This is a genomic window from Ihubacter massiliensis (assembly GCF_024125305.1).
Taxonomy (GTDB): domain Bacteria; phylum Bacillota; class Clostridia; order Peptostreptococcales; family Anaerovoracaceae; genus Hominibacterium; species Hominibacterium faecale.
Genome location: NZ_JAMXVH010000001.1, coordinates 287,578 through 518,263 on the forward strand (window position 1 = coordinate 287,578; position 230,686 = coordinate 518,263).

Genomic DNA, 230,686 nt, shown 5'->3' on the forward strand with positions numbered 1-230,686 from the left:
GGCGATCATCAATGAACCAAAATACGGAGGGGAAATTGTGGATCTGCCAAAAGGTTCACGGGTCTATCCACACGATGAGTCCATACGCATAGCGCGATCGGAAGGAAAAGCACCTAGCATCACTATCAATAAATTGGCGGATTATTTTGTTGTCAGGGAGGAATCTGATATAGACAAGGTGGCCGATGCGGTTGCAAAAAAATTTGTAGATTTGGGAATGAATATGGCATAAGGAGGACAATATGGAAATCTGGATCAAAAAAACGGAAAGTGATGCGTTTCGCCTCCCGGTTAATCCACCTGATTACGAAATTACAAAAGAATCGGGCAACAGTACTGTAACGATTTATAATTTAGGAGAAATATCAATGCTGGGGAAGGGAAAACTCAAAAGTGTTTCTTTCTCTAGTTTTTTTCCAAACCAGAAATATAGTTTTTGCCAGCCGGTGGAGACGTTGCTAAAGCCATACGACTACATCAATAAACTGGAAAACTGGATTGACAATGGACCAGTCCAGTTAATCATGACAGGCACGAATATCAATGCTACCGTAACGATTGAGAGTTTGACTACACAGGAAAAAGACGGGACGGGGGATGTATATTATACAATTAGCTTTAAGGTGTATCGGAAACCAACCTACACAGTCCCACCAAAGCCGCCAAGCAAAAGCAGCACAAAGGTTACAACAAGCTCCGGAAAGCGAACGACAAAAGCGGTAAAGACAACAAACTATACTGTAAAAAAAGGAGATACGCTTTCGGAAATTGCGAAGAAAAAAACGGGAAAGGCAAGTAATTGGCGAGCCATTTATAATCAAAACAAATCGGTAATCGAAAAAGCCGCGAAAAAACATGGCCGAAAAAGTTCTCAAAATGGCCATTGGATTTATCCCGGAACAAAGTTGGTGATTAAGCTGTGAAGTTAACATGGGAAAATATAGATATTGCGCAATATGTATCTTCTGTTTCCTGGTCTGGTAGCGCAAAACAAGCGTCCAGGCAAGTGAGTTTTCCGGTTGCGAGCAATCAACAGGATGCTGATTTTAAGAATCTTAAAATCAAAACAGGCGATATCATTCGGCTTTACGACGATGCTGGAAAGCGGATTTTTTTGGGCCGTATAATCAGCCGGGAACAAAAATCAGAAATTGGAACAGTCAGCTATGTTGCCAAGGACTATATGGATAATCTGTTACGAAGCAAGGGTACATACAAGTTCAAAAATACAACTCCAGAGCGTATTGCGAGAACAGTATGCAAAGATATCAAGATCAGTACCGGCAGTATCGCAAAAACAAAGGTTAAGATCAAAAAGATGTTTGCGCAGGAAAAAGAGTATTACAACATCATCTTGATGGGATATACGAAGGCATACAAAAAGAATAAAAAGAAGTACATGTTACAGATGAATGGCACCAAGTTGGAAGTCATTGAAAAAGGCAAAGTAATACCAAATTTTCACATCGTGCAGGGGGAGCGGATCATTGACAGCACCTATACAGAATCATCGGAAAGTATGGTTAACCGGGTGGCAATCTATAACCAAAAGCATAAAAAGATTGGAACAATCAGTGATAAAAATTGGGTGAATCGATATGGAGTCCTACAAGAAGCTTTAACTGTAGAGAAAGGGAGCGGAAAATCTGCTGCGAAGAAGATGCTGCAAGGACTAGAAAAAACATATAACATAAATTGCTTGGGAGATAGTCAATGCACAGCCGGGAAAGGTGTAATCGTCAGGGACGGCGCAACAGGAATGTCAGGAACCTTTTGGATTGAAAATGATGTTCATACCTGGGAACATGGAAACTATACAATGAGCCTGGAAATGGCTTTTAAAAACGTTATGGAAACGGTGGCGGAGGATAAAGAGGAAAGCTCAACTTCTGCATCTTCAAGTAATGGTTCAACGGTGAAAACAGACGTCTTAAACGGAAAAACGGTAAGTGCAGTATTTACGGCCTATTATCCGGCAAACAACAAAATGGAAGGTGGGTTTTACGACGCACAAGGCAATAAATTGGATCCGAAAAAATATACCTGTGCAGCACCAAAGTCAATCGCATTCGGGACGCAGATCCAAGTGGTTGGTACCGGGACATCGTTTGACAAAAAAGTATACAAGGTTACGGACCGGGGTGGGGCAATTACCGTTAAAAATGGCGTTTACCATTTTGACCTACTGATGGAAAGTAAAACAAAATGCAATAAATTTGGTCGCAGAACGGGGAAAGCGATCATTGGAAACGGTACAGGATATAAAACAAAAACCGTGACAAGCGGAGCATCCGGAAAGGCCGGAAAAGTAATTGATAAAGCAAAGACCTACATAGGAAGAGTTAAATATGTGTTTGGTGCAGCCAGCCCGGATTCGGGACGCAGTGATTGCTCAGGTTTTACGCAGCATGTTTTTCGCAAGGCGGTTGGAATCAATATCGGAAGAACAACATTGGAACAAGTGAAAAAAGGAACGAAGGTCTCTAAGGCAAATTTGCAGCCTGGGGACCTTGTTATGTTCCAGGGTACCTATCGAGCTGGAGTCAGCCATGTTGGCATATATATTGGGAGCAGCAAGTTTGTCCACTGCGGAAGCAGCCACGGCGTAACAACGGGAAGTCTGAAAGAAAGCTATTGGGTGCAGCATTGGCACTCAGGAAGGAGGGTGCTATGAGTTATCAAGAAGAATTTGTGAATATGATGCGGCAGCAGGGTACCTATTACAACAGCCCGGATTTACAGCTGGGAGAAATGAAAACGGATACGGTATGTGCAGTAGGGGATAATGCTCTTGCGAAAGAGGATTATAAAGTCCTGGAAAACATAAAAGGAAAACTGAAAAAAGGTGATACGGTTCTTGTACTCCCACTTTCGGAAGGTGGGAGTGATCCGGTTGACTTTGTACTACTAGGAAAGGTGGTAACTCCATGACATTTCCATTCGACGAAGCATTTGAGGCCGCAGAACTAGCGAATGAAGAACTAACAGAAACTGAAGAAAAGCCGCAGGAATGGGAAATTGACTTTAATACCGGACAGTTAACAGGGAGGATTGTAGAAGGGATTGAAGCAATAAAGGTATGGGCGTGGATGGCCTTACAAACCCCACGGTATCGCTACAGGATTTACAGCTGGGATTATGGCAGCGAATTTGAGGATTTGATTGGCACATCACATACAAATGAATATTTGAGTGCAGAGCTAAAGCGTATGACGGAAGAGTGTTTATCTGCAAATAAATATATAACTGGAATTGAAAATTTCTCGTTTGAAAAAGAAGAGGAGCGCTTACGGATTAGCTTCAGGATGGTGACCGTTTTTGGAGAGGAGGAGACAGAGCTATATGTATGAAGACAGAACGTTTGAAACAATTATGGAAGAAATGATGAATGATGCATCAGATCGCCTCGATAAACAGGAAGGGTCTCTGTTATGGAGCGCTTGCGCAAAAAATGCGGTCATGCTGGAGGAGGCTTATGCGGCTTTGGAATATATCTGGGAACAGCTCCTGCCAGATACCCAAGATCGGGAGCATCTTGCTGGCAATGGCGTGGAGGCGGGAGTACCGATCCGAGACGCAACAGCCGGCATATTTAAGGCGCAATTCAATATTGCGGTGGAACCGGGAGAACGTTTTTCGCACATAGAGCAAGAATGGAATTACTACGTAACAGAAGTGATCGATGAAGAAAACCATATTTACAAAGTGGAGTGTGAAGAAGTTGGAGCAGAACCAAATAGCTGGTTGGGAGAACTAGAACCAATTGATTTATTAGATGGGTTTGAGAGCGGAATTTTATTAGAAGTAATTGAACCAGGGGAAGACGAAGAAGATACAGAAGAATATCGACAACGCCGTCTTGAGTATTTTGGAATTAAACCGTTTGCTGGAAATCGTGCGTATTATAAGCAGGAACTAAAGGATATTGAGGGCGTTGGCGGTGTAAAGATTGCCAGGAGGAAGGCGGGAGAAGAAATTATCAAAGCGACAATTATTTCCGGAAATTTCCGCCGGCCAGAAGAAAGTTTCATAACTGACGTACAGGAAATGATTGATCCGATTGACCTTTCTGGAGAAGGTGATGGAATTGCGCCGGTAGAACATAAGGTAAGAATAACAGGAGTGACAGAAGTTGCGATTAATGTAGAGGTTGCAATTGCAACAGAAGAAGTGGATGTTGGCGCAGACCTTAAATCATACGTGGATGAAGCCGTAGACACATACCTGAAGAACTTGGCTTTTAACTGGGAGAATGTCAGCCGAATTAACGTTGTTAAAGCAAAAATCGAAGCGGAAATAATGGATATACCTGGAGTAGCAGATGTTTCCTTTACGAAATTAAATGGAGAAATAAAAAATGTGCTGCTTGATGAAAATGAGATTCCGACGAAAGGGGTGGTAACGATTGTTTGATATGCCAGAAATCTACTTACCTCCACACATTGAAGCTTTACAAGAAATTGCAGAGGTTAATCGCATCACTGAAATTCAACTTGCAAAGCTGGAGGAATGTATCAATGAATTAAGAGATAATTTATTGATTTTAACATCACGGGAAAGCGGGATCGCTCGCAGAGAAAAAATATTAAAAATAACTCCGCTAGATACCGATACATTGGAGGAAAGACGCTTTCGAGTATGGTTAAATTGGTACGATAGCTATCCGTACACGGAAAAAGATGTCCTGCAAAGAATGGACCGATTGTGTGGTGTTGGAGAGTATATTTTCGCACTCGACAAAGAGCGAAACAATTTGAAGGTTTTGTTGGAATTAACATCAAAGAAAAATAGGACAGCGCTAGAAAAGCTTTTGGATGAATTACTGAGTTTAAACATAGTCCTAGAGGTCGATTTAAGATACAATCAGTATTTTAAACTTGAGAAATACACGTATGCCGAGCTTGCTGCCTATACCTATAACTACTTGAGGAATGAGGTGCTACCATGAGTACAAAAACAGAAAACTATAATTTAAAAAAACCTGAAGAAACCGATTTTTTCAGTGTAAATGATCTTAATACCACTCTAGACTTGATAGATGAAATAATAAAGGCCAATCATGATATCGAACAAGATCATGAAAAAAATAAGAATAACCCCCACAGCGTTTCTAAAACGCAAGTCGGATTAGGAAATGTCCCAAATGTGACAACGAATGATCAGACTCCAACATTTACGCAATCCGCAGCCCTAACAACATTAGTGAGTGGCGAGAAACTGACAGCCGCACTTGGAAAGATCGCGAAAGCGATCGCAGATCTGATTTCGCACATTGGAAACAGAAGCAATCCGCATAGTGTGACCAAAACTCAGATCGGGTTAGGTAGCGTGGACAATACGCCGGATACGGCAAAGCCAATTTCAACCGCACAGCAGTCAGCCCTAAACAAAAAGGCTGACCTGGACGCAAACGGAAAAGTCTTGTCGGCGCAGCTGCCAAGCTACGTGGATGATGTGCTGGAGTATGCAGGTAAGGCGAATTTTCCGTCGAGCGGCGAAACCGGAAAAATCTATGTTGACACCGCCACTAACTTGACCTATCGGTGGTCGGGATCTGCATATACGGAAATCAGTCCATCAATTGCATTGGGGGAAACCACATCTACAGCATATCCGGGGAATAAGGGGAAAATTGCCTATGAACACACTCAAAACAAGAGCAACCCCCACAGCGTTTCTAAAACGCAAGTCGGATTAGGAAATGTCCCAAATGTGGCAACGAATGATCAGACTCCAACCTTTACGGAAGCTGTGAACGATGAAGATATTGCATCTGGAGAAAAGCTCGGAATACTTTTTGGAAAACTCTTGAAAAACATTAAGACTCTTCGCACCGGCCTTGCAGGTAAAGCGGCAAGTGGACATAAACATAGCGCCGATGATGTCACCTCCGGGACCTTGCCAGTTGCGAGAGGCGGGACCGGTCAGACAACGGCAGCAGGCATTAAATCGGCCTTTGGCGTTACGGCTCTGGAGACCTCTTTGGCTAACCTCATTTCCGATGAAACCATCGCCGCCGCAAAGGCCGCAGGCATTGATTTGTCGGGGGGGGGGGGGGGTCCTAAATCTTAATAGGTTGGTGCAGCTGTTTTTGACCAATCCGGTGATAGCGGAATATGACACGGCGGACGGATGGCATGTTGTTAAATATGCAAATGGCCGGGCAGAAGCGATGAAAGAAGTGTCAGTTACAATTAATATTTCGCTCCCAAGTGCACAAATTTTTTGGGGCTCCAGCATCGTAGCTTTACCAGACATTTTTGTACAACCGCCACAGCCGAACGTAGTCTGCCTATGCAATTATTGGGTGTCTACGTCTGTAAGAGGTATCAGCACGTCAAGTATAGACATATATGCTATTGCAGAAGCAGAGAGAAAAAATATACCTGTAACGTTTAGTATTAGATTGTCAGGCAAATGGAAATAAAGACACCTCTCCCGCCGGAGGGGTGGGAAAGGAAAGAGAATGAATGGAATAGAAAAATTAAATAAAGGGCTGCAAGATATCTTTAATTGGATCGCAGCCCGGAACAAAGTCTTGTGGCAAGGCGCAGCGGGAGAGGGGAATACGATTACAGTGCCAGGCCTCCAAAACTATAAAACAATATCGATCAATACTCAATATGGTAACTTTATGTGCTGCCCGGACAACGGCATTATCTCCGGGCTGCATGCGGATAGAGCGAGTCCAGGTACAAATTTAATGACACATCAGGTGTATGGCACGATCTCTGGAGACAAGATTACACTGATAGTTTGTCACTACATGGAGCATGTGCCAGGTAGCGGGCATGGCAATAAGGTGCCACTGCAACTCGTAAAAATCATAGGCGTTGAGCCAATCCCGGCTAAAATTTTGTCGGGGGGGTGCTCTCTAATAGAGTATCTATACCGCTTCCACGACCGATTAGGGGGTGTGTGGCATGGTAGATATGTTAAACACGATCTTACAAGGGCTACTTGCGGATATGACACAAGCAAAGACACTTAAAGATGGCTATATTGTACTACCAAACGGGCTGAAACTCTGCTGGGGGTTAGCTACCGGGAAGAAGTACGGGGATCAAATAGCATTGCCATTGTCTTATGAAAAAGGCCTTTATTTTATGCAGCCAAACTACAATATGGATTTTACAATGTACTGTACTTTCTCAAGTATGCTTTTTAGCGGAAATAAAATAAGTGTTGGAGCCTATGATGTAGTAAACAGAACACAATCAACCCGTACAGATTTAAGCGTTACATATTTTGCAATTGGATATTAGCTTAACCAAGACCTCAAGAGGTCTATTTTTATACCCTCGTAGAAGAGGGGGGAAAGGAATTATATTATGGCAAAAATAGCAATTGATGCAGGCCACGGACGGTATACGCCCGGTAAACGCTGCATGAAGAAGTTGGATAGAAACGAGACAAGAGAATGGGTCCTAAATGACCGGGTGGCAGATGAGCTTGGGAGGTTGCTTAAAGCGGCAGGACACACCGTAAAGCGTATGGACGATACGGACGGCAGTACGGACGTCTCACTTGCGGCGAGAGTACAAAAAGCAAATGCCTGGGGTGCAGACTTTTACATATCGGTGCATCACAACAGCGGCGTTGGCGGCAGCTCAGGCGGGGGCATGGAGGTCTATGTATCTAAGGGCTGTCAGGCAAAGAGCAAAAAGGCCCAGGCTGCCATCTATAAGTATGCAATTAAGCGGGCTGATCTCAAAGGCAACCGGGCGGACGGTACCAGGACCGCAAACTTTTACGTGATCCGCTATACGGATATGCCCGCCTGCCTGATCGAGTGCGGATTTATGGACAGCAAGGTTGATATCAAGTATATCCTTGACCCTGCCTGGTCCAAAAAAATCGCCCTGGGGATTGCTGAGGGTATCTGCGAGGTGTTTGGCGGGACGGTCAAGGCCGGTAGTGGATCGGGTGGCAGCAGCACGCCAAAACCAGCACCAGAAAAACCAGCTCCAGCAAAGCCCGCAAAGAAAACCGATGGCAAGCTGGATGAGGACGGAAAATGGGGAAAAGACTGTACCCTCAAAAACCAAAAAGTCTTTAAGACTGAGCAGGACGGTATCATATCATTTCAGCCGGCCGGCAACAAAAAGTATCTTGCGAACTGCTACGAGGTTTCCTGGAAGTTTTACAACTCCGGGTATGATGCAGGGTCCGTATTGATTAAAGCCATTCAGCGGTTTTTAAAAGATCAGGGCTATTATACCGGAAAAATTGATGGATGGTGCGGGAAACAGACCGTTCTTGCAATGCAGAAATTCCTGCGTGCAAAAGGACTTTATGCTGGCGATCTTGACGGCAGCATGGGACCAAAGACAGTCAAAGGCTGGCAGCGGTATATCAACAGTAGGCTGTAGGAGGCACAGATGGAAACAATACTTGCAATCGGCGGGGCTATTGTACTGGCTGGTAATGTCGGGGCTGTGATCTTTAAATGGCTCCGGCCGGCCGTAATGATCAAGCGAGACGTGGACGTATTAAAAGAACATGACCGCAACGATTACGAGGCCCTGCAGCATCTAAACAAAATGAACCGGGCGCAATGCAATCTCTTGCTTTGCATGATTAATCATATGATTGACGGCAACGGCATTGACGAGATGAAAGCGACCCGGAAAAACATAACGGATATTTTGAGTGAATAAAGAAAGAGAGGAATAACTATGAAAGCATGGATTAAAAAAGCAGGAATAAGAGCAATCAAAACGGTGGCCCAGGCAGCTGTTGCCATGATCGGTACTGCCGCAGTAATGCAGGAGGTTGATTGGCGCATGGTAGTCAGTGCGTCGGCGCTGGCCGGAGTGCTGTCGCTGCTGACCAGCGTGGCCGGGCTCCCGGAATTGCAGAGAAATGAAGAAGAAACTGCAGATGAAGAGGTCAGAAAGTAATGGATCCTAAAAATATGTCGGGGGGGGGGGGGGGGTACGTATCTGATATACAGCTGTTGCGTGGCGATTGCCTAAAATTAATGCCGGAACTTCCAGATGCGTCGATTGACTTAATTCTTTGTGACCTGCCATATGGCGTCACAGACTGCAAATGGGATAATGTGATTCCACTAGAACCATTGTGGGAGCAGTACAAGCGGATCATTAAGCCCCGCGGCGCAATCGTACTGACAGCGATCCAGCCGTTTACGACTCAGCTGATCAACAGTAATCGGAAAATGTTTCGGTATTGCTGGTACTGGATAAAAAATGAAGTCACAGGGTTTGTCTTTGCGAAAAAACAGCCGCTTCGATGTGTGGAAGACATCGTTGTTTTTTACAAAAATGCGCCGGTTTACAACCCGCAGGGACTGATCCGAGTTGACAAGGGTATCAAGCGAATAAGGCGAAACCCAGGAGCGGTTTACCGGGATGGATTGCAAAAACCCACCATTAGCTATTACAAAAACTATCCGAGACAGACTTTACGGTTTGATTGCCAGCGTGAGGGGTTGCATCCAACGCAGAAACCGGTGGAATTGTTTGAGTACCTTGTGAAGACTTATACAGATGAGGGTGCGATTGTCCTTGACAACTGTATGGGCAGCGGCACAGCAGCCGTGGCATGCCAGAACACAGGAAGAAATTTTATCGGTATGGAAATAGAAAAAGAATATTTTCAGGTGGCCCAAAAGAGAATATATGGATAATTAGAAACCCCCAGAGAATTAATTTTCCTCCGGGGGTTTTTATTTATGAGATTTCTTTCAATTTTTCGCTATGCTCCTGCACGATTTTCTTAATAATCTCCATATCAGCCTGTAATGCCTCAATCTGATCTGCTCCAGACGCGTAGCGCTGGTAGGTAGATGTATAACAGGATTCAATATTTTGTAGCCGTGGAGAAACCTCACGTTCCAATAGCAATCCTGTTTTACTTGTTTGTGTCTCGACTTTTTCCATCCTGCCTTGAATATCGCAGGTGGTCTTTTCAACCTTTTCCATCCTGCCTTGAATATCACAGGTGGCATTTTCAAGTGTTTCCACTCTGTTTTGTATATTGCTAGTAATACTTTCCACTTGTTGAATTTTTTCTTCTATGGGTTTAAGTTTTGCGTCCAGCTTTATATCCAGTAGCTGGGAAATCGCCAGTAAATCATCATTCGTTAATGCCATGTCCATACCTCCTCGAATACTATAAAGTGTAACATAAAATTAATTCAAAGTCTATTCATTCATCCAGATATCATTAAGCGTCACGCCCATGGCGGCCGCCAACCGGGCCGCCGTGGATAACATACAATCCCCGCGCTTTTCCAGGTCCTGAATTGTGCGCCGGGAAACCCCGGATTCTTCAGCTAATTTAGGCACTGACCAGCCTTTTTCTAACCGTATTTCTTTAATCTTTAACATTTTTTATTCTCCTGTTGTTTAACACAAAGCAGACGATCAAAAGCAATAGTTTGACAATATCCAAGATGCCTGGATCCTTAAAATCTCCATCAAGGATATTGAGCAGAACCAGCGCCGCCAGTAAAATGTTTATCTTTTTTCTGTTCATAATCACTTTCGATGTGCTATAATAAAGTATCCCCGAAGAGGGGGAGAGGCGGTTATTTCCGCCTCCTGGACTTGCGTTTATCTTTTTTCTTAGGTTTCCCGAGCTGCCAGGCTGTGAGTCCTAGAACTAAGATTTCCAGCAAGTCCTTTGCTATTTCTAGCAGATTCTTTATTGTTTCCACATCTTATTTACCTCCTTTCCTTAACTGTAATTATATTATAGCACGTTATAACGTGCTAGTCAATAGAAATGTTGAAATTTCAACAATTGTTTTATGTATATCTTCGATGTGCAGATTCTTCGGTACCTACATCCGTTAACGTTGCAATGGCTTCGTTAAATGGCATGGAGTAACGCTGAGACAGATATCTTTGCGAAGCAGCAAGCTCGCCATCCGGTCCGCCAACCTGACTAATAATAAATTTTGCCAGCGCGGGATTCGGATTCTTAATGTTGATTGGATATTCCAATTTCTTTTCATACGTCCACATAAACTAATCCTCCACTTCCCATGGCCATGGCTTCTGGATCCAGGACCATCCGTCTTTTTCCGCATTGATACCGTTATAAGTCAGAGGTCCGTAGGCCTCCTCATATTCCTTCTTTGCCTGTGCATGCAGTGCCTGATACTTATTGAAGAGGGCCAGGGCTGCCGGACTGTCAGGCTGATTGTTCAAATAAAGGCCGACGTCAATCATGACGAAATTCAGCTGCTGGACCTTTTTCAGCATTTCAGTTCTTCTGCTCATCGTCTTTTACCTCCTAAAAAAGGCAGGTCAAGACTTGGAAAAATAGTTCCTGCCTGCAGTGCTTTAGCAGGTTCGTAGGTTTCCTCCCACGGCTGCATCGGAACATAGGCCATGGCTACCGGCCAGTTTTCGAAATCGCGTCCGGTCATGCACGGCGGTTCCTGCGGGCTGCCGCCAAGGATATCGTCCATGATATCATCGCAGTCGCAGTCATCTAAATATATCGGCATACCTACATAAGGTTCTTTGTTACCACACAAAATAAGATTCCCCTTTCTTTTTAGTATAGTTCATACTATGAAAGAGGAATCTGTTTTGTTAATCAATCATAAAAATCGCGCTATGGACGATGAGGGCTGATTGAAGTAATCAGCTTTAGAACCGATGGATCCGGCTTGGGCGGAAGCAGGGCCGGTTTTGCCAGATAATAGCCTTGCAGATAATCAACGCCAAGGCGGATTACTGTGTCAGCCTCTTCTGGGCTTTCAATTCCTTCTGCAATGATTTTCATGTTCCGTTCGTGGCCATACGAAACGATGTGATGAACGATCTCCTGTTTATTAGTATCCTGGTCAATCGAGCGAATAATATTCATATCGACCTTGATATAATCAGGGGAAAGATCGAGCAATGCTTTTTCACTATTATAGCCGCTGCCATAATCGTCCAGAGCAAGGCCGCAGCCCCATTTCTGAATAAACTTAGATTTTTCAGTTTGCAGCTTTTTACTGAGATGTTCTTCCTCTGTTATCTCAAAAACAACCAAAGGCAAATAGTCGGCATATAAAGTTTCTACTTGTTTGATATCAGCAGGAGAGAGTCCCTGGTTAGGCAGCGAGTTAAAGAACAGCTTGCAGTTTGAACCGATGCTCCCTGAACGCATATGACCGGCAAAAGCTTCAAAGGACTTATAAACGGTCAGACTTTCAATCTGAGAGAGCTTTCCCTCCTCTTTGGCAACAGACAGTATTTCATTTGGACTGCGCAGAGTGGGCATATTGGCCCGCATCAGAGCTTCATAAGCAAAGATTTCTCCAGTAGTAGTGGAGACGATGGGTTGGAAATGATATTCGATCAGCCCTTTGGTCAGGATTTCATTTAATTCAGTTTTGCTCTGCATCATATAAGCTGCCTCGTTGTAATCACCGATATCAAAATCGCTGAAATGTCCCTTTGACGCGCGTTTGGTCTTGTACATGGCAAAGTCCGCATAGCGAATCAACTCTTCATAAGAGGTGCTATCTTTCGGATACCAGGCGATACCGCCAGTAACACGAATTTTTGTTATCTGCCCATCCGGCAGCATGAACTGCGAACTGTCAATGGTCTTTTTCATAGTATCAAAGGCCTGATAGATTTCTTTTTTATGACTGTACCCGTAAAAAAACAAGTAAAATTCGTCTCCTGATATGCGGGAAATAATCGTTCCCGAAGGCACTGCAGAGACAAAACACTCGGCAGCACTCTTTATGTACTTATCTCCGCAATCGTGTCCATACGTATCGTTGGTATATTTTAAGTTATCCAAATCCATCATCACCATAGCCGCTGTTTTGAGAAGGTGAGAATCCCTGGTAAAGAGACGGTTCATTTCTCTGTGGAACGCGCGCCGGTTGATCAAACCCGTCAAAAGATCATGATCGCGTTCATGCTCAATCAGCCTGCGCTCCAGGATGGAGTGGGTGATATCCTCTGCCAGGCCGATGTGATGGTTACCGGCATTTATATATTTCAGCTGAATATACGAGGTACCGGAATTGGTAGGAATCTCATAGAGAAATACCTGGTTTCCGGAATCTTTATTAATATAAGGCTCACACTGTTTCATGCAATTCTGGAATTCCAGAATAGAGAGACCCTCCGTATCAATATTAGGCATATTAAACAAATCGAAGAAATGACTTGTGATATAGATTGTGTTGCTGGTAACATTGATATCAAACCCAGCAAGGCGAACGCTGGCCATCGTAAGGATTTGCGTAAACTTATTACTTGAATCGATCATATCGCGGCTCAGCTGCTCGATAGAAGTGCTGAGCTGATCGATTTCGCGAATGTTGGTTCTCATGAGCGAAATTGGTTTTTGAGGATCAATAACGTCCATCTCGTGGGAAAGGGAAGTAATCGGCCGTGCGATCAAATAACTGATCAAAATACTGCCGCCGATTCCCAACAGTAGGGTAATGATAATCGCTACGGTGAGAATGAATTTTACGTTATGGGATGCAGAGAACAAATCCGATGTTTTAACAGATCCGATTAAAACCCATTGGTCATTGGAAAAAGCCGTATTAGTATTATAAAGGTTAAGAGGATTTATGGCACAATAAAACGTCCCGCCCTGTTTCCCGGTATCGAGGAAATAGGAGAGATTGCTGTCATCGGCTTTACGGATATCGGGATCGCTGATATCCTGAGTAGCTTGAGAATAAACAGGTCCGTTGACAAAAAGATCTGTAAATTGAAACGATGTCCCTTTTCGAAGCGCTAGGAGATAGGCGCCCTGTTTATCAGCCGTGAGCTCATCGTAAGGCAGCTGCTTTTGAAGATAATCCAGTGTGATATCAGCCCCTAAAACACCGTAGACAGTGCCGTCGGAAAGACGTAAGGGTACTGAATAACTAATAACGCTATGCCCGTCCATGTCCGAGCTGGGAACAAAAGGAAGGCTCCAGTACCCGAGATCAGATACAGAGATATCGCTGTCGCTTACCAGAGCGTTTTGATAAGGTTTATAAAAAAAGGCAGCATGATGATAGCTGGTTTCGGTAAAGTCAAATTGCGGTTTCCAATCGCTGTCTGTGGGGATCGCCAGTTTATTAACTAAAGAGATCGGAGCGCACTTGAGCAGCAGATCACCATTATTGATGGAAGTCGCGGATACTGGATCCAAGTCACGAAAATATAGTCCGGGTTTTTTGCCAGATGATGCTTTAGACAAATCCTCCGTATTAAGAATAATGAAAGCTCCAGTCACATGATTAGTACGCATCATCGAAATCAGATCGTCCGCCACCGCATCCAGAAGAGGAGCTGACTGTTCTGAACTGTCGTCGATTTTTGAAAGGTCAATTGTCCCTTTCTTGTCCAAAGCCTGTGCTTTCGCGTTAACGCTTTCTACTGTGAGCCCGACATTAGACCAGCTTTCCACCATTTCGTTCTGTAGATAGGTAGCCCTGCTGGCAACTTTTTGCTGAAGGATATCTTTGGCATTTTGATCCAGACTGGAAGTCAATCCTCCTGCAAAGATGCTGCCTACCAGCAGTAGAATCTCCAATATGACAAGAACCCCCATTGGAATAATAAGCCGTTTTACCAAGGGAGACTCTGTATTTCTGATTTTGCTGAACGTCTTTGTGACCACAAAGCAGCCTCCTCTATTGCATCAATTGTTCCAGTTCGTTCAAAGTCTTCGTATACCAATTTTTAAAATTTTCATCGTTATCAAAATCAGCGGCGGCCTCATCCAGGCTCATACCCTTTTTTAGATTAGCTTCCACAGTCTTACGATCGGCAGAGGCTTTATCAGAAAGGGAATACTCCAGTATATCCCGCGCCTGAGTCCCATCTTTAAAGGCTTTCGTCGTGTACAGCGTGCTATTTTCCACAGTTTCGATGGCTGTGGAAACGATGGCTACTGTTTTTTTGTCCGTTTCATCAGATAAATTGAGCGCGTCCCGATCATTTCCATCCTTAGTTACAGGCAAGTAGCCGGATGCCAGGGAAAACTCAACATTGTTTTCCGTGTTTGTAAACCATTTTAAAAATTCTACGGATGCATAGATTTCTTCATCGGAAGCGTTGGTTACAACCATACCCGCTCCTTGCTGCACGGCATATTTCTCTCCGCCTTTAAATTGGGGTGCCTGATAAACCTCCATGTCGATCGGATAACTGTTGTTATCATCAGCGATAACTTCCTTGGGGAAGAAAGAAGCACCGGAAGAGGAGCCTACGAAGGAGATAATATTGCCAGTTTTAATGTCATCGCTCCGGAATCGGCCGGATGCAGAAAAATATCCCTTTACATAAGGAACATAGTAATTATCCCATAGTTTTTTCATGACATCCTTATCAAAATTGAGAACCGGCTTGCCGTCTTTAAGAGAAAAAACTTCAACTCCCAGCTGTTTTGCACCGATAATAAAATAGTTGGCCATCGCATCGCGGCCGAAAAAGGCTTTTCCATCACCAGCCTTTGGAGTCTGGCTGTCGGTCCATTCATAATAGGCCTTAGCCGTTGCTGTTAAGCCCTCCAGCGTTTTCAGATCGGAGATATCCGCTCCGGTTGCCTTGGCAAATTTATCCCAATCTGTTTTGTTGATCATAAAGATTTCCGTAGACTTGGCAATAGGGAAAATTTTCAATGAATGATCGTCTGAAAAACGGCCTTCTTCAATATAGCTATCTATGTATTGATCCAGTTCTTTTTTAGAAAAATAAGGGGAGAGATCCGCTACAAGCCCCTTGCGGTCGACAGCATAGGCCGTATCCGAATAGGCGGCAAAGATATTTGGAACATCGCCGGCACCCACTTTTCCATCTGCCGCCGCAAGAACGTTGTCTTCCAAATCCTTTACGGCTCCCTGACTGGATGCTTCTACAACAATTCCTTTTTCTTTGCCCTGCGTCTGGTTGAATTTTTCAATCAGGCTGTTGAATGAGCTCTGTTGATCTCCGTTATAGTAGTGCCAAACCGTAATCGTCGTAGGGTTATTTGGATCAAGGTTGGCTGTTTTTGTTCCTTCGACAGTGCAGGAAGCGAGCAGTAATGCGAATGCTAACGTTAAAATAAGAGCGATGATTGATTTCTTCATTGGAAAACCCTCCCTGTTTTTCTGTTTATCTTCTAAAGATATCACATTTTAAAGAGCAGGACAACCGCAGAAATGGTTCCCAAGTCTACGAATAATGTGATAGAATTAGGACAAACCAACGACTAGGGGGCTGAAATGTATAAAATATTGATTGTTGAAGATGATAAAACGATCGCTAGAGTACTGAAAGAGCATTTGGAAAAATGGGGATACGCAGTAGAAACGATAGAAGATTTCCAGAACGTTTTAGAAACCTTTATTACTTTTGATCCGCAGATCGTACTGATGGATATCGGGCTGCCGTTTTTTAACGGCCATCATTGGTGCTCAGAAATACGGGCCATATCCAAGGTGCCGATTATCTTCATATCCTCTGCGGATGATAATATGAATATTGTTATGGCCTTGAATATGGGAGGCGATGATTTTATCACCAAGCCGTTCGATCTCAACGTGATCACTGCCAAAGTACAGGCACTGCTGCGAAGGACTTATTCTTTCAAAGAACAGACCAATTTGATCGAACATAAAGGGGCGGTCCTCAACCTGAGTGATGCCACGCTGGCATACCAGGATCAGAAGATCGAACTGACGAAAAACGAATATCGAATTCTGCAAACCCTGATGGCAAACGTAGGAAAGATTGTATCAAGGGACGATATCATAACCGCTTTATGGGAAGACGACAGCTTTGTAGATGACAATACACTTACTGTCAATATGACCCGTCTGCGGAGAAAGCTGTCTGAAGCAGGACTGAGCGACTTTATTAAAACAAAGAAAGGCATCGGATACGTGGTGGAGTCATGAAACTGATTGGGGACTATCTCAAATTTCATAAAAAATCTGTGATCTTGTTTGCCAGCTGTCTGCTGATCTTTATGCTGGTTTTTTTTCTCAGCAATGTCCCTTTGGATATCATTTTATATGCGGGACTCCTCTGCCTTTTGACGGCTTTCTTTATCGTTTCCTATGATTTCGCCCGTTTTCAAAGGCACCACAGAGAGCTTCGGCGGCTGATCGAACCCATTGACTCCCAGATCGACTATCTGCCTGAACCGAGAAACATGATTGATGAAGATTACACGGAAATCATCCGCGAGCTTCATCGGCAGAAACGGGAGTCGGAATCCCGGTCCTATCTGGGGCGTAAGGAGTTGGTGGACTATTTCACCTTGTGGGCCCATCAGATCAAAACTCCCATCGCGGCCATGGGCATGATTTTGCAGAATAAAAACGAGGACAGGCATCCCGAAGACCGGGAGCTTTCGGCAGAGCTGTTCAACATCGAAGAATATGTAAATACGGCCATGTCCTATATCCGCCTTCCCGACATGTCTTCCGACCTGGTTTTCGAACAAGTATCGCTGGATGATCTGATTCGCAGGACCCTAAAAAAATATGCCAGGATGTTTATCAGCAAGAAAATCAGCGTTGACTTTACGGAAACCGGTTATACGGCGATCACTGATGAAAAGTGGCTGTCTGTCGTGCTGGGCCAGATTTTCGTCAATTCTCTCAAATATACCCAGGAGAGAGGAACGGTGTCCATCTATATGGAAGGCGACTGTCTGATGATCGGCGACACTGGGCCGGGCATCCCTGCCGAAGATCTTCCACGGGTCTTTGAAAAAGGCTTCACAGGCCACAACGGGCGGGTTTTCGGAAAATCGACGGGCCAGGGGCTGTATCTGTGCAAGTCGATCATGGACAAATTGTCCCACGGCATTGCCGTCCGCTCCCAGCAGGGGCAGGGCACAACGATGATTCTCGATCTTCATCGGCAAACCTTTCAATAATGTAAGATTAAAAGGGCAAATGTAAGTCAAAACTATGGCAGAAGATTTGCCTTTTTTTTATGATACTTACAGAAGCATTTGAAAAGAGGGAAAGGAGAAGACAGAACATGTCATTACTGGATGTAAAAAACATTGAAAAGATCTATACGACCCGATTTGGAGGGCAGAAGGTGCGGGCGCTGAAAGATGTCAGCTTTACCGTGGACCGCGGCGAATATATCTCGATCATGGGGGAATCCGGATCCGGAAAGACGACCCTGCTCAATATTCTGGCTGCGCTGGATAAACCGACAAAAGGAGAAGTACTCCTTGAAGGAAAGAGCATTGTATCCATTAAAGAAAAAGATATTGCTGAATTCAGACGAAATAATTTGGGGTTTGTGTTCCAGGATTTTAACCTGCTGGACACCTTTTCCGCAGAGGACAATATCTATCTGCCGCTGGTGCTTGCAAGGACCGATCACAAAGAAATGGAAAAACGACTGGAGCCTATTGCCCGGAAATTGGGAATCAGCGATATTCTAAAGAAGTATCCTTATGAAATATCCGGAGGACAAAAACAGAGGGTTGCCATCGCAAGAGCACTGATTACAGGGCCAAAGCTGATCCTTGCTGACGAACCTACCGGCGCGCTGGATTCCAAGGCATCGGACCAGCTGCTTAACCTGTTTTCCCAGCTTAACAAGGAGGGCCAGACGATCCTGATGGTTACCCACAGCGTTCAGGCAGCCAGCAAAGCGGGAAGAGTCCTGTTTATCAAGGACGGACAGGTTTTCCATCAGATTTACAGAGGCGATATGTCGGGCGACCAGATGTATCAGAAGATATCGACGGCGCTGACCGCTCTTTCTACGGGAGGTGGCAGCCGTGAATAAGTCGTTCTATGGAAGTCTGGCCCTGAGCAATATTAAGAAAAATGCCAAAAACTATGTGCCTTATATGCTGACCTGTATCATCAGCATCATGATCTTTTATATCATGGCGGCCATCGTTCAGAACCCGGATGTGACCAAGCTGCTGGGAGGAACGACCCTTAAAGGGCTGCTGGGCTTTGGCTGCGGCATCGTGGGCATTTTTTCCGCCATTTTCCTCTTCTATACCAATAGTTTTCTCATTAAGCAGAGGAAGAAGGAGCTGGCGCTATACAATATTTTGGGAATGGCCAAACGCCACGTGGGAAAAGTTTTCTTCCTGGAAACGCTGATTACATCGCTCGTATCGATGGCGGCAGGCCTTCTTGGCGGCGTTATTCTTGGAAAGCTGGCTTTTCTGCTGGTTCTCAAAGTCATGCAGGTAACCCTTCCCATGAAATATACTTTTTCCCTTTCCGCTGCGCTGATGACCATTCTCGTATTCGGTATCATCTTCTTTGTCGTTCTGCTGTGCAATCTGGGGCGGATTCGCCTTTCCAATCCGATCGAGCTTTTGGCAGGGGGCAGGCAAGGCGAAAAGGAGCCTAAGACCAAGTGGATTCTGGTTCTGCTGGGGGCGGCTGCTATGGGTACGGGCTATTACCTGGCCCTTTCCATCGTTTCACCGCTGCAGGCGCTGATGAACTTTTTCGTCGCTGTCATACTGGTGATCGCAGGCACTTACCTGCTCTTCACGGCAGGCAGCATCGCCTTATTGAAAATGCTGAAAAAGAATAGGAAATTTTATTACAAAACAGAGCATTTTACGGCGGTTTCCGGTATGCTCTATCGGATGAAGCGCAATGCGGCGGGGCTGGCCAGCATTTGCATTCTCAGTACCATGGTGCTGGTGACCATCGCCACCACCGTGTCCATGCAGGTGGGCGTGGAAAACGTAATCGACAAGAACATGCCCAACGACATTCAGATCAGAAGTTACGAAAAGCTGAATAAGAAGCAGCAGCAGGAGCTGCAGTTCCAAGTGATGGATAAGATGAAGGAATACAACATCGATGTGGATCAGATGATCGAGTACGACTACTTATCGGCTGCCGGCGTTAAAGAGCCGGGTAATTTGACACCTTCGCCCCAGGTGGCGCTGGATAAAAAAATCGTTGAGATGTATGTGATACCAATTGAAGGAACCTCTCTGGAAACAAAATATGGGCCTCTGGCTGAAGATGAAATTATCGTCGGGGGTGATGAACCCATTACAGAATCGACCATCGAACTAAATGGAATGGCTTTTAACGTCAAAGACGGCGAATCCAGTTTTGTAACTGCGCCGGAGATGGGTGCGATGGCAAAACTTTATTATATATTGGTGGCAAACGAAAAGGTTAAAAAACAAGTTTATAATAGCAGCAGCGACAAAACGCTGATGAGTGAAGGCTACTATATCGGCTTGGATGTATCCGATTCTTCTAAAGATCAGGCGGCAGCGGCGGCTAAAAGCTTATCGAAAGAAACGCCCGGCGGCATCCGTGTGGAAGAAAAGACGATGGTCGCTGCCGATTTTCACGGAATATACGGCGGACTGCTCTTTGTGGGCATCTTCCTGGGATTCCTCTTCCTGGTGGCCACGGTACTGATTATTTATTACAAACAGATTACCGAGGGCTACGAGGACAGCGAGCGATATCATATTATGCAGAAGGTGGGCATGAGTCAGGCAGAAGTGAGAAAATCCATTCGCAGTCAGATTCTGCTGGTATTCTTCCTGCCGCTGATCGTGGCTGTGGTACACGTGGCCGGTTCGTTCAACATGATGAGCAAGCTTTTGGCTGCTTTGCAGCTGACGGACATCTGGCTTTTCGTGATCTGCACGGCCGTGACCATCCTGGTGTTCATCGTGATTTATGTAATCGTGTACAGCCTTACTGCCCGGGAGTACTATAAGCTGGTAAAATAAAACTGAATAAATGGAAGCTCCTGACTTTTCGCCCAAAAAGAATTGACGCAGGAAGCGGCCCACGCACTGGATATGGCGGGGCTCAATGGATCAAATTCAACGGGAATTTTGCACTACCAGGGGCCAGTGGCCGCTGGTCAGCAGATAAAATCCGTCACCTTTAAACTTATGGAATACAGCGCTAAAACGCAAAAGTGGGACTGCATCAGGGAATTTCCTTTTGAAGCAGGCGAGAGCGGTGACATTTTCGTTTCCTTCTCATCGGACGGCAAAAGGATCCAGATAAAGGTTACGACCAGCGGCGACAATTCAACAGAGCAAAGAACTTCCGGGATTAAGGCAATTCCGGAAATGGCAGAGGCTGTTACGGAAACGTCGGAACAGTTAGAGTCGGTTCCTCTGGAGCTGAATAAGGATATCGCCCTGCATATGACCGTGCAGGCAAAGGCGGACGATGATCTAAAGTCGCCCGATCTCAAGGCCTATCCCGATACGGACGCATATAAAGATTATTCCTACATCCGGGCTGTTGCAGCCAATTTCAGCACCGAGCCGATAGAGCAGTAGGTCAAGAATCAGGTGACCATCAGGAAAAAAATGTACTTGCATCTCCAGGCAAAATCGATTAAACTAATCTTTAAGTAAGGGAGTAGTCAGCGCCGCGGGCGTGACCAAGTCAACATACTGGAAGGAATTCCTGGCTTCGTATTAAATGACGAGACTTATCTGTATTTTGATATGCAGATAGTCTCGTTTTTCAGTTGGAGCGCAGAAGCCTTCCTGTATCACCAACATAGGAGACAAGTTTATGAGTTTATGGGAATTATTTGTGATTGCAGTTGGTTTGTCCATGGATGCCTTTGCGGTATCCATTTGTAAAGGACTTTCCGTAGGCAGGATTAAGATGAAGCACGTGATCATTGTTGGCTTATATTTCGGGGGCTTTCAGGCTCTGATGCCTGCTGTCGGATATTTTTTAGGAAGGCAGTTTCAATCCTTAATCACCAGCATCGATCATTGGATCGCATTTGTGCTGCTGGTTTTGATCGGACTCAATATGATTCGGGAGTCCCGGGGGAAGGAAGAGGAAAAGTTAAACGCTTCTTTCAACTTTCTTACCATGCTGCCTCTGGCGGTTGCTACCAGCATCGATGCCCTGGCTGTCGGCGTCACCTTTGCTTTTTTGAAAGTCGAAATCGCGGCAGCAGTATCTTTTATCGGCATTACTACCTTTATACTTTCCGCTATAGGCCTGAAAATCGGCAACGTGTTCGGCACAAAATACAAAGCTAAGGCGGAGTTCTTCGGCGGTGCGGTGCTGATTCTAATGGGAATCAAAATCTTGCTGGATCATTTGGGAATCATCGGATAAAATGTGCACTATTTGACTTCTGGTTCTGATATGGCCCAGGCAGCTTGAAGGGAGCATGGGAAACTGCCGGTTACAGAAAACGGGAATTCTTCGTTTTTTGTATCAAAATTACAGCCTGGCAGGGGCTACTGTCAGGAATTTTCCAATGAGAAAGCCATTTTAGGGAAATTGTCACAGGCTTTGAGAAAATTAGCCCTTATAAGTGTTGAAAACAGATACAAAAAAATATTTGCCGGTTTTTTTCCAAGATTTCAGAAAGTAATGTGAAGTGACCTACTGGAGCCCCCCGCTGGGAAGGCAGAACGCTCCTTACAACATTTGGCGAATTTTGCACGAAAAAAGGCTGATCGCATTCATCACTCACTTGATGCGACAGCCCCAGGTAATATCACCAGTTATTTCAATTTCTTTACTTTTTCCGCGATTTGCCGCAGCTCTTCTTGAGAAAGCTCCGGAAGATGTTCCAGCTTATCGAGAAATACGGTTACGGTTTCTTTTTCACGCCGGGTGACTACTTCCATGTAATAGCTGACAATAACGCCCGGGATAAGGGCAATGACCAGGATCGCGTGTAAGGACAAATAAACGGTCAGCAGCCTGCCAAAAAAGGTAACAGCTACGATGTCCCCGAACCCAATGGTGGCAATGGATACATAGCAATACCATAGACTGTCTCGATAAGTATGGATCGCGGGTTCTGCGATTTGAATCAAAAGCGCAACTACGAATAAGTTGATGATAAAGGTAAAGAGAATTTTTTCCGCATGAGTCCGCTTGAGGATCATCCATAACATTCTCAGCTTTTTCATAAGTATGTGCTCCTTTGGCGTTTACAAAATTTTGATTCCATCGGACAGTTCCCGTTCAAACTCGATTCGATGGTGCGGTGTATTAATTCCAGGCTGCCCGCCAGTATGTATAAAGATAATTGTTTCGCCTTGTTGGATTTTCCGATCGCGGACCATCTGGCAGATGGCATTGAAGGCTTTTCCCGTATAACATGGATCGAGGATGATCGCCTCTTTTCTGGCCATCTGGTAGATCGCTTCCCGGACTTGAGGCACGGAATTGTTATACCCTTTATAGAAATAGTCTTCGTCAATATGAAAATCGGATTTTTCCGCATCAAACTCCAGGCCGTAGCCCTCTTTCACTCGATCAAAATAGTCCTTGGCAAAAGCGCGGACGCTTTCTTCGTAAGGCATGATTAAAACACCGGTGAGGGAAAGGGGGGATTGGATATCCCGCAGGCCGCAGAACAGTCCCATATAGGTGCCCATACTGCCCACCGCCGTGATGACCCGGCTGTCAGAGATTCCCATTTCAGCAGCCTGGACGGTCAGTTCTTGAGCACAGTCATAATAGCCCAAAATTCCCAGTTCATTGGAACCGCCCATGGGAATATAATAGACTTTTTCACCTTGCGCCTCATAACGTTCTTTGACAGCCATGGCAGTTTCGTGGGATTGAACCATTTCAGAGCGCTGATGATCGTCCTCTTTGAGAATCACTTCTGCTCCCATAATCCGATCCAACAAAATATTGGAAGACACCTCTCCCGGATATTCATCGATGGCGACAATAGCACACTTGAGCCCATATTTGGCAGCGACGGCCGCGGTCAGCCTGCCATGATTGGACTGGGCCCCGCCGACGGTCAGCAGCATGGTAGCTCCCTGCTGCTGAGCATCGAATAAAAAGTATTCGAGCTTTCTCAGCTTATTGCCGCCCATTCCATAGCCTGTCAGATCATCCCGCTTGAGGTATAAGTTGATCCCCAAATCGCGGGAAACACCCGGCAGGTACTCTAGTGGGGTGGGTAAGTTCAAAAACGGTACTTTCTTACATCCAAGTGACATTGCAATAACACCTCTTTTTAATTTTTCAGACTTTGCAGCGGTGCGGGGATTCGGCCGCCGCGGTCGATCATTTTAGCCGGAGATTTTGTGTTCAGTTTCATAACCGGGCCGTTGCCGAGAAGCCCGCCGAAATCCAGCTCCTCTCCTTCCCCAAGGCCCACGGCCGGAATGACCCGTACAGCGGTGGTTTTGGAATTGACCATGCCGATGGCTGCTTCGTCGGCAATAATGGCGGAGATCACCTCTGATGGAGTATCACCCGGGATGATAATCATATCCAGACCTACCGAGCATACGGCAGTCATGGCTTCCAGCTTTTCAATGGAAAGCGTTTTGTTCCTGGCAGCGCTGATCATACCCGCATCTTCGCTGACCGGAATGAAAGCGCCTGACAAACCTCCCACATTGGAAGAGGCCATGACGCCGCCTTTTTTGACCGCATCATTGAGCATGGCAAGAGCAGCCGTTGTTCCGTGGGCGCCGCACTGTTCCAGGCCGATTTCTTCCAGGATGTGTGCCACGGAATCGCCGATGGCCGGTGTAGGGGCTAGCGATAAATCAATAATCCCGAAAGGAACCCCCAGCCGCTGGGAAGCTTCGGTGCCGACCAGCTGCCCTACACGGGTTATTTTAAAAGCAGTCTTCTTAATTTTGTCGGCTATCTGCGTTAGATCGGCATCCTCCGGCATTTTGGAAAGGGCAGAGCGGACAACGCCAGGGCCGGAAACGCCTACGTTGATCACACAGTCCGGTTCGCCTGGGCCGTGGAAGGCTCCTGCCATAAAGGGATTATCTTCCGGAGCATTACAAAATACAACAAGCTTGGCAGCACCGATGCACTGATGATCTTTCGTCAGTTCGGCAGCTTCTCGCACAACGCCGCCCATCAGCTTTACCGCATCCATATTGATTCCGGTTTTGGTGGAACCCACATTGACCGATGAGCAGACGTAATCCGTTTCTGCCAGCGCTCTTGGAATGGATTCAATCAGGTCTTTATCCCCTGGAGAAAATCCTTTCTGGACGAGGGCGGAATAGCCGCCGATAAAGTTGACGCCTACATCTTTGGCCGCCCGATCCAGAGTTTTCGCGTATTTTACAGGATCACCGCCGGAAGCGCCGCAGAGCATGGCGATGGGTGTGACGGAGATCCGTTTGTTTACGATGGGAATCCCGTATTTCTTCTCAATATCCTCGCCGGTTTTGACTAGGTCCTTGGCGCAGCGGTAAATCTTGTCATAAACCTTCTGGCAGGAACGGTCGATATCGCCGTCGCAGCAGTCCAAAAGGGAAATCCCCATAGTAATGGTTCGTATGTCTAAATTTTCTTCCTGTATCATGGTGATGGTTTCCATGATGTCATTCATATTGATCAAAGTTTCATTCCTCCAGTAGCTTTAGATTCTGTGCATGGAATTAAAAATGTCCTCGTGCATCACATGGATCTGCATGCTGGGAACATTTTCTTCCAGTTTTGCCTTCAGCTTTTCCAAATCGCAGTTCATCTTTTGAATATCAATCAGCATGATCATGGCAAAGTAGTCCTGCAGGATGGATTGGGTTACTTCTACTACATTGGCGTTAACATCGGCGCAGGTACCGCTGACCTTGGCCAGGATGCCCACCATATCTTTTCCGATTACTGTGATTACTGCTTTCATAATTCCTCCTAAATTCAGTTTATTCGCTCATCGCTCCAAATATTTCTTGCGGGTGAAGAAGTTATAAAAGGAAACGATGATGCCGGAAACAACTTTTGACAGCATATAATAGAGACCGGCCTTGTCCACCAAAAGCCACATCAGCAGCTGGGTCATCAAAAGACCGATGGCGCTGAGTATGAGAAAGACGGTAAAGGCTGCCGGGTTCAAGCTTTTATCCCTGGTATCGTAGACCCATTTGACGCTGATGCTGTAATTGATACCGGCAGCAGCGCAAAAAGAAAGCCCCGATGCGACCAGGTAGTGAACGCCGAAAACTTCTTTCAAGAAAACCATCAGACCGAAATCAATGGTAAAGCAGGTTACTCCCGTTGCTGTAAAACGCAAAAATTGTTTGATAAGCTCTTTCATAACTTCCCTATTCTACCACAATATGATGGCCGTCTGCAACAGCAATGGCAATCGAACCATCCTCTAAATCGTGAGTCTGATAATGAAAACCCCAGCCGGGATATTTCTCTGCCAAATATGTCTTGTTGCAGCCCTTATGGCCGATCATATTGGAAAACCATTTCTGATTGCTGAAAAAGGTTACTTCTCTGGGGGCAAGAGGCTGACAGCAGGGCGAAAAGGGCTCTGAAAACGAAGAAAGGGCAGTCGTTTTTTCCAGCAGCTTCTCCATCTTTTCCCGGGCAATGGCCCCCTCCACCAGCTGGCGGAAGGCAGGGTGGAAGGTATGACCGCCCACCTGACCGTCGTCCCGGATCAAATCGGAGCTTTTCAGACCTACCCGAATAATCCGGATTCCCGCACCGGTGAGGATTTGATACATATCTTTGGTAATGTCCACAGCTTCATCCGTAGTCAGAGGCGTGTAAGCGCCGCTTGCGTACATGTTCATCAGCTGGGTGCCTTCGATGACCACGGTGGGATAGAGCCGGGCGATGGAAGGGCCGATGGCCGCGGTCTCCTTTGCCGAAAAGAGGCAGGATTCCCTGGAATCACCCGGAAGGCCGATCATCAGCTGGATGCCCAGCTCAAAGCCGTACTCCTTGATCAAACGGCTGGCCTGGTAGACAGCGCTGCTGTCATGTCCCCGCCCGGAAGCTGTTAGAACCTTATCGTCAAAGGACTGGACGCCCAGCTCGATCACATCGGTTCCATAAGCCTTCAGATTGTCCAAAATCCCTTCGTCGATGTAGTCGGGCCTGGTGGAAAGGTGAATCTTGTCCACCAGCCCCCGATTTTTGTAATGGCTGGCAATGGCAAGGTATCGGGATTGCTTTTCCATGGCAATACCGGTAAAACTGCCGCCGAAGAAGGCGATTTCCACCGTTTCAATGCCCGGCCGTCCGGTTAGCGTGGAGAGCCAGGTTTCGATTGTGTTTATGATTTCCCCTTCGCTCATGTCCGGCTGCCTGGCAGTGATCGCCTTTTGATTGCAGAAAACACAATCATTGGGGCAGCCCTGATGAGGAATGAAAATCGGTATAATTGCATGCTTTTTCATAATAATTATATTTTAACATAAATGGAGAGTATGATATAATGAATCCAGCGTATTTTTTGAAAAGTGAGAACTTATTCGAGGAACCGGAGGGACACCGAGAAGGCATGGAAAAGGCACCGACTATCGGGATTGTTGAAAAAACACTTGTTTTCTGACAGTTTCCTCATTGGACAGCTCTGATCGAGGCAATTTGAGCCATGGACTATCAAAATCAAAAGCTTAACAGTGAGTTTTTGATAGTTTTCCGATTCCCAGGATCGATACAGTTCGTATCTTAAAAAATCTGCGCAGGGTAAGGGGGATGATCTACCCATGAAAAGACAAGTATGGATTGGACCTAGAATTTGGAAGTCTCTAAAAGCCTTTCAAGTGAAGAACCGTAAATACATAACGGAAAATCGTGAGGATATTGCCGAAAAGAATCGCACCATCTTGAAGCGTATCAGCCTGCTCTACTCAATGGTTTTGATCGGCTATGCGATTATGGCATTTTTCGTATTCAAATCGCCGGAATTGGATTATGTGTATTTGTTCTATATTTCGCTACAAATCTGTTTTGACCTTGTACTCATTTATCAGGATCGGAGTAAAAAACTGAAATACCGGACAGTAAGTTGTCTTTGTGTGATTTTTTGCCTGTTAGTTATGGCTTTTATAATAACGGTCAGCATCTACCCATTCCCTGAAAAGCCCGCGATCTATTTTCCAACAGCTCTGGTGGCACTATCGGTTTTATTTGTTTTTACCTTTGCAAAGCTGGCGATGATGCAGATTGGATTTGCCGCTGTTTTTTTGGTGATTGATCATGGGCTGAAAACTGCTGACGCATACAGTTATGATGCCTTTGCTACGGCTGCAGCGCTTATCATCGGTCTGATTTGTGCATATATCGTTACAGACTTGAGATTGAAAGAATATAAAGTAAAGGTGCAGCTTCAGCGTCTCAGTTCGATTGATAGTTTGACGGGTTTGTATAATAAGAGGATGACACAGCAGCTATGCAGTCAATATCTGAAACAGAAGGAGGGCCAGCCCCAGGGCGTTTTGTTTATCCTTGATCTGGATGATTTCAAGGGGATCAATGACCAGCAGGGACATATGAAAGGGGATTTGGTTCTGACGAAAATTGGCAAATGTCTGCGGGAGTGTTTTCGCGAAGAAGATATTCTGGGGCGGATCGGAGGCGATGAATTTCTGGCCTTCATGGTAGGAACCAGCGATAGAAAGGTTGCAGAAACAAGGGCAGAGCTGGTGATCGATGCGGTTTCAAAGGTGAAATTTGACGCCTCGTCTCTGCAGGTGACTTGCAGCGTCGGTATCGCTGTTTGTGGCGGGGAAGCAATGGATTTCAACCAGCTGTTTGCCAGGGCTGATAAAGCGATGTATTATGCAAAGCTGCGGGGGAAGGACGAATTTGTAGTTTGGCAGGATGAAGCGGAACAAATGTGTTAAGTGTGAATGAGAGGAAGGAAACATGAAAAGAAAAAAGACGAAAATCATTGTAATAGGGCTGGCCCTGCTGGTGATTCTGGCAGGAGCTGGAATTTTTGCCTATTATCAGACCCAGTATTTTCTAGTACTCAATGGAGATAAAAATGTAGAATTGAATCTTTGCCAGACCTTTGAGGACCCAGGGGCAGCTGCCAAGAAAGGCGGCAAGGATGTGAGCAGTCAAATTCAGATAAAGAGCGACTTGAACCTGGAAAAACCGGGGGACTATACCATCACTTACACCCTGGGAAACCTGGATATAGAACGGCACATTACCGTAAAAAACAAGATGGATCCAGTCTTAAGGCTAAAAGGAAAAGACCCCTTGAACGTTAAGCTGGGGGAAGAGTTTCAGGAACCGGGCTATACGGCTGAAGATCAGAACGGAACCAATCTGAAGAAACGGGTAAAGGTGGACATGCCCGATCTTAAAAAAGCGGGTAAAACGGAAATCACTTATACTGTTTCTGACGACAGCGGAAAAAGCACCACCGTTACAAGGCAGATCAATGTTCTGCCCAATACGGACTATCAGACTCCGGGACTACCCATCTGCATGTATCATTATGTTTATGACCGAAACGATCCGCCCGATGACCTCAACCATCGCTTTGGAAACTATATTGAAGCCCATGACTTGGAAGAAGAGCTGAACTGGCTCAAATCCGAAGATTATTACTTTCCCACCTGGCAGGAGGTGCGCGACTATGTGGACGGCAAACTTTTGCTGCCGGATAAGAGCATTGTTCTTTGTTTTGACGACGGCGCCAAAAGCTTTCTCAAAGTAGGTATCCCGGTACTGGAAAAATGCCAGGTTCCGGCTACCTGTTTTATGATCACATCGGGAGACGGCGCGAAAAAGGTAAAGAAGTATCAGAGCCAGTATGTCACCTATCAATCCCATTCGGACAACATGCATCGGCCGGGAGGCAATATCGGCCACGGCGGAATCTTTACCGCGCTGCCTAGGGAAGAGGCTTTGGAAGATTTGAAAGCGTCCATAGAAAAATGCGGAAACAGCGATGCCTTTGCCTATCCATATGGGGACTATACCCAGGAGTGCCGAAACATCCTGGAAGAAGCAGGTTTTCTGTGTGCAGTGACCACAGAAAGCGGCAAGGCCAGGCCGGGAATGGATCCTCTGCTCCTGCCCCGGGTAAGAATGTCCATGGGACAAAGCCTTCAGAGATTCCAGAACATGGTAATGCCGCCGGGTACCAGCGCCGAGTGAGTTAGTCAGCCGGTGCCCCTTGGATGATACTTCCGATATCTTCAAGGGCGTATTGGCTGAAATACTTGACCTTCAAGCGGCGGCTTTCAATAAACGATCGAATTTTTTCGTAATCGGGATGGGACTTCAGATTGCCGTTAAAGATGATTTCATCTCCAACCCGACCGGAGGCTCCGCCCAGAAAACCATAAGGAAAGCCCCGCAAAGCCACATGCCCCGGATCCACCAGCAGCACATCCAGCTTCCCGCTGCACGCCTTATAAATGCCCCGGTCTGCGGTGATGATCGAGGTTTCATCTACAATCACGATATTACATTTGGCATACCCCTGCCGAACGTGGATTTTCTCCATACTTTCTGCTTGTGTCAGCAGCGCTTGATCCGTATAGGTCAAATTGTGAATGAAAAAGGCTCCAGTGCAGGCTGCATTGTAAACGATGTTTTGCGGATACTTGGGGCCAATTTTGGAAGGATCGCCGAAAAAAACCGAACCGCCCGGCCCCATCCCGCACAGATAAATATCCGGATGGGCGGACACCGGGTCGTAGGTGCGGTCTGTGGGGGCGATCAAATGGACTTGATGCCCGGCCCGCTGCAAATGGTCGATCAATATGGAGTTGGCCGTTTGGGATACATAAATCATACTCATATCCCAAGTATAGCATGGCAAAGGACATTTTCATAAAAATTTTCTTGCATTTCTTCGGATGAGCGGGTATACTACATATCCGTAACAACAGAATCAGACAGTTCGCGACCATCCTGTCTCTAAACAAAACTACGGGAACCGCAGCGGTGCATGTCAATCCGCTGTCATTTGGGATGGTGCTTTTAAGGAAGCGCCTTTTTTGTTGGGAAATTTATCGGAAAGGACCCGCTTATGGATCGATACAGCAGAATAACAGAAAAAAATCCCCGGGAGATCGTTCTCCTCCGGGGCAGCGGATGCAAATGGAGAAGATGCCGCTTTTGCGATTATCACCTGGATTTTTCATCTGATGAAAAAGCAAACTATCGGCTTAATAAACAGGTGCTTGGACAGGTGGAAGGCATTTACAGCAGTTTGGAAGTCATCAATTCGGGCAGCTTTTGCGACCTGGATGAAGAATCGATAGGTGAAATTCTGCAGGTTTGCAAAGATAAAACCATCAGCCGGATTCATTTGGAGTGCCACTGGCGCGATCGGGAAACCCTTTCCCAATTCCGCAGCTTTTTTGGAGAGCATGGGATTCAAGTGACGGTAAAAATGGGAGTGGAAACCTTTGATGAGGTTTTTCGGGATGGTGTGCTGCAAAAGGGCATGGACCACGTAAAGCCGCAGGAAATCGCACGTTACGCCGATGAGGTCTGTCTGTTGTTCGGACTGACCGGGCAGAGCGAAGCTTCTATGATCAAGGATATGGAGACCGGCCTTGCGTTTTTCAACCGGGTTTGTGTCAATCTGATGACGAAAAACACATCGCGGATGGAGCCGGATCCCGTTGTCCTTGACATTTTCAAAGACCGGATCTATCCAAAGTACAGCGCGGACAGCCGGGTCGATATTCTGTTGGAAAACACAGACTTTGGCGTTGGAGGAGAATCAAGACATGAATAACGAACTATTATTGATGGGATCGCTGATCCTGATCTACGGAGGCGTTCTGGTTATGTACCGGATTTTCGGCAGAACCGGCCTCTACTGCTGCACGGTAATTGCCACGATTACAGCCAATATGGAAGTCCTGCTGATGGTGGACGCCTTCGGTATGGAGCAGACCCTGGGCAACATTCTTTTTGCGGCCACCTTTTTAATCACGGACATTCTCAGTGAAACCGCAGGGAAAAAAGCTGCCCAGAAGGCGGTCAACATCGGCATCGCCACTTCCGTGGCTTTTATTCTCATTTCCCAGTCCTGGCTCCTTTATACGCCGGCTGCAAGCGATTGGGCCAGGGAAAGCTTTGAAACCATCTTTACCAATACGCCAAGACTTATGATTGTCAGTTTTCTGGTCTATGCCATATGCCAGCGCTTTGATGTATGGGCTTATCACAAATGGTGGGCCTTTACGACCAAGCGGTGCGGCGACGGCAAACGGTTTTTATGGCTGCGAAACAATGGATCCACCATGATATCCCAAATCCTCAATACGGTGCTATATACCTTCGGCGCGTTTTTCTCCATGTATGATCTATCGACGCTGATCAGTATATGCGTGTCCAGCTATGTGATCTTTTTGGTCACAAGTCTGGCCGATACGCCGGTTATCTATCTGGCCAGAAGGATGAAAAAAGAGAAAAATTTTCTTGACATGAATAATAATTCATGCAATAATAATTGATAAATGCGAAGACCAGAAACTAGTAAATCCGCCAAAGCCCTACAGAGAGCAGCCGGAAGGTGAGAGGCGCAGGAAACCGTCGGATCGAATACATTCTGCGAGCAGTCCGCTGAACGGGAATTTTATGCAAAGGAATTCCGCAAATAGGTTGGAACGGGTTCACCCGTTATAGTGAGCGAGTTTAGTAAGAACTCAGTGAGGCTGCGGTTGTGAGGCTGCAGTGAACAGAGGTGGTAACGCGGTATATAATCTGCCCTCTGAACATAGTTCAGAGGGTTTTTTCGTTTTTGGAAATACGCTCTGTAAAATAAAACAGAAAGGATTGAAAAAAACTATGTTAATCAAAATCTTACTATTGTGTGTATTCTTTGCCATCATGATCGGAATCGGCCTTTATTGCAGAAAGCATGCCACCGACGTGAACGGATTTGTTCTGGGAGGGCGCTCCGTAGGGCCGTGGCTGACGGCGTTCGCTTACGGCACCTCCTATTTTTCCGCTGTTATATTTATCGGCTACGCAGGACAGTTCGGATGGAAATACGGCATCGCCTCCACCTGGATCGGCATCGGCAATGCCTTAATCGGTTCCCTTTTGGCTTGGGTGATTTTAGGCCGCAGGACACGGATCATGACCCAGCACTTGGATTCTGCCACCATGCCGGAATTCTTTGGCGCCAGATTTAACAGCAAAGCGCTCAAAGTGGGAGCATCCGTTATCATATTTATCTTTTTGATTCCGTATACAGCTTCCCTGTACAACGGTCTTTCCCGGCTTTTCGGGATGGCCTTTCATATCGATTATACGGTCTGCATCATCATTATGGCCGTGCTGACCGGGATCTATGTCATTGCAGGAGGCTATATGGCAACCGCAATCAATGACTTTATTCAGGGGATCATCATGCTCTTTGGAATTATAGCCGTCATCGCGGCGGTGATTATGAGCAAAGGCGGCTTTATGGAAGCTTTAAACGGCTTGGCCAGCGTGGAAGATCCGGCTGTATCTGCGACTCCGGGCGCCTTTAATTCCTTCTTCGGTCCTGATCCGCTCAACCTGCTGGGCGTGGTCATCCTCACATCCCTGGGAACCTGGGGTCTGCCTCAAATGGTACAAAAATTTTACGCCATTGAAAGCGAAAAATCCATACATAAAGGAACGATCATTTCAACGCTGTTTGCCCTGGTCGTGGCTGGCGGATGCTATTTCCTGGGCGGCTTCGGTAGATTGTTCTCTGACCAGATTAATATCGAAGCGGACGGGTTTGACGCTATCATTCCCACGATGCTTTCCAACCTGCCGGACGCCCTGGTGGGGCTGGTGGTGCTGCTGGTGCTGTCGGCATCCATGTCAACGCTGTCCTCACTGGTAATGGCATCCAGTTCAACCCTGACCATCGATTTTCTCAAGGACAATTTCATCAAGAACATGAGCGATAAGACCCAGGTCTTTGTGATTCGTGTATTAATTGTAGTCTTTATCGCCATATCGGTTGTGATCGCAGTCATTCAGTACAGGAGCGCGGTAACCTTCATCGCCCAGCTGATGGGCGTGTCCTGGGGCGCGCTGGCAGGCGCCTTCCTGGCGCCGCTGCTCTATGGTCTTTACTGGAAGGGGACTACCAAGATCGCCTGCTGGTGCAGCTATGTCTGGGGCGCGGGGCTGATGATGCTCAATCTGCTTTTCAGAGAATCTTTCCCCATGATCCTGCAATCGCCAATCAATGCGGGCGCCTTCGCCATGCTTTCTGGGCTGATTATAGTCCCGGTGGTGAGCTGGCTGACGCCCAAGCTGGACCGCCAGATGGTGGAAAACTGCTTCTCCTGGTATGAAGAGCCGGTGAAAGTGCCGGCAAAATTTGCCCTCAGCGATGGGGAGGAGTAAAAGATTTAAGAAAGTCCTGCCGGATGGAGCAGATTTGAGAATAGGGCGGACTCAGGCCCAGCAAGCGTTTGAGAAATTCCATTTGGCCGGCGGACAGGGGCAGCTGCCGGTACCAGGGCTGTTTGCCGCCGCTGCCTTTGGAAACAGGGTAAAGGGCATATAATAAGTAAAGAAAAAAGTCTCCCAGATAGGAAAAGTCGGACTGGAAGAGAGCGTGCTCCTGATGGGCAAATCTGGCCAGTCCGAAATCCACCAGAGACAGCCGCTGCTGGTCCGGATCCCACAGGACGTTGGAAATGCGAATATCCCTATGGACGATGTCTTTATGGTGAAGATAAGCGATCAGGTCCAAGAGCTGCACCATAATTTGATGGATCTCTTCATACGTAAAGGGATGGCGGCGGGAAAAGAGCAGCTGCTTGATCGATATGCCGGGCATATATTCCAGCACAAAAAAATAGCTGCGGCCTTCGTTGACAATCCCCAACAGCTCAGGCACAGCAGGGTGCCGGAGCATAGAAAGAATCACAGGTTCAAAATGATTTTTGCCTGTGTTCTTTTTTTTCATCGGATTGTGGAGACGTTTGAGCACCACAAGCTTGCCGCCTGCGGATCGGGCGGCAAAACAGCTGCCGTACCTGCCTTGGCCGAGGCTTTTTTCCAGCTTGTAGCCTTGAAAGCTGCGGCCTATATATCTTTTTGGAAAAAGGAGCATTTGGGACTATTTCCTGGGAGCGCCGCAGGACGGGCAGAATTTTGCGTTGTCCGGCAGTTTTTGTCCGCAGCCTGTGCAGATGGAGCCGCTGTTCATCTTAGCACCGCATTCCAGACAGAATTTCGATCCGGCAGGAACTTGGGAGCCGCAGGACGGACAGAAGGAATTTTCCTGTGGCTGGCCGCTGGAAGACAAGGGCTGCTGGTAATTTGGCTGTTGATATTGGTTCCCCTCCGGGTAATATCCCCTTCCGCTGCTGAACGATCCCATCAGGCCTCCCAACTTGCCCAACAGACCTTTTTTCTGATAATGACGTCCGCCGTTATGGGGATTTCTGTACGGGTTTCTACCGCTTGATGCTGAAAAAAAGCTCATGGTGGTTCCTCCTTTTGAATGAAAAGCTTTGCCTTGGATTGCTGCTGATCGATCACAGCAGGATGCGTGATCCCAATCCCGCAGGCATCATATATATAAGTATATAGCCTGAACATTAAACTAAGATTAAAAAAACATTTGAGACTGGCAAATTTCCCCCGTTGTACTGCTTCTGGTGAAGTCTTGGCTCATCTTGCAGCGGATGTTTTGTAATGGTGCATATTTAAATTGACAAATTCTAAGATTATGATATATTTATATTAAATATAGTTATGTTAGATATATGGAGGCAGATATGGCAAAGCAACAATTGGATACGCTTACCGAGCCAATGTATTACATCTTGCTGGCTTTGACAGAAGAGAGGCACGGGTATGACATCATTAAAAGCACAGCAGAATTGACAAAGGGACGAGTGAATTTGGGCGCAGGGACAGTCTACAACCTTCTGAAACGGTTTGATGAAGAGGGTATCGTCGAAAAGACGAAAGTGGAAGAGCGCCGGAAACTATACCGCCTCACACCAAAGGGCAAAACAATCCTGGAAGAGGAGTACAAACGTTTATCCAATCAGGTATCCGATGGAAAGGAAATATTGAAAGGAGCGTCAAAATGAATTATCTTTACAAATTCTGGCCGAGGCCTGAAATTGAGACGAAAAAGAAAGTGGAACAATACCTTGCCTATATGGCAGCCAGAGGATACCAGTTTGAATCCGCGGGCTTGTGTCTGGCTTCCTTTAAAAAAGGAGAACCGCAGGAGCAGTGTTATTGCGTTGATTTCTTTCGGGATCTCGGGCAGGCCAAAGACGAATACCTGCAATTGTGCGGCGATAGTGGCTGGGAATATATCGACAGTACCTCCTATGTATACTACTTCAGGAACAAAAGTGAGATTGAAAGTCCGGTGCCCCTGCATACTGATGCGCAGGTTGAAAAGAATAATTTTGACGATACCTACCGAAACGGGAGGGTGGGCACCGTTTTCTGCATTGCCTATGTGCTGATTATTCTTTGTGGATTTATCATATATGGCCCCGAAGATATCATCAGCGAGTTCTTCCTCAGTACAAAAACAATCTTCTTGTTTTACCTGCCCCTCGTTCTCTTCGTGAGTACCTTTATTTACGGGCAAAAGAAAAAAAGGAAAATAAAAGACGGGAATCCGGCAAAACGGTATGAAGTGTTTTTGAATATTTCTCCGCTGCTTTACCTCTCTCTACTTTTGGTTATGATGCAAGTTGGCAGTATCGTTATTTATATTGTCGAAAAACTTATGTGATTATTGAAAAAAGCATTTGAAGCTGGCAAATTTCCCCCATTGTCAGAAACCTGCAAGTCCGCTATAATAGAATCTATGGTGAACATAGGAAACGACTGGGACCAGGTCCTGGAGGGAGAGTTTGAAAAAGAATATTATCAGAAGCTGAGACAGTTTCTGATCCAGGAATACAAGACCAAAGTCATCTACCCGAATATGTACGATCTGTTCAATGCGTTGAAATTCACGCCCTATAAGGAGGTAAAAGCAGTTATTTTAGGGCAGGATCCGTATCATCAGCCGGGACAGGCTCACGGCCTTTGTTTTTCTGTGCAAAAAGGAGTACAAACACCGCCGTCGTTGGTCAATATTTTTCAAGAGCTGAAGGATGATCTGGGGATCGACCCTCCGTCCCACGGCTGCTTGGAAAGCTGGGCAAACAACGGGGTTCTGCTGCTCAATACGGTGCTTACGGTAAGACGGAGCCAGCCCAATTCCCACCGGGGCAAGGGCTGGGAAATCTTCACCGACCGGATTATCCGGCTGCTCAATGATCGGGAAGATCCGATGGTATTCATACTCTGGGGCGGAAATGCCCGGGCAAAGCAGAGCCTGATTACCAATAACCGGCATCTCATTCTCACCGGAGCCCATCCCAGCCCGCTGGGAGCCCATAAGGGATTCTGGGGCGGAAGATATTTTTCAAAAACAAACGCTTTTTTAAAACGCTTTGGAAAAGAGCCGATCAATTGGCAGATTCCCGAGTAAGATAAGGAGAAGAAATCATGAACCTGAATATTATCATAGCGGCCGCTGTGCTGGCAGCCGTTATCTTGATTTGGCTCGTCCTGTCTTACAAAGGATTTCTCAAGCTGAAGTACAGTGTTGAAGAGGCTTTTGCGACCATGGAAGTGTATTTGAAGAAGCGCCATGGGCTGGTTAAAAAAGTGACAGCAGCTGCAGAAAACTGTCAGGACTTTGATCCTGAGCTGGCGAAAATCGCCCTTCAGCGGAAAAATGCGGCTAAGGACGCCGAAGACATGGAAGAGAAGGTAGGCTGTGAAAATGAACTGTCCGATGCGCTGGGAGAACTGATGGAGCAGGTCCGGAGCCGGGGAGAGCCGGGGAGAGGCTTTCTTAACGCAGAAAAGCAGCTGCTTTCTGCTGAGAATGATATCGAGAATTTCGCCCGCTTTTATAATGTGCTGGTGAAGATGCTCAATACAAGGGTCGGCAGCTTTCCCAGCAATCTGGTCGCCAGGCTGTTTCATTTTACGGGAAAGCCAATGCTCAACACACAGATCGGCAGCAAACGGACTTGATCGGAACCTGGAAAAGCTGATGCAGCAAGACCAGGTTCGAACTTATGAATTGATTGATTACTTACTGGAAGAGAGGAAAACAACATGAAAAAACGCGGCTGGGCATTATTGCCTTTTATTGTATTCATCGTACTATTTGCCGGGGTAGGGATCATCAGCGGGGACTTCTACGGAATGCCCGCGCTGGTAGCATTTGTGGCGGCTCTGTTTGTGGGCATGCTGCAGAACAGGGATTTGACATTTGACGAAAAACTTCACATTATCTCCAAAGGGGCGGGAGATGTGAATATCATCACGATGGTATTGATCTTTATCGTGGCCGGCGCTTTTTCAGGGGTAGTGACGGCAGCAGGCGGCGTGGACAGCACGGTTAATTTTGGACTGTCCATTCTGCCGCCGGGGTTGATGGTCGTTGGTCTTTTTGTGATTGGCTGCTTTATCTCCATTTCCATGGGAACCTCCATGGGTACCATTACGGCGCTGGCGCCCATTGCGCTGGGAGTTTCCCAGCAGACGGCCTTTCCGCTGTCCCTGTGCATCGGCGCGGTTGTCTGCGGCGCCATGTTCGGCGACAATCTTTCTATGATTTCCGATACTACCATCGCCGCGGTAAGAACCCAGGGCTGTGAAATGAAGGATAAATTCAAGCAGAACTTTTTCATCGTCCTGCCGGCGGCGGTAGTAACGCTGATTATCTTCTATGTACGCACCATGGAAATGACTTCCGTTACCAAGGATGTTTATGAGTATAATTTCGTGCAGGTTATCCCTTATCTGGTGGTGCTGATCGGAGCGCTGATCGGCTTCAACGTGTTTTTGGTGCTGATCTCGGGGATTGTTCTTTCCATGATTGTCGGCGTTGCCTTCGGAAAGTTCACCCTCTTGGAAAGCTTTACGGCCATCGGCGACGGTATGGCGGGGCTCTTTGAGATTTCGGTTATTTCCATCATCGTGGCCTGCATCGTTTCTTTGATTAAGAATAACGGCGGTATTGATCTGATTATTGATACCATTAAAAAACGCACCAAGGGAAAGCGGGGCGCCGAATTCGGCATTGCGATCCTGGTGCTGTTGGTGGATATCTGTACGGCCAATAACACGGTAGCCATCGTTATGGCAGGTCCCATTGCCAAACAAATCGGCGATGAATTTGAAGTGGCCCCCAAAAGGGTCGCCTCCATTCTGGATATTTTCGCTTCCGTTGGTCAGGGTTTGATCCCATATGGAGCCCAGCTTTTGACAGCCGCCGCCCTGGTGGGGCTGACGCCGCTGGACATTATCCCCAACCTGTATTATCCCATTTTGATGGCCATCAGCGCCATTCTCTTCATGCTCTTCAGGCCGCAAAAGCTGACATCCAAGCAGCAGGCGGAGCTGGATTCGCAGAAAACAGAATAAATTAGAATTGAAAAGGTCGGGCCCTTCGGGCCCGGATTAATAAAGGGCAAAAAGTAAAATCATCGCTGGGGCTTGTTTTAGTCTAAGTTAGCGATGATTTTTTATCGTGGGAAAAGAAAAAAAGTCAGAAAAGCGATAATTTCTTGCTGATTTTAGGTGGATTGGCAGCAAAAAGGGCCTAAAATCATCGCTTGGAAGGCATTCAGGCACAGATCACGATGATTTGTTCCCGGCTCCGACTCCCGGCCCCGCGAGTCATTTAAAATCTATTTAGAAAAATTTCGAAATAGCTATTGACATTCCAGGTCTAACTGTTAGAATCTATTTAGAAATATTTCTAAATACTGTTGATCAGGAGGTAGGCATTTGGGTTTTCAGAAAACATTCAAGGCATTGTCCGATCCCGTGAGAAGAGAAATTTTGATTATGCTCAGAAATGGGCCAATGCCCGCCGGTGAAATCGCCAGCAAATTTGAGATGACCGGCGCAACGATTTCCTATCATTTATCTCAATTGAAAAAAGCTGGTCTGGTCGCAGAAAACAAACAAAAAAACTACATCTATTATGAATTGAATTCCTCAGTCTTTGAGGAACTTATGCTGTGGTTATCACAGTTTGGAGGGGAAAAAAGATGATGAAACGCAGTCAGACTGTTTTATCGGTCGTTTTATGCTTATTGCCCATTGTGTTGGGGATCATTCTTTGGGATAAATTGCCACAGCAGATGGCCATCCATTTCGATACAACAGGCAATCCTGATAACTATGCGTCTAAGGCTCTGGTCGTCGTGGGGCTGCCGGTGTTTCTCGCCGCAGTGGACGCGCTGGCCATTTTTACAACCAATCGGGATCCCAAAAGAGAGCGGCAGCCGGAAGTCATACGCCGCCTTGTTTTTTGGATTTGCCCGGTAATCTGCAATGTAGCCATGCCGGTGACCCTATTCATTGCTCTTGGAAAAGATATTCCCATAGGTATGATCATTGGTTCTCTGGTAGGGGTTATGATCGTGATCGCGGGCAATTATCTGCCCAAATGCAAGCAAAACTATACGATCGGCATCAAGCTGCCCTGGACGCTGCAGAATGAAGATAATTGGAATTATACCCACCGGACGGCAGGATTTGTGTGGGTTGCTGCGGGAATTTTAATGATTGCCAACGCTTTTCTTAAAATCCCCTATGTAACCCTGATTCTTGTTTTCATTATGGTAGCGTTTCCTTTTATCGGTTCGTACAGATATTATTTAAAACATCAATAAGCCTTAAAGACAGTCGATGGTCGGATTTACCTGATAGAATGCTTTCAGCTTTTCGTACTCTTCGGCAGCTTTGGAATTGGCGGCTTTGGTTTTGACCGCTTTGATCATGATGTTTTTCGAAGTGTGCTCCAGGCTGGTGAATTCGATCATGGCCACATCGTAGCCGCAGGCTTCCAGTTTGAGTCCGCGCAGGCCGTCGGTGAGCAGTTCGGTAAACCGATCCTTGATAATGCCATGTTTGAACATGGGCTGGTGCAGATCGTTTTTGATCTGGGAAAAGAGCTCATGCTGGCAGCAGGGTACGGAAAGAATGACCGAAGTATTCCACTTGACCGCATTGATCAGCGCGTAATCGGTGGCTGTGTCGCAGGCATGAAGGGTAACGACCATGTCCGCGTGATCGCTGGTATAATCCGCGATATCTCCCATGAGAAACTGCAGGTTCGTATAACCCAGATCATAGGCCGTCTGGCCGCAGAAGGCAATCACATCCTCTTTCAGATCAAGGCCGATGACCTCCGCATTCATGCTCTTCATCACATTGAGATAATGGTAGAGGGCAAAGGTCAGATATGCTTTCCCGCAGCCGAAATCGATGATCCGCAGAGGTTTTTCGCGGGTATCGGGAAGGTGGGGAAATACGTCCTGCAGGATCTCCAGGAAGCGGTTGATCTGACGGAACTTGGCATAGTGCTTTGGAAAAACTTTGCCCTGCTCATTCATGACGCCCAGGCGGATGAGAAAATCACAGGGCGTTCCGTCGGGGATAATATACTGTTTCGCTTGATTATGCTCCAGATTCTCCTGTTTTAAAGTGCCCGGCTTCCGGGTGATCCTGGGGCGGTCCGGCTTTGCCGCCAGAATCTGCACATCCTCTTCTTCTGTAAAAAGGTTGATCTGTTTGAAATCCCGAAGGACAAAATCAATGCAGAACTCTAAAATCTGTTCGTTTTCAATATTTTCGTGAATAGCCTTCTTTTCGTAAGTGTATTCGGCCTGCCAGGAGGGTCTGCCGCAGTGAAGGAGCGGCCTGATGGTGACGCGGCGATAGGGCAGGGATTTTTTCCGCGGACTGCTGAATATAATCTTGACCGGCGTCCTTTCGAAAAGACAGGTGGAAAACGTTTCTTTTAACTGATTCATAATATACCTTTCTCTTGCTTCAATCGATTCGTTACAAGTGTAACATATCCTCCTTCAAAATCCCAGCCGGATTTTCCAAGCCTGCCGGACAGGTTGGTTTTAGCCCCGCAGCCGTCGATACAGCGTCGATTCGCTGATACCCAGCCGCTTTGCCGCCTCTCGTTTCCCCTCCACAGACCAGCCGGTTTCCTCTAAACAACGGATGATCAGCTGCTTTTGGTAGTCGGCGCTCTGCTTTTTAAAATCCATTGCGGAACCCGAACTGGTATGAGGATTTCGAATCTTATCGGGAAGGTTTTCAATCTGAATGGCTTGGGAAGTTTCCATATTAATGGCGTACTCGAGGGCGTTTTCCAACTCACGAACGTTTCCCGGCCAGGCATAAGCGGCCAGGCATTGATAAGCGCTGCGGCTGATGGTCTTGATATCCTTGCCCAGCTTGTCCTGGAATTTGCAAAAGGCATGGTCGATCAACTGGGGGATGTCCTCCGGCCGCTGTCTGAGAGCAGGGATGTGGAGAGGAATGACGCTGAGACGAAAGTACAGATCTTCCCGGAACTGATTCTCTTTAATCATGGCTTCCAAATCCTGATTGGTGGCAGCGATGATCCGCACGTCGATAGAGACGGGCGACTGGCCGCCCACTTTGTCGATCTGTCTGGTTTGAAGTACCCGGAGCAGCTTGACTTGCAGGTGAAGGGGCATGTCTCCGATTTCATCGAGAAAAATAGTACCACCGTCGGCCAGCTCGAATTTTCCGATCTTGCCGTTTTTATCGGCTCCGGTAAAAGCCCCTTTTTCATAACCGAATAATTCGCTTTCCAGCAGCATTTCCGGAATAGCGCCGCAATTGATGGATATGAAGGGTTTTTGATTTCTGGAACTTGAAGTATGGATGGCCCGGGCAAAGAGTTCCTTGCCGGTGCCGCTTTCGCCGGTGATGAGAACCGTGGAATCGCTGGAAGAAATCTGAAAAGCACGCTGTTTTAATCGAGCCATGACCGGAGAATCGCCAATGATGGAGTCAAAGCTCCCGGAAGCCGCCGACATGTCCAGCGCTGAATTGAGACGCTGCCGCAGGGAACGATTGTGCAGTTCTACCAGCAGTCTGCTGGCGATCAATTCGGCCATGATTTTGAGGAAGGCCAGCAGCGTTTCTTGTTTGGTCCCAATCTTCTCTTTCTGCTCAGAAGTGAAGGCCACGAGGCCGATGAGCCCTGCTGCCTGTCCTTCAATTACAATGGGGCAGCAGATTTCTGCCAGTTCCTTTTCCTGAGGATCGTATAGGGGATCCTTTGCCGGGTCCAGGCAGATATAATGGGAGCAGGTTTTGAGCAGATACCCGTACAAATATGGAGACTCCAAATCGCCGCCTTCTTCATAAGAATCGACTTTATCCAAATATCTGCCAGTACCTCCGATGATCATCAGATGGGAATCCACGATTTCCGTCTCAATTCCAAGCGCGGCAGTAATTGCTTCCGCCGCTTTTTGTACAGTTTCTTTAATACGACCTAATTCCATTAAGTTCTACCTCCTGTACATAGTATAGCAACATCTGCCGGCTTGTCAAATTTGACAAATCTTTGACAAGAAACCGTCTATGAGAATATAATAGAGACATCTATGAGAGGGGCAAATTTATGGAAAAACAGATGGAACAAAGAAAAACGGAACTGGAATTAGAAGATACCAGACTGATTATGGAGGAACTGGAAGAGATTATAGAAGGTTCCTTCGACGGAATTCTGGTTACCGACGGACAAGGAAACGCTCTCCTTGCAAATACCTCTTATGTACGAAATACTGGGATTAAAAAGGAAGACATGATCGGCCATAATATTAAGGAGTTTTTGAATCCTGTATGGATGAAAAATTCTGCGGTCCTGCTGGCCATACAGCAGAAGGGGCCGGTATCTCTCCACCATACAACCCAGCATGGGCGTAACATTATGGCTACCGGCCGGCCGATCTTTGATGAAAACGGCCAAATAAAACGAGTTGTTGTCAATACAAGAGATATCTCCGAAATCTATGAACTGCAGGAAGAGCTGTTGAAGGCGAAGAAGATGGAAAAGCTTTACTTTGATCAAATGACTGCTGAAGGAGACGAGGACGGAGGCGGAGAAACGATTGTCGTGACCGATCCCAGGATGCGGGATATCTATGCTTTGCTGGGAAAGGTCTGCTCCTTTGATACGACTGTACTGATCTGTGGAGAGTCGGGTGTGGGCAAGGAAGTGGTAGCCAGATATCTGCACGAAAAAAATACGCTGCGAAAAGATAAACCGTTTATCACCGTTAACTGCGGCGCGATTCCTGAGAATTTATTGGAAAGTGAGCTGTTCGGGTACGAAGAAGGGGCTTTTACCGGGGCGGCCAAAGGAGGGAAGGTTGGGCTGTTTGAAGCTGCGTCAGGAGGAACGCTTTTCCTGGATGAGATCGGAGAAATGAGCCTGAACCTGCAGGTCAAGCTCTTGCGGGCGCTTGAATCCCGAACTGTTGTGAGGGTAGGCGGAACGCGCACGATTCCAGTGGATGTGCGGATCGTTGCCGCGACCAACCGAGATTTGGTGAAAATGGTGGATGACCAGCAATTCCGTGAGGATTTGTTCTATCGGCTCAACGTGATCAGTGTTGATCTTCCGCCGCTGAAAGAACGAAAAGGGGAAATCGCACCCATGACATTAAAATTTCTAAGAAAATTTAACAAGGAATACGGACAGGACAAAAAGATCACCTATGAAGTAATTAAAGAATTTGAATCATACAGCTGGCCGGGAAACATCCGTCAATTAAAAAACACTGTGGAAAACATGGTGATAGTCAGCAGCAACGAGTATTTGCAGCTGGATGATATCCCCTGGATGGAAGAGGGGGCCAATGTGCAAAAGAACGAAAAGGGAGAAGTGCCGCTGCAGCAGGCTATGGAAAATTACGAAAAAGAGCTGCTCAAAAAAGCAAAGGAAAAATACGGTTCCAGCAGAAAAGTAGGCGTGGCGCTGCAGGTGGATCAGTCTACCGTGATCCGGAAATTAAAAAAATACGGATTATAAGCAAATCCAGTTAAAGAGGGAATCAGCATCAAAGTGATGTAATTATGCAAGACGACATCTTATAACGATGTAAAACTGCATCGATTTGAAAGATATAAAAGGGGCACAGTCAGAAAACCCAGAGACTTTTGAAAAAAAGTTTCTGGGTTTTTCAATGGCTGTGTCTGTTTTTTGATAGAAATTGAAGCTGCGCCGCGAAATTGGCATGCCAGTTGCGATTAGTAAGATAAAGAAAACACGATGAAGGAGATGAAAACATGTTAGACGCTATTAAAAAGGTAACGGTAATGGGCGCCGGTATCATGGGGAATCAAATCGCGATACATACAGCGATGCATGGTTATCAGGTCGTTTGTTACGATATCAGTGAAGATATGATTAAGAAGGCAGCGGAATTCTCCGATTCCTGGTTAGAAAAAAGAGTGAGCAAGGGGAAAATGAAAGATTCTGAAGCCCGGGAAATACAAAAAGCTCTGACCTTTACCACCGATACGGCTGCAGCAGGAAAGGATGCCGATTTTGTAATAGAGGCTGTATCGGACATTGTTGCTGTTAAGAAAAAGGCGCTGGCAGCTATGGACGCTGCGACTCCGGCGCATACCGTCTTTGCCAGCAACAGTTCTTATATCGTCAGTTCCCGCTTTGCGGACGCTGTCTGCGATCCATCAAAAGTGCTGAACGTACATTTCTTTAATCCGGCGCTGGTGATGAAAGTGGTGGAAGTTGTCAGAGGCCCTCATGTGGCCAAAGAGACCTTTGATACGGCATACGCTTTTGTAGAAAGCATAGGAAAGACACCGGTTGCCATTGAAAAGGAAATCTATGGTTTTGTTGTAAACCGTATCTTCAGCGCTCTGACAAAGGAAGCTTGTTATCTGGTGGATCAGGGCATTGCCTCCATCGAAGATATCGATACGGCAGTCAAAGGTGCTCTGGGACATTCCATGGGGCCCCTTGAGACCCTGGATATGACAGGGATCGATCTGGAATACAACGTATATATGGAAAAATTCCGGACAACCGGTGATATGGCGGACCGGCCGGCCGCCTGCCTGACGGAACACTATGCCAAAGGCGAGTATGGCCGCAAGACAGGAAAAGGATTTTACGAATACAGCAAATAGATAACAGGAGGAGAACAATCAATGGAAGAAAGAAAAACGTTTTGTAAGATGAGCGATGTTGCCAGTGAATACGAAAAAAAACTGGTAACTGCCGATGAAGCAGTCAAGGTAGTGAGATCCGGCGATCGGGTTCACTACGGACTCTTTGGAGGCATTGTAAGGGATTTGGATCTGGCCCTGGCCAAGAGAACGGAAGAATTGGAAAACGTATTGGTGATGGATACCATATGGAATTATCCGGAGCCCCCTGCTATCCTTCAGGCGGATCCACAGGCAAAACACTTTAAATACTTGTCCACCCACATGAGCGGTTTGGACCGTAAGATGAACAAACAGGGCTGCTGCTGGTTCATTCCGGTCCAGTTCCGGGAAAATCCCAAATACATGGCCGAAAACGTCGGCCCCATCGATGTGGCTATGTTCCAGGTAGCGCCGATGGATCAGTACGGGAATTTTAATTTCGGACCCCAGCTGGCTGAATATTGGGGCATCATGAAATCGGCAAAGAAGGTTATTGTAGAAGTAAATCCATGTCAGCCGATTATTCATGGCATGCAAAACACCATCAACATTTCCCAGATTGATCTGGTAGTGGAAGGGCAAGCCAGACCATTGCCCAACATCGTCGCAAAAGAGGCTACTGCGGCGGAAAAGAAAATTGCCGAACATATTGCAGAACGGATTGAAAGCGGCTCCACCCTCCAGCTGGGAATCGGGGGAATGCCCAACTACGTGGGACAGAAAATCGCTGAATCGGATATCAATGATCTGAGCGTACATACGGAGATGTTCGTAGACGCTTATGTGCATTTGTATAAAGCAGGAAAAATCACTGGCAATAAGCGTACCAACAAAGGCAAAATGGTGTTTACTTTTGCTATGGGTTCTCAAGAAGTCTATGACTTTTTGGACGATAATCCGATGGGCTATGTGGCGCCGGTGGATTATGTCAATGCTGTTGAAGTCATTGCGGCCAATGATAAAGTGGTCTCCATCAACAGCTGCCTGCAGGTGGATCTCTTCGGACAGGTCAATTCCGAATCGGCAGGACTGCAGCATATCGGCGGTACAGGCGGACAGCTGGACTTCGTAATGGGGGCCTTTCAGTCTCAGGGCGGAAAAAGTTTCCTGTGCACGCCGTCAACCAGGACCAATCGTGACGGCAGCGTCCAGTCTCTGATTATGCCCACCCTGCCTCAAGGATCCATTGTTTCGGCACCTAGAAGCGCCACACATTATGTGGTTACAGAGTTTGGCGCAGTCAATCTCAAGGGTAAATCTACATGGGAGAGGGCAGAACTTTTGATTTCTATCGCCCATCCAAGGTTCCAAGAAGACTTGATTCGAGAAGCAGAGAAAATGGGAATTTGGAAGAACAGCAGCAAAGTTCAGTATTAAGAAAACGATGTTTCCTCTTATTTAAAGTATAAGTGCAATAAAACACAGCCCTCTTTCAATCGGGGCTGGGGACACCTCAGCAATGGAAAAAATATTTTTTCCATTGCTTGCGGGCGTACCTGATTATGGGTGATGTGTTGCAGGAATATACATTTAAACTCGGATTTTTAGAGGGTTCCTTCACAGTAAAAAGATTGTAGAATTCAGGTTTCTATGCTAGAATGAAGGCATGTGAAATGGACTGACGGTTTGGGGACAAGTTTTAGATCCGTCCAAAGGGAGGAACGAGAGAATGTTGGAAAAAAATCGGGCTATTGATCCAATCATAGACCTATTAGATGATGCGCCGGTATCCGCATATGTCAGTGCGATGGACAGCCGGGAATTGCTTTATGCGAATAAGATGGCAAAAAGACGATTTTTTTCTTCAACACAAGGCTGTAAAGCAACTGGCTCTTGTCCGGCGGGGTTTGAAGGACCCTGTCCTTTTTTTAATGGGGGGAAAAACAAAATTCCTATTGCCCGATCAGGCAAATTCTTCTGCCCGCAACATGGGTGCAGCTATCGTTTTAGAAGCAAGTCCATTCCGTGGGAGAATGGAACGGCTGACCTTACTTACCTTGAGGAAGATCGTCAAGGTGAGCAGGCCGACCTTCAAACAAAAAAGCAAAATTTTCAGGAGTTTTTCAGCAGCATCCCATGCGGACTTGGTGTTTATCAATTAGACCAAGAACACATTACGCTGCTGTTCCATAATCATGCTTTTTACGAAATGGCGGGATATTCCCCTGAGCAAAGTTCTTTACTGGAAAAAGAGACAACCTTTTTGGGTGTTCATCCGGAGGACTTATCTCTTCTGAAAGAAAAAATCTTAAAGGCGAGCCGGGAAAACGGTATTTTGCGGCACACTTTCCGTATATGGAATGACTTAATGCAGGAATACCGCTATTTTGACCTTCATGGATCGGTTAAAGAAGCAGAAGCTGGAAAGAAGCTTCTATACGGTGTGTACACCGATGTCAGCGAACGGGTACAATTGGAAAAAGAGATGACAGATACCAGTGAAAAAATACAGGATATCGTAAATGCCATACCGGGAGGTGTGGCGATCTATAAGGTATCGGATATTTTTGAAACAATTTACTTTTCTGAGGGTGTTCCCGAACTTTCCGGATACACAGCTGAAGAATATCAGCAGTTAATTAAACAAGACGCAGCGGAACTGACGTACTTTGAAGATACAATGAAAGTCGTTTCAAAGGCGAAGGAAGTTATTGAAAGCCGCGGAACTGGGGAAATTGAATTTCGAAAACAGCACAAGGACGGGCAGATCGTATGGGTCCGGGCCCAGATAAAATGGATCGGTGAAGAAAACGGCTGCCCGCTGCTGCACTGCGTATTCCATAACATTTCTGACCTGAAAGAGACCCAGTCGGAAAAGGATCTTTTGATTAATTCTATACCAGGAGGTATTGCCAGTTACCGGATAGAAGAAGGGCGCTTTATACCTGTCTTTTTTTCAGATGGAGTTACGGCCCTCTCCGGACATACAAGGAAAGAGTACGAGGAGCTGCTGGGCGGCAATGCTCTGAATCTCATCTATGAACCAGATAAGGAGCGGGTAGCGGCAGCCGCCCAATCTGCCATTGAAAACGGAACGGTGATGGACGTCTCCTACCGGATGGAGCATAAAGACGGGCATTTGGTTTGGATCCACCTCAATGGGAGACGTATGGGACCATTGTCGGAATCCACAAAATTCTATGCTGTGTTCACAGGAATGTCGGCCGAGACTCGATTGTTTCAGAGTATTGCTGATGAAACGGCAGATGGGATATATGTAATCAGCAAAGACAATTACGAGCTTTTATATTCCAATGAGTCAAAAGCACTATTTGTAAATGAACAAAACTGTCTAGGAGAAAAATGTTATAAAGCGCTGCATGGTAAGGATTCACCCTGCGAATTCTGTACCCTCGGCACTCATGATCCCGATGGAAGCGAGCACGAAATGGCGATAGAAGAAACGGGCCAGTTTTATAAAACCCGCTTCCGGGAAATCGAATGGAATGGAATATCCGCCTATATTAAATATATTCATGATATTACAGAAGAGATGAAAACCAAGAGTGAAAAAGAACGCTTGGAGCAATATTTTCAAACAGTAGTGAAAAATCTTCCAGGAGGAGTGGCCGTCGTACATTATGAAGAGGACGGACATATGGTACCAGAGTTTTTGTCCGATGGTTTTGCAGAAATGACGGGTATGTCCTTGGATGAGGCATGGGAGCTGTATGAAAAAGACGCCATGTCCGGTGTGCATCCGGATGATTGGGAGCATGTTAAAGAACAGATGCGCGCTTACATTACCAGTGACGATAATCGCTGTGAAATTGTTTATCGTCTTCGAAAAGGAACGGATAGTTATGTTTGGGTAAAAAACACGCTTACCTTATTTCCCAGCGAAGGCGGGGGAAGCCGTGTATATGCCGTCTATCATGAAATAACAAAAGAACGGGAAGAAAAGGAGCAGCTTCGCAGGCAATATCAAGAATTGATTATGAGCCATTATCATACGCCGGGGCCGAATGCGCTTATTATCGGACACTGCAATATTACCCAAAACATGATTTTAGATGTGATTGATTATTCCTATTCGGATTTGCTCGATACCTTTGGCTTTAATCGGGATGCTTTTTTTTACGGCCTTTCTAATTTTATACCGGAGGAGGATCGAAAGCGATTTTTGAGCATTTATCTGAATGAACCTGCGATGAAAGCCTTTGAACGCGGGGACTCGGAACAGAAGATGGAATGCTTTGTCAAGCTGCCCAAAGAAGCAAAGGGCCGCTACGTTGAAATTAAGATGAATATGATTGCAGCTCCCGACAGTGATGATATTACGGGGATCTTAACAGTTACCGACGTTACGGAGCGGACGATCGCTGATCGGGCGCTTCATAATTTATCGGTTACTGGCTACGATTTTGTAATCGATATTGACTTGACGGACGATCGCTGTACGGTGCTGGCCCACAATGGAGAAAGTGATTGTATACCTGTCTGTCCGGGGAGTTTTTCCCAATGGACGGCATATATGCTGCACACAAAAATTGTGCCAAGAGATAAAGATTTATATCGAGATAGCCTGGATCCGGAGTATATGCGGGAGAGCTTGAAGAACGGATCTTATACATTTACTTATTCAATTGCTGAGGAAAAAGGCGATATACGCACTAAAAAAATGACGGTTTCCAATACTGATGAGCGATTGGACCGGATATGCCTATCCAGTACGGACATCACTGACTCGGTAAGGGAACAGCAGGGACTGCTGCGCATGATCGCTTATACCTTTGAATTGGCCAGCTTTATTGATCTTGGGAGCAAACATTTTACGCTCTATACAAGAGATACGGTTCTAAATAATCTGCCGCCTCATTACATTGAAGATTATGAGGCCTCCATCACACGTTTTGTCGACCGTTATGGAATGGATGAAAACCGGCAGGAGTCGCAGATTCAGTTTCAAATTCAAAATATGGTGATGCGCCTGCAAGAAAAGCCGAGCGGATATGACTTTCTGTTTCCGTACCGTACAGAAGGCCGCGAACGATACAAACAGATCAATGTCCTATGGGGGGATTCCAATCATCGGACCCTCTGCTTGGTGAGGGCGGATGTGACCGATATGCTTGCTGAGGAAAGACAGCGGAAAAAAGAACTGGAAAAAGCTTTGGCACAGGCAGAAGAAGCCAACCAGGCAAAGAGTGTATTCTTGTCTTCAATGAGCCACGATATCCGTACCCCGATGAATGCGATTATGGGCATGACCTCATTGGCTGTGGCTCATTTGGGTGATCAAAAGCGAGTAGCTGATTGCCTGGACAAAATATCCATTTCATCCAAACATTTATTGAGCTTAATTAATGATGTTTTGGATATGAGCAAGATCGAACGCTCTAAAATTACCCTCAACCACATGCAGATTGTTCTTCCTGATCTGATCGGGCAGCTGGCGGACATGATGATGCCGCAGGCAGCAGCTGCTGACCTTAAGCTAAAGATCGAGGCTGGAAATGTCAGACACCAGCTGTTTTATGGTGATGTACTGCGTATGAACCAGATTTTCATTAATCTTTTAAGTAACGCAATCAAGTTTACTCCCAGGGGCGGAAGCATTGATTTTCTGGTGGAGGAGCTGGAACCTGCAAAACAAAAGGGATATGCCCGTTATAAGTTCACAGTCAGAGATACTGGAATCGGGATGTCGCAAGATTTTCTGACCCATTTGTTCGACCCCTTTGCCCGCAGCCTGGGAGTCAGCTCCATTGAAGGAACCGGATTGGGACTCAGTATTACTAAAGGATTGATCGATTTAATGGGAGGTACGATTTCCGTAAAAAGTAAACCTAATGAGGGCAGCATCTTCAGTGTGGAATTGGAATGTGAAATTGCGGCAGAAGAAAAGGATCATAAGAATAAGGTCTTTGAACCAATGGGTAATAAGATGAAGCCGGAAAAACGTTTCGATGGATGCAGATTTCTGATTGCTGAGGATAATGCGGTCAATGCAGAAATCCTTTGTGAGTTGCTGGACATGTATGGGGCCGAAACCATCGTTTGTACAGATGGACGTCAAGCAGTGGAAGCTTTTCTCGATGCAGAGCCAGGTACCTATGATGCGATTCTCATGGATATTCAAATGCCAGAGATGAACGGGTATGAGGCGACTCGCGTTATTCGCAGTCAAACGCGGCAGGATGCGGCAAGGATTCCCATCATCGCCATGACTGCCAATGCTTTTGCTGAGGATATTAAGTCAGCACTGGAGGCGGGGATGAATGCCCATATAGCCAAGCCTCTGGATGTGGAGGTACTCCGCAAAACCATCGGCCGGGTATTGGAGTCGGAGGCGTAGCTGGATGTGAACCGGCTTGTATCCTAAGCCTCTGGATCGACGATTTGAAAGAATGATCAGAAAACAAGATGTTTTTGCAGGTTAAGATATTTTGGCAGCAATATTGCCCTGATATACAAAATGGCATCATACGAAATGATCGGGATTTAAAGAAAATCACTTCGATACTGATACTTTGTTAATCCTTTTTCAATCCAACGTGGAAAAAAGTATCAATATCGAAATCGGTTTTCTCATATCCCGATCGTTTCATATGGGAACCGTTCATATACTGGGATAAAAGTGCCGCTAGAATGTCATATTTTTTTAGTGTCGTTCACTTTTCAATATTGCACTCTGCGTGCCAGCTCAATCAATTACAAGATATTTTTTACGATTTCTTCGAAAACAGCCGTGTGCTTGTCGATATCAGCCTGGCTGGTTTCAGCAGTGATCAGCGCCATATTGTGGAACGGGGTCATGAGGATTCCCCGGTTGAGGCTAGCTAGATGCATGTACTGATCCAGCTCAAAGTCAACGGCAGCTTCTGCCTGCCCGCCGTTTTGCGCAGGCTCTTTGCGGAACCAATATTCGGTTCTGCATCCCAGCTGTGTGGTGTTCCAGGGAAGATCGTATTTATCAATAACGCCCTGAACGCCTTCATTGAACCGCGCGGCCAGGGGGATATTTTTGTCATAAAATTTCTCCGTCAGGACTTCACTGAGGACAGCGCGCATAGCGTGCATACTCAGCGCGTTGGCAGCCAGCGTTCCGCCGATTCCGCCGATGTCGCACAGCTCCGGAGGAATGGCCGCCGCTGCTTTTGCACCCAGATCAGCGCTGAATCCGTAAGCTGCGGCGGGAATACCCGCGGCAACCGTTTTGCCGACAACCACCATGTCCGGCTCGAGTCCGTACGCTTTGGTGCATCCGCCTACACCGGCGCAGATGGTATGGGTTTCATCAATGATTAAAAGTGTGCCGTATTTTTTCGTCAATTCCCGCAGCTTTTCATGGTAGCCCGGCTGGGGATGAACGATGCCGCAGTTGGTCATGACCGGTTCTGCCAGAACAGCTGCAACATCTTCGTATTTCAGGGCGTCTTCCAGAGCCTGAACATCGTTCCACTCGATGACCTTGGTGGTAATGGCAGGGTCGCATTGAGGCCCCAGGCTTCCAGGTTTGGCCACCGTCTTTCCAGTGGTTTCATCAATGATCGCTACCGTTTCGTCCACAGTACCGTGATAGCACCAGTTGTAAACCACGACTTTAGGCCGCTGAGTGACCTCTCTTGCCAGACGCAGAACGAAACGATTGGCGTCTGTGGCGCTGGTGGCGAACTGCCAGTATTTCATGCCGAACCTTCTCTGCAGTTCTTCCGCATTCCAGACGGCATCCTCAGTGGGCAGCATGAAAGTGGTCCCCTGGGCAGCGTATTCCGAAATGGCCTTGACGGCGGGCTCTGGAGCATGTCCGATCATGGAGCCTGTATCTCCCAGACAAAAATCCAGATAGTCATTGCCGTCCACATCCTGGAAATGGGCGCCTTTGGCTTTGGCCACAAAGACGGGATAGCTTCCGGCCCACTTGGTCATCCAGTTCATGGGAACGCCCTGCAGCAGGCTGTCTTGGGCTTTTTTATAAAGCTCGCCGGATTTCTTGTGTTTTTTTTCAAAGAGCTCCATTTCTTTTTGATACTGGGCCTTTAATTTTTCGCGATTGATCTCTGTCATTTTTTAATTCCTTTCTCTTTAATAATATAGGTCGGAAGGACCTTTATATTCCTGTATCGTATTTCCGCCATCAACGACCAGCGCTTCGCCGGTGATATAGGAGGCTTCTTTGGATGCGAGGAACACGATGGCGTTGGCGACCTCCTCAGGTTTGGCGCTCCGCTTCATGGGCGTATTGAGCCCTGCGGCTGCCTCGGCTTCGGTCTGGGAAGCGGTTTCGATCCAGCCTGGAAGTATGTTGTTGACGGTAATGTTATGAATGCCCGATTCAATGGCCAGGGCACGGCTCATGCCGATAATGGCAGCTTTGGCGGCACTGTATGCAGCCTCGCCTGGATTGCTCACGATCGGTCCAGTTACAGAGGAAACGTTGACGATTCTTCCGTAATTGCCTTTTACCAGGCAGGGAAGAACCTCTTTCGTCACATTGAAACAAAGGGTCAGATTGCGGTTAATGGATATATCCCAGCTTTCGTAGGTAATGTTAAGCATTTCCGAAAAATCTTCTTCCTGGCCCACTTGAACCATACCGGCATTATTGATGAGGACGTGGATTTCTCCAAAATCTTCGACCACCTGGCCGACCATGTCTGCTGTCTGGCCGCGGTCCATCAGATCGGTAATGTAGCCTTTTGCCGTAATCCCCAAGGCCTCCAGTTCTCTGACCCGGTCGAAGATCCGGTCCGTGGTGGCAGTTAGCGCGATCTTTGCCCCCAGATTGCCGAGAATTTTTGCTGTGGAAAAACCGATTCCCGCTGGGCTGCCGGCACCGGTTATAAGACATACCTGCCCCTCAAAATTTACAAATGATTGAACCATGTTCAAATACCTCCTTATGGAAACGTACGTTAACTTGTAAGTGCACTGTCCATATAGAAAGCAAGAACTGTGCCAGATAAAGCGCTGCCAGTTAAAAGAAGATAAACAGGGACCAACAGACGATAATCGGCGATAAATCTGCCGGTAATTTGTCATATTTGACAAATTACCAGTCAAAATTGATAAACGGGCCGGATAAACGTTTTACTTAAAAAAGCAATGATTGTTTATTTTGAAGAAGGCTTGCGAAAGGGTATACCAAGATACTGAGTGAGAGAAAGAACCAGTTTTTGTGCGATGACATCGATATGACCGATAATCCACTGGGCATCGTCGTAATTGTCGTGGTAAGCAAGCTCGATCAAATTGGCAGGGGCCTTTACCCGACGCAATTCAGCCAGAGAAATATTGGGAATTGTAGCGACCAGGCTGGGATTGGGGTAGATTTTTCTCAGATTATCTGCGAAAAAGTCAGCTGCCCGCTGACCGGAAGCACGGTCGGCATAATAGTATACATCCGGGCCTTGAATTGCGCCGGATAGATTTTCCGGAGCGGCGTTAGAGTGAAGGGCCAGATGAAAATCATAGTCACCGGCGTTGGACTGGTCGATGACCTGAGACAGCGTATCGTAAGGATTATTGCGGGTAAAGTCGATATCACTTGCGCGAAGATATGGAACCATAGCATCGACAATCAAATTCATGTAGTATTCTTCGTTTCCGGTACCAGTCACATACTGGTTATAGTCCTGAACGGAAGGACTCAGATAAATGCTGGGCATAGGTATTCCTCCTTTTTCTTAATAATATGTAGAAAGATTAAAAATGTGATTTCCAACAGACTAACAGAAGTATAGGAGAAACCCGGACCTTACCCTTAATTTTCTTGCTGCATAAACTTGCAAACTTTAGAATTCTATGATAAAATTATACGGTTACATTTACATGTATGATTATAACTGAAATGCACGGAAAGAAAGCAGGAAAAAGCAGCAATGACAGAAAGACAACAAATTATTAATATAGCGGTGATCGCGCACGTCGATGCAGGGAAATCCACCTTGGTTGACGCATTTTTAAACCAAAGCGGCGTTTTCCGGGAGAATCAGGATGTGGTGGACTGCGTCATGGACAGCGACGATATCGAACGGGAACGGGGAATAACTATTTATTCAAAAAACTGTTCGGTTATGCACGACGATGTGAAGATCAATATCGTTGATACACCGGGTCACGCGGATTTTTCTTCAGAGGTGGAACGGATCATGAAAACGGTGGACACGGTTATTTTGCTGGTGGATTCCAGCGAAGGACCCATGCCCCAGACCCGCTTTGTACTGAAAAAATCCCTGGAGCAGGGTATAAATCCCATTCTCTTAATCAACAAAATCGACAAAAAGGATGCGCGGATCGAAGAAGTAGTGGATGAGGTCTATGAACTGTTCATGGACTTGGAAGCCAACGACAAGCAGCTGGATTTTCCTATCCTGTACGGAATCGCAAGGCAGGGAATCGTTGTTTACGACCCCAAGGACGCCGAAGGCATCGAGGTCGGCGCAGAAGACAAGAAAGCCAGGAAAACCGCTGCCGGCATGAACGGCCTGGACATTATGCCCCTTTTTGACACCATCATCAAACATGTGGAGCCGTACCCGGATCTGAATAATGAGCCGTTGCAGCTTCAAATCTCCACTTTGGGGTATGATGATTATATAGGAAGATTGGGAATCGGCCGAATTACCAAAGGAGTCCTGCGGGAAGCCCAGACTGTAGCCGTAGCTAAAGGAGACGGCAGCATCGTACAGAGGAAGGTCAATCAAGTGTTCATTTATAGGGGACTTAAACGGGTACCGGTAAAAGAGGCTCAGTCCGGCGACATTGTGGTTGTTTCCGGTATTGCAGACATCTCCATCGGAGAAACGATTTGTGATGAGAAAAATCCTCACCCCATGGAAATGATCCACATTGAAGAACCCACTCTGTCGATGAACTTTATGGTTAACAAAAGTCCCTTTGCCGGAAAGGTGGGCAAATTTGTAACCTCTCGTCATATCAAAGAAAGATTGGACAAAGAGCTGGAGGTCAATGTGGGACTGATGGTGGAAGAAACCGATTCCACCGATTGTTTCAAAGTCTCTGGAAGGGGCGAACTGCACCTGTCCATCCTCATTGAGAATATGCGAAGAGAAGGCTATGAGCTGGCGGTTTCCAAGCCCGAAGTCATCATGCGCAGGAATGAAAAGAACAAGGTGCTGGAGCCAATGGAAGAAGTGATTATCTCCGTTCCTGATGAATATACCGGCTCCGTCATTTCCAAGCTCAACTTGCGAAAGGGCGTCATGCGGGAGATGGGTGCGGAGAACGGATATACAAGGATGGAATATCTGGTTCCCACAAGAGGTCTTTTGGGATATCGGACCGAATTCATCAATGATACCAGAGGCGAAGGCACCATGGTGCGCCGCTTCGATGGATTTGATGAATACAAAGGTGATATTCCTCAGCGAACCAACGGGGTCGCCATCGCCCAGGAGGAAGGAGTCGCTACTCCATATGCGCTCTTTAACATCGGTGAGCGGGTGCAGATGTTCATTGAACCGGGAACAAAGGTCTATGAAGGCATGATCATCGGTATGAACAGCCGCAGCGAAGACATGGTGGTCAACCCGTGCAAGGCAAAAAAAGCGACCAACATGCGGGCTGCGGGAAGCGATGATAATATTAAGCTGGCGCCGGCCAGACAGTTCACCCTGGAAGAAGCGCTGGAGTTCATCGATGACGATGAACTGGTGGAGATCGTTCCCGACGATATACGGCTGCGTAAAAAGTTATTAAAAGAGCTGGACCGCAGACGAAGCGGGAGAAAAATCGACTGATTGGTCAGTTAGGAGGTCATGATGTTTGACAATTTATCTGTCTCCGATGCAACTGTGGAAAAGTTGATCAATGTAGGTATTTCGCTGATCATATTGATCGTTGGATACATCGTCATTAAGATCGTGCTGCATGTGGCCAAAAAAACCCTGGAACGCTCTTCTTTGGATCCGGTGCTGTACCGATTTATCCTTAGAATAACGAAGATTATCATGTGGATCATTTTGCTTTTGATGATCATGGAGCGGTTTGGTTTTAAGATGAACAGTCTGATCACTGTGCTGGCGGCAGCGGGCGCGGCTATTGCTCTGGCCCTGAGGGACAGTTTGGCAAATGTGGCAGGAGGTATCATGATTCTCATCAACAAACCCTTTGCGCAAGATGATTATATCGACATCAACGGCACGACGGGTCAGGTGAGGGACATTGATTTGTTTGTGACGCACCTGAAGACCTATGACAATAAGGTGATCACCATCCCCAACGGTATGGTCAACACATCGGTTTTGATCAACTACACCAAAGAGAACAAGCGGCGAGTGGATTGCTGCTTTAACATCGGATACGACGACGATATCAAACAGGCGAAGGATATCCTGGCAGCCATTGCCGAATCCCACCCTGCGATATATCGAGATCCGCAGCCTATTATCGGGGTCGCGGGTCAGAAAGACAATTGCATTTCCATTGATATGAAAGTATGGTGCGAGACCGACAATTACTGGGACGTAAAATACTTCCTGGAAGAGAACGTAAAGCTTGCGTTCGATGAAGCGGGCATTACCATTCCGTTCCCGCAGATGGACGTTCATATCAAGAAGAAATAAATAGTGGCGGTAAGCCGCTGAGAGTGATAAAATATTAGGAAACGTAAAAGAAAGGAGACTCCGAATATGGAACAAAACAAAAAGTTTAAGAGAGTGTTAGTGGCGAACAGAGGAGAGATCGCCATTCGAATATTCAGAGCCTGCAAAGAACTTGGCATCAGAAGCGTGGCAATCTATTCCGAAGAAGACAAAAACACGCTTTTCAGAACAAAAGCTGACGAGTCTTACCGTGTAGGAAAAGGTAAATCTCCGGTAGATGCTTATCTGGCTATCGATGAGATCATCGAGCTGGCGAAAGCCAAGGGCGTAGACGCCATCCATCCGGGATATGGATTCCTCTCGGAAAACGTGGAGTTTGCCAAAGCCTGTGAAGAAGCAGGAATTGTCTTTATAGGGCCTACTTACCAAATGATGGAGAATCTGGGAGATAAAATCCAGTCCAAGATCGTTGCAAACAAAGTCGGCGTGCCGACGATTCCAGGCGTAGAAGAAGCCATTCAGACGGAAGAAGACGCGGTCAAATACGCAGAGTTCTGCGGATACCCGGTCATGCTCAAAGCAGCGGCAGGCGGCGGCGGCAGAGGCATGCGGATCGTCAGAACTCCGGAAGAACTGCTTCCCCAGTTCCGCAGCGCCAAGAGCGAGGCTAAGAAAGCTTTCGGTATTGACGATATCTTTATCGAAAAATATCTGGAGCGGCCAAAACATATTGAAGTGCAGGTATTAGGCGATAATTACGGCAACCTGGTCCACCTCTATGAAAGAGACTGTTCTATTCAGAGAAGACACCAGAAAGTCGTGGAATTTACTCCGGCAATCTGTATTACGCAAGAACAGAGACAGAATATCTGCGCTGACGCTTTAAAAATCGCAGGAGCGGTAAACTACCGCAGCGCCGGTACGGTGGAGTTTTTGGTGGACAAAAACGGCGACCACTATTTTATCGAGATGAACCCGAGAATTCAGGTGGAACATACGGTAACAGAAATGACCACTGGTATCGATATCGTTCAGTCCCAGATTTTGATCGCACAGGGACATAAGCTGGATTCCGATGAAGTGAATATTAAGGGACAGGATTCCATCAAGCCGCGCGGCTATGCGATTCAGTGCCGTGTTACTACGGAGGACCCGATCAACGGATTTGCGCCGGATACGGGCGTCATCAGCATGTACCGCAGCGCATCCGGGTTCGGTATTCGTCTGGACGGAGGCAATGCCTTCACAGACTCCACCATTTCCCCTTATTACGACAGCCTTTTGGTTAAAGTCACTTCCTGGGCCAGATCCTTCAGGGATGCAACCAACAAAGCAATGCGCGCTCTGCGTGAAATGAAGATCACCGGAGTGAAAACCAACGCTGCGTTCCTGATGAACGTACTCAACCACCCGACTTTCCGCGCAGGCCAGTGCGATACCGGTTTTATTGCCGATAATCCGGAACTGCTGAATATCCGGGCAAGACAGGATAAAGAACTGAAAGTGCTTTCCTTCCTGGGAGATAAATTCATCAATGAGACTAAAGGCGTGAAGCCGGACTTCGATGTGCCCATCTTCCCGAGAATTAAGCAGGACGTTATCGACGGCCTTTCTGGAACAAAACAGATTCTGGATGAGAAAGGGCCGGAAGGGCTCGCCAAGTGGATCCTGGAGCAGAAAAAACTGCTGCTGACTGACACCACCATGAGAGACGCCCAGCAGTCCCTGATGGCAACAAGAGTAAGGACGGTGGATATGGAGAAAATCGCTCCTGCTACCGCCTATTATGGAAAGGATCTCTTCTCACTGGAAATGTGGGGCGGAGCTACTTTTGATACATCCTACCGTTTCCTGAAGGAATCTCCGTGGGAAAGACTGGACACTCTGCGCAAAAAGATGCCCAACATTCTGTTCCAGATGCTGATCCGCGGCGCCAACGGCGTAGGCTATAAAAACTACCCGGACAACGTAATCCGCAGATTCGTCAAAGAATCGGCAGATTCGGGAATCGATATTTTCCGTATTTTCGACTCCCTCAACTGGATCGAAGGTATGGAGATCGCCCTCGACGAAGTACTGAATCAGGGCAAGGTTGCAGAAGCATGTATCTGCTATACGGGAGACATTCTCGACGACAGAAAAGAAAAATACAACCTGAGCTACTATGTGAGAATGGCCAAGGAACTGGAAAAGAGAGGAAGCCACATCCTGGGAATCAAGGATATGTCCGGCCTCATCAAGCCGATGGCAGCCAGAAAGCTGATCGATGCGTTAAAGCAGGAAATCAGCATTCCAATCCACTTACATACCCACGATACCAGCGGCAACGGAATCGCTACCATTCTGATGGCAGCCAGCGCCGGCGTGGATATTGTGGACGCGGCTTTCAACAGCATGTCAGGACTGACCAGCCAGCCAGCGCTCAACTCAGTGGTTGCTGCTGTTGAAAACACAGAAAGAGAAACGGGCATTGATCCGGACGGTATCCAGAAGATTTCCGATTACTGGGCAGCCGTACGTCCGGTTTACAAGAGCTTTGAATCCGAACTTTTGGCAAGCTCTGCTGAAATTTACAAATACGAAATCCCCGGCGGTCAGTATTCCAACCTGAAACCGCAGGTGGAAAGCTTTGGCCTGGGCCATAAATTCGAAGAAGTAAAGGATATGTATAAGGCGGTCAATGAAATGCTGGGCGACATCGTCAAGGTAACGCCGTCTTCCAAGGCAGTGGGCGATATGGCCATTTTCATGGTTCAGAACGACCTGACGCCGGAAAACATTTATGAAAAAGCAAAGGATATCGACTTCCCTGATTCCATCGTTTCCTATTTTGAAGGCATGATGGGACAGCCGGAAGGCGGTTTCCCCGAGAAGCTCCAGAAGCTGGTTCTTCATGGAAAAGAGCCGATCACCTGCAGACCGGGCGAGCTGCTTCCGCCGGAAGATTTTGACGCCATTAAAAAACATCTGCAGGACGAACTGGGCCTGGAAGGTACGGAGAGAGAAGCGCTCAGCTACGCCCTCTACCCAAAAGTGTTCGAGGACTTTGTAAAGAGCCTGAAGAAGGAAGGAAACTTCCGTCTGATGGGCAGCGATATCTTCTTCCATGGTTTGTCCGAAGGCGAGACTTGCGAAGTCAAGATTGCAGAAGGCAAGGAGTTGGTGATCAAGCTGATCAATGCCAGAGATGCGGATGAAGAAGGTTTCCGTGATGTGGTATTTGAAGTAAACGGCAACCGCAGCGCGGTCAGAATCAAAGACAAGGATGCCAGCATCGTATCCACGGCTTCTCAGATCCTTTATGCCAATGCGGAAGATCCGTCTGAGATCGGAGCTAATATTCCGGGGAACATCCTCAAGGTTCTGGTCAGCGAAGGCGAAGAAGTGGAAGAAAAACAGCCCATCGCTGTTATTGAAGCTATGAAGATGGAGACCAATATTTTATCGCCGATGAAGGGATCCGTTGACAAGATCTATGTAAAAGAAGGTCAGCAGGTCAAAGCCGGCGAGCTGGTTGCCAAGTTAAAGTAACGATTGGAGCAGAGGAGTGTTGTTATGGGAGAAGGTATAATCGGGAAGTTTATCTATTTCTGGATCTTCATTCTTGGCGGACTTTTGATCGGCAAGATGGTCGGCCTGACCAATACCACAAGTAATGTGGTCTGGCTGTGCATTTGTCTGGCGGTCACCTATGTGGGCTGGCAGTTTATCCGATCCAGATTGAAGAGAAACGCTGCCGCAAGGAAACCAGAACCCACCCCGAGGCGCAACAATCGTCACGGAAAAAAGAAACGATAATATTTACAAAGGCAGGCTGTCTGTGATTATAGGCAGCCTGCCTTTTTTGGGGATGTTTTTAAGGTGATAGACTGGTTGGGGGGTGAGTAAAAGTTTTGTCGGGGAGGGGGAAAATTTAAAATTTAATCTTTTCCCGGGAAACCCGATTTTGATGATTTGACAGAATCAGCTCTTTTAAATAAACCGCGAGGGGAACCATGGGCAAACAGCCGATAATGTGGTAATATGAAAACGGTAAAAGAGGTAGAAAAATGAAAATTTCTTTGATTGCGTTCACAAAGGCAGGAGCCAAAACCTGCCGCCATATTATAGAAAGCTGTGGAGAGGGAAACGAGTGCCTGGGATTTCAAAAGGGAAGTTTTCAGCCAGAGGAAGGATTGACGGTGGTTGAAGAGCCACTGGGTCAGTGGGTACAGGAAGCCTTCTACAAACAGGATGCTCTCGTTTTCATCGGTTCTGCAGGCATTGCAGTGCGGGCGATCGCCCCTTTTCTCAAAAGCAAACAAACGGATCCGGCCGTCCTTGCGGTGGATGAGCAGGGAAATTATGTGATTCCGCTGGTTTCCGGGCATATTGGCGGCGCCAACAAGCTGGCCTCCCATATTGCCGAAAGAATAGGGGCTGCCCCGGTCATTACAACGGCTACGGACATCAACGGCAGGTTTGCGGTGGACCAATGGGCGAGGGAAAACGACTTGCTGATCAGCGACATGAAGCTGGCAAAACAAATATCTGCCCATCTGCTGCAGGGAAAAGAAGTCGGCCTGGTCACAGCCTTTTCCATTGTGGGAAATCTGCCGAAGGGCTTGACTTACAAAGAGTCGCCCATTAACATTGAAGTATCGGCGGCCCGCAGGCCTGTTCGAAAAAATACGCTGCGGCTGATTCCCCAGGCGGTCGTTTTGGGAATCGGCTGCCGCAGGGGCATTTCCCGGGAAAACATCCAGACCCTGGCCGAACAAGTGCTGGATCGGGAAAACCTTTGCTGGGAAGCGGTTTGCCAAGTGGCATCCATTGACATTAAAAAAAATGAGCCGGGACTATTGGAATTTTGCCAGGCCAAAAAGCTTCCGCTTCAAACTTACACGGCAAAAGAACTGGCAGCTGCTCGGGGCGAATTCAGTGAATCGGATTTTGTCCGGTCTGTGACAGGGGTGGACAATGTCTGTGAGCGGGCCGCTCTTTTAGCTTGCGGGAGAGGAAATCTGGCGGTAAAAAAACAGGTGAAGGATGGCGTGACCCTGGCTGTTGCCATAAAAGCACGGACCTATAGTATTTTACCATTGAATACGGCGTTGCCGCAGGGAACAGTTGGTTCATAGCGAAGACTTAAAAAAGGAGAAAGGTTATGGAATTAGTAAAAAGACCCAGAAGATTGCGGATGGACGGAAGGGTCAGAGACATGATCCGCGAAACAAGGATTACAAAGAAATCGCTGATCTACCCGATCTTTGTCGAAGAAGGGCAAGGCATCATAAGGGAAATCCCCACCATGCCGGGGCAGAAGCGCTACAGCCCCGATACCTTGCCAAAGGCCCTGGAAGAGGCCGCGGAAAAGGGAATTCAAAACATTATGTTTTTCGGCATTCCAAAACACAAGGATGAATGTGGAAGTCAGGCGTACTGCGATCACGGGATCATTCAGGAAGCAATGCGCGCAGGGAAAAAATACGTACCCCAGCTGCTCTATATCGGCGATGTATGTATGTGCGAATACACCAGCCACGGCCACTGCGGCATCATCAAGGGCGATTCAGTGGACAATGACAAAACCGTTCCTCTGCTGGCAAAGACAGCCGTATCCCAGGTAGCCGCCGGCGCCGATATGGTTGCGCCTTCCGACATGATGGACGGGAGAGTGGCGGCCATTCGCCAGGCCCTGGATGAGGCGGGATACATCGATACACCGATTATGTCCTACGCGGCCAAGTACGCATCCGCTTTTTATGGTCCCTTCCGTGATGCGGCCGGTTCGGACAACTTTAAGGGAAACCGGAAAACCTATCAAATGGACTGGCATAATCGAAGAGAAGCCCTGAAAGAAGTGGATACGGATCTGGAAGAAGGGGCGGACATCATCATGGTCAAGCCGGCATTGTCATACCTGGATATCATCCGAGAAGTGCGGGATCGGGTCAACGTTCCGGTGGCAGCCTACAGTGTCAGCGGCGAATATGCCATGATTAAGGCGGCCGGAGCCCAGGGAATGGTGGATGAATCTGCGATTATCGCCGAAACCACCACTGGAATTTACCGTGCGGGAGCAGAGATTTTAATCACCTATTTTGCAATGGAAATCGCTCAGATGATCGATGAAGGGAGAATTGGATAAATGACAAACACAACCAAATCAGCAGCGCTTTTCGCGGAAGCGCAGAACTATATACCCGGCGGTGTCAACAGCCCGGCCAGAGCTTTCCAGGCAGTCGGCGATACGCCCCGGTTCATCAAACGGGCAAAGGCCCAATATCTCTACGATGCCGATGACAACAAGCTGATCGATTACATCGGTTCATGGGGACCGATGATTTTGGGAAATAACCATCCGGCCGTGCTTAAAGCCGTACAGGAAGTCATCGAGGACGGTCTCAGCTTCGGCGCTGCCACAGAACGGGAAATTCAGATGGCAAAGCTGGTCTGCCAGCTTCTTCCTTCTGTTGAGATGGTCCGCATGGTAAATTCGGGAACGGAAGCCACCATGAGCGCCCTGCGGGCCGCCAGAGGCTATACAGGGAGAAACCGCATCATCAAATTCGAAGGATGCTATCACGGCCACAGCGACGGCCTTTTAGTCAAAGCCGGTTCCGGCCTCATCGCAGAGGGAGGAACGCCGGACAGCGCCGGTGTAACGCCTGGATGCGCCCAGGATACCCTGACCGCAAGATACAATGATTTTGAAAGTGTAGAAAAACTTTTCCAACAATATAAAGGGGAAATTGCCGCTGTCATTCTGGAGCCGGTGGCTGCCAATATGGGTGTGGTACCTCCGGAAAAAGGATTTTTAGAACAGATTAGAACCATTTGTACGGAAGAAGGGGCTGTGCTCATCTTTGATGAAGTCATCACCGGATTCCGCCTGTCCTTAGGCGGAGCACAGGAATTGCTGGGAATCACACCAGACCTTTCCACCTTCGGCAAGATCATCGGCGGCGGCATGCCGGTAGGCGCCTACGGCGGCAAGAAAGAAATCATGGAAGTGGTAGCCCCTCTGGGACCCGTTTATCAGGCCGGCACCCTCAGCGGAAATCCGGTCGCGATGGCGGCCGGCATCGCCCAGCTCACTTATTTGAAGGACCACCCAGAGGTTTATACCGTAATCGATAAGCTGGGAGAACGATTGTACGGCGGCTTGGCCCAGATTGTGGAAAAGGCGGGAGCTGCGTGCAGCGTCAATTATGTGGGTTCTATTGGAACGCTGTATTTCACAGACCAAAATGTGAGGGACTTCCAAACGGCAAAGACTGCGGATCTTGCCAGATACGCCGATTACTTTAAGTTTATGATGGAGCGGGGCCACTATTTCGCGCCGGCGCAATTTGAAGCTATGTTCCTGTCCAACGCCCACACAGAGGGCGATATTGATCGGACGCTGGACAGCGCGGCCCAGTATTTTGGAGTATAAGAATGAAACGGATTTGGATAATCGGCATTGGCATGGGAAACCCCGAAACGCTGACTGTAGGCGCTCTTAACAGGATTCAAGCAAGCCGAGCCCTCATCGGAGCCCGGCGCATGATCGAGGCACTGGGCGAGGTGAAAGCCAAAGCCTATTTTGCCGTTTCTCCCGATGAGATTCTGCAATGGATCAAGGATCATGAAGACTTGGATCCGATATCGGTTTTAATGTCGGGAGACGTGGGTTTTTTCAGCGGCGCTAAAAAGCTGCTAAAGCTGATTGAAGAAGAGACCAATTATAAGGCGGAGCTGATCCCTGGGATCAGCTCTCTCCAATATTTTTGCAGCCGCCTGGGGACTTCCTGGGAAGACGTGAAAACCGTCAGTCTCCACGGAAGAGAACGGAACTTTATCGGAGAGATTCTCAATCACAAAAGGACCTTTTTCTTGACGGACAGCATTCAGACTCCCGATTATATCTGTGCCCGGCTGGTGGAAGCGGGATTGGGAGAAACGCTGGTAGCAGCCGGCGAACGGCTTTCCTATGAAGATGAACGGATTGTGACTGGAACCGCTTGGGAACTCAGTCAAAAAACCTTTGATCCCCTCAGTGTGGTTCTGGTTGAAAATCCAAGAGCAGGAGCCGCATATCCCCATCCGGTTACTCATGGGATTCCCGATGATGCCTTTGTGCGGGGAGAGGTGCCGATGACAAAAGAAGAAGTGAGGAGCATCACCCTTTCCAAGCTGCGAATTGAAGAAGAGGACATCCTCTATGATGTAGGAGCAGGAACCGGGTCAGTGGCGGTTGAGATGGCCCTCCAGGCACGCAGAGGAGCGGTCTTTGCCATTGAAACAAAGCCTGAGGCCGTGGCTTTGATTGAAAAGAATAAAGCGGTTTTCCATGCAGATAATCTCCATGTGATCCAGGGGATAGCGCCCCAGGCCATGTGCTCCCTTCCCGTTGCGGATAAAGCCTTCATTGGGGGCAGCCGGGGCAACTTGAAGGAGATTGTAACGGCGCTTTTGAAAAAAAATCCCGATATTCGGATGGTGGTCAACGCCATAGCCCTGGAAACCATGCAGGAAACCATGGAAACCTTCAAGGAGCTGGGCCTTGAGGTGGAACTGGTGCAAGTGTTCTTATCAAAGGCAAAGAACGTGGCCGGCTATCAGATGATGATGGGTCAGAACCCGATCTTCATTATTAGCGGCCAGAGGAAGGAAGCGGAGCAATGAAGGTAGAGAAACATGCGATTCCCCGTATCCTCATCGGAGCATCGGGAAGTGGAAGCGGGAAAACCATTTTTACCTGCGGGCTGCTGCAAGCGCTGAAAACGGCGGGAAAACGCCCGGTATCCTTTAAGTGCGGACCCGATTATATCGACCCCATGTTCCACACAGAAGTTCTGGGTATTCCTTCCAGGAATCTGGACCTGTTTTTCGCTCCGGAGAACACAGTCAACTATCTCATGGCAAAGCACGCAGAGAATGGAGATATGGCGGTGATAGAAGGGGTCATGGGTTACTATGACGGCTTGGCCGGGATCTCGCCGGCGGCCAGCTCCTATGATCTGGCGAAAAAGACGAAAACTCCTGCTGTTTTGCTTTTAGACAGCCGGGGAAAATCCCGGTCCCTTTTGGCAGAAATAAAAGGATTCTTGGAGCTGGAAGAAGAGAGCATGATCCGTGGCGTGATCCTCAATCAGGTGTCGGAAATGATCTATCCCCAATTGAAAGGGCTCATTGAAGGGCAGCTGCCAGTCAAGGTATATGGTTATCTGCCAAAGATGGTCAACTGCAGTTTGGAAAGCCGCCATTTGGGGCTTGTTACCGCAAAGGAGATCAAAGACCTGCAGGGAATCGTAGATCAGCTGTCGGAGCAAATCCGTGCTTCCGTTGACCTGGAGGGGCTGATTGAGCTGGCAGGGCAGGCCGGCGAACAGGTTTATAAGCCGCTGCGGCTTCCAGTTCCATCTGCGCAGCCGGTACGGATCGGGGTGGCCATGGATAAGGCTTTTTGTTTTTATTATCAGGATAATCTGGACCTTTTGGAAGAAATGGGGGCGGAAATTGTTCCTTTCAGCCCGCTGGAGGATCGGGAGCTTCCTAGAGAGCTTCACGGACTCATCTTCGGCGGCGGCTATCCGGAATTGTATCTGCCCCAGCTTTCAGAAAACCGCGCCATGCGGCAGGCCGTACGCAGCGCAGTGGAAGCAGGAATGCCATGTCTTGCGGAATGTGGCGGCTTTATGTATCTCCATGAGCGTCTGAAAGGAAAGGATGGCGTTTCCTATCCCATGGCAGGCGTGGTTTCCGGGGAAAGTTACCCTACGGATAAGCTGGGAAGGTTCGGGTATATCGAGCTGACCGCAAAGGAGGATACGCTGCTCTGCAGGAAAGGCGAAATGCTGAAAGGCCACGAGTTCCACTACTGGGACAGCACCAATCCGGGAAATGCTTTTCACGCCCAAAAGCCTCTGGGGAAGAAGAACTGGGAGTGTGTGGTTTCCCGGGAAAATCTGTTTGCCGGTTACCCGCATATATACTTTTATTCCAATCCGGAGGCAGCAGAACGGTTTGCTGCCGCCTGCAGGAAATATCGGGCAGGGTAAATCAGTTAATAAACGCAAATTTGGGCGCTAAAAGCCGATGAGATTATTTCCATCGGCTCGTTGCTGTTGTATCATTTTGTCTTACTGCCGTTCGCTCCTGCGTATGTTTTGTTACGAACGGGAAGATTGGTAAAATCAATCATTGGTTAGTCACCTTGTTTCAGTCTTAAATAGTTTTCGCGCAAATACCAAGCCTGTTCCGTAGATATTTCCTGCCCGACTTCGGCAGCGTTAATATCCGCATTCAGTTTGCACCAATAAATATTCCAATGCAAATCTTTTTTACCGCTGTCTACAATCTTCCAAGAAGCAATCATATTTTCCAAAGAGGTTTGCAGATACGGCGGCAGAGGGGAACATATAATTCAGGTTAATTACGCCAATTAAGCGGGTGAAATTTTGGGGATCATATATTTTGTAAAAATCCATGCTGTTTTTTAAGTGAAAGTGGCGGGCTTTGGGAGATGTGATTTGGGATATGTAAGACATCTCACCTAATTCAAACAACTTTCCAAAAAAAGGTTTATACTTGGTTTTTCCATAATCAGAATAAGGTATCCTTGAATCATAATTTTCTCTGAGAAATTTCAAATATTCTTCTTCGACAATTTTCCATTTTAGCATAGTCTTTCGTCTCCCTTACCAAAAAAATAAGATCGGGAAAACCCGATCTTAATTAATACGATTTTGTCAAGGATTCGTAACCTCTGATACCTATATTATATGTCATTTCGTCAAAAAATCAATCTATTTTCTTCGTGGTTTTCTATAAACAGGATATATTTTTTAAAGGGTATGTCAATCCTTTAAATTGAATTTCTGTAAAAAAATGTATTAGATGTGCACCTTTATCCTTAAAACAAACCTCTTGAATATTCAGGGGAGAGTGTGATACAATGAATCAACAATTGAAATGTCCCGGGTGTCCGGTGTTTCCCCGCCGGAAGAATAGGGAAGAGGGGTGAAATTCCCCCGCGGTCACGCCGCTGTGTAGGACGAATCATATCCATTTCATATCACTGTGAAAATGGGAAGATCGGATATGGTAGAGACTCCTGAGCCAGAAGACCTGCCTGTGGATGGTTGGATGCATTTTCTTACGGACGATGAGAAAGTGTAAGAGCGGAAATGCGCTTTCCGCCTTCTTGCGCTATTCTGAAAAGTCAGAATAGTTCTTTTTTTATTACGCAGGGAATATCCTCAGCGATCGTTCCGGAGTATCAAAAAAGTTCACCTTGTGAAAGTGAGCGAGAAGCGCGAATAACATTTCCCAAGAAAACTTTTTAGGAGGGAAAACTTATGACAAGAACAAGATCAAAAACAGAACGGATTATGTTTACCTGCGGAATGGTGTGCGCGCTGTTCTTCGGGGTGACGACAGCTTCCAGCGCCATGCACATCATGGAGGGATATCTGCCGCTGAATTATTGTATCATTTGGGGAGCCATCTGCGTGCCGTTTTTTATCGCAGGGCTGTTTTCCATCAAGAGGACTGTAATCCAGCACAGAAAGACGCTGCTGCTTCTGGTCATGATGGGAGCCTATGTCTTTGTGCTTTCGGCTCTGAAAATTCCATCGGTAACGGGCAGTAGCTCGCATCCCACCGGCACCGGCCTGGGCGCTGTTCTCTTTGGACCTGCGGCCATGTGCGTCATCGGAGTTATCGTTTTGTTGTTCCAGGCATTGCTTCTGGCCCATGGCGGCCTGACAACGCTGGGGGCCAATACCTTTTCTATGGCGATCGCGGGACCTTTTTTAGCATTCGGTGTATTTCTGATCTGTAAAAAACTCCGTGTGCCGAAATCCGCAGGTGTTTTTCTGGCGGCTTGTCTGGGCGATCTGTTTACATATTGTGTAACTGCTCTGCAGCTGGCCGTGGCCCATCCTTCACCAGTGGGAGGAATTGCCGCATCCCTTGCGGAATTTCTGGGAATCTTTGCGGTAACGCAGATTCCGCTGGCTGTGATCGAAGGGTTAATTGCTGTGGTTGTCATAAAGGCTCTGGAAAGTTACGCCAAACCGGAATTGACCGAGCTGGGATATCTGGGGGTGTAGATGATGACGAAGAACGCAAAAGTAATGATTATCTGTTTCGTTTTAGCGGCACTGATTGCGGTTGTGCCTCTTTTCTTCATCCATGATTCGGAATTCGGTGGTTCGGACGGAGCTGCCGAGGAAGCCATTACCGCCATTGATCCGGACTACAAAGCTTGGGCATCGCCTGTCCTTGAGCCGCCGGGCGGAGAGACCGAATCGCTGCTGTTCTGCTTGCAGGCTGCGCTGGGCGGAGGCGTCTTTGGCTTTGGCATGGGCTATCTCATCTGCAGAAAGAAATATGCAAAGAAAGAACAGGACTAAGACGATGATGATGATTGACAAGCTGGCTTATTCGTCTCCATGGCGATATAAAAGCACACATTTGAAGAGCTGCTTTGCCATCGGCACCCTTTTGATCTGTGTGGCAGTCCGCTCATTTTTCATCTCATCGATCGTTTTGATCCTAATGGGATGTCTGACTGTAACATACAGCCGGGCATCTCTTTCTCATTATGGAAAAATGATGCTGTGGCCCATGGCCTTTCTGATCATGGGAACGATCTCCATTTTGGCCGACATTGCCGATGAACCAATGGGCATGGTCCATATCAGCATCGGCAGCAAATACCTGGTGATCCTGGGCTCGTCGGTCATCGAAAGCGGGCGGCTGATATTGGTATCGCTGGCTTCCGTCTCCTGCCTCTATTTCTTAATCCTGACAACCGCTGTGCTGGATTTGATGGCCGGATTAAAGAGGCTCCACTGCCCCTGGCTGATCATTGAACTGATGACGCTGATCTATCGCTTTATCTTTGTTCTGCTGGACCTGGCGCTGTCCATCAACACAGCTCAAAAATGCAGGCTGGGAAATAAAGATTTAAAAACATCCATCCGCAGCATGGGCGGCATGCTGGCGGCGCTGTTTGTTCAGGCCATGGAAAAATCGTCGGCCCTTTTCAACGCCATGGAAGCCAGATGCTATGACGGACGGATCCACGTGCTGACTGAACACCGACCGGCGGCCAAAAAAGAAATCCTGCTTGTTGCGGCCTATTTGACGGCGCTCTTGGCTCTGGCTATCTTCTGCCGCACGAAGGGAGGCCTGTGATGAAGGAAGCAGAACCGATTGTACGGGCAGAAGATGTATCCTATACCTATGAGGACGGGACTCAGGCTCTAAAAGGAATCAGCCTTACTGTCAGAGCCGGCGAACGGGTCGCTGTCATGGGTGCCAATGGGTCGGGAAAATCGACGTTTTTCCTCCATCTGAACGGAATTCTGAAGCCCCAGGAGGGGAGGATTTTCATCGGCGGAAAGCCCATCGATTATTCAAGAAAAGGACTTTTGGAGGTACGAAAGAAGGTTGGAATCGTCTTTCAAAACCCGGATAACCAGCTGTTTTCCGCCAGTGTAAAACAGGAAATCTCCTTCGGCATTCTCAATCTGGGCGCATCGGAAACGGAAGCCGAAAAGCAGGTGGAGCAAGTGATGGAAGAGCTGGAAATCAACCCTTTTGCCCATAAGCCGACCCACTTTTTGAGCGGCGGCCAGAAAAAGCGGGTTTCCATAGCCGACATACTGGTCATGGGTCCGGAGCTGATTCTCTTAGATGAACCGGCAGCAGCCCTCGATCCCAAACATGCGAGGATGATCGACGGAATTGTGGACCAGCTGAGCCGCAGGGGAATTACCATACTGTTGTCCACCCACGACGTGGAACGGGCGCTCATCTGGGCCGACCGGGTGGTGCTCTTTGACGAGGGCGTGATCGCAGGAGAAGGCAGCCCGGAAGAAATTTTCCGCAATGATGCGATTTTAAAACAGACCAACCTGGAAAAACCCACTGTGTTTCAGATTTTTGATACTCTATGTGAGGAAGGAATTCTGGATCCCAAGCTGGATCCGCCTCATCGGGTCGAAGAGCTGGCCGCATATATCAGGCAGAAAGGAACCGAGCAATTATGACAAAAAAAGAAGCAATCCTGGCAGTCAGTTTTGGCACCAGCCATCAAGAGACGAGGAAAAAGACCATCGAAGCCATCGAGCATCGATTCCGGGAAGAATTTCCCGGCCATGAAGTGCGAAGAGCCTTCACCAGCGGTATGATCATGAATGTGCTTAAAAAGCGGGATCAAATCCATGTGGACGACGTATCAGAGGCATTGGAACGGCTCAAAAAAGATAGGTTTGATCGAGTGGTGGTCCAGCCGACCCACGTGATCAACGGCGAGGAATACGAGAAAATGACAGCGCAGGTCCAACCGTGGATAGACCGGTTTGCCAGCATCGTCGTCGGCAGACCGCTGCTTACCGAAAGCGATGATTACCAGGCAGTGTGCTCGGCCGTTTTAAAACAATTTCCCAAACTGAAGGAAGAGGAAGCCCTGGTCCTGATGGGCCACGGCACGGAACACTCTGCGGACGCGGCCTATGCGGCTATGGCCTATCGGTTCAGAGCCATGGGTCATAACAATGTTTTCGTAGGCACAGTGGAAGGTTATCCGGCGCTTGAGAACCTTTTGCCCCTGGTTAAGGAATATGGACCGAAAAAAGTAATCCTGCTGCCCTTGATGGTGGTCGCCGGAGATCATGCGCGCAGCGATATGGCCGGAGAAGATGAAGCATCCTGGAAATCCATCTTTGAAAAGGAAGGCTATGAAGTAATGTGCATCCTCAAGGGACTCGGGGAGTTTGCTGAAATACAGGACATTTACGTTGAACACGCCAGACAGGCAATGGAAAACGATCATGGAACTCTATGTGGAAAAAGAAAATAAGCGGCTGAGAAGAGGTTTTACCACCGGAACCTGCGCCGCGGCAGCTGCCTGCGGAGCAGCGCAGGCACTGCTCTCTGAGGGACAGATGCTGCCTTGCGAGATTAAAATTCAGACGCCCAAAGGCATCCAGGCGAAAATTCCGGTGGAATCGATCAGAATTCAAGAAGAGGGCGTCCTCTGTTCCGTAAGAAAGGACAGCGGCGACGACCCGGATGTGACCGACGGGACCATGATCTGCGCCCTGGTGCAAAAGCTGGAGGGCCAATCTCAAACCGTAATCGTGGACGGCGGGCGGGGCGTTGGACGGCTGACCAAACCGGGACTTGCCTGCCAGGTGGGCGAGGCGGCCATCAATCCGATCCCTCGGAAAATGATCGAAACGGAAGTCCGTAAAGTCGCCGGGCAGCTGGGGTATAAGGGCGGGCTGCATGTGGAGATCTCCGTTCCGGAGGGGGAAGCGCTGGCGGAAAAAACCTTCAATCCCAAGTTAGGCATCGTGGGAGGACTGTCTATCCTGGGAACCAGCGGTATTGTGGAGCCCATGAGCGAGCAGGCGCTGATCGATACCATCAAAGTGGAGATCAATATGAAAAAAGCGGCTGGGGTGGAATATCTAGTGGTGACACCGGGCAATTACGGAGAAACCTTTCTCAAAGAAACCCGCAACCTTGATCAGCTGGATTATGTGAAGTGCAGCAATTTTATCGGCGATACCCTTTCCTATTTAAAGGAACAGGACTTTAAAGGCGTTCTTCTCGCGGGACATATTGGAAAACTGGTTAAGGTGGCCGCAGGAATGATGAACACCCATTCCAAGTACGGCGATAGACGAATGGAAACCCTGGCGGAGCACGCGGCCCTGGCAGGTGTGTCCCAGCCCCAAATCTGCCAAATCAGAGAATGCGTGACAACAGAAAATGCCGCTGCCCTGATCAAAGGGTGTGGTCCGGAAATGGAAAAGCGAATCTACGATTCCCTGCTGAGGGAGATCAAGGCCAATATGGACCGTCAGGTAAATGGCTGTTTGCAGACAGAGGTTATTCTCTTTTCCAGCAAATACGGATATCTGGGGGAAACGCCGGGAACCGGGCAGTTTTTGCTGCGGGCCCAGGCAAGCGGCGGAAAATGAGAATCATAAGGAGGAAGATAGATGGCAACGTTATATGGATTGGGCGTAGGGCCGGGGGATCCGGAGCTGATGACTTTAAAAACGGTGCGGCTGATTAAGGAGAGCGATATCATCGCCATTCCCCAGTCGGGACAGGATGTCAACACAGCCTATGCTATCGCAAAAAAAGCGGTTCCCCAAATCGAAGAAAAGGAGATCGCCCGGATCGCAATGCCCATGACCAGAGACCAGCAAGCGCTGGATGCCAGCCACGATGCGGCGGCCCGGCGGATCATCGATTACCTGGACCATGGGAAAAATGTAGCGTTTCTCACTCTGGGAGACCCCTCGATTTACTCCACCTATACATATATTCATAAGCGGGTGCTGGCTTCAGGCAGACAGGCGCAGATGGTTCCGGGAATTCCGTCTTTTTGTGCGGTTTCCGCCAGGCTCAATGAGCCGTTGGCAGAAGCGGGGCAGGCGCTGCACATCATTCCCGCTTCCTATAAGGCGCTGGACACGTGCATGGAGCTGGAAGGCACCAAAGTGCTGATGAAAAGCGGAAAAGCAGTTGGAGAGATTAAGGACATGATCTGCGGCCAGCCCCACAGGTGGTCGGCTAAGATGGTAGAACGCTGTGGGATGGAAGGTGAACGGGCTTTTCATTCCGCTGACGAGATCAATACCCAGGCAGGTTATTTTTCAATTATTGTGGTAAAGGATAAATAAAGGAGCAGTTATGATCTATTTTGTAGGAGCAGGGCCGGGCGCGGCCGATCTGATCACGGTCAGGGGCTGGAATTTATTGAAAGAGGCGAATGTGATCATCTATGCCGGCTCCCTGGTGAACAAACAGCTTTTGGAGTCGGCCAAGGCGGAATGCCGGATCTATAACAGCGCTTCCATGACCCTGGAAGAAGTGATAGCGGTCATGAAAGCTGCCGAGGAAAAGGGTGAAATGACCGTGCGTCTTCATACCGGGGATCCCAGCATCTACGGCGCGGTCCGGGAGCAGATGGATTTGCTGAGCAAGGCGGACATTCCTTATGAGATGGTTCCGGGCGTCAGCTCTTTTTGCGGCGCAGCGGCGGCGCTGAAAGCCGAATATACGCTGCCGGATGTCTCTCAGACCGTGATCATTACCAGAATGGCCGGAAGGACACCGGTGCCGGAAAAGGAGGAGATTTCTCTGCTGGCTTCCCACGGGGCGACGATGGCCATCTTTCTCAGCACAGGGCTGCTGGTGCCGCTGCGGGAGCGGCTTATCATTGGCGGATATCAAGAGGACACCCCGGCAGCCATCGTATACAAAGCTACCTGGCCGGAGGAGCAGATTTTTTACGGAACCGTAGGAAATCTGCCGGAAATCGCAGAGAAAAATAAAATTACAAAAACAGCGCTGATCCTGGTGGGGGACTTTTTAGGAGATGCCTATGAACGTTCCAAATTGTACGATCCTGCCTTTTCTCATGAATTCAGGGAGGCAAAGAAATGATGGATATTCGTATGATAGGCATCGACCATCAGAGCGCCTGCCTTGAACAGCGCGAAGCGCTGGCCTTCACCAAAGCCCAGGCCAGAAAGGCATTGGACCGGTGGAAGCAGGAGGACGCTTTTTCCGGCGGACTGCTTTTATCCACCTGCAACCGGACCGAGCTTTGGGCCAGCGGCAGCAAGGTCGATCTTTTGCAGCTTTTATGCGATGAAAAGGGCTTGAGAAAAGAAACCTTTGAACCGCTCTTCACCTGCCGCGGGGGAGCGGAAGCCAGCCGCCATCTGTTGCAGCTGGCCTGCGGGCTTAAATCAAGAATTTACGGGGAAGATCAGATCCTGACTCAGGTGCGGGACGCCCTGGAACTGTCAAGGGCGTGCGGGGCCGACGATACGGTGATTGAAAAACTGTTTCAAACGGCCATTTCTGCCGGAAAGCGGGTAAAGACGCAAGTTCGAATGGAAAACGCCGATCCTTCCGCGGCCAGAAATGCGGTGCTCCTCTTGAAAAAGAGACTGGGGGACCTGACCAACGTTCCCTGCCTGGTGATCGGAAACGGTCAGATGGGAAAGCTGGCGGCCAATCAGCTGACGGACAGCGGCGCATCGGTGACCATGACCCTGCGGAAAAAAATCCACGGCACAGAAGTACAGGAATCCATCATTCCCCAAGGCTGCCATATGATCGACTACGATGAGCGGCTGGATCATTTGCAAGATTACAAAGGGGTGATCAGCGCCACCTTAAGTCCCCATTTTACCATTCGAAAAGAGCAGGCAGCGGACAAATCCTTTCAGCGGGCCGTTTGGATTGATCTGGCAGTGCCCAGGGACATCGATCCTGCTGTCAGGGAGCTGTCCGGGGTCGAGCTCTATGATATGGATCAGCTGGGAGATGGGGAAACAGCAAAGAAAAACAGCAGGGCGTTCAAAGAGGCAATGGAAATTCTGGAAGACTATGAGGATGAGCTGGAGCGATGGTTCGCTTTCAGACGGCATGTGGAACGGGTAAAACAGATTTCCGCTGTCACGGTCCAGGATGCGTGCAAGCGTATGGAAAAGCTGACAGCTGCTGAGGCGATGGACCATGCGGTGGAAAAGCTGCTCTTTGGGCTGCGGGACACGCTGCCCGAGGAATTATGGGAACGCTGCTTTACGGCGCTGGAACAGTCGTCGCAGCGGGATACGTTGAAAACGGGAAAAGGAAGATAGCATGAAACTATATGTGGTGGGGCTGGGCCCCGGGGATTTGTCCCAGGCAACGGGCCGGGCCCTGGATATTCTGGAAAACTGTCAGGTGATCGCCGGATATACGGTTTACATAGAACTGATCAGAGAACGATTCGGCAGCAAAGAGTTGATTTCCACCCCTATGAAACAAGAAGTGAAACGATGCAGGCTGGCGATTGAGGAAACGTTGAAAGGGAAAAGCGTAGCCATGGTTTGCAGCGGAGATGCCGGCGTCTACGGGATGGCCGGCCTCATCTATGAAATCGCGCAGGAATACGATCCCATTGAAATTGAAGTGGTCCCCGGGATCACAGCTGCCTGCAGCGGCGCGGCAATCCTGGGAGCACCGCTGATTCATGATTTTGCAGTCATCAGCCTCAGCGACCTTCTGACTCCATGGGAGCAGATCGAAAAGCGTCTGGATTATGCGGCTATGGCTGATTTTGTCATCTGCTTGTATAACCCATCCAGCAAGAAGCGCCATGAGTATTTGAAAAAAGCCTGCGACCGGATATTGGCCCATAAGGATGGGAGCACCGTCTGCGGCATTGCCCAAAATATTGGAAGAGATGGGGAACGCGGACGGATTCTGTCTCTGAAAGAGCTGCGGGATACACAGGTGGATATGTTTTCCACCGTCTATATCGGCAACTCCACCACCAGGAAAATCGCCGGCAAAATGGTCACGTCCAGGGGATACCGGATCGGAGGAGACAATGGCTAATATTTTAATCTTTGCAGGGACGACTGAGGGAAGAAAGCTGGCAGAGGCCGCTGCCGCAGGTCAAAGCAGCACCCATCGGTTCTGGGTCAGCGTTGCAACAGAACACGGCAGACGGCTGCTGCCAAAAGACAGCGGGCGCCTCACAGTGCTGGCCCGGCGATTGAGCCGGGTTGAGATGACAGGTCTGATTCAGCGGGAAAAGATCCAATGGGTGATCGATGCTACCCACCCTTATGCGGTAGAGGCTACGGAGTATATTCGGGCGGCGGCAGAAGATACAGGCGCATCTTACTGGCGGCTGGTGAGGCACGGGGAAGAAAGTCCGGATTCCTATACCATTGTTGACAATGCCAAGGAAGCGGCGGATTATTTGAAAACCACTTCCGGAAAGGTACTGGTGACCACCGGCAGCAAAGAGCTGGAGGCATTTACTCGCATCCCTGATTTTGAAAAACGGCTCTACCCACGAATTCTGCCGACGCCGGAAATGGTGGCCAAGGCCTTTTCTCTGGGGTTTGATGCTGCTCATTTAATCTGCATGCAGGGGCCCTTTTCCTACGAATCCAATCTGGCTATGCTGCGGCAGATCAAGGCCGACTACTTGGTTACCAAAGAGTCGGGAGCAGCAGGCGGGTTTGCCGAAAAGCTGGCAGCAGCCGAAGAAGCGGGAGCAGGCGTTATCATCATCGGAAGACCGCAAAGGGAGGAAGGCATATCGCTGGAAGAAGCCATGGCTCTGTGCTCCCTGGAGGAAGCGCCCAAAGAACGGGCCGCATGGTTTCCCATGTTCTGCGATTTGACCGGTAAACAGATTTTAGTGGTGGGCGGCGGCCGGATCGCGGCCAGAAGAATTCGAATTCTTTCTCAATACGATTGCCGTCTGACCGTCGTCGCTCCTCAGGTGCTGGCTCCTGTTAAAGAACTGGAGAGACAGGGCCTTCTGCGGATTAAAGAAAAGCCCTATGAAGAAGCCGATCTTTTGGGAGCGGATCTGGTTCTTGCGGCAACCGGCGACCGGCAGCTGAACAAGTCCATCGGAGAGACTTGCAAACAGCGGAACATTACCGTCAATGTGGCTGACCGCAAAGAAGAATGCGATTTTTATTTTCCCGGTGTCATAAGGCATGGGGATTTGACCATAGGATTTACTGCGGGAGGAAAGGATCACGCGCTGGCAAAGAAAGCGAGGATCCTCATTGAACGCGGACTGGAAAATGGTCTTGATCGATAGGAGGGGGATTATGAAGAAACGAGTCATTGTGGGAAGCCGGGACAGCAAGCTGGCTGTTATCCAGGCCAGGCTGGTGATGGAGCAGATCCAGCGCTTTCATCCGGAACTGGAGCTGGAGCTGGTGACCATGAAAACCACCGGTGATAAAATTCTCGATAAAACGCTGGATAAGATCGGCGGCAAAGGTCTGTTCGTAAAAGAGCTGGATCGGGCGCTGCGGGCCGGACAGATCGATCTGTCGGTACATAGCTTGAAGGATATGCCCATGGAGGTCCCGGACGATCTTCCGCTGCTGGCCTTTCCCACAAGGGAAATCGCCACCGATGTCCTGGTGCTGCCCAAAGGCGCTGAAGGACTTTCTAAAGGCAAGCCCCTGGGCAGCTCCAGTCCCCGCAGAAACGTGCAGCTGAGCCGGCTTTACCCGGATATGGAACAAAAGAGCGTCCGCGGAAATGTGCAGACAAGATTGGAAAAGCTGGACAGCGGCCAATACAGCGGCTTGATTTTGGCCTATGCAGGGCTGAAACGGCTCAATTTGGAAGAGCGGATCAGCCGGGTTTTTACGGCGGATGAAATGATTCCGGCAGCCGGACAGGGAACCATGGTCGTTCAGGGCAGAGCCGGGGAGGATTACGCTTATCTGGACTGTGTGGACGATAGAAAAGCCAGGGCGGAAGCTGAGGCGGAGCGGGCCTTTGTCGCCTATCTGGAAGGCGGGTGCAGCGCCCCCATCGGAGCTTATGCGGAAATGGCAGAGCAGGAGATTTTGATTCGCGGACTGTATTGCGCTCCCACCAAAAATGAGCCTTATATGGGGCGGATCAGCGGACCCAAAGAGCAGGGCCGCGCCCTTGCAGTCCGTTTAGCAAAACAGTTGAAAGAGGAGGCGGGAGCATGATGGATGAGCAAAAAATGGGAAAGGTCTGGCTGGTGGGAGCAGGGCCTTCCGATGAGGGTCTTTTTACATTGAAAGGAAAAGCAGTTTTGGAAGCGGCCGATGTGGTCGTGTACGACAAGCTGGTGGGGCAGGGTATCATGGCCATGATCCCCACAGGCATCCGCAGGATTGGCGTGGGAAAAGAAGCCGGTCATCATCCCGTGCCTCAGGAGCAAATCAATGAGATTTTGCTCAGAGAAGCTCTGGCCGGCCATCGTGTCGTGCGTTTGAAAGGGGGAGAGCCTTTTGTGTTTGGCCGCGGCGGGGAAGAACTGGAGCTTCTCTGTCAGCATCAGATTCCCTTTGAGGTGGTCCCCGGCGTTACCTCAGCAGTCTCGGTCCCCGCTTACAATGGTATCCCAGTAACCCATCGAGAGTTTTGTTCGTCGCTTCATATTATTACCGGCCATACCAAGAAGAACGATGAAGCGGATATCGATTATGAAGCCCTGGTACGCCTGAAAGGGACCCTGGTGTTTCTCATGGGTGTATCGGCGATGCCCAAGATCTGCCAGGGGCTTCTTGAGGGCGGCATGAGTCCTGATATGCCGGCCGCCGTACTGGAACGGGGGACAACTGCCCATCAGAGGAGGGTGGTATCGACGGTTTCCGATCTTCCCCAGGCTGCTAGTCTGGCAGAGATTAAAACGCCTGCCATCATTGTGGTTGGCCGGGTGTGCGCTTTGGAGAAAGCGTTTCACTGGGCGGAGGACCGGCCGCTGGGAACAAGGAAGATCGCAGTGACCAGACCCAAGGACAGGAACTCTTCTTTGGCGGAAAAGCTCAGGCTGCTGGGAGCGGAGGTAGTGCTGATGCCAACCATTGAAACAGAGCCCATTGCCAATAACCAGCGGCTGGATCAGGCGCTGGACCAGATCGGCGCCTACAGCTGGATCGCCTTTACCAGTGCTGCCGGCGTAAAGGCTTTTTATGATGCCATGAGCCGGCGGAGAATGGATATCCGCAGGCTGGGACCGATCAAAGTGGCGGCCATCGGAACCGGTACCCGCAGGGCTGTAGAAGAGCGGGGCATTTTCGTGGATTTGATGCCGGAAGTCTATAGCGGGGCAGCCCTTGGACGTGCTCTGGCAAAAACGCTGGCTCCGGAGGATAAACTCCTGCTCCCGCGGGCTGCGATGGGTACGGACGATGTGGCAGCTCCTCTCAGGGAAGCGGGCCTGTCTTTTGACGATATTCCCGTTTATGATACCAAAGAGGGAACCTGTGATGGTCCGGGTTATGATGAAACGGTGGATTATGCGGCCTTTACCAGCGCATCTACAGTGCGGGGATTTGTCAAGTTGAACCCCCATATTGATTATTCAAAAGTAAAGGCTATTTGCATCGGCAGGCAGACGGCGGAGGAGGCTGAGCGGTACGGCATGGAGGTGACCATATCGGCCCAGGCGACCATCGATAGTATGATTGAAACTATGCTGGGGCTGGAACCATGATGATGCTCATCCATTTGATGCCCCTTGCCATAGGATTTTTTCTGGATCTTTTGATCGGCGATCCCTATTGGCTGCCCCATCCTGTACGGCTCATAGGAAAAGCCATTGAGCGGGGTGAAAGGATTCTGAGAAAGGCTTGCCCGGATACAGAGCGGGGCCTTTTGGCCGCTGGAACGATTTTGGGAATTGTAATTCCATTGCTGGCCCTTTTAATCCCGGCAGGGATTTTGTTTGCGGCTTACCGCTGGAAGCTGTGGGCGGGCATTGGCATAGAGACGATTATGTGCTATCAGATCCTGGCCATAAAATCCCTGAAGAAAGAGAGCATGAAAGTCTTCTGGGAACTGAAAAGAGGCAGCCTTTCAGGAGCGAGAGAAAAAATATCGATGATTGTCGGCCGGGATACGGACCATCTAAATGAAGAACAGATCGCCAAAGCCGCAGTTGAAACTGTGGCCGAGAACACTTCCGACGGAACGGTGGCGCCCATGCTGTTCATGGCCCTGGGCGGCGCTCCTTTGGGCTTTTTTTATAAAGCCATTAATACCCTGGATTCTATGGTTGGGTACAAAAACGATCGCTATTTGCTGCTGGGCAGGTTTTCAGCCAGGACAGATGATGCGGCTAATCTGATACCGGCCAGAGTTTCGGCGCTGCTGATGCTTGGAGCTGCCATGGTGCTGGGGATGGATTGGCAGAATGGATATCGGATCTTCCGGCGGGACCGTTTTAACCATGCCAGCCCCAACAGCGCCCAGACGGAAGCGGTGTGCGCAGGGGCACTGAACATTCAGCTGGCCGGCGATGCTTATTATTTTGGAAAACTTTATCCAAAAAAGACCATTGGCGATGAGGAAAAGCCTGTTTCCTATGAACATATCTGGGATGCCAACCGCCTGCTCTATGTGACAGCGTTTCTTTGCTTGGCGGTTTCTTTGGCAATTCGGGCGGCGGTTATAACGATGATTGGAGTATGGCAATGACAGAATTTCAACACGGCGGAGATCTTTATACAATCATGGAAAAGGGCGGCAGAACAGAGGGGGAGCTTCTGGATTTTTCGGCGAATATTAATCCTTTGGGCATGCCGGAAAGGGTCAGAGCCGCTGCTGCTTCCGCCCTGGCGTTTTGCGACCATTATCCCGATCCAAAGTGCCGGGCTCTGGCCCGGGCTCTGGCGGAGAAAGAGCGGATTCCTCAGGAATATTTGGTGTTCGGCAATGGGGCGGCGGATTTGATCTTCCGCATCGCAGCGGCGCTCCGGCCGCGAAAGGCTCTGGTAACGGCGCCCACCTTTTCTGAATATGAGAATGCCTTGAAAAGCGTCCAATGCCAGGTCCTTCATTATGCTTTGGAAAAAGAGAAGGACTTTCAGTTGGACGAAGCATTTCTCGCCTGTTTGGATGAACCTTTGGATATGGTGTTTCTCTGTAATCCAAACAATCCCACCGGGCAGCTGATTCCACCGGATCTGCTGGAACGGATCGCAGAAAAATGTGAGGAAAAAGAAATTTTTCTGGTGGTGGATGAATGCTTTATCGATTTTGTGAAAGAACCCCAGGTCTGCACGGTCAAGGACTTGCTTTTCCAATGCCGGTATCTGTTTGTGTTGCGGGCCTTTACCAAAAACTATGGGATGGCCGGGCTGCGTCTGGGCTACGGAATGTGCGCCAGGCCGGATGTGCTCCGGCTTATGCGGGAGGCAGGTCCGCCCTGGAACGTTTCCCTTGTGGCCCAGAAAGCAGGTATCCAGGCTCTGCAGGAGGACGATTATCTTCAGAAAGCGCGTGATTTGATCTTTGTCCAACGGGAAAAACTTCGCCAGCAATTAATCGGCCTGGGGTACTGGGTCTTAGAGGCTGCTGCCAATTATTTGCTTTTTCAGCTGAGACAGCTGGAGGATCCGGCTTACATCGATGAATTTACTTCGGATCTTTTGGAGGATGGCATTCTCATTCGGGATTGTTCCAATTATGAGGGCATCGGCAGAGGCTATTTTCGCATTGCAGTGAGAACAGAAGAAGAAAACCAGCGGCTTGTGGAAGCGCTGATCAGGAGGGAGAGACGATGGCAAAAGCAATTATGATACAGGGCACCATGTCCAATGCGGGCAAGAGTCTGGTGGCCGCCGGCCTGTGCAGGATTTTCAAGCAGGACGGTCTGCGGGCGGCACCGTTCAAGGCGCAGAACATGGCGCTCAATTCCTTTATTACTAGGGAAGGGCTGGAAATGGGGCGGGCCCAGGTGACCCAGGCTGAGGCGGCGGGAATCGAGCCCTCTGTGTTGATGAATCCTATTCTCCTCAAGCCGACCAATGACACCAGCTCTCAGGTGATCGTCTGCGGTGAGGTCATGGAAAACATGAGCGCCCAGGAATATTATAAGCATAAAAAAGAGCTGGTATCCAAGGTCAAGGAATCCTACGATCAGCTGGCCGCAATGTACGACATCATTGTTTTGGAAGGGGCGGGAAGCCCGGCGGAGATCAATCTCAAAGAAAACGATATTGTCAATATGTTCATGGCCAAGCTGGCCAAGGCGCCGGTGCTGCTGGTGGGGGACATCGACCGGGGCGGTGTATTTGCTTCCATTGTGGGCACGATGCAGCTCTTTGAACCGGAGGAGCGGGAGCTGGTGAAGGGAATCTTAATCAATAAATTCCGCGGCGACCTTTCTATTTTAAAGCCCGGTCTGGATCAGCTGACAGAGATGATTCAAAAGCCGGTTGCGGGGGTGATCCCTTACATGCATTTGGACATTGATGATGAAGACAGCCTCAGTGAGCGTTTTTATAAAAAAGATACTGCCGGACTGGTGGATTTGGCGGTGATCCGGCTTCCCAGAATTTCCAACTTCACTGATTTCAATGCCCTGGAATCCATCCCATCGGCATCGGTCCGCTATGTGGATACGGCCGCATCTTTTGGAGAACCAGATTTGATTTTGCTGCCGGGAACTAAGAACACGATGGCCGATCTGCTGTGGATGCGTCAAAATGGTCTGGAAGCTTTGGTTTTAAAACATGCGGCCAAGGGAAAGCCGGTTTTCGGTATCTGCGGAGGCTATCAAATGCTGGGAAGGACTCTCAAGGATCCTTATGGTGTTGAGCATGGCGGGGAAATGGCAGGTCTGGGCCTGCTTCCCAGTACGACGGTCTTTGGCAGGGATAAGGTGAGGACCCGCGTGTCAGGCACCTTTGAAACGGTGCAGGGGATATTTGCGCAGCTTTCCGGAGTCTCTTTTGAAGGTTATGAGATTCATATGGGAACTTCTCTTTTGGAGGAAGGAGCGGTTTTGTCCAGCATTGCAGAAACAGGAGAATTCCCCAAAGCCGACGGGCTGAATCAGGGCAATATCTATGGTTCCTATGTTCACGGGATCTTTGATTCGGAGAAGGTGGCTAAAACCATCGTTTCGGCTCTTTTGAGGGCAAAAGGGCTCGATGACGGCCAAGTGGCGGGCATCGATATGGCCGCTTATAAAGAACAGCAGTATGATCTGCTGGCAGACGGCATTCGCCAAAGTATTGACATGGATCTGCTGTATCAAATCGTAGAGGAGGGTGTGAATTATGGAAAATAAGGGGAGTTTGCAGGAAGTTCGGCCTGATGAAATTGAAAAACGAAGCTTTGAAATCATTTCCCGGGAAATCGGTTCTGTGGAGCTGGATCCTCTGGAAGCGCCGATTATAAAAAGAGCCATTCATACCAGCGCTGATTTTGACTATCTGGAAAATCTGGTCTTTTCGCCGGGAGCGGCTGGCCTTGCCATGGAAGCGGTTTTAGGTGGCGCGACGATAGTAACGGATACCAATATGGCTTTTTCCGGCATCAACAAGCGGGCGGTGGAAAGACTTGGCTGCAAGGTGGTGTGCTTTATGGCGGATGAGGATGTGCGATCCGCAGCAAAATTGAATGGAACAACAAGGGCTGCAGCCAGTATGAAAAAAGCGGCATCCATTGAGGGACCGTTGATCTTTGCTATCGGCAATGCGCCCACTGCACTGGCAGCCCTTTATGATATGATCGCTGTCGGGATGCTGCACCCGGCTCTGATCATCGGCGTGCCGGTGGGGTTTGTCAATGTGGTGGAATCCAAAGAATTGATTATGAAAACCGATGTTCCTTATATTGTGGCCAAGGGAAGAAAAGGCGGAAGCAATATTGCCGCTGCCATCTGCAACGCGATTTTGTACCAATGCGGCGGGCGGGATGAGTAGCCGCTGCGGAACTTTATGGGAGCTTTTGGATTCCCGACAGCGCAGCTAAAAACTCGATGCCCAGGAAAAGGATCATCCAGATCGATGTAAAGGCATAACGGTAATACTTCTTTGGCGCCATATGCTCCGTCACATAACATTTCAGTTTAATGCGGTTTCTCCATAAAACAAGGAGCCCGCCAGCGAAAAACACAGAAATGATCCCCCAGTTCAATACTGTCTGAACATTGGCAGAAAACCCTGAAATGAGATGGGGCCATATATCACCCATTACACAATTATTAATGATATGCAGCAGGATGGCCCAGTAAATCGAGTATTCAATGGTTATGTAGGCCAGCACGATCCCTACGCAAAATGCAAACATGCCTTGAATAAAGTTACCGTGCATAACACCAAACAAAACAGAAGAAACAATAATCGCGAACTCTTTGCCATGGCTCTTCAGGCTTTGCAGGACAAAGCCTCTGTACACGATTTCTTCTGCTGCCGGCCCCAGCAGCGAAGCATACAGGAACATAGAAATTGTTGTGCTTCCGCTGGTGGCAGATTCTACGTCCCCCATAATCGTATACCCAAACGCATTGAGTCCGTTTTCAAATCCAATAGATGCTACGCTGAAAAGAAACTGAAACCCTAAAAGCACGCAGGCAGCCTGTAAAAACACAGAAACACGCATCTTTTCCACACTGGCTAATATGCAGGTTTTCATGTTATCCCGTCGGAAATAGAGTATTAAAAATAAAATTCCGATGGCGATCCCAATAATACTGGGGCCGCCGTACAATCCGATGCTTAGTTCCAATTGGTGCAAAGCTTTGGACAACTGTGCTTCGTCCGGATGTTCCAGTATAAGCCGGACGCTTTGAATCAGTGTATCCCCCAGTATAACTGCCAGCAAAAGGATATTGTAAAAAAGTACTGCCCTTGCAATGCGATTTACCTGTCTTTTAAATTCTTTCATCTTTCTTCACCATCCTCCTTTTTATACGTTAACTATAAAACAGGCCTGCACAGTAGGGTGTTTTTTGTTGTGAAAGACTCTGAATTTGTTGCGAATCGACTCAGAACAAAATGATTTTAAGAGAATATACGGATAAACCATCCTGGGTTTCGATCTTGCGCTCCATACTGCCCATATATTTTTCGATCGCAGATTGTATGTTGAGCAGGCCAAAACCATGGTTGACTTCATCGGGCTTTCGTGTGGCCCCCGCAGCTTCTATGCGGCATCCGGCCTCTACGGGATTTTCAAATGTGAGCAGATGCATATTGCCTTGGTGGAGGATCGTCACTTTGATCCATTTATCGTTCAATTGGGATGTCTGGAGGGACTCAATTGCATTATCCACAGCATTACATAAGATGGTGCAGATATCCACCGGATTCCAGCCGCCTTGCCGGAACCGTCCTTCAACCAGCAAGGCGATCCCATTTCCGGCAGCCTGCTGATTTTTCTCATTTAAAATCGCATCTGCAATGTCATTGCCAGTATGAATCTCTGACTCTGTCTGACGTACCAGATTGCCCAGCTCCGCCAGATAATCCTTCATATTTTCATATTGTTCCTTCTCTGCCAAATCGTTTAACACTGCAAGGTGGCTTTTCATATCATGCCGGATTCTCCTTACCTCCTGCTGCGTCTGGCGATATGCCTGAAAATGTGCCAGCTCAGCCTTCAGATAACGTGCATTTAGTTCGGACACATGATAGTAGTAGTCTTTTTTGTTTCCCTGGACGACCATTGCAATAATGACTACTTCCATAAGCACTGCGCTTAAGCTCCCTATGTTAAGAAAAAACCGTATCTCTAATCCGGCGTCAAGAATGTCTTCTGCGCAAATGAGCAAAACAGACATGACAAACAGAAAAGTCCCGGTCACATTCAAAAGGATTCTTTCCCAGCGTTTGAGGCTGCGAAATTGGATTTCCCTTTTAAATTTTATCCGCCACTGTTTTCCTTTCCACCAGAAGATCAGGAGGGCAAGCCAGAAAATAGCGTCGACAGCGATTGCGGCTGGAAATGAAATGTCCAATTCCTTTTGTGTGACCATGTAAGAAATGCTGGATACGAGAGAGGCCAGGGCAAAAACCATTCCTGCCACAGGGACCACCACAAACATGCCGCGTATCCGTTTGGTCCGCCGAGCGAGAAACACATAGAGGCAAAGATATAAAAAAGGGATCAGGATATAGGTATCCTCAGGAACGGCACTGATGCACAGGGAAACCAGCAGGGTTGCAAGGAAACATCCAATAAAACCAATCCGGTATTTTTTGCTTTTGAGCTCCGGCTCCAGATAAATATAGTGCAGGATCAGCCAAAGCCAGAGCATTGTCTCAATTCCCGCATAAAAATTATAGATCACTTCTGTCCACATTCCCTATCTTTGCTCCCTTAGATAATGCATCATGTTTTCTTTAAATTCCCTAGACCGGCTGTTGCTAACCGGTATCCTGGTTCCTCCCCGAAGCAGAATCTGTTTTCCGTCATAAGACCGGACATGGAGAAGGTTCACGATATAGCTTCTGTGTACTTGGGAAAACAGCACTTGGGGAAGCTGCTGCAGCTGTTCCTTGAGTTTTCCCCGTATGAGATAACTTCTGTCTTTTAAAACAACCTGCAGGTATACGTTTTCGCTTTTGATATAATAAATATCCCGATAAGGCAGATATATCTCACCTCCGTCAGAGATAATCTTTATTTTTTTCTGATAAATCTTGGTTTTCTCCACCGCCTTCAGTGCCTCTTCCAGCTTCTCCCGCTGCAGTGGCTTGGATAAGAAACGGAATGCCTCTACTTCATAGCCGCTCATGGCGTATTCCGTATGGCTTGTTAACAGGATAACCGGAATATGGGCATGGCTTTTTTTTAATTGCCTGGCTGCTTCAAGCCCATCCATCTCATCCATTTCGATATCCAGGAATACACATAGATATCCTGCCGGATCATTATCGACAGCATTCAGCAGTTCCTGTCCGGACGCGAAAGTAAGAGCGCTGACATCCAGGCGCTTGTAATAATTTTCAATTTCTTTGTACATTTGCTGCCGTGTGCGATATTCATCATCGCAAATCCCTATTTTCATCCTGACACCATCCCAAGCTAACTTGATTCCCCGGCCTTTGACAAGAAGGGGCGTATTATATCTCACCTGAATTATATCATTAATGATTTGTTTACAAAAGCAAAATAAGCTGCCGGATACATTTAACGACCCGGACGCAGTCATAAAGTTAACAACAACGCAGTCATAAAGTACTTGCGTCAAGCAGCCAAATCCGCTATACTATAAGAGTCGATTTTCTAATGCGACATGCAATTTCAAATTTTTTGGAGAGTTGTCAGAGTGGTCGATCGTGCAGCACTCGAAATGCTGTGTCCTTAACCGGACCCAGGGTTCGAATCCCTGACTCTCCGCCAATAAAAATATCCTCGTTTTGCGAGGATATTTTTTATTGGTGGAGAAATATCAAACAGAAGGGATTCGAACCCGAAAGGGTGCGAGCGTAAAGTGAGGCAGCCCGGCGGGCTGCCGAATAGGGAGCGGTCCAAAAAGTCTGCAAGAACTATCTGAAGCTAAGCAGGGAATGCAATTCTCTCGCCTATGATACAATTTATGAAATACACATTATTGTCATACTGTTGCAGAATAACCCATTACTGTTCATCGAGCGCATATTACATTTTTATAACAAAAATGAAAAAATTAACATAGATGAATTGCAGCTGCTTCAGGATTATGCAGAAGTATTCGGACTTGGAAATAAATATCATTTCTATATGTTCTCCAAAGGTGGATTTACCGATGCATTGATTGAAAAAGCGGATGCAGGAGAGGTTAAGCTGATATCTTTAGAGGATATGTATTTATAGTATTTTTACCATTGAATACGGCGTTGTCGCAAGGTATAGAATAGTGAAAGATGCTCGACGCGACTCGCAAGTTATACTATTCTAACCATCGGAATGCGGCGTTGCCGCAAGGTATAGAATAGTGAAAGATGCTCGACGCGGCTCGCAAGTTATACTATTCTAACCATTGAATACGGCGTTGCCGCAAGGTATAGAACAGTGAAAGATGCTCGACGCGGCTCGCATCTTATAATTTGTTTGCCACGACGAAAAAATTTCACGATATTCAACTTTGAGGCTATGCCGCACTCAATGGAGAATAACGTATAACACATCGTGATCTGTGTCTGGCAGCTTTTCCCACGATGAAAAATCATCGCGAACTTAGAGCAAAACAAGCTCAAGCGATCATTTTACGTTTCACCTTTTATGAATCCGGGTCAGAAGGGCCCACTCCTTCGGAACCAGAATGGCGGAGCAACGCCTCTCCGAATGTTTCGTATTTCCGACAGTTCACAAAATGGATCGAAAAAAGGGCATATCGCATTCGTTTTCACTGCTATGCTCCCTTCTAGGTAGACAAGTGAAATAACAAAAACTTGTCACTTAGGAGGGAGCATATTTTATGTCTGAAAAAGTAAAAGAACTATTACCAGAACAAAAACTTTGGTCTTTAACGGGCAGCTTCTGCCACTGATAAAAGAAGCTTATGAGGAAAAAAGTGGGATTTTAGGTTATCGTCAAATGACAAGAAAGCTGAACCGGGAAACTGATTTTTCACAGTGATCGTGGATACCAGTATACCTCAAAATCATTTAAGAAAAAGTTGGATAATGCCGGTATAACCCAGAGTATGTCCAGAGTGTCTTGCTGCATTGATAATGGTCCAATGGAAGGCTTCTGGGGGATGCTAAAATCTGAAATGTATTACTTAAAAACGTTTCATACCTATGAAGAACTAAAACAGGCAGTAACCGAGTACATAGATTACTATAATGGCTCACGATATCAAAAACGACTCAACTGCATGACGCCTTTAGAATACAGGCACTACCTGCAAACAATAGCTGCATAAAAATATCTCCAGCCGAACAACTACGGCTGGAGATAGAAAACTTTTTTTTCCATCTGTCTACTTGACAGGGGGGCGCTTCAAACGAATGCGACAGCCCCTCCTTTTTTTATCCTATGTAGCAATTAAGATTATATTCTACAAGTTATTAGCCACTTCAAAGGCATCCCATATGGCATACATAATATTGGAAACGTTGCGCGCATCCCCTAACAGATGCAGGTCCGCATAATCATACTGGATCTCTTCATAGAGCTGCCTGTTGGATTCATAGCCAACGGCAAGGATGACACTATCGCAAGGGAGAACCTTGCTGCCCTGGGCGGTTTCCACGGTAAGCTTTCCCGCCTCATAGGACTTTGCTGCAGCGCCTGTGAGCACTTCAATGCCATGGAACGGGATTAACCGCTCCAGCATTTCACTGTTTGCATGGCAGAGGGGCCCATTGACCGCCAGTACTTTATCCAGCGTTTCTACGATGGTCACTTTTTTTCCTTCCTTGGCAAGCCAAAGAGCCGTTTCGCATCCAACAAGGCCGCCGCCGATGATCACCACTGTATCCCCGCAAGCTTTTTCTTTCATCAGCACTTCTGATGCTGTATAAACGTTCTCCTCATCGCCAAGGCGAAACCGCTTCGGAGTCGACCCGGTGGCCAGAATCACAGCCTCGGCCTTTTCAGCGGCTATTACCTCAGAAGTTGCCTTGGTGTTTAAATGTACCGTAACATTATGAAGCTCCATTTGCTTGGCGAACCAATCGGCCAGGGCAAGGTCATCCTCCTTGAAATCCGGTGCTCCGCCGGGAAGAAGGTTACCGCCTAGCCGCCCGGCCGCTTCGTATAGTACTGGCTCATGGCCCCGAATAGCCAAGACGCGGGCTGCCTCGCAGCCAGCAACGCCGCCGCCGATGATCACAACTTTTTTCTTCTTCGTAATTGGATTATACGCAGCGTAACGCTCGCGGCAAGCTTGCGGATTCACCGCACAATTAAGGGCCGAGTACTCCTGGATCCTGCCCATGCAGCCTTCTTGACAGGAAATGCAGGGTCGTATTTCATCCACCTTTCCAGCACGAAGCTTATTGACGTATTCTGGGTCGGCAAGCAGCGGCCTTCCCAAGCTGACCAGATCACAAGTGCCTTCAGTGACAGCGGCCAGAGCCATTTCCGGGTCATCCATCCTGCCGGCGCAGATGATCGGCACCGCTACCGTCTCTTTCATCAATTTAGCATAAGGCCGGTAGAGCCCCTTTTCCTGGTACATAGGGGGATGGCTCCACCACCAGGAATCATAGGAACCTACATCTGTATCAAGCGCATCGTAACCGTAATCTACCAGCAGTTTTGCCGCTGCCACGCCTTCTTCCAGGTCCCGGCCTTTTTCCTCAAATTCCTCTCCCGGCAGGGCTCCTTCCCGCAAATCTTTAATAAAGCTCTTGGGTGAATAGCGCAAAGTCACAGGGAAATTTTCGCCGCAGGTTCTCTTGATTTCTTCGACGATCTCCTTCGCAAAGCGGAGCCGGTTTTCCAGGCTGCCGCCGTACTGATCGGTTCTTTGGTTAAACAAGGCGATGGCAAACTGGTCGATGAGATATCCTTCATGGACTGCATGGATCTGCACGCCGTCAAAGCCTGCACGCTTGGCATTGTAAGCGCCTTTTCCAAACTGTTCTACTATGGTTTTGATTTCTTCTGCCGTCAGCTCACGGCAAGTACGATCCAGCCAACGGTGTTGGATCGGCGAAGGTGCTACCGGCGGAAAATCGCCAAGGTTTGTGGGAATCGTCACGCGTCCAAAACCACCGGACATCTGCAAAAAAACGTTTGCCCCGTAAGCGTGGATGCGCTCGGTCATTTCCCGAGAGGTCCTGGTGAAGTGGACTGGGTTATGGGTCGAGCATGGGACATTGGGCATACCGTGTTCCTCTACCACATTGTCAACAAAGCTGACGCCGGTAATGATCAACCCGGTGCCACCTTTGGCCCGCTCTGTGTAGTAGTCAATCCCCCGTTGGTTAAAGCCGCCTTCGGCATCGGCAAGGCCCAGGGGCCCCATGGGAGCCATGGCAAAACGATTTTTGATTTCTAACTTTCCTATTTTTACAGGTGTAAAAAGCGTTCGATATCTGCTCATTTTAGAATCCTCTCTTTCTGGTTGCAGGATAACATATAATTTTAAACGTGTCAATATTTACATGTTTGCTTTGACAAAAAAGATTGCAGATGGGGAAACTCTTATGTTAAAATGGAACAAATTCTAGGAGGAGATTGGATGCGTACATTAAAATATGCGATTTTAGGCCTGCTGAGCCGTGAAGATATGACCGGATACGATATAGCGAAAATTTTCAATGCCGAGTTGGCGAATTTTTGGAATGCAAAGCACAGCCAGATTTATCCGGAGTTGAAACGCCTGACAGAAGAAGGCCTGGTTACCTTTCATGTGGTGGTGGCCGGAGACGTGCTGGAAAAGAAAATGTATTCCATCAGCGAGCGCGGCCGCAAAGAACTGCACACCTGGCTCATAAAAGACGAACTATTAGAGCCTACGCCCAAGGACAAGTTTCGGCTGCGGGCCTACTTTGGTGACCAAATGGATACGCAGGACCTGTGCCAGCTGGTAGAAAGCCAGCTCCGGCAGCGCCGCCTGAAGCTGGAATTTCTTTCGCAGCGATTAAGCGAATATGTAAAGGTTCCCAAAGCGGGGACGGACCGCTTTGGAGATTATATCCTATTGGAAGGTGCGGTCATGCGGGAAGAGACTTATATCGCATGGCTGGAAAAAGTCCAAGGGTATCTGCTTGTGTAGTTGTAGGGCAATGTATCGTTTGACTCAACAATTGGGGAAACAACTTAATTGTTGAGCTAATTGTTTCGCACCGTAGTGGACAGCGTTATAATATAGGGTTTGAAAAAATGTGTTTTTTGGCGGATAAATTCTAGGAAAAATGTGCAACGTAATGCGTTTTCAGATTTGGTAAAATGGAAAAACAGTGATGAACGTAAGCCGCTGGTTATACTCTCTTGTACCGGATAAGCTGCTGGCTGCTCTGGAAGTCTATCACTGCGGAAAACTCTATCAAAAGACAGAATGATTTTGTGCTTCAAAAGAGATGGCGGCTGTTTGCACCAAAGAACTTAAAAGTACTGGCTGATCAAGGGGTAGGTGATTATGATGCAACAGTGCTGTCCCAATTGATCAAAAAGATATCCTGTTTTCATATTGACTAAAATTCGTGTGATCTAAGAAATAGGGCTGCTGCATGAAAAGCGATTTGCTTCATGCAGCAGCCCTATTGGTGTGCGTCCGGCAGCACATGCTTTTGCGAATTAAAGACGGCATATGTTTTTCGGAATAAACTTAATTCCTGCACCGGTTCGAGTATACTCACTATTTAAGATAATCAAATAAATAGAGCAATCCAAAAAAAGTTAACAAATTAATAGTTGACATATCAATTAAAATAGATATAATAATATTTAGAAAAATCAAACAACAGAGAGGGATACCAATGAAACGAGAACATAAAATACTTTTTACTCCTTTTAAAATCGGAAAGCTTCAGCTTAAAAATAGAATAGTCATGACCGCAATGACGGGGACCGCACTCATCAACAAAGGAAAGTTCAACAGCAGTGTCACCGAATATTACATAGAACGGGCAAGAGGCGGGGTCGGCCTGATCATTTCAGGCTGCTCTGTGGTATATGACATGTTTGGACGTGATTACTGGGTGAATGATGCTGTTGACGTATTTGAGGGACCCATAAAAACTCTGATGGAGCAAATACATGATGCCGGAGCAAAATTTTTTATGCAGATTGGAGCGGGGCTTGGCAGGGTTGCCAACCTGGAAGTGGGCCAGAAATTTGCAGGAGCAGATGTTAATAAAGTGCAATTTGCACCCTCGCAGCTTCCCAATGTTTGGAATAGACAGCGCATCCACAGAGAAATGAACAAAGAAGAGATCGAAAAGATCATCGCTGCTATGATCGAGACTGCTGCCTTGGCAAAGTCCGCCGGAATCGACGGTGTAGAAATACATGCGGTTCACGAAGGATACTTACTCGATCAATTTGCCATTGCAAATACCAATCATCGAAAGGATGAATATGGCGGAAGCCTTGAAAACAGACTGCGGTTTGCAACGGAGATTATAAAAGGCATCAAGAGGGAATGCGGAGCGGATTTCCCGATCATGGTAAGGTATGGCGCAGTAAGCAAAATGAAAGGCTTTAATTCGGGAGCACTTCCTGGCGAGGATTACGTGGAGTTCGGCAGGAACCTGGAAGAAAGTCCGGCAGTAGCAAGGCTTTTGGAAAAAGCAGGTGCGGATGCGCTCGATGCGGATAACGGATCCTACGATTCCTGGTACTGGGCGCACCCACCGGTATATATGCACAAAGCATGCAATCTGCCCGAGGCAGAATACATAAAAAACTTTGTCCGGATACCAGTCATATGCGCAGGCAGAATGGAGGATCCGGATCTGTCGGCAAAGGCGATTGAAAACGATAAGATCGATGCGGTTGGAATCGCAAGACAATTTCTTGCCGAACCGGAATACGTGGAGAAAATACGAAAGGAAGACTTTGAAAATATCAGACCATGCATCGCATGCCATAACGGATGTTTGGGATCATTGCTCGCCGGTGAAGGCGTTTCCTGCGCATTAAGACCTGCTACCATGAGAGAAAAGGAATATGAGCTGATTCCTGCAGAAAAGAAACGAAACGTCATGATAGTAGGAGGAGGTATCAGCGGCATGGAGGCGGCAAGAGTTGCCAAAAAGCGGGGACATGAGGTGGTGATTTATGAGAAGAGCGGTCGATTGGGCGGCGCCTTTACCGCTGCCGCAGCGCCGGCGTTTAAAGAAGCTGATAAAAAGCTGATCGATTGGTATAAACATCAAATGGAGGAAAACCAGATCCCAGTCGTGATAAACACCTGTGTCAATGAGGCACTGATCCGGGAAGTAAATCCGGACGTTCTGATCAATGCCTGTGGAGCTTTTCCAAGGCAAGTGCCAATCCAAGGGGCAGACAGCAGTCATGTTATAGAAGTCAAGGAGCTGCTGCTGAAAGGATGCTGCTTAGATGGGAAAACCGTGGTAGTTGGAGGAGGCCTGTCAGGATGTGAGGCGGCCTACCAGCTGGCCCTTAACGGAGGATGTGTGAGAATCATCGAAATGGCCGAGGATATTCTACAGGGAAAATTCCTCAGTATGGCAAACTCCTCAATGCTCCGGGATCTGATGAAGCGGCATGATATCGAAGTTCTTACATCGACCCGGCTGCGCAGAATTCTCAATGGAGAAATCGAAATCGAACAAGAGCATAAAATCATGAAGATTCCGGCAGATCACGTGGTCATGGCAACCGGGTATCTGCCGAAAGAAACGTTTTTTGACAGATCTGAAGTGAAAGAAGTATATACGGTTGGAGATGCGGTAAAAGCTGGCAGTTTAATGGATGCAATCAAGGATGCTTATCAAATCGCATTGAAGATATAAAAGGAAATGTATTTCTTGTATGAAGGAGGTTTTGTAATGAAACACAGTAACCAAATGACAGTCAGCAGCATCGATAAAAGACGCTGGATCGTTCTTGTTCTCCAGATGCAGGTGGGATCGGTAACGGCTTATGTATACAATCTGACGATTTACATAGGCCCGATGAATGAAAAGCTGGGCTGGGACCCAAGCGTGGTCATCCTTGTCTGGACCGTTATGATGGTAGTGGGGCTTCCGGGGTCCTTGATCGGCGGCAAACTCAATGCAAAATACGGAAGCAAATTCGCGCTCAAAGTCGGAGGCATCGCTTTCGGCGCCGCAGTGATCCTCAGCGCCTTTTCCACCTCGGCGATCATGTTTGTGATCACAGACAGCATCGCATGTCTGTGTATGTACGTGGTCTATGTATCCCAGCTGGCAAACGTAGGAGCTCTTTTCCCAGACAAAAGCGCTTTTGCCACCGGGCTCTTTATTGGCGCCACTTCTCTGGGCACCGCCCTGCTGGCTCCCTTTATCGAGTGGCTGACCAGAACCATGGATCTGATGCACGGGATCGCGCTTCAGGGAATCATCTATGGAGCAATCGTATTCATTTGCGGATTCCTGATCGTAGAAGCTCCGGAAGGCTATGTTCCGGCCAATATGGAAAAGAAACTGGATGAAGAGGAAAAATCCAAATATATCGATCGGCCTGATTATACAGTCGTACAGATCCTTAGGAAACCTTCTTTCTGGCTGCTGATTATAGGCGTTGTCGTAGGCACTGCATTTTGCAATGGCCTTTCCGCAAACTTGTCGCTGGTGGCGCAGAACGCGGTAGGAGTAGGGACGACCGCAGGAGCGCTTTTCTTCTCTGCCTGGCAGATTTCCTGCGGTGTTGGCGGCATCGTTGTCGGTTTTATGTCAGATAAGTGGTTTGGACCGGTCAAATCTTTTATGCTTTTGTGCATTGTCTGCGCAGCAGCGGCGCTGATCCTTGTGGCGGTTGGGGTTGATAAATACGCCTTATTCCTGATTATCATCATTATCCTGGGACTTGGCGCGGGTGCCATCCTCACATTGATCCCCGATACATCCATGCAGGTATTTGGCGAAAGGAATTTTGGATTTACTTACGGCATCCTGGTATTTGCAGGGGCAGGAGCTGCGTTGATCGGAACTCAGGTAACGACAAGATGCACGTCTGTCATGACCTTTACTTACGGCGCAATCCTTTGCCTTGCAGGTGCAGTGACCTTCTTCTTGATCACGATGCTGCTTAAAAAAGAAAGCAGGAAGGAAGAAGCTGTCAGGGTTGGTGCGGAAAAATGAGAAAAAAACTGCTTACAAATGGAAGGATATATACGGTAAAAGGAGATTCTTGGAACAAGAAGCCGCAAAAGAATATGCTGATCCGCGCAGACGGAAGAATCGAGCTTGTAGGCGAATTGCAAGCGCCAGTAACAGAGGATGTGGAAATCATCGATCTGCAGGGAAAGACGGTGCTGCCCGGGTTGATCGATTCCCATGTCCACGTTCCAGGCATGTCTCTGACAGAATTGTTGGAAGCGGATCTTTTTTCTTTAAAGAGCAGGGAAGAACTGAGGGAACGCATTGGCAGCTTCCTGAAAGAACATCCAAAGCAGGATACCCTTTATGGAACCGGGTTTGATATGAGCATCCAGGATGAAGAGGGGAATCCTCTCTGTGCAAAATGGATCGATGACCTGGCTGAAGATAAGATGATAATCCTGCAATCCGGTGATATGCACTCGATGCTGCTCAATACAAAAGCAATGGAAACGATCGGTCTTCTGAAAAAAGACTTTGTGTATGAAGGTCCGGGGCGTATTCATAAAGACGCAGCAGGCTGTCCCACCGGGCTTCTGACCGACACTTGGGATATCGATATTCCGAAGCATGTGTTTTCTAAGGAGGAAATAACAGAAGCTTTATTGGATTTCCAAAAGAAAATGCTGGCATGGGGCTACACGGGGATCATGGCCGCGGCGCCTTTTGCCAAGGGGCTGCCCATAGAGATCCTCCAATATCCAAAGGACAAACTGGGTATCCATATCAACGGCAGTATCTTGATCCGGCCGAAAGAGCGCAAATCACGGATGGAACAGCTTATTAAAGAGAGAGAAAAAACAAGCGCAAGTGAACTGAAAATCTCAACGGCAAAATATATGATCGATGGCGTTATAGAAGGCAATACGGCATATCTGAAACATGCGTACTGTAACAGAGAGGGCTTTACCGGAACTCCCGTGTGGAAATACAGTGAACTGACAGAATCCTTTGAGGAAGCCATAAAGAACGGGTTTCAAATACATGCGCATGTGATTGGAGATGCGGCAGTTCAGATGACCTTGGATGCGATTATTGAGGCCCGGAAAGCTGCAGGCAATGCCGATCTGCGCCATGTTCTCACCCATTTGCAGCTTGTTGATGTAAGCGATTTCCACAAGTTCGGTGCCGCTGGTATCATTGCCGCGGTACAAACGTTCTGGCATTACAAAGAACCCGGATTTTATGAAAATATCGAAGTACCTGCCCTTGGCCGGCATCGGTCAGAGAACATGTACCCGCTCAGGAGCCTGAAAGAAAACGGTGCGGTTATTACAGCTTCAGGAGATTATCCGGTATCGCCGGACAATGATCCGCTCCTGGGGATCCAGATGGGAATCACGAGGAACGCCTGGAACATGGGAGTCGCGGATCCGGATGATACAGCTTATCTTTTGAGCAAAGAAGAGCGGCTGACTGTAAAAGATATGGTGGAAGCCTATACGATCAACGGCGCATATCAATTGTTCAGGGAAAAAGAGATCGGAAGCCTGGAAGCCGGAAAATTGGCTGACTACATAGTCCTGAGCGACGACCCTTTTGAAGTGGAGCCTATGAAGATATCAAGAATTAAAGTTATGGAAACCTGTTTGTCCGGTAAAACAGTATATAAAATCAGATGACTATGTTATAATTGATATAACAACAATATCAATTTAAAAGAGGTTTGTTATGCAGCGAAATAGAACAGAATTAAACGCAATCATATACAGGATCAATAAACTGCTGAAAATGCAGACACAGGATGCAGTAAGGAAATTCGGCATCACCACCGATCAATGGATCGTGCTTGGGCGGATTTACAACTCAGAAGAAAATATGAATCAAAAAATGCTTGCTGAGTCCTGTTTTAAAGAGAAGGCAGCGATCACGCGGATCCTGGATATCCTGGAAAAGCAGGGGCTGCTGGAAAGGCGGGATTCGCCTGCAGACCGAAGGGAATATCTGATCTATATCACCAAAAAAGGCAGAGAACTATATGAGCAGAGTCTTGTGGAAATTGAAAAACTGGAGGGGTATGTGAACGAAACCTTCAGCAAAGGAGAACTGAAAGAAATCATGACACTGCTCGCCAGGCTGGAAAAGGCTTTAATGACCTGGAATTAAACAGGACCTAAAAGTCCATCGCCGTCAGGAACGTTAAACGGCGGTTATATTTTGAATTTATAGTTGATATATCAACTGAAAGGAACATAAAATGGATAAAAATGCTTTTTATGAAACAAGCAGAATGCTGTGCTGTCAGGGTTATGGCAGGAGCATCGTGGAAACCCTGCTCAGTTATACATCGTCCCCCATCGGATTCAGACTGGGAGGCACGGAGGCAGAACATAAAACATCAAAGTTCATTGCAGACGAATTGAAAGAGGCAGGGCTGAAGAATATCAAGCTGGAAGAGATTCCGGTAGATGCATTTGAATTAAAAGGAGCCAGGATCCGGATCGACGGATCCCCCGGCTCAGATGGAAAAAGGATACCAAAACGGCTTCTGACAGCATCCCAGTTTGCAGGTTTTCAGGGAACGGCTGGAGAGATCAGGGCGCAGGCTGTTTATGTAGGCAGAGGATTTAAAGATGATTATGAGGCGATCAGCAAAGAACCTGATTTTTTCAAAGACAAAATCGTGGTGCTGGATGGCAGTTTTGATACTGTGTGGGTCGGCTGGCAATCTGCAGAGGCCACTGTGCGCGGCGCCGTGGCCGCAATCTATACCACATGTCCGGAAAACAAGGAAGGGACATATTTAACTTATGCACCGGATATGTTAATCGGAGCGGACGGGGAAAATAATTTTGAAGATATTCCTGCGGTATTTATCAGCCGGCAGGATGGTGCCTGGCTCAAAGACCAGCTGAAAGATTCGCCGGAAACGAGCATTGCTTTGGAAAGTAAAGTACAGGTGACGTTAGCAAAAGAAGGCGGTATCGGATACAATGTCATTGCAGAAATTCCTGGGAAAAGAAGTGATAAAGTCATTCTTCTGGCTGCTCACCAGGATGCACATTTAAAAAGTGCGGCAGATGATACCGGAGCAGCAGCAACTGTAATGACAATCGCCAAGGCAATGATAATGTCCGGATATGAACCGGAGGCTACGATCAGGCTCCTGTTTACGTCTTCAGAAGAATACGGCAAGATCAATACTGTGTACGATTGGCAGCATGGTGCAGTTGAAGCCATGATAGCCCATCCGGAGTGGAGGGACGAAACGGTAATCGTCCTCAATTATGAGGTGATGCCGGAAAAAGGCGCAGTGACTATGTTCCGAGGAGTGCCTGAAGTAATGACACTTGTAGAAAAATGTGCGGAAGGAATGAAGGGTGAACATTACCCTGCTGCTGTTCAAACTCTGGAAATGCTCATTTCGATTGCAGATGAGTGGACCTTTTGCGCGCATGGAATCCCTTGCCTTTCTGTGACTTCTATGCGGGAGGATTATCTGGGCCGATACCATACGAATTACGACTGCGTAGAAAATCTTGATTATAAAGCCATGGGTCAGATCGCCAACGCCAGCTTCGATCTCATAACTGCCTTTGATGAGGGGCTGATTGATTTCAGTCTGGAAAGAAGAGTTGCAGATTTTGATGCCTGGTACAGCGACCCGGCGACTTCCTCACTGGAAAAGGAAGTTCAAATGGGCATGTCGAAAGAGGAATTTGAAAAAATCGATGTGGAGCCTTTGCTTGTGGAGAAAGTCGATCAGGCTTTAACAGCATGGACCGCTTCTGTTGAAAAATTCAATACCGCTAAAGGGGATATGGCAAACATAACAGAAGCAAACCACAAGTTGATTCAGTATAACAAGCATGTTCTGAGCAGCTGCATCGCATCGAGCGTGGGACAAAATACCATCTATCCCTATATGCAGACCCAATCAGATGCCGCAGCTCTCAAAATGGCAATTGAGGAACTTGACAAAGACAGGCCGGAGAAGGAAACCGTTTTGGCTGCCCTCGATAAAGTCAATCTGGATCTCTTTGGATGGGTGCCGCTTACAAAGTTTATCAACTGGTTCAGTCTTGAAACGTGCAGAAGGATGTTTGAGCTTTACAAACCCATGGAAGGAACCTGGGGGTATTACGGCAAACTCTCGCCTATGCCGGATATCTATGAAGAATATATCGAGGTGAGAGATTCACAATCGCCGGATTACAAAAAAATCAAAGCAGCGATGATCGAGCATTATCAGTTTCTTACAAAAGAACTCGCCCTTAGATTGGATAAAACAGCAGAAGATATGAAGAAAGCAGCAAAGCTGCTGGATGATATTAGATAGAGGTGAAATTTTGGATATTAGAAAAAACGCCAGAGGATGGGCCATCGTAGCAGTGTCATTTTTGATCCTGATGTTCATATTCGCGACCTGTATAAGCTGCATGGGGGTGTATGTAAAGCCTGTATCCGAGGATTTGGGAATCCCCAGAACTTCCTTTACACTTACCATTACCATACAAGCTTTTGCCATGATGCTTTCCTCTATGCTGGCAGGAAAGATGCTGGAAACGTATAATATGAAACGTTTGATGATGGCTGGAACAACAGCAAGCGCCGTATGTATGTTTATCTTTTCGGTTGCTCCTTCCATTACATACTTTTATCTGGCTGGCATACTTATGGGAGTATCGGTTGCCTTTACATGCAACATTCCCATTTCAATCCTTATAAAAAACTGGTTTGATGAAAAAAAAGAAGGCTTTGCCTTGGGGATTGCATTTGTGGGCAGCGGCGCCGGGGCAATGGTTTTAAATCCGCTGTATACGTTCATAATTAACAGTTACGGATGGAGAGCCTCTTATTTTACAGCAGGAGCTTTTATGCTGGTGGTACTTATCCCCTTGATCGGGTTCATTGTTGTAAAAAGTCCGGAAGAATTAAAATATACAAATGGTACTAAAACATTCACATCGGAAGAGAATCCTGCAAAGCAAATCAGAGAGGATGATTTTACCCTGTCAGACGCCTTAAAACAACCTCAGACCTGGGCCGTATATATCGGGTACACAATTCTAACCTTGTCCAGTATGGCCTTACTGAATCATGGTATTCCTTTTATGACCGATTATGGAATGCCGTCGTCTGTTGCGGCAGCAGTGATTTCGATCAGTTCCGCTGCGTTGATTCTTGGAAAAGTCATTTCCGGCGCATTGTATGACAAGTATGGCGTACGCAGGGTTACCATATTTGAAATGATTGTCGTTACGTTATGTATTACTGGTTTTTGGATTAATGGAATGATCGACTCGATGGCAATGATTGTGTTATTTGTTATTTTATACGGAATTGGAATCCCGGTGGCAACGCTGTCTATGCCTTTGATCCTGCCGATTATGTATGGGAAATCTAATTTTGGCTCCATAATGGGAATGTTCAGTACAGCTTCCGGTTTGGGCGGGATGCTGCAGGTTATTATTAGCCTGATCTATGATTCCACCGGGAGCTATTACCCGGCATGGATTATTCTGAGCGTGCTGTGTCTGCTCAATGTGGTAATCTTCGCAGCTTTTGCAAAGTCGCTGAGAAAACATGCAATCTGACCCCGCGGGAATCCAGGCAGGGAGTTTTTTTTCAGGAACGAATGGAATAACTTGTCTGTGGCGCCACAAGACGAAGATTAAGAGTTTGGTTCAACAATTGAGGAAAACAACTCATTTGTTGAGTTAAAACACAGGCTTGTAGGCTGTCCAAATGGAAAACACCTCTTATATTAAAGCCTTTGTCAGGAATTGTAGCCTGTAGGCACTGGAAAAGTCTCAACAACAAGCAAAAAATAATACATTGTTGAACCAATTCTCTTATTCGACAATTTTCGACACCACTCTCGGCAGGGCTGTCCCAATTGCTCATTTTCATGGAAAGGTTAAAGCAGATAAAAGAAGCTTCGGAAGAAGGAAAATAAAGAACTTCTCAGACCGAGGTTGCCGGCCATACCCTTTAATGTATGGGCCGCGTCAAAAGCGGCTTGGTAGTCGCCGGCCTGTAATGCATGGTCCAGTTTATGTAGATTCTCATCCCGTGGCAGCATGGCGAGTATTCGTAAATACATCTGTTCATTGCCCATAAATCGGGACATTGTGGTTTCATAGTCCGCACCGTATTTCTTAAAGATTTCTTTCAGAACTGCCATTTTCTATTCCTCCTCCTTGCCCAAAATAAAATCGTAGAGGACCTGATACAGCCGCACCGGCTCAATGGGTTTGGTCAAATGCGCGTTCATACCGGCCGCCTTGCTCTTTTCCATGTCGTCGTCAAACGCGTTGGCGGTCATGGCGATAATGGGGATGGTTTTAGCGTCGGCATTGCTCATGTGGCGGATATTATTGGCTGTCGTCAGCCCATCCATCTGCGGCATCCGGATGTCCATCAAAATGGCGTCATAAAAGCCCGCCTCAGTTTTGCTGAACAGCTCAATTGCCCGCAGTCCGTTTTCCGCAGTATCCACGGTAATGCCTTTGCTCTCAAGCAGGGCCACAGCCACTTCGGTGTTGATGGCGTTATCTTCGACCAAAAGAATCCGGCACCCGGTAAAATCAAAGACCGCAGGCTTATTCCCTGCACTGATTTCCTCTTTTTCGCCCAGTGCCTTGGAGAAGGCGGAGATCAGGGAGGACTTGAACATGGGCTTGCTCATCAGCAGATTGACGCCCGCCAACGTGGCCTCGTGCTCGATGGAAGCCCAGTCGTAGGCCGTCATTATAATGATGGTGACCTCGGGCCCCACGATGGCCCGGATGCGCCGGGCAGTCTCGATGCCGTCGATATCCGGCATCTTCCAGTCAATGAGGATCATATCGTAATGTTTTCCTTTGTCCCACATCCACTGTACCCGTTCGATGGCCTTACGTCCGCTGTCCACCCATTCGGCGGTGATCCCCATCTCCTTGAGCGTGGCCATGGAGCTTTCGCATACCGCCAAGTCGTCGTCCACCACCAGAGTCTTCAGAGCAGAAAAATTGGGGAGCGCCTTTTTCCTGTTGTGGCGAGGCAGCTCATCCTCCGTGACGCCCAGCTGCACATCCACCGTGAACTCAGACCCAATGCCTTTTATGGAGCGTACTGTGATTTTGCCGCCCATCATATCGATGATGTTTTTCGAGATGGACAGGCCAAGACCAGTACCGCCGTACTTGGCGGTGGTACCGATGGATTCCTGGGAGAAGGGCTCAAACAGGTGAAGGAGAAAGCCGTCACTGATGCCTACGCCCGTATCGTTGACGATAAAGCGCAGCGTGGCGCCGTTCTTGCTCTTCCTGTGCAGCGCAGCCGAGAAGGTGACCTTGCCGCCCTTGCCAGTAAATTTAATGGCGTTGGACAGGATATTGAGCAGCACTTGCTGCAGTTTCATGGCGTCCCCAATATAAAAATCGTCCAGAGTGGGATCTACAATGCACTCGTATTCCATGCCCTTTGCCGCCGCCTGGCTGTAGCAAATGGCGTTGAGGCCGTTTATAAAGTCTTCTGTGGGGATTTTTTCATTTTTGAGCAGCATTTTTCCGCTCTCGATTCGGCTCATGTCCAGAATATCGTTGATGAGGGAGAGCAGGAATCGGGAGGAGATGCCAATCTTTGAGATGCACTCGGCCACTCGCTCGTCGTCTCCGACGGCTTGGGCGGCGATGGCGCTCATTCCGATGATAGCATTCATGGGAGTGCGGATCTCATGGCTCATACGGGAGAGGAAGTCCGTTTTCGCCGCGTTGGCCTGCTCCGCTGCGGCAAGGGCGGCAGCCAGCGCCTCCTTTTGCTGCTGTTCCTGCCGGACGATGTTCGTCACATCGGCTCGGGTCATGCACACCCGTCCCAGCTCCTCGCCGATATAGAAAACTTGGAATCGTTTGACCCGTCTTTGGCCGTCTTGCCGCAGCTCCAGCACGAAGGTGTAGGAGCTTTGCCGGGCAAGCTCCCGCCGCATGTACGCAGGGTCCAGCTTCTCCAAAAATTCCTGCTGCTCCGCCTCATCCATACAGTGGGCCGCCACCTTTCGGATTTCCTCCTGAAAGTCCCCTTCCAGTGGGACGGTGGGACTCCACTCACTGCCACAGACCACCAGACGGTAGGCGCCGCTTGCCAGATCGATCTCCGTAATGACGTCGTAATCCAGGCTGGAGACCCGCTCCAGCATCCGTTCCAGCATTCTCTGCTCCGTCACATCAAGGGTGTAGAAAAAGGCGATGACATCGCCGCTTTCCGGGTTGGTATGCAGGCGGAAGCTGGTGCTGCATAAAAAGACGCCGCCGTTCTTCTTTTTGCGGAGAAATTCAAAGTGGTAATCGGCTTTTCCATTGGAAAAATCGTTTAACACACAAGTCCGGTTAAGCACGGTGCGAATGTAATGACCATATTCAGGGTCCACGGCGGATTCAGCCAGCCGTTCCACGGCAGCCCCATAGGAATCCCCCCGCCGGAAGAGTGCCAGGCCTGTGGTGGCCTGGTAGCTCTCCACATAGTCTAGGGTGATGTTGAGCCGCCCTTGAATGCTCCCCTCCGCCGAGGCAGTCTGGGCAAAATAGGCCATCTCCTTCTCGTAGAGCTCCCTGACCCGCGCCTGTACCTGCTTTTCCTCTGTAATATCCACAAAGACGCCATAGAAATATTGATTTCCGTCGTCCTCTGTGAGCCGCTGGGCCTTTAGGGATATCCATTTGACGCTTCCGTCCCTGCAGATCAGCCGGTGCTCGTCCTGAATTGTACAGCCGCGATCCCGGTCCAGCTCCAGCCTAGCCTGCACAGAACCCAGATCCTCCGGGTGGACCACCTTTGACATCCGGTTTCCCAGAGCGGCAAATTCCTCTCTGGTATAACCCAGGAACTTGTAAAGGCCGTCGTTGGCGCTTACAACGGAAAATCCTTCGTCATACTGGCAGCGGAATACTGCGCCGGGGACGTTATTGTACAGGTGCATGACCTCTGCCTGGGCCATTTTCTGTGCGGTGATGTCAATGCACACCGATATAATGGCCGGCTTGCCGTTTTCCGCCGTGATTTGGCGCCCCATATCATGGACCCAGATGTAGGAGCCGTCCTGCTTCTTCATGCGGTATTCCACCACATATTGGCCGCCCCCGGTCATCTGACTGTCTACCTCGGCGTCCACCATGGCCCGGTCGTCCGGGTGCATGCAGTTTGTGACCAGCCCCCTGATGTCGGCGACAAAATCCGCCTCGTCCGCATAGCCAAGATGCTCCAACATTCGATTGTTGACGAAATAGAAGGGGAAGCCCTCTTCTATATACCCGCCCATCATGCCTCCGGGCAGGGAGTCGTTAAGCAGGTCCTGCCGCTGCTTGGCCATGTTTTCCATCACCAGGGTTTTAGGATAGTGCTCTTCGCCCCGTTGGCTGCTGCTGGGTTCGGAAAACCACAGGGTGCGCAGCCGCCAGGACTTTTGCCGCCGGACCAGAGTAAAGAATCCCCGCAGCCGCCAGCGATACTGGGTATTCTTGAGGATCATTCCCACGGACAGGTTGCGGATGTCCGCATCGATCTCCTGCTCCTGAAAGAGCGTAAGCTCCACCGTGAAGGGTTCAGGGATCTCCTGAATGTCCCGGGCCAGATAATCCCTCATTTCTTGGGGGCTGTGGGCGAACTCGTCCTCCCCGGTGCCCACAAAGCAGAACTCATCGCCTAAAAAGGGATAGACCTCCTCGGCGTTTCTCCGTTCGAACCAGGCGCTGCAAAAAGCCTGAAACGTCTCCCAGGCAGTCATCATTTTTTTCATCGATTTCATCCTTTCCAAGACCAACAATGGTCTTACTCGCGCCGGTCGCCTCCAGTACCTTGAAGCAGTCAGAAAAAGTCCTGCGCACCTGAGTACGGTATTCCTCGTTCTCGTCGGCCACCAAAAGAAGCCTGCCCATGTGGTCCACAGAGCTGACAGACCGGCTGCTTTCCACGTCTGCGGAAGGGGCCTGCGCTGTCAAGACCGAAACAAAATTCTCCACAGGCATGGGTTTGGCAAAATAATACCCCTGAGCGTAGTCGCATCCATTGTTTTGAAGTCTCTCCAGCTGTTCTCGAGTCTCCACACCCTCCGCCACTACGCTCAATTTCATCCAACGGGCCAGATCGACGATAAAGCGCAGGATGCCCAGGCCGGCAGGTTTTGTAATCTCCGTCTGGATAAACTTCATATCCAGTTTCAGCACGTCGATGGGCATTTCCGTGAGCATATTCAGCGAAGAGTAGCCGCTGCCAAAATCGTCCATCTCGATGACGAAGCCCAGTCTGCGCAGAGCGCCCAAGGTTTCGATCAGCTGTCGGGAAGTATCCGTGTACGCGCTTTCCGTTATCTCCAGGTGCAGACGGGAAGGAGAGAGGCCGTACCGCTGTATGAGCCTCGTGAGAAGGTCCACCAGGTCTGTGTTGTAAATATCCATCCGGGAGACGTTGACGGAAACGTTAACGCTGGGATAACCTTTCTCATCCCACGCCTGCATCAGGGCGCAGGCCCGCTCCCAGACATATTGGTCCAGCTTGGTGATAAAGCCGTTGCGTTCAAAGATGGGGATGAACTCCGCGGGCGACTGCAGGCCCCAGTCCGGATGATTCCAGCGCACCAGCGCCTCAGCTCCCGCCAGCCGGCCGTCCCGGATCTGGTACTTGGGCTGCAGGTAGACCTCGAACTGCCCCGTGGCCAGAGCCGTCTCCATGCCGTCCGTGATGGCCTGCCGGCGCAGCAGCGTGCCCCGCAGCTTGTCGTCGTAGAGGGCAAAGTGTTTGCCATACTTTCCCTTGATACTGTGCGCCGCCAGCAGCGCCCGGTCACACATCTGTTCTACGGAGATTTCCCGGTCCTCCACCGTGTAGATGCCGTATTTCATGGTCACATTTTGATCGCCAAAGCCGCTGTTGATCCTGCTGTCAGACTGGGTGAACATCTCGTCCGCATAGTCTTCACGGTGCTCCAGGAGGCAGGCAAACTGGTCTGCGTTCAGGCGGCCGCAGATTCCACGCTCTCCTAGCCGCTGGCCGCAGAGCTCCGCCACTTGCCGCAGTAGGCGGTCCCCGGCGGCTATGCCGAAGGTGTCGTTGATCAGTTTGAAGTCCTCAATGTCAGAACAGAGGATATCATATTTCACATCCGGGTTCCGAAACAAGATATCCCTGACCTGCTGGCAGAAATATTCCTTGCTGTACACCCCGGTGAGCCGGTCATACTGGATCTGGTGGATGAGGGCGGAGGTCTCCCGCAGGCGGATGATACCGGCTGCCCGGTGTAAAATGACCTGGGCGCGGTAGGGCTTGGTGATAAAGTCAGTGGCCCCGTGGGAAAGCGCCGCCCGGTTAATTTCATTGTCTTCAACCACTAATATTTTTCTCTCTAATAACATGATTCACACTCAATCCTTCAGGTTATCTACCTAATATATATACATAATATACATATTGCTCCGATTTCGGATGACATATATTTGTCATTTTCAATGACATAATTTTCAATTTAAGACTATCGTATTATAGGATACTTCTTTTTTAGGCAAAATTCAAGGGATTAGTCATAATTGACAATGACATTTATGTGTCATTTATAATGACACATAATGCGAATTTTGTTGCAAACTTATTCATTTTACGATACACTGGTATAAAAAAGGAGGATGAGACTTTGCAGTTCTATGAAAAGCTAATTTTTGTCATGAATTTGACACAAACGACGAACCGGGAGCTGGCTCAGGCAGCGCAGGTAGACCCCTCCATCATCAGCCGTTTCCGCAGTGGGAAGAGAGGGCTCCCACGCAATCTGGAACCGCTGCGCAGCATGGCGGATTTCCTTGCCGAACGCTGTACTGGCGAATACCAGAGAAGAGCTCTGTCAGAGATGGCGGGGATCAGACGGATCCTTATGGACAAGAAGGAACAGCTGTCAGAATTTCTGTTTTGCTGGCTGTGCGGTGACGCAGATGGAGTGGATCGCTTCATGCGCGGCTTTGAATCGCTGACCATTAAAGGTATTGCGTCCAACTCCACCTTGGAGGCTGCAACGATCAGCCGTAAAGGGAATTTTATTCATTTTGGAAATGAGGGAAAGCGTGCCGCGGTGCGGTCTATGTACCAACACCTGCTGGCCCGGCAGAAACCGGGTACGATCTGCATTCTTGCCGATGAGACCGACGACTGGCTGATGGAAGATTATGATTTTACCTCCCAAATGCAGGCCTGGCTGCTGGACTGTATCCGGCAGGGCTTTCAGATCTGCCATATCATACCGCCGATCTACTCGGGCGATCAGATTCTGGAATCCCTGGCCCGCTGGATCCCGCTCTACATGACCGGCAAGGTAAAAGCCTACTTTTATCCCCATATCCGCGACCGCCTTTACCGGCACACCATTATCATGGAGCCCGGACAAATCGCGATCGCGTCCCATTCCATGGCGGGCGATCCCACCAGCTACGCCACGATGCAGACCACAGATCCCGGGCTGCTCCGCGCGATGGAATCGGAGTTTGAGGCCTACCTTGCCCTGTGCCGGCCTATGCTGAATACCTACTCGGAGCCCCAACAGCTGTTCCAATGCTTTATGAAATTCCTGTCGCCCCAGGGATTCCGCATTCAAAAGCTGATCTCCTTGTCCGCAGTGACCGCGCCCTTTGAACTTGTTGCGGATTCCATAGGAAAAAGAGAGGATCCTGAGCAGAAACGCCTGGGCGAGCTTTACCTTCAGGAGATGAAGCGGTTGGAACAGGAGCAGGACCAGTACAACCTGATTGATATCGTTCACCTGGCCAGCGCCGATCAGGTCCGCTCTGGTACGGTTCCCATCACTGCCACCTGCTGGTCGAGCGGGGCTATTTACTATACCCCGGAGACCTATACCCTGCATTTGAAGAAGATCCTGCATATTTTGGACACCCATGAAAACTATCACTTCGTCCCCCTGGAAGGAAATGTTGAACAGGAGAGCTCCCTTTTGGTTAAGGAAAATCACAGAGCGCTTCTGGTGCATGCCTCGGAGCCCTTTACCGTCTTTGAGATCTCCCAGCCTGAGATCGTGGCACTATACCGGGAGTACCTGTTTCGCCTGGCGGAGAAAGTGGGATACAAGGGTATTCACCGAACGAAGATTAAGTCCCGGCTCCGGGAACTGATCCGGGAGCTGGAGGGGTGACACATGAAAACGCGACGATAATACCAGCCTTTATTGGCTGCCGTTAAAGCAGTAGGGGGAAAAATTGATATGAAAAACAACGATAATTCAATGAATTCCGGGCAGAAACATAAAGTGCGCCGAGCGATCCGTTTCCCGATGCTGCTTATGAGCTGTATCGCGGTTTTTTCCGTTGTTATCCTGTTAACGTTTTTGTTCTACCATTCCCTGGAGCGGGAAATCTACAAGGAGCGTGCTGCTTACATGACAGAGATTTCGGCGCAGGTGGTTTCCACCACAGACACGGTTGCCAACGCACAATGGAATCTTGCGGCGATCCTGGCAAATCGCATGAAAGCATCCCAGATATCCGGCACGGCGGAACTGACGGAGTGGATCGTCTCTGAGGTCAAGATCCACGATCAGGATGAGTTGAGTTTTCTCGTGTTTGACAATGCAGGCAATTATTATGACGCCGCTGGAATCCGGGTACGGTGGCAGGGAAACCTGATGTCAATCCAGAATGATTCACCAAAACGGCAGGTGGAGGTCATAACCCTGTCTACAACGCCCAAGAATACCGATGAGATGGTGTTTCTGCTGCGCATGGAAACTCCGGTCGTGTTAAAGGCCGAAGGCGTGACCCTCACACATGTTGCAGTGGTGCGGGATATGGATTTATTTTACGAACAGTTCCAGGTACCCTCCTTTGAGGGCTCAGGAGAGAATTTTTTTGTAAGCAGCGTGGGGACGCGGGTTTATCGGGGCAAGTCGTACAGCAAAGTGATTGGGGACGTTTACAACGTACTCAAGCCTCTGGAGAGGATGTCCTTTCGCTTTGAGGGCTCTTATGAGAAGCTGAAAGACATTATTGCAAGCCGGGAAAAGTGCTGTATGGAATTTTCGGACACGGAGAATACGCACTATTATGTCACCAGCGTGCCTATGGGCATAAACGACTGGTCCATTTTGAGCGTGGTGCCATCCTCTGTGGTCAGCGCACAGATGCAGCATTTTCTGAATATGACGCTCTTCGGCATGGGTGCCATCGCATTGCTGGTGCTTGCGGCAATATCCACGGCAATTCTGCTGATTGTCCGTTATCGGACCAGCCAGGAGCTGCTGCACCAGCAGGCGGAGATGAATGCCGCTCTGCAGGAGGCCGCGCAGACCGCGGAGGAAGCCAGCCGCGCCAAAACAGTATTCCTCTCCCACATGTCGCACGATATCCGTACTCCGATCAACGGCATCATGGGTATGACCGACATTGCGGTGCGCAATCTTGGCGACATCGGCCGGGTGACGGATTGCCTAGGGAAAATTGCAGTATCCTCCAAACATCTTTTAAGCCTGGTGAATGACGTACTAGATATGTCACGGATTGAGAGCGGAAAAGTCAAGCTGGAACACAAGCCGTTTTATGTGGAGGCGCTGCTGGATGCCTGCTACAGCCTGGTGGCGGGTCAGGTACAGGAACGCGGCCTCACGATGAAAAAGGAGTTCTCCGGGGTGGGACAGCTGGTGCTGTCGGGTGACGAACTGCGCCTGCGGCAGATCATAATCAACATTCTGGGGAATGCCGTCAAATTCACGCCGGATGACGGGGAGGTTGTATTCACCGCCTGCGGCAAAGATGTGGGCGGTGGAATCTCTGAACTCACGCTGATCATTCAGGACAACGGGATCGGCATGAGCGAAGACTTCCAGCAGAAGATTTTCGAACCCTTTACGCAGGCGGAGGACAGCCCGAAGAGCCGCTATAAAGGAACCGGGTTAGGCATGTCCATTGTCAAGCAGTTCCTGAACCTGATGGGCGGCAGCATTGAGTTGCAAAGCGCGCCGGGCCAGGGCAGCAAATTTGCCGTGAGGCTGTGCCTGCCCAACGTGACAGCCCCGCTCCGTCAGGAACATGCACCGGATGATGATGTGTCCTTATTAAGAGGATTGCGGGTGCTCCTGGTGGAGGACAATGAACTGAACATGGAGATCGCCCGGTACATTCTGGAGGAGTGCGGCATGGAGGTAACAGGAGTGGAGAACGGCCTGCAAGCTTTGGAAATTTTTGAAGACCGCCCGGAAGGAAGCTTTGATGTGATTCTGATGGATGTGATGATGCCTGTGATGGATGGTCTGGAAGCCACAAGAGCTATCCGCACCGGCAGTCATGGCGATGCAAAGACCATACCCATCATTGCCATGACTGCCAATGCCTACGCCGAGGACCGGAGGGCCGTGTTTGAGGCCGGGATGGACCGGCATCTGGCAAAGCCGATCGAACGCGAAGAGCTGCTTCATGCTTTAGTCGAACTGCGTACCAGAACAAAGGATTAGTATACAGAGCAAAAGTAAAAAGGCCGTACGAGGAGGATTAAAAAATGAAATTGAAAAAGCCGATTGCAATGATCACGGCCGTGATCATGATGTTATGTCTTGGTTTGACCGGCTGCCGGTCCACCGACGAAAACACTTCCGGTGACGAGCATGAGCCGCTGACGCTGCTTTCTCTCAATATAGATCAGCCAGCCTTCCTGGCGGCGTTGGAGGAGAACTGTCCCGGCGTCCGGCTAGAATTCATAAGTTATACCGGGGGCAGCGGCACCGGTTACTCACAGTATCTGCTGGACAAAGGGCATCCCCCCGACATTTATACGATATCGGTATTCGGGATGCTGGATAAGCAGAAAGAGTATCTTTTGGACCTGTCGGGATACGAATTTTTGAATAACTACAATACGGTCGATATCAATCAGGTCACACTGGACGGCGCCGTTTATATGCTTCCGACCAGCGCCGCAATCATGGGTTTATACTACAACAAGACGATGTTTGCGGAGCACGGCTGGGAGGTGCCGCAAAATTTTGAAGAGCTCAAGGCGTTGGTCAAGGTCATCAGGGAGGCCGGAATCGACCCGGTAGCGGCCCAGTTCAAACTGCCCGGAAACGGATTCTTCGACGTATTTACTATGGCAAAGACAGGATTCCTGTCCACGCCGGAAGGCCGCCAGTGGGAGGAGGACTTTAAGAACGGAGACGCAACGGCGGCGGAGGGGCTGTCGACGGCGGTGGAAGCGATCCAGGAACTGATCGACTGTGGATTTCTGGATGCGGAGGACACAAAGCGCAGCAGCAGTGAAACAACCAATTACTTTTATGACCGCGGGGCGGCTATGTATCTGAATGCCGGCACCATTTCCAGATATACACAAAACGAAGACGGTACAGGTGATGTGTATGGCATTATGCCGTTTTATGGCCCGGGGACGGACAATATGGTGCTGATTCAACAGCCCCAGAGATATTTTGGCCTGTCGAAGGAACTGGAGGAGCCGGGCAATGAGCAGAAGCTTGAGGATGCGCTGAGGGTCATGGAGTTTTTCTCCACGCAGGAGGGCCAGACAGCTCTTCTATCGAAAAAGGATAACTATGTACCGCCATTGAAAAACAGTGAGATTCCGGAGGACTCTCCGTTTTATGAGGTGGAACAGGCCATACGGCAGAGATATGTCTCTACCCTTGCCTATGCAGGGTATGAGCCCGTCATTATAGGAGTCGGGAATAAGGTGCGTGACTGGGTGCAGGGAAAATGTACCAGAGCCGATGTGCTCGCCTGCATGGATAAGCTTCAGGCCGAATATCTCAGTACCGGAATGCCGGTTGAAGGTACCGCAGCTTGTGATTTTACCCATGAGGAAACCGTGCAGCTTCAGGCAGAGGCAATCCGGCTCGCGGCAGGGACGGATTTCGCCATGATCTCGATGGGCGTGATGCGCGGCGGCAAGGAGAATATGGGGGGTGCCTGCGGGCAGATCTTCGAGGGGGATATCAATGAGGACGCGCTCATCTCGCTGCTGCCAAATTATTGTACGGATGTACTCTATGTGCTGACACTGTCCGGCGCCGACATCACGGGCCTTTTAGAAACCGGATTGGTGACAGACGGGGGGACCGAGGGCTTTCCCTACATACCTGCGGGACTAACGGTCGAGATGAATAAGGACGGGACGGTGAAGGTGGTTACGCTGGCGGACGGCTCACGGCTTGACGAGAACGCCGGTTATACCGTGGCCTTCAACAAGAGGGGATTTGCCGATGAAATCGGAGAGAGAGGAAATGCATACGAGACAGATATCCCCATCATAGATGCCATGCGCGGGTACTTGAGCACCCACTCGCCGCTCACCCCGCTGGAGCCGTCTGTTATAAGGCCGTAAAACAGCAGATTTGAGGCCAGTCAAATGGCGCCATACATCAGTCTGAATGAATAGAGCAGCTGGGCGAGGTCCGAACATATTTGGAGATCGGCGCTCTAGGACCCTCGTGATTCTTGGAATAACTCGATGCTCTTTGTGGACAGTTCACGCTCTATACAAGTCTTTTCCTTTGAGTGGCCCGTTCCTGAGCTATTCCTGCCCTTCCAGCCACTTACAGCCGGAGATATTTACAGATTCTTCTGAAATCGATTGAGGCGGAAACGCTCCTATGATAAAATCAGAGCAGGAGGTGCGCCATGGACGAACAAACAAGAAAGGACCTGATCGATCAGCTGTACTTCGGCCGGGAGGCTGCTCAGTATCTGGGTGTAACCATGCAGAGGCTCGAAGAATTGGTTGGAGACGGCCAGCTGAGCCCGGTAAAAAGGAGCCCCGGCGAAATGATCTTTCTTCGTGATGACCTGGATGGATGCAGGACCCATCGGCCCAAGCCTAAGAAAAAAATAATTCACAAAGAAGAAATCGATTTAAGACAGCCCCATTTGCAAAAGGCTGTCAATTACTTTGCCCTACGCTGTTTTTGCCAGGGATCGGATCAAATCGCAGAACCAATTTTTCTCAGGGCTGTTGAAAAAACCCATCTGACCCGGCCCATTGAGGAGATCGGAGCTGTGCTGGCAAACGCGTTGGACATTTCAGAAGAAGCTATCATTATGAAAGGAAGGCAGATCCGCCAATCCTTTAAAACATTGGAGCGGGATGATCTGGTCATCGACCGGGACGCAGAAGAATACCCCCGCTTGATGCGCAGCAAAGAAAATGCTCCTGCCTATTTGTTTTTAAGAGGCGATGCCGGCCTGCTGAAAGAGACTATTGTCGCCATGAGGGACCGCAATCATCTTGGAACGGAAATCAGCGAAAAGGCGGCCCGTCTGGCAAGGGCGCTGGAAAATGCCGGTGTAGTGACAGCCAGCGCCGGGCGAACAGAAGGAGAGCGAGCTGTTCTTGAACACGGGCACCGGCCGATTTTGGCAGCCGGTACGCCCCTGCCCGATGAAGCCATGCAGCGGCAGGATGAGCTTTTGGGGCAAGTGGGAGAACGAGGCTTAATTGTTTCCATACTTCCGCCGCCGCTGTCAGAAAGCGGAACGACCGATCCGGCCGCCGCAGAAACGATTCTCAGTGCCCTTTCCCTTGCGGCTCTGGACCTGGAGAGCGATAGAACCGATGGGGAGATGGTGAGCAGACTTCAAGAGTATCTCATACAGGCAGTAAAAAAGAACATGATCGATACCAGTGGCAAACGTGCGAGGATTTTTTCGAAAGGAATAAGGGCAGAATATGTTTATAACATTAAATGATTGGAAGGGAATCGTTGTGGACATAGATGCGATTCCAGAAGAATGGGACTCCAAGTGGGAACTGCTGCCGGAGATCGGGAAAAAGAAAATTTTGCTTTGCGGAATAAACAAAGAACGTTTGAAAAAAATAAAAAGCAATGGAGAAGCGCTTCTTATCAGTGAAGAGACTCCTTTCGAACCGCTGCTCTTTTATCATAAAGCTTATGCCCATATCTTAGAGCTGCTTGGCAGCAAATCGGCTCAGACTGTAGTGATCACAGGCTCACGCGGAGCTTTAAAGCAGGCGCAGAACTGCGGAATTTCCAGCATATTCTACTGCAAGGAAGAAGAGATACCGGCGGAGCTGATTACCATGCTGCCGGACCATATTGCACAAAGCTGGGAAGATATTGAGAAAATCATAGGACAAGAGTGTGCGGGTTATCTGGCCGAGCGCCGTGTTCAACGGTACGCAAATCAGCAGAAAGACCAGGATACCTTGATGCGGACAATCCAAACAGAGCTGGAAATTGATGAAACGCACACCTGCCCGTTAATCGCAGCAGGCAGATATTTCAGTCAGAACGACCCCAGAGCTTACGGCCATCAGCTTTCCAAACGGGTTCTTCTGCACAAATGGGAGGATACAGCGCAGACTGAAATCTTTACGGAAATTTATCGGGAGATTATCAAGAGCGCCGCTTGGGAGAGCATCGACGCCATTACCCGAATTCCGCCTAAGGATAGCCGGCAGTTCGACCGCTTTGCGGAAATTACAAAGGCAATTGCCGCGGATACCAGCGCCGAAGATCTGTCTGACAGCTTGATCTGTGTGAAAAAATACGGCTCTCAGCGGACCTTGAACCGAGCGGAACGGGAAGCCAACGTGCAGGGAGCCTTTGAAATGAAAAAAAGGGTCGATGGAAAACAGATCGTTTTGCTGGATGATATTTTAACGTCAGGGTCTACGGCGCAAGAGGCGGCCAAACAACTATACGTGGCAGGAGCCAAAAAGGTGACGGTCGTGGTACTAGCGATCAAGCAGGACATCAACCGTTTTTTGGAGGACGCTCTGCAGCCGATTCGATGCAGAAAGTGCGGCGGTGAAATGCAGCTTCGGATTAACCGGACGACTCAGGAAGCCTTCTTTGGATGCAGAGAACTCTATAATAAAGAGGCTCCGTGTACCTATATTGAAAGTTACCAAAAGGGCTTGGAACGGAGAAATCTGGACGCCGGGTTCTTTCATGAACAGGAAGACCGATACTTGTTCTGAAGACTGCCAAAAGGACGCTTTATATGAAAATAAGGTGTCCTTATTTTCATAATACCCTACAAAAAGCGCTTCAAAAATGATATCATAAAAGCTATGAAATTATTTTAAAGAAAGAAGACAGCAAAATGATTTATGATAATGTTTTAGCGGCAATCGGCCATACGCCTATGATACGCCTCAACCGGATGAACGACCCGGACAGCGCCCAGGTGCTGGTTAAGTTTGAAGGACTCAACGTGGGCGGATCCATTAAAACCAGGACCGCGTATAATATGCTTTTACAAGCGGAAAAACAAGGGCTCATCGACGAGCATTCCATCATCGTAGAGCCCACCAGCGGCAACCAGGGCATCGGCCTGGCTCTCATTGGAGCGGTCAAAGGGTATAAAACCGTCATCATCATGCCCGATTCGGTCAGTGAAGAGCGGAGAAAACTGGTGCGTCACTATGGAGCAGAGGTAAAGCTGATCCATGATAAGGGCAATATCGGCGACTGCATCGACGAATGCCTGAGGACGGCGCTGGAAATGGCAGAAGAAAATCCCAAAGTCTTTGTACCGCAGCAATTTGAAAATGAGAACAATCCTATGGCCCATAGGCATCATACTGCCCTTGAAATCATGGAACAGGTGGAAGGTGAGATCCACGGGTTCTGTTCCGGAATCGGTACCGGCGGCACGATCACCGGCATCGGAGAAGTGCTCAAGGCTCAGAATCCTAATTTGGAGATTTGGGCGGTGGAGCCTGAAAACGCAGCTATTCTAGCAGGTGGAAATATTGGAACTCATTTGCAGATGGGCATCGGCGACGGAGTAATCCCTAAGATACTCAACAAGGAAATTTATGACCATATTTATATCGTCACCGATGCTGAAGCGATTGACACTGCCAAAAAGCTGGCTAGCATGGAAGGGCTTATGTGCGGTATATCCAGCGGAACCAATGTAGCGGCAGCTCTCAAACTAGCGAAAAAACTGGGTAAGGGAAAGACTGTGGTTACAGTTCTCCCGGATACAGCTGAGCGATATTTTTCAACGCCCTTGTTTGAAGACTAAAAATTTACGAAAGAAAAAAGAGATGACCCAAGAAAAAAGAACAGAATTATTGAAGAAGCTCCCGGAGGCGCTGATTCCTTGGTATCGGGAAAACGCAAGAGAACTTCCTTGGAGAAAAGACAGAGAGCCCTATCATATATGGCTCTCTGAAATTATGTTGCAGCAAACCAGAGTTGAAGCAGTAAAAGACTATTATCATCGTTTTCTGAAAAAGCTGCCGAGGATCGAAGACTTAGCCCGCTGTGATGAAGCCGATCTTTTAAAATTATGGGAAGGCCTGGGCTATTATAATCGGGCCAGAAATTTGCAGAAATCCGCAAAGATGATCGTATTTGAAAATAACGGCGTATTTCCATCCGAATACAGTGAGATACTAAGACTGCCGGGAATTGGCGAATACACTGCCGGAGCAATCGCGTCCAACTGCTTCGATGAACCGGTTGCTGCCGTAGATGGCAATGTCCTGAGAGTGATTTCTAGAATTATAGAGATGTACGACGATATCCTCAAGCCTGCAACCAAAAAGTATGTAAAAGCAAAGCTGGAAAAGGTGTACCCAAAAAAAGATTGCGGAGATTTCACCCAGAGCCTCATGGAGCTGGGTGCGATTGTCTGCGTACCTTCCGGGCCTCCAAAGTGCAAGCTTTGCCCGGCAGAAGCATTTTGCCTTGCTCATCAGCATGGAACAGAGGCAGAACTGCCGGTCAAAGAAAAGAAAAAGCCGCGGCGTATCGAAGAGAGAACTGTTTTTCTTTTGTCTTGTGAAGGCAAAATCGCAGTGCGAAAAAGGGATACAGCCGGCCTGCTGGCAGGTATGTGGGAGTTCCCCAATGTGGAGGGAAAACGATCGCCATCGGAGGCGGCGGCTGTGGCCGAAAGCTGGGGATGCAGTCTGGCTGAACTGGAAAGAGAAACCTTTCGCAAACATATATTCAGCCATGTGGAATGGCATATGTCCTGCTACTATTTTCGGTGCAATGAGGCTTCAGATAATTTTTACTGGCCCAAGATACATGAATTGTACAGCAGAATTGCGCTTCCCACCGCTTTTCGTCAATTCCTGACGGATGACCCTGAACATTACCTTAACAATGCTTAAAAAACGAAAAAGGTGGTATAAAAGAACATAAGTTTATGTTATAATGTGGGCGATTCAATAAAAGAAGATTTATAGGGGGAAAACATGGTAGAAACAAATGCAGAGACAAGAAAAGTAAACAGAATGCAGCAACAGCAGAAAAAGAAAAAGCTCCATAAAATACTCGCCGTTCTTTTGATCATTGTGTGTGTGATTGCAGCGATCGTAATTGTAGCAGCTTTATTTTCAAGTGACGGCTATAAAGATGAAAAGAGCTTTAAGGCGTATGCCTCGTCCTTTTTTAAAGAGATCGATGAACCGAAAGGCGTAGGTTCCGCAAAAGAAGTGGTAGAATACGGTACGCCCCTTTCCACAGCGATGGAATATCCGGTAGTGGGACAGGAGGTGACCGATACTTATATTAATGGCATCGTTAAAGATCTGCGTACCCAGTTTGCCGAGGCGCATAAAAAGGCTACGGATAAAGATAAGATCGCAATGCTCATGGACTATGATACTTACAAATCCGATCTGGGGGCGGTAGGCGTAGTTTTTTCACAGGAACAGAGAGCGGAAAAAGAACGGCAAATGCAGACCGTTTCTTCGAATGTATACACTTATAATTTTTCTTCTGCCACAGGACGGCCCCTGACGGCGATTCAAATTTTCAATCCGGGATACAGGAGCTTCTGTTCCCAGTACTTTAACAAGTATTTTCAGGACAAATACAAGGACAGATTGGTTAAGGGATATGAAAAAGCCCTTGCAGATTCAGAAGAGAATTTTAATAAATTTGTCCTCACCGATAGCGGTGTCAAATTTTATTTTGATGCGGGCAGCGTGATAAACGCAGAAGAAGGGTCAATATCCGCAGAGATCAGTTATAAGGATTTAAAAGGAACGATTCGAGAACAAATTGCCACCCGCGCGATCGATCCATCAAAGCCAATGGTGGCCTTGACCTATGACGACGGACCGCTACCTAAAAGCAGCAACCGGATTTTGGATTGCCTGCAGAAGTATGGCGTTGTCGCAACCTTCTTTGAATTGGGACAGAATGTGTCCATGTATCCGGAGGTTGTTAAGCGGGAAGCAGAGTTGGGCATGGAAGTGGGCAGTCACAGCTGGTCCCACCCAAATTTGAAAAAGTTGTCCGATAAAAAGGTGAAGGAACAGATCGATAAGACGAATGAGGCTTTGAAAAAAGCCTGCGGGCAGACCTCATCCGTATTCCGGCCGCCGTATGGTAACAGCAGCAAGGCCGTAGAAAAATATGCAAAGGCGCCGATAATACTTTGGTCTGTGGATACACTGGACTGGAAGAGCAGAAAGGCCAAAAGTGTTATAAAAGTCGTAAAAGGCGTCAAGAATTTAGATGGAAGGGTAATCCTCATGCACTCCATCTACGACTCGACGGCAGAAGCGACGGAAAAACTGGTCCCATGGCTGCTGGAAAGCGGCTATCAGCTGGTTACCGTCAGCGAGCTTTTACAGTACAAATATAACGAAACTCCTAAAAACGGAAAGCTATACGGATACGGATATTTTTACTTGAATAAATAGGACAGCCAGTTCCAGCATTTACAGGCAATGCGCGGCCGCACTCTGGAAAATGCTAAGAGTGCGCCGCGCAAAAGATATACAAGAGTGATAGAAAGGTATCGCCCAAAAGTTTCGCTAGTATTTTTGGACGATACCTTTCCTTGCGGGTAATTTTATGAGGAGTTGCATCCAGGCGGCGGACCGGCTTCACAGGTTCGAGACCCGTTGATACAAGGAGTTTTTTGAGCCACTTTTGCCGAAAAAAGGCACGTAAGAAAGTCTTAAGAAAGAATTAAACGAATATAACTTGACAGTGTATTACAAATAGTAGTACACTTGGAATAACAGAGAGGTAGTGTGCTCTGTCAGAAATTGTGTGAATGCAGATAAGTTGAAGGGAAGTGAATTAAGATGAATATTTTAAATCGTTTACATTTCTATGCCCAGAATCATGGGCAGGACATTGCAATCCAATCCGGAGACAGCTTTTTCACTTACGCGCAGCTGGACGATCTTTCCAGCCGTCTTGCAAGCTATATCGAGGAACGCTGTAGGGGCAGCAAAGCCCCTGTAGTTGTTTACGGCCACAAGGGGATATACATGATCCTCTGTTTTCTTGCGTCTGTAAAATCGGGCCGGCCATATTGCCCGCTGGATATTTCCATTCCGGACACAAGAGTGGAGGATACGATTAAAACTGCGCAGCCATCCATGGTTTTTGCCCTCGAAGAAATGACAGCCGACGTGAAAGGCGTTATTTCATTGGAGGAAACAAAAGCGATCATCGAGCGGACCAAGGAACCGATCGACGAGAGCTGCTATGTGAGCGGAGAAGATGTATTCTATATTATTTTCACATCCGGAAGTACCGGAACGCCTAAAGGCGTACAGATTACCACAGATAATCTAAACCATTATCTGGATTGGTCAGTGGGGCTGGGAACCTGCGCTGCGGACAAGTTGGGAAAAGTTTTTCTTAACCAGGCGCCGTTTTCATTCGACCTTTCCGTGATGGATCTTTATACGTGTCTGGCGAGCAGAGGCACCCTTTATCTTCTGGATAAAGAAGTGCAGCTGGACTTCAAGAGGCTCATTCCAGCTTTGAAGGAATCGGGAGCCGCAGTATGGGTATCCACGCCGTCCTTTGCAGACATGTGCATGGCGGATAAAAGTTTTTGCCAGGAACTGATGCCTAAGATGGAAACATTCCTCTTCTGCGGGGAAACGTTGACCAACTCAACGGCGCTCAAACTGCTGGAACGTTTCCCGCAGGCGGTAATCATGAACACCTACGGACCGACGGAATCCACAGTGGCTGTTACGGAGATACAGGTTACCAAAGAGCTGGCAGAAACGGTTCAGCCGCTGCCGGTGGGCGCTGCCAAACCAGGCACCTTCTTTGAAATACACAGGGAAGACGGCAAACTGGCCGATACTGGCGAGTCGGGAGAGATCATCATCGTCGGCGATACGGTCAGCGCCGGATACTTCGGAAGAGAAGATCTGAGCAGAAAGGCATTTTTCAACTGTATGAAGAACGGCAGAAGCTGCCGCGCATATCGTACCGGCGACAAGGGATATCTGGATGAACAGGGCAATCTTCACTATCAGGGCAGGATCGACCTGCAGATTAAGCTCAACGGATATCGAATCGAGATCGAGGACATTGAGAAGAACATTGCCCGTCTGGAAGAAGTATCCCATGCGGTCGTAGTACCCAACATAAAAGAGGGGAAAGTGAAGAGCCTGACTGCCTTTGTAACCGGATGTGCCAAGCCGGAGAGTGGTTTTAAATTTTCAAAAGAGATGAAAGAACGGCTCAAGGCGTTCCTGCCGGCCTACATGATTCCAAAGAAAATCGTACACATGGAAAACCTTCCCATGAACAATAACGGCAAGGTGGACCGCAAACAGCTGGGAGGACTTGCATAATGAGCTTCTTTGGAAGTATACAGTTTTTTCTATTAATGATTTTGCTTTTTATTCCTGCCGCGGTTTTGGGACTTAGGGGTAAGTCCCTCCGCGGTTACAGGACGGCCGCATCCGTACTTATGATCGGACTTGTGATGTGGCCCAATAAAGTACAGCTTCTGTTTTTAATCGCTTTTTATGTTCTGGAGTTTGTGCTGGTCAAAGCTTATCTGAAGCTGAGGCTGGCCCAGGGGGACAACCGGAGCGCGGCGGTTTACCGGATCTTTCTTTTTTTGAGCATTTTGCCCCTCATTCTCTGCAAGATTTCCGAGGTGTCGGGTGAATTCTCATTGGGGCTGTTCCAATTTTTAGGCATATCTTATTTGACCTTCCGGGTGGCCCAGATGATCATCGAGATCTACGACGGCATTATCAAGGAAGTCAGATGGCTGGATTTTACCGATTTCCTGCTGCTGTTCACCACGTTCAGCAGCGGACCCATCGATCGCAGCAGACGCTACATAAAAGATGGGGAGGCTCATTATACCAGGGAGCAATACTTGGACCTGCTGGGCGATGGGCTGCTGAAGATCTTAATAGGGGTTATTTATAAATTCATTCTGGCGACATTGGTCCATAAGGGCGTGGTGTTTTTTCAGGATCCGCAGAGCTTTTTGGAATATGCGGGCTATAGCTACTGCTACGGCATCTACATGTTCTTCGACTTTGCGGGCTACAGCGCGATGGCCATAGGCGCCAGTTATATCTTGGGAATCAAAGTACCGGAAAACTTCAACAAGCCTTTTATCAGTATTGATATGAAGGATTTCTGGAACAGATGGCACATGACCTTGTCCTTCTGGTTCCGGGACTTTATCTTTTCCCGTTTCATGATGCTGGCCATAAAGGGGAAATGGTTCGCATCCAGGCTGACCGGCGCGTCCGTTGGCTTTATTATCAACATGTTTGTTATGGGAGCCTGGCATGGGCTTGCCATTAACTATATCTTATACGGGCTGTATCATGGCGTGCTTCTGGCCTTGACTGAAATCTACCAGAAGAAGTCCGGCTTTTATAAGAAGAATAAAAAGAAGACGTGGTATAAAACGGTGTCATGGTTTATCACGTTAAATATGGTGATGTTTGGATTCCTCCTGTTTTCAGGAGAACTAATTTAGAATTGAGGTGTATTTAAAATGGAAGAAAAAGTATTGGATTTATTAGAAGAAATTTGCGAAGACGATGTAGTGAGAGAAGATCTGGATATTAATCTTTTTGAGGAAGATCTCATGGACTCCCTGGCTTTTACCGAGCTGCTGGTGGGCATTGAAGAAAACTTCGGAATCGTGATTTCTCCGTCGGAAGTAGAACGAAACGATGTGGAAACGCCAAACAAGATTATCGCCCTGATCAAAGCAAGGAGCTAGTCAGGTGAAAAAGGTAACCGCATTTTTTATAGCACTGGTCTTGTTTTTTGGGACAGCCTGCGGGATCCACTTTTTTGTTGATAAAAATATCAAGTTTGATCCTCACTCTTTTGGAGCCTGGATCAACCAGCATAAATTTTTTGCCGGTGACGAAATTAAAGCCAACATCGATCCAAATACGATTCTTGTCTTGGGCTCCTCAGAATTTCGTCATGGGACGAATATGTCCACCCATCCGGTCAACTTGTTTAAAGACAATTCCATGCACATGATGATGGTGGGAGCCGGGTATTACCAGTCTCTTTTCCATTCGGTTGAGCTGGCGGCTGTGGAAGACGGCGTAAAAAACAAAAAGGTTGTGCTGATCTTATCCCCGCAGTGGTTTAAAAAGAAAGGCGTTCTTGCGCCTGCATATGCTTCCCGTTTTTCTGAGGATAATTTTATTGCCATGCTGCAGAACAAGCACATCTCCAAAGAATCGAAGGAATACATCATAAAACGCAGCAAAAAGCTGCTGAAGGGAGATCCTCCCACTTTGGAGCGGGTGGAAAAATACGAACGTATTTTTATGACCGGAGATGCATCTTTGGCGGACAGGCAATACGTACGATTTTATCGGAAATTTCTAGCAGAGAAGAGCAAGTTAAGTATATATGCAGCTGCTAAGGTCAAAAACGTGAAAGAATATAATCCCAATAAGAAGTATCGTACAGAAGAGCCGGATTGGAAGGCTTATAATGTGAAAGCCGAAGAAGAGGGGATCAAGGCCGTAAAGGACAATCCTTTCTACGTGGATCACCGGGTATATATGAGAGAAATTCTGCCGGAACTTAAAAAGAAAAAGGATTCTGCGATTCATTCTTCATACGCTAAATCGCCGGAATATAACGATCTGCGATGTTTTCTCAAAATCTGTCAGGAGACGGGCATTGAACCGATGCTGGTCCTTCAGCCGGTAAACGGATATTGGTACGACCATCTGGGTTTTCCAAAGGAAGAACGGGAAATCTATTATCAGAAGATCCGCGAGCTGGCAAGCGAGTTCGGCGTGCGGGTGGCGGATTTCAGCAAGGAAGAATATACACGCTACTACTTTATCGATAAGGTTCACTTGGGATGGAAAGGATGGCTGGATGTAGATGAAAGCATTTACGACTTTGCGGCAAAAACTAAAAAACAGTAAAGTGTGGGCGTACGGTAAATATGTGCTGCTCTTTTATGCCTTGATGATGATCATTTACGGATACTTTATGCTGGCCAATCTGTCAACAGCACCAAAGTTTATCTACGCACAGTTTTAAGTTTGGATATGCAATTGAAAAAACTGCTGCATGAAGCAAGATGATTCGCTTTGTGCAGCAGTTTTTTTATGGGTAAAAATGGGCGGGCGGCTCATATAATCTTAGAGGATTTGCCGGCAATGTTTTTTGAGCACATCAAAGGTTTCATCGCTGATGTGATGTTCGATCTTGCAGGCATCGGTTCGGGCCGTTTTTTCGCTGACGCCCAGGTGAGTGAGAATTTTAATCAGCGTATTATGACGGTCAAAGATGGACTCGGCGATTTGCTTTCCCGGAGGGAGCAGAGAAATGTATCCGGCAGAGTCCCGTTCAATATATCCGTTTTCCTCCAACTGCTTCATAGCCACACTGACGCTGGGTTTTGAGAAGCCCAGCTCATTGACAACGTCGATGGAGCGAACCTGTCCTTTTTCTTTTCTGATCATTAAGATGGCTTCCAGGTAATTTTCTGCTGATTCCTGTATTTTCAATGGTTTCCCTCCTTAAATCCTTCAATTTCATAAACTAAGTATACCACAAGGACCCTATAAAGAAAACCAACAAATCCATTGACAGAGGGTTTTTATTGTGCTATTGTATTAATTGATTAGTACATAAGGGCAAACGAAAGAACTTGGAGGAGGGAAATGGATAAAAAATTAAAGGATAGCAGCCCTATTTACGTTCAGATTATGGACAAAATACGCCAGAGCATCATTGCAGGAGAATTAAAACCAGGCCAGAGAATCCTGTCGGTCCGGGATTGGGCGCTGGAATTCGGAGTGAACCCCAATACGGTACAAAGATCACTGACAGAACTGGAACGGGAGGGAATCATCCAATCGGAGCGGACCATCGGCAAATTCGTGACTAAGGATATGAGCCTGATCCAACGGGAGCGGCAAAAAGAAGCTGAGCTGGCTGTCCATCAATTTCGGGAGCGGATGCAGGCCCTTGGATTCACGGAGGAAGAAACGGCTGCTTTTTTTCAAACGGAATGCAGGGAAAGGATAGGCTGATATGGAAACAGAAAGAAAATTGACCCTGGTTGAGGAACCGCCGGTGGCGGTTATTGAGGGACTGTCCAAAACTTTTGGAAGTATCCGTGCCTTGAGAAATATTTCTTTAGAGCTTCCCCAAGGCCGTATCATTGGTTTGCTGGGGCCCAACGGAAGCGGAAAAACGACCCTCATTAAAATCCTGGCCGGTCTTTATGTTCAGTATGAGGGCCAAGTGCGGATTTTAGGGGAAAAACCATCCCACAAAACGAAAGCTTTGGTCTCCTATGCGCCGGACAGAAACTGTTTTCCAGCTCAAATGACATGCCGCCAGGCCAGCGATCTTTATAAAACCTTTTTTGAAGATTTTAATGAAGACACCTGGGAGCATTTGCTGGATTGCTTTAGCCTTTCACCGCAGGCCCAAATACGGCAAATGTCCAAGGGTATGATCGACAAATTGCAGATTTGCCTGGCCATGTCCAGGAATGCCAGACTCTATCTTTTGGACGAGCCCCTGGCGGGGGTGGATGCGGGAGCCAGAGACGTGGTTTTAGAACAGATTCTGGAAAGCTTTAATCCAAAAGGCACCATCTTGATCGCTACCCATTTAATTGCGGAAATTGAGCGCTTGTTTGATACGGTTATTTTTCTCAGTCATGGAGAACTGGTAGAGTTTGGAGAATGCGACTGCATCCGGCAACGGCATGGAATTTCGCTGGAGGATCTGGTTAAAGAATTGTCTTAGGAGGACAGAAATTATGTGTGTATTGAAAAAGATAAAATGGATTTATGTTGTTTTGGCGGCTTTGATTGCCATCACAGCGGGAACCAGCGTATATGCGGGGGTATCGGCAAAACGGATCGATCAAGAGCTGGAGCTGCTGAAAAAGCAGGAATGGGTGATCCCTCTTGGAAAATATGAACAGATATCGGTCATTGAAGGCGCCAAGGGGCTTTATGCAGCGGGCAGTGAAAAAGAAATCGGTCTCATTGACGCACAAGGGAAGGTGATGCTACCGGAAAAGTATCAGGCGTTTAACCCCGTCTGTGTCAATGATCGAATTCTGGTTGTTCAAAACGGGCTCACCGGATACGTGGACCAAGAGGGTAAAGAAGTGATTGCGCCCCAATATGATGCGGGCTATCCATTTAGAAATGGCTATGCATCCGTAAAAAAAGATGGGATTAGAAAAATAGTGGATCCCCAGGGAAAGGTCATGTTTGAATGCCGGTCTGCCGAAGACGGATCGGATGAACTGTATCCCAGCAATAAAGAGGATTGTATCATCATGCAGAGTAAACCGGATGAGGAGTCCGGGACCAGGCAAATTCGCGTGATCAATATTAAGTCCGGCCAGACGCTTTTTAATTCGGATGAATATGCTTATCTCGATGATTACAGCGAAGGGTTTTGGAGCGCCCAAACCGGAAGCGGCTATGTCCTTCTCAATGAAGACTTTCAGCCTGTCAAAGAAATGGAAGAAGCGGCGGCTTTCCATGAGGGGCTGGCCAAAATCAAGGCAGGAAAAACACTGACCTACATCAATAAAGAGGGGAAGGCCGTTATAAAAAAAGAGGCGGGGCTGGGAAGCGACTTTTCAGAAGGCATCGCTTGCATCATACGGCAGCAAAAAGGGATCTTTTTTGATCAAGAGGGAAATACGCTGTTTACGGTGCCTTGTTATAGCAGGGGCGGGTTTGCAGATCCGGAATACCCGGTTGGATTTCAGGATGGCTATTGTCTGTGGCGCGGCGAAAACGGAAAGTACGGATATTTGGATCATGAAGGAAAGTATGTGGTGCCTCCCTGTTTTGATCAGGCGGGAGCTGTAAACCAGGGCGAGGCAGAAGTGACTTATGGAAAGCAGTCAGGCGTACTCAAGCTGCCTGCCAGGTAAAGGGGGAATTCACATGTTATATAAATGGATCGCTTTAAATATTCGAATGACCAAAAGAGAATTCACCGCATCGATGCTGCTGCTCCTTGCAGCAGTGATCATACTGCTTATTGCGTCGGGGCAGAGTTCTCTTGAGACAGACAGCCGCCTGTTTATAGGAGTTCTTTCGGCAATCCTGGGAGGGGCAGTCGCGTTCTTTCTGATGGGAGCGGCAAAACTCTATTACAGCAGCATGCTGGGAGAAAACGCCAGCTTGTATATGGTCCTGCCGGTTTCGTACCGGAAAATGGTCTGGGGTAAGGTGCTGACCGGAGGCTTTCAGCTCTATCTGCTCCAACTGGCGGGACTGTGCGGACTTGTTCTGGCTTCGGCCTCGGCGGCTTCCTATGGAATGAGGCTGCCGGTCATGCTCGATATGGATTTAAAGTCTGTAGTTATGGGAGGGATTTTGGCAGAGCAGATTGGTTTCATCTGTCTGGAATTATTTGGGATTCTTTTGCTGGCGGACATGGTCTTTTGCGCTTCCATTCTATTGGCAGCAGCGATCGTTCACTCCATAAGGCCGCATGGAATAAAGGTGCCCTTGGGCATATTGATCTATGGGGCTGCTCTGGCAATTCCAGTATCTGAGACCTGGCTTGGGGTTTTGATCATAGAAAAAGCCGCCGGACCATATGTGCTGCTCAGCCTGACTGGAGTAGCTTTAATGGGCGCGGCGACACTGATATTTCTAATCTATTTGATTCTTCGACTGCTTTCAAAACGATTGGAAGTAAATTAGCAGGTTATTCAACAGCCATTTCCAGAGCCAATTTCATCATATCGGTAAAGGATTTCTGACGCTCTTCGGTGGTGGAGCGTTCACCGGTAACGAAGTGGTCGCTGATGGTCATCATGGCCAGAGCGTTGACCCGATTGTAGGCAGCGTTCATATAGAGAGCGGCCGCTTCCATTTCTACGGCTAAGATGCCCATTTCAGCCCATTTTTTCCACCAGTCGCCGAACTCGTAGAAGACGTCGCAGGAGACGATGTTTCCGGCTTTAAAGGGGATTTTGAGCGCTTCCGATGCATCGCGCGCTTTGGATAGGAGCTTGTAGCTGGCGCTGGGCGCATAGTTTCCCGGCACGTTGAAGGCATGAATATAATTGGAATCCGTGGAAGCGGCTACGCCGATGACCAGGTCTTTGATCTTGATGTCCTCATGGAAGGAACCGGCGGTGCCGATGCGGATCAGATTCTGCACGTCATATTCTGTGATCAATTCCCAAGAATAAATCCCCATGGAGGGCATGCCCATGCCTGTTCCCTGGACCGATACCGGAACGCCCTTATAGGTACCGGTGTATCCCAGCATTCCCCGCACCTCGTTATAAAGCCTGGGGCTTTCCAAAAAGTTTTCGGCAATGAATTTCGCCCGCAGCGGATCGCCCGGCAGCAGGATTGTTTCCGCGATATCGCCTTTGCTTGCGGCATTAATATGTGTACTCATAAGTTTCATCCTTTCTCAATTTCGTATACGTTTATCATACATCATCCATACCGGATCTTTCAAGAACTTCTGTCCTTTCTCAGAAACAGGGCAGAGACTGCTCCGCCTGCGGCCGCAAAGATCATCCAGCCAAAGCCAAAATCCGAAAGAGGCAGATGGGATACGAACTCAAAAGAAACTCCCAGACTGTAAAGGACTTCGCAGAGGCTGCCGATAATGGCGCCTATGACAGCTCCCCGTATGATATTGTCGTTTCGTATCTGCCTGGGGAAAAAGGACAGAAAGATCAGCGTGAGCGCGCCCGGATAAATCAGACTGAGAATCGGCTGGGCGATGGTGACGATCTGATCGATGCCGAAATTAGCTGCAAACGCGCTGAAAAGGCAGATGGCGATGGTTAAGCTTTTGTATCCCAGCTTTCCTTTTGATAATTGGGAAAAATAGTCGGCGCTGGCGCTGACCAGGGCCACGGCTGTGGTCAAGCACGCTAGAGCTACCACAATTCCCAGAACCACCACTCCGGTTTTTCCCATCAAATGTTCAATGATGTCGATGATCAGCTGGGAGCGGTTGACATCCAAGTTGTAAAAGGTGGATGCGGCTGCGCCCAGGTAAGTAAGGCCGCAATAGACCAGCAGCAATCCCAGTGCCGCAATCAGGCTGGAATTGCATACGACTTTATATTTGAGCCGGGTATCGGTATATCCTTTTTCTGTGACGGTTTTGACGATGATAATGCCAAAGGCCAGAGCCGCCAGCACATCCATGGTCTGATAGCCGGCGTTGATTCCGTCAACGGCCACATTTTCCAGCATAGGCGTCTCGGAGATGGGGCCCATGGGGGTGACGATGCCCTTGATAATCAGAATGATCAGGCCGATAAACAGAGATGGCGTCAAGAATTTGCCGATAATATCAATAACAGAAGACTCACGGATCGTCAGCAGGAGAACGATCAAAAAGAATACGGCGGTGGGAAGCACAGAACCGATGCGGCCGAAAACAGGGGCCGCAAACATCTCGTAGGTAGTAGCTCCGGTCCTGGGAATGGCGATCAGGGGGCCGATACACAGGATAATGGCCGCGAACATGATTTTTCCCGGAATACGCCCGATGCGGCCAAGGATCCGGTCCACATCGCCGCCGTTGCGAATGATGGCAAAGATCGCAAATACGGCCAGGCCGATATCCGCCAGATAATAGCAAAAGAAACCGCTGAACCAGCTGCTGCCCGATCCCATGCCCAGGTAAGGCGGAAAGATGATGTTTCCTGCCCCGAAAAACATGGAAAAGAGGGCAAAACCTACGACCAGCTGATCGGTAAATCGTTGTTTCATAATGTCGAAGATCCTTTCTGAATTGGATGTGATGTCTAAAGTCTTAGTATGTACAGTTTCAATACCGTTAACCAAATTACGGTATCATATACAGGCATCAAAAGCAATAAGAAAATTCATTGCTTTCACAAAAGAAAAATGATATATTTGTATAAACCCGGCGAAACTAAACATGAATGCCGGGTTTTTCAAAACGGCAAACGAGAGGAGACAAGAACTATGACCGAAGAATTGTACCAGGTGCGGGAGATCAAGGATCTGCGGGACATGATCCGCACAGGAGCAGAATTATATAAGGAAGCACCGGCTTTTCTCATTAAGAGGCAAAAAGGGGGAAAGTATCACGAAGTCACCTATAAAAAACTGGAAAAGGATATGAACGCCCTGGGAACCAGGTTGGTGGATTTGGGGCTTGTGGGTGAAAAGATCGCCATAATTGGAGAGAATTGCTACGAATGGATCCTTTCCTATTTTGCCATCGTAAACGGAGTGGGGACCGTTGTTCCGCTGGACAAGGAACTGAGCCGGCAGGAAATTGCCAATTTGGCCGCTGCCGCAGGATGCAAAGGAATCTTTTACGCTTCATCTTATGAAAGCTATGTACAGGATCTGGATATTCCCGTCAAGATGAAATTTGAACTGTACCGCAATGAGGATGTGCCCTTTGATGAAAAGGATATGGCAAGCCTGCTCTTTGAGGGAAGAAAGCTTTTGTCAAGAGGAGACCGGAGATATCTGGATGCTCAGGTTGATTCTGAAGCTGCGCGGATCATGCTCTTTACATCTGGAACAACGGGGGTTCCAAAAGCCGTGATGCTCTGCCATCGCAATCTTTGTTCCAACATTAAAAATATCAGCAAAGTGGTGCAGATTCGGCCGGACGACAGAACCCTTTCCATTTTACCAATCCATCACACCTTTGAATCAACGGTGGATATCATGACCGTTTTGTATCAGGGCGGGTCGGTGGCTTTCTTTGAAGGACTCAAGCATGTAACCAAAAACATGGTGGAAGCGCGGGCCAGCATACTGGTGGGCGTGCCCCTGATCTTTGAATCTATCTATGCCAAGCTGTGGAAGCAGGTGGAAAAGACCAAACGTGTCAAAGCACTGAAGGCAGCCATTAAGCTCAATCGATCCCTGCAGAGGATAGGAGTCGATAAACGTCAGAAATTGTTCCGGGATATTTACGACAATTTTGGAGGGCGGCTGAGGATGATCATAACCGGCGCCGCAGGTATCGATCCAAAAGTATTGAGAGGGTTTCATGATCTGGGTCTGGAGGTAGCTCAAGGCTACGGGCTTACAGAAACAGCGCCGATCATTGCCGGAACGCCGGACGGCGAACAGAAGTATAAAAAAACAGGTTCTGTGGGCAAGGTGATCCCGGAGGGCGAGATTAAAATCATAGATACCAATGAAGAGGGAATCGGTGAAATTCTCTATCGCGGACCCAATGTCATGCTGGGCTACTACGGCATGCCTGAGGAGACGGCCCAGGTCCTGGAGGACGGTTGGTTTCACACCGGAGATCTGGGATTCATGGACCCGGAGGGGTGGCTTTACATTACCGGAAGAAAGAAAAATGTAATAGTAACCAAGACCGGAAAGAATATTTATCCGGAAGAACTGGAGCAGCTGGTGAGCGAAATCCCCTATGTGGAAGAATGCATGGTCTATGGCCTGGAAGGTGTGGAAACGGGGGACGGAACCACGGTGGCCGTCCAGGTTCGGCCTGATTACGAGGCGATTAAAGAAGCCTTCCCCAATGGGGCTGACGATGAACAGGTCTACGATCTGATCAAAGGCATCATCTCAGAAATGAATCAAAAGCTTCCTAATTACAAACGGATCCGCCATGTGGTGATCCGGGACAGCGAATTCGTTAAAACAACAACCCATAAAATCAAGCGGCAAGACAACCTGTAAAGGCCATACCAGCTCAGCCTGAAAAATGAAGGCTGAGGCGGTCAGTATCAAAGCTTGCCTCCGCTCCCAGAGGGATGGTGATCTGGGGGTCAATGTGACCGGCCCGCAGGTTGTAAAGGGTGGGCTTTTCCCATGGTCCTATGATTTCTTTAAACATATTGGTAAGATGAAAAGAGCTTTCGGCAGTTTGCATGCGGTTTGAATCCGCTGCTGCCGGGGGCTCTTGACATTTTGTAAAGGAGCCTAAAAGAATGCCGCTGCAATCGCGGAGCTTTCCTGACAGCGAAAGAGCAGTGAGGGCGCGATCCAATCGGTAAGGCTGCTCGCCGACTTCTTCGATGAAGAGAATTTTGTCCTTAGTATCCACTTCGTAAGGAGAACCAAGAGTGGAGATCAGCAAAGAGAGGTTGCCGCCGACCACGGCGCCGGAGGCTTGGCCGGGGAAAAGGACGTTCAGAGGATGGCCCGGCGGGTTGATGACAGCTCCCTGGGGCTGGTCTGAAAATAGATTTTTCTTCAGGCTTGCGACGGAAAAAGGATCGAGCCGGTTATACCCGGCGCCGGGCATGGGACCGTGAAAGGTGACAAAGCCGCACAGCTGGTTGAAAGCCAGGTGAAGCGCCGTAATATCGCTGAAACCGACAAAGACTTTCGGATGCCTTCGGATGGCGTCAAAATTCAAAAGGGGCAGCAGTCTGGCGCAGCCGTACCCTCCCCGGATACAAAAGATCCCTTGAACAGCAGGATCGGTGAAAGCGCGGTTGATGTCATAAGCCCGCTTTTCATCCGGGCCGGAAAGATAGCCGCAGGAGAGAAAGCAGCTTTCCATAATCAGCGGCTCAAGTTCCAGGTATCGGATGGAGTCTGCGGCCAGAGCTGCGGCCTCTTTTGAAACCGGGGAAGATGGCGCGAGGACGGCGATCTGATCGCCTTTTTTTAATGGCTGGGGTCTTCTAAGCATAGTTCAACACTCCTTTTCTTAATATTTCTAATTATATTTTTTTATGGTGGAAAATAGAAGATGAGAGTAGTATAATAGTCAAGATATACTGAAATGAGGTGATAGAATGGAACAAAACAGAAACTTTATTTACGAAGAATATATTGATGTGACGGAAGATGACAAGGGAGCGCTTCAATCCATTCAGTTTAAAAATTACGATAGATTCAACTTTGCCTTTGATATTGTGGATAAATTGGCTCAGAGCCAGCCGGACAAACTGGCCATGCTCCATATCGCAAAGAACAAACGAACGCGGGAGCTGACCTTTGATGACATGAGCAAGTATTCATCAAAAGCAGCGGCCTATTTCCAGTCCCTGGGCATCAAAAAAGGGGATCGGGTGATGCTGGTTTTAAAGCGCCATTACCAATTCTGGTTCGCGATCCTGGGTCTTCACAAGCTGGGGGCGGTGGCGATCCCGGCTACCAACCTGATGAAACAGCACGACTTTGAATATCGTTTCGAAGCGGCGGGAGTGAAAGCCATCGTCTGTACGGCAGACGATAACGTGGCCTATCAAGTGGAGCTGGCTCTGGAAAACACGAAAAACAGTGTGATAAAAATCATTGCCAGAGGAAAGCGGGAAGGCTGGGAATCCTTTGATCGGGGGATTCAGCAGTTTAGCGAGCCCTTCGTACCGGAAGAATATGCGGGAGGCACGGATCCATCCATTATGTTCTTCACATCCGGCACCACTGGCTATCCCAAAATCGCCACCCATACTTTCCAGTATCCACTGGGTCACTTTATAACGGCCAAATATTGGCATCAGGTGGATCCGGACGGACTCCATTTTACCATTTCCGATACCGGATGGGGCAAAGCACTTTGGGGAAAGCTTTACGGCCAGTGGCTGTGCGAAGCGCCGGTATTTACCTATGATATGGACAGTTTTGATGCGGGAGAGATCATGGACATGATCGCCAGATATAAGATTACAACCTTCTGCGCGCCGCCGACCGTCTACCGGATGATGATTAAAAAGGATTTTTCCAAATACGATTTCAGCGCCTTAAAGCATGCCACCACAGCAGGAGAAGCACTCAACGCCGAGGTGTTCAACCAATTTAAAAGCGTAACCGGGCTGTCGCTCCACGAGGGATTCGGACAGACGGAAATGACGCTGGCCATCGGAACCCTGAAAGGTACCAAGCCCAAAGCCGGTTCCATGGGAAAACCAACCCCTCTTTATGATATCGATCTCCTTGGAGAAGACGGAAAACCTGCCAAAACGGGAGAAACGGGAGAAATCGTAGTCCGCACCAATAAGAGAATCCCAATCGGTCTTTTTGACGGTTACTATCAGAACGAGGAAATGACTCGCCAGGCTTGGCATGATGGGATTTACCATACGGGAGACACGGCCTGGCGGGATGAGGACGGTTATTTCTGGTACGTGGGCCGGGATGATGATGTCATCAAATCAGCGGGATATCGGATTGGACCCTTTGAGATTGAAAGTGTCTTGATGGAGCTGCCTTATGTGCTGGAATGCGGAGTCACTTCCGTACACGCAAAAATCCGCGGACAGGTCATTAAGGCATGTATTGTACTCATTGACGGTGTTGAGGGTACGGACGATTTGAAAAAAGAGATTCAGCGCTATGCCAGAAAGAAGATGGCAAGCTACAAATATCCGAGAATTATCGAATTCTGGGAAGAACTGCCCAAGACCATCAGCGGAAAAATTCAGCACAATAAACTTTAGAGGAGACCATGGTTTTACTTACATGTGAGCATATTAAAAAGAGTTATACAGAAAAGCCTTTGATTACGGATGTGAATCTGACCATTTCTGACACCGATAAAATCGGTTTTGTCGGTGTCAATGGTACGGGAAAATCCACCCTTTTGAAGATCGTTTCCGGCGCGCTGGAGCCGGAAGGGGGAACCTTGATTAAATCCAGGGAGCTGATGATCGGATATCTGCCTCAAAACCCCGATTTTGACGGATCGATGACGGTTTTGGAGCAGGCGTCTTTCTATGTCCGCCGGGCTGAGGCAAAGAACGGACCTGGCCGGGAAAAGACGGAAGAATATCAGATCAAGGCTATGCTGGGGAAGCTGGGCATGCAGGATACGGAGCTGAAAATGAACACCTTGTCCGGCGGCCAGCGCAAACGGGTGGCGATGGCCGCTGTGCTGGCGCAGAAAAGCAATCTTCTCATTCTCGATGAACCGACCAACCATATGGATAACGAGATGATCGAATGGATGGAGGGCTTTCTCAAGAAATATAAAGGCGCTATTTTTATGATTACCCATGATCGGTATTTTCTGGACCGGGTGACAAATCGGATCGTGGAAATGGACAAGGGCAGACTCTACAGCTGCGAGGGTAATTACAACGCTTATCTGGAGGCCAAGGCGGCCCGCCAGGAAATGGAACTGGCATCAGAGCGTAAGCGGGCGGCGATTTATAAAAAAGAACTGGCTTGGATCCGCCGGGGAGCACAGGCCCGGAGCACCAAGGCCAAAGGCCGGATACAGCGCTTTGAAGAGCTGAAAGAGGCCAAGCTGGAGCTGGATGATTCTTCGCTGGAGCTTTCTGCTGTCAGCAGCCGATTGGGTAAAAAAATCATCGAGCTTTCGGATATTAGCAAGAGCTATGGAGATAAAACGCTGATCCGGGATTTTTCCTACACAGTACTGCGCAACGACCGCATCGGGATCATCGGCCCCAACGGATGCGGCAAATCCACTTTGCTGAAAATCATTATGGGACAGGCAGAGCCGGATGGGGGCAGGGTGGAAATGGGCGATACGGTAAAGATCGGATATTTTTCACAGGAAAACGAGGCGCTGGACGAGGACAAGCGAATCATCCAGTTCATTGGGGAGATCGCAGGCAGCGTTCGCACGGAAGAAGGGATCTTTTCCGCCTCCCAGATGCTGGAACGGTTTCTCTTTCCGCCCCATATGCACAGTGTAAAGGTGGGAGCATTGTCCGGAGGTGAAAAAAGGCGGCTCTATCTGTTGAGCATTTTGATGCAGGCACCCAATATCCTGGTCTTCGACGAACCCACTAATGACCTGGATATCGATACATTGACCGTACTGGAAGATTATCTGGACGGGTTTTCTGGGGCCGTGATCCTGGTTTCCCACGACCGCTACTTTCTCGACCGTCTTGCGGTACGGACCTTTGTCTTTGAGGGCGAGGGAAAAATCGGCCATTATCCGGGAGGTTATACGGACTGGCTCATGCGGGAAAAACCATTGAAAAAATCAGAAGCTAAAGAAGAGCGTCCCAAGGCCAGACCCCAGCCTGAGAAAAAGAAGAAATTAAAATTCTCCTATAAAGAACAGCGGGAATATGATTCCATTGAGGATGATATTTCAAAGCTGGAAGAAGGCATCGCAGAAGTACAGCGGCAGATGGCGGCAAACGCCACCAATTCGGGGGAGCTGGCCAGGCTGGACAAGGAGCAGCAGGAGCTTGAGGAGCAGCTGCTGGAAAAAATGGAGCGATGGGAATATCTCAGTGAGCTGGCAGAAAAGATTGAAAATCAAAGAACAGAATAGAAGAAAAAGGCTGGGAGCACGCAGCTATACGTTTGATAGCCGCGTCTTCCAGCCTTTTTCTTCTTTTATAGTATAAGAGATATCGCTTTCCGAACATGCGGCGATATGTCTTATACTTCAAAAAACGTACCTTGCGAAGCGTCGCTGCTTGCCAGCGACATGTGTGCATAGGAATCTTTGATTTCGTCATGCACACGTTTTTTATTTATAACGATCACCGGCCGACTCGGATGGAAACCTTGGTTACGTGATCCTTTTCTTCAGGAGTCACGTGGTTGCTGATCAGTTCATCCACATAAAGGGGGCCGGATGGTTCCAGATTGAGAGCTCTCAGCTCTTCACACAGCCTGCGGCAGGATTCCGCTGCGGTGTCGATGCTGCCATAATGAAAGAGCATTCCATAGCGGCCCGCCCGCTTGGTGTGGATATCTTGCTTTTCAGAAGGCTCATCCAGTTTTCCGGCGATGTATTTGATGGCGTAATCGCCCGCCGAATAGCTTTCCTCAGGGACCACGTAGCTGTACGGATATTCGCCGATGAGGGGATTTTCGGCAGAGTGGGCCCAAAATTGCGAGAAGGCGTCCAGCAGATTTCTTTTGTTTTCATAGTCGGATTCTTTAATGGGCACAGTCAGATAATACTCCGTTTTGCAAGGGACGATTGTCAACTGAGTTCCATCGTGGGTGAGTCCCAGGCTGGCCAGAGAAACGGTGTTTTCCACCACTCGCAGCATATTTTCAATCTTTGCCTTTTTTCTGAGAAGGCGTTCTTTGCTGCTGTCCATCAGCTTTAGAAAACGCTCTGTGCTGTGGGCCTGGAGATATTCGCGGATTTGTTCCAAACTGTTGCCGGCATAGATGAGAAGGCCGATTAAATCGAACTCAAAGAACTGCCAGGCTTCATAATAAAAGTAACCGTTTTCCCCCTTTTTTTGGGGCATGAGAATTCCCTTGTTATGGTAATGGCGCAGCGTTTCTTTGGTTGTGCCGCACAATTTGGCAAATTCTCCCGATGTAAAATAAATTTTTTCTTCCATCTTTCCTTTTCCTCTTGACTGCGTTGTTACAACACACTCTATAATACCATTTGTCCGTGACGGATGCAAGATTTGTTATTGGAGGGAATAAAGATGAGTGTAAATTATTTGACAGAGGGAAATGTGTACAAAAAGTTAATTCAGTTCGCAGGGCCGTTCTTGCTGGCCCAGCTGCTGCAATCGTTATATGGCGTCACTGATTTGCTGACCGTGGGCAATTTCGCCTCCACGGCGGATGTTTCGGGCGTAACCATAGGCAGTCAGGTGATGATGATTTTTACCCAGTTCATAATCGGGCTGACCATGGGCATAACCGTTCTCCTCGGCCAATATATGGGTTCGAAGAATGAGAAGGCCTTGCGGGAAACGATGGGCATCACCATCATTACCTTTGCCCTGATCGGTGCAGTCCTTACAATCGGGCTGCTGGCAGGCAAAGATGCCATCGTTTTATGGATGAATACGCCCCAGGAGTCGGTTGCAAATACGGGAGATTATCTCTTCTACTGTTCGCTCGGCGCCTTTTTTATTACCGGCTACAACGTGGTCTGCGGAATCATGCGGGGTCTGGGCGATTCCAAATCGCCGCTGCTCTTTGTGGCCATCGCCTGCGTTGTCAATGTCGTACTGGATATCGTACTCATTCGCTATATGGGTATGGGCGCGGCCGGCGCTGCGATTGCTACCACCTTTGCTCAGGCAGTAAGCTTTCTCTTCTCCGTAGTATTTTTGCTCAGGAGAGGGCTGGGATTTTCCTTTTCTGTAAAGGATATCCGCTTTCATAAAGAGCAGTTTCAGCAGCTTTTCAAAGTGGGAATTCCCCTGGGAATACAGGATATTCTGGTGGGCGTATCCTTTTTGCTGATCGTGGCCATCATCAATCCCTTTGGCGTGGTGGCATCGGCTTCGGTGGGTGTAGTGGAGAAGCTGGTTGAGTTTCTCTTTCTGGTGCCCATTGCCATGAATGCGGCAGTATCGGCCATGGTAGCGCAAAATTACGGCGCCGGGGAGTATGTGAGAACGAGAAAGTGTTTGAAGGCTTCCTTATGGATGACCGGGACCTACGGGTTTTTGGTGGCGGCTTACTGCCAGTTTTTCGGCACCACCTTGACCGGAATCTTTACCCAGGATGGGGAAGTCATGCATTTGGCAGCAACCTATCTCCAATCTTACTCCTGGGATGTTTTTCTGGCAGGGATCGTTTACTGCCTGGGAGGCTATCTCAATGGATACGGCAGGACCATCTTCAATATGGCCCAGAATCTGGCCGCTACTTTCCTGGTCCGGGTTCCTTTGGCGCTGCTCCTCAGGCAGGCCGTGGGCACGTCCTTATTTGCAATGGGGATCGCTTCACCCGTCTCAACGATCTTTTCATTGATTATCTGCCTGATTTATCTGAGAAGAATGAACGCCAGATATGACGATAAGGCGCTAGATCGGCTGCCCCAGGCCGCATAGAAGAACTTCTTGACAAAAAAAGTTTGTATTGCTAAAATAAAAATACCGAGTGGCAAAGAATGCGTAAGTCCAGGTAAGGACCGGCGCATTCTTTTTTTGTACAAAAGACAAGGAGGATAAAGGAAAAATGCCTAAAACAAAATTTCAGAAAGTGATCTTCGGTATGATGATGGCCCTGGCAATGGTCTACGGGATGGAGGTTTATAACGCGTTGCTGAGAAACAAAGGCTTATCTGCGGATTCATTTGTTGTTCCTGTATGGGAGATGGCGGTGTTGATGCTTATTGTGATTGGTTTGGAATCGATCATAGCGGGGCCTTTGGCCAGATGGATCGCTTTTAAAATTGTAGATGTGAAGAAAAGCCGGGAGATTACCGTTATTCTTGCTGTTTCGATCGCGACAGTATGTTTGATGTGTCCGCTGATGAGTCTGACGGCCACAATCCTGTTTAACGGTTTGAGTAAAACGATGGCGACAGTCTGGCTTCACACGTTTGTACGTAATCTGCCGATGGCTTTTCTCTGGCAGCTTTTGATCGCAGGGCCGGTGGTGCGCCTTGTTTTTCAAAGCATATTTAAAAGACAATTAAGCTGCGGGCAGGAGCAGAACTTGACTGTCAATTAAAAATGATGCACGGATCAGGAACACTGGACGGGCGATCGGCATAGTATAAGGTAAGTGCTTGAATCTTTGACATTTTGCACTCCTTTAAATCAACGAGCGAAAACTCCTCAGCAATGGGGAGTTTTTGCATTGAATCATGCGGCTGGCGTGGGCAATGTTCCGAAGCCAGCCGCAAGAGCCCGGAGCCCGGAAAATTTTTATGAAATTTTTTGTTTTTTTCGCAAAGTGATTGGTTAGCGGGGCCTGATCTTGGCAAAAAGTAGAGTTTCCTGTTTCAAGCCGAGTTTGAGATGGCTCAATCGTTGAAAACAGTGTAAATTTCGTATATATTTTTTGCCTCTCACGCAAAAACTCCCATTCCTTCAAAAATGGCATCTTTGCTCTCATTAACAAGAGATTTACATAAACTTAACCGGGGTTTAATTGTAATTGAAACCGCCCGGCAGTATAATTGCCTCGAAAAGAAGATCAGAGATCAGGGGAGAGGATTTCCCTGTTGGATATAGCAAAGGAAAGGAAGAACAATTATGCTGATACTGGAACATGTAAAAAAGATTTATGATAACACAGTGGTATTGGAGGATATCAATCTGGAAATTGAAGAGGGAGAAATCATATCCATTCTCGGACCATCCGGATGCGGCAAGACCACCCTGCTGAACCTGATTCTAGGCATCACGGAAAGCGACGGGGGAAAAATTATCTTTGACGGCAAAGATCTGACCGATGTGCCTATGGAGAAACGGGGCTTTAATATCGTTTTTCAGGATTACGCACTCTTCCCCAATCTCAACGTATATAAGAACATTACCTACGGATTGAGAAATAAACCGGATATTTCCACAACAGAAGAAGTGGGGGATCTGATCCGCTTGCTTGAACTGGAGCCCCATCTTGATAAAAAAATCGATCAGCTTTCCGGAGGGCAAAAACAGAGAGTGGCACTGGCAAGGACGATGGTAATGAAACCCAAAATTTTGCTGCTGGATGAACCGCTCAGCGCTCTGGACGGGGTCATCAAAGAATCCATCAAAGATAGAATCAAAACCATTGCAAAGGAATACCATCTGACTACGATCATCGTTACCCACGACCCGGAAGAAGCCCTGACCCTGTCCGACCGGGTCATGATCCTCAACGAAGGCGGCATTTCACAGTTCGGCAGGCCGGAAGATATTATCATGGCTCCGGAAAATGCCTTTGTGAAAAACTTTATTTTGAATCAGCTGGAAATCAAAAAGAACAATATCTACCGCCTGTTTGCCGCCCAGATAAAGGCAGCCCAAAGCCAGACCCAGGTGCAGGCCAAGCTTCAGGGAATCCGGGCAATCTAAGGGGGCGGCGGAAAAATCATGGAAACAAAAAAGAATCGTGAATTAAAGCTGATTTTCATCGCCCTGTGCATCGTCTTTGCCATCTTTTTGGCCGTACCGATGATCCAGCTGCTGATCAAGTCCTTCTATGGAGATGATGGGCTTTCTATCCAAAGTTACATGGATGTTCTGTCGGGGAAAGGATTCTTGGAAGCGCTGGGCAACAGTTTTCTGGTAGCTGCCAGCAGCGCGGCGCTGACAACCTGTATCGCTTTCTTTCTTTCCTATACCGTGAACTATACCAGAGTCGGACAGCGATACAAAGACCTGATCCGAAAAGCTGCCGTACTGCCCATGCTGCTGCCGACCATTACCTACGGTTTCGCGATTATCTATTCCTTCGGCAAGCAAGGTCTGCTGACTCGGATCTTCGGACATCCGTTCTTTGAGATTTACGGTTTCAACGGCCTGCTGCTGGGTTATACGATTTATACATTGCCAATTTCCTTTATGCTCATCAACAACACGATGGGATATATTGACAAGCGATTTATGATCGTATCCAGGATCATGGGGGATTCACCGCTGCGAACCTTTCAGGCAACCATACTCCGGCCTCTCTTGGGAACGTTGGCTGCTTCGTTTATTCAGACCTTTTTTCTGTGCTTTACCGATTTTGGTATACCGGCCTCAGTGGGCGGGGAATTTCAGGTCATCGCCAGCCTTCTTTATAATGAAATGCTAGGCAGCATCCCCAATTTCGGTAACGGTGCCGTAGTGGCTCTGGTGATGCTGGTGCCTTCCGTGGTCAGCATTACAATCCTGCGGTATCTGGAACGTTATAACGTCCGTTATAATAAAATTTCTGCCATAGAAATCCAGCCCTGTAAGGGAAGAGATGTGGTCTGCGGTGTAATGAGCGGGTTTCTGCTGGCAGGTATCCTATCCATCTTTGCGGTCATCTTGATCATTCCCTTTGTAAAAGACTGGCCGTATTATACGGATTTCACTTTGGAACATTTTCAATCAGTTTTTAGTGATCCCAGCCTTTCGGGCGTGTATGTCAATTCGCTGGCAGTTGCCCTGGCCACAGCGGTCATAGGAACTGTGATCGCATACGGTTCAGCGCTGCTGACGGCTAGAAGCAGCGTCAGCCAAAGGCTGAAAAGCATCATTGAGGGAATTGCACTGATAACCAATACCATACCGGGCATGGTGCTGGGGCTGGCGTTTTTATTCAGCTTTTCCGGAACCTCCCTGCAGAATACGTTGATCATTCTGATCATCTGCAATATCATTCACTTTTATTCCACCCCCTATCTGATGATGAAGAATTCCCTTTCCAAGATGAACGCTTCCTGGGAAACGACGGCCATGCTCATGGGAGATAATTGGCTTAAAACCATCGCCAGAGTGGTGACGCCCAATGCGGCGGCGTCCCTTTTAGGAGTTTTCAGTTACTATTTTATCAATGCGATGGTAACCGTCAGTGCCGTGATCTTTATCGCCGGCGCCAGAACGATGGTCATCACGACAAAGATAAAAGAACTGCAATACTTTAATAAATTTAATGAGATTTTCGTACTGTCGCTGCTAATTCTGGCAACCAACCTGGTCTTCCAGATCGTATTCAATCGACTGGCGGAGAGATCACAAAACACTGAAAAAAAGGAGAGAAAAACAAAAATGGTGAAATCAAAATTGTTAAAGAGGGCAACGGCTGTAATGCTGGCGCTGATGGTCGGAACCGGTGCCTTTGCCATGACCGGATGCGGCGGAAGCAGTGATGAACAAGTAATCATCTATGCCAATTCCGATGATGAGGCTGTAGAAGTTATGAAAAAGACTTTGGATGACAATGGCTTTGAAGGCCAATATCTGTTTCAGACATTCGGTACTTCTGAGCTGGGAGGCAAACTTATCGCAGAGGGAGCAGATATGGAAGCCGACCTGGTAGCCATGAGTTCCTACTATTTGGACAGCGCACAGGAAAAAAATAAAATGTTCAAGGATTTAACCTTCGAAGCAAAGACCATCGACGAGCATCCGTCCTACGCGGCTCCAATTATCTGCAATGCCGGATCGATCATTGTCAATACGGAAGAAATGAAAGCCAATGGCCTGCCTGTTCCCAAGTCCATCAAAGACCTAGCCGACCCGGTATATAAAGGAAAGGTTTCCGTAACAGATGTGGCATCCTCCTCTACAGCTTGGCTGCTGGTTCAGGCGCTGGTTTCGGAATATGGGGAAGAGGAGACAAAAACAATTCTGACTGGTATCTACGAAAATGTCGGACCTCATCTGGAAGAATCAGGATCCGGCCCTCTGAAGAAAATACGAGCTGGCGAAGTATCTCTTGGCTTTGGACTGCGGGCTCAGGCTGTGGCAGATAAAAAGGAAGGGCTTCCCATCGATTACATCGATCCCACAGAAGGGAATTTTACTCTGACTGAGTCGGTAGCTGTTTTAGATAAAGGTGACCAGTCCAAGGAAAAAGCCATGGAGATGGCCCAGTGTATCGTAGAAAAGGCAAGAACAGGCCTTATGGAATACTATCCGGTAGCGCTTTATGAAGGGGAAACGGTAGATTCAGAGAATAAGCTGGGTAACCCCAAAACCTATAGTCAGCCGCTGACAGTAGATTTGCTGGAGCAGCATCAAGCCTTATCGGAGAGCTGCAAATAATCATAATGCTTTAAGATTGACAAACAAGGAGAGACAAGATGTACAAATTATTAACGCCCGGTCCGCTGACAACCACGGAGTCTGTCAAACAGGCCATGATGATTGACCATTGTACCTGGGACGACGATTATAAATCGATCACCCGGACGATCCGTAAAAAATTGCTGGAGCTGGCCCATGTGGATGAGCAGGAATATACCTCTGTTCTGATGCAGGGCAGCGGCACCTTCGGAATAGAATCAGTACTCACAAGTACTGTCGGTACAAAAGAAAAATTGCTGATCGCAGCCAATGGAGCTTATGGTCTGAGAATGGCGGATATCGCCGGTCATGCGGGGCTGCACTGGGAGCTTTACTTGGAAGAAAACGATCGCATCCCGAATGCCGGCAAAGTGGTGCAGATCTTACAGCAAAATCCGGATATCACTCACGTGGCTATGGTCCATGGAGAAACAACCAGCGGCATCCTAAACGATGCCCGGGCAGTGGGCCAAGCGGTGAAAGACAATGGGCGTACCTTTATTCTAGACGCCATGAGTACCTTTGGCGGTATTGATATTCCAATGTCCGACTGGGGAATTGACTTTCTGGTCAGCAGTGCCAATAAGTGTATTCAAGGCGTACCTGGATTTTCTTTCATCCTGGCGCGCAAAGACTCCCTGCAGGCGGCGAAGGGTAAGGCAAGAAGCCTGTCGCTGGATTTGTATGCCCAGTGGGAGGCCATGGAAAAAGACGGTAAATGGCGTTTTACATCGCCAACCCATACAGTGCTGGCGTTTGCGGAAGCATTGAATGAACTGGAACGGGAGGGCGGAATCCCGGCCAGAAATAAACGCTATCGGGACAGCAACCGCCTTTTGATCAGTAAAATGAAGGAAATGGGCATGCGGCCGTATATTGAGGAAGCCCATCAAGGGCCAATTATTACAGCATTTTATTACCCGGAAAATCGTGAATTTTCTTTTCAGGAGATGTATACCTATATTAAGAAACGGGGTTATGCCATATACCCTGGAAAGGTAACAGAGGCCGATACCTTCCGCATCGGCAATATTGGAGAGATCTATAGAGAAGATATGATTAAGCTCTGCGAGATCATAAAGGATTTTTTGGAGGAAAGTAAACATGCATAAAGTCGACGCAGTAATACTAGACTGGGCCGGGACCACAGTTGACTATGGCAGCTTTGCTCCGGTACAGGCCTTTATGGAGGTTTTTAAACAATATGGGGTCCTGCCTACTATAGAAGAGGTCCGAATTCCTATGGGTATGCTCAAGATCGATCATATCCGTACCATGCTTAAAATGGAAAGGATTCGAAATGCATGGGTGAACTTACATGGAAAGGAACCTGGAGAACAGGATGCGCAGGCTCTGTATGCAATCTTTGAAGAAAAGCTGATGACAATTTTGGGTCGATTTGTCGATCCCAAGCCGGATGTTCCGGCTGCGGTGGAGCGGCTGCGGCGGATGGGAATTGCCATTGGCTCCACCACCGGCTATACGGATCAAATGATGGCGGTCGTTGCCCCGGCTGCAAAAAGAAAGGGCTATGCTCCCGATGTGTGGTTCAGCCCTGATTCCACGGACAAGAAGGGGAGGCCATATCCTTATATGATTTTTCGAAACATGGAAGCGCTCGGTTTGGGCGATGTACGGAGAGTATTGAAGATCGGCGACACCATTTCCGATATTAAGGAGGGGAAAAACGCCGGAGTTTTGACAGCGGGTGTAATTGTCGGCAGCTCGGAAATGGGCCTTTCCCATGAGGAATTCAGCAGCCTGCCTGCCGGCGAGAAAGACAGGCTCTGCAGACAAGCAGCGGCCAGTTTCCGCCGGGCGGGTGCAGATGAGGTGTTTATGACTTTGAAGGAAATGGTTGATTTTGTTGAATAGACGATTAAGCCCTTTTAAACTGACTTTTCAAAAGTCAGTTTCTTTACATTTGAGGTTAAGGGATATTCTGACAAGTTCCCCTCCCATTCTCATGAATACTATGAGTTTGGGTACCTCATATCTGAAGGCACACGAAGCGTTACCTATATGGGAAACCGTTTTCACTGGCAGAATGTTACCGTAAAGGATGACGGCCAATGGCATATAAATGCGGAAATATATGCCGAGCGCATATAAGAATCATGTAAAAGGCTTTTTTCTTTTTCAGCGATTCCCAATACTGGCACATACCCTTTCTTACGGCCACATATATTAGTGGATGGAAAGGGGTGTATGAATATGATTATACAAAACCTGCAGGAATACATTTTGGAGGCGGAGCGGGTCGCCAAAGAGGTTTTTGAGGAAATACACAGCTGGCCGGAATTGGGCAACGAAGAATTCAAGACATCCACTTTGATCGGGAGAAAATTGAAGGATATGGGACTTGCGATTTATCGCCCTCTGGCAACTGCGGTGGCGGCGGATATCCAAGGCAGTGGGGATTATAAAGAAAAAAGAACAATCGCCTTTCGCGCTGATATTGATGCGCTGCCCATCTCAGAAGAAGCCTTGGTCAGCTATCGATCAAGAAGGGCAGGGCTTATGCATGCCTGCGGTCATGATGCCCATGCGGCCGTCTTAGTTGGACTGGCCCAAGTGCTGTGCAGGATGAAAAACGTGCTGCCGTGCAATGTGCGGCTGATTTTCCAGCCGGATGAAGAGGGCGAAGGCGGCGCCGACCGATTGATCGATGTGGATATTTTGGAAGGGGTGGACCAGATCTTCGGCTTTCATGTAAAACCGGAGCTGGCTGCGGGAACCATCGGCATCCAATATGGAACTGTTCACGGCGAATCGAGGATGATGGAGGTTTGCGTCAAAGGAACGCCAGCACACGGAGCAAAGCCGGATTTGGGGCGTGATGCTGTTTATGGAGCCGCAGAATTTATATCTTTATGCCAGGGAATCCTGTCCCGGGATTTGGACCCAGTGAAAGCAGGGCTTATTTCCTTTGGACGCATACAGGGCGGCGAGGCTGGAAATATTTTAGCCAGGCAGGTTAACCTGGATGGTATCGTTCGGGGTGAGGATTGTCAGGTCTGTGATCTTTTGTGCGAGCGGATTCGTATCATCGCCAAAGGGTTGTCGCAGGCTATGGGCCTTGCCATTGATGTGAACTTTGCCCAAGGCTATAAAGGGCTGGTCAACGACCGTCAATCTGTGGAACAGGTTCGGGCAGCAGTACCCAAGCGAGTGATCGAACTCAATCAGAAATCGATGACGGTTGACGACTTTTCTTCTTACTTACAGGTTGTTCCGGGGGCCTACTTCTTCCTGGGATGCGGATTTGAGGGCCGAGAGAACAGCGGCTTACATACCAGCAGATTCCAAGTAAACGAAGAGTGTCTGGCTGTGGGCATTGAAACTCTGGTAAGAATTTGCATGAATACCCTATATCAGTAAAAAAGTGTCAAAAATTGCAATATTCTTGTGCCTCCCCGGGGAAAAGGCTAAAATTATTCCGGAATAAACCTGTACAAAATAGGAATAAGGAGGAAAGCGGAATGACACCGATAAGCACCAGAAACCATATTGTCCTGGACAAAGAAAGCCTGCAAAAATATGCGGCTTCTCTGGGATCGGAGTGTATTGTGATTTTTGAGATTGATCTGAAAGAAGATGTATTTGGGACGCTGGTCCAATTAGGGAGAGATTATTTGGCCATTAAAAGCGGTTTCTGCAAGGGTTTTCTTGAAGAAGCAGCAAGCCGGATCCATAAAGACGACTTGCAGAACAACAAAACATACAAAAAAGAAAAAACGATGGGAGACACTGCCATCGTTTTTATTTGCTCATTTGCATGTGTATTTAACTTATACACGGGTGGGGACGGGTGAGACTTTACTGTGCGGCTTTCGCCTGATTGAATCTCTTTGTTAATCTGGATACTTTTCTAGATGCGGCGTTCTTATGAATCGTGTGCTTTGCAGCAGCCTGCATAAGTTTTTTCTCAGCCAGCGTCAGCTTTTCAGCTGCTGTTTCCAGATCGCCCGCTTCGATTGCCTCATCAAAGTTCTTTAAGATTGCTTTCAGATGGGATTTGATCCTTCTGTTTCTTGCAGTCTTTTTGTCGATAACACGGATTCTTTTCTTTGCGGATTTAATATTTGCCATTAAAAATTACCCCACTTTCATATTTTTTAGCTAAATTCGCAAGTTTTAGTATATACGAATAAAATAGGATTTGCAAGGGGAAAATAGAAAATACTCAGAAGTGACATAGAAAAATGCGGCATATTTCGTAAGGTCGTCCACTGTGGCCAGTTCCAACGGTACTTGTTGCAGATGGTGTTTCTGGTGTAAATCCAAGCCTGCCATGTTTCCCATACATATCTAAAAAAGAAAGGCGGTACAAAATGAAATACAGAACAGACCTGGCCATCGAGCGCAAAGAGCTTCTCGATGAAGCCAGAGGCAGCGCCAAGGATATCGAAGGCGTTTCCCTGGAAAAGATCAAATACGATGAGGATATTACATCCACCAGAATTAAAATTTTAAATCCAATCGGTGAAATGCAGCTGGAAAAGCCTATGGGCAATTATATTACCATTGAGGTGGACGGTATTCTGGAAGAAAAGGATGAAATCAAAGAACGGGCGGGCAAAGCCCTTGCCAAGGAATTGGCGGAACTGATTAAATTCCACTATCATCTGAAGGTTTTGGTAGTTGGCCTGGGCAACGATAAGGTCACACCGGATGCGCTGGGGCCGTATACAGTTTCCAAAATTAAAGTGACCCGTCATTTTTTCATTATGTATGAGGCGGACGGGGATGATGAGCTGGGCTGTGTCAGCTGCTTTATTCCCGGCGTCACAGGTTCCACCGGTATGGAAACTGCAGAGCTGATTAAAGGCGCCGTGGAGCTTTCCAATCCGGAAGTGGTTATTGTGGTGGACTCTCTGGCAGCTAGAAACATAGACAGGGTCAGTACCACCATTCAGATCAACGATACCGGCATTGATCCGGGCGGCGGCATGGGAAACGTGCGTACCGGCCTTTCCGAACAGACCCTAGGCCGCAGAGTCATTGCCATTGGCGTACCGACGGTCATCGATTCGAGAACGATCATCCGCGAAGCTTTGGAGGCCAATATGCCCCAGGCCCAGAAGGTGGACGATTACATCGAGGAAAAGGGCCAGGATATGATCGTCACTTCAACGGATATCGATCAAATTATCAAAGATTTTTCCGATATAATTGCAAATGGCATAAATAAAACCCTTCATCCCGGCATATATTCGTAAGAGCAACTGATGGAGGAAAACGATGAACAAAAAAACAATGGCGGTCATATGCGGAGTTTGCTTTCTTCTTTCCACCTTATTTTTCTGGCAGCGTTTGCAGGAAGGACGTCTGCCGGAATTGAAGGTGAGCGGATCCGATCTGGGAAAGTTATGTGTTTCCCAGGTCTACCCGGCCATTGACCGGGGCGTGGAAAGAAAAGAGACCAAGACTTCGCAAAAAGCCACAGAAAAAACCGTGCAGGAAACCGCCCGGCCGGCAGAGGAAACGAACCAGCCTGAAAAAGAAACAAAAAAGGCTGATAATAGCAAGCCTTTGGTAATCATATACCATACCCACAGTACGGAATCCTATCAGCCTTATTCGGAAAGCAATTTTCACAGAGAAAAGGAAGAGGGGACGGTGCGGGACGTGGGCAATGTGCTGACTTCAGAATTGCAGAGCCTGGGGATCGGCGTGGTCCACGATAAAACCATCCACGACAGGCCGTCCTATAATCAGTCCTATGACCGCTCTCTGGAGACAATTACGGCACTGATGAAAAAATATCCAACCGCTAAATACATAATCGACCTGCACAGAGATGCTGCCGCATACGCAGGGAATGTAGGCAAGACTACGACAATTAATGGTGAGACCGTAGCCAAATTCAGTCTGGTGGTCGGTCAGAACAATGCAAACTTCAGCAAGCTCAAGTCTTTTGCAAATAAAATTAATAACAAGGCAGAGGCCATGTATAAAGGGTTCGGCGGCAGAGCTATTGAGAAAACATACCGATACAATGAATATATTGCCGATAAATATCTTTTGCTGGAAATCGGAAACAATCAGAATAATATCAAAGAAGTAAAAGCCACTGGCAAATATTTTGCCCATGTACTGGCTGCTGTTATCGAGGAGGATGGAAAATAGCATGTTAAAAAAATGCATCGCGATATTTATGGTTTTTTTTCTAGGGACAAGTGCATTGATCGCTGTCGATCGATCATGCAGCGAGACGACCGGCCGCGGAGGAAACAGCGGACTTGCAGTAACCAAGACGGAAGACGGCAAAATAGGCGTTTCCTTCTTTGGGCTGGAGGGCAAGCTTTAATAGAAGTTTCCCCGGATCTGTGACTTATGGTGTGGCCCCGGACCCCGGCGCCAGCTTTTTTGAATTTTCAGATGCACTCTCCCCGAGGAGTTTCTACAGCCGCAGAGAGGAAGTATCAGAAAAGTCGCTGCTGATCGTGAATTCTGACAGTCAGCCGGTGGTCTCCTGAACGCAGCTCTGGATAGTCACATAATAGGCCAAAAACTGTCTGAAATGAACGCGGTTTGGTAAAATTTTGATCGTGGACATGCAATTGCTGGCGAGCAGGTTGCAAAAGCAAGTTTAATTAAGAAGGTAGAATTGATCGCTTTGTACCTTGAATTTGGACCGTTTTTCAAGTAAAATGAATGAGAACTTGAAAAGAAGAGAGGAAACCATGAATTCATATCAGAAATACATTCGAAATTTTAGTATTATTGCGCACATTGACCACGGAAAATCCACTTTGGCAGACCGAATCATCGAAAAGACCGGCCTTGTTTCCCAAAGAGAGATGAAGGAACAATTTCTGGACAATATGGAACTGGAACGGGAACGGGGAATTACCATCAAACTGCAGACCACGCGTCTGGTCTACAAGGCGAAGGATGGAAAGGAATATATTTTTAATCTGATTGATACGCCGGGGCACGTGGACTTTACATATGAAGTCTCCCGCAGCCTGGCTGCCTGTGAAGGGGCAGTGCTGGTGGTGGATGCCACCCAGGGGGTCGAGGCCCAGACCCTGGCCAACGTGTACCTGGCTTTAGACGAGGACTTGGAGATCCTGCCCACCCTGAACAAAATCGATCTGCCCAGCGCCAGACCTGACGAAATCAAAGCGGAAGTAGAGGAAGTGATCGGAATCGATGCTTCTGCGGCGCCGCTGGTTTCTGCCAAGGAAGGTATTGGTATCGAAGACCTTTTGGAGGAAATCGTGGCCAAAATTCCGGCGCCGTCTGGGGATTTGGACGGGAAGCTAAAAGCGCTCATCTTCGACTCCTATTATGACAATTACAAAGGAGTCGTCATTTATACCAGGATTTTTGACGGCAAAGTGAAAACCGGTGATTTTATCCGTTTGATGAACACCGGAAAAAAATATGAAGTGACAGAAGTGGGCATCTACTCACCCGGTCCAGTTGCCTGCAAGGAACTGAAAGCCGGCGAGGTAGGCTATATCTGCGCCAGCATTAAACGGGTGGCCGATGCCAGAGTGGGCGATACCATTACATTAGATGAGGATCCGACGGACAAGCCTTTGCCCGGATATAAAAAAGTTCAGCCCATGGTTTACTGCGGAATTTACCCCGCAGAGGGTGAAAAATACGAAAACGTAAAAGACGCTCTGGAAAAACTCCAGGTCAACGATGCAGCGTTTCACTTTGAACCGGAGACGTCCACTGCGCTTGGATTCGGATTCCGCTGCGGATTTTTGGGACTGCTCCACATGGAGATTATCGTTGAACGGCTGGAACGGGAATTTGACCTGGCGGTCATCACCACTTCGCCCAGCGTTATCTATAAAGTGATCATGAATGACGGTACGGAAGAAATGGTGCAGAATCCGTCCAATTTGCCTGATCTGATGGAGATCGACCACATCGAGGAGCCTATTGTAAAAGCCGACATTATGATCCCCAAGGATTATGTGGGCAATATCATGGAAATCTGTCAGGAGCGCCGGGGCAAGCTGATTCACATGGAATACATTACTGAAAGCAGAGTGCAGCTTCATTACGAAATGCCTCTCAATGAAGTCATCTACGACTTTTTCGATGCCCTCAAATCCAAAACCAGAGGATACGGCTCCCTGGACTATGAATTCCTGCGCTACGAAAAGTCCAATGTGGTTAAGATGGATGTGCTCCTCAATAAAGAACTGGTGGACGCGTTCTCCATGATCGTACATGAATCAAAAGCCTATGCAAGAGGGCGCTTCGTCTGCTCCAAGCTGAAAGAAGTCATCCCCATGCATCAGTTTGAGGTGCCCATTCAGGCGGCTATCGGGCAGAAAGTCATTGCCAGAGAAACCGTGCGCGCATATCGTAAAGACGTAATCGCCAAATGCTACGGCGGCGATATCTCCCGAAAGAAAAAGCTTCTGGAAAAGCAGAAGGAAGGGAAAAAACGCATGCGTCAGTTCGGTACGGTGGAAGTACCGCAGGAGGCGTTCACAGCGGTACTCAAGTATGATGAAAATAAATAGGGAAAAAAAGCCGGCAGGCCTTTATATTCACATCCCCTTCTGTTGGAAAAAATGCGCATACTGCGATTTTCTCTCCTTCGGGGGATCGGATGAAGCGCTTCAAAAAAGATATACGGAGGCTTTGATCCGGGAACTTTCCCTGTACCAGGGGAAGCATATAAAATTGGATACAGTGTTTATCGGAGGGGGAACTCCGTCCCTTCTTCCGGCAGACCATATAGAGCGAATCATGGAAGCGGCGGAAGCCGCTTTCTGCGTTGCGGATACGGCGGAAGTGACCATGGAAGCAAATCCCGGCACCTTGACCGCAGAGAAATTGAAGGTATATCGCAGGGCCGGGATCAACCGCCTCAGCATGGGCGCTCAGTCTATGGATGATGGGATGCTTTCCCTGCTGGGAAGGATTCATACCGGCAGGGATTTGACAGAAAATTTTTTGGCAGCCAGGGAGGCGGGGTTTTCTAATATCAATGTGGATCTGATGTTCGGCCTGCCAAAGCAAAGCGGGCAGGTGTGGCGCGGCTCGCTGAAACAGGTCCTGGAGCTTTCGCCTGAACACATTTCCTTTTACAGCCTGCAATTGGAAGAAGGCACGGAGTTTTGCCGCATGTATCGTGACGGGAAAATGGACTTGCCGCCGGTGGAAGAAGACCGGGCTATGTACCATGAGGGGATCCGTTTGCTGGAGGAGGCTGGATATGAGCATTATGAAATTTCCAACTGCGCCAAACCGGGCTTTGTCAGCCGCCATAATATGAAATATTGGAATTTTGACGAATACTACGGAGCGGGACTGGGAGCCCACGCTTTTTCATACGATCAGGGCAGATGCTGCAATGTTTCTGATTTAGACTCATATTTTGAACAGATCCGTGAGGGACGGCTGCCAGTCGATCCATCGAGCAGCGGAGAAGAAACTCGGCAGGAGCTGATTGGTGAGTACGTGTTCACAGCTCTGAGGAAAATGGAAGGTTTGGACATGGCGGATTTCCGGCGGACATTTGGAGCTGACTTTTTTTCGGTTTATAAAGATCAGCTGCCGGCGATCCAGGAATACGAGGAGGCGGGATATCTGACCTTGACCGATACGCGTTTAGCGTTAACTGAGGCGGGCATCGACTGCTCCAATGAAATCATGGCGGAGTTTTTATAAATGTTCGCTTTTATAATAGTTCCCCGGCGGGCCAGTTGCGCACAGGCCGGTTTTGAGCTGAAAACTACAGGAGGTAATCATGAAAACATACATAATGGCATTGGACCAGGGAACGACCAGCTGCAGGTGCATCCTGTACGATCGTCAGGGACGGACAGTAAGTGTGGCCCAGAAAGAGTTTCGGCAAATCTACCCGCAGCCCGGGTGGGTGGAGCACGATGCCATGGAAATCTGGTCCACACAGATGGGGGTGGCTCAAGAAGCGCTTTTAATGGCAAATGGAACTTATGAAAACGTGGAAGCCATAGGGATCACCAATCAAAGGGAAACTACAGTGGTATGGGACAAGCATACCGGAGAACCGATCTATAACGCCATCGTCTGGCAGTGCCGCAGGACAGCCGAATATTGCGATGAGCTGAAGGCGCGGGGGTTGACTAAGAGCTTTCGCGAAAAGACCGGTCTTTTGATCGATGCCTATTTTTCAGCTACAAAGCTGCATTGGATCCTGGAGCATGTTTCCGGAGCCCGGCAAAAGGCTGAAAACGGAGACCTTTTATTCGGAACCATTGAGACCTGGCTGATCTGGAAATTGACTGGCGGAAAGGTACATATTACGGATTATTCCAATGCGTCCCGAACCATGCTGTTTAATATTAAAACTTTGAAATGGGACAAGGATATCCTGACGGAACTGTCCATACCGGCTTGCATGCTTCCCGAGCCGCGGCCATCCAGCGAAATTTACGGCAAGACGGATCCTAATATTTTTGGAGGACAGATTATCATAGCTGGTGCTGCCGGAGATCAGCAGTCCGCGCTGTTCGGACAAACCTGCTTTAAAGACGGAGAGGCAAAAAATACATATGGGACAGGGGGCTTTCTCCTTTTAAATACAGGAAAGGAACCGGTGTATTCAGAAAATGGCTTGTTGACGACGATTGCATGGGGGCTTTCCGGTGAGGTATATTACGCGCTGGAAGGTTCAATCTTTGTCTGCGGAGCGGCAGTTCAGTGGCTCCGAGACGAGTTGGAAATCCTTCATAGTGCGCCGGAATCGGAAAAAATGGCCAAAAGCGTGAAAGACAGCAATGGTGTCTACGTGGTGCCCGCATTTGTCGGACTGGGAGCACCCTATTGGGATCCCTATGCCAGAGGAGCAGTCCTTGGCATAACGCGAGGAGCCAATAAAAACCATCTGGTTAGGGCCACACTGGAATCCATGGCTTATCAAACCCACGATTTAATCCATGTGATGATGCAAGATACAGGCAGGGAACTGGTAACCTTGAAAGTAGACGGAGGAGCTTGTGCCAACGATTTTCTCATGCAATTTCAAAGTGATATGCTTAACAAGACTGTTCTCAGGCCCAAATGCATTGAGACCACGTCCTTGGGGGCGGCTTATCTGGCAGGCTTGGCTGTTGGTTATTGGAACGGTACGGAGGATATTCTCAATAACTGGAAGATTGATCGTGAGTTTGAACCATCGATGAAAGATGAAACGAGGAAGAAATTATTAGAAGGCTGGGAAAAAGCTGTAAAATGCGTTCTCGGCTGGGCTAAGTAGGAGATTAGAAATATGGCAAATGAAACACTTAACAACACAGCGACGCAGGCAGGAGGAAAGAAGGAACGAAGCTATTTTTTCGATACGTTTCGCGGTCTTTTGATTTGGACCATTCCTATTTCCCATTTTACAATGGTGGGAGGCAATTTTCATCAAGCATCCTTTGGAGGCGTAGTATATATTACGATAAACGTCTTTGTAATGCAGGCATTTGTTTTTCTTTCCGGCTATTTTTCAAAAAAACCGCAGAGAGCCAGGGAAACGGCATTTAAAACTTTTCTTTTTCCCTATATTGTACTGGTACCGTTTTTTTTCGGTGTCCGCTACCTGATCAATGGGGGTGCCCATCTGACCTGGATCGATCCGCCGCTGGCCCTTTGGTATTTGGTGGCGCTGTTTGTCTACCGATTTTTTCTTGTGGACTTTATTAAAAGTAAATATATTGTGCAGATCAGCATCATCATCTATCTTATCGCCGGACTGATTCCATGGCTGGACGGAACTTTGGCCGCAGGGCGGGTAGTCAGCTACTTCCCGTTCTTTATGCTTGGATATTTCTGCCAGAAAGAACATATCGCCAAGATTCAGAGTCTAAAAAACTGGCATTGCGTAATTTTGGCAATCGTTCTTGTCGGCATTAATATTCTCTTGGCATATAAATGTCCCGTATCCGTTGAATTTTATCTTCTCCGCGGACCCGGAGCCGCCTTCGGACTCACCTGGTATTTAGACATCATAATGCGGATCGCAGACTTCATTATCCCATGCGCATGGATCGTTCTCATGCTGAATATCCTGCCCAAGGGAAAGAACTATTTGACCTACGTAGGCATGAACACCATGTCTGTTTACATTCTCCATTTGATCGTCCGCCAGCTGGTGAAAAAGTTCGATCTGCCGGACCCCAACATGTTTGTTTATTATATCTGCCTGTTTGGATTGGCATCCTTATGTGTTGTGGTATTTTCCAGCCCGCCGATTTCAAAAGGGTATAACTGGATCTTCGATTTTCTTTATGACAAGGTTTATCTCAGCCTAAAGAAATTTATAAAATGGATGCTGGGGATCGAAACGAACCGGGATAAGGCGTTGAAGGAGGCGGAAAAAGAGAAATAAATTTGCTATGCCTGTTAGAGATTATCATAAATACATAACAAATAATTATTAATATATAAATAAATATAATTTCAAATTATTTATATTTGATGGTATGATACTAGAAGAAAAAGAAAGTGAGGTACTTATCAACTATGGAATTTTTTAAAAAAACCGGTCCAGGCATTCTTCTATGTTTATGTATCGCGATTCCCTCTTGGTTTCTCGGCAGCCTGGCACCGGTTATAGGCGGTCCTGTTTTCGCAATTTTAATCGGTATGGTCGTGACTCAGGTACTTAAGAAAAAGGAACCCTTTAAAATAGGGGTTGCGTTTACATCGAAGAAGATCCTTCAGTATGCAGTCATACTGCTGGGCTTCGGTATGAATCTTTCGGATATATTAATGCAGGGAAAACAATCGCTGCCGATTATTGTCTCCACCATTACCACGTCCCTTATTATTGCCTTTGTTATGTACAAAGCGCTGAAGATGCCTTCAAAGATCTCCATCCTGGTGGGGGTGGGCTCTTCCATCTGCGGCGGATCTGCCATAGCGGCCACTGCGCCGGTTATTCGGGCGGACGATGAAGAGATCGCCCAGTCTATTTCCGTAATTTTTCTTTTCAATATTATCGCGGCATTGATCTTCCCCACCCTGGGCGGGATTTTAGGCCTTACGGATCAGGGATTCGGACTGTTTGCTGGTACTGCGATCAACGATACTTCTTCTGTTACAGCGGCAGCTACTGCATGGGATGGCATGCATGGGAGCAATACGCTGGATACAGCGGCGATCGTAAAATTGACACGGACGCTGGCAATCATTCCAATCACATTGATCTTAGCTTTATATCAGACTAAAAAAGCAAAGAATGCTTCCGACGGATCCAAGGTAAGCATGAAAAAGATTTTTCCTTTTTTCATCCTGTTCTTTGTTCTGGCTTCGGTGATTACTACGGTATTCAGTCTTCCCGCAGCAGTTACCGATCCGATTAAGACATTGAGCAAATTCTTTATCGTTATGGCCATGTCCGCAATCGGACTCAATACCAATATTGTAAAATTATTTAAGAACGGGGGTAAACCGATTCTTATGGGCCTTTGCTGCTGGATCGGAATTGCAGGCGTCAGCCTCTTACTGCAGCATGTACTCAATATATGGTGATTTGGAAAGCGAGGGTAATATGAATAACTATGTGATTACAATTGGAAGACAGGCAGGCAGCGGCGGATCGATTCTTGGGCGCAACCTGGCAAAGCATTTTGGATTTCATTACATTGATAAAGATTTGATTAAAAAAGCAGCCGAAGAGCTCAATGTCCCAGAAGAGGAGCTGGCGCGGATGGATGAAAAGGAATCCATTGCTGACCGCCTTCTCCTTCAGACTGGAGGGTATCCAATGGCGTATATGTCGGAGGATTGGAAGACTTCCACCGGCGAAGATGTCTTCAAAACAGAATCCAAACTCATCAGGCAAGCGGCTGAGCAAGCTTCTTGTGTAGTCGTTGGACGCTGCGGATCCTTCTTATTTACAGGATATGAAAAACATATAAGCCTGTTCTTATACGCGGAGGAGGAAGCGCGCGCCCGGAGATTGGGCGGCCATCTGGGAATGGCTGATGAAAAAACCATAAAGATGATTCGAAAGCTGGATAAAGAACGAGCACGCTATGTCCGTACTTACACGGGACAGGAATGGCAGGACCCCACCAGCTATGATCTGACCATTGATACAGAAAAACTGGACGATCAGCAGCTTATGGACGTAGCGATTCATTATATTTGCTGCAGATTTCCTGAGCTGAAAAAATAGCTGGGGATCATAAGGAAAGGAAGGACGGTTATGCTGGATTTTAGACTGAATACGTTTCTGACTGTATGCAAATACATGAATTTTACCCGTGCGGCGGAAGAACTTAATATCACCCAGCCTGCGGTCTCTCAGCATATCCGATATCTGGAGGAACTGTTTGAAGTTAAATTATTTGATTATCATAACAAAAAGATCAGCCTGACAGAGGCCGGAACCTTTCTGCAAAGCACGGCGACGACGATGGTTCATGATGTGATGCATCTGCAAGACAAGCTGCGACAGTTGCAGGGAGAAAAAAGAGAGCTGGTATTCGGTGTGACCTTAACAGTGGGAGAATTCGTAATTCCGGCGCCGGTCGCCAGCTATTTGAAGGCCCATCCTGAGGCAGCTGTTCACGTGACCGTTGCCAACACTCAAGAGCTGCTGAAAAAGCTTAATGACGGGCAGATTGATTTTGCACTGGTAGAAGGCTTTTTTGCCAAAAGTGAATATGACTCCAAAGTCTATTCCAATGAACCTTATATTGGGGTATGCGGTCCCTCGTATCAGCCTGCGAAAAAAATGATGCGGATCGAAGATACTTTTGATGAACGGATTATTGTGAGGGAGGAAGGCTCCGGGACCAGAGAAATTTTCGAACGTTACCTTGAAAGCCGCAATTTTTTAATCAGCGATTATAAAAGTATATTGGAAATTAGTAATATCAACGCTATTAAAGCCTTGGCCGCGGCTGGATGCGGAATTACCTTCCTCTATGAGGCAGCGGTAAAAAAAGAGCTGGAAACAGGAGAACTGATAAAAATTCCTCTGCTGGATTTCGACCTTACACACGACTTTACATTTATCTGGCGAAGAAACAGTGTTTTTTCGCCAGACTATATTGAGTTGTTTCAACAGTTAAAAGATGCCAGAGAAGGCTAACATACAAAGGAAAACAGATATAGTGCTCCAACTCCTATGATGGCACAGATTACGGACAGGCGCCAGATCCGGTATTCCCGGTCCATCTTTGCCTGTTCTGCATCAGAAGGCACATCAAACTCATGGTCAGTAAAGAGAAATTCGGTTTTCTCTTTTTTCGTTTGCGCATTTTTTTGCAAACCATTTCTAGCGAAAAACAGAACCAGGCCAGCTAAGGACCACATAATGCCAGCAGCGATGGCTTCCGGGGAAAGCTGTGTCATTAAAAGTAGATAAACGGCAATACTGGCCCCTGCGCCTGCGGAAAGGCCGGGCGTGCGGAAAGGCCGGGAAAGATCCGGGTATTTTTTTCGAAGCCCCAGAGCCGACAGCATGCCGATCACATAATAAAGAAGGGTCGCAAAGAGAGACAGGGAGGCGATATAGGTGATGGAACCAGTTGATACTAAAAGGATCATCAAAAGGCCTAGGCAGATCAAAGCGATAAAAGGGCTCTGAAAGCGGGGATGGATTCTCCCCAGAATGGGAGGAATTGCGTTATCTCTGGCCATGGTGAACAGATAACGGGCCGGCGCGGCAATGGCGGCGTTGAGGGTGGAAAAATCACCGCCAAAGGTAATCCCCAGGCATAAAAGTATCAGCGGGAGCCCTACGATTCCGGCTGTTTTCATGGCGTGAGCATAAGGCGCATCTGCAGTCGCCAAAGCTGCCAGGCTGTCAACAGGCGTGATGCTGACCAAGGCCCATTGGAATAATGCCGTTACAATAAAGACGATGAACGGCGCTAAAAACAAAGCGCGGGGCAGATTGATCCGGGGAAAACAGATCTCCTCTCCCATGGCACAGCAGGTTTCAAAGCCGGCAAAGCACCACCAGATCATGGCTACACATGGGAAAAAGTCTTTAATAGAAAGGCTGTCGCTAGCTGTGGATATGGAAAAAGAATCCAAGTGGAAGACCGGCAGCATGGTGATAAACCAGATAATAGTGATTCCCCAAAAAAAGAACAAAAAGCCATTTTGCAGCCTGCCGCTCATCTCCACTCCGCGGACAGCAAGGACAACGAAGAGTAAGATGGCAGCAGAGGCGATCACCGGATCGCTGAAGGGCAGCGAGAATCCCAACGCTTCGAAAAGCGTACGCAGATAGAAACTGAAAGCCAGCGCCTCCCCGCTGGCAACTGATACCATGGAGATGATAAAGTTCCAGCCGGCCAGCATCCCAAAGGGCCTTCCAAGTCCAAGGGATGCGTATTGGTAAGTTCCGCCGGCAAAAGGCAGCGCTCCGCCCATTTCGGCATAGATCAGAGCCGGGTAGATACTGATGATGAGCGCGGTTAAAGTGGCGAAAATCACTGCCGGACCTAGAATGCCGGCCGCGCCGGAGCCGACTGTAAAGAGGCCGACGCCGATGACGGTTCCTACTGTGATTGTAACGGACTCGCGCATGCCGAAACATCGTTTCAGTGATGCGGTTTTATTGATATGTAAGTCTTTCATAATTCAATCCTTTCATTATAGCTTCTCTTTTTATGCTATGTAAAGTCAGAAAATTGGTGTTTGCCTTTGACGAATGGAAAATAAAGGAGTAAAATAAAGAAAAAGCACTGTTTGGAAAGTGGGGTGGAATCATGAATAATTATGTTATTACCATCGGCAGACAGGTTGGCAGCGGAGGCTCGGTTCTTGGAAAAGCTATCGCAGAGTATTTTGGATTCAGCTACATTGATAAAGAGCTGCTGAAAAAGGCAGCTGAGGAGCTGAACATTCCACAAGAGGATCTTGAAAATCTAGATGAACAGGAGTACCGGGTAGGAAAGTCTCTGTTCCAGTCCAGCATTTACAATTTGCCCTATATGACAGATGCATGGCTGGTACCGACGGGGGCAAATCTCTATCAGATTGAATCGGAGCTGATCCGTCAGTCGGCAGATGAAGGGCCTTGCGTAATTGTGGGACGGTGCGGATCTGATTTGTTCCGCGGCTATAAGAAGCATGTAAGCTTTTTTCTCCATGCTGACGAGGATGAAAGATTGGAGCGGCTGGAAAACACCCTGGATTTTTCCCACGAAAAATCACTGAAAATGATCGAAAAGGCCGATAAGGCAAGAGCGCGGTATTACAATACGTATACCGGAAGGAAATGGCTGGATCTGACCGGATACGATTTGTGCATCGACACCGGAAAACTGAGTGATGAGCAAGTGAAAGAAATCGCAGTAAACTACATTTGCACCAGATTTCCCGAACTGAAAAACAGACTTTAATACTACCGTCAAAGGACGGGCCGGGCTTGCGGCCCGGCAGGATTTATGGACATGAAATATTACACCAGGCAAGGGACTGCCGCATGAGGCAGTCCCCTTTTTGCGGAGTGCCGCCGGTGTTACTTTATCAGTTTACATCAAACTTGTGCATGTTCAGCCCGTGCGTCCTCAATTTTCGCCTCGAATCCCGGCCGATGGGAAATCGGGTCAGCCCATTTAATTTTCGGGAAAACCCAAAGAAAAAATTTCAAGAAATTTTTTAAAAGAGTGTTGACAATACTACATAAGAGTGGTAAATTTAAACTGTAATTAGCACTCACTTATAAAGAGTGCTAACAGGAGGGGCTATCATGGATTTAAGTGAAAGGAAACTGAAAATATTACAGGCTATTATCAGCGACTTCATTAGAACAGCAGAGCCGATCGGTTCCAGAACACTTTCCAAAAAGTTCGACTTGGGGATAAGCCCGGCAACGATTCGAAATGAAATGGCTGATCTGGAAGAGATGGGATATCTGACTCATCCCCACACATCAGCAGGTCGTGTTCCCTCTGAGCTGGCATATCGTCTTTATGTAAACGATATGATGAAAAAATATGAATTGAGCGAAGATGAAAAAAATGCCATTGCAAGCAAGCTTTATGAAAACGTGACGGAACTTGAAAAAACGGTACAGCACGCAGCGAAAATTTTATCGGATATTACCAATTTAACGTCGTTCGCCCTGACACCGTCGCCGGATGAAGATACATTAAAATACATTAACCTGCTGCCGGTAGACGAACATACCGTTGTTCTGATGATCGTTTCCCACAGCGGTAAGGTATCTAACACAGCCCTCAAGCTGAAGGTACCTTATACAGAGGATGGTCTGGAGCTTTTAGCCAAGACCATGACTTATAATTACCGAGGCAAGACCATCAGCGAAGTACTTACCTTAGATATTATCGAAAGCTTTGAGACGGATATCGAAGCCATGAGCACTTTGGCAAGGAAGGTCGTACCTAACTTCATCAAGACCCTGGAAGATATGCTCAACGTCAACTTGTACATGGATGGACTGACCAACATCTTTTCCATTCCTGAGTACAATGACTTGGATAAAGCAAAAATGTTTCTGGAAATGCTCAATAAAAAAGAGGACTTTACAAAGACATTGATCAACCGGGAGAACGGTGTAATCATAACCATTGGAAAAGAGAATGCCGAAGACATCATGCAGGATTGCAGCCTGATTACCGCCACTTATCATGTGGATGGAAAGCTGGCCGGCAAGATCGGCGTGATCGGGCCCACGCGGATGCGATACGGGCAAATTACTTCGGTCGTTGAATATTTGACGGAGAATATAAGCAATACGTTTAAACTGTCAGGAGGAGGTAAGGATGACGACTAACGAGCAAAAAGAACGCGAAATGGCTGAAGAAATAGCCGAAGAAAAAAAGGAGCAGCAAACAAAGGAAGCTGAAGCGTCCTGCGATGACGAAGCAAAAAAGGAAGAAAACCAATCCCAGGAAGGCGAGGAAGCGGAGAAACAGGAAGAATGCAAGGAACCTGAGGAGGACGAAGGTTCCCGCTATATGAGGTTGATGGCTGATTTCCAGAACTACAAAAAACGGGTAGAAAAGGAAAAAAGCGATATCTATTCCTATGCCAATGAAAAACTGGCGATTGAACTTCTGGCCGTCCTCGACAACTTTGAGCGGGCGCTGGAGCATAATGCCGATGACGCAAGCTTTAAAGAAGGTATGGAAATGATTTTCAAACAGCTTTTCGATGTGCTTGAAAAGGCAGGGCTGAAAGAAATACCTGCCCTTGGAGAAGAGTTTGACCCTAACTTCCACAATGCGGTGATGAATGAAGAAACCGATGAATATGAAAGTGGTAAAGTTTCCGGCGTCATGCAGAAAGGTTATACGCTCAACGGCAAAGTCATCCGCCCGTCCATGGTGAAGGTGGCCAGCTGATTAAAAGGTTAATGTTTAAAAATTTAAATACATGAGAAATACAATATAAAAGGAGAGATTAACATGGGAAAAGTAATAGGTATAGACTTAGGTACAACAAACTCGTGCGTAGCAGTATTAGAAGGGGGAGAACCTGTCGTAATTGCCAACGCAGAAGGAAACAGAACCACTCCATCCGTAGTTGGCTTTGCCAAGAACGGTGAAAGATTGATCGGTGAAACCGCCAAAAGACAGGCCATCACCAACCCGGACAGAACCATTGCTTCAATCAAGCGATACATGGGTACTGACCACAACGTAGAAATTGACGGTAAAAAATACACACCGCAGGATATTTCCGCAATGATTCTGAGCAAACTGAAGGCGGATGCGGAAAGTTATCTGGGCGGTACAGTAACAGAAGCCGTCATCACAGTTCCCGCTTACTTTACTGACAGCCAGAAGCAGGCTACGAAAGATGCAGGTAAGATCGCCGGACTTGATGTAAAGAGAATTATTAACGAGCCGACGGCTGCTTCCTTAGCATACGGTCTTGATAAAGATGAAGCGCAGCATAAAATCCTGGTATATGACCTGGGCGGCGGCACATTCGACGTTTCCATTCTGGAGCTGGGCGACGGCGTATTCGAAGTACTGGCTACAAACGGAAATAACAAACTTGGCGGCGATGACTTTGACGAAGCCGTGCTCAATTATCTGGCAGATACATTTGCGAAAGAAAATGGCATTGATTTGAGAAATGACAAGATGGCGCTGCAGAGATTGAAAGAAGCTGCTGAAAAAGCGAAGAAAGAATTGTCCAGCGCGCAGACCACCAATATCAACCTGCCGTTCATCACTGTAAATCAGGACGGACCGCTGCACATGAACATGGACCTGACAAGGGCCAAGTTCGAACAGCTGACCGCCGATCTGGTTCAGAAGACCATCGAACCAATGCAGAAAGCTATGAACGATGCCGGTGTTAACAACAGTGATATTTCCAAAGTAATCCTGGTCGGCGGTTCCACCAGAATCCCGGCTGTACAGGAAGCAGTTAAGAAAGTGACAGGAAAAGACCCGTTCAAGGGAATTAACCCGGATGAATGCGTAGCCATCGGCGCTGCTATTCAGGCAGGCGTACTGACCGGTGAAGTAAATGACGTACTGCTGCTGGACGTAACTCCGCTGTCCCTTTCCATCGAAACATTGGGCGGCGTAGCGACCAAGCTGATTGAAAGAAATACAACGATCCCCACCAAGAAGAGCCAGATCTTCTCCACAGCGGCGGATAATCAGACAGCTGTCGATATCCACGTCATGCAGGGGGAACGTGAAATGGCGGCCGGAAACACCACATTGGGACGCTTCCAGCTGACCGGTATTCCTCCGGCTCCCCGCGGAGTACCTCAGATCGAGGTTACCTTCGACATCGATGCCAACGGAATCGTAAATGTACACGCAAAGGATATGGGTACCGGCAAAGAACAGAGCATTACCATCACTTCTTCCACAAAACTGTCCGACGATGAAATTCAGTCTAAGGTAAAAGAGGCTGAACAGTACGCGGAAGAAGACAAGAAGAGAAAAGAAGAAGTTGAAGTTCGCAACCAGGCAGAAACGCTGGTATATGAGACAGAAAAGAACCTGAAAGAAATCGAAGGAAGTCTGTCAGAAGAAGAAAAAAATGCAGTAAACGCAGCTAAGGACGATCTGTCCAAGGCGCTTGAGGGCACCAACATCGACGAGATCAAGGATAAAACGGAAAAACTTACTGAACAGTTCCACGCTATTTCAGCTAAGATGTACCAGCAGGCACAGCAAAACGGCGGAGCAGGCGGCGCGGGATTTGACCCCAACATGGGCGGCCAGGCAGGCGGCGGCGCAGAAAGCGGCCCTGCAGGAGACAACGTAGTAGACGCTGACTATGAAGTAGTGGATGAGGACAAGAAAGACAACTAATCCAACTCTGACAGAGCACTCCTTTTACAGGGAGTGCTCTGCCCGAGTATAATACTTAAAGTGAGGAAAAGGCTATGGCAGAGAATAAGAGAGATTACTACGAAGTCCTTGGACTGCAAAAGGGCGCCAGCGATGATGAAATCAAAAAAGCCTTCCGAAAGATGGCCATGAAATATCATCCGGACAAAAATCCCGGGGACAAAAAAGCCGAAGAACAGTTCAAACAAGTCAATGAAGCATACAGCGTTTTATCCGATCCTGAAAAGAAAAGCAAGTACGACCGTTTCGGACATGCAGGAGTAGATCCCAATGCCGGATTCGGCGGTGCGGGCGGCGGTTTTGGAGGCTTTGGCGCGGGCGGCTTTGAGGATATCTTCGATATGTTCGGAGGTATGTTCGGCGGAGGCGGCTCCCGACAGAGGCGGAGAAACGGCCCCATAAAAGGTAATGACCTGCAGAAAGCGATGACCATTACCTTCGAAGAAGCTGCTTTTGGTACAAAGAAAGAAATACAGATTAATAAATATGTGGAGTGCGAGACCTGCAGTGGCACCGGTGCACAGCCCGGTACTTCAAAAAAGACCTGCGGCAAGTGCGGAGGAACCGGAGAGGTTCATACGACACAGAGAACACCGTTTGGTACATTCCAGAGCTCATCCCCATGCCCGGACTGCGGAGGTACCGGACAGATCAACGAGCATCCGTGCGGCGACTGCGGCGGAACTGGGAAAGTGAGAAAGTCTGTCACCATTTCTGTGGATATTCCAGCCGGCGTTGACAACGATTCGGTCATATCCATCAAAGGACAGGGCGAACCGGGCAGCAACGGCGGCCCCAACGGAGATTTGTATGTTGTATTGACCGTAAGGCCGCATAAACTATTTGAACGAAAAGGCCAGGATCTGTGGCTGGAAATTCCCATCACTTTCGATCAAGCGGCTCTTGGAGACGATATTACCGTCCCAACCTTAGAGGGCAAGGTGTCCTATAAAGTTCCGGCGGGAACACAACCGAATACCGTGTTCAGGCTGAAAGGAAAAGGCGTAAAATCCGTACGCTCAAGTAGAAAAGGTGATCTGTATGTAAGAGTGATTTTGGAGGTTCCAACCAAACTGAGCGGCAAGCAGAAGAAAGCGATTCAGAACATGGCAAAAGAAGTGAAGAACGATTGCTATAAAAGGAAAAGCGGATTTTTAGACTCCATGAAGGAGTTCTTCAGTTAAAAAGATTATATAAAAGAGACTGGGTGCATTTGTTGCCCAGTCTCTTTTACTTGATATTATTGTTGTAATTTTTGCAATTTTGAAACAACTATTGACTATATGGTAACCGGATCGTTTATAATAAACTTGTTGACTTTATAAAAGGAAGTGTCAAAATGAAATTAAATCTGAAAACCAAAATTGCATATGGCCTTGCCGGTGTGGGAGATTCGGCGCTTTATAGTCTAGCAGGAACATTTTTGCTGTTTTTTCTGAGCACAGTGGTCGGTATCAGCCCCGGTATTGCAGGAACGCTTGCAGCCATCGGCTCAGTGTGGGAAACGATCTGCGGTGCTATCGTTGGTTATCTTTCCGATAATACCTATACCAGATTCGGAAAGAGAAAGCCTTATCTTCTGATTGCAGCCTTTCCACTGGCGGTATTGACAGGCCTTTTATTCACGACCATCAATGCTAGTGAAATTGTCCGCGTACTCTATTATGGAATTGCCATACTGCTTTTTTGGACCTCGTTTTCGACCTTCTTTGTTCCCTATTTGGCTTGGGGAGCGGAATTGACCCAGGATTACGATGAACGGACGGTTTTGCGGGGATATACCTATTTTTTTAATACCCTTGGTATGGCCATCGGTATGATTCTTCCCAACATTATCGTTGATTTCCTTTTGAATCAGGGTAAAAGTTCGACCCAGAGCTGGCAGCTGATGGCTGTGTTCTGCGGAGTTTGTTCAGCTCTGACGATTTTAATCGGAGCGGCAGGGATCAAAGACCGATATGAGAAGGAATACGCTCAGAAAAAAGCTGCCGGCACGCTGCCGGAGAAGAAGAGGAATAAGGTAAAACCAAAGGAACTTTTGCGCATGGCCTGGGATATGGTGCGAAACTATGGACAGATTCTAAAGCTGCGCTCCGTTCGTTTTATTGTTGGCACCAGTGTTTTTTACTTGATCGCTTACGCCATTTTCTGCGCCGACAGAATGTATTTCTTCACTTATAATATGGGACTTTCCGCGGCGGGAATTACCTTTATCCTGGCCGTTATGACCTTTGCTTCTGTGGTGTTTGTGCCGGTTATTCTGCGGGTCAATCAATACTTTGATAAACGAACCATGTTTATTTTCGGTATGGGGTTCTGCGCCCTCATCATGGCCTTGTTCGGCATTACCGGCGTTTCTTCCATGATCATGCTCTGCCTCTTTTCCCTGGCATATTGCGTGGGGAGCATTTGCTACTGGCAGCTGGTGCCGGCTATGATCTATGATGTCTGTGAAGTGGATCAATTGGCCAACGGAAAAGAACGCGCCGGGCTGGTGATTTCACTCCAATCTTTGTCAGAGTCTTTGGCCAATGCGGCTGGTATGCAGATTTTGGGCCTGATTCTTCAATTTGCCGGATTCAACGGTGAAGCCGAGGCTCAATCGGATCTGACACTTGTTTGGATGCACTTATCCTTTACCGTGATCCCAGCGTTTTTCATGGTGCTGTCAATCATTATGGTCATAAAATACCCGATCACCAAGACGGTATACAATGAGGTTTTGGAAGCTTTGGGACGCCGTCAAAAGGGCGAAGATATTGATCTTGAACCCTTTAAAAAATTGATCTGATCATGCTTTGTAAAGAGGTAGAGATAACTTTACCGTGTAATTGTCATATCCGTTAGCGGACATTTCATCCAACAAAAGATCTTCATAGATATGCGTCCCCGGCCGATATCCGCAATCGTCTGCATATTGCAGCAGGCGGGCGCAAATGGTTTCTACGTTATCATAGCCTTTATTATCACAGCAGACAGCGAAATCGCCCGCCGGGCAGACAACTACCTCACCCGAATTCGAACAATCGGTGCGGGTATAAAAATGGGAATAGATATAGCTCTGGCCGGGGACGATGCACTGGATGGGAATCATGCCGCCGATGGCGTATGCACTGTAGATATCCAGGCTGTGGCAGAAGTTGAGATGCTCTGTAACCGCGGCAGCGATATCCTTGTCTACGTCAGCGCCCACATACTCGGTGGCAATCAGATATTCCTCAGGCCGCGTTTCTAGAAAAATTTTGTTGATCGGCACAGTTAATCCTTCCCTGGTAATGTCCAGCTTGGTGTTAATAAAACGCTTGAGCCATAGAAGGTCCTGAATTTTTTCTTCAACCTCCAGCTGCTGTTTTTCCAATAGGTCAATAAAGGCTCTTGGGCTGCGGTGATCCAAATATTTTTTGATGTCGGATAGAGGCATTCCCAGCTCTTTGAGCATGGAGATGGTGTAGAAAACTTCCAGCTGCATATAGGAATAATAGCGATAGCCATTATCGCCCACAAGCTCCGGACAAAGAATGCCAATATCATCATAATGGAATAACGTCTGCTTTTTTACATTACAGAGTCTGGCGAATTCGCCGGTGGTAAAATAATCCTTTAGATTTTTTTCCATTTTTTTGTTCCTCCTATTGACTATATGGCTACCATATACTTTATCATATTTTGAGTAGAAAAGAAATGAGGTTTTAGCATGTTTGATTATACCAATTTTGAAGAAGCATCGTGGCTCAGATGGGCTGCTGAGGATAAAAGTCAGGCAAAAGTCTGCATTATGGGAATTCCATTTGATAATGCGGTGAGTCTGAATAAAGGCGCTGCTAAGGCGCCGGAAAGGATCCGATCGCTGTCGGTGGACTTGTCCGATACCACGGAAGACTTTAAGGAAATTAAAGAAGGCATCCTGTATGATTTCGGCGATCTCCATTTTCAGCTGGATTGGGAGAGCTATTTTTCCCAGGTGGAGGAGAGCGCGCTTACTGTCATGGAAACAGGGGCTTTTCCACTGTTTATCGGCGGAGATCATTCCGTGACCATACCTCTGCAAAAGGCCTTCGCCAGGCACAACCAGGGCAAAAAGATCGGTATCATCCATTTTGACGCCCATTATGATTTGTGTCCATCTTACGACGAACATAAATGGTCCCATGCCTGCACGGAAGCCCGGGCTTTGGAAGATGTCTGCGGCGGCGGGGATCTCTGCTTTGTGGGCATTCGAGTGGCAGAAATACAAGAACTGGAATTGATGAAACAGCATCCTGGGATTACAACCTACCGGGCTGTCGATGTGTACGAAAAGGGCGCCGTAAACGTAGCGAAAGAATTGATCCGTAAATATACAGATTACGATGGGATCTATCTGACTTTGGACATTGATGTCCTGGATCCGGCCTTTGCGCCGGGGACGGGTACGCCGGTGGCCGGCGGGCTGTCCAGCAGAGAGTTGATTGAGATTTTTAAGCGGCTGATCAGGCAGGCGCCTGTGAAAGCGATGGATTTGGTAGAAGTTGCTCCTCCCTTGGATGTAAATGACGTGACATCCTGGGCAGCGCTTCGAATTATACATGAGGTGCTCGCCAAAGCATCTGAGTAGATATCAAGGAAGAGGTGTGAATTTATTATGGAACATTTATTTGATAAAGAAGTAAAGCTATCGACGTTTGTCAAGTTTGTAACGCCGTCTGTGATCATGCTCATTGTCATAGGCCTTTACTATATCATTGACAGTATTTTTGTAGCCAATTTCGTGGGTTCCGACGCCTTGGCAGCCATGTCCATCGTCTACCCGGTTCAAGGGCTGGTCTGGGGTGTATCGGTCATGCTGGCCGCTGGCTCCAGCGCCATTGTCGCCATCAAGATGGGCGAAGGCAAGCAGCGGGAAGCCAACGAAAAATTTACATTGATCTGTATTGTCTCGGCGGTGATCGGCGCGGCTATGATTGCGATCGGATATCTGTTTATCGATCAGTTGATTAGTTTTCTGGGGGCCACTGACCGACTATGGGATATGTGCAGCGGCTACATTCGCATTTTGATCCTGGGAGCCCCGGCAGCGTTTTTGGGCGTACTTTTTGAATATTTTATCCGTGTTGACGGCAGGCCCGGCTTTACGCTGGCCTTGTATTTGTCCGGCGGTATTGTTCATCTGGCACTGGACTATGTGTTTATTGTGGTTTTAAATTGGGGCATTCAGGGCGCCGCATGGGCAACCTTGGCGGGTCTGGTTACGGTTATGCTTTTAGGCGCTGCCTATTTTGTGGTCAGAGATACTAAACTGAAGATCGTCAAGCCTAAATGGGATGGACGCTACATCGCCCATTCCATGCTCAACGGTTCATCGGAGATGGTTTCAGAGGCATCTGCAGGAATCACGACTTTTGTATTCAATATGATTGTGATCCGCCTGGCTGGAGAGGACGGCGTAGCGGCATTGAGTATCGTACTCAATTCCCACTACCTGCTCATATCGGCTCATTTGGGATATATCACAGGAGTGGCTCCGCTGATCAGCTATTACTATGGTGCCAAAGAATATGTGAAGGTCAATATCTTCCTCAAGTATTCGAGAGTATTTATCCTAGTATCATCAGCAGCTATTGCCGTATTATGCTTTATCTTTGCTCCCCTCATAGCCCAGGCCTTTGAACCGAAGGGAACGCCGGTCTATGAGATGGCGGAAACAGGAGTCCGCTACTTATCGGCGGCATTCCTTCTTACCGGTGTCAATATCTTTGCGTCAGGGTTCTTTACTGCTTATGGAAACGGACAGATTTCAGCGCTGATCTCTTTCAGCCGGGCGCTGATTATGGTCATCATCGGCGCTGTTGGGCTGTCGTGGCTCTTCGGTCTCCATGGAGTATGGATGACGCTGGCCTTTGCGGAAATTACCACTACCGGTCTGGCGCTCTTTATGTTTAAGAAATATAAAGACAAATATCATTATGATCTGCTGTACCGGGGAGACGGAAGCGAGTTGTTATCGTCTGCAGGCATCAAGGCGAAGACGGTTGAATAGGCGGACGGCTGTTAAAGCGTTTGTTGAAAATAGGGACTGCTGTATGAAATGATTTGCTTCATGCAGCAGTCCTTTTTTAGACCCGATTGATTAATTCGAGCAAACGCAGCACCTTGCCTGACAGCAAACTTTGTCGTATAATAGAAAAGATAATATGAAAATAGAAGAGAGGGTAATATGAAGTACATCAAAGTAAAGATTTATACCAGCCAGCAGGGGATCGAGCCTCTGACAGCCATGTTGATGGAAAAGGGCATAACTGGCGCAGTTGTGGAGAATCCCGCTGACATCGAAGACCTGTTGAGCAAGAAGAAAGAATATGAATGGGACTATATCGACAAGTCGGTTCTCCAAGGACAGGACCAGGAGCCGGTCGTCTCCGTTTATTTTGAAGATACCGACGAAGGCCGTGAAAAGGTCCAGGAGCTGAAGATCGCGGTCATGATGCTCAAGAGCAAGGAGATGGAAGGAGTCTTCGGCTGGGACGCCAATCTGGGCAGGTTGTACGCAGAGGATGTGCTGGTGGACGACGAGGACTGGAAGGATAAATGGAAAGCGTATTTTAAGCCGGCAAAAGTCACGGAAAAGCTGGTGGTAAAGCCGACCTGGGAGGATTACCAGGCATCCCCCGAGGAACTGATCATTGAGATTGATCCGGGAATGGCCTTTGGGACCGGCACCCATGAAACGACTGGCTTGTGTCTGGGCCTGATCGAAAAATATTTAAAAGAAGGGCAGAGCCTGATGGATATCGGATGCGGTTCGGGAATTCTTTCCATCGCGGCAGCCAAGCTGGGAAGCGGCCCCATTCTGGGCGTGGAAATTGATCCCGACGCAGCACGTACAGCTGAAGAAAATGTAAAAGCCAATCACGTAGACGATAAAGTTACGGTGAAGATCGGCGATCTGACAAAGGACGTGGATCAGAAGACGGATCTGATCGCGGCCAATCTCATCGCTCCGCTGATCATTGAGCTGTCCCAGGCCGCCTTTGATCATTTAAGCGACGGCGGGGTGTTCATTTCCTCCGGTATTCTGACCGAGAAAAAAGCTGTCGTTGAAGAGGCCATCGTGCAAGCTGGATTTGAAATTTTGGAAACACAGGAAAAGGGAGAATGGTGCGCCGTCGCAGCCCGGAAGGCGTAGCCGATGAGCAGGTTTTTTGTCGATGCCTCCGATGTGGGAGAAGGGACCATTCAGATTGTTTCCAAAGATGACATCCGTCATATAACGAAAGTCCTGCGCCTTTCTGCAGGAGACCGAATCGAAGTGTCCGATTCGACCCAGTGGGAATACGAAGCGGAAATCGTCTCTATCGAGGATACTTGTGTGGAGGCAAGAATTCTCGATAAACAGAAGTTTGCCAGAGAACCGCAGGTGCAAGTGACCTTGTTTCAAGGTATACCCAAACAATCCAAAATGGAGACTGTGGTTCAAAAATGCGTAGAGCTGGGCGTCTATTCCATTGTACCGGTCTTTACGGAACGGACGGTTGTGGCGGATAAGGGCAACTTTGACAAGAAGCGTCAGAGGTGGCAGAAGGTCTCGGCAGAAGCGGTCAAGCAATGCCGCAGAGGCATCGTTCCCCAGATCGGGCAGGCCATTGGATTTCAACAAATGACAGAGCACCTCAGGGATTTCGACCTGGTGCTCTTTCCCTATGAAAATGAAACAGGAAGAACGATAAAGGAAAGCTTGCGGGGACTGGCCGAAAAGCCAAAAAATCTCGCCCTTATCATCGGGCCGGAGGGCGGATTTTCTGATACAGAAGCTCAACGCTTGAAAGCGTTGGAAGCCGACTGCGTCACATTGGGAAGAACGATTTTAAGAACGGAAACAGCCGGCCCTGCGGCGTTGTCCATGATTATGTACGAATTGGAGCTATAGAGGAGGGAAAGGTATGATTTTTGGTTTACTAAAAGATAGAAAAAACGGAGAGTACCGTACGATTGCCACGCCCACAGAGATTTTGACCATCGCAGGGGCCGGTCATACGGCGCTGGTCCAGTCGGGGGCCGGTGAAAAGGCCGGATTCGAAGACGAGGCGTATAAAGCCGCCGGCGCCAAGATCGTCGAAACGGCCGAAGAGATATACGGGCAGTGCGATCTGGTGACCAAGGTCAAGGAAATTGAACCGCCGGAGTATGATCTTTTGCGGGAAGGTCAGATTCTGCTGACCTGCATCCATCCTGCGGCGCACCCGGAAGAGGTGCAGGCTTTGCTGGACAAAAAGGTGATCGCCTTTACAGCGGAGGATTCACATCGATACGGCTCCCCCAACTGTGAGGCGGCGGGCAAACAGGGAGCGCTTTCCGGCCTCCATGCCATGCTGACGACAAACGGCGGCAAAGGAAAATTTGTCAGCGGCCTTGCGGGAGCGCCGGGCATGAACGTGGTGATTTTGGGAGCGGGTGTGGTCGGACGCTCGGCCCTGGGCGTGCTCCATGCTCTGGGTGCCAAGGTGACGGTTATGGATATTAGCCTGGGCGTGCTCCGGGAAATCGAAGCCCAATATCATAATGCCGTGGATACGATGTACTGTACCAAGGAGAACATCCGCCGTCTGCTGCCTGCTTCTGATATGATTTTGAACTGCGTAAAATGGCCGAAAGGCAATCCGGAATTTCTGGTGGACAGAGAGATGCTCCAGCTGATGGAAAAGGGCTCGGTTCTTGTGGATATCAGCAATGATCCGGGCGGCGCCATTGAATCCTTTCACGAAACCACCCACGAGGATCCCACCTATGTGGAAAATGGCGTGATCCATTACTGCGTCAGCAACATCCCGGGAGCCATCGCAGGATCGACCACCGTGGCCTACGCGGCCGCGATGCTGCCGCATTTTATGAAAATCCTCAATGACGGCGTGACGGAAGCTTGTGTCAAAGATGGTTTCCTGCGCAGGAGTCTGACGGTATACAAAGGCTTGCTGACCCATGAGGAGACCAGCGCTCTCCAGCAAAGACCGTGGATACGGCCGGAAGATGTTCTTGGAATCGCAGAGCGGGATCTGGATCCTGCGCCTCCGGCCACGATTACTCGTTCTAATAACTTTATTGTTCTTTAAGATCCGATTCGATTTTTTTAAAAAAGTCTTTGCTCGATTTTTTAGGAGTCCGCAAATAGCGCTTTATTTTATAAAGACTGCCTTTGTCTCCTTTTGTTATGGTATTAATCCCTTCCATACAGCCTAATGAGGCCTTGAAGCCCAGCTCTTTGACTACGTCCATACTGCTGTCGCTGACAGCGCCAAAGGGATAGGTGAAGGTGGTCGGCGTGACTCCAGTCATTTCCTGCATGCGCTTTTGCAGTTTCAGCAGATCTTTGCGCAAGAACTTTGCGTAAGCATCGTCGCTTTCGCCGGAGAGCTTTAAAACGCCCTTTCGGCCCCCCTTATTGTCGTGGGAATCGTAGCTGTGGTTTTGAATCTCCACCAGCCCCGAAGCCAGCATCTCCTGAATCTGTTTCCAGGTGACATGGGAATAGGTCGCGTGATTGTCGTCCACCTTGCTGAAATCGTCCGTATGCTTGCCGATGATGGATATAACGGCTTTCATTTTATACTTTTCCAACAGAGGAAAGGCGTAGAGGTAATTGTTATAATAGCCGTCGTCAAAGGTGAGCAGGACCGGTTTTTCCGGCAGCGGCGCGCCTGTTTCCACAAAGTCGATCAGATCAGACATGAGAATGGTCGTATAACCATGTTTTTTCAAATATTTGAGATCCTTTTCAAAGAGATCCGGACTGATGACATAATCGTTTTGCATCTTAGGGTCTTTCAACAGACCGTGATACATGAGGACCGGTACTTTAACCTGGCTTTTTTTATCCTCCTTGGCCGAGGCCAAGTAATAGCTTTCCTCGGAAAACCCGTACTTGCGCACATATTCCTTCCCCTTTTTGACCACTGTGGAAGGATGATTGGATAGAAGTCCAGTTATGGCATAGAGATCGATCCAGACTTGATTGGGGCTGTCCTTGGCCTTTTCGTCCAGAACCAGCTGCATGCCGAAATGGAGATGGGGCGTATCGATGTTATTGGTGTTTTCCTTCAAGCTGTAACCGGTCTGGCCCACGTAACCCACAACCTGCCCGGGAGAAACGGTCTGGCCGATGGTCAGGTTCTCCGCATAAGGATGGTCCTTGCGCAGATGAGCGTAATAATAGTAGCGCTCCTTGTCAAAGCTGCGGATGCCCAGCCGCCAGCCGCCGTACTGGTTCCAGCCCAGGGCTTCCACCACGCCGCCTTCCACGGCGACCACGGGGGTGCCGGTGCCGGCCATCAGATCGTGTCCCAAATGCTGCCTGCTGTAGCCATAGCTGCGGTTCTGGCCGAAGTCATCAAAGTGGGTATACCAAAAGCCTTCAGCGATGGGCGAAAAGGCTTTCAGTCCGTACCGCTCCACCCAGCGGGTGCCGCCCGCCTCATCGGGAACCTCTAGCTTGTAATAGCCCAGGAAGCCGCCCAGAACAGCGCCATAAGCTTTCTTGTAATAGGGAAAGTATTTCATGTTTTTTGTGAAGTCTTCCAGATCCTGGCCGCTCATCAGCTTTTCTTCAAATTTCTTTAGATCGGATTTCTGGTAGCTTTTAAAATCTCCGCCGTATTTTGCTCCCAAATAAGCCAGAGAATCGATCCAATCGATATGGATTTCCTGGTCGTGGGTCCTGATATCGCTTTCCATAGTATCTTTCAGCGCCTCGTAGGTAACGTTAAAATCGACCCATTTGATGCTGCCGCTGCTTGTGGCGGCAGGCTGGCGGTCTGAATGAAAAACGAAAAGAAAAACGCCTGCCGTAAGCCCGAGGACGATCAGGGCCAGTATTTTCAGTGTGCTTTTGCTCAAGAGAAACCTCCTTTGTATCATAAACTTGCTGCCGCAAGCAGTATGCGGTGTTACTTTTTTTTCCTGTGTAACGCACAAAGCATCAGGCTTGCTTTCTTAATTGTATGTTGAGACGATTTACAACATGAGTCGGGCATGGTAAAATACAAAAATATTGATTGTGCATGATTGAATTGTCAGAAAAGCGTGTATAAACCAATAACTGGGAAGGAGATAAAAAGGCAATGAAGGTAGCATTCCATACTTTAGGGTGCAAAGTAAACCAATATGAAACAGAAGCGCTGCGCCTCAAGTTCAGAGAGCGGGGCTATGAAATCGTTGGGGAAACGGATCCGGCGGATATCTATGTGATCAATACCTGCACAGTGACTTCTCTTGCGGACCGGAAATCACGCCAGTATATCCGTAAGATGAAAAAGCAGAGCCCTCACAGTGTGGTTGCTGTGACAGGGTGCTATGCCCAGATCAGCCCCGATGAGGTTAAGGCTGTCGAAGGCGTCAATATCGTTGCCGGCACCAATGAGAAGGGGAAGCTGATCCAATATATTGAGGAGTTTTTATTAGAGCGCAGGTCTCAGCTCCATGTGAAGCCGTATGAAGAATTGGATCGGTATGAGGAAACCGGGCTGGTGACCGCTACCGAATCCAGGACCAGAGCTTATATCAAAATCCAGGAGGGATGCGACCGGTTTTGTTCCTATTGTGTCATTCCTTATGCCAGGGGCAGCGTTCGCAGCAGGGAACCGTCGGATGTGCTGGCGGAAGCAGAAGGACTGATCGGTCAGGGATTTAAAGAACTGGTTTTGACTGGAATCAACACAGCCCTATATGGAACGGAAGAAGGATTTTCGGGCCGGTCGGACAACCTTTCGGGGATTGAAACGATCATCAGCAGGCTGGACCGGCTGCCGGGGGATTTTCGTATCCGTCTGAGTTCGTTGGAGCCTGCAGTGGTCAATGCGGACTATGTGAAACGGCTGCTTCAATACAAAAAACTGTGCCCTCATCTGCATTTGTCCGCCCAGAGCGGCAGTGACCGTATTCTGAAAGCCATGAGCCGGCCCTATAACAGGCAGGATTACCTGGATATCATTAAGACGGTGAAAGCCTTTGATCCGGGCTATGGGATCACAACCGATCTCATTGCCGGTTTTCCCGGGGAAACAGAAGCGGACCATCAGGACAGCGTGGACCTGATCCGGGAGGCGGGTTTTTGTAAAGTCCATGCTTTCAAATACTCCCAGCGGCCCTTTACCAAAGCGGCCTCTATGGCGGATCAGATTCCAGCGCCTTTGAAAAAAAGCAGGACGAAGGAACTGATCGATGCGGGCGAGCAGGCATCGCACCGCTTTTTCCAGGAAAACCAGGGACGTATCAGAAGCGTGCTCATAGAGGAGCACGCACAGGATTACGGCTGTTTAACCGGCTACACGGACAACTATATTCGTGTTTATCTAAAAGGCGGAAACAAAAAGATGATGAACTGTTTTCAGGAGGTTAAGCTTCTGGAACCGTTCGCCGATGGAATGAAAGGAGAGATTCAATGAAACGTAAAAAGGGGAAGCTGCTTTTTGCAGTGATGCTTCTGACGGTGACCGTGATGGTTTTATCAGCCTGCGGCGATCAAGGTGGGGAGGATAAAAGCGGCGGTGATCAAAGCGCCGCGGCGCAGCAAGCCTGGACGCTGCCTGAGGAGCAGACAGAGGGGAAAGATTTGACCAGCTTTAAAACACTGGACTTGACGGGAACGGAAACGGATCAGAGCGTTTTCACAAATTATAAGTACACGTTGATCGATGTTTGGGGTACTTATTGCAACCCTTGCATCCGCTCTATGCCGGACAATGAAAAATTGTATCAGGCGTTTAAGGATAAGGGCCTTGGCGTAATGGGAATCGTAGTGGACGCGCTGGATCAATCCGGCTCTGTGGATATGGATCAAGTGGATTATGCCAAGGAGCTTTTGGATAAGCAGGGGGTAACTTACCCGGTTCTGCTGCCATCGGAAGGAGTGATGAAAAATCTGGTCAATCGTATATCGGTGATCCCGTCGTACATTTTCGTGGATAGTAAAGGCAATATCACCAGCACGGTCTATGAAGGCGGCCGGAGTTATGATGAGTGGGTGAAGATCATTGAAGAGGAAACTGGTATTTAGCTTGCTGCTGATCCTGGCGGCAGGTTTCATTGCCGGAGGCTTGATGCGGGGTGAAGGCGCGCTCGTACTCACAAAAGCAGTCAACGTATGTTTGGAGTGTATCGGAATTGGATAAGAAGCGGGTAAAAAAGCAGGAACGTTTTCGGACCGGCTTTCAGCTGGCGTTTACTGCGCTGACAAATGGATATGTACAGGGGTTCGTACAAGGCAAGATTTATCAGGGGCCGTCCAAAGAAGTTTGTCTGCCTGGGCTGAATTGCTATTCTTGTCCGGGCGCGCTGGGGGCCTGTCCCATCGGAGCCATGCAGGCGATCGCCAATGATCGGAATTTTACCATGCCCTTTTATGTTTGGGGATTCTTGATCGGGGTGGGCGTGCTGCTTGGCCGTCTGGTCTGCGGATTTATGTGTCCCTTCGGACTGGTGCAGGATTTGCTGTATAAAATCCCGATCCCCTGGAAGTTCAGAAGGATTAAAGGCGACCGCTTTTTGAGATTCTTAAAATACGGAATCCTATTGGTGTTTGTCCTGATTTTGCCCATGTTTTTCGTGGGCGCTTTCGGGCAGGGGGATCCCTGGTTCTGCAAGTATATCTGTCCTTCCGGTACGCTGATGGCGGGCTGGCCGCTGGCGCTGTTTAATGAGGGATTGAGAACGGCTCTGGGCTTCCTATTTGTCTGGAAATCTGTTATACTAATAGTACTAATTCTATTGTCCCTGATGATCTATCGGCCCTTTTGCAGATATCTTTGCCCGCTGGGAGCCGTATATGGTTTGTTTAATAAGTTGTCGCTTTACCGGCTGCGGGTGGATGAGGCCCGATGTACGGGATGCGGGGCCTGCAAAGCAAGCTGCAGACTGAATATCGATCCCCGCAAAACGCCCAACAGCTTAGAGTGCATCCGCTGCGGCAGATGCGTGAAGGCCTGCGATGCAGGTGCTCTTCGGAGGGGGATAAAATGAGGAATAAAAAAATAAGAAACATTGTTCTCTGCCTGGCGATCGTAGTTGTGGCAGCGGTGCTGATCAGAGCCAGCGGTCTGGATAATTTGCAGGGCGTGGCAGCTCCCAAATGCGAGGGCAACGGCACCTGTGGTATGAAGTATTTTAAAAAATTGCTGGATGAAAAGCCGGGAAGCTTTTAGCCGCAGCTCCATTAGGAGGAGAGACGATGAATAAAAGGATAATGAGAAACGTGACAGTCGGGCTGGTGCTGGTAGTCGCTGTGGTTACAGCGGTGCAGCTGAGCGGACTGGGGGATTATTTGAGAAGCAATGTGATGCTCAAGTGCAGCGGCGAAGGCACCTGTGCTATGAAGTATTATAAAAACTATGTAAAGGAGAAATAAACGATGGGAGATTGTATTTTCTGCAAGATTGCGCAAAAGGAGATTCCGTCCAGCGCAGTTTATGAAGATGATCGGATCCTTTGTTTCCACGATCTGGAGCCCCAGGCCCCGGTTCATGTTCTGATCATACCTAAAAAGCACATCGAATCGCTGGATGCGGTTACTGATGAGGACAGGGATCTGCTGGGCTATATTATGACAAAGGTGAAAGACATCGCACAGGAGCTGGGCCTGGAAAACGGTTACCGGCTTGTGAACAACTGCGGCGAGGATGGATTTCAGACCGTGAAGCATCTCCATTTCCATTTGCTTGGAAAGCGGAAGATGACCTGGCCTCCGGGCTGATAAAAAGGGGAACGCCAGGATGGAGCAATCCTTTTTTCGATGAATTAGGCATAACATTCTGACCAGTGAGTGCGGCGTTGCCGAGAGTGATGTCGAAAATTGTCCAATGAGAGAATTGATTCAACAATGTATTAACTTTGGCTTATTGTTGAGATTTTTCCAACGCTTACAAGCTATACTTTCTGACAAAAGCTTTATTATACAAGGTGATTTCCTCAATGCTTAATTTCGCAACTTTGGCATTTTCATTCTAGGGGAGGCCCAGTTTTTTTATTCAATCGCCAGACTCTGATCGGTGACAGGCTTTGTACAAAAAAACCTTGCATAATTGTGCAGAAAATAGTATAATAGCAATGTTATAGATAGGACCGTTCTCATAGCATCTATGTGATTTCAGAACACGTCAGGAGGTGAAACGGAATATGGCACAGGTAATTGTTAGAGAAAACGAAAGCTTGGAAAGTGCTCTCAAGAGATTTAAGCGCTCTTGTGCGAGAGACGGCGTTATGTCGGAACTCAGAAAAAGAGAACACTACGAAAAGCCGAGTGTAAAAAGAAAGAAGAAGTCTGAGGCTGCAAGAAAAAAGGCTAAGAAATACTAAGCTTTTGCAGTAGGGATTCGAGGTGTTTTAAAAGTGACCTTAAAAGAACAACTGATGGCTGACTTCAAAGAAGCTATGAAAGCAAAAGATGAAGTCAAAAAAAATACGATCAGCTTTGCTCGTGCTGCTATTAAACAGTACGAGGTAGATAACAGGGAAGAGCTGGATGATGAAGGCATTATTGCTATTTTATCAAAACAGGTTAAGATGAGAAAAGACGCCCTCGCTGATTTTGAAAAAGCTGGACGAACGGACTTAGCTAATGACTATAAGGCAGAAATTGAAATTCTGAAACGTTACTTGCCCGAGCAGATGGATTCGGCCAAGATCAAGGAAGTGGTACAGGCTACCGCGGCAGAGCTTGGTATTGAAGGTGGCAAGAAAAATATGGGCAAGCTCATGGGTGCTGTCATGAAAAAGGTCAAGGGCCTGGCTGACGGTAACGATGTGCGCAAAGCGATTGAAGAGTTTTTAAGTGAATGACTTTACTTAGGAGCAGGCGACGAGCCTGCTCTTTTTGTTATGCAGGAGCGATTGCCGGCAATCGCTCCTGCATAACAGCAAAAACCGCTTCTTTTATGAACAGGCGGAAACCGGCTGGATTGGATCCAGACTAGTGGGACTTGGAAGCGGGATGGACTTGTGATTTTGCAATTGAGAGCGCCCAATATCATAGTTCCGATCATAAGCCTCCGATTCTTGTAGTTTTTGGCTCCACACGCATCGGATACGAGCTGCTCCAAATCGAAAGTATCGTAATTAGTTCGAATTTGCTTGGGTTTGATAGTTTGCCAATCTTTATAAAACTCTCCCAGAATAAGAATATCAGAATCCTTTATAAGAACACCTGTTCCTGATAATTGCCTGAACGAAAAAGATTGACCTTCATTTGACGAAGCGTTTCCTGAGAGAACCTGGCATGGATTTTCAAAAAAAAGAGATAAAACAAAAATTTAACTTGCAATCAGGACAACTTTTAGGTATACTAAATCTTGTCGGTTAGGAAAGTCGACCATATGCGGATATGGCGGAACTGGCAGACGCGCACGGTTCAGGTCCGTGTGAATATTACTTTCGTGGAGGTTCGAATCCTCTTATCCGCACCAATGTTAAATAACGCTCGTATGAGCGTTATTTTTTTATAACGCAGGAAATTATCGATGCAATCGATATTGAAGGAGTTTTAAAGAACGTACCTCATGTGGCAGGCATTACAGCCGAGACAGCCGTTTACTTCTTCTTTTAAAAGCGACACGATTTCAACTTGATGTCCGGCCTCTTCTGCGCCCCTTACAAACTGCTCAACCAGCTTCGAAGTATTTCCTTTCGGCCGCCCGCCGCCTTGAACTACGAATATCCTTTTCATATATGAGTGCTCCTTTCCAGGTTGTTGTGGTTTTTTTGATAGTGTAGAATATCAGCGGCGTTTTGTCAATCGTGATTGGAATTTCGGGCGGCATAGGGTTTTGGGGTGTTGGAAGGTTTGGGAAAATAATTAAATCCAATCTGATGTTTGGCCGCTTTGACGATCGCATTCATCACTCATTTGATGCGATCACCTTTTCACACCAGCCCGATGAGCGCGGATGCCACACCGGCCAAAAGCGTCAAAAGGATCGGGCCCATCCTGGTTTTGTAATAGAGGCAAAATGTCAGAACAAAGAGAGTGATCTGTATCGGATCAAGCCGGGACAGAAAGCTTGCGGACAAAATGGGCCCGGTGAACATGCTGCCTTCCGCCAGAAAAAATCCGGAAACCCCAATCAAAGCAATGCCGGCAATCTTCATCTTATGCAGGATCATATTCATTGCAATGGCGCTCTCGTTTTTTTTGAGGACGGTTACAGCGATATAAGTGAACAGTGCGCACGGAAGGCAGACGGCCAGACTGATGAGAATGGCGCCGGGCCAGCCGTAGGCGGCAAAGCCGGCATAAGTCGCCGTATTGATCGAGACTGGACCGGGAGTGATTTGCGAAATGGCTACCAGGTTGGAAAAAACCTCCTTTGTCATGATCCCATATTCGGCTACAGCCTGATAGATGATTGGCAGCATGGCGTAACCGCCGCCCACACTGATGCTTCCAATTTTTAAAAAAGCGATAAATAGCTCAAACATGATCTTTGCTCCTTATCCGATTGATTGAGTAATGTATGACGCCCAGCAAGGCGAAAAACAGGACTAACAAAATTGCGTTTGTATCAAAGAACATAGATGCAGCAAAAGCTGCGGCGAAAAGAAATAGATCCAATTTTGTCGATAGAACTGCTTTCCCCATGCGGATGACCGTACACACAATCAAGGCAACGGAAGCCGATTTGACTCCTTTTAATCCATCATTTAAAACAGCCTCCAGCGGAAGCGCATCCAGCAGCGCGACGACCAGCAGGATACCCAGTACTGCGGGGATGACGGAAGCGGTGACTGCGACTATGGCACCGCAGACCCCTTTCATGCGATGACCGATAAAAACCGCAACATTCACCGCAACCACTCCCGGCAGACTCTGAGCCAGAGCAAAACACTCCACTAGCTCATCCTCGGTAATCCAACTGCGCTTCTCCACAACCTCCTTCATTAAAATAGGCGCCATGGTCACACCGCCGCCGAAGGTGACAGAACCAATCTTAAAAAACAAAACAAATAATTTGAGTAACAATTTACCGCTTTTCATACCTTATCCTTTATTAAAGAAAACTCAAGTTGATATTTCCATTGAGCTCAACAAACCGAATTAAGAGCTGGGTTGTCTTTACTGCATCGTTGATGTTAAGAAGTTCAATGGGCGTATGGGAATAGCGACGCGGAATGGCCAACGTTGCCGCTGGAGTACCCTGGCCGCACATGTGCATAATGCTTTCCTCAGTGATATACACATTTTCACTGATGACCAGCTCCTGCAAATCCATACCCAAAGTTTCCGCCGCATCGTAGAATCCTCTTCGGATTTGCGGGTGCATGCACGAATAGCGCATGATCGTCGGATCTCCTTGGGCGATGATTAGGACTGGCCCTCGATCCATGTAAACGGGAAGCTCTTTTGCTGTATCCACATCCGGAACATCGCCGCAGGGGACGGTATCCAGTGCGATTACATAGTCGGGCTTGATATGGTTTACCGGTCCGATCATACCGGCGATGGTCGTTTCCTCCAGCACAGAAAAGACTGCTACCAGTTCTCCGGCCAGCTGAGACTTGTTGACTGATTCCAGCAGGCTGAGAATAATCGCACAGCCTACCCGATCGTCCAGGGACTTAGTGCAAACCAAATCCGGATTGGACATTTCCATAAAATCGCTTTGAAGGACAATCTTATCACCCAGCCGAATGCCGTAGGATTCGGCTTCAGCTCTGGAAAAGGCGCCGACGTCGATATAAGATTGTTTGGCTGTCTGTGCACGAACGGCTTCTTCCGGAGTCATAATGTGAGCGGCCCGCAGCCCGATCACTCCGGGAACTCTGCCTTTTTCCGTCTGGATCCATACCTTTCTTGCGGGTATAACCTTGTTGGAATAATCGCCAACCTTTTCAAAGAGAATAAATCCATCCTCAGTAATGTTTTTTACCATGAAGCCGATTTCATCAGCATGGGCAGTAATCACGGCCCGTTTACCGGGGAGATCGCCTTTCAAATAACCGATCACTGTCCCCATGGGGGAGACTTCCACCTGATCGCAGACGGATTCCAGCCGTTCCTTCAAATACCGGCCCACTTCCGCTTCGGAGCCGTCCACGCTGATCATTTGTGTCAAATTACGAATGTCATTCAATAATTTTTCTTTCATGTTCATTTCCTATGTAACCTTTCTTTTACTTGTTTTCCGCGCTGTCCTCTTTGCCGAAGAATCCTTTTTTATAGAGGAGGCGTGCGAGCAATACCGGAATAATGACAGCTGTAATCATCATCAAGCCGTAAATGTGTGCCAGCAGCAGGAAGATCACAGTTGTAATTGCAATGATAAAGCTGAGCTTTGGTTCAAATTTGCAAAATTGAATGTATACGGCACTGAACACTGCTGGCACAGTATATAATTTAACTGCAGTGAGCAGTTTTTCGGGAAAGATTTCGATGATGGAGGTTCCAAAGACCGCGGTTATGAAGACGACCACCAGGGTTGTGAAAACAGACCCGGCCACACCGATCGTAGAAACCACCGCGCCTTCATCGGAACCATATGGAACCCCTACGGCTTCCTGCGCTACTGCGGAAGCGGGCATCCGGATATCTGAAATACTGCCCGAAGTAAACGCCATGTAAGTGCCGGAAAGCCCCAAAATCGGATAATAGGATAGCGGCTCAATAATATAATAGGCTCCAAATGCGGCGGCAATGGTTCCCCAGGAGGAAAGGGCGATGGACCATTCCGGAAAAACTCCGTAGCGCACTTTCAAGTAGATGACTGGCAGGAACATGCTCAGCATGATAATTGGGATCATGATCGTACCAATTCGAGTTACTTTTTTCCTCCACAATTCGTTAAAGGACATATTGTTATTCATGATTGATTCCTCACTTTCTGCTCTAAAGGATCTGTTTTACACATCAAAAGATCATGGATGAAGCAATGCCTGCCACCATGGCCAAGCCCAGAGAATACTCTTTGAGCCACTTGTAGCGTTTTGACAGATACAGGAGCGCCCACATGGAAAGGGCGGACACGGCCATGACCAGAAGAACCTTAAAATCTGAGCTCCGCACGCCGTTTACCATATATTCGCTGCAAAAGGCGCCGAAGATTCCCAGGGTGGCTGCGCTAGAAAAGATTTCCATCCAGCGGCTGTCCCCGCCGCCGATTTTGTGCCTCACTTTTTCCATCCTGCTGGCAAATACCCAAGTTACGATCAGCCATCCGCAGGCATTGATGGTCATCGTCCACCAGGCATTGGAAAGTTCCACCATGGATAATGCCTGTGTGATATCGCCGCCCAGAGCCTTGACTCCTACTGAGGCGGCGGTCAGCTCCGTCGTGGCCCCGCCAATGACGGACAGACGCAGCCAGGAGATTGGCCCGCCCAATACGGCCACAAGGCCGATCATGACAATAAATACCCCAAAAGCAGGTCCGATCGCCGAGACGACCCCGGCCCGCAGCGCTCGATTGCACTGCTTTTTAGTCAGATTGACTTCTCCGATTTTCGAAGCCCTTCTGGCAAGTCTAAAGAATAAAATGATTTCAACAAAAACCGCAGCAACTGCGATGGCTGCCAGACCCCATATGGCAGGGCTGTTGGCAACTTCTAAAGCATTGATATTTTCCATAACATCGATTCCTTTCTTTTGCAAAGGGTGTAAGGCGTATCAAATAATTCCTGATTTTTTCAAATCATCCAACTGCCGGACGCTAAGTCCCGCCAACTCCTGATAGACATTGCTGTTATCCGCGCCCAGCGAAGGCGCAGCCTTGTAGATACTTCCCGGAGTCAGACTCATTTTTATGGGAATCCCGGCAATTACATTTTTCCCTACTATGGGATGATCCACTTCCACGATCATATCTCTGGACTGAATCTGTTCGTTTTCCAGCACCTTGTCGATGGTATTGATCAGACTACATGGTACGCCGGCTTTATCCAGTATTGCCGCCCATTCCTCAGCCGGTTTTTCTGCAAGCCGAAGGCAGAGCAGCGCAAACATTTCATCGTGATTGAAACCCCGTTTTGGGTTGGAACAAAACCGTTCGTCCTCCGCCAACTCCGGACAGCCAAGAGCGTCACACAGTTTACACCAAAGCACATCGTTTCCGGCAGCGATCATGATATCCTCCGTTTTGGTAGGGAAGGTCTCGAAGGGAAAGATGGACGTATGGGTATTGCCGGTTGGCCCGGGGACTTTGCCAGTAACCGTATATCTGGAAATGGCGTTTTCCAGGATTGCAACCTGAGAATCCAGCATTGCCACATCGATATACTGTCCTTCACCCGTTTTCTTCAGATGGATATATGCCGCCAGGATTCCAGTTGCACAGAACATTCCGGCAATAATGTCGCCGATGGATGAGCCGATTTTAACAGGCTTTCCGCCTTTTTCTCCCGTAATGCCCATGATCCCGCCCATAGCCTGGACAATCCCGTCATATGCGGCCCTTCTGCTGTATGGACCGGTCTGGCCGAAACCCGAAATGGACGCATAGATAATTTTGGGGTTGATCTGGGAGATCGTTTTATAATCCAAACCCAGCTTTTCCATAGTGCCGGGCCGGAAATTTTCTAAAATCACATCGACCTGTCCGGCCAGAGTCTTAAAAAGCTCCTTTCCTTCCGGTGATTTCAAGTTTAGGGTAATGCTTTTTTTATTGCGGTTCACACTCATAAAATAAGCGCTCTCCTCATTGGAAAAAGGGCCGAAATGCCTGGAATCATCGCCGATTTTGGGCTGCTCCAGCTTGATTACCTCCGCGCCCAAATCCGCCAGCATCATGGCGGTATAGGGGCCGGAGAGAACCCGGGTCAAATCCAGAATACGGATGTCAGTCAAAGGACCTTGTCTGCAGGTGCCCATAAATATCACTCCTCTCTATGGTTCAAAATCTGTAAAAGCGTTTAAGGCAAAACCGGTTTTGCTGTTGACGCAATTATAAATAATGGAGGCAGGTCCACCGCAACTGGTAAAATTTAAATCTTTTGAATATTTTGTTAAAAATTTTAGGGATAGGAAGCAAATGAACAAATCAAAGCAAAAATCTTCAGTGCAATTTAACTTTTATAAGATTCTGTTGCATTTGTAAAAAAACTTATAGTAGGGTCTAAGTTTCGGGAAAAAACAGGCACCATAATAGTCAGAATTTTATTGAAACATAGTATGCACTGTTATATATTTAAACAAGTGTTTGAGATGATGGTTTGGAGGTGAATGTGTTGAAGATCGGTAAATTCTGCGAGAAATTTGATATCTCACCGACCACGGTACGCTTCTATATTAAATCTGGGATTTTGGCGCCCAACAAAAAGAATTCTCAATACGACTTTACCTCTGCGGACATGGCGGAAATGGAAATCATCTGCAAGCTGAAAGAACTATCTTTTAACTTGGATGAAATAAAGCAGTATTTACAGATTATCAGAATGTATGACATTCAGGACGAACATATCAGAGAACATCTTTTGCCTCTCTATGAGCTGAAACAGCAGTCCCTGGAAAAAGAAATACAAGTAATCAGAAGGTCCATCGCTATTCTTCAAAGTGAAATAGAAGCCTTGCGGGAAGAAAAGGAAGTCGCCACGTTTTTCAGCGGCATTCCCCTGGATTTTTCGCCGTTTTTCGCATGTCCAAAATGCAACAGCCTTTTTAATTTATCTGATCTGCAAGTCAGGGGGAACAAGATTTACAGCGGGAAGCTCAAGTGTCAGTGCGGCTATACGGCGCTGATTGAAGATGGGATTTTACTGGCAGAAGCCGAGTCTGAATACTATCAGAGCCCGGAATTCCATGTGCTCCACTATCGGGAGAGCCATGTGGATGAACCTGATTTCGTTTTTTTTCAATACATGCACGATATTACTTCTGAAGCCACATCTCTGATCTACAAATCCTACCTGTGGATCGATTCGGTTATCAAACCCTACAGCTTTAAAAACAAGGTGATCTTTGTCCCTGATTTGGCGAGCCATTTTTTGTATAAGCACATAAAAAAACCATACTTTCGAGATGCGTTTATTGTTGTGTCCGGTTTCTCCAAGGAAACTATTATGTCCATCAAATCCCATATTGATTTGATTGCGCCGGATGCAAAAATCATCTACATCGCCAACACAATTTATGATCTGCCCATTAAGAAAAAATTGTTTGATTTATGGATTGATGCCATATCTTCCTATAACTTTTCCTTTTTTCATAACGATTCCCTTCACAGGAAGATCGATCCGTATATGAAGCAGGATGCCCGTACAGTAGGGCTGACAAAGTACTATGAACGGGGCTGCCGATCACTAGCCAATATTGCAAGATTGTATCCCAATGTCATGAAAGATCAATCTTTGCTGGACACATTTAAAACCATCATGGACGAGATGGGATATCATTTTCTAAAAGAATCCCTAATCGGCGAAACCGTGGACCCGGGCCCTTACTACGAATATCATGCACCGGGGGATCATCATTGTTATTATGCATTCTTTGCTGAAAAAAAGTAGGAAACCCCAATCAAAGCTAGCTATGAAATTTTTCTGGCGCCGCTCTTGGCGACAAAATTTTCTCAGAACGACATCTAGGATAAAAGGTGAAAAATTCGTAACCTTTCGTTATTTATTTCTTCTTTATGGTATTATTGTTAAGAAATGGGCGCATTCAGAACAGAAAGCTTTTCAAACCAAAAGGCTTTCTGTTTTCTTTCTACTATAGAGAAATCAATTTAATCTGCCTTTGATTATATTGCTATGCTAGTCGCTTCTGCTCTTACATATTCCCATATACCTGAGACGGTGAAAGATTCGCTTGCGCAAAAGCCTCGAAAGGCGGCGTTCGAGTAAATATGACAGATAACGGCGAAGGCATTGTAGCAAATTTGCTGCCCATGTGTTCGAACGATTCAGCTGGCAAAGGAGGAAATTTGGGATGAAACAGACGGGCGTAATTTTACTGGTGGAGGATGATAAAACGATACTGCATACCAACCGGCGTCGCTTGGAACGAGAAGGATTCACAGTGTTGTGTGCCCGAACGGTCCGCGAGGCGCGAGCTTTATTGAAAAAGCATTCACCCGACGCCATGGTTTTAGACGTTATGCTTCCCGATGGCAGCGGTGTTGCTTTTTGTGAGGAACTCCGGCAAGTTACGTCTGCGCCAGTATTATTTTTAACAGCGCGGGATGAAAAGCGCGATGTCATTGAAGGGCTTCTGGCCGGCGGCAGCGATTATATTTCAAAACCCTATGATATGGATGAGCTTCTAGCTCGCATCAAGGTACAAATTTATCTGGCGCAAAGGAAGCGGGCAGCCCGGTGCAATCGGCTTCAATACGGCGATTTAGTTTTGGATTTAGTGGCGCAGCGAGCCTATCTCAATGGTGAAGATCTGCTTCTGACCCAAAAAGAATATTCGCTACTGCTTCTTTTAGTCGAAGCCAGAGGAAAGATTCTTTCTGGCAAATATCTCTATGAGATGATATGGAAATCACCTATGGCTGGAGATAATCGTACTTTAAAAAAACACCTTTCCACTGTGCGAAAAAAGTTGGAAGACCGAGAGGGCGGATATACGATCAGGGCTGTATATGGGAAGGGATATTATTTGGAGAAATTAGTATGATGTATAAATTTGCAGGAGGTAGAAGATGATCGGGACTGAACTTTTAAAGCTGGTGGAGGAAAAAGAACGTTATCGTCGGCTGGCGGAAGAGGATCGCTTGACCGGGCTCTATAATCGGGGCGCTACAGAAGAAAAAATAAATGAACGGCTGGACCAATACAAAGAAGGCGTTTTGTTTGTGATTGACGTCAACCATTTTAAAAAGGTCAATGACCGGTACGGACATCTGATCGGAGACGGTCTTTTGCAGGAAATTGCAAGACGTCTTCTTTCCATGTTTTTAAAATCCGATGTAATTGGCCGTATCGGCGGTGATGAGTTCGTTGTTTTTCTGTCTGTAAAGCAAAGTGAAAGCTTTGCCACTGAACGTGCCAAGCAAATCAAGAGATTAATGCGGAATATGGAAGTGAAAACATGTCTTCTGGATATAACGGTTTCAGTGGGCTACAGCGTATACAGGAAAGGCGATCATTACCAAAGCCTGTTCGATCGGGCGGATCAAAAACTGATCGCGGAGAAGCGGGATCGAAAGAAAAGCGGCTTTCGCAAGTTTACGGCAACAGAAGGAATTGAAATGGATGTTCTCCGCATTCAAAGTGAACTAAAAGAGTATAAAAATCCCACAGGCGCTTACTTTCAAGGCTATGACAGCTTCAAGAATATTTATCGATTTGTGGATAGGCGGCTCCAGCGTTTAACCGGGAGCGCTTATATTGTTCTTATGACACTTACAGACACAGAGAAAAATCTTTTGCCTCTGGATGAGAATACAAAGTGGATGAAATGCCTAAAAGAAATCATCGGCGGCCAGCTGAGGGCAGGCGATGTTTTTGCACAATATAGCAGCTGTCAGTATCTGATCATGCTGGCCGATGTATCGGCCGATGAGTCGGAGTCGATTGCAGATAGAGTAACTGCAGCCTTTTATGAGCAAGCAAAGAGCGTTCATCAAAAACTGCTGCTGCATCACTGCTTTCCGCTGGACGGGGGAATCGCGGGCGGTACCAATCTCGATTAGCGGACAGGCTTGTAATGATCGAAGCAGCCTGCGCGGGTAAGTGGATTTTGCTGGAATTCAGTCTCGACTTTTCTGCCGTTTTCGTGTTAAAATAGCATCTATGCAGAATACGCAGGAAAGGAACACATGGGCTTTGAAAAAACTGATCATCGCAGAAAAACCGTCTGTAGCGCGGAACATTGCTGACGCCTTGGGAATCAAGGGGCGAAAGAACGGATATATGGAGGGGGAGAAGTATGTTATCACATGGGTGTTCGGCCATCTTCTCCAGCTTTATGATGTCAAGGACTACGATGAGACCAGGAAAAGCTGGCGCATGGAAAACTTCCCCTTTATACCGGAAACTTTTCGCTATAAAATAAAAAGCGACCCTCGTAACAAGAATAAGGTGGATGAGGGGGCGGAAAAACAGATTGGAATCATTAAATCACTAATGGAACGGGACGACGTGGAAGGGGTAGTTTCTGCTACGGACTATGACCGGGAAGGGCAGATTATTGCAGACGAAATTTTTCTCTATACGGAAACCTCCAAACAGGTGGAGCGGCTGCTGCTCAACGAATGGACCAAGGATGAGGTGCTGGCCGGTTTGCAGCGGCTGTGCCCCAACAGCGATCTGAAGCCGATGCAGGATGCGGGATTCGGCAGACAGCTGGCGGACTGGCTCATCGGCATCAATCTGACCTCCGTAGCTACCGTTAAATACCGCAATGCCAACCATGATCAAGTGCTCAATATCGGCAGGGTGCTGCTGCCGACTTTGAAGATCATTTATAATCGGGATAAGGAAATTGAAAGCTTTCAAAAGTCCAAATATTACAAGCTGATAGCGCCTTTCCTTACGGAAGAGGGGGAAATCATCGAAGCCCTTTATATGGAGAAGGACAGCGAAAAGTTTGAAGATCAATCCTATTTGGAAACGATCCTTGACAAAATGAAGGGTCAAAAAGGCTTGATTACGGAAAAGGAAGTGGAGCGCAAAAAAGAATATGCACCCTATTTGTTCAATCTTTCCAATCTCCAGGGATTTATCACCAGCAAGTTCAAGGGCTGGACATCGGAAAAAGTTTTGAAAACAGCCCAGGATTTATACGAAAAAAAGATCATTACTTACCCGAGAACGGCCAGCAGCGTTTTGGATGAAAGCTTAAAGGAAAAAGCGGCTAAGGTTCTGCAGGCCGTAAAACGTGGGATGCCCTATGAAGAGGAGATCAAATTCAGCGATTCCAAACGGATTTTCGACAGTAAAAAGGTGGAGAGCCACTCGGCCATTATTCCCACGTATGTGCTCCCAAAGAATTTGACGCCGGATGAACAAATCGTGTATGAAGCAGTGCGGAACCGGTTTTTAGCTCAATTCCTTCCGGTGTCGGAGAGCGAAGAAACCCGCCTGGTCATTCGAGCAGAAGGTGCAGAGCTTCCGGGTACTTTTACGGCCAAAGGTAAAGTGCAGCTGGTGGAAGGCTGGAAAAAGGCGGAGTCCGTTTCCACAAAGGAGGTCATGATGCCGCCGCTGGAGAAGGGAGCACTTTTGCAGGCGGGAGAACTGGCGGTGAAGGAAGTGGTCCGCAAACCGCCCAAACACCATACGGAAAAAACTCTGCTCCGGGTCATGGAAACCTGCGGCAAAAGCTTTGAGGAAGAGGATTCGGAGGAAATGATGATGGCCATCCTCAGCGGCTTCAGCATTGGAACCCCGGCAACCCGGGCCGAGACCATCCGTAAGCTGAAGGATGTGGGATACATAACGACTAAGGGAAAATCCCTGCTCTGCACCCAGCTGGGGAGGATGATGGTGGAAACCTTTCCTGTCAAGGAACTGTTCGACCTGGAGTATACTGGGCGCCTGGAAAAAACCCTTTCTGATATTGAGAAGAATAAATTCCAGCAGCAGGATTTTCTGGAAATGATCAAGGCGTTTACTGCCAAATCCGTAGAAGCCATCAAAGGGGATAAAGTGTTTGCTTCTAAGGTCAGTCTGCCGGATTCGGTAGAGGTTCTGGGAATGTGTCCAGAATGCGGCAATCCGGTCATCGAATCTGAGAAGGCCTATGGCTGCAGCAATTGGAAGAACGGCTGCCGCTATGCTATTTGGAAAGACGACAAGTTCATCGAATCCCTGGGCAAAAAGGTCTCTCCGGAAATGGTCCGTCTGCTATTGCAGAACGGCAGGGTGGGGTTTCACGGACTCCAGAGCAAAAAAGGCAATCGTTTCAGCGCTTATCTTCACTATGAGAAGGATCCTCAAAAAGGATTTTACAGCTGGAAATTGGAGTTCATCGACTGAGAAAAAATTGTGGATTTTTAGAAAAAAATGCAGCTTTCCGATTGACAAATCCACTGATTTGATTTATTATAGAAAAGCTGAATCAAGTCAGTGAAAGTTGTATGCGGATATGGCGGAACTGGCAGACGCGCACGGTTCAGGTCCGTGTGAATATTGTTTTCGTGGAGGTTCGAATCCTCTTATCCGCACCAATTAGTAAAAAAATGACGTCCAATTGGACGTCATTTTTTTATAGAAACGGATAAGAGGATTCGAACAACTGAAAAAGTACCACGGGCCAAAGGCCCTGTACTTTCTGTATGGCACCTGCCGCAATTTGCTATGCAGCAAATTGGGCTAGGATGCGCATGAAAAGGCGCGACCGTAAAGCGAGATGGTCCGGTGGACCATCGAGTAGGGAGCGGGTCAACATACGCAAGCGCATTCCAACATGCCTGTGGCATGTTGCTGTCCGTTTTTCCAATGCAGCTAAAGCTGCGGAAAAAAGGCAAGGCGACTGAAGGATGAGGCGCAGACCGGCAGATTTGTGAAGGAAATCTGTGTAAATCCTTATCCGCACCAATGTTAAATAACGCAGGAAATATCGATGCAATCGATATTGACGGAGTTTCAAAGAACGTACCTTGCGAAGCGTCGCTGCTTGTCAGCGACATGTGTGCATAGGAAGCTTTGATTCCGTCATGCACGCGTTTTTTACGGATAAGAGGATTCGAACAACTAAAAAATAAATTAGTGTAAATTTTGTGGGCGTCGGCCGCTGGTCGGCCGCCAAGGCTACACCAAAAACCATATGCCCGACGCATTTTTGGGTCTGCATCCCTTCTAAATTGCCTTTCAATACCTTCCTTTCCGCCCGGCAGCGAATATCTGCCAATCTCGATCCAGCTGTTGACATCCTAATACGCGCTTCATATAATCGTTATAAATCACAAGTTACAAGAACATGGAGAGGAGAAGATTTTGAGAGCAGACAGCACATCAGCCAGGAATATAGACCCATTGACAAACGAAGGCCGGGAAGAGAATCGGAACCCGGACTGCCCGTGCAAACGAGCAAAATGCGAAAATCACGGAAACTGCAGGGCCTGCAAAAACAAGCACCATAACGCAGGCAGGGATACTCCGACCACATGTGAACGATTAAACAGGAAAAAAAGCAGGTCAAAATGGAAAGATAAGGGGTGAGAAAGATGAAGCAGGAGATACAGAATATTTTAAAAGAAATCGAAGAGCGTGAACAAGTAACAATCATCATGGCCGTAGAATCCGGGAGCCGGGCTTGGGGATTTGCTTCTGCAGACAGCGATTATGATGTGCGTTTTCTTTACATAAGAAAGCTGCGGGATTACTTAAAGCTGGAAGGCACCAGAAATGTGATCGAATGGCAGCTTGATGAGACCTTGGACATCAATGGCTGGGATCTGCAAAAAGCGCTGCGCCTTTTGATGAAATCCAATCCTGCTGTTATTGAGTGGTGCGCATCGCCGATCTTTTACCGGCAAAGCCATGCTTCCCAGCGCTTTTGCCAGCTGGCGCAGGACTATTTTTCTCCGAAAAAAGGAATGTACCATTATTATCATATGGCAAAAGCCAACCAGCAGGCGTTAAACGGGAAGGAGCAGGTTCGCGTAAAAAGCTATTTTTACGTGCTGCGCCCTGTACTGGCTGCCCGCTGGATCATGGAGCGGAAATCCGCGCCGCCTGTTCCTTTTCAGCAGCTGGTCGCCGACCAGCTGGAACCTCGGCTGATTCCGGTTGTTGATCAATTAATCGAGATGAAAAGCAAGGAGCCTGAAACAGCGGTGACCGGCCAAATTCCTCAAATAAACCAATATATTGAAGAACAATTGAAGGAAATTGAAAGAGCATTAGAAGTCATGGAAGAGGACGGACGCCAAGGGTATGATGAGCTGAACCGCTTCTTCTATGAATCGCTGGGCGTGTAGAGGGGAGACAAAGGTGGATATTATTCGAGAGATGTACAAAGACGAAACGATCCGAAAAACAGTGTGCTTTATCTTTGAAGCCCACGAAGGGCAAAGGGATAAAGCTGGCGTACCATACGTTTTTCATCCCCTGCACGTGGCCTCTGCCGTGGGAAAAGACAGAGATTGCATCCTGACAGCGCTTCTCCACGACGTACTGGAAGATACGGACTATACGCAGGAAGATTTAAAGGGGCTTGGCATATCCGATCAAGTCCTGGAGGCCCTGGCGCTGCTGACCCATGATCCTCAGACTCCTTATCCGGAATACATTCAGCGTCTGAAAGATAACCCGATCTGCGCAGCGGTTAAAAAGGCTGATCTGGAGCATAATATGGACCTGGGGAGGCTGAACCAGGTGACAACAGAAGATAAACAGCGGGCAGCAAAATACAGAGAGGCATATCAAATTCTAACTGACGGCCAAGTGACAAAACTGTAAGGTTGGTGCAAGGTGATTCGATTTTATTTTCTGGCAAATCCCTTATACTTAAAAAGGAATCTGCTGAAAATAAAGGAGAACACAACATGAAATTAAATGGTTTTCAAATCAAACTAATCGCATTAGTCTTTATGATTTTGGATCATGTGAACAAGACCTTTTACGGAGTCTTGCCGGCGTGGGTGGAGTTTCTGCCCCGCTTTGTAGCGCCGCTCTTTGTCTATCTGATGATCGAAGGTTTTTTTCATACCCGCAGCCGGAAAAAGTATCAGATTCGGCTGTATGCTGCTGCGGCTGTCATGCTCTGCGGCAATGTAATCATTAACTTTTTTACACACACGACAGACCCTATGACCGGGAAAATGACCTTATTCTCTCTGATGTCCGGAAATAATATCTTCATGACCCTGGCAGTGCTGTTTTCAATTGTCTGGCTGCTGGATTCCATGCGCCGGACGAAAAAGCTTGCTGCTGCCAAGGGACTGCTGACCCTGGGGCTGATGGCGGCGTGTCTGGTGTGCGAGGGCGGGATTTATTTGCTGCCCATGGCCCTGATCATGTTCCTATGCAAGAATAAAGACCGTCTGCAATATGTGCTGATCCTGCTGTTTTGCGGAATTCTTCTGGCAAAGGCGATCTTCAGCTACGCAGGCATGACCGATATTTATTCCAGCCTTTATCAGTATCTGACCTTTGACAGTCAATTTATGATGGCAGCTGTCATTCCCTTTATGATGCTGTATGATGGAACCAGGGGATACAACGGACGCTTTGCCAAGGACCTGTTTTATATCATCTACCCGGCCCACCTGTGGCTGCTGATGATCATCGGCAATACGCTGGTTTGATCGATTAAACCGCCGTCAGTTCCTTCGCAACTTTTTTTCCGTGATCAGTGGGATGCGGGCAGGTATACTGTTTTGTGAGAGGAGGGCGACATGATAGAAATAAAAGGATTATACAATAGCGCCTGCGTATACACAGATGAGCTGGAGGAAAATGCGTCGTCGCAGATTCGGACGCTCTGCGATCAACCGTTTGTCTCGGAAAGCAGGATACGCATTATGCCGGATGTTCATGCGGGCGCAGGCTGTACCATTGGTACCACCATGACCATCAGCGATAAAATCGTTCCCAATCTGGTGGGCGTGGACATCGGCTGCGGCATGGAAACGATTAAACTGGCCCAGCGGGAGCTGGATTTTGAAAAATTGGACCGGCTGATCCGTGAAAAAATACCGTTCGGGCGTGGGATACGCCAGACTCCGCATCCCTTCAATGACAAGATCGATCTGGATCAATTGAGATGCAAAGATAAGGTGAGCCTTTACCGGGCAGTAAAAAGTATCGGAACGCTGGGCGGAGGCAATCATTTTATCGAAGTGGATAAGGACCAAGAGGGCAGCCTCTATCTGGTGATCCATTCCGGCAGCCGCCATATCGGCAAAGAAACGGCCCAATATTACCAAAAGGAAGCTGTAAAGCAGCTTTCCGGCAATACGAAGCGCGATGTGGATGCCTTAATCACAAAACTAAAAGAAGCGGGCAGACAGGAAGAGATTTCCCGGGAAATAAAGAAGCTGCGGCAGCAGACCCAGACCCAAGTTCCCTATACACTTTGTTATGTGACCGATTATCTCTTTAACGACTACATGAACGACATGGGGATTCTGCAAAGGTTCGCAGACCTGAACCGCCGGGCCATGGCCAGCGAAATTTTGGAGGGTATGGGGCTGACACCAGTGGAATCTTTTACTACGATTCATAATTATATCGACCTGGAGAGCCGGATTTTGCGCAAAGGGGCCGTATCTGCCAAAGCGGAAGAGACCTTTCTCATTCCCCTCAACATGCGGGATGGAAGCCTGATCTGCATTGGAAAAGGAAATGAAGAATGGAACTTTTCAGCGCCCCACGGCGCAGGACGGCTCATGAGCAGAAAAGATGCCCGCCAAGGGCTCTCGATGAAAGAGTTTGAAGCGCAAATGAAAGGCATCTATACCACCTGCGTCAATGGGGATACATTGGATGAAAGTCCGATGGCTTACAAGGGAATGGAAGAAATTATACGAAATATTGGGCCCACAGCCCAAGTGAAACAAAGAATCAGGCCGGTGTACAATTTTAAAGCTCAAGAGTAGAATTTTATTTGTAAACGCAAAAAAATATTGACACACTGTCTGCCGGATGCTATACTAAAGAAGTATTAAATGGATAACAGTGATTAACGTATAGTTTCGAGGTTTTTCTGTTGAAATGCCTAGGAACTATATTTTATTATATGAGATCTATGCGATATAATAAAAATAGGAGGTACCACTATGCATACAGGTACAGTAAAATGGTTTAACGAAGACAAAGGATTTGGATTTATCACAAACAACGAAGGCGGCGAAGATTTATTCGTACATTTTTCCGCAATCGTGGGAGAAGGATTCAAGACACTGAAAGAAGGACAGCAGGTTACGTTCGATATCGAACAGGACCCGCAGCGCAACAAGTTTAGAGCTGCTAACGTTTGCGCGGCATAGTTTTTCAAATCAGAGAGCTGCTTTCTTTTTAGGAAGCGGCTTTTTTGTTAGGAGGAGAAAATTTGGCAATCAATAAGTGGATGAAGGCGGCGCTGAAGGCGCTAACCTATTCCGAGCCGGACTTAAAAAAGAATTACAAGCTTTATCGGGCGGTCAACAACGTGGTGGTTACCCCGGTTAAAGGCATTTACAAGATGAACGATTATAAGATTCGACTGCGGGGGGCAGAAATCCCTGTGCGTATATTCACCCCCAAAGAACGCACGTCGGATGAAGCCTTTCTCTTCTTTCATGGGGGAGGATGGGTCACCGGCAACATCGACTCATATACCAAACCGTGCGCTTCCCTGGCCAATGCCACCGGAAGGCGGGTTTTGTCCGTGGATTACCGGCTGGCACCGGAGCATCCATTTCCGTGCGGGCTCAACGACTGTTATCAGGCAGCGCGGACGATTTTTAAAAACAGCGGCGCATTTGAGCTGGAGAAAAAAGACATAATTTTAATGGGCGACAGCGCCGGCGGCAATTTGGCCGCTTGTGTCAGTCTGCTGGCCAGAAACAGAGGTGATTTTGCGGTAAAGCGGCAAATCCTCCTTTATCCGGCCACTGGCAATGACCACAGCGATGATTCGGAATTTTTGTCTGTCCGCCGCTTCGGCAAAGAATACCTCTTGACCTCAAAGCGGATACGTGATTATATAGATTTATACTTACCAGATAAACATGATTTGAACAACCCGTATTTTGCGCCTCTATTGGCTGAAGATTTGACCAGGCAGCCGCAGACGATGATCATAACGGCTGAATACGATCCCTTGAGGGATGAGGGCGAAGCATATGGAAAGAAGCTAAGAGAACAGGGTAATCAAGTCGTCATTCACAGAATGAAGGATGCGCTTCACGGCTTTTTCACATTGCCGCAGCGGTTTGTTCATGTCAAGAAAACCTATCAGATGATCGAAGATTTTTTGTTAGAGGAGAAAGAATGAAAAATAATTGGACCTCATTGGACAATGCCGCCAAAATCTTTCCGGCAGGTGTCCATAAAACAGAAACCCAGGTCTTTCGTTTTTCATGCGAGCTGCGGGAACCTGTGAAAGAAGGGTGCCTTCAGATGGCACTGGAGCAAACTTTGGAACTGTTTCCCACATACCAGGTTGTGCTCAAACGCGGTTTCTTTTGGTATTATCTTGAGGAGAGCCAGATCCGTCCCATTGCGGAGCCGGAGGTTCATAAGCTGTGCAAGGATATGGGATGTACCAATACGCAAAAGCTTCTTTTTGAAGTGACCCACTTTAAAAATCGAATTAATTTGGAAATCTATCATGTGCTTTCTGATGGAACCAGCGCTATGGAGTTCCTGAAGGTTTTAGTGGTTAAGTACTTGTGCAGCGTGCATCATTTGAATGAACCCGTGTCCGATCGGGATGCATCTTACAGCCAGAGCCGTGATGACAGCTACAACCGTTATTATTCAGGAGAAAAACAAAAACGGGAGAAGCAAGTGCCGGCTTGCAGAATACAGGGCGGGAGGTACGGCGAATCGATCCTGCGAAATATTACCGGGCAGACATCTGCCAAGGCGGTGAAATCGCTGGCAAAAGAGCACCAGGCTACGATCACAATTTTTTTGACCGCATGCCTGATCTGTGCCATTGGCGAACATGTTTCCCGAAAAGAAAAAAAGAGACCGATCGTTCTCTCGGTTCCAGTCAACCTGCGCAATTATTTTCCTTCTGTTTCCGCAAGAAACTTTTTTGGAACCATTACCGTCTCCTATGATTGGAGCCAAGGGGGAGGTGAATTTTCACATGTGCTGAAAAAAGTGGAGCGGGACTTTCAAGAAAAGCTGACGGAAGAGTATCTTTCCCGGCAGGTAGATTCTTATGGTACGCCGGCCAATAATCGTTTTGCAAAGATCGCGCCTTTGTTTTTAAAGAATTTAGTCTTAAAAGGCGTCTACAGGAAAAATATGAAAAGTGTGACTGCGACGATATCCAATGTGGGTAAAATGGAACTTCCGCCGGAAATGGAACCATACATTCGTTCCTTTGATGTGTGTGCTTCCACCAATAAATTTCAGGCGTGTATCTGTTCTTTCGGAGACAAGCTCAGTATCAGCTGCACAAATCCTCATATCAGTACGGATATTGAACGGAGTTTTTTCCGTATGCTGACGGCCCAAGGAGTGCCAGTAGAAATCATGTCTAATTTAACCGGGGAGGAGGATGACATATGAAATATTGCGATAAATGCAAGGTGACGGTCCGCGGCGATGTTAAGTGCTGTCCGCTGTGTCAGAGGACGTTAAGCGGTCAGGCCGAGGAAAGCATGCTGTATCCGAAAGTTCGCACCATGTACAGACAGTATCGGGAGTTTTTTAAAGTGTTGATCTTTTCTACGGTGGTAGCCGCTGTCGCAGCCTGCGCGGTCAATTTGATCCTTCCCTGGACCGGCCATTGGGCACTGTTTGTTGTGATTGGTATTGCCGGCTTGTGGGTGAGTATGTATTTTGCTGTGCATCAAAGAAACAGCCTTCCTAAAAATATTACCTACCAGGCCATTTTTATTTCTGTATTCAGCGTGATCTGGGACTTGGTGACCCATTGGCACGGATGGTCCGTTACATTTGCCATACCGTGTACTTTTGCAGTGGCGATCATTTCCATGACCGTTCTTGCCAAGCTGATGAAAATTCCGGCGGGCGAATATTTGATTTGTTTGTTCATCGATATCATTTTTGGCTTTATCCCGATTATTTTCTATGTAGTGGGAATGCTTCAAGTAAAAATACCTTCAATTATTTGTATTTCCTGCAGTATTATTTCTTTGGCAGGGATTATTATTTTCCAGGGAAAAGAAATAAGGCTGGAATTAGTTAGAAGATTTCATCTATAAAGACATATTTTATTTGACATTTTTCGATGATCCGTTAAACTAATATATGGCGGCCTTAAACAAAATGGCTGTGTCGGCAATTTTAGTTTATATAGTAAAGAGAAGGGTTATCATGAGTATTATTAGAACATGGAACAGCATTAGTCTGGTAAAGCGGATTATTGCAGGATTAATTGTAGGAATTATTTTAGGTTTGATTGTCCCCAAAGTGGTCGTAATCGGTATCTTGGGAGAGTTGTTCGTTGGTGCCTTGAAAGCGCTGGCGCCGCTTTTGGTGTTTTTCCTCGTTATGCATGCACTGTGCAGGCATCAGAAGGGAAACAGCAGCAATATGGGCAGGATCATCGTGCTCTATCTGATCGGTACGCTGCTGGCGTCGTTTACTGCAGTGGTCGCAAGTTTTTTGTTCCCGTCAACGGTGGTTTTGCCGGCCGGCGCTGAGGCAGCCGCGCCCGGAGGCATTGCTGAAATCCTGAAAAACCTGCTGCTGAATGCGGTGAGTAATCCCATCGGCGCCATCGTGGATGCAAACTATATCGGCGTACTGGTTTGGGCGGTTATTTTCGGACTGGCCCTCCGTGCAGCCTCCGATCAAACGAAAAACGTTCTTGAGAACATTTCGGATGCGTTATCGACGGCTATTCGCTGGGTGATAAACTGTGCGCCTTTTGGTATTTTGGGACTGGTTTTCACGACTATTTCCACTACTGGAATCAAGGCGTTCGCTTCCTATGGTCATATTATACTGGTTTTAGTGGGATGTATGTTCTTTGTCGCCTTCATTGTCAATCCCATCATTGTGTTCTTAAATATCCGGCAGAATCCATATCCGCTGGTTGTGAAATGTATTAAGGACAGTGGGATCATGGCTTTCTTCACAAGAAGTTCTGCCGCCAACATTCCGGTGAACATGTCTCTATGTGAAGAACTGGGCCTGGATGAGGAAAAGTATTCGGTTTCTATTCCTTTGGGCGCGACGATCAATATGGCAGGCGCCGCCATCACGATTAACGTACTGACACTGGCCGCGGCCAACACTTTGGACGTTCAAGTGGATTTTGCGACTGCTTTGCTTTTAAGCCTGGTGGCTTCGGTAGCCGCCTGCGGAACATCGGGTGTTGCGGGCGGTTCGCTTTTGCTGATCCCTCTGGCATGCAGTCTGTTCGGTATTTCTAATGATATCGCTATGCAGGTTGTGGGGGTTGGATTTATTATAGGCGTTATTCAGGACTCCTGTGAGACTGCCCTTAATTCTTCTTCCGATGCGCTCTTCACTGCTACGGCTGAGTTCAGAAACTGGAAAAAAGAAGGAAAATCTGTATCTATAAAGCTCTAAGATGTGAGCCGGATCAAGCATCCATCCCAAAGCAGTTTTTTTAAAGGTTAAGCCCTCTCAAATTGGATTTGAAGCAGGGCTTTTTTCTTTTCTTCAAGATAAGGACCTCTTATACATCATATACCTTGCAATGCGCATAGCATTTCAAATTGACTAGCATACACCATTTGCGCGCTTATTCATAGAATAAAGTATTCACAAAAAAGGAGAGATTATTTTATGGATAAGCATATTATTGACAGTCGCGATTGTGGTAAGGGAATGAATTCCTGCCAGAGCTGTCAGCCTTGCTGCCCAAGGCCATCGGGCATCACAGGTCCAACGGGCCCAATTGGTCCGACAGGTCCTGCGGGAGAACGGGGGGCTACCGGTCCAACGGGCCCGCAGGGACCAATGGGGGCCCAAGGCCCAATGGGAGTTGCAGGAGAAAGAGGGATTGCAGGAGCCACTGGACCGACCGGACCGACAGGAGCCACTGGTTCGATCGGACCGACAGGAGCTGCTGGGCCAGCCGGAGTGACAGGAGCCACTGGTTCGATCGGACCGACAGGAGCTGCCGGGCCAGCCGGAGTGACAGGAGCCACTGGTTCGACCGGACCGACAGGAGCTGCCGGGCCAGCCGGAGTGACGGGAGCCACTGGACCGACCGGACCGACAGGAGCTGCCGGGCCAGCCGGAGTGACGGGAGCCACTGGTTCGATCGGACCGACAGGAGCTGCCGGGCCAGCCGGAGTGACAGGAGCCACTGGACCGACCGGACCGACAGGAGCTGCCGGCCCAACCGGCCCAACCGGTATTACCACACAGGCATTTGCCTCATATGCCAATTATGGCGAGCGCTATGTAGATGCTGCGCAAATCCCGCTTTATCCGGTGATAACTGATACAACAGGAAATATTACAGAAACTTCACAAACGGCAATTACGCTTAATCCTGGGTACTATCATATCACGTTTCAGGTAAGTATGCTCCTTGCAACACCGGGTTATGCTCAGATCACCCCCTTCTACGATGGCGCGCCGCATATCGAATTTGGCATTTATGCTAAGACGGGGGACAATAACGTGACGGCCGCCGGTTCGACGACCGTGATTGTTGGTATAACCAGTCGTTCGAATTTTTCACTCACGTTTAATTCGCCGGTTACCAATTCGGAGGCACAGCTGACTTTATCCATTGTCAAGATGGAGCGATAGTCGAATCGTGTAAAGAATCATTTTCAGCATAGGAACAAATAAATCCTCTCATGATTATTCTTATGGTCGTGAGGGGATTTTTCGTTTGTACTGCCATGTTGCTGCCGATCTTTTCTTATTGTAGAATACAATGGATTTCTGGTATAATACATCTAATAAGAAGGGAGGCTAACCTTATGTATCTCTATCAACATAAAATCGATACCGGGAAATCCCAGCAAATGATAAAGGTCACTGGAATGGTACAGGAAGATATTCAAAAAAGCGGTATAAAAGAGGGAATTGCCGTAGTCTTTTCTCCCCATACCACCGCAGGCTTTACCATTAATGAAAATGCAGATCCGGATGTGGTGTCCGATATGCTTTATAGTCTTGAAAAAACTTTTCCCGCCCAGGACCAGCAATATCGCCATGCAGAGGGAAACTCCCATGCGCATATCAAAACAACCGTATGCGGACCTTCACAAGTGCTGATCATCCATGAAGGTGCTATTGTTTTCGGAATCTGGCAGGATTTATATTTCTGTGATTTCGATGGACCAAGACACAGATCATTTTATGTAAAGATCATAAAGGGGTAGCAGTATGACTCGGATGGTCCCATCCTTTTGCAAAGCAGATGAACGGGTGGTAATAATCTTTCCTAATGAAAAAAAGTCCCGGACCTTGGACTTTTTGATCCAATGCCGGGCCTTTATGTTTCAATTAGTTTATTTAACGTTTCCGAGATGTTTTTTAATGAAGATAGAAAGGTGCGCAGTTCGTCGTCACTGAGTTTATTAAAGGAGGATAGCAGCAGGTCCAGATAAGTTTCTTTAATATGAGCCAGATACCTGCGTCCGTCATCGGTCAGAGCCATGTTGATCTGACGCCGGTTGAGCTCGTTGGTATCCCTGCTGATCAACTGTCTGCGGACCAGAGGGGATACGGCTCTGGAAGCCTGTTCTCTGGATGTGCTGATTTTTTCCGATAATTCACTCATAGTGATACCCGGATAGCGGCTGAGAGCAACTATGACCATTAGCTGCGTCTTTGTGAGATGATATTGCCGAATATCGAGGAAATTATTGAAGCACTGATTGTAATTAAGAAGAAGTCCCAGAAGAGACATAATAATCTGTTCTTTCTCCACTTTTTCAGCATGATTCATGGCAGTATCCAATCCTTTCAGTCCTAATTACTGTTTTCAGTATATACTATCCCGTGACATATGTCAAATAATGATTACAATCAACAATTGACAAAAGTTACATAAATGGTATAATGTCCATATAAAAAGGAGGTAGGCTTTGTATGAAGAAAATCGATGAGTATATGAAAGAACGTTCCAAGCTGTGTAAAGAGAATGATTTTATCAGCGGCGACCTGTTCCATGACCACCATGTTAATAGAGGCCTGCGGGATAAAAACGGGATTGGAGTGCTAACCGGACTCACTTCCATATCGCGCATAGAGTCGTATAAAGAATATATGGGTCATAAAGTACCTTGCAAGGGCAAACTGTTTTATCGGGGATACGATATCGTAGATCTGGTCAAGGGACCAATTCATGAGGAACGCTATGGATTCGAAGAAATGGCGTATCTGCTGATCTTTGGAGAACTGCCTACGGAAGATGAATTGGTTGAATTTCAGGAGGCTGTAGGAACTATGAGGCGGCTGCCTACCAATTTTGTACGTGATGTGATCATGAAAGCGCCGGGAAAAGACATCATGAACATTATGACAAAGAGCGTGCTCACACTCTCGTCTTATGATCCCAACGCCTCGGATCTTTCCATCGAAAATGTTCTCCAGCAGTGTCTAATGCTGATTGGTGTCTTTCCGATGCTGGCTGTTTATGGATACCATGCTTACAATCATTATGAGCAGGATGACAGTATGTATATTCACCGCCCGGATCCAGCCCTTTCAACCGCGGAGAACATCTTGCGGCTGCTGCGCCCTGACATGAAATATACTGAGCTGGAAGCGCATGTGTTGGATATCGCATTGATGCTTCACATGGAGCATGGCGGCGGCAATAATTCCACCTTTACCACTAGAGTTGTGACATCCGCGGGCTCAGACACCTATGCGGTCATTGCGGCGGCGTTATGCTCGCTGAAAGGACCCAAACACGGTGGAGCAAACATCAAAGTTGTGGAAATGATGCAAGATTTAAAAGAGACCGTAAAGGATACGTCTGATAAAGAAAAGATTAAAAGATATTTGGAAGATGTGGTTGATAAAAAGGCGTTCGATGAGCGGGGATTGATCTACGGTATGGGACATGCTATTTACAGCGTATCCGATCCACGGGCAGAGATATTTAAAGGCTTTGTAAAGGATCTGGCAGAGGCTAAAGGGTATCAAGAGGAATTTGCGCTGTATTCGGCTGTAGAAGAGCTGGCGCCCCAGGTGATCGCAGATAAACGAAAGATTTACAAAGGGGTCAGCGCCAATGTGGATTTTTACAGCGGCCTTGTTTATCGCATGCTGGATATTCCGCTGGAACTGTACACACCCATCTTTGCCATCGCCAGAGTCGTAGGCTGGAGTGCCCACCGCATTGAGGAACTGATTAATGTGGACAAGATCATTCGACCGTCCTATATGAGCGTAGGCGAAAATCGAATTTATAAACCGATTTCAAGGAGAAATGTGATCGAACTTGCGGGAAGCGATCCTTCCAAATACCGATTAGAAGAAAACTTTGACCATCCAAAGAAATGATATGGAGGTTAACTGAAGAAAAAAGAGTCTGAGCACGAGCAAATTTCGAGCTCAGACCCTTTTTGATGAGGATCAAAAATAATTTCCGTTAAAGATGTTCAATATTGCTCTGGAGCCGGATCATAATGTTTAGCAGCGCTTCACTGTCTTCCAGACTGAAGCCGTTGAAAGCGATTGCACACCACTCGTTGAGCGCTGCAAGAACCTGAGGTTTGACTTGGCGGCCTTTCTTGGTCAGTACAAAGATCCATGACCGGCCGTCGTCAGGGTTTTTGCGGCGCATCAAAAACTCATGTTTCTCCAGAGACTGCATGGTACGCGTCATGACACTTTTGTCATAATGAACTCCTTCAAGGAGTTGATCCTGGCTCTGACCATCCTTTTCGTACAGCAGCATCAGCACCATCGCTTCGGCCATATTCAGCTCTGCGGGAGCGAGGGCTTTTTTCATAAAAGTTCGAAACTGTTTTCCATAGGCCATCATCAAACGGCCGATTTCTGAATAAAGCTTACCGTTCATCTCGTCTTCTCCTGTCTCGATAAAGTAAAAGCAGCAAAAGTCCTATGGCAGAGGCGACTGCTACAGTCGCGTAAATCTGCCGGAAACCTTGATTGAGTACTTCTTGGAAGGTACTTTCTATTTTAGCAGAAGATGCGTCAATTTGCTTCAAATAATTTTTCAGAGCAGTATCAAAGGCGCCGGGAACGGCTGCTTTCATAGTATCCATCTTTTTTAGCGTTTCCTGAGCTTCCTTTTTTCCTTGTCGGATCCCGGCAAGACCTTGCTTCAGTTTGTTCCTGCTTGTTTTTGTTTCCTGTAACTTGGCAGTTGTCTGGTTGATGCCGCTTTTTATACCATCGATGCCGGAAGCAATTTTTTTAATTCCAGTACTTAGGTCGGAAGATTTTTTCTTCATCGTCGATATGTTGGTTGTACAGGCAGATATGGCTTTGTCCAGTTGACTGAGGCTGGTCATCTTTTTCAGCTCGGCGACTGCAGGCGGAGCAAGCTGCTGTTTCATTGCGTCCGGGAGCATCTGATCCAAGGTCATGCCTTCCATCTGAGGCATTTTTGACAGTACGGTGCGAACTCCGCTCAGTTGGCCCTTCATCATTCTTTGAAAACCGATTCCGTCTTTGATTCCCGATAATCCTTTTTTCATCTGGGAACGGCTGCTTTTCATTTTTGTCAGCTGGCTTTTTTGTTTCTGAACGGCAGTAGTCATTCCTGCAATACCCTGATCCATACCGGTGATAGCTTTTTCCATGGATGCAATATTTTTGTTCATATTCTTTATGCCGCTTTCAACGCCGTCGGTGCCTTTATCGATGCCTGTATTAATCTTATCTTTGATTTCAGGAGTCATTTGATCAAACATGGTTTTGGCAAAGGTCTTTGTATTGGAGACTATAGTCGTTACATCGGAGTTTTGCATTAGTTCCAGCATATTTTCCGGGATTTTGAAATCGCTTTCCTGATTCATGTCGATCTTAATACTGGTCATAGCAGTCAGGTCCGGCATTCCTTCTATATTCTGTTTCTTCATTTCTTTCTGAAGTTCTGTTGCATAAGGAAGCTGAGGGACTGTAATTTCTTTTGGAAGCAGCTCCATGATATCGCCCTGAACGCCCATGCCTGCATGGGATAGAAAGCCTACCATAATGGCCGGCGCAACGACGGTTCCCAAGGAACGTACCAGTGATAGAGTCGCGAGGGCGGAATTGGATTCTGCGGCTTCAGTATGATCCAGCATCATATAGTTGAGGGGCGTTCCCATGGTAAAACCGATACCAAGACCGATCAGAATCAGACTGATGATTACCGTGGCCCAGCCGGGATAGCGGGTCATGACGAAAATCAGAAAGAGTGAACCGGCCAGAGACGACAGAAAGCCGATGGCCAGGATAGGCTTGGCACCCCAGCGATCAATCATTTTGCCGGATACAGGAGCACCGACCCCGGCAAAGATTCCCAGGATAATGACAAAATAGCCGCCGCTGCCCGATTCAACCTTCATAGCATTTTCACAGAGCTGGGGCACGAAGATCAGGCCCATGAGAATAACGCCGGTCATAACAGAGAGGATCAAAGTGACGAGAATATCCTTATTTTTAAAATAGGAAAGGTTCATTACCGGATCTTCTGCCCGCTTCTCCGCCAATATAAAGAGGGGAAGGAGGACTGCGAAAGCTGCTACAAAGGGCCATACGTTCCGGCTTGCTGCGGTACTGATAAATTCAAAGAAATTAATATTTTTCAACCCGTACATCAAACTTAGAATCATGATAACCAGGAGCACGGTTCCTAAACCGTCAATCTTTGTTACGGCTTTTTCCTTTGTGTTAGGGAGGGAAACAAACCCGGCAATTAGAATGAATATAGTGATCGGTACATTCACATAAAAGATAAACTGCCAGTTGTCGCTGCCGAATAAATCCAAAATGGCGCTGCCAGCGCTTGCTCCGAATATGTTGGCGATTCCGTAGACACCGCCTACCATGCCCAAAGCCATTCCGCGTTTTTCTTTGGGGAATGTGGTGCCGAATTCAGCAGTAGCTACCGGAACGATGCCGCCGCCGCCAATGGCCTGGATGGCACGGGATATGAGGAGCATGGTGAAGCTGCCCACATCCTGAGATAGTCCGCAGAGGAACGATCCGGCGCCGAATAGGAAAATGCTGGCCAGGTAGACGTATTTTCTGCCTGCCCGGTCAGCCAGCTTGCCCATGACCGGAATGCTGGCGGCGTATGCCAATGTATAAATGGTGATCATCCAAACGCCGAGATTATCACCGACGCCCAGATTATTCTGAATAACCGTTCTTGCAGGTGTCACGATGCCTGTGTCCAAAGCGCCCATGAAGATGCCAAGCAAGTAAACGGCCATGATCAAACCGTAATGTGTTTTTTTCTCTTTCATAATGGATACCTTTCTATAAACAAATTAGTTGCATTTACAACTAATCCATAGAATATCACAAATTAGTTGTAAATGCAACTAAAAATCAACACATATTCAACACTAAAACAATATGGGATTACATGGGATTGACACGCATCAGCCATGGAACATTCACGCTGATTGGGTATAAAAGAGGGGAAGATGAAAAACCAGACGTCCGGCAGGTGGTTTTTGCGAGAAAATCTGGGATTGTACGGAAGGGTTGGTAGAATGACAGGAGGAAATATGGAGCTGACAGAAAAAAAGAAAAAGCAGGGAGACACAGGTAAAAGGATGTTAAGAAGGGCAAACGTGCGAGGGAAAAAGTTCCTGGCCTCCTTTGGCAAGCTGCCGAAAAAAAAGAAAATAATCATTGGGCTGGGAGTGCTTTTGATCGCAGGAATCATCTGCACTGGGGCTGTCGTTTTCGCGGGCAAAGAGGTTAACGCTCAGATCGTGCAGGAGGCAGAGGCAACTAAGGGTACGATTTCCAATACGATTGCGGGTACAGGCAATTTAGAATTGGGGAGCAGCACCCAGATCGAGATTCCTTCGGGAATTACCATCCAAGATGTCCTCGTGGAAAGCGGCGACAAAGTGAAAAAGGGGGATACCCTGGCAACGGTGGATCGGGCATCGGTTTTATCGGCCCTATCCAATACCCAGGAGAAAATTGGTGAGCTAGACACCCAGATCAATGAGAAAAAAGGCGAAACCGTATCTTCCCAAATAACTGCGGGAGTCAGCGGCCGGATTAAAAAAATTTACGCTAAAAAAGGCGATTCGGTGCTGGAGAGCATGAACGACCGTGGAGCGCTGATGCTCTTATCGCTGGACGGTAAAATGGCAGTATCCATCAGCGATGCCGGGGGGCTTTCCGAAGGGGATTCTGTTACCGTGATTCTTTCAGATCAGAAGACGAAAAAGACTGGAAGCGTGGAAAGTGTTACCGATGGAACCGCTGTCATTACGCTGACGGATAATGGGCCCAAATTTGGTGAAACGGTGACTGTGAAAAAAGGAAACAGCTCTATCGGCAGCGGAAAACTATACATTCACAGCCAACTGGCTGTGGTTGCTTCCGGCGGCACGGTGAAAACGCTTCATGTTTCCCAAAATCAGTATGTCAGCGCCGGCAAATGCTTATATACGCTCAAAGATCTTCCGGCATCTACCGAATATCAGCAGCTGCTGGCTCAGCGGCAGAAGCTGACCGATGTCCTGGCAGATCTGGCGGCCATGACAGCATCCAATTCCATAACAGCATCGGAAAGCGGGACGATAGAAGCGGTCAAAATTTCATCCGCATCGGAGTCCGGCAGTCAAACGGAGAATTCCAATGCTTCTGCGGAAAATACGACGGGCAGCAGCACCGCTGCCGGAGTTGCTTCAAATCAAACAGGGACTTCTGTCAAACTCATGTCTGACACTGGAGATGAGAAGAAAAGCCGGGGTGATGAAAGTGCATCAGCACAAACCTGGAATGACAGCGTGAGCGCCAGTAAGGACGAGATCGACGCTGCTGCGCAGGCTGACACAGTAACCTCAATTCCTTCTGTCAGCATTTCCATTGCTGCGCCAGTTAAAGGAGGTTTGCCACAGCAATCCATTGAGGCATCTTCCCAATATACAGGCATCATTTCCTGGAATCTCAAAGATAAGGTCTTTCAGGCGGATTCCACTTACACTGCCAGGATTACGCTTACGGCCCAGTCCGGCTGCCGATTCACACAGGCTACCGCTGTTTCCGTAGATGCTTTGGGTGCTGTCATTTCTGGAATCAGCACGGATGGGGAAGGCGAGGGAAATACGATGATCTTTACCGTAACCTTTGCAAAGACACAGGCTGATTCCACCAAATCGGATTCTGCTGCTCCCAATAAGCAAAAGAACGCTTCCTCAGGGAAAGCCGCAAGTCAGACAAGCAAAATTTCAAGCAGCGGAGCGGCCAGTGCATCGTCAGCTTCCGGCAATACCTCCGGCGCAAGTTCCGCATCTGAAAGCAGTTCTGCTACAGAGGAAATCCAGACCGTAGCCGCATTTACCTTATGTTCGGATGAAACAATGGTTCTTCCGATTAATGTGGATGAGCTGGATATCCTTTCGGTAGAAAAAGGGCAGGAAGCAGAAGTAACCTTTGATGCCATAGAAGGAAAGAACTTTACCGGTAAAATTACTAAGGTTTCCGGTGCGGCGACGGTGAGCGGCGGTACGGCCAAATACAGTGTAGAGATAACATTGGATGCGGAAGATTCCATGCGGCTGGGGATGAACGGTGCGGCGACAGTAACTACCAGCAGCAAGGAAGATATCCTTATAGTGCCGCTGAGCGCTCTGCAGGAGTCAGGCGAAAAAACCTTTGTTTACACGCAAAAGGATGAGGATGGTACGCTGTCAGGCAAAAAAGAAGTGGAAACTGGCATTTCCAATGATGAGAACGTTGAAATAACCAGCGGTCTCAGCCAAGGAGAGAAGGTATATTATCTGCGATCGGGATCTGTTTCTCAAAGCGGTTCATCGGACTCCATGATGCCGGGACAGGGCGGCGGTTTTGGTGATGGCAGCGGCGGCCGGCAGCAGATGCCGTCCGGCGGCGGTATGCCGCCCAGTGGACAGTAAGGCGGTGGAGAGATGATTCTATTTGAAAATGTATGTAAAACCTATCTGATTGGCGGGGAGGAAGTACGGGCGCTGGATCACGCCAATCTGCACATACAAAAGGGCGAATTTGTCAGCATCATCGGACCTTCCGGGAGTGGAAAATCAACGTTAATGAATATTATGGGCTGCCTGGATATCCCTGACAGCGGGAGTTACCTGTTAGACGGCCGCTCGGTGGGCAGCCTTTCGGAGAAGGAACTGACCGGAATCCGAAGCCGGAAAATCGGTTTTGTATTTCAGGATTTCAACTTAATTTCCAAAATGACGGCGGAAGAAAATGTAGGGCTCCCCTTGGTATACCAAGGGTTCAAGCAGGCAGCCATTAAAAGATATGCCGCTGAGGCGCTGGAGCATGTCAATCTGACCAGCAGAAAAACACACAGGCCGGCTCAGCTATCAGGAGGCCAGCAGCAGAGGGTGGCCATCGCTAGAGCGCTGGTTACAAAGCCAATTTTGTTTCTGGCCGATGAGCCTACGGGAAATCTGGATTCCAAGACAGGAAGCGAGATTATGGATTTGTTTCACCAGCTTCATGAGCAGGGCAATACCATTGTACTCATTACCCACGATCAATCAGTGGCAATGCAGGCAAAACGCCGAATTACCATCAGCGACGGTCGAGTAGAGGAGGATAGCTTATGATCCTGCAATGTGTGAAAATGGCCTGGGAATCCATCCTGGCCAATAAAATGCGATCCTTTCTGACCATGCTGGGAATCTTTATCGGGGTGGTATCGCTGGTGGTGCTGGTCTCCATTGCCGGAGGAGCCACATCTTCGGTCAGCGATCAAATTTCCAGTATGGGGACCAACCTTTTGACCGTTACCATCAACGATGATAAAGAAAACCCGCTGCGCCTTTCCGAATTGTCTGAGATCGCAGAAAACAAAGAGATCGCCATGGCGGCGCCGATTGCCAGCACCACGGTTACCTCAAAATGCGGATATGTCAGCGATGACAGTACGATCCTCTATGGCACGACCGGTCCATATAAGGATATACAAGGGCTAACACTGGCATCGGGCAGATTTCTTCTTTCGCCGGATGTGAACAACAGCTCCTATGTGGCTGTGCTCAGTTATGATGCAGCAGTGGAACTGGTAGGAAGGGCGGAGGCCGAAGGAGAAACGGTGACCTTAAATGGGAGAGCCTTTACCATAATCGGAGTCCTGGAAGAAGATGAAAGCTTGAACGCTTCCTTTGGAGCTGACAGCGACAGTTCTTCTGTGACTTTGGAAGCTTATATCCCATATACGACTCTTTCTAAAATCGCAGATGACGTGCTGTATGTCAAACAGTTTACGGCTTCTGCCAGCAATGAGGAAAGCATGGATGCGGCGGAGCTGGCTTTAACGGATATGATGATGAAGCGCTTTGGGCAGGATGAGGATGCGTTTACCATTCGCAATCAGTCGACAATTATGGAGACTATGAACAGCGTCAACCAGACCATGACCCTGATGCTGGGCGGGATCGCCGCGATTTCTCTTTTAGTAGGCGGCATCGGCATTATGAATATCATGCTGGTTTCGGTGACGGAGCGAACAAGGGAGATCGGCATTAGAAAGGCCATCGGAGCCGGACGGAAAAGCATTATGCTCCAGTTTTTGATTGAAGCGCTGATGATCAGTTTGATTGGCTGCCTTTTGGGAATTCTGCTGTCCTGGATCATTTTGCAGGTTGCTTCCTTTTTCATGGATTCTATGACATTGGAACTGTCCCCCAAGGTGGTGCTGGCATCCGTTCTTTTTTCAATGGTAATCGGCGCGGCTTTCGGCAGTTATCCTGCCAGCAAAGCTGTATCGAAAAAACCCATCGAGGCTCTTCGCTATCAGTGATGAAAGGCAAGAAACTCCTTCTCCGCCATAGGGCGGGCGTAATGGTAACCCTGAATGCGGTCTGTACCCAGAACCATTAAAAGATCCGCCTGCTGCTGGGTTTCAATCCCTTCTGATACCACTTGAAAACCTACGCTGTGAGCCAATTCGATCATAGTCTGTACAATGGTGCGGTCCTTTTTGCTCACCAGCAGTTTATCAAAAAGGCTCCGGTCCAGCTTGACACATTCAAAAGGCAGGTGCATGATGCTGGAAAAGTTGGAGTAGCCAATACCAAAATCGTCCAGATAAAAGCCAATGCCGACCTGAGCAATACGGTCCATGACGGAACGGATGTAGGGCAGATCGTAAGCGATGACCCGCTCAGTGATCTCAATTTTCAGCTTATCGGGCGGAACCTGATAGCGCTGCAGACAAGCGGTGATCCGTTGACATATATGGAGGTCCAGGAATTGCTGCATCGACAGATTGATCGAAATGGATTCCACTTCCAAGGCCGGATTTTCACCCAACAGGCGGCAGACTTTCTCCAGTACAATCCAACTCATTTCATCGATGAGACCGGTTTCCTCCGCCAAAGGTATGAATTCACCCGGCGATATGGGTGTGCCGCTGTAGTCGCTTAGGCGCAATAAAGCTTCTGCGTGGGTAAATTTTTTGGTCCTGCAGTCTATTACAGGCTGGTACCATACTTGAAAACGATCTTCTTTTATTGAGTGCTTAAGCAGCTGGGTTAATTCTTTTTTTCGTTCGATTTTCTTTTCGATGTCCGTGGTGAAACGCAGACATTCGGTGTCTTCCCGCTTTGCCATCACGTTCATGAATTCCAGGTATTCGATTACTTGATCGGCCTGCCAATCCTGATCCTGATGGATCAGTTCGCTGAAACAGGCCATGATGTCAAAATGAAGGTCGCCCAGCGTCCATCCATCCTGAAAGCGCATCTGGATTTTGTCCAGGTTGCAAGCAGCTTTGTCCTGGGACAGGAAAGGAGATACCAAGGCAAAGGACACGTTGCCGAAGCGGAATGCACGGCTGGACGGGTCGCATTTATCCAGCCAGGAAGCTATGGCATAAAGAAAATCGTCTCCTTTCTGATAGCCGAATCTTTGATTGACCACAGCAAAGTGTTTCAATGAAATCGTGATGATCTGAAATTGCTGTTTGCCGGCGATCCGAAGGGCCAGCTCCTGATAAAAGCTTTTGCGGTTGCCGATATGAGTGAGACTATCGGTTCCCACCTGGTAATTCTGGAAGTTTATGAAGAGCACCAGATCGGCAAAAGCGATGGTGATTCCGTTGAGTAAAATCTGAGGATAGCATATTTGAAAAAGGGACAGTCCTAAAATAATCGGGGGCAATGTATGAATCACTTGCTGAACATTTTTACTGACACTGGAGCGATTGCGCAGATAGCAAATGATCACCATGCATAGTTCAATGAACATGACAACATATCCGGCTCTATTGAATACGCCCCGGTGATATCCACCGTCAGAATCAAACAAGAAGAGTATTCCGGTCTGAAGATTGACAATAACAAGAATAAAAAACAGCGCATTGAGTAGGAGTAAGCCGATTACAGCATTGGTGCGGCAATGCTTTTCGTAAACATGCTCCAGCAGAAGATTGAAAATGTAAAGAGCCAAAATTGAACTGACCCATACGCTGGACAGAAAATATAAGCTGTTGAGCAGCATGTTCAGCCAGTGGGGTACATGTTCATATTGGCTGATGGTAATAACGCAGACAGCGTTGAGGGCAATTTCAAAAATAGAAAGGACTAAGCAAATCCAAAACAAGGTTCTGCGGCGTGATCGGGTCTGTCTTCTATCGTGAAAATACAAACTAATTAAAAATAGTAAAATTAGTGCAAGGAATTCAGCTATCTGTGACCAAACTATCATCTATTTTTACCTCGCTTCTATCATTATTAGAGTGAATTATGAGATAAGGACGGACCGTGCATATTATGGCTGTTGGCCTTTTTTATTGTAATATATATTCTCTCTGCATACAAGAAATAGGAAATAATTTTTCCAAATAATGAGCAATACAAAAGAGACCTTTCCCGAAAGGAGCGATCTCTTTTGTATTTAAGTCGTTATATAGTGGTTTTGAAAAGTTTGCTTTTTAGGATAAGGTGGAGCCGAAGATGAACAGCACAACCGCAACAGCGAAGAAGATATAAGCGATTATTCTCCATCTCTTGTACTGAGCGTCCAGCTTGGCCTTTTCTTCCGGTGAAGGATCCTTGGTCTTGAGAGCCAGCAGTTCTTCGTCAATGGCTTCTTCCGGAATCGGTCTGTTCCTTACAAAGATCAGAATGTAGAGAATACAGATTACTGACAGCCCAATGTTCCACCAGATGGCCGTCCAGTCAATGGCCAGGATGGACAGTGCTGCGTAAAGAATAATGCTCACAACAGCCCCGAATTTACCGGCAGGAGCATGCCATGGTCTGTGAAGATCCGGCTCTTTCTTGTACAGCAGCAGGTAGGACAGATATCCGATAATATAGCACAGCATTTGTGAGAATGCGCACATGGCAGAGATGATTACGATGGAACCTGTTGAAATCAGAAGAATACCAACCACACCTACGACAATTACGGAAACATAGGGGCTTCTGAATTTCGGATGAACCTTTGCGAATACTTTGGGGAAACATCCGTCAACAGCCATGATATACATATATCTCGCAGCGCCTGCGGTACATGGTACCATGGAGCTGAAGTCTCCGCCGAAGGTGATGCCAAGGCACAGCAGTATGAACGGGAAGCCGACGATACCTGCCTGCGTCATACCTTCAACAAAAGGAGCATCTGCAGTTTCCAGAAGGTGCTGTCCAGCCAGAGGAGTCAGACCAACCAGGAAGAACTGGAATAACGCGTTTACAGCAAATACGATGAACGGCGACAGAGTCAGTGCTCTGGGCAGTGTGATCTGGGGAAATTTAACTTCCGCGCCCATGCCTACGCAGGTTTCAAATCCGGCGAAGCACCACCATACCATAACGATGCATTTTGCAAGTGCAGTGAATTCGGTCGGGATGCCTGAGAAGATCGGCGCGAAATTGGAAAAATCCAGATTCTTCATAACCATGATCATCCAAACGAAGGATGCGGCCCAGAAGAAGAACATAAAGCCGTTCTGCCATCTTCCGGAGAACTTGATGCCTCTGTAATTGATGATGGTAAAGAGGATCATCAGTGCCGAACCAAGAATTCTCGAATCGATGACGAATCCTGCGCCAAGGGCATTCAACAGGTATGTAAAGTAGCTGGCGAAGGCCAGTGCTTCACCGCCGGCGATACCGATCTGAGCGATGGTATAGTGCCAGCTGCAGAAGATGGCTACCGGCCAGTTGATGGCTCTTTTAGCAAATGAATAGGTACCGCCTGACAAGGGAAGGGTAGCTCCCAGTTCGCCGTAGATGGCGGCAGGCCATAATACCATTAGAAAAGCGATAACGGATGCGATGATGACCGAGCTGCCCATGGCGCCTACCTGTGAGGAACCTACGGTAAACAGGCCTACGCCTATAACCGCTCCGGCGGTAATGGTGACGCATTCAGGCAGTCCAAGTTCCCGGACTAATCCTTTTTTCTCGTCCATAAAAATAACCTCCTAAAAATGTGAAAAAGATATAAATTTGTCTATAATAATGACAATGGTGTTGAATGTAAAATCAAAAAAATACATTCGAAAAAAGCAGAACGGAGTAAAACAGTAACCTCACATTACTATTTCAAACTTCCAAACAAATCCTTCTCTGCGAATGTAACGCTTTGTTTTACCTCCTCTATTTTAATTTTTTCTTAAGGAACTGTACTAGCATAAATCGGAAGTTGACCAAAATATTTGTTAGTGTTATGATTAAAATATAAAAAGTGAGGTTCCGATTTTTACTAAAACAATTTAAAGGGGAATATTATGTCATTTTTTATCAGCGACAAACAACATTTGGCTTCTGCCGAAAGGCGCTCCGATTATAAGCCGTTCAAAGTAGATGATGAAAATTGTCCGCCGATTGGGATTGATGTCAATTTCGGTCATCCTCTTTATACAGCTGTGTCGGATATCTTTGCCGTAAAGTGCAATGTACTTCATAACATTACCCTGCCGGTGATTCCGGATGGCTGCATAGCCATGGTGTTTTACGGAAGAGAAGAGGATATGAAGGGCAAGCTTTGCGGGGCCATCGATGAGATAAAAAAAATTGAACTAAGGCCGGGAGAATTGCTGCTGATGCTTAAATTTCAGCCCAGCGCCACCGCTATGATCCTCCATGAGCATGCCAGCAGTCTCACCAATACGGTATACGATATCAAGGAATATATGAAAAACGGAGAGCAGATCGTGTCGGCCGCATGTAAAGACTTGCCGGTACAAGAAAAGGCGATGCTTTTATCCAAGCTGATCCGAATCAGAATGAAAGAAGACGATTCCAGTTACCTGATCCGCTATTGTACGGACCGCATTTATGAAAAGCATGGAAATATCAAAGTCAGCGAGCTGGGAATCGAGACCGGATATAGTGAACGTTATTTGGGAAAAGTATTTGAGAAGTATGTAGGTGTTTCACCCAAGATCTATTGCGAGATCATGCGTCTGCAAAATTCCCTGCAAAAGCTTTCGGACAGTTCCAACTATGAGCCGTTGATCAACCTGGCTCTGGACAGCGGCTTTTTCGATCATGCTCACATGAATAGGTGCTATAAACGGTTCCTCCACTGTTCGTCAGGAACCTTGAGAAAACACGGCTTCTCCTGCTTGGATTACAATAAAATCGATCCATATTTAGCATTAAATTAACAGAGAAAGGTTGGAAAACAATGACGAAGAAGTATTACCTGGGTATGGACCAGGGTACGACAGGGACGACGACCCTCCTACTGGACGAAAAGTGGAATCTGGTGGCCAGAGGATACAAAGAACACCATCAGCATTATCCCAATCCGGGCTGGGTTGAACATGATCCCATGGAGATTTGGGACGGCGTTCTGGGTTCCATCAGAATGGCTCTGGACATCGCAGGAGCAAAGCCGGAGGAAATCGCCTGCATTGGAATCGACAATCAGGGCGAAACGGTTATGCTTTGGGATAAGGACACGGGCGTTCCCGTTTATAACGCCATTGTCTGGCAGGATCGGCGGACGGCCAGATATGCCGATAGTTTGACGGAAGAGTACGGCGTGCAGATTCGGGAAAAAACCGGATTGATGATCGATGCCTATTTCAGCGCTACCAAGATTAAATGGATTATCGAACATGTTGACGGAGTGAAGGATAAAATCAAGGCAGGCAAAATTCTGGCAGGAACGCTGGACTCTTGGGTTATCTGGAAAATGACCCACGGCAGAGTGCATATCACCGACGCTTCGACGGCATCCCGTACTATGCTGATGAATATACATACGGGTAAGTGGGATCAGGATATCCTAGACATCTTCGAAATCGATAAAAGTATTCTGCCGACTATCTGCGACAGCTCCATGGTATACGGAAATACTGATCCTTTGGATTTCTTTGGAGCATCTATTCCTATCTCCGGCTCCATCGTGGACCAGCAGGCGGCACTGTTCGGACAGGCGTGCTACTCTCCGGGAGCTATAAAATGCACGTACGGGACAGGGTGTTTCATGCTGATGAATACGGGCGATAAGCCGGTCTATTCTAAAAACGGTCTGTTGACTACGGTGGCCTGGAGCATCGATAAAAAGATGACCTTTGCCCTGGACGGCGGCATTTATATCACCGGAGCAGCAACCCAGTGGCTGAGAGACGGAATTAAGATCATCAAGGATGCCAAAGAGACGGAACAGATGGCATACGACGCCAAATCCAACGGCGGCGTTTACTTTGTACCGGCCTTTGCTGGCCTTGCTGCTCCTCATTGGGATTCTTATGCCAGAGGCACGATAATCGGTATTACCGGCGGTACTACAAGGGAGCAGATCGTGCGGGCAACGCTGGAAGCGACGGCTTACCAGGTAAAAGATAATTTGGATGTGATGAATATGGATGCCAGCATCCCCATCCAGATCATGCGTGTGGATGGGGGAGCAGTTGTAAATCAATTTTTAATGCAGTTCCAGGCGGATATTCTGGGAATTCCGGTGGATGTGCCGGCCATTAATGATACCACGCCTCTTGGCGCAGCTTATCTGGCCGCACTGGGAATTGGTGATTTTGGTTCTATGAGCGAGCTTGCGAATAACTGGAAATTGAGCAAACGCTATGAACCGAAAATGAGTGTGGATGAACGGGAAACATTGCTCTATAACTGGCACAAAGCCGTTGAGCGGGCAAAGAACTGGGTCGAAGATTGAAGGCCCGATTTAAATGAGATTATAGGATTCTGAAAGGAGAATTTAAAATGAGTAAACCAATGTTATTCAGTCCGGGACCGATCATGGTAAAGGACAATGTGCGCGAAGCCATGATGCACTATGATATCTGCCACAGGGGAGCGGAATTTGAAGCTCTGTTCGCTGATACGGTGAAGAAGATCAATCAGCTGTTCAACGCCGACGATTCTTATCAGTCCGTTATTATTTCCGGATCCGGGACTTCTTCCAACGAGACTGTTCTGTCTTCTATTTTTAAGGAAGGCGAAGAAGTGCTGCTGGTCAGAAACGGTGTTTTCGGTGAAAGACTGCAGGAAATCATTGAAAAATATCAAATCCCATATGTGGATGCATCTTTTGAGTGGGGTGATTATCCGGATGTTTCCAAAATTGAAGAATTGATTAAGGCCAACCCCAAGGTAAAGGTGGTAGCTATGGTATGTCACGAAACCTCAACCGGCATGATTAATCCGGTGAAAGAAGTGGGACAGCTCTGCAAAAAATACAACAAGTGGTATTTTGTCGACTGTGTCTCTGCGGCAGCAGGTGAATATATCGACATTGTAGATTTTAATATTACCTTCGCTACTTCCGTAGGCGGAAAGTGTCTGGGAGCATTCCCAGGATCCGCATACATCTGCGGAAAGAAAGAAGCTTTTGAAACACTGACGCCGGAAATGGGCAAGAATGTTTATCTGAATCTGGCAAAACATTACCAGAGTGCAGTGACGAAAAACCAGACTCCCAACACGCCTAATGTGAATCTGTTCTGGGCGCTCAATCAGGCATTGACCAACATTCTTGAAGAAGGCGTGGAGCATCAGCTGAATCGGTATGCACAGTGCGCGGGAATCCTGAGAAAAGGCATGGAGGCTATGGGGCTGAAGCTGCTGCTTTCTGAGCACATGGCCAATACGGTAACTTCCGTGTTCCTGCCGGAAGGCAAGGATCTGAACAAGTTCCTGGAAGCAATGGAAGAAAAGGGCTACGTGGTTTACAGCGGCAAGGGCAAATACGTGGAAATGGGTATGTTCCAGGTTGCCAACATGGGTGAAATTTACCCCGAGGATTGCGACAAATTCCTCGAGGTGCTGGCTGAATGCATTAAGTAAAACTTGTGATAACATAAAAATGATACATGCGAAAAACGGGTGCTGCTTTCCTGCAGGCCTGTTTTTTGCGTGATCTGAATTCAGAGGGGTTAAATAACACGGTTCTGATCCTGTTTTGACGGGGAGGGCGGAATTTCATACATGCCCCTGGGGATGCGCTTGGAAAAGGGTATGTGATAATATGATAGTGATAATTTCAATCCACGTATCTCGTATGGAGATGCGCCTTTTAACTCCCTTTAAAGACCTTCTTTTCGAGTCTTTCAATCCACGCACCCCGTATGGGGATGCGACGGATCAAGCGCCGGTTTTGGGACTGGGAGACGCCGATTTCAATCCACGCACCCCGTATGGGGATGCGACCGCACTGGGTACAGCCGATTCTTGTATGTACGGTCATTTCAATCCACGCACCCCGTATGGGGATGCGACGACATCAACACAAGTAAGTATATACCTATTAACTATTTCAATCCACGCACCCCGTATGGGGATGCGACTGCATAATAGTACATTTTATAGCTTTTTTCATACTATTTTGCTCATAGTATACCATGTTTTGAGCCCAATGTACATATTCGGTAGGTTTTAAGATAGTAAGAGTGTTCATACTTGGTGCGAAAGACCTAGGGATTTTATGTTTGCTTCCCATTCGCACTAGTGTTGGTGTGGCCAGTTTGCATTTATTTTGCTGATTTATATTCGAAATGGGTAAAACGAGAGTGAATGTCTATAGAAAATTACCACATTTTACCATTATTGATTTTGCTTAAAGACTAGTTTGCTTTGTTTTCATGAATCATACATATAAATTTGCACAAATATGGGTTTAACTGTATGATTTTGGAGCTGATTCTGCGCAAGAAGGCGGAATTTATATGGACATCGCTTCCAAATTGCTGCGTTTCGAATATAAAAGGAAGTAATTTACATTTTGACAGCGCACCAAGTGCCCATCTTACAGCTTATGAAATTCTGGCTTTCGTTTTCGAAAGGTACATTGATACTTGAAACCCAAATCTTTTGCTAGTTCGTGGGCTTCCGCAAAGTGATCCATAAAATGAGAAGGATCGTGAGAATCAGAACCAAAGGTAAGGATTTCACCGCCAAGCTCTTTGTAGAGCTTTAAGATCTCTTTGCGCGGCAGCCAGATGCCGGTCTCGTATTTAAAGCTGGAAGTGTTTATTTCCAATCCTTTTCCATCGTAAATGATCGTCTTGAGTGTATCTTCGAAAATATCCATATATGGTTTGTAATCGTAGATCTTACCAATATAACGGTCAATAATCGTCAGGTGTCCGGCGATGTCGTAGTCCTTATATTCTTTCAGACAACGGTTGACATAGGTATAGAATTCTTCAAGCTTGATAGGTCCATCTACTTGAGAAAAATCGTAGCGGTAAAGATCATCCTTTCCCAGGCAGTGAAACGAACCTATGATGATGTCATAGGGGAAATCGCGGACAGCTCGGCGGCATTCCGCAAACTGTGTCTCCATGATGCCGATCTCCATTCCTTTGATGATGGACAGCCGGCCCTGGTATTGTTTTTCCGCATCCCTAAGAGCCTTATAATACTCTTCAAAATCAAGGGTGAAAGGAAACTCAGGATCTTCGTATCCGGGGTCGTAGTGATCTGTTATCGCAAGCTCCTTAATACCGAATTTTACTGCGCCTAAGAGCATTTCCTCCATTGGAACATCACAGTCATCAGAAAATGCTGTGTGTGTGTGATAATCGTACATGCTTGCCTCAGTCCTTTCTTTTTTATCTATGTCCTTGATTTTGCCATAAAAAGCGAATGGTTGCAATAGTCCTTTTGTGAATAAAGCTAAGTATAGACTGAGCTAGCAAAAAATTCTACAATAAAGGAACTTCAAAGCTAGAAGAGAGGTTATAGCAGGATGTATAATAGTCAAATGGAGATGAAGAGCTATGGATAAAAACAACTTGTCAATCAAAGCATTGATGATATAATTCAGCATTTTCACGAAGATTTATCCCTTGATACGGTAGCTGCTCAGTTTTATATATCATACTATCACTTCAGTCGAATCTTCATGGAAGAGACTGGTGAAAGCATTTATGGGTTTATTAAACGATGCAAAATTGATCAAAGTCAGAAAAATTCAAGAAAACGTAATTTAGAAATCTGTCAAATCTGCGAGCGAAGTAGTCTACGGTAGTGAAGAACCAGTAAATAGAGAAACCAATCCAGAGTGGGTGAATGTTACCATGTGCCGCTTAGAAAACAAATTTGAAAATGAGACCGTAAAGAAAATACGAATGAACTGTCAATGCGGCTACACAATGAATGAAAAACTGGCACTCGTAAAAGAATTGATGTCAACGGCAGGGAACATGGAAGCGTTTATAAATTCAGAAAAGGCAAAAACGCCGGTCTTTTCTACGGAGTTGGGGAATTTTTACTGAAATTTCATTTTTACCCATGCTTAATCCCAACGCTTATAGAAGTAGAAACCTTAGAGATCGTTACATGGTGTCTGTGCACCATCGGTTACAGCAAAGTTCTTTTGGAAAAGGCCTTCGGTCTAAAAAAGCTGTTCGCATCGACAAAGCGAACAGCTTTCCTTCCTTTTTCTTACCAGTGAACAATGACCGGCGTACCCTTGCTGGCCAAATTGTTAAACAGCTTTTTTGCTGAAGCCACCGGCATATTGACGCAGCCGTGGCTGCCGCCGCCACGATAAATGCTGCCGCCGAAGGCTCCGCGCCACGATGCATCATGCATTCCATAATTACCGTAAAACGGCATCCAATAGGAAACCGGACTCGAATAAGAGGTACCATCAGCGTTATTGCCTTTCAGTGTCGCGCCTCTCTGCTTGTAAGTGAGACTGAAAGAACCGGCGGGCGTGTTATAGCCGGATAGAACATTCCCTGTGACAACCGGGCAATCGACCAGCTCTTTTCCGTCTTTAAAATACCACAGATGCTGCTCTGCCAGAGAAACTTCCACATATGTACTTCCGATATCATCCTCTTTGTTATAATCCGTAAAACCGGTCATCAGCCAAATGGGTTCCCGCTTTACTTCCTCGCCGCTTTTCAAGTCTTTGATCAGCTGCTCCGTTTCCTTATCCACGCTGAGCGCCCAGCCGTAGTCGCCGCCAGACACCTTAATCTTACGTCCGCTGAGGGACGTGAATTCACGAGTTTTGCCCAGAGTGTTATATTCTTTTGCAAATTTTTTCACATAACTGCGGACCGCATCCTCATCAACTGTGACTTTGGCGGCGGATTTTTCAGCTTCATCCTTCTCAGACTCGCTGGGAGCGCCGCTTTCCACCATCTCGATATCAAAGATCTTCTCCAGCTCTTCCGGCGGAATCTTGACTTCGTCCTTGCCCATAAGATAAGTCACTTTTGAAGTTAAGTATTTTTTGCAGAATTCCTGGCGTTCTTTGATCTCTTGACTGTCCGAGGTCACCTTAGGTTTTTGATAAAAGTCGGATGCCTTGTATTCAAGCGTGAACTGATTCTTGGCAATCAGGCCGGTGATCTTTTTCAGTAGAATATCATAATCGATGTTATTGCCTTGTACTTCCGGAACAATCTTAAAATCCTCCGAAGACAGGTCCACATATGCATCCTTCGTCTCCACCGGATCACCGCTTTCTTTCAGATAATCAGCGCTTTTCAACTCTTTTTTAAAGGCCTTATTGACTTTTTTCACTGTCATGTCCATCGAGACATCAAAATCAGCATGAAAAAAGTAATTGAGCGCAGCGCTGAAAAAATGGTCTTTTTTGACACTGGCGATTTCATTGTCAATGTCATAATCAAAATGCAAATCCGAAATGGCGCCTAACTCTTTACTTTGCCTGGTGAAGCTGAACACCTTGCTATTCCATTCCTTGATAAGTTTTTCTTTGGCTTTTTCTGTTGTCAAGCCGCTGCAGTCGACGCCGTTGATCGTGGTCTTCTGCGGAAACTGGTCAACAGAAAAAACGTTGGCCTCGAGGACATTCCATACGGCAAAGCCGCCTCCGGCCAAACAGAGTACAATAATAAGTGGGATTAAAAATTTTTTCATAATTACTAGTACCTCGCAACCTCAATATTTTACAATATTTTATGCATTTTTGAAAGCATTTTTCGTATTTTATGGTAAAATAAAATGGATCGCATATTTTTGTAAGGATTGGGAGAAATAAATGGCATTTACACATTTGCATGTACATACAGAATATAGTCTATTGGACGGCGCCGCCAGGATCAAAGATTTGGTGGCAAGGGCAAAGGAGCTGGGCATGGAATCAGTGGCGATTACGGACCACGGAGTCATGTTCGGGGTCATTGATTTTTATCGGGAATGCCTGGATAAGGGGATAAAGCCGATCATCGGCTGTGAAGTATACACCGCGGCCAGAACCATGGCGGATAAAGACGTGGATAAGGACAAATACCAGGGGCATCTGGTGCTGCTGGCCAAAAACAATCAGGGCTATCAGAATCTGATCAAAATCGTATCAGCAGGCTTTGTCCAGGGATTTTACTACAAACCACGTATTGATAAAGAAGTGCTGAGGCAGCACAGTGAAGGGATCATCGCATTGTCAGCCTGTCTGGCCGGCGATGTGCAGCGAAAGCTGTTAAATCGGGATTACGAAGGAGCCAAGGAAGAAGCGCTGGCACTTCGGGATATCTTCGGAGAAGAAAACTTCTACCTGGAACTGCAGGACCAGGGTCTGGAGGAAGAGGCGGCGATCCTGCCCGATATGGTCCGGCTCCACGAGGAAACGGGGATTCCGTTCGTGGCCACCAACGATGTCCATTATGTGCGCAGAGAGGACGCAAAGGCCCACGATGTCCTCCTTTGCATCCAGACAGCTGCCACCGTCGATGAAGAAGACCGGATGCGCTTCCCCAACGACCAGTTTTACCTCAAATCCGAGGAGGAGATGCGCAAAATCTTCGCCAACTTCCCGGAAGCCTGTGACAACACAGCAAGGGTGGCCCAGCAGTGCGACGTCACCTTTGAGTTCGGGCATCTTCATCTGCCGGAATTTACGGCGCCTGAAGGAAAAACCAATCAACAGTATCTGAGGGAACTTTGCCGGCAGGGATTGGAAGAACGTTACGCAGATCAGCAAGACGCCGATATGGCAGCCCTTAAGGAACGGATGGAATACGAATTATCCATCATCGAAAAAATGGGATATGTGGAGTATTTTCTTATTGTATGGGATTTCATCAACTACGCCAAACGCAATAAGATTATGGTGGGGCCGGGGCGAGGCTCAGCGGCCGGGAGCATTGTTTCTTACGTGCTCAAGATTACGGATATCGATCCCATTCGCTATCGTTTGATTTTCGAGCGTTTTTTAAATCCGGAGCGAATCAGCATGCCGGATATCGATATTGACTTCTGCTATGAAAGGCGGCAGGAGGTTATCGACTACGTTATTGAGAAATACGGGGAAGATAAGGTCTCACAGATCATTACTTTTGGAACCATGAAAGCAAAGGCTGCTGTCCGTGACGTGGGCCGGGCGCTTAATGTGAGCTATCCTGAGACCGATGCCATTGCCAAAGCAATTCCCTTTGACCTGAAAATGACCATCGATAAAGCCCTTGCTATGAATCCGGAACTAAAGGCTTCTTATGAAAGGGATGAAAAAGTCCGTCAGGTATTAGATATGGCCAAGGCGCTGGAGGGTATGCCGCGCCATGCCTCTACCCATGCCGCAGGCGTTGTAATTTCAAAGAAAAGTATCGATGAATACGTTCCGCTGTATCTTTCCGACAAAGGCGTTTCGACACAATTTACTATGACCACGATTGAAGAGCTGGGGCTTTTAAAAATGGACTTTTTGGGCCTGAGAAATCTGACCGTGATCCGAGATGCTTTAGAAATGATCGAAGCTAATTATGGAAAGACGATTGATTTTTCCAAGATGAACTACGACGATCCCAAAGCCTATGACGTCATTGCCAAGGGAAATACTCAAGGGATCTTTCAGCTGGAGAGCGGCGGTATGACCCAGTTTATGAAAAATCTCAAGCCGGACTGCTTTGAAGATATCGTGGCGGGCGTAGCCCTATACCGGCCGGGCCCTATGGCTTCCATACCCACTTACATCGAGAACAAGAAGCATCCTGATCAGATCACCTATATTCACGAAAGTTTACAGCCGATTTTATCAGTTACCTACGGCTGTCTGATTTATCAGGAGCAGGTTATGCAGATTGTCCGTGATTTGGGCGGATATACCTATGGCAGGTCTGACCTTGTACGCCGGGCAATGGGCAAGAAAAAGATGGAAGTCATGCTCCAGGAAAAGGAGTATTTCATTCACGGTAAAGAAGATGAGGACGGCAATGTGGAGATCAGCGGATGTGTACGCAACGGCATACCGGAAAAGATTGCCGAAGAAATCTTTAATCAGATGGTAAGCTTTGCCGAATATGCGTTCAACAAATCTCATGCTGCGGCCTATGCGGTGATCGCATACGAAACGGCCTATCTGAAAGCCTACTATCCGGTGGAATTCATGGCTGCTCTCATGACCAGCGTCATGGGGGATTCCAGTTCCATCGCCAAATATATACGCAACTGTACGGAGATGGGAATTCAAGTCCTGCCGCCGGATATCAACGAAAGCGGCAAAAAATTTACGGTCAAAGATGGGAAAATCTGCTTTGGACTCTTGGGTGTCAAAAACGTTGGAGAGGGCGCGATCGAGGCTATCATCAAGGCGCGGGAAGAAAAAGGAGCGCCTAAGGATATTTTTCAGTTCATCAGTAATGTGGATATCCATGAGGTCAATAAAAAGGCGGTGGAAAGCCTGATTAAGGCGGGAGCGCTGGACAGTCTCAATGAAAATCGAGCTGCGCATATGGCCGTTTATGAAAGTTTGATCGAGTCTGCACAGAATGATTCACGAAAAAATATTGAAGGTCAGATGTCGCTTTTTCAGCTGAACGCGGAACAGATGGAACTGGAAGAGGCCTCAGCGCGGCTGCCTGAGACAGCTAACTTCCCCAGAGAGCTTTTGAGCAGTATGGAAAAAGAAATGCTGGGTGTGTATATTTCCGATCATCCTTTGAAAGATTATGAAGAGCAGATTCAAAAATTGATCGACGTTACGGCCGAAGATCTGGCCCATGCAGCCGACCAAGAAGAGACCGGAGCTGCTGCCGCTGCCGGAAATGGACCGGTGCTCTTTGACGGTATGCGGGCAACCATGGCCGGCATCATCAACAGTAAAAAGACGCTGGTGACCCGCAGCAATAAAATGATGGCATTTGTCGATATGGAAGATCTTTACGGAAATGTGGAAGTGGTGGTGTTTCCCAACGTATATGAGCGGTGCTCCCAATTGATTCAGGAGGATTCGCTCATTGTTGTCAAAGGAACGATTAATTTTAAGGAAGGAGAACTGCCCAAACTCCTGGCCAATGAAGTGCTGGATCTGCGGGAAAACAGCCGGGGAGCCAGGATGGCGGCCCAAAACGTAGTCAAAATTCGGATCCCGGACCATATGGAAAAGGGGCTGGAACAGATTCGGGAGATTCTGGCCCAGTATAAAGGCAGCACGCCGGTCATCATTTATCTCGGCAAGACAGGAAAGGCAATGAAAACAAAACCGGATCTTTGGGTCGACGCCAATGAAACTTTCTGTGAGAGCGTTTCTGAGTTGATCGGCGCAGAAAATCTGAAAATATAAGGAGGCGGAGACATGAAGCGAATAGGAGTACTGACGAGCGGAGGAGATGCTCCGGGAATGAATGCGGCGGTACGGGCCGTCGTACGCTGCGGACTGGACCGAGGAATGGAAGTCTACGGCATACAAAGAGGATATGAAGGATTGATCGATGGAGCGATCAAAGAAATGGATATGTCCTCGGTGGGGGATATCCTGCACAGGGGCGGAACCATCCTTCGAACGGCTAGAAGTGAACGTTTTAAGACGGAGGAAGGGCAGAAGCATGCTATTAATGTACTGTCTGCTTTCGGCATTGAGGGAATCGTGGTCATCGGCGGAGACGGCTCTTTTCGAGGCGGTCTGGAGCTTTCCCAGAGAGGGATTACGGTTATGGGCCTTCCGGGAACTATTGATAATGATCTGGGATATACTGACTTTACCATCGGGTTTGATACGGCGGTCAATACGGTGCTATCTGCAGTGTCCAACATCCGCGACACCTCTTCTTCCCATGAGAGGGCTACTGTGATCGAAGTAATGGGCCGGCACTGCGGCGACATCGCCCTTTACGCCGGACTCACCGGCGGCGCCGACAATATTCTGGTGCCGGAGATGCCCTTTGATATTAATAAAGTCTGCCGAAAGATCATACAAGGAAAGAACCGGGGAAAGATGCACGACATCATCATGAAGGCGGAAGGCGTTGGCGTGGATGCTAAGGAACTGGCCCAGCTTGTAGAAGAAAAAACAGGAAAGGAAACCAGAGTGGTAATTCTGGCTTACCTTCAGAGAGGCGGTTCACCTACGGCAAAGGACCGGATGCTGGCCAGCAGAACAGCCAGTAAAGCCGTGGAACTCCTTTATGATGATGAGAGCAGCAAGGCCATTGGTATCTGCGGCAGCGAGATTGTCGCTTATGATTTGGAAAAAGCCCTCACCATAAAACGGCCCTTTAACGCGGACCTTTATCATCTGGCGGATGTGTTGTCAAAGTGAAAAATCGATTAAAATATAAAATAAAAAGCAGAATTAAATATGTTCGTATTTTTATAAAGAGCTTTTTCAAGTGGCTGCTGATTGCCGGCGTCGTTGGCGTCATCAGCGGAGGGGTGGGAACGCTCTTCCGCCTTTCGGT

205 protein-coding genes, 3 tRNA genes, 2 pseudogenes, 1 CRISPR repeat array, 1 riboswitch and 1 other annotated feature (2 of these 213 running past the window's edge) are annotated in these 230,686 nt (G+C 47.8%); of the genes and pseudogenes, 157 read left to right on the top strand and 53 right to left on the bottom strand.

From position 1 onward, the window contains the following. The 13 genes from NIA71_RS01325 to NIA71_RS01385 form a co-directional block, all read left to right on the top strand. Positions 1–232, top strand: partial view of a phage tail tape measure protein gene (locus NIA71_RS01325; RefSeq protein WP_253019468.1) — the 3' end only. It extends 2,003 nt beyond the left edge of the window; the window shows 232 of its 2,235 coding nt (coding positions 2,004–2,235); the start codon falls outside the window, past its left edge; its stop codon occupies positions 230–232. Between the two features lie 10 nt (positions 233–242). Continuing rightward, the gene (locus tag NIA71_RS01330) at positions 243–923 is read left to right on the top strand and encodes a LysM peptidoglycan-binding domain-containing protein (protein WP_253019479.1); all 681 of its coding nucleotides are present in this window, start codon (positions 243–245) and stop codon (positions 921–923) included. 191 nt (positions 924–1,114) lie between these two features. After that, positions 1,115–2,674 carry an XkdQ/YqbQ family protein gene (locus tag NIA71_RS01335; protein ID WP_253019481.1) on the top strand — a complete coding sequence of 520 codons (1,560 nt, stop codon included), beginning with the start codon at positions 1,115–1,117 and terminating at the stop codon, positions 2,672–2,674. Continuing rightward, a complete protein-coding gene (locus NIA71_RS01340) occupies positions 2,671–2,931 on the top strand; it encodes a hypothetical protein (RefSeq protein ID WP_253019483.1) in 261 nt (86 codons plus the stop codon). The genes NIA71_RS01335 and NIA71_RS01340 overlap by 4 nt, the downstream gene beginning before the upstream one ends. Then, positions 2,928–3,350, top strand: a complete 423-nt coding sequence (locus NIA71_RS01345; RefSeq protein ID WP_253019485.1) for a DUF2634 domain-containing protein — start codon at positions 2,928–2,930, stop codon at positions 3,348–3,350. Before NIA71_RS01340 ends, NIA71_RS01345 begins: the two co-directional genes overlap by 4 nt. Next, complete coding sequence (locus NIA71_RS01350; protein ID WP_253019490.1) at positions 3,343–4,413, top strand: baseplate J/gp47 family protein; 1,071 nt, start codon at positions 3,343–3,345, stop codon at positions 4,411–4,413. Before NIA71_RS01345 ends, NIA71_RS01350 begins: the two co-directional genes overlap by 8 nt. Before the next feature lies 1 nt (position 4,414). Continuing rightward, the gene (locus tag NIA71_RS01355) at positions 4,415–4,948 is read left to right on the top strand and encodes a putative phage tail protein (protein ID WP_253021265.1); all 534 of its coding nucleotides are present in this window, start codon (positions 4,415–4,417) and stop codon (positions 4,946–4,948) included. Beyond that, positions 4,945–6,072: a hypothetical protein gene (locus NIA71_RS01360; RefSeq protein ID WP_253019491.1), complete on the top strand. Its 1,128-nt coding sequence runs from the start codon at positions 4,945–4,947 to the stop codon at positions 6,070–6,072. The genes NIA71_RS01355 and NIA71_RS01360 overlap by 4 nt, the downstream gene beginning before the upstream one ends. 851 nt (positions 6,073–6,923) lie before the next feature. Further along, entirely contained in the window at positions 6,924–7,265 is a 342-nt protein-coding gene (locus tag NIA71_RS01365; protein ID WP_253019492.1) for a hypothetical protein, read from the top strand. Positions 7,266–7,331: 66 nt separating this feature from the next. Beyond that, positions 7,332–8,372 carry an N-acetylmuramoyl-L-alanine amidase gene (locus tag NIA71_RS01370; protein WP_253019498.1) on the top strand — a complete coding sequence of 347 codons (1,041 nt, stop codon included), beginning with the start codon at positions 7,332–7,334 and terminating at the stop codon, positions 8,370–8,372. Positions 8,373–8,381: 9 nt separating this feature from the next. Beyond that, positions 8,382–8,660: a CTP synthase gene (locus tag NIA71_RS01375; protein WP_253019500.1), complete on the top strand. Its 279-nt coding sequence runs from the start codon at positions 8,382–8,384 to the stop codon at positions 8,658–8,660. Between the two features lie 18 nt (positions 8,661–8,678). Next, complete coding sequence (locus NIA71_RS01380) at positions 8,679–8,903, top strand: holin (RefSeq protein WP_253019502.1); 225 nt, start codon at positions 8,679–8,681, stop codon at positions 8,901–8,903. An 80-nt stretch (positions 8,904–8,983) separates the two neighbouring features. Next, entirely contained in the window at positions 8,984–9,652 is a 669-nt protein-coding gene (locus NIA71_RS01385; protein ID WP_253019504.1) for a DNA-methyltransferase, read from the top strand. Between the two features lie 43 nt (positions 9,653–9,695). Here the strand turns inward: NIA71_RS01385 and NIA71_RS01390 are convergent, their stop codons facing one another. The 8 genes and pseudogenes from NIA71_RS01390 to NIA71_RS01425 all read right to left on the bottom strand — a co-directional run bounded on the left by NIA71_RS01390 (position 9,696) and on the right by NIA71_RS01425 (position 16,069). After that, entirely contained in the window at positions 9,696–10,118 is a 423-nt protein-coding gene (locus NIA71_RS01390) for a hypothetical protein (RefSeq protein WP_253019506.1), read from the bottom strand. A 51-nt stretch (positions 10,119–10,169) separates the two neighbouring features. After that, positions 10,170–10,355 (bottom strand): helix-turn-helix transcriptional regulator, encoded by a 186-nt coding sequence (locus NIA71_RS01395; protein WP_253019507.1) that lies wholly within the window; start codon positions 10,353–10,355, stop codon positions 10,170–10,172. Next, positions 10,342–10,503, bottom strand: coding sequence for a hypothetical protein (locus NIA71_RS01400; RefSeq protein ID WP_253019508.1), 162 nt, complete (start codon positions 10,501–10,503; stop codon positions 10,342–10,344). Before NIA71_RS01400 ends, NIA71_RS01395 begins: the two co-directional genes overlap by 14 nt. 287 nt (positions 10,504–10,790) lie before the next feature. After that, positions 10,791–10,994, bottom strand: a pseudogene (locus NIA71_RS01405) (manganese catalase family protein); the annotation flags it as partial. Between the two features lie 3 nt (positions 10,995–10,997). Further along, entirely contained in the window at positions 10,998–11,252 is a 255-nt protein-coding gene (locus NIA71_RS01410; protein WP_148396593.1) for a spore coat protein CotJB, read from the bottom strand. Next, positions 11,249–11,512 (bottom strand): spore coat associated protein CotJA, encoded by a 264-nt coding sequence (locus tag NIA71_RS01415; protein WP_227754978.1) that lies wholly within the window; start codon positions 11,510–11,512, stop codon positions 11,249–11,251. Before NIA71_RS01415 ends, NIA71_RS01410 begins: the two co-directional genes overlap by 4 nt. 80 nt (positions 11,513–11,592) lie before the next feature. Beyond that, the gene (locus NIA71_RS20030; protein WP_148396592.1) at positions 11,593–14,616 is read right to left on the bottom strand and encodes an EAL domain-containing protein; all 3,024 of its coding nucleotides are present in this window, start codon (positions 14,614–14,616) and stop codon (positions 11,593–11,595) included. A gap of 13 nt (positions 14,617–14,629) precedes the next feature. Then, on the bottom strand, positions 14,630–16,069 hold the full coding sequence (locus NIA71_RS01425; protein WP_253019511.1) for an extracellular solute-binding protein: 1,440 nt from the start codon (positions 16,067–16,069) through the stop codon (positions 14,630–14,632). Positions 16,070–16,204: 135 nt separating this feature from the next. Here NIA71_RS01425 and NIA71_RS01430 point away from each other — a divergent pair, with 135 nt between their 5' ends. The 6 genes from NIA71_RS01430 (at position 16,205) to NIA71_RS01455 (ending at position 22,063) form a co-directional block, all read left to right on the top strand. Then, the gene (locus NIA71_RS01430; protein ID WP_148396590.1) at positions 16,205–16,879 is read left to right on the top strand and encodes a response regulator transcription factor; all 675 of its coding nucleotides are present in this window, start codon (positions 16,205–16,207) and stop codon (positions 16,877–16,879) included. Next, positions 16,876–17,868, top strand: a complete 993-nt coding sequence (locus tag NIA71_RS01435; protein WP_148396589.1) for a sensor histidine kinase — start codon at positions 16,876–16,878, stop codon at positions 17,866–17,868. Before NIA71_RS01430 ends, NIA71_RS01435 begins: the two co-directional genes overlap by 4 nt. Before the next feature lie 107 nt (positions 17,869–17,975). Beyond that, a complete protein-coding gene (locus tag NIA71_RS01440; protein ID WP_148396588.1) occupies positions 17,976–18,743 on the top strand; it encodes an ABC transporter ATP-binding protein in 768 nt (255 codons plus the stop codon). After that, the gene (locus tag NIA71_RS01445; protein WP_253019513.1) at positions 18,736–20,691 is read left to right on the top strand and encodes an ABC transporter permease; all 1,956 of its coding nucleotides are present in this window, start codon (positions 18,736–18,738) and stop codon (positions 20,689–20,691) included. The genes NIA71_RS01440 and NIA71_RS01445 overlap by 8 nt, the downstream gene beginning before the upstream one ends. 42 nt (positions 20,692–20,733) lie before the next feature. Further along, the gene (locus NIA71_RS01450; protein ID WP_253019514.1) at positions 20,734–21,258 is read left to right on the top strand and encodes a hypothetical protein; all 525 of its coding nucleotides are present in this window, start codon (positions 20,734–20,736) and stop codon (positions 21,256–21,258) included. A 241-nt stretch (positions 21,259–21,499) separates the two neighbouring features. Continuing rightward, complete coding sequence (locus NIA71_RS01455; RefSeq protein WP_148396585.1) at positions 21,500–22,063, top strand: manganese efflux pump MntP family protein; 564 nt, start codon at positions 21,500–21,502, stop codon at positions 22,061–22,063. A 395-nt stretch (positions 22,064–22,458) separates the two neighbouring features. Here the strand turns inward: NIA71_RS01455 and NIA71_RS01460 are convergent, their stop codons facing one another. Genes NIA71_RS01460 through NIA71_RS01485 form a run of 6 tightly spaced genes read right to left on the bottom strand, consistent with a single transcriptional unit; the run spans position 22,459 to position 27,093 of the window. After that, positions 22,459–22,872, bottom strand: coding sequence for a potassium channel family protein (locus tag NIA71_RS01460; RefSeq protein ID WP_148396584.1), 414 nt, complete (start codon positions 22,870–22,872; stop codon positions 22,459–22,461). A gap of 21 nt (positions 22,873–22,893) precedes the next feature. After that, entirely contained in the window at positions 22,894–23,922 is a 1,029-nt protein-coding gene (locus NIA71_RS01465; protein WP_253019519.1) for a 1-aminocyclopropane-1-carboxylate deaminase/D-cysteine desulfhydrase, read from the bottom strand. Positions 23,923–23,939: 17 nt separating this feature from the next. Continuing rightward, positions 23,940–25,298, bottom strand: coding sequence for a PFL family protein (locus NIA71_RS01470; RefSeq protein ID WP_148396582.1), 1,359 nt, complete (start codon positions 25,296–25,298; stop codon positions 23,940–23,942). A 21-nt stretch (positions 25,299–25,319) separates the two neighbouring features. Continuing rightward, positions 25,320–25,583, bottom strand: a complete 264-nt coding sequence (locus tag NIA71_RS01475) for an ACT domain-containing protein (protein WP_148396581.1) — start codon at positions 25,581–25,583, stop codon at positions 25,320–25,322. 27 nt (positions 25,584–25,610) lie between these two features. Beyond that, complete coding sequence (locus tag NIA71_RS01480) at positions 25,611–25,994, bottom strand: GtrA family protein (protein WP_148396580.1); 384 nt, start codon at positions 25,992–25,994, stop codon at positions 25,611–25,613. 7 nt (positions 25,995–26,001) lie between these two features. After that, positions 26,002–27,093, bottom strand: coding sequence for an elongator complex protein 3 (locus tag NIA71_RS01485; RefSeq protein WP_227754984.1), 1,092 nt, complete (start codon positions 27,091–27,093; stop codon positions 26,002–26,004). Positions 27,094–27,405: 312 nt separating this feature from the next. Between NIA71_RS01485 and NIA71_RS01490 the strand changes: the two genes are divergently transcribed. Next, positions 27,406–28,545 carry a GGDEF domain-containing protein gene (locus NIA71_RS01490; protein ID WP_227754985.1) on the top strand — a complete coding sequence of 380 codons (1,140 nt, stop codon included), beginning with the start codon at positions 27,406–27,408 and terminating at the stop codon, positions 28,543–28,545. A gap of 22 nt (positions 28,546–28,567) precedes the next feature. Next, positions 28,568–29,815, top strand: coding sequence for an immunoglobulin-like domain-containing protein (locus tag NIA71_RS01495; RefSeq protein ID WP_253019520.1), 1,248 nt, complete (start codon positions 28,568–28,570; stop codon positions 29,813–29,815). A gap of 1 nt (position 29,816) precedes the next feature. Here the strand turns inward: NIA71_RS01495 and NIA71_RS01500 are convergent, their stop codons facing one another. Then, positions 29,817–30,458 (bottom strand): DUF6873 family GME fold protein, encoded by a 642-nt coding sequence (locus NIA71_RS01500; protein ID WP_253019521.1) that lies wholly within the window; start codon positions 30,456–30,458, stop codon positions 29,817–29,819. Positions 30,459–30,695: 237 nt separating this feature from the next. Between NIA71_RS01500 and NIA71_RS01505 the strand changes: the two genes are divergently transcribed. The 3 genes from NIA71_RS01505 (at position 30,696) to NIA71_RS01515 (ending at position 34,018) form a co-directional block, all read left to right on the top strand. Further along, positions 30,696–31,412 carry a radical SAM protein gene (locus NIA71_RS01505; protein WP_253019522.1) on the top strand — a complete coding sequence of 239 codons (717 nt, stop codon included), beginning with the start codon at positions 30,696–30,698 and terminating at the stop codon, positions 31,410–31,412. Continuing rightward, positions 31,405–32,136 carry a queuosine precursor transporter gene (locus NIA71_RS01510; protein WP_148396574.1) on the top strand — a complete coding sequence of 244 codons (732 nt, stop codon included), beginning with the start codon at positions 31,405–31,407 and terminating at the stop codon, positions 32,134–32,136. The genes NIA71_RS01505 and NIA71_RS01510 overlap by 8 nt, the downstream gene beginning before the upstream one ends. Beyond that, positions 32,136–32,397 (top strand) — a binding site (T-box leader). It overlaps the preceding gene by 1 nt. A 73-nt stretch (positions 32,398–32,470) precedes the next feature. Then, a complete protein-coding gene (locus tag NIA71_RS01515) occupies positions 32,471–34,018 on the top strand; it encodes a sodium:solute symporter family protein (RefSeq protein ID WP_253019523.1) in 1,548 nt (515 codons plus the stop codon). Here NIA71_RS01515 and NIA71_RS01520 read toward each other — a convergent pair. Next, positions 33,999–34,733, bottom strand: coding sequence for a serine/threonine protein kinase (locus NIA71_RS01520; RefSeq protein ID WP_227754990.1), 735 nt, complete (start codon positions 34,731–34,733; stop codon positions 33,999–34,001). The two genes, NIA71_RS01515 and NIA71_RS01520, sit on opposite strands and share 20 nt — an antisense overlap. Before the next feature lie 6 nt (positions 34,734–34,739). Then, complete coding sequence (locus NIA71_RS01525; RefSeq protein ID WP_148396571.1) at positions 34,740–35,108, bottom strand: zinc ribbon domain-containing protein; 369 nt, start codon at positions 35,106–35,108, stop codon at positions 34,740–34,742. A 295-nt stretch (positions 35,109–35,403) separates the two neighbouring features. Here NIA71_RS01525 and NIA71_RS01530 point away from each other — a divergent pair, with 295 nt between their 5' ends. The 7 genes from NIA71_RS01530 to NIA71_RS01560 all read left to right on the top strand — a co-directional run bounded on the left by NIA71_RS01530 (position 35,404) and on the right by NIA71_RS01560 (position 40,347). Beyond that, positions 35,404–35,724, top strand: a complete 321-nt coding sequence (locus tag NIA71_RS01530; protein ID WP_148396570.1) for a PadR family transcriptional regulator — start codon at positions 35,404–35,406, stop codon at positions 35,722–35,724. Then, positions 35,721–36,389, top strand: a complete 669-nt coding sequence (locus NIA71_RS01535) for a DUF2812 domain-containing protein (protein WP_253019525.1) — start codon at positions 35,721–35,723, stop codon at positions 36,387–36,389. Before NIA71_RS01530 ends, NIA71_RS01535 begins: the two co-directional genes overlap by 4 nt. A gap of 75 nt (positions 36,390–36,464) precedes the next feature. Next, positions 36,465–37,136: a uracil-DNA glycosylase gene (locus tag NIA71_RS01540; RefSeq protein ID WP_253019527.1), complete on the top strand. Its 672-nt coding sequence runs from the start codon at positions 36,465–36,467 to the stop codon at positions 37,134–37,136. A 17-nt stretch (positions 37,137–37,153) separates the two neighbouring features. Further along, complete coding sequence (locus tag NIA71_RS01545) at positions 37,154–37,690, top strand: LemA family protein (protein ID WP_148396567.1); 537 nt, start codon at positions 37,154–37,156, stop codon at positions 37,688–37,690. 84 nt (positions 37,691–37,774) lie between these two features. Continuing rightward, positions 37,775–39,088: a Na+/H+ antiporter NhaC family protein gene (locus NIA71_RS01550; RefSeq protein ID WP_227754994.1), complete on the top strand. Its 1,314-nt coding sequence runs from the start codon at positions 37,775–37,777 to the stop codon at positions 39,086–39,088. Between the two features lie 366 nt (positions 39,089–39,454). Further along, positions 39,455–39,724 carry an autorepressor SdpR family transcription factor gene (locus tag NIA71_RS01555; protein WP_148394567.1) on the top strand — a complete coding sequence of 90 codons (270 nt, stop codon included), beginning with the start codon at positions 39,455–39,457 and terminating at the stop codon, positions 39,722–39,724. Then, the gene (locus NIA71_RS01560; RefSeq protein WP_148394569.1) at positions 39,721–40,347 is read left to right on the top strand and encodes an SdpI family protein; all 627 of its coding nucleotides are present in this window, start codon (positions 39,721–39,723) and stop codon (positions 40,345–40,347) included. Before NIA71_RS01555 ends, NIA71_RS01560 begins: the two co-directional genes overlap by 4 nt. A 3-nt stretch (positions 40,348–40,350) precedes the next feature. On the opposite strand, the gene NIA71_RS01565 is transcribed toward NIA71_RS01560, so the two are convergent. Both NIA71_RS01565 and NIA71_RS01570 read right to left on the bottom strand, forming a co-directional pair. Continuing rightward, positions 40,351–41,490 (bottom strand): class I SAM-dependent methyltransferase, encoded by a 1,140-nt coding sequence (locus NIA71_RS01565; RefSeq protein WP_227754995.1) that lies wholly within the window; start codon positions 41,488–41,490, stop codon positions 40,351–40,353. A gap of 99 nt (positions 41,491–41,589) precedes the next feature. Then, positions 41,590–43,014 carry a sigma-54 interaction domain-containing protein gene (locus tag NIA71_RS01570; RefSeq protein ID WP_148394573.1) on the bottom strand — a complete coding sequence of 475 codons (1,425 nt, stop codon included), beginning with the start codon at positions 43,012–43,014 and terminating at the stop codon, positions 41,590–41,592. A 119-nt stretch (positions 43,015–43,133) separates the two neighbouring features. Between NIA71_RS01570 and NIA71_RS01575 the strand changes: the two genes are divergently transcribed. From NIA71_RS01575 to NIA71_RS01590, 4 genes are all read left to right on the top strand, one after another. Beyond that, on the top strand, positions 43,134–44,546 hold the full coding sequence (locus NIA71_RS01575) for a sigma-54 interaction domain-containing protein (protein WP_148394575.1): 1,413 nt from the start codon (positions 43,134–43,136) through the stop codon (positions 44,544–44,546). Positions 44,547–44,803: 257 nt separating this feature from the next. Continuing rightward, positions 44,804–45,670: a 3-hydroxyacyl-CoA dehydrogenase family protein gene (locus tag NIA71_RS01580; protein ID WP_253019538.1), complete on the top strand. Its 867-nt coding sequence runs from the start codon at positions 44,804–44,806 to the stop codon at positions 45,668–45,670. 21 nt (positions 45,671–45,691) lie between these two features. Further along, positions 45,692–47,068, top strand: a complete 1,377-nt coding sequence (locus NIA71_RS01585; RefSeq protein ID WP_227754997.1) for an acetyl-CoA hydrolase/transferase family protein — start codon at positions 45,692–45,694, stop codon at positions 47,066–47,068. A 292-nt stretch (positions 47,069–47,360) separates the two neighbouring features. Continuing rightward, positions 47,361–51,989, top strand: coding sequence for a PAS domain-containing protein (locus NIA71_RS01590; protein WP_253019540.1), 4,629 nt, complete (start codon positions 47,361–47,363; stop codon positions 51,987–51,989). 356 nt (positions 51,990–52,345) lie between these two features. Here the strand turns inward: NIA71_RS01590 and NIA71_RS01595 are convergent, their stop codons facing one another. The 3 genes from NIA71_RS01595 to NIA71_RS01605 all read right to left on the bottom strand — a co-directional run bounded on the left by NIA71_RS01595 (position 52,346) and on the right by NIA71_RS01605 (position 55,302). Then, positions 52,346–53,701, bottom strand: a complete 1,356-nt coding sequence (locus tag NIA71_RS01595; protein WP_253019541.1) for an aspartate aminotransferase family protein — start codon at positions 53,699–53,701, stop codon at positions 52,346–52,348. An 18-nt stretch (positions 53,702–53,719) separates the two neighbouring features. After that, the gene (locus tag NIA71_RS01600) at positions 53,720–54,520 is read right to left on the bottom strand and encodes an SDR family NAD(P)-dependent oxidoreductase (protein ID WP_253019542.1); all 801 of its coding nucleotides are present in this window, start codon (positions 54,518–54,520) and stop codon (positions 53,720–53,722) included. 227 nt (positions 54,521–54,747) lie between these two features. Further along, a complete protein-coding gene (locus NIA71_RS01605) occupies positions 54,748–55,302 on the bottom strand; it encodes an N-acetylmuramoyl-L-alanine amidase (RefSeq protein ID WP_148394583.1) in 555 nt (184 codons plus the stop codon). A 213-nt stretch (positions 55,303–55,515) separates the two neighbouring features. Between NIA71_RS01605 and typA the strand changes: the two genes are divergently transcribed. The 9 genes from typA to NIA71_RS01650 all read left to right on the top strand — a co-directional run bounded on the left by typA (position 55,516) and on the right by NIA71_RS01650 (position 68,228). Further along, entirely contained in the window at positions 55,516–57,396 is a 1,881-nt protein-coding gene (gene typA / locus NIA71_RS01610) for a translational GTPase TypA (RefSeq protein ID WP_148394585.1), read from the top strand. A 21-nt stretch (positions 57,397–57,417) separates the two neighbouring features. Then, on the top strand, positions 57,418–58,221 hold the full coding sequence (locus NIA71_RS01615; RefSeq protein WP_227754998.1) for a mechanosensitive ion channel family protein: 804 nt from the start codon (positions 57,418–57,420) through the stop codon (positions 58,219–58,221). Between the two features lie 66 nt (positions 58,222–58,287). After that, entirely contained in the window at positions 58,288–61,731 is a 3,444-nt protein-coding gene (locus NIA71_RS01620; RefSeq protein ID WP_148394589.1) for a pyruvate carboxylase, read from the top strand. 24 nt (positions 61,732–61,755) lie between these two features. Further along, complete coding sequence (locus tag NIA71_RS01625) at positions 61,756–61,998, top strand: hypothetical protein (RefSeq protein WP_148394592.1); 243 nt, start codon at positions 61,756–61,758, stop codon at positions 61,996–61,998. Between the two features lie 251 nt (positions 61,999–62,249). Beyond that, positions 62,250–63,320: a cobalt-precorrin 5A hydrolase gene (locus tag NIA71_RS01630; protein WP_148394594.1), complete on the top strand. Its 1,071-nt coding sequence runs from the start codon at positions 62,250–62,252 to the stop codon at positions 63,318–63,320. A 26-nt stretch (positions 63,321–63,346) separates the two neighbouring features. Continuing rightward, on the top strand, positions 63,347–64,330 hold the full coding sequence (gene hemB, locus NIA71_RS01635; RefSeq protein WP_148394596.1) for a porphobilinogen synthase: 984 nt from the start codon (positions 63,347–63,349) through the stop codon (positions 64,328–64,330). Beyond that, positions 64,331–65,620, top strand: a complete 1,290-nt coding sequence (hemL, locus tag NIA71_RS01640) for a glutamate-1-semialdehyde 2,1-aminomutase (protein ID WP_148394597.1) — start codon at positions 64,331–64,333, stop codon at positions 65,618–65,620. A gap of 2 nt (positions 65,621–65,622) precedes the next feature. Beyond that, positions 65,623–66,852 (top strand): precorrin-6y C5,15-methyltransferase (decarboxylating) subunit CbiE, encoded by a 1,230-nt coding sequence (gene cbiE / locus NIA71_RS01645; RefSeq protein WP_148394599.1) that lies wholly within the window; start codon positions 65,623–65,625, stop codon positions 66,850–66,852. After that, positions 66,849–68,228, top strand: coding sequence for a cobyrinate a,c-diamide synthase (locus NIA71_RS01650; RefSeq protein WP_148394601.1), 1,380 nt, complete (start codon positions 66,849–66,851; stop codon positions 68,226–68,228). Before cbiE ends, NIA71_RS01650 begins: the two co-directional genes overlap by 4 nt. Positions 68,229–68,510: 282 nt before the next feature. Here the strand turns inward: NIA71_RS01650 and NIA71_RS01655 are convergent, their stop codons facing one another. Then, positions 68,511–68,852 (bottom strand): type III toxin-antitoxin system ToxN/AbiQ family toxin, encoded by a 342-nt coding sequence (locus NIA71_RS01655; RefSeq protein ID WP_148394602.1) that lies wholly within the window; start codon positions 68,850–68,852, stop codon positions 68,511–68,513. A 279-nt stretch (positions 68,853–69,131) separates the two neighbouring features. Then, a riboswitch (cobalamin riboswitch) is annotated at positions 69,132–69,320 on the top strand. A 207-nt stretch (positions 69,321–69,527) separates the two neighbouring features. On the opposite strand from NIA71_RS01655, the gene NIA71_RS01660 reads away from it, so the two are divergent. The 17 genes from NIA71_RS01660 to NIA71_RS01740 are packed head-to-tail and all read left to right on the top strand — an operon-like array spanning position 69,528 to position 85,439. Continuing rightward, positions 69,528–70,283: an energy-coupling factor ABC transporter permease gene (locus tag NIA71_RS01660; RefSeq protein WP_148394604.1), complete on the top strand. Its 756-nt coding sequence runs from the start codon at positions 69,528–69,530 to the stop codon at positions 70,281–70,283. After that, positions 70,284–70,586 (top strand): energy-coupling factor ABC transporter substrate-binding protein, encoded by a 303-nt coding sequence (locus tag NIA71_RS01665; protein WP_336246028.1) that lies wholly within the window; start codon positions 70,284–70,286, stop codon positions 70,584–70,586. Continuing rightward, the gene (gene cbiQ, locus NIA71_RS01670) at positions 70,564–71,373 is read left to right on the top strand and encodes a cobalt ECF transporter T component CbiQ (RefSeq protein ID WP_148394606.1); all 810 of its coding nucleotides are present in this window, start codon (positions 70,564–70,566) and stop codon (positions 71,371–71,373) included. Before NIA71_RS01665 ends, cbiQ begins: the two co-directional genes overlap by 23 nt. After that, positions 71,373–72,230, top strand: coding sequence for an energy-coupling factor ABC transporter ATP-binding protein (locus NIA71_RS01675; protein ID WP_148394608.1), 858 nt, complete (start codon positions 71,373–71,375; stop codon positions 72,228–72,230). The genes cbiQ and NIA71_RS01675 overlap by 1 nt, the downstream gene beginning before the upstream one ends. After that, complete coding sequence (locus NIA71_RS01680) at positions 72,227–73,042, top strand: sirohydrochlorin cobaltochelatase (RefSeq protein ID WP_148394610.1); 816 nt, start codon at positions 72,227–72,229, stop codon at positions 73,040–73,042. Before NIA71_RS01675 ends, NIA71_RS01680 begins: the two co-directional genes overlap by 4 nt. Next, complete coding sequence (cbiD, locus tag NIA71_RS01685) at positions 72,981–74,171, top strand: cobalt-precorrin-5B (C(1))-methyltransferase CbiD (protein WP_253019543.1); 1,191 nt, start codon at positions 72,981–72,983, stop codon at positions 74,169–74,171. The genes NIA71_RS01680 and cbiD overlap by 62 nt, the downstream gene beginning before the upstream one ends. Before the next feature lie 21 nt (positions 74,172–74,192). Then, positions 74,193–74,882: a precorrin-2 C(20)-methyltransferase gene (cobI, locus tag NIA71_RS01690; RefSeq protein WP_148394612.1), complete on the top strand. Its 690-nt coding sequence runs from the start codon at positions 74,193–74,195 to the stop codon at positions 74,880–74,882. Between the two features lie 10 nt (positions 74,883–74,892). Beyond that, entirely contained in the window at positions 74,893–75,648 is a 756-nt protein-coding gene (gene cobM / locus NIA71_RS01695) for a precorrin-4 C(11)-methyltransferase (protein WP_148394614.1), read from the top strand. Beyond that, positions 75,645–76,856 carry a glutamyl-tRNA reductase gene (gene hemA / locus NIA71_RS01700; RefSeq protein ID WP_253019550.1) on the top strand — a complete coding sequence of 404 codons (1,212 nt, stop codon included), beginning with the start codon at positions 75,645–75,647 and terminating at the stop codon, positions 76,854–76,856. The genes cobM and hemA overlap by 4 nt, the downstream gene beginning before the upstream one ends. A gap of 1 nt (position 76,857) precedes the next feature. Next, positions 76,858–77,598 carry a precorrin-3B C(17)-methyltransferase gene (cobJ, locus tag NIA71_RS01705; RefSeq protein WP_148394618.1) on the top strand — a complete coding sequence of 247 codons (741 nt, stop codon included), beginning with the start codon at positions 76,858–76,860 and terminating at the stop codon, positions 77,596–77,598. Then, positions 77,591–78,829: a precorrin-6A reductase gene (gene cobK, locus NIA71_RS01710; RefSeq protein WP_148394620.1), complete on the top strand. Its 1,239-nt coding sequence runs from the start codon at positions 77,591–77,593 to the stop codon at positions 78,827–78,829. Before cobJ ends, cobK begins: the two co-directional genes overlap by 8 nt. A gap of 10 nt (positions 78,830–78,839) precedes the next feature. Next, positions 78,840–79,727, top strand: a complete 888-nt coding sequence (hemC, locus tag NIA71_RS01715) for a hydroxymethylbilane synthase (RefSeq protein ID WP_265333442.1) — start codon at positions 78,840–78,842, stop codon at positions 79,725–79,727. Then, entirely contained in the window at positions 79,724–81,220 is a 1,497-nt protein-coding gene (cobA, locus tag NIA71_RS01720; RefSeq protein WP_367177849.1) for a uroporphyrinogen-III C-methyltransferase, read from the top strand. Before hemC ends, cobA begins: the two co-directional genes overlap by 4 nt. Beyond that, entirely contained in the window at positions 81,217–82,203 is a 987-nt protein-coding gene (gene cbiB / locus NIA71_RS01725) for an adenosylcobinamide-phosphate synthase CbiB (protein ID WP_367177851.1), read from the top strand. The genes cobA and cbiB overlap by 4 nt, the downstream gene beginning before the upstream one ends. Next, positions 82,200–83,306: a threonine-phosphate decarboxylase CobD gene (gene cobD, locus NIA71_RS01730; RefSeq protein WP_148394622.1), complete on the top strand. Its 1,107-nt coding sequence runs from the start codon at positions 82,200–82,202 to the stop codon at positions 83,304–83,306. Before cbiB ends, cobD begins: the two co-directional genes overlap by 4 nt. Beyond that, positions 83,288–84,802, top strand: coding sequence for a cobyric acid synthase (locus NIA71_RS01735; protein WP_253019559.1), 1,515 nt, complete (start codon positions 83,288–83,290; stop codon positions 84,800–84,802). Before cobD ends, NIA71_RS01735 begins: the two co-directional genes overlap by 19 nt. Then, complete coding sequence (locus tag NIA71_RS01740; RefSeq protein ID WP_148394625.1) at positions 84,792–85,439, top strand: precorrin-8X methylmutase; 648 nt, start codon at positions 84,792–84,794, stop codon at positions 85,437–85,439. Before NIA71_RS01735 ends, NIA71_RS01740 begins: the two co-directional genes overlap by 11 nt. A 13-nt stretch (positions 85,440–85,452) precedes the next feature. Here the strand turns inward: NIA71_RS01740 and NIA71_RS01745 are convergent, their stop codons facing one another. The 3 genes from NIA71_RS01745 to NIA71_RS01755 form a co-directional block, all read right to left on the bottom strand. Further along, complete coding sequence (locus NIA71_RS01745; RefSeq protein ID WP_148394627.1) at positions 85,453–86,403, bottom strand: CPBP family intramembrane glutamic endopeptidase; 951 nt, start codon at positions 86,401–86,403, stop codon at positions 85,453–85,455. Between the two features lie 100 nt (positions 86,404–86,503). After that, positions 86,504–87,820, bottom strand: a complete 1,317-nt coding sequence (locus NIA71_RS01750; protein WP_148394629.1) for a sensor histidine kinase — start codon at positions 87,818–87,820, stop codon at positions 86,504–86,506. A gap of 3 nt (positions 87,821–87,823) precedes the next feature. Next, positions 87,824–88,528, bottom strand: coding sequence for a LytR/AlgR family response regulator transcription factor (locus NIA71_RS01755; RefSeq protein ID WP_253019562.1), 705 nt, complete (start codon positions 88,526–88,528; stop codon positions 87,824–87,826). A gap of 247 nt (positions 88,529–88,775) precedes the next feature. On the opposite strand from NIA71_RS01755, the gene NIA71_RS01760 reads away from it, so the two are divergent. Both NIA71_RS01760 and NIA71_RS01765 read left to right on the top strand, forming a co-directional pair. Then, positions 88,776–88,863, top strand: a tRNA-Ser gene (locus NIA71_RS01760). Positions 88,864–90,121: 1,258 nt separating this feature from the next. Then, positions 90,122–90,370 (top strand): IS3 family transposase, encoded by a 249-nt coding sequence (locus NIA71_RS01765; protein WP_148394635.1) that lies wholly within the window; start codon positions 90,122–90,124, stop codon positions 90,368–90,370. 135 nt (positions 90,371–90,505) lie between these two features. Here NIA71_RS01765 and NIA71_RS01770 read toward each other — a convergent pair whose 3' ends face one another. Beyond that, positions 90,506–92,500, bottom strand: coding sequence for an FAD-dependent oxidoreductase (locus NIA71_RS01770; protein ID WP_227755025.1), 1,995 nt, complete (start codon positions 92,498–92,500; stop codon positions 90,506–90,508). 138 nt (positions 92,501–92,638) lie between these two features. Here NIA71_RS01770 and NIA71_RS01775 point away from each other — a divergent pair, with 138 nt between their 5' ends. From NIA71_RS01775 to NIA71_RS01805, 7 genes are all read left to right on the top strand, one after another. Next, positions 92,639–93,175 (top strand): PadR family transcriptional regulator, encoded by a 537-nt coding sequence (locus NIA71_RS01775; RefSeq protein ID WP_253019563.1) that lies wholly within the window; start codon positions 92,639–92,641, stop codon positions 93,173–93,175. Between the two features lie 703 nt (positions 93,176–93,878). Beyond that, positions 93,879–95,879: an FAD-dependent oxidoreductase gene (locus tag NIA71_RS01780; RefSeq protein WP_148394641.1), complete on the top strand. Its 2,001-nt coding sequence runs from the start codon at positions 93,879–93,881 to the stop codon at positions 95,877–95,879. 36 nt (positions 95,880–95,915) lie between these two features. After that, complete coding sequence (locus tag NIA71_RS01785) at positions 95,916–97,190, top strand: MFS transporter (protein WP_253019564.1); 1,275 nt, start codon at positions 95,916–95,918, stop codon at positions 97,188–97,190. Continuing rightward, complete coding sequence (locus NIA71_RS01790) at positions 97,187–98,830, top strand: amidohydrolase (RefSeq protein ID WP_253019565.1); 1,644 nt, start codon at positions 97,187–97,189, stop codon at positions 98,828–98,830. Before NIA71_RS01785 ends, NIA71_RS01790 begins: the two co-directional genes overlap by 4 nt. 49 nt (positions 98,831–98,879) lie before the next feature. Beyond that, positions 98,880–99,314, top strand: coding sequence for a MarR family winged helix-turn-helix transcriptional regulator (locus tag NIA71_RS01795; RefSeq protein ID WP_148394646.1), 435 nt, complete (start codon positions 98,880–98,882; stop codon positions 99,312–99,314). A 91-nt stretch (positions 99,315–99,405) separates the two neighbouring features. Continuing rightward, positions 99,406–101,487: a M28 family peptidase gene (locus NIA71_RS01800; RefSeq protein ID WP_253019566.1), complete on the top strand. Its 2,082-nt coding sequence runs from the start codon at positions 99,406–99,408 to the stop codon at positions 101,485–101,487. Between the two features lie 10 nt (positions 101,488–101,497). After that, complete coding sequence (locus NIA71_RS01805; RefSeq protein WP_253019567.1) at positions 101,498–102,745, top strand: MFS transporter; 1,248 nt, start codon at positions 101,498–101,500, stop codon at positions 102,743–102,745. A 323-nt stretch (positions 102,746–103,068) separates the two neighbouring features. Here NIA71_RS01805 and NIA71_RS01810 read toward each other — a convergent pair whose 3' ends face one another. Genes NIA71_RS01810 through NIA71_RS01820 form a run of 3 tightly spaced genes read right to left on the bottom strand, consistent with a single transcriptional unit; the run spans position 103,069 to position 108,538 of the window. Continuing rightward, positions 103,069–103,335 carry an Hpt domain-containing protein gene (locus NIA71_RS01810; protein WP_148394652.1) on the bottom strand — a complete coding sequence of 89 codons (267 nt, stop codon included), beginning with the start codon at positions 103,333–103,335 and terminating at the stop codon, positions 103,069–103,071. A 3-nt stretch (positions 103,336–103,338) separates the two neighbouring features. Continuing rightward, positions 103,339–106,926, bottom strand: a complete 3,588-nt coding sequence (locus tag NIA71_RS01815; protein WP_253019568.1) for a response regulator — start codon at positions 106,924–106,926, stop codon at positions 103,339–103,341. Then, a complete protein-coding gene (locus NIA71_RS01820; protein ID WP_253019569.1) occupies positions 106,826–108,538 on the bottom strand; it encodes a putative bifunctional diguanylate cyclase/phosphodiesterase in 1,713 nt (570 codons plus the stop codon). Before NIA71_RS01820 ends, NIA71_RS01815 begins: the two co-directional genes overlap by 101 nt. Before the next feature lie 275 nt (positions 108,539–108,813). Here NIA71_RS01820 and NIA71_RS01825 point away from each other — a divergent pair, with 275 nt between their 5' ends. The 13 genes from NIA71_RS01825 to NIA71_RS01885 all read left to right on the top strand — a co-directional run bounded on the left by NIA71_RS01825 (position 108,814) and on the right by NIA71_RS01885 (position 125,436). Then, the gene (locus tag NIA71_RS01825; RefSeq protein ID WP_332108594.1) at positions 108,814–110,316 is read left to right on the top strand and encodes a hypothetical protein; all 1,503 of its coding nucleotides are present in this window, start codon (positions 108,814–108,816) and stop codon (positions 110,314–110,316) included. Positions 110,317–110,385: 69 nt separating this feature from the next. Beyond that, positions 110,386–112,626, top strand: coding sequence for an ATP-binding protein (locus NIA71_RS01830; RefSeq protein ID WP_253019571.1), 2,241 nt, complete (start codon positions 110,386–110,388; stop codon positions 112,624–112,626). A gap of 44 nt (positions 112,627–112,670) precedes the next feature. Beyond that, a complete protein-coding gene (locus NIA71_RS01835) occupies positions 112,671–114,506 on the top strand; it encodes an extracellular solute-binding protein (RefSeq protein ID WP_253019572.1) in 1,836 nt (611 codons plus the stop codon). A 296-nt stretch (positions 114,507–114,802) separates the two neighbouring features. Next, positions 114,803–115,867, top strand: coding sequence for a DNA-processing protein DprA (locus NIA71_RS01840; RefSeq protein ID WP_253019573.1), 1,065 nt, complete (start codon positions 114,803–114,805; stop codon positions 115,865–115,867). Then, positions 115,848–117,122, top strand: coding sequence for a ComF family protein (locus tag NIA71_RS01845; protein ID WP_253019574.1), 1,275 nt, complete (start codon positions 115,848–115,850; stop codon positions 117,120–117,122). Before NIA71_RS01840 ends, NIA71_RS01845 begins: the two co-directional genes overlap by 20 nt. Positions 117,123–117,247: 125 nt before the next feature. Next, positions 117,248–118,177 carry a cysteine synthase A gene (cysK, locus tag NIA71_RS01850; protein ID WP_148394666.1) on the top strand — a complete coding sequence of 310 codons (930 nt, stop codon included), beginning with the start codon at positions 117,248–117,250 and terminating at the stop codon, positions 118,175–118,177. Positions 118,178–118,199: 22 nt separating this feature from the next. After that, positions 118,200–119,276, top strand: a complete 1,077-nt coding sequence (mutY, locus tag NIA71_RS01855) for an A/G-specific adenine glycosylase (RefSeq protein WP_253019575.1) — start codon at positions 118,200–118,202, stop codon at positions 119,274–119,276. An 84-nt stretch (positions 119,277–119,360) separates the two neighbouring features. Continuing rightward, positions 119,361–120,818 carry a polysaccharide deacetylase family protein gene (locus tag NIA71_RS01860; RefSeq protein ID WP_148394670.1) on the top strand — a complete coding sequence of 486 codons (1,458 nt, stop codon included), beginning with the start codon at positions 119,361–119,363 and terminating at the stop codon, positions 120,816–120,818. 390 nt (positions 120,819–121,208) lie between these two features. Continuing rightward, positions 121,209–122,729, top strand: coding sequence for a D-alanine--poly(phosphoribitol) ligase subunit DltA (dltA, locus tag NIA71_RS01865; RefSeq protein WP_227755042.1), 1,521 nt, complete (start codon positions 121,209–121,211; stop codon positions 122,727–122,729). Further along, positions 122,729–123,886 (top strand): D-alanyl-lipoteichoic acid biosynthesis protein DltB, encoded by a 1,158-nt coding sequence (gene dltB, locus NIA71_RS01870; protein WP_253019576.1) that lies wholly within the window; start codon positions 122,729–122,731, stop codon positions 123,884–123,886. The genes dltA and dltB overlap by 1 nt, the downstream gene beginning before the upstream one ends. An 18-nt stretch (positions 123,887–123,904) precedes the next feature. Further along, on the top strand, positions 123,905–124,135 hold the full coding sequence (gene dltC / locus NIA71_RS01875) for a D-alanine--poly(phosphoribitol) ligase subunit DltC (RefSeq protein WP_148394676.1): 231 nt from the start codon (positions 123,905–123,907) through the stop codon (positions 124,133–124,135). 4 nt (positions 124,136–124,139) lie between these two features. Then, the gene (gene dltD / locus NIA71_RS01880) at positions 124,140–125,318 is read left to right on the top strand and encodes a D-alanyl-lipoteichoic acid biosynthesis protein DltD (RefSeq protein WP_148394678.1); all 1,179 of its coding nucleotides are present in this window, start codon (positions 124,140–124,142) and stop codon (positions 125,316–125,318) included. After that, complete coding sequence (locus NIA71_RS01885; RefSeq protein ID WP_227755043.1) at positions 125,275–125,436, top strand: hypothetical protein; 162 nt, start codon at positions 125,275–125,277, stop codon at positions 125,434–125,436. Before dltD ends, NIA71_RS01885 begins: the two co-directional genes overlap by 44 nt. Positions 125,437–125,537: 101 nt before the next feature. Here NIA71_RS01885 and NIA71_RS01890 read toward each other — a convergent pair whose 3' ends face one another. Next, on the bottom strand, positions 125,538–125,906 hold the full coding sequence (locus NIA71_RS01890) for a metal-dependent transcriptional regulator (RefSeq protein ID WP_148394680.1): 369 nt from the start codon (positions 125,904–125,906) through the stop codon (positions 125,538–125,540). A gap of 156 nt (positions 125,907–126,062) precedes the next feature. Between NIA71_RS01890 and NIA71_RS01895 the strand changes: the two genes are divergently transcribed. Genes NIA71_RS01895 through NIA71_RS01910 form a run of 4 tightly spaced genes read left to right on the top strand, consistent with a single transcriptional unit; the run spans position 126,063 to position 129,095 of the window. Next, a complete protein-coding gene (locus tag NIA71_RS01895; protein WP_148394682.1) occupies positions 126,063–126,434 on the top strand; it encodes a GntR family transcriptional regulator in 372 nt (123 codons plus the stop codon). Between the two features lies 1 nt (position 126,435). Then, positions 126,436–127,161: an ABC transporter ATP-binding protein gene (locus tag NIA71_RS01900; RefSeq protein WP_148394684.1), complete on the top strand. Its 726-nt coding sequence runs from the start codon at positions 126,436–126,438 to the stop codon at positions 127,159–127,161. Positions 127,162–127,174: 13 nt separating this feature from the next. Beyond that, on the top strand, positions 127,175–128,314 hold the full coding sequence (locus NIA71_RS01905) for a WG repeat-containing protein (protein WP_227755044.1): 1,140 nt from the start codon (positions 127,175–127,177) through the stop codon (positions 128,312–128,314). Positions 128,315–128,327: 13 nt separating this feature from the next. Next, the gene (locus NIA71_RS01910) at positions 128,328–129,095 is read left to right on the top strand and encodes a hypothetical protein (protein WP_148394688.1); all 768 of its coding nucleotides are present in this window, start codon (positions 128,328–128,330) and stop codon (positions 129,093–129,095) included. A gap of 4 nt (positions 129,096–129,099) precedes the next feature. Here NIA71_RS01910 and deoD read toward each other — a convergent pair whose 3' ends face one another. After that, complete coding sequence (gene deoD / locus NIA71_RS01915) at positions 129,100–129,804, bottom strand: purine-nucleoside phosphorylase (RefSeq protein WP_253019577.1); 705 nt, start codon at positions 129,802–129,804, stop codon at positions 129,100–129,102. Positions 129,805–129,863: 59 nt separating this feature from the next. Beyond that, positions 129,864–131,141, bottom strand: a complete 1,278-nt coding sequence (gene brnQ / locus NIA71_RS01920) for a branched-chain amino acid transport system II carrier protein (RefSeq protein WP_227755045.1) — start codon at positions 131,139–131,141, stop codon at positions 129,864–129,866. 219 nt (positions 131,142–131,360) lie between these two features. Between brnQ and NIA71_RS01925 the strand changes: the two genes are divergently transcribed. Next, positions 131,361–133,070, top strand: a complete 1,710-nt coding sequence (locus NIA71_RS01925) for an AMP-dependent synthetase/ligase (protein WP_253019578.1) — start codon at positions 131,361–131,363, stop codon at positions 133,068–133,070. Positions 133,071–133,083: 13 nt separating this feature from the next. Here NIA71_RS01925 and NIA71_RS01930 read toward each other — a convergent pair whose 3' ends face one another. Then, a complete protein-coding gene (locus tag NIA71_RS01930; RefSeq protein ID WP_227755047.1) occupies positions 133,084–134,031 on the bottom strand; it encodes a S66 peptidase family protein in 948 nt (315 codons plus the stop codon). A gap of 106 nt (positions 134,032–134,137) precedes the next feature. Here NIA71_RS01930 and NIA71_RS01935 point away from each other — a divergent pair, with 106 nt between their 5' ends. After that, positions 134,138–135,781 carry an AMP-binding protein gene (locus NIA71_RS01935; protein WP_148394698.1) on the top strand — a complete coding sequence of 548 codons (1,644 nt, stop codon included), beginning with the start codon at positions 134,138–134,140 and terminating at the stop codon, positions 135,779–135,781. An 8-nt stretch (positions 135,782–135,789) separates the two neighbouring features. Next, a complete protein-coding gene (locus tag NIA71_RS01940) occupies positions 135,790–137,598 on the top strand; it encodes an ABC-F family ATP-binding cassette domain-containing protein (protein WP_253019579.1) in 1,809 nt (602 codons plus the stop codon). Between the two features lie 214 nt (positions 137,599–137,812). Here the strand turns inward: NIA71_RS01940 and NIA71_RS01945 are convergent, their stop codons facing one another. Continuing rightward, entirely contained in the window at positions 137,813–138,634 is an 822-nt protein-coding gene (locus tag NIA71_RS01945) for a MerR family transcriptional regulator (protein WP_253019580.1), read from the bottom strand. A 93-nt stretch (positions 138,635–138,727) separates the two neighbouring features. Between NIA71_RS01945 and NIA71_RS01950 the strand changes: the two genes are divergently transcribed. From NIA71_RS01950 to NIA71_RS01985, 8 genes are all read left to right on the top strand, one after another. Next, positions 138,728–140,092 carry an MATE family efflux transporter gene (locus NIA71_RS01950; protein ID WP_227755050.1) on the top strand — a complete coding sequence of 455 codons (1,365 nt, stop codon included), beginning with the start codon at positions 138,728–138,730 and terminating at the stop codon, positions 140,090–140,092. A gap of 127 nt (positions 140,093–140,219) precedes the next feature. After that, positions 140,220–140,717 carry a DUF2798 domain-containing protein gene (locus NIA71_RS01955; protein ID WP_148394726.1) on the top strand — a complete coding sequence of 166 codons (498 nt, stop codon included), beginning with the start codon at positions 140,220–140,222 and terminating at the stop codon, positions 140,715–140,717. A 527-nt stretch (positions 140,718–141,244) separates the two neighbouring features. Beyond that, on the top strand, positions 141,245–142,051 hold the full coding sequence (locus NIA71_RS01960; RefSeq protein ID WP_148394728.1) for an ABC transporter ATP-binding protein: 807 nt from the start codon (positions 141,245–141,247) through the stop codon (positions 142,049–142,051). Positions 142,052–142,069: 18 nt separating this feature from the next. Continuing rightward, positions 142,070–144,715, top strand: a complete 2,646-nt coding sequence (locus tag NIA71_RS01965) for an extracellular solute-binding protein (protein WP_253019581.1) — start codon at positions 142,070–142,072, stop codon at positions 144,713–144,715. A 38-nt stretch (positions 144,716–144,753) separates the two neighbouring features. Further along, positions 144,754–145,848 (top strand): 2-aminoethylphosphonate--pyruvate transaminase, encoded by a 1,095-nt coding sequence (phnW, locus tag NIA71_RS01970; protein ID WP_148394732.1) that lies wholly within the window; start codon positions 144,754–144,756, stop codon positions 145,846–145,848. After that, positions 145,841–146,611 carry a phosphonoacetaldehyde hydrolase gene (phnX, locus tag NIA71_RS01975; RefSeq protein WP_148394734.1) on the top strand — a complete coding sequence of 257 codons (771 nt, stop codon included), beginning with the start codon at positions 145,841–145,843 and terminating at the stop codon, positions 146,609–146,611. Before phnW ends, phnX begins: the two co-directional genes overlap by 8 nt. Positions 146,612–146,950: 339 nt before the next feature. Further along, on the top strand, positions 146,951–148,117 hold the full coding sequence (locus NIA71_RS01980; RefSeq protein WP_227755054.1) for a M20 metallopeptidase family protein: 1,167 nt from the start codon (positions 146,951–146,953) through the stop codon (positions 148,115–148,117). Positions 148,118–148,218: 101 nt separating this feature from the next. Continuing rightward, positions 148,219–148,551: a hypothetical protein gene (locus tag NIA71_RS01985; protein ID WP_148394738.1), complete on the top strand. Its 333-nt coding sequence runs from the start codon at positions 148,219–148,221 to the stop codon at positions 148,549–148,551. A gap of 4 nt (positions 148,552–148,555) precedes the next feature. On the opposite strand, the gene rpsT is transcribed toward NIA71_RS01985, so the two are convergent. Next, the gene (rpsT, locus tag NIA71_RS01990; protein WP_148394740.1) at positions 148,556–148,828 is read right to left on the bottom strand and encodes a 30S ribosomal protein S20; all 273 of its coding nucleotides are present in this window, start codon (positions 148,826–148,828) and stop codon (positions 148,556–148,558) included. A 242-nt stretch (positions 148,829–149,070) separates the two neighbouring features. On the opposite strand from rpsT, the gene gpr reads away from it, so the two are divergent. The 10 genes from gpr to NIA71_RS02040 all read left to right on the top strand — a co-directional run bounded on the left by gpr (position 149,071) and on the right by NIA71_RS02040 (position 159,791). Beyond that, entirely contained in the window at positions 149,071–149,958 is an 888-nt protein-coding gene (gene gpr, locus NIA71_RS01995) for a GPR endopeptidase (protein WP_148394742.1), read from the top strand. A 22-nt stretch (positions 149,959–149,980) separates the two neighbouring features. Next, a complete protein-coding gene (spoIIP, locus tag NIA71_RS02000) occupies positions 149,981–150,868 on the top strand; it encodes a stage II sporulation protein P (protein WP_148394744.1) in 888 nt (295 codons plus the stop codon). Between the two features lies 1 nt (position 150,869). Then, on the top strand, positions 150,870–151,049 hold the full coding sequence (locus NIA71_RS02005) for a hypothetical protein (protein WP_148394746.1): 180 nt from the start codon (positions 150,870–150,872) through the stop codon (positions 151,047–151,049). A gap of 376 nt (positions 151,050–151,425) precedes the next feature. After that, entirely contained in the window at positions 151,426–153,237 is a 1,812-nt protein-coding gene (gene lepA / locus NIA71_RS02010) for a translation elongation factor 4 (protein ID WP_148394759.1), read from the top strand. Further along, on the top strand, positions 153,221–154,390 hold the full coding sequence (hemW, locus tag NIA71_RS02015; protein ID WP_253019582.1) for a radical SAM family heme chaperone HemW: 1,170 nt from the start codon (positions 153,221–153,223) through the stop codon (positions 154,388–154,390). The genes lepA and hemW overlap by 17 nt, the downstream gene beginning before the upstream one ends. 79 nt (positions 154,391–154,469) lie before the next feature. Then, on the top strand, positions 154,470–155,960 hold the full coding sequence (gene glpK / locus NIA71_RS02020) for a glycerol kinase GlpK (RefSeq protein ID WP_148394761.1): 1,491 nt from the start codon (positions 154,470–154,472) through the stop codon (positions 155,958–155,960). A gap of 12 nt (positions 155,961–155,972) precedes the next feature. Next, complete coding sequence (locus tag NIA71_RS02025) at positions 155,973–157,076, top strand: acyltransferase family protein (protein WP_148394763.1); 1,104 nt, start codon at positions 155,973–155,975, stop codon at positions 157,074–157,076. Between the two features lie 134 nt (positions 157,077–157,210). Continuing rightward, positions 157,211–158,221 (top strand): YeiH family protein, encoded by a 1,011-nt coding sequence (locus NIA71_RS02030; RefSeq protein ID WP_148394765.1) that lies wholly within the window; start codon positions 157,211–157,213, stop codon positions 158,219–158,221. Between the two features lie 19 nt (positions 158,222–158,240). Further along, on the top strand, positions 158,241–158,870 hold the full coding sequence (locus NIA71_RS02035) for an AAA family ATPase (protein WP_227755056.1): 630 nt from the start codon (positions 158,241–158,243) through the stop codon (positions 158,868–158,870). Between the two features lie 30 nt (positions 158,871–158,900). After that, positions 158,901–159,791, top strand: a complete 891-nt coding sequence (locus NIA71_RS02040) for a LysR family transcriptional regulator (protein WP_227755057.1) — start codon at positions 158,901–158,903, stop codon at positions 159,789–159,791. Here NIA71_RS02040 and NIA71_RS02045 read toward each other — a convergent pair. Then, positions 159,788–161,290, bottom strand: a complete 1,503-nt coding sequence (locus NIA71_RS02045) for an APC family permease (RefSeq protein WP_227755058.1) — start codon at positions 161,288–161,290, stop codon at positions 159,788–159,790. The genes NIA71_RS02040 and NIA71_RS02045 overlap by 4 nt on opposite strands. Before the next feature lie 131 nt (positions 161,291–161,421). Here NIA71_RS02045 and NIA71_RS02050 point away from each other — a divergent pair, with 131 nt between their 5' ends. From NIA71_RS02050 to NIA71_RS02075, 6 genes are all read left to right on the top strand, one after another. Then, positions 161,422–162,057, top strand: coding sequence for an AAA family ATPase (locus NIA71_RS02050; protein WP_148394773.1), 636 nt, complete (start codon positions 161,422–161,424; stop codon positions 162,055–162,057). A gap of 350 nt (positions 162,058–162,407) precedes the next feature. Beyond that, positions 162,408–163,454 carry a heat-inducible transcriptional repressor HrcA gene (hrcA, locus tag NIA71_RS02055; RefSeq protein ID WP_148394775.1) on the top strand — a complete coding sequence of 349 codons (1,047 nt, stop codon included), beginning with the start codon at positions 162,408–162,410 and terminating at the stop codon, positions 163,452–163,454. Continuing rightward, positions 163,444–164,025 carry a nucleotide exchange factor GrpE gene (gene grpE / locus NIA71_RS02060; RefSeq protein ID WP_148394777.1) on the top strand — a complete coding sequence of 194 codons (582 nt, stop codon included), beginning with the start codon at positions 163,444–163,446 and terminating at the stop codon, positions 164,023–164,025. Before hrcA ends, grpE begins: the two co-directional genes overlap by 11 nt. Before the next feature lie 63 nt (positions 164,026–164,088). Next, positions 164,089–165,966 (top strand): molecular chaperone DnaK, encoded by a 1,878-nt coding sequence (gene dnaK, locus NIA71_RS02065; RefSeq protein ID WP_253019583.1) that lies wholly within the window; start codon positions 164,089–164,091, stop codon positions 165,964–165,966. 74 nt (positions 165,967–166,040) lie between these two features. Then, on the top strand, positions 166,041–167,189 hold the full coding sequence (gene dnaJ / locus NIA71_RS02070; RefSeq protein ID WP_148394781.1) for a molecular chaperone DnaJ: 1,149 nt from the start codon (positions 166,041–166,043) through the stop codon (positions 167,187–167,189). A 155-nt stretch (positions 167,190–167,344) separates the two neighbouring features. Next, positions 167,345–168,796, top strand: a complete 1,452-nt coding sequence (locus NIA71_RS02075; protein ID WP_253019584.1) for an MFS transporter — start codon at positions 167,345–167,347, stop codon at positions 168,794–168,796. Here NIA71_RS02075 and NIA71_RS02080 read toward each other — a convergent pair whose 3' ends face one another. Then, positions 168,797–169,621 carry a MerR family transcriptional regulator gene (locus tag NIA71_RS02080; protein ID WP_253019585.1) on the bottom strand — a complete coding sequence of 275 codons (825 nt, stop codon included), beginning with the start codon at positions 169,619–169,621 and terminating at the stop codon, positions 168,797–168,799. 78 nt (positions 169,622–169,699) lie between these two features. Here NIA71_RS02080 and speB point away from each other — a divergent pair, with 78 nt between their 5' ends. The 5 genes from speB (at position 169,700) to NIA71_RS02105 (ending at position 175,088) form a co-directional block, all read left to right on the top strand. Further along, positions 169,700–170,599 (top strand): agmatinase, encoded by a 900-nt coding sequence (gene speB / locus NIA71_RS02085; protein ID WP_253019586.1) that lies wholly within the window; start codon positions 169,700–169,702, stop codon positions 170,597–170,599. A gap of 27 nt (positions 170,600–170,626) precedes the next feature. Further along, positions 170,627–172,021: an MATE family efflux transporter gene (locus tag NIA71_RS02090; protein WP_227755063.1), complete on the top strand. Its 1,395-nt coding sequence runs from the start codon at positions 170,627–170,629 to the stop codon at positions 172,019–172,021. A gap of 177 nt (positions 172,022–172,198) precedes the next feature. After that, positions 172,199–173,167 carry a 50S ribosomal protein L11 methyltransferase gene (gene prmA, locus NIA71_RS02095; protein WP_148394792.1) on the top strand — a complete coding sequence of 323 codons (969 nt, stop codon included), beginning with the start codon at positions 172,199–172,201 and terminating at the stop codon, positions 173,165–173,167. Between the two features lie 3 nt (positions 173,168–173,170). Beyond that, the gene (locus NIA71_RS02100; protein WP_253019587.1) at positions 173,171–173,908 is read left to right on the top strand and encodes an RsmE family RNA methyltransferase; all 738 of its coding nucleotides are present in this window, start codon (positions 173,171–173,173) and stop codon (positions 173,906–173,908) included. Positions 173,909–173,921: 13 nt separating this feature from the next. Continuing rightward, the gene (locus tag NIA71_RS02105; protein WP_148394797.1) at positions 173,922–175,088 is read left to right on the top strand and encodes an alanine dehydrogenase; all 1,167 of its coding nucleotides are present in this window, start codon (positions 173,922–173,924) and stop codon (positions 175,086–175,088) included. On the opposite strand, the gene NIA71_RS02110 is transcribed toward NIA71_RS02105, so the two are convergent. Continuing rightward, positions 175,075–176,868 (bottom strand): polysaccharide deacetylase family protein, encoded by a 1,794-nt coding sequence (locus NIA71_RS02110; protein WP_227755066.1) that lies wholly within the window; start codon positions 176,866–176,868, stop codon positions 175,075–175,077. The two genes, NIA71_RS02105 and NIA71_RS02110, sit on opposite strands and share 14 nt — an antisense overlap. Before the next feature lie 224 nt (positions 176,869–177,092). Here NIA71_RS02110 and mtaB point away from each other — a divergent pair, with 224 nt between their 5' ends. From mtaB to NIA71_RS02160, 10 genes are all read left to right on the top strand, one after another. Continuing rightward, positions 177,093–178,415, top strand: a complete 1,323-nt coding sequence (gene mtaB, locus NIA71_RS02115) for a tRNA (N(6)-L-threonylcarbamoyladenosine(37)-C(2))-methylthiotransferase MtaB (RefSeq protein ID WP_148394801.1) — start codon at positions 177,093–177,095, stop codon at positions 178,413–178,415. Continuing rightward, complete coding sequence (locus NIA71_RS02120) at positions 178,412–179,026, top strand: TlpA family protein disulfide reductase (protein ID WP_148394803.1); 615 nt, start codon at positions 178,412–178,414, stop codon at positions 179,024–179,026. The genes mtaB and NIA71_RS02120 overlap by 4 nt, the downstream gene beginning before the upstream one ends. Further along, positions 179,004–179,141, top strand: a complete 138-nt coding sequence (locus NIA71_RS02125) for a CD1871A family CXXC motif-containing protein (RefSeq protein ID WP_253019588.1) — start codon at positions 179,004–179,006, stop codon at positions 179,139–179,141. The genes NIA71_RS02120 and NIA71_RS02125 overlap by 23 nt, the downstream gene beginning before the upstream one ends. Continuing rightward, positions 179,134–179,988, top strand: a complete 855-nt coding sequence (locus tag NIA71_RS02130) for a 4Fe-4S binding protein (protein ID WP_148394805.1) — start codon at positions 179,134–179,136, stop codon at positions 179,986–179,988. Before NIA71_RS02125 ends, NIA71_RS02130 begins: the two co-directional genes overlap by 8 nt. Further along, positions 179,985–180,170, top strand: a complete 186-nt coding sequence (locus NIA71_RS02135) for a hypothetical protein (protein ID WP_148394807.1) — start codon at positions 179,985–179,987, stop codon at positions 180,168–180,170. The genes NIA71_RS02130 and NIA71_RS02135 overlap by 4 nt, the downstream gene beginning before the upstream one ends. A gap of 26 nt (positions 180,171–180,196) precedes the next feature. Further along, a complete protein-coding gene (locus NIA71_RS02140; protein WP_227755069.1) occupies positions 180,197–180,373 on the top strand; it encodes a hypothetical protein in 177 nt (58 codons plus the stop codon). A 3-nt stretch (positions 180,374–180,376) separates the two neighbouring features. Beyond that, positions 180,377–180,718, top strand: coding sequence for a histidine triad nucleotide-binding protein (locus NIA71_RS02145; RefSeq protein WP_148394809.1), 342 nt, complete (start codon positions 180,377–180,379; stop codon positions 180,716–180,718). 422 nt (positions 180,719–181,140) lie between these two features. Further along, complete coding sequence (gene rpsU / locus NIA71_RS02150) at positions 181,141–181,320, top strand: 30S ribosomal protein S21 (RefSeq protein WP_022146591.1); 180 nt, start codon at positions 181,141–181,143, stop codon at positions 181,318–181,320. Positions 181,321–181,353: 33 nt separating this feature from the next. Next, complete coding sequence (locus tag NIA71_RS02155; protein ID WP_148394812.1) at positions 181,354–181,803, top strand: GatB/YqeY domain-containing protein; 450 nt, start codon at positions 181,354–181,356, stop codon at positions 181,801–181,803. 535 nt (positions 181,804–182,338) lie between these two features. Next, positions 182,339–182,426, top strand: a tRNA-Leu gene (locus NIA71_RS02160). 77 nt (positions 182,427–182,503) lie between these two features. Here NIA71_RS02160 and NIA71_RS02165 read toward each other — a convergent pair. The 7 genes from NIA71_RS02165 to NIA71_RS02195 all read right to left on the bottom strand — a co-directional run bounded on the left by NIA71_RS02165 (position 182,504) and on the right by NIA71_RS02195 (position 187,819). Next, positions 182,504–182,686: a flavodoxin family protein gene (locus NIA71_RS02165; protein WP_148394814.1), complete on the bottom strand. Its 183-nt coding sequence runs from the start codon at positions 182,684–182,686 to the stop codon at positions 182,504–182,506. 197 nt (positions 182,687–182,883) lie between these two features. After that, positions 182,884–183,438 (bottom strand): chromate transporter, encoded by a 555-nt coding sequence (locus NIA71_RS02170; protein ID WP_148394815.1) that lies wholly within the window; start codon positions 183,436–183,438, stop codon positions 182,884–182,886. Beyond that, on the bottom strand, positions 183,431–183,994 hold the full coding sequence (locus NIA71_RS02175; protein WP_148394817.1) for a chromate transporter: 564 nt from the start codon (positions 183,992–183,994) through the stop codon (positions 183,431–183,433). Before NIA71_RS02175 ends, NIA71_RS02170 begins: the two co-directional genes overlap by 8 nt. Positions 183,995–184,007: 13 nt before the next feature. Beyond that, positions 184,008–185,105, bottom strand: a complete 1,098-nt coding sequence (locus NIA71_RS02180; RefSeq protein WP_253019589.1) for a M42 family metallopeptidase — start codon at positions 185,103–185,105, stop codon at positions 184,008–184,010. Between the two features lie 25 nt (positions 185,106–185,130). Further along, positions 185,131–185,820 (bottom strand): hypothetical protein, encoded by a 690-nt coding sequence (locus NIA71_RS02185; protein ID WP_253019590.1) that lies wholly within the window; start codon positions 185,818–185,820, stop codon positions 185,131–185,133. Positions 185,821–185,863: 43 nt separating this feature from the next. Then, positions 185,864–186,580 carry a DUF5058 family protein gene (locus NIA71_RS02190; RefSeq protein WP_148394823.1) on the bottom strand — a complete coding sequence of 239 codons (717 nt, stop codon included), beginning with the start codon at positions 186,578–186,580 and terminating at the stop codon, positions 185,864–185,866. A gap of 39 nt (positions 186,581–186,619) precedes the next feature. Next, the gene (locus NIA71_RS02195) at positions 186,620–187,819 is read right to left on the bottom strand and encodes a CaiB/BaiF CoA transferase family protein (protein ID WP_148394825.1); all 1,200 of its coding nucleotides are present in this window, start codon (positions 187,817–187,819) and stop codon (positions 186,620–186,622) included. 356 nt (positions 187,820–188,175) lie between these two features. Here NIA71_RS02195 and NIA71_RS02200 point away from each other — a divergent pair, with 356 nt between their 5' ends. The 16 genes from NIA71_RS02200 (at position 188,176) to NIA71_RS02275 (ending at position 204,839) form a co-directional block, all read left to right on the top strand. Continuing rightward, positions 188,176–189,450: a MerR family transcriptional regulator gene (locus tag NIA71_RS02200; protein ID WP_227755074.1), complete on the top strand. Its 1,275-nt coding sequence runs from the start codon at positions 188,176–188,178 to the stop codon at positions 189,448–189,450. A gap of 421 nt (positions 189,451–189,871) precedes the next feature. Then, entirely contained in the window at positions 189,872–190,564 is a 693-nt protein-coding gene (locus NIA71_RS02205) for a response regulator transcription factor (protein ID WP_253019591.1), read from the top strand. 25 nt (positions 190,565–190,589) lie between these two features. Further along, positions 190,590–191,582 carry a GGDEF domain-containing protein gene (locus tag NIA71_RS02210; RefSeq protein WP_148394831.1) on the top strand — a complete coding sequence of 331 codons (993 nt, stop codon included), beginning with the start codon at positions 190,590–190,592 and terminating at the stop codon, positions 191,580–191,582. A gap of 133 nt (positions 191,583–191,715) precedes the next feature. After that, on the top strand, positions 191,716–193,869 hold the full coding sequence (locus tag NIA71_RS02215) for a type IA DNA topoisomerase (RefSeq protein ID WP_148394833.1): 2,154 nt from the start codon (positions 191,716–191,718) through the stop codon (positions 193,867–193,869). A gap of 103 nt (positions 193,870–193,972) precedes the next feature. Further along, positions 193,973–194,060 (top strand) — tRNA-Leu (locus tag NIA71_RS02220). Positions 194,061–195,059: 999 nt separating this feature from the next. Next, on the top strand, positions 195,060–195,815 hold the full coding sequence (locus NIA71_RS02225) for a DNA polymerase beta superfamily protein (protein WP_148394835.1): 756 nt from the start codon (positions 195,060–195,062) through the stop codon (positions 195,813–195,815). A 13-nt stretch (positions 195,816–195,828) separates the two neighbouring features. Continuing rightward, a complete protein-coding gene (locus tag NIA71_RS02230; RefSeq protein ID WP_253019592.1) occupies positions 195,829–196,296 on the top strand; it encodes a GTP pyrophosphokinase in 468 nt (155 codons plus the stop codon). An 86-nt stretch (positions 196,297–196,382) separates the two neighbouring features. Further along, complete coding sequence (locus NIA71_RS02235) at positions 196,383–197,144, top strand: TraX family protein (protein ID WP_227755077.1); 762 nt, start codon at positions 196,383–196,385, stop codon at positions 197,142–197,144. A 90-nt stretch (positions 197,145–197,234) separates the two neighbouring features. Next, entirely contained in the window at positions 197,235–198,437 is a 1,203-nt protein-coding gene (locus NIA71_RS02240; protein ID WP_253019593.1) for an RtcB family protein, read from the top strand. Positions 198,438–198,617: 180 nt separating this feature from the next. Further along, positions 198,618–198,827 (top strand): cold-shock protein, encoded by a 210-nt coding sequence (locus NIA71_RS02245; protein ID WP_148394841.1) that lies wholly within the window; start codon positions 198,618–198,620, stop codon positions 198,825–198,827. Between the two features lie 68 nt (positions 198,828–198,895). Continuing rightward, complete coding sequence (locus NIA71_RS02250) at positions 198,896–199,816, top strand: alpha/beta hydrolase (RefSeq protein WP_148395345.1); 921 nt, start codon at positions 198,896–198,898, stop codon at positions 199,814–199,816. Further along, a complete protein-coding gene (locus NIA71_RS02255) occupies positions 199,813–201,066 on the top strand; it encodes a hypothetical protein (protein ID WP_148394843.1) in 1,254 nt (417 codons plus the stop codon). The genes NIA71_RS02250 and NIA71_RS02255 overlap by 4 nt, the downstream gene beginning before the upstream one ends. Then, positions 201,063–201,725, top strand: a complete 663-nt coding sequence (locus tag NIA71_RS02260; protein WP_227755079.1) for a DUF6320 domain-containing protein — start codon at positions 201,063–201,065, stop codon at positions 201,723–201,725. The genes NIA71_RS02255 and NIA71_RS02260 overlap by 4 nt, the downstream gene beginning before the upstream one ends. Before the next feature lie 109 nt (positions 201,726–201,834). Continuing rightward, complete coding sequence (gene sstT / locus NIA71_RS02265) at positions 201,835–203,061, top strand: serine/threonine transporter SstT (protein WP_227755089.1); 1,227 nt, start codon at positions 201,835–201,837, stop codon at positions 203,059–203,061. Between the two features lie 219 nt (positions 203,062–203,280). After that, positions 203,281–204,258 carry a collagen-like protein gene (locus NIA71_RS19850; RefSeq protein WP_269478395.1) on the top strand — a complete coding sequence of 326 codons (978 nt, stop codon included), beginning with the start codon at positions 203,281–203,283 and terminating at the stop codon, positions 204,256–204,258. Between the two features lie 176 nt (positions 204,259–204,434). Then, the gene (locus NIA71_RS02275) at positions 204,435–204,839 is read left to right on the top strand and encodes a secondary thiamine-phosphate synthase enzyme YjbQ (protein ID WP_148394852.1); all 405 of its coding nucleotides are present in this window, start codon (positions 204,435–204,437) and stop codon (positions 204,837–204,839) included. Positions 204,840–204,952: 113 nt separating this feature from the next. On the opposite strand, the gene NIA71_RS02280 is transcribed toward NIA71_RS02275, so the two are convergent. Further along, the gene (locus NIA71_RS02280) at positions 204,953–205,408 is read right to left on the bottom strand and encodes a MarR family winged helix-turn-helix transcriptional regulator (RefSeq protein WP_148394854.1); all 456 of its coding nucleotides are present in this window, start codon (positions 205,406–205,408) and stop codon (positions 204,953–204,955) included. Positions 205,409–205,551: 143 nt separating this feature from the next. On the opposite strand from NIA71_RS02280, the gene NIA71_RS02285 reads away from it, so the two are divergent. Next, positions 205,552–206,973, top strand: a complete 1,422-nt coding sequence (locus NIA71_RS02285) for a citrate/2-methylcitrate synthase (RefSeq protein WP_148394856.1) — start codon at positions 205,552–205,554, stop codon at positions 206,971–206,973. Between the two features lie 88 nt (positions 206,974–207,061). Here the strand turns inward: NIA71_RS02285 and NIA71_RS02290 are convergent, their stop codons facing one another. Together NIA71_RS02290 and NIA71_RS02295 are read right to left on the bottom strand one after the other, a co-directional pair. Next, positions 207,062–207,493 (bottom strand): MarR family winged helix-turn-helix transcriptional regulator, encoded by a 432-nt coding sequence (locus tag NIA71_RS02290; RefSeq protein WP_148394858.1) that lies wholly within the window; start codon positions 207,491–207,493, stop codon positions 207,062–207,064. Then, positions 207,483–209,894, bottom strand: coding sequence for an MDR family MFS transporter (locus tag NIA71_RS02295; protein WP_253019595.1), 2,412 nt, complete (start codon positions 209,892–209,894; stop codon positions 207,483–207,485). The genes NIA71_RS02290 and NIA71_RS02295 overlap by 11 nt, the downstream gene beginning before the upstream one ends. A 183-nt stretch (positions 209,895–210,077) precedes the next feature. Between NIA71_RS02295 and NIA71_RS02300 the strand changes: the two genes are divergently transcribed. The 3 genes from NIA71_RS02300 to NIA71_RS02310 are packed head-to-tail and all read left to right on the top strand — an operon-like array spanning position 210,078 to position 214,414. Beyond that, positions 210,078–212,534: a biotin/lipoyl-binding protein gene (locus NIA71_RS02300; protein WP_253019596.1), complete on the top strand. Its 2,457-nt coding sequence runs from the start codon at positions 210,078–210,080 to the stop codon at positions 212,532–212,534. Positions 212,535–212,546: 12 nt separating this feature from the next. Then, entirely contained in the window at positions 212,547–213,218 is a 672-nt protein-coding gene (locus NIA71_RS02305; RefSeq protein WP_148394863.1) for an ABC transporter ATP-binding protein, read from the top strand. After that, on the top strand, positions 213,215–214,414 hold the full coding sequence (locus NIA71_RS02310) for an ABC transporter permease (protein WP_253019597.1): 1,200 nt from the start codon (positions 213,215–213,217) through the stop codon (positions 214,412–214,414). The genes NIA71_RS02305 and NIA71_RS02310 overlap by 4 nt, the downstream gene beginning before the upstream one ends. On the opposite strand, the gene NIA71_RS02315 is transcribed toward NIA71_RS02310, so the two are convergent. Together NIA71_RS02315 and NIA71_RS02320 are read right to left on the bottom strand one after the other, a co-directional pair. Further along, positions 214,408–216,321, bottom strand: a complete 1,914-nt coding sequence (locus tag NIA71_RS02315; RefSeq protein ID WP_253019598.1) for a GGDEF domain-containing phosphodiesterase — start codon at positions 216,319–216,321, stop codon at positions 214,408–214,410. The two genes, NIA71_RS02310 and NIA71_RS02315, sit on opposite strands and share 7 nt — an antisense overlap. Positions 216,322–216,547: 226 nt before the next feature. Next, the gene (locus NIA71_RS02320; protein ID WP_148394869.1) at positions 216,548–218,032 is read right to left on the bottom strand and encodes an APC family permease; all 1,485 of its coding nucleotides are present in this window, start codon (positions 218,030–218,032) and stop codon (positions 216,548–216,550) included. A 318-nt stretch (positions 218,033–218,350) separates the two neighbouring features. Between NIA71_RS02320 and NIA71_RS02325 the strand changes: the two genes are divergently transcribed. From NIA71_RS02325 to NIA71_RS02335, 3 genes are read left to right on the top strand one after another with little or no spacing between them, the layout of a single operon-like run. Continuing rightward, positions 218,351–219,232: a helix-turn-helix domain-containing protein gene (locus NIA71_RS02325; RefSeq protein WP_253019599.1), complete on the top strand. Its 882-nt coding sequence runs from the start codon at positions 218,351–218,353 to the stop codon at positions 219,230–219,232. A gap of 20 nt (positions 219,233–219,252) precedes the next feature. Further along, on the top strand, positions 219,253–220,749 hold the full coding sequence (gene glpK, locus NIA71_RS02330) for a glycerol kinase GlpK (protein ID WP_148394873.1): 1,497 nt from the start codon (positions 219,253–219,255) through the stop codon (positions 220,747–220,749). 47 nt (positions 220,750–220,796) lie between these two features. After that, positions 220,797–221,879, top strand: coding sequence for a pyridoxal-phosphate-dependent aminotransferase family protein (locus NIA71_RS02335; protein ID WP_148394875.1), 1,083 nt, complete (start codon positions 220,797–220,799; stop codon positions 221,877–221,879). 193 nt (positions 221,880–222,072) lie between these two features. Further along, positions 222,073–222,379: a CRISPR direct-repeat array (repeat unit 34 nt; unit sequence ATTTCAATCCACGCACCCCGTATGGGGATGCGAC). A 458-nt stretch (positions 222,380–222,837) separates the two neighbouring features. Here NIA71_RS02335 and NIA71_RS02340 read toward each other — a convergent pair. Further along, entirely contained in the window at positions 222,838–223,623 is a 786-nt protein-coding gene (locus NIA71_RS02340) for a histidinol-phosphatase HisJ family protein (protein WP_148394877.1), read from the bottom strand. A gap of 231 nt (positions 223,624–223,854) precedes the next feature. Between NIA71_RS02340 and NIA71_RS02345 the strand changes: the two genes are divergently transcribed. Beyond that, positions 223,855–224,064 carry an AraC family transcriptional regulator gene (locus tag NIA71_RS02345; RefSeq protein WP_253021268.1) on the top strand — a complete coding sequence of 70 codons (210 nt, stop codon included), beginning with the start codon at positions 223,855–223,857 and terminating at the stop codon, positions 224,062–224,064. Beyond that, positions 224,048–224,490 (top strand): annotated as a pseudogene (locus NIA71_RS02350) (DUF6144 family protein); the annotation flags it as partial. The gene NIA71_RS02345 and the pseudogene NIA71_RS02350, both read left to right, overlap by 17 nt. Here NIA71_RS02350 and NIA71_RS02355 read toward each other — a convergent pair. Beyond that, positions 224,481–225,935, bottom strand: coding sequence for a L,D-transpeptidase family protein (locus tag NIA71_RS02355; protein ID WP_253019600.1), 1,455 nt, complete (start codon positions 225,933–225,935; stop codon positions 224,481–224,483). The pseudogene NIA71_RS02350 and the gene NIA71_RS02355 sit on opposite strands and share 10 nt — an antisense overlap. Before the next feature lie 121 nt (positions 225,936–226,056). Here NIA71_RS02355 and NIA71_RS02360 point away from each other — a divergent pair, with 121 nt between their 5' ends. The 3 genes in view from NIA71_RS02360 to NIA71_RS02370 are tightly spaced (at most 12 nt apart) and all read left to right on the top strand, a layout consistent with a single transcriptional unit that may run on beyond the window. After that, positions 226,057–229,572, top strand: a complete 3,516-nt coding sequence (locus NIA71_RS02360) for a DNA polymerase III subunit alpha (protein ID WP_253019601.1) — start codon at positions 226,057–226,059, stop codon at positions 229,570–229,572. A 12-nt stretch (positions 229,573–229,584) separates the two neighbouring features. Then, positions 229,585–230,547 carry a 6-phosphofructokinase gene (gene pfkA, locus NIA71_RS02365; RefSeq protein WP_148394883.1) on the top strand — a complete coding sequence of 321 codons (963 nt, stop codon included), beginning with the start codon at positions 229,585–229,587 and terminating at the stop codon, positions 230,545–230,547. Beyond that, on the top strand, positions 230,544–230,686 hold the beginning of the coding sequence (locus tag NIA71_RS02370) for a chloride channel protein (protein WP_148394885.1). 1,129 nt of this gene lie beyond the right edge of the window; 143 of the gene's 1,272 nt are visible here — the first part of the coding sequence; it begins with the start codon at positions 230,544–230,546; its stop codon lies off the right edge, out of view. Before pfkA ends, NIA71_RS02370 begins: the two co-directional genes overlap by 4 nt.

Bases quoted from the DNA above. Each gene is read 5' to 3' on its own strand.
- NIA71_RS01330 (WP_253019479.1), top strand. From the start codon at position 243: ATGGAAATCTGGATCAAAAAAACGGAAAGTGATGCGTTTCGCCTCCCG.
- NIA71_RS01340 (WP_253019483.1), top strand. From the start codon at position 2,671: ATGAGTTATCAAGAAGAATTTGTGAATATGATGCGGCAGCAGGGTACC.
- NIA71_RS01345 (WP_253019485.1), top strand. From the start codon at position 2,928: ATGACATTTCCATTCGACGAAGCATTTGAGGCCGCAGAACTAGCGAAT.
- NIA71_RS01350 (WP_253019490.1), top strand. From the start codon at position 3,343: ATGTATGAAGACAGAACGTTTGAAACAATTATGGAAGAAATGATGAAT.
- NIA71_RS01355 (WP_253021265.1), top strand. From the start codon at position 4,415: ATGCCAGAAATCTACTTACCTCCACACATTGAAGCTTTACAAGAAATT.
- NIA71_RS01360 (WP_253019491.1), top strand. From the start codon at position 4,945: ATGAGTACAAAAACAGAAAACTATAATTTAAAAAAACCTGAAGAAACC.
- NIA71_RS01365 (WP_253019492.1), top strand. From the start codon at position 6,924: ATGGTAGATATGTTAAACACGATCTTACAAGGGCTACTTGCGGATATG.
- NIA71_RS01370 (WP_253019498.1), top strand. From the start codon at position 7,332: ATGGCAAAAATAGCAATTGATGCAGGCCACGGACGGTATACGCCCGGT.
- NIA71_RS01375 (WP_253019500.1), top strand. From the start codon at position 8,382: ATGGAAACAATACTTGCAATCGGCGGGGCTATTGTACTGGCTGGTAAT.
- NIA71_RS01380 (WP_253019502.1), top strand. From the start codon at position 8,679: ATGAAAGCATGGATTAAAAAAGCAGGAATAAGAGCAATCAAAACGGTG.
- NIA71_RS01385 (WP_253019504.1), top strand. From the start codon at position 8,984: ATGCCGGAACTTCCAGATGCGTCGATTGACTTAATTCTTTGTGACCTG.
- NIA71_RS01390 (WP_253019506.1), bottom strand. From the start codon at position 10,118: ATGGCATTAACGAATGATGATTTACTGGCGATTTCCCAGCTACTGGAT.
- NIA71_RS01395 (WP_253019507.1), bottom strand. From the start codon at position 10,355: ATGTTAAAGATTAAAGAAATACGGTTAGAAAAAGGCTGGTCAGTGCCT.
- NIA71_RS01400 (WP_253019508.1), bottom strand. From the start codon at position 10,503: ATGAACAGAAAAAAGATAAACATTTTACTGGCGGCGCTGGTTCTGCTC.
- NIA71_RS01410 (WP_148396593.1), bottom strand. From the start codon at position 11,252: ATGAGCAGAAGAACTGAAATGCTGAAAAAGGTCCAGCAGCTGAATTTC.
- NIA71_RS01425 (WP_253019511.1), bottom strand. From the start codon at position 16,069: ATGAAGAAATCAATCATCGCTCTTATTTTAACGTTAGCATTCGCATTA.
- NIA71_RS01430 (WP_148396590.1), top strand. From the start codon at position 16,205: ATGTATAAAATATTGATTGTTGAAGATGATAAAACGATCGCTAGAGTA.
- NIA71_RS01435 (WP_148396589.1), top strand. From the start codon at position 16,876: ATGAAACTGATTGGGGACTATCTCAAATTTCATAAAAAATCTGTGATC.
- NIA71_RS01440 (WP_148396588.1), top strand. From the start codon at position 17,976: ATGTCATTACTGGATGTAAAAAACATTGAAAAGATCTATACGACCCGA.
- NIA71_RS01455 (WP_148396585.1), top strand. From the start codon at position 21,500: ATGAGTTTATGGGAATTATTTGTGATTGCAGTTGGTTTGTCCATGGAT.
- NIA71_RS01460 (WP_148396584.1), bottom strand. From the start codon at position 22,872: ATGAAAAAGCTGAGAATGTTATGGATGATCCTCAAGCGGACTCATGCG.
- NIA71_RS01465 (WP_253019519.1), bottom strand. From the start codon at position 23,922: ATGTCACTTGGATGTAAGAAAGTACCGTTTTTGAACTTACCCACCCCA.
- NIA71_RS01475 (WP_148396581.1), bottom strand. From the start codon at position 25,583: ATGAAAGCAGTAATCACAGTAATCGGAAAAGATATGGTGGGCATCCTG.
- NIA71_RS01480 (WP_148396580.1), bottom strand. From the start codon at position 25,994: ATGAAAGAGCTTATCAAACAATTTTTGCGTTTTACAGCAACGGGAGTA.
- NIA71_RS01485 (WP_227754984.1), bottom strand. From the start codon at position 27,093: ATGAAAAAGCATGCAATTATACCGATTTTCATTCCTCATCAGGGCTGC.
- NIA71_RS01490 (WP_227754985.1), top strand. From the start codon at position 27,406: ATGAAAAGACAAGTATGGATTGGACCTAGAATTTGGAAGTCTCTAAAA.
- NIA71_RS01495 (WP_253019520.1), top strand. From the start codon at position 28,568: ATGAAAAGAAAAAAGACGAAAATCATTGTAATAGGGCTGGCCCTGCTG.
- NIA71_RS01500 (WP_253019521.1), bottom strand. From the start codon at position 30,458: ATGATTTATGTATCCCAAACGGCCAACTCCATATTGATCGACCATTTG.
- NIA71_RS01505 (WP_253019522.1), top strand. From the start codon at position 30,696: ATGGATCGATACAGCAGAATAACAGAAAAAAATCCCCGGGAGATCGTT.
- NIA71_RS01510 (WP_148396574.1), top strand. From the start codon at position 31,405: ATGAATAACGAACTATTATTGATGGGATCGCTGATCCTGATCTACGGA.
- NIA71_RS01515 (WP_253019523.1), top strand. From the start codon at position 32,471: ATGTTAATCAAAATCTTACTATTGTGTGTATTCTTTGCCATCATGATC.
- NIA71_RS01520 (WP_227754990.1), bottom strand. From the start codon at position 34,733: ATGCTCCTTTTTCCAAAAAGATATATAGGCCGCAGCTTTCAAGGCTAC.
- NIA71_RS01525 (WP_148396571.1), bottom strand. From the start codon at position 35,108: ATGAGCTTTTTTTCAGCATCAAGCGGTAGAAACCCGTACAGAAATCCC.
- NIA71_RS01530 (WP_148396570.1), top strand. From the start codon at position 35,404: ATGGCAAAGCAACAATTGGATACGCTTACCGAGCCAATGTATTACATC.
- NIA71_RS01535 (WP_253019525.1), top strand. From the start codon at position 35,721: ATGAATTATCTTTACAAATTCTGGCCGAGGCCTGAAATTGAGACGAAA.
- NIA71_RS01540 (WP_253019527.1), top strand. From the start codon at position 36,465: ATGGTGAACATAGGAAACGACTGGGACCAGGTCCTGGAGGGAGAGTTT.
- NIA71_RS01545 (WP_148396567.1), top strand. From the start codon at position 37,154: ATGAACCTGAATATTATCATAGCGGCCGCTGTGCTGGCAGCCGTTATC.
- NIA71_RS01550 (WP_227754994.1), top strand. From the start codon at position 37,775: ATGAAAAAACGCGGCTGGGCATTATTGCCTTTTATTGTATTCATCGTA.
- NIA71_RS01560 (WP_148394569.1), top strand. From the start codon at position 39,721: ATGATGAAACGCAGTCAGACTGTTTTATCGGTCGTTTTATGCTTATTG.
- NIA71_RS01565 (WP_227754995.1), bottom strand. From the start codon at position 41,490: ATGAATCAGTTAAAAGAAACGTTTTCCACCTGTCTTTTCGAAAGGACG.
- NIA71_RS01570 (WP_148394573.1), bottom strand. From the start codon at position 43,014: ATGGAATTAGGTCGTATTAAAGAAACTGTACAAAAAGCGGCGGAAGCA.
- NIA71_RS01575 (WP_148394575.1), top strand. From the start codon at position 43,134: ATGGAAAAACAGATGGAACAAAGAAAAACGGAACTGGAATTAGAAGAT.
- NIA71_RS01580 (WP_253019538.1), top strand. From the start codon at position 44,804: ATGTTAGACGCTATTAAAAAGGTAACGGTAATGGGCGCCGGTATCATG.
- NIA71_RS01585 (WP_227754997.1), top strand. From the start codon at position 45,692: ATGGAAGAAAGAAAAACGTTTTGTAAGATGAGCGATGTTGCCAGTGAA.
- NIA71_RS01590 (WP_253019540.1), top strand. From the start codon at position 47,361: ATGTTGGAAAAAAATCGGGCTATTGATCCAATCATAGACCTATTAGAT.
- NIA71_RS01595 (WP_253019541.1), bottom strand. From the start codon at position 53,701: ATGACAGAGATCAATCGCGAAAAATTAAAGGCCCAGTATCAAAAAGAA.
- NIA71_RS01600 (WP_253019542.1), bottom strand. From the start codon at position 54,520: ATGGTTCAATCATTTGTAAATTTTGAGGGGCAGGTATGTCTTATAACC.
- NIA71_RS01605 (WP_148394583.1), bottom strand. From the start codon at position 55,302: ATGCCCAGCATTTATCTGAGTCCTTCCGTTCAGGACTATAACCAGTAT.
- typA (WP_148394585.1), top strand. From the start codon at position 55,516: ATGACAGAAAGACAACAAATTATTAATATAGCGGTGATCGCGCACGTC.
- NIA71_RS01615 (WP_227754998.1), top strand. From the start codon at position 57,418: ATGTTTGACAATTTATCTGTCTCCGATGCAACTGTGGAAAAGTTGATC.
- NIA71_RS01620 (WP_148394589.1), top strand. From the start codon at position 58,288: ATGGAACAAAACAAAAAGTTTAAGAGAGTGTTAGTGGCGAACAGAGGA.
- NIA71_RS01625 (WP_148394592.1), top strand. From the start codon at position 61,756: ATGGGAGAAGGTATAATCGGGAAGTTTATCTATTTCTGGATCTTCATT.
- NIA71_RS01630 (WP_148394594.1), top strand. From the start codon at position 62,250: ATGAAAATTTCTTTGATTGCGTTCACAAAGGCAGGAGCCAAAACCTGC.
- hemB (WP_148394596.1), top strand. From the start codon at position 63,347: ATGGAATTAGTAAAAAGACCCAGAAGATTGCGGATGGACGGAAGGGTC.
- hemL (WP_148394597.1), top strand. From the start codon at position 64,331: ATGACAAACACAACCAAATCAGCAGCGCTTTTCGCGGAAGCGCAGAAC.
- cbiE (WP_148394599.1), top strand. From the start codon at position 65,623: ATGAAACGGATTTGGATAATCGGCATTGGCATGGGAAACCCCGAAACG.
- NIA71_RS01650 (WP_148394601.1), top strand. From the start codon at position 66,849: ATGAAGGTAGAGAAACATGCGATTCCCCGTATCCTCATCGGAGCATCG.
- NIA71_RS01655 (WP_148394602.1), bottom strand. From the start codon at position 68,852: ATGCTAAAATGGAAAATTGTCGAAGAAGAATATTTGAAATTTCTCAGA.
- NIA71_RS01660 (WP_148394604.1), top strand. From the start codon at position 69,528: ATGACAAGAACAAGATCAAAAACAGAACGGATTATGTTTACCTGCGGA.
- NIA71_RS01665 (WP_336246028.1), top strand. From the start codon at position 70,284: ATGATGACGAAGAACGCAAAAGTAATGATTATCTGTTTCGTTTTAGCG.
- cbiQ (WP_148394606.1), top strand. From the start codon at position 70,564: ATGCAAAGAAAGAACAGGACTAAGACGATGATGATGATTGACAAGCTG.
- NIA71_RS01675 (WP_148394608.1), top strand. From the start codon at position 71,373: ATGAAGGAAGCAGAACCGATTGTACGGGCAGAAGATGTATCCTATACC.
- NIA71_RS01680 (WP_148394610.1), top strand. From the start codon at position 72,227: ATGACAAAAAAAGAAGCAATCCTGGCAGTCAGTTTTGGCACCAGCCAT.
- cobI (WP_148394612.1), top strand. From the start codon at position 74,193: ATGGCAACGTTATATGGATTGGGCGTAGGGCCGGGGGATCCGGAGCTG.
- cobM (WP_148394614.1), top strand. From the start codon at position 74,893: ATGATCTATTTTGTAGGAGCAGGGCCGGGCGCGGCCGATCTGATCACG.
- hemA (WP_253019550.1), top strand. From the start codon at position 75,645: ATGATGGATATTCGTATGATAGGCATCGACCATCAGAGCGCCTGCCTT.
- cobJ (WP_148394618.1), top strand. From the start codon at position 76,858: ATGAAACTATATGTGGTGGGGCTGGGCCCCGGGGATTTGTCCCAGGCA.
- cobK (WP_148394620.1), top strand. From the start codon at position 77,591: ATGGCTAATATTTTAATCTTTGCAGGGACGACTGAGGGAAGAAAGCTG.
- hemC (WP_265333442.1), top strand. From the start codon at position 78,840: ATGAAGAAACGAGTCATTGTGGGAAGCCGGGACAGCAAGCTGGCTGTT.
- cobA (WP_367177849.1), top strand. From the start codon at position 79,724: ATGATGGATGAGCAAAAAATGGGAAAGGTCTGGCTGGTGGGAGCAGGG.
- cbiB (WP_367177851.1), top strand. From the start codon at position 81,217: ATGATGATGCTCATCCATTTGATGCCCCTTGCCATAGGATTTTTTCTG.
- cobD (WP_148394622.1), top strand. From the start codon at position 82,200: ATGACAGAATTTCAACACGGCGGAGATCTTTATACAATCATGGAAAAG.
- NIA71_RS01735 (WP_253019559.1), top strand. From the start codon at position 83,288: ATGGCAAAAGCAATTATGATACAGGGCACCATGTCCAATGCGGGCAAG.
- NIA71_RS01740 (WP_148394625.1), top strand. From the start codon at position 84,792: ATGGAAAATAAGGGGAGTTTGCAGGAAGTTCGGCCTGATGAAATTGAA.
- NIA71_RS01745 (WP_148394627.1), bottom strand. From the start codon at position 86,403: ATGAAAGAATTTAAAAGACAGGTAAATCGCATTGCAAGGGCAGTACTT.
- NIA71_RS01750 (WP_148394629.1), bottom strand. From the start codon at position 87,820: ATGTGGACAGAAGTGATCTATAATTTTTATGCGGGAATTGAGACAATG.
- NIA71_RS01755 (WP_253019562.1), bottom strand. From the start codon at position 88,528: ATGAAAATAGGGATTTGCGATGATGAATATCGCACACGGCAGCAAATG.
- NIA71_RS01770 (WP_227755025.1), bottom strand. From the start codon at position 92,500: ATGAGCAGATATCGAACGCTTTTTACACCTGTAAAAATAGGAAAGTTA.
- NIA71_RS01775 (WP_253019563.1), top strand. From the start codon at position 92,639: ATGCGTACATTAAAATATGCGATTTTAGGCCTGCTGAGCCGTGAAGAT.
- NIA71_RS01780 (WP_148394641.1), top strand. From the start codon at position 93,879: ATGAAACGAGAACATAAAATACTTTTTACTCCTTTTAAAATCGGAAAG.
- NIA71_RS01785 (WP_253019564.1), top strand. From the start codon at position 95,916: ATGAAACACAGTAACCAAATGACAGTCAGCAGCATCGATAAAAGACGC.
- NIA71_RS01790 (WP_253019565.1), top strand. From the start codon at position 97,187: ATGAGAAAAAAACTGCTTACAAATGGAAGGATATATACGGTAAAAGGA.
- NIA71_RS01795 (WP_148394646.1), top strand. From the start codon at position 98,880: ATGCAGCGAAATAGAACAGAATTAAACGCAATCATATACAGGATCAAT.
- NIA71_RS01800 (WP_253019566.1), top strand. From the start codon at position 99,406: ATGGATAAAAATGCTTTTTATGAAACAAGCAGAATGCTGTGCTGTCAG.
- NIA71_RS01810 (WP_148394652.1), bottom strand. From the start codon at position 103,335: ATGGCAGTTCTGAAAGAAATCTTTAAGAAATACGGTGCGGACTATGAA.
- NIA71_RS01815 (WP_253019568.1), bottom strand. From the start codon at position 106,926: ATGAAAAAAATGATGACTGCCTGGGAGACGTTTCAGGCTTTTTGCAGC.
- NIA71_RS01820 (WP_253019569.1), bottom strand. From the start codon at position 108,538: ATGTTATTAGAGAGAAAAATATTAGTGGTTGAAGACAATGAAATTAAC.
- NIA71_RS01830 (WP_253019571.1), top strand. From the start codon at position 110,386: ATGAAAAACAACGATAATTCAATGAATTCCGGGCAGAAACATAAAGTG.
- NIA71_RS01835 (WP_253019572.1), top strand. From the start codon at position 112,671: ATGAAATTGAAAAAGCCGATTGCAATGATCACGGCCGTGATCATGATG.
- NIA71_RS01840 (WP_253019573.1), top strand. From the start codon at position 114,803: ATGGACGAACAAACAAGAAAGGACCTGATCGATCAGCTGTACTTCGGC.
- NIA71_RS01845 (WP_253019574.1), top strand. From the start codon at position 115,848: ATGTTTATAACATTAAATGATTGGAAGGGAATCGTTGTGGACATAGAT.
- cysK (WP_148394666.1), top strand. From the start codon at position 117,248: ATGATTTATGATAATGTTTTAGCGGCAATCGGCCATACGCCTATGATA.
- mutY (WP_253019575.1), top strand. From the start codon at position 118,200: ATGACCCAAGAAAAAAGAACAGAATTATTGAAGAAGCTCCCGGAGGCG.
- NIA71_RS01860 (WP_148394670.1), top strand. From the start codon at position 119,361: ATGGTAGAAACAAATGCAGAGACAAGAAAAGTAAACAGAATGCAGCAA.
- dltA (WP_227755042.1), top strand. From the start codon at position 121,209: ATGAATATTTTAAATCGTTTACATTTCTATGCCCAGAATCATGGGCAG.
- dltB (WP_253019576.1), top strand. From the start codon at position 122,729: ATGAGCTTCTTTGGAAGTATACAGTTTTTTCTATTAATGATTTTGCTT.
- dltC (WP_148394676.1), top strand. From the start codon at position 123,905: ATGGAAGAAAAAGTATTGGATTTATTAGAAGAAATTTGCGAAGACGAT.
- NIA71_RS01885 (WP_227755043.1), top strand. From the start codon at position 125,275: ATGAAAGCATTTACGACTTTGCGGCAAAAACTAAAAAACAGTAAAGTG.
- NIA71_RS01895 (WP_148394682.1), top strand. From the start codon at position 126,063: ATGGATAAAAAATTAAAGGATAGCAGCCCTATTTACGTTCAGATTATG.
- NIA71_RS01900 (WP_148394684.1), top strand. From the start codon at position 126,436: ATGGAAACAGAAAGAAAATTGACCCTGGTTGAGGAACCGCCGGTGGCG.
- NIA71_RS01905 (WP_227755044.1), top strand. From the start codon at position 127,175: ATGTGTGTATTGAAAAAGATAAAATGGATTTATGTTGTTTTGGCGGCT.
- NIA71_RS01910 (WP_148394688.1), top strand. From the start codon at position 128,328: ATGTTATATAAATGGATCGCTTTAAATATTCGAATGACCAAAAGAGAA.
- deoD (WP_253019577.1), bottom strand. From the start codon at position 129,804: ATGAGTACACATATTAATGCCGCAAGCAAAGGCGATATCGCGGAAACA.
- brnQ (WP_227755045.1), bottom strand. From the start codon at position 131,141: ATGAAACAACGATTTACCGATCAGCTGGTCGTAGGTTTTGCCCTCTTT.
- NIA71_RS01925 (WP_253019578.1), top strand. From the start codon at position 131,361: ATGACCGAAGAATTGTACCAGGTGCGGGAGATCAAGGATCTGCGGGAC.
- NIA71_RS01930 (WP_227755047.1), bottom strand. From the start codon at position 134,031: ATGCTTAGAAGACCCCAGCCATTAAAAAAAGGCGATCAGATCGCCGTC.
- NIA71_RS01935 (WP_148394698.1), top strand. From the start codon at position 134,138: ATGGAACAAAACAGAAACTTTATTTACGAAGAATATATTGATGTGACG.
- NIA71_RS01940 (WP_253019579.1), top strand. From the start codon at position 135,790: ATGGTTTTACTTACATGTGAGCATATTAAAAAGAGTTATACAGAAAAG.
- NIA71_RS01945 (WP_253019580.1), bottom strand. From the start codon at position 138,634: ATGGAAGAAAAAATTTATTTTACATCGGGAGAATTTGCCAAATTGTGC.
- NIA71_RS01950 (WP_227755050.1), top strand. From the start codon at position 138,728: ATGAGTGTAAATTATTTGACAGAGGGAAATGTGTACAAAAAGTTAATT.
- NIA71_RS01955 (WP_148394726.1), top strand. From the start codon at position 140,220: ATGCCTAAAACAAAATTTCAGAAAGTGATCTTCGGTATGATGATGGCC.
- NIA71_RS01960 (WP_148394728.1), top strand. From the start codon at position 141,245: ATGCTGATACTGGAACATGTAAAAAAGATTTATGATAACACAGTGGTA.
- NIA71_RS01965 (WP_253019581.1), top strand. From the start codon at position 142,070: ATGGAAACAAAAAAGAATCGTGAATTAAAGCTGATTTTCATCGCCCTG.
- phnW (WP_148394732.1), top strand. From the start codon at position 144,754: ATGTACAAATTATTAACGCCCGGTCCGCTGACAACCACGGAGTCTGTC.
- phnX (WP_148394734.1), top strand. From the start codon at position 145,841: ATGCATAAAGTCGACGCAGTAATACTAGACTGGGCCGGGACCACAGTT.
- NIA71_RS01980 (WP_227755054.1), top strand. From the start codon at position 146,951: ATGATTATACAAAACCTGCAGGAATACATTTTGGAGGCGGAGCGGGTC.
- NIA71_RS01985 (WP_148394738.1), top strand. From the start codon at position 148,219: ATGACACCGATAAGCACCAGAAACCATATTGTCCTGGACAAAGAAAGC.
- rpsT (WP_148394740.1), bottom strand. From the start codon at position 148,828: ATGGCAAATATTAAATCCGCAAAGAAAAGAATCCGTGTTATCGACAAA.
- gpr (WP_148394742.1), top strand. From the start codon at position 149,071: ATGAAATACAGAACAGACCTGGCCATCGAGCGCAAAGAGCTTCTCGAT.
- spoIIP (WP_148394744.1), top strand. From the start codon at position 149,981: ATGAACAAAAAAACAATGGCGGTCATATGCGGAGTTTGCTTTCTTCTT.
- NIA71_RS02005 (WP_148394746.1), top strand. From the start codon at position 150,870: ATGTTAAAAAAATGCATCGCGATATTTATGGTTTTTTTTCTAGGGACA.
- lepA (WP_148394759.1), top strand. From the start codon at position 151,426: ATGAATTCATATCAGAAATACATTCGAAATTTTAGTATTATTGCGCAC.
- hemW (WP_253019582.1), top strand. From the start codon at position 153,221: ATGATGAAAATAAATAGGGAAAAAAAGCCGGCAGGCCTTTATATTCAC.
- glpK (WP_148394761.1), top strand. From the start codon at position 154,470: ATGAAAACATACATAATGGCATTGGACCAGGGAACGACCAGCTGCAGG.
- NIA71_RS02025 (WP_148394763.1), top strand. From the start codon at position 155,973: ATGGCAAATGAAACACTTAACAACACAGCGACGCAGGCAGGAGGAAAG.
- NIA71_RS02030 (WP_148394765.1), top strand. From the start codon at position 157,211: ATGGAATTTTTTAAAAAAACCGGTCCAGGCATTCTTCTATGTTTATGT.
- NIA71_RS02035 (WP_227755056.1), top strand. From the start codon at position 158,241: ATGAATAACTATGTGATTACAATTGGAAGACAGGCAGGCAGCGGCGGA.
- NIA71_RS02040 (WP_227755057.1), top strand. From the start codon at position 158,901: ATGCTGGATTTTAGACTGAATACGTTTCTGACTGTATGCAAATACATG.
- NIA71_RS02045 (WP_227755058.1), bottom strand. From the start codon at position 161,290: ATGAAAGACTTACATATCAATAAAACCGCATCACTGAAACGATGTTTC.
- NIA71_RS02050 (WP_148394773.1), top strand. From the start codon at position 161,422: ATGAATAATTATGTTATTACCATCGGCAGACAGGTTGGCAGCGGAGGC.
- hrcA (WP_148394775.1), top strand. From the start codon at position 162,408: ATGGATTTAAGTGAAAGGAAACTGAAAATATTACAGGCTATTATCAGC.
- grpE (WP_148394777.1), top strand. From the start codon at position 163,444: ATGACGACTAACGAGCAAAAAGAACGCGAAATGGCTGAAGAAATAGCC.
- dnaK (WP_253019583.1), top strand. From the start codon at position 164,089: ATGGGAAAAGTAATAGGTATAGACTTAGGTACAACAAACTCGTGCGTA.
- dnaJ (WP_148394781.1), top strand. From the start codon at position 166,041: ATGGCAGAGAATAAGAGAGATTACTACGAAGTCCTTGGACTGCAAAAG.
- NIA71_RS02075 (WP_253019584.1), top strand. From the start codon at position 167,345: ATGAAATTAAATCTGAAAACCAAAATTGCATATGGCCTTGCCGGTGTG.
- NIA71_RS02080 (WP_253019585.1), bottom strand. From the start codon at position 169,621: ATGGAAAAAAATCTAAAGGATTATTTTACCACCGGCGAATTCGCCAGA.
- speB (WP_253019586.1), top strand. From the start codon at position 169,700: ATGTTTGATTATACCAATTTTGAAGAAGCATCGTGGCTCAGATGGGCT.
- NIA71_RS02090 (WP_227755063.1), top strand. From the start codon at position 170,627: ATGGAACATTTATTTGATAAAGAAGTAAAGCTATCGACGTTTGTCAAG.
- prmA (WP_148394792.1), top strand. From the start codon at position 172,199: ATGAAGTACATCAAAGTAAAGATTTATACCAGCCAGCAGGGGATCGAG.
- NIA71_RS02100 (WP_253019587.1), top strand. From the start codon at position 173,171: ATGAGCAGGTTTTTTGTCGATGCCTCCGATGTGGGAGAAGGGACCATT.
- NIA71_RS02105 (WP_148394797.1), top strand. From the start codon at position 173,922: ATGATTTTTGGTTTACTAAAAGATAGAAAAAACGGAGAGTACCGTACG.
- mtaB (WP_148394801.1), top strand. From the start codon at position 177,093: ATGAAGGTAGCATTCCATACTTTAGGGTGCAAAGTAAACCAATATGAA.
- NIA71_RS02120 (WP_148394803.1), top strand. From the start codon at position 178,412: ATGAAACGTAAAAAGGGGAAGCTGCTTTTTGCAGTGATGCTTCTGACG.
- NIA71_RS02135 (WP_148394807.1), top strand. From the start codon at position 179,985: ATGAGGAATAAAAAAATAAGAAACATTGTTCTCTGCCTGGCGATCGTA.
- NIA71_RS02140 (WP_227755069.1), top strand. From the start codon at position 180,197: ATGAATAAAAGGATAATGAGAAACGTGACAGTCGGGCTGGTGCTGGTA.
- NIA71_RS02145 (WP_148394809.1), top strand. From the start codon at position 180,377: ATGGGAGATTGTATTTTCTGCAAGATTGCGCAAAAGGAGATTCCGTCC.
- rpsU (WP_022146591.1), top strand. From the start codon at position 181,141: ATGGCACAGGTAATTGTTAGAGAAAACGAAAGCTTGGAAAGTGCTCTC.
- NIA71_RS02165 (WP_148394814.1), bottom strand. From the start codon at position 182,686: ATGAAAAGGATATTCGTAGTTCAAGGCGGCGGGCGGCCGAAAGGAAAT.
- NIA71_RS02170 (WP_148394815.1), bottom strand. From the start codon at position 183,438: ATGTTTGAGCTATTTATCGCTTTTTTAAAAATTGGAAGCATCAGTGTG.
- NIA71_RS02175 (WP_148394817.1), bottom strand. From the start codon at position 183,994: ATGAAAAGCGGTAAATTGTTACTCAAATTATTTGTTTTGTTTTTTAAG.
- NIA71_RS02180 (WP_253019589.1), bottom strand. From the start codon at position 185,105: ATGAAAGAAAAATTATTGAATGACATTCGTAATTTGACACAAATGATC.
- NIA71_RS02185 (WP_253019590.1), bottom strand. From the start codon at position 185,820: ATGAATAACAATATGTCCTTTAACGAATTGTGGAGGAAAAAAGTAACT.
- NIA71_RS02190 (WP_148394823.1), bottom strand. From the start codon at position 186,580: ATGGAAAATATCAATGCTTTAGAAGTTGCCAACAGCCCTGCCATATGG.
- NIA71_RS02195 (WP_148394825.1), bottom strand. From the start codon at position 187,819: ATGGGCACCTGCAGACAAGGTCCTTTGACTGACATCCGTATTCTGGAT.
- NIA71_RS02205 (WP_253019591.1), top strand. From the start codon at position 189,872: ATGAAACAGACGGGCGTAATTTTACTGGTGGAGGATGATAAAACGATA.
- NIA71_RS02210 (WP_148394831.1), top strand. From the start codon at position 190,590: ATGATCGGGACTGAACTTTTAAAGCTGGTGGAGGAAAAAGAACGTTAT.
- NIA71_RS02225 (WP_148394835.1), top strand. From the start codon at position 195,060: ATGAAGCAGGAGATACAGAATATTTTAAAAGAAATCGAAGAGCGTGAA.
- NIA71_RS02235 (WP_227755077.1), top strand. From the start codon at position 196,383: ATGAAATTAAATGGTTTTCAAATCAAACTAATCGCATTAGTCTTTATG.
- NIA71_RS02240 (WP_253019593.1), top strand. From the start codon at position 197,235: ATGATAGAAATAAAAGGATTATACAATAGCGCCTGCGTATACACAGAT.
- NIA71_RS02245 (WP_148394841.1), top strand. From the start codon at position 198,618: ATGCATACAGGTACAGTAAAATGGTTTAACGAAGACAAAGGATTTGGA.
- NIA71_RS02255 (WP_148394843.1), top strand. From the start codon at position 199,813: ATGAAAAATAATTGGACCTCATTGGACAATGCCGCCAAAATCTTTCCG.
- NIA71_RS02260 (WP_227755079.1), top strand. From the start codon at position 201,063: ATGAAATATTGCGATAAATGCAAGGTGACGGTCCGCGGCGATGTTAAG.
- NIA71_RS19850 (WP_269478395.1), top strand. From the start codon at position 203,281: ATGGATAAGCATATTATTGACAGTCGCGATTGTGGTAAGGGAATGAAT.
- NIA71_RS02275 (WP_148394852.1), top strand. From the start codon at position 204,435: ATGTATCTCTATCAACATAAAATCGATACCGGGAAATCCCAGCAAATG.
- NIA71_RS02280 (WP_148394854.1), bottom strand. From the start codon at position 205,408: ATGAATCATGCTGAAAAAGTGGAGAAAGAACAGATTATTATGTCTCTT.
- NIA71_RS02285 (WP_148394856.1), top strand. From the start codon at position 205,552: ATGAAGAAAATCGATGAGTATATGAAAGAACGTTCCAAGCTGTGTAAA.
- NIA71_RS02290 (WP_148394858.1), bottom strand. From the start codon at position 207,493: ATGAACGGTAAGCTTTATTCAGAAATCGGCCGTTTGATGATGGCCTAT.
- NIA71_RS02295 (WP_253019595.1), bottom strand. From the start codon at position 209,894: ATGAAAGAGAAAAAAACACATTACGGTTTGATCATGGCCGTTTACTTG.
- NIA71_RS02300 (WP_253019596.1), top strand. From the start codon at position 210,078: ATGAAAAACCAGACGTCCGGCAGGTGGTTTTTGCGAGAAAATCTGGGA.
- NIA71_RS02305 (WP_148394863.1), top strand. From the start codon at position 212,547: ATGATTCTATTTGAAAATGTATGTAAAACCTATCTGATTGGCGGGGAG.
- NIA71_RS02310 (WP_253019597.1), top strand. From the start codon at position 213,215: ATGATCCTGCAATGTGTGAAAATGGCCTGGGAATCCATCCTGGCCAAT.
- NIA71_RS02315 (WP_253019598.1), bottom strand. From the start codon at position 216,321: ATGATAGTTTGGTCACAGATAGCTGAATTCCTTGCACTAATTTTACTA.
- NIA71_RS02320 (WP_148394869.1), bottom strand. From the start codon at position 218,032: ATGGACGAGAAAAAAGGATTAGTCCGGGAACTTGGACTGCCTGAATGC.
- NIA71_RS02325 (WP_253019599.1), top strand. From the start codon at position 218,351: ATGTCATTTTTTATCAGCGACAAACAACATTTGGCTTCTGCCGAAAGG.
- glpK (WP_148394873.1), top strand. From the start codon at position 219,253: ATGACGAAGAAGTATTACCTGGGTATGGACCAGGGTACGACAGGGACG.
- NIA71_RS02335 (WP_148394875.1), top strand. From the start codon at position 220,797: ATGAGTAAACCAATGTTATTCAGTCCGGGACCGATCATGGTAAAGGAC.
- NIA71_RS02340 (WP_148394877.1), bottom strand. From the start codon at position 223,623: ATGTACGATTATCACACACACACAGCATTTTCTGATGACTGTGATGTT.
- NIA71_RS02355 (WP_253019600.1), bottom strand. From the start codon at position 225,935: ATGAAAAAATTTTTAATCCCACTTATTATTGTACTCTGTTTGGCCGGA.
- NIA71_RS02360 (WP_253019601.1), top strand. From the start codon at position 226,057: ATGGCATTTACACATTTGCATGTACATACAGAATATAGTCTATTGGAC.
- pfkA (WP_148394883.1), top strand. From the start codon at position 229,585: ATGAAGCGAATAGGAGTACTGACGAGCGGAGGAGATGCTCCGGGAATG.